Here is a 229,362-nt window from a genome sequence, read left to right as displayed (position 1 = left end):
GTTGTTGTTCACGGTCAACATACCCGCTGAACTGCACTTCGTGGTGGGGATCATCGAGTACACAACGATGGTGGGTTTCACGATCGCAGTGTTGTATTTGACAAGTTCCAATCTGATCTCCGCTGTCCAGCTACAAGCGGCGGACATACCCCCATCCGACGACTAAAATAACAAGAGTCGATACATCCGCCCGGTCGTAGGCCCGCTCAATCACCAATAGGCAGGCTAGTTCTGTTAGGTGATTCTTCAAGAGAGATGTGAAAGAAACTTCCTTAGAGGGCCGATGTGATAGGGTGCCTCTGAACCGCAATCTGAGAGCGGACTACTATTATTGTAGTCTTTTTGGATTGATGAGAAGATCAAAAACAATCTCAACAGAATACAATACCTTGTTCGAATTGGATGTATGGTGTCTGGTATTTTGGGGCCCATTTCTGGGCGAGGCCCGTGGTCGAGATGATGGCCTCCGTGCTTAAGTCGACCTCAGACAATTGGCTCGACGATCACCGTGTCGTGTTTCAGTTGCGGGATTTTTCCGGGACTCTTCCTCACGGTATTCGATCAGATCGTACCTGAACAGTAGCTCAAGGTCACGACTCACGGCGGCTTTATCCCGACCGATGTCGGATGCCACCTGGTGACCGGATTCGATCTCGCCGTCACGGATCCGTGTGCTACGACGATCCATTTTCCGTGTGGTTCGTCTCGAAAGTGATTGTCTCATTGGTCTCAGAATCACCGACAGCGACCACGTTCGTGTTGTTCATACTCTGGATCTTGAATTGTACCCAGGTCTGCTTGATGGTCTCTGATTCGAGATCGACCGTGACGACTACCGCACGGCCCGCGGAGTCAGGGTGTGTGAGTTCTAGTTCGACTTCACCGTCGTTCGTTGCTTCAATTACGGTCGCCTCCAACGCACGTGGGTTGTCGAACTCAACCTGGATATTGTAGCTCGTGTGCTCGTTCGATTCGATGAGCTGCGTAATCGTGTTCCGATCGTCATCGCTGAGAACACCGATCGTGTCCGTAATCTCTACTTGGAGATCTTCGAGTTCCGGATGGCTTGATTGGACTGTGACCGACTGATTGTCGAGGGCAACCTCACCTTCGACAGTCGGGAGACAGGCGTCCACAGGGTAGACGCGAATGCCGACGGTATCCAACGGATCTTCACGGTCGACGGTCTCGTAGTACTGGTTGACCTGGACTTCAACGTGGTCGTACTCTTCGAGACCGGCGTCGTCGGCAACCGCACGCCAAACGAGCCTGGCAAATGCCTCACGTTCGATTTCGTCAAACGGTTCGCCGGTCTGATGTTCGACGAGCGTGACGGTGGTATCGCCCACCTGGATATCAGTCCGGTTTCGATTCGGATCTGCAGTGCGGAGACTGCCCCGACACGTTCGGTCGCCTTGGGTGACCGTGAGGGCGGTGCCGTTTGTGGCAACCGTTTCGATTTCCACGTTCTCTGAGTGGGTGGCTGTGACGGGATTGGCTGTCTGGGTACGTTCGACCTCGGACGCGTGTGGCTCGGCTGGTGAGTCGTTTTGACTCCCGCCAGCGACGATCGCTGCGCCGCTGGCAACGAGGAGCAGCATCGATACTGCGAGCGCATACACTGCGAGCCGATATTCACGTTGCATCTGTATCACTCCGTTTGCGGGGACTGGGTTGTCGCATAGTGTTGGACCGAGAGCGGACCAACCTCCCGAGCGTAATCGACGGCAACTCTGAGCGGAGGGCAAAGCGTGTGACGGAACCCGAACCGCAATTCCTTACGGTGGGTGCTGGCCCGATCACGGCACCAACGGGTTATAAGAAAGAGTTTGTAAACACCCGTTGGAAACGCGCGTGAAACAGGCGTGAAACCTGGCCCAGTGGCTCTTCCACCCGTTTCAGGTGGCTGTAAACAAGCACATTCATACGGACTCATTCGATCACGATGCATATGCAGTCGGTCCCCCGATCCCGTGTCGTATTGGTCCTCTCACTTGTCCTCCTCAGTGGCAGTCTCGCCGTGTTCGGAACCGTCACCGGAATCACGTCGGCGACGACAGCCGCGACTGACTACGAGTTCACAATCGAGAATGGTGCACTTGTCGAAACGAGCGGTGGGACGAATGAGACGCTTGTTGCAGATCTACGTACCGTCCAGCGAATCACGATCACGAATCTGGATACGAGCCCCGTCGTTCAGACAACGGCTCGAGAGCCTCCCGAGCTCACTCGCCCACAGCGCAAACAGGCCAAGCAGATCGTCACTCGCGAAGAAGCCATTACTGACACACTTGCGACACCGACCGATGCTGTCTATACGATGCGTCCGATTCCGATCGCGATACCCAGCGATAGAGCTGCCGTCAGTGGTGCAGATCCAGATACGACGTGGGGCCGCTTCGTTGCAGCCGATGAGTCAGCCTTCACAGTACAAAACGGCACAGCTTCAGGAACGGTTGTCATCAATCGAACCGACCCACAACGAAGCGATGAGCGCGCACTGGTCGTTGTTGAGCCGATCAACCAAGATGTCCGATACAGCATCGTCGTTGATCTGCAAAACGAAACGATAGATGCATTCGTCCGTCTTCGCGGAACACCAGCATAGGCCACGATCAAATAGCCCTCCACTAATGAACGAAACCACCCTCCAACGCAGAGAGATCGTTGCTGCAGGTGTCTTCGTCACTGTAACCACTGTGCTATTCGTACTGCTGGGACGACTCCTTACGCCGTCGACAATCACGGTCACAATCGGTGACACGACTGTACAATCAGAAACTCTGCAGCTGTCGCTTCGCCGGATCGAGACCATCGTGCTCACGATCGCAGCGTTCGCCTCCGGAGTGAGTGCTACCACATTGCTCTTCGAAAGCCGAGCGTCGGGAACAGATAGCCAGACCCCTCCAGATACCCACTCTACCGCTGACGAACCTGACCACACATCAACAAAGAACTTACTCGACACCCGGAGACAGGAGTGGGATGAAACCGCGAGCCGCCTTACAGGCAACGAACAGATCGTCTACGAAATCGTCCTTAATGCTGACGGCGTCCTTCCTCAGAGCGACATCGTCGAACAATCAGATTTCTCAAAAGCGACCGTCAGTCGGACTCTCGATAATCTTGAGTCAAAAGATCTCATTGAACGCAAACGACGTGGCATCGGCAATATGGTCATCCTTCTGTGAGTGAGATCTCGTACGCAAGAAGCGTTCCCTTTGCTGCATTTGCACGGACCACTGTTCCGGTATCAAGACAACGCCCACAACACTCCCCAACTGGCAGGTCGAATTTGATCGCGGACACCCGAACTACTGGTGGACACCATCAGGACCAGATCACGTGGCTAACGACGAATGAGTCGGCTATCACAGAGCTCATCGACCGCTTCAACGAGACGGGACACCACGAGCGAATCTGGCGAGACTGGAACCCCGGTGAGCGAACTATCCGTGTGCTCCGGGACGCGATTCGAAACGCTCCAGACGAAGTCACCACGCTGGGAGCGTTCCACTCGGCGAAGGAGCTGTTTGAAGCAGTAGAGGCATACGACCCAGAAACGGACTGGAAACGGGATGTGTGTAATCGTATCTCGAGTCCTCGGAGTCTCGGGAACCTCCTTGTATCCCAGCGAGACCACCGGAGCCTGACAATTCGGCAGCACGGGAATACGAACCACTATCGGATTCAGAAGTCTTCGCGTGGCGTCCAGCCCCTTGAGGTTGAGACAATCGAGGATCTGTTCAAACTTCCCTGTATGACGAATATGGACGACCGCCTCAATAAAAAGAAACCCGTCCGAAAGGATTCTACAACTTTGCTCGGATGGTGATGTGGCTCCCACAATATCAGGAGAGCAGCCTCGAGACGATTGTTTCGGATCTCAAAGACGCCTTCTCGCGGTGGCCCTAGTACGACGAACAGGTCACCGACTACCAGATTCGCTACGAGTTCTCGAATACGATTGAAGGGGACACCCCGCTTCCGATGAACTGCGACAACGAAGATATGCAGCGCTACTGCATCGGGCAGGAGCAGTGCCCGTACTCAATCTGGGGGAGCCTTCCGTTTCCGGATGGGATGTACGATCAACGCAATAAGATTGGGCCGACTGGAGGAGAGTTCTAACTTCCAGAACTCAAAATACGACCAAGCGGCTCTGTTGAACTCCTCATTAAGTGATATGTTCTGACCCGGTGGGGATCAAGACGAGGAAAAAAATACTAAAGACGACTTTTCATTCATCCAGACACTTTATCGGGTCGAACTCTTGCCTGTACGTATGGGGATATTCCAGCGGATGGTGTTTCGTAAGCCAGATGGGCGAAGGAAAGGACTCATTTTTTGTCCTTATCGTCCATCTGCCTCCTTGCCTGGGTGTACACTGGTATCGTGCTCAATAGTTCCCACTTCTTCCTCTTTACTGGTCTCGCGCTTGGATTCTCTGGGTTCGCTGAATCGCTGGCTCCGGAGCGACGACGGTCAGCCGGGATACTTCGAATAGTAGCCGTTGGTATTCTCGTTATTTTCCTCGGCCTCCTCGCATCAGTTCCTGAATTACTATTGGAGTAGGGCAAGTGCTCTGGTTTGGTAGGAATCTGAAGTATTTCGGTGGTATTCTGAGACGGTCGAGAGCTCTGTACCTTTCAGTGACCAGCTGTTTCAAGCAAGTATATGTCTAACGAATAGGATTTCAACAGAGCCGACCAAGCCTAATGGGTAGGTGAAGTGGCTAACGCATACTGCGAGGAGCTATCCTGGGATCTCGTACCGAGAGAACTCAGTCGCTCCACAGTCCGGACACTCTTCGACCTTCAGTGACACGTTTCTCCCACAGTGGCGGCATTCAACTACCAAGGTTGGTCCGCCACGGGAGAGTAGGCGAGTAAAAACTGTTCGGACCCCCATTGTCCGCTGAACTACAGGAGATAGCGAGTTAATCATTTTGCCTCGTCCATTCTATTAGAACCTTCACACACGGTGACCAATCCACCGAAGCCTTACGTTTGAGGAAGCTGAATATTCAATCGGGAACCCAGTTACACACTTTTTCCACTCTTTATATGAACAGTGATGAAGCGATACTCGGCCGATGTCCGGATTGTGGCGAGCGAATTCCAGAAACGTGGCTCCTCGTCGAGTACGAAAAGAATGACGGAACTGATGGCGTGTGGGCCGAGTGTCCAGCGTGCGAAGACGTTGTTGCACCGGAAGAATCCGGGTGACAGACCCCAAGTGTTCTTTGTCGCGTCTGTTGTGTAAGACACTACCGATGGAAATACCTGATCAACTCCGGAGTTTGTTTTCAGCTACTGTCGAGGAACGAGACAGCTCGTATGTACTTGAAGTGCCCGACGAAGAGGTTTACACTGGTGAACTACAGCACGGCGAAACGTACCGTGTAGCGCTCCTTTCGTCACCATCAACTGATGAAACCGAGCAAACCGAAACCGAATCAAAAAGCGAATTCAACTCCCCAGTGCCACCAGTCGAAGAAGGTGAGACTCGTACCGTCGAGATCGAAGACCTTGGCGACCAAGGTGACGGTCTTACCCGTGTCGAGCGTGGTTTCGTCGTCATCGTTCCGGATACCGAGCAAGGTGAGCGAGTCACCATCGAAATAACGGATGTACGCAAGAACGTCGCCTTCGCGGAAGTGGTTAAGCGGCTGAACTACTACGATTGAGACAAACATACACCGAGATTCGTTCACAGAATGTGGGAAGACATCGGCAAGTCCAAAGTGTCTACTTGTTACGGCTTTCCACAGGGAATTGCCAGATACAAAATATGTAGATAGACGAGCCTGTCCGACGTGGATGGAGTCCCCGTCATTCACTTTCTAAGCCCTGAATTCCACGATTTCGGCAGCTATAGGTATATCGCCAACAGCAACACTATCCGAGCCGCCATTCAGTAAGACTCGACACCATCTGATTTCCATCTAGATATACCGCTATCTGCCTGTTTCTACAGGTTTCACCCCATCGTCAAGCACAATTTTTCCCACACCGAATCTTTCTATCTCGTCGAGGTCATTATTAGTGTCTTAGAAGTGCCCGATGCCTTTCTTAAGTAATTTGAAGCCGTTTAATGGCTCACTGTACCTCCAGAATAGTCCAAAGGAAGGATAGGGTATACCGGTACAAACGCCGCTGGCTCTCTCGGGGCCGAAGGGCCATCAAACAACGAGAGTGTCTTTCCGATATATCAGACTATTTAATAAAATATTGGTGCGATTCGCGGTGGGGTTTGTCGTCCCCGAGAGGGGCGAGGGGCTGTCGTAAGTGCCCACTCAGCAAACTATGTCTTCTGAACGCGAGCAACAGCGATCACGACTTCACGGCGAGCAAACTGAGCAACCGAGCGACGAGCCGTGGACAGATCTCGAACTGACGATCCCGCACAACAGAAGTCCAACTAGCATTGTCTCTTTTGTCGAGTGCGTACTCGTGGAACTCACCCACGAAGACGTCGGAGCCGAGGTCGTCTCGACGAGCGTTGCGGGCGTGAAGCGGACGCAGTTCATTGTCGTCGACGGCACCGGCCAGCGGTTCCAGAAGCGGTATTTCGACGAGCGTCTCGGCCGGCACGAAACGACAGTCAGTCGTGAAACGGTTCGTGACGAGCTGGTCAGCCGGCTCACACACCAGTCGTCACTGGGCGGTGAGGTAGGTCAGAATGACGTTGACGGCTCTCAAGACAGATTCTGCGTAAAACCAGCTCGAGAGCTCCGATTCCAGGAGTGATGTTTTAACCAACATCTGGATAAGTTGATTACCCGGTGTTGGTTAAGCCAGTGTCAATCTGTGGATCCCAACCCAGCCAGATCTGGAAATTATTCCCTGAAGTAAGAACTATATCTTTCACCCTGTACTCCCGAGTATGTCCGAGACAGACGCTGCCGATGGTCCGCCCCTATTCGAGGACGCGTTCAGTAGCGACGATGTCGAACAACGCATCTACGGCACCACCCTGCAGACCCGCGAGCCGACGACGGCGAGCGCGATCGCCACGCCTGCGACGGGTGTGGGCTCGTTGTTGACGTCATAGGGCGTCATTGCGAATCCCATAGGGCGGGAATCACAGGTCGCCGAACGTGACGATAGTACGGGTTAGGAGCTGGCCCGGGCCCTCGGCGACGATGGTTAGCGGCACTCGCCGCGCTGGCGTCCTAGAGCGTCTGCTTTAGTCTCGCGACCCTGAGCGGACTGGTCTTTCCAGTACTTTCCACCCCATCGAATGCCGCACGACTATTTCGTGTCTGTCATCTCCTATGGACGTATCTCTCCCCCAGTAAAGGTCTTCAGACGTGTCTTCACCCTGTCCCCCCCAGAGAGTGACTGTTGTATCAGGCTCTAACTCGAATCCCGATGGAAACTCATACTGGTGTCGATCGTTGACTCTGACTGTCCACGAGGAGAGGTCAATCGCGCCACTACCACTATTCAGGAAATCAATGTATTCTTTGTCGGGATCGCCTTCATCGAAGTTGAATTTCAAGAGCTGAAATTGTCCCCGCGATTCGGCCTTGGGGATGAAAACCGGGATTGCAACAGTAAAGGTCGCAAGGAAGATCGCGCCCACGGTTTGGTCATACCAGCCGCTGAGGAGGGAAAGGTCCTCAATTGGGCCCCCGAGATACATTACCCATACAACAAACGCGGCCGTCCCAAGCAGAATTTGTCGCTTTCGAACGGAGGACATTCGCCAAAAATACCGTGCTTCCGTAAATATCGAAGACGGAATCATATCACGCTCGCTTCTAGTCCTGATTATGAGATGAAAGAAAGAGAGTAGTATCATAAACGCCAAAACGAAGTAATAAACCGGATCAGGGATTGCAGGCTGAGCTTCCTGACCGTTTATAACGCTACCCCCTCTGGCAACTACTAGCTCGTGGATAAATAACCAAGCGGTAACGACTTCAGTCGGTATTGTTTTTATAATCTTGTCCGTAAACGAATCTACGCTCGCTTCCTCGACATCCTCTTCTGCCGTCCGAGTATCGCCTCCGCCGCTTCCAGCCCAATCAGCTTCCTCTTCGTCCATCAGACCTCTCCCCCCAGGCCTCCTTCTCGGAACACCTCCCGATTCTGGAGAACCAGTATGGATAAGCCGGCTCATAGGATGGGTTCCACGACTAAAGGGAAAAATCATTACGTTTATTTCGATAGACTGTAACATAGATTTTGCTGACGAACTCAGTGCCGGTCAACTATTAGGACGCTTACGAACGCAGGGTTTGAGTATGGCGCTCTCACTCTGGAGACGATACCGGAGCGTCCCGATTATCTATCGGATCGGTGCTGCGTTTGTCCTCGGCTCTCTCGTGGGCCTAGTAGTCGGCGAACCTGCGACAGTTCTCGCTCCACTCGGTGACCTGTTCGTCCGGCTACTCAGGATGCTGGTAGTCCCAATCGAGTACAGGGAACGCACGTAGCACAGATATACTTAAATCATACTATACCTGTTATGAACGAGTTGCTAAATACGAGGTTAGATTCCGCAGAGAGCCAAGTGGGACTCGATTCAATCTGGGTTCGAGCACCTATGGTGGGTCGTGGATATCGATAGCCATCGACTCAGGGTCGAGATTCAAGTTCGCGCAGCTGTTCTCGAACGGTATTTGCTCGTTCTTCGAGGCCAATCTGTTCGAACCGCCCCGCACCCCGTCGAAAAAGTATGCTCGCTTCCTCGTTCAAGCCGAACTGCTGGGCAGCGCGACCGATATCTACAGCCGCTATCGCTTCCTGTCAGTAATGCTCCCGTCGTCCCTTGATATTGAGTGCCCGAAGTTGGTGAGGGATATACTGCGTGAGATCCGATATTAGGTCACCTGGGCGCTGATACACTATCGACTCGGGTGGGTCACCCTGGACAAATATCCCCTCTCGTTCGCCCCACGGCGTTTCTTCCCAGAAGCGATATAAGAGCCGACCCTTCACGACACCGCTCACGGGCCGATACTCCATTTTGACCGAATATGACAATGGCCCCTGGCTAGCGAAGTCGTGATTGCGAACGACGAGGTAGAAAGATTGATCCTCGAATTCGGTCGCTGCGTTCTGGATGACGACGACATCCGCTTTGGGAACCTCCCTGAAGACCGTCTCTGTTGAATCGTAGATGCCCACATCAACACAGGCACCATAGGTCTCTTCGATCTCAATTCCGATGGTCGGTGGGAGGATTTCCACGAACAAGCCGGCACCGAGGTCTTGAGTCCGGCGGTTAGTCACCTCACGATCGTAAACGTCCACGTCGAACGTAACATCGTAGTAGTCTTCGTCCGAGGCATTATGTAGTGAATCCGTCATCGTGACGGCGTCGGGACTCTCAAGAATCGTTGTAGAGATGCCGCAGTGGATCGCAGCTGCTTCCTCGAACCTGTCGTTCGCCACTGCTTCGGCCTCCATCCGTGGTGCGACCCGTATGGTGTGGTTTGTATCAGCTCCGGGTTGGTAGTCCCGTAACGGAAAATCCCATAGAGCGGATTCGTCGACAGTTGCCATCATCTCTGGGTTCGAATCGAGCATCGAACCCGGTTCGGTGCGCCGCTCAAGATGGGCTGTCGCGTCCTCGGCCGTAACCGTCAGATCCAGTTCCTCAGTCTGTTGACCGGGGATAGGGGGCTGGAACGATCCCCAGTAGTAGGGTTCGTTATCTTCGTCGGTCGCTTCCTGCATCTCGACGACCACTGATTCACCCGTCGCTGGCATAATCAGTTCGACCTCAAGCGAGTCGTCGGTGACGGATTTGCACCCCAGACCGTCAATCCGGGGCCCAAACCGGAGGAAGAGATAGGCTTCATGATCTGGACTGAGCACCTCATTGGTATCGACCTCGAGCCGTCGGCCGTCACCAGTCTGAAGCCAGGAAGCTGAGTACCGAACAGAAACCGCGGCACACTTCCCGCCTTGCAGAGTGGAAGCGAACTCCGCGAATCCCTCGGGCTCCAAGCCGCCGACTCCCTTCGCGACCGCCACGTCCTCAAGGATCGGGGGTGGTTGACTACCTCGTAGCAGTACTGCAGGAAGCCTGCACTGTAGCTGACGATACGCGGAACTAGGTCGTCGGTCAGTTCTAGGTACGGTTCGTACTGCCCGGGGTCGTCAGTATCGATATCCGGGTCACAGCCCGGAATCGGCGGGATGAGTTTGAGCCATCCTAGGCCAAGTGGGGAATCAAGATCGTAATGCTCGGCGCGGGCTTTCGCGTAGTCGCTCAGATCCTTGAAGAACTGATCGTAGGTATACTGTGGATCTCGCGCTTCCGGACGAACCCTGGTGGCATTGATACTATTTCTGACCCGGTCGAGTGACCATACCTGGTGTCGATCCGCGCCCGATCCCACCTCCACATCACCAATCAGCCGTTCGTACCCAACCTCATCATCTTCCGCTCCCGCCCAGCAGGCGACCTCGGTTGCTTCGAAGACCCCTGCCATACACAGCCCGCATGCGGCCCAGCAGGCTGCACAGGCGGCGAGCGCCGCTTCCGTGGCGAGGAAATGGCAGTACTCGAAGAGACGATACGCCTCTTTTTCAGTCTTCGAGCTGGCTGGGTGGGGCACCAGCTGTGCGTGGTCGGGCATCTCTTGATACTGTAGCAGGTGCAGCAAGTGCCCTATCATCAGGAGAGCGTTGCGGGTGCCCGCTTTCGAGTACCGGTTGTACTGTTGGATCGCTCCTGTGAACGTGAGTTTGTTCAGACTCTCGTCGATCCGATTCCCGCCGAATCCCCAGTCGCGAGCGCTGTAGAATCGATCGCCCTTCGGTCTCGGTGGCGGACCATGGGCCTCGAAATAAAACTTGTACTCAAGACCTGTCGCTTCCCCGCCGTAATGGTGATAAGAGCGCTTGTAGTCACCAGGTCGGAAATTCGGGGTCTGGATAAACGCTGGAACGTTGTCGAACCAGTCTCGGTAGAAGGGGTTAAATTCACCTTCTCTGTCCTCATAATAAGATCCGAGTACAATCGGGTGATGGACGTGCCGAGACGGTTTCTGGTTGCTGGGCGGGCGCGCGTCGGACTCAGTAAAAGGCGCAATACTCCAGGAATCGTCATAGATATCCTTGTAGGCGTCCCCTATGTCCGCGGCCTCAAGTGCATCGAGCGTCCGTTGGGCCCACGGCGCGTGGGATTTCCCTTCGCTCCATCCGCCAATGGAATCGAACTGGAATAACAGTGACCCAGGCGTGACCGACGGCGCCTCAGGGTCGAGTTCCACCTGTGGAGAGAGGGGAATCTGTGCGCCAAACGATTCGAATCCGAATCGCGTTTCGGTTTTTTTGCCATCGACGTCAAGTTCGACTCGTGCTTCCTGGATAATCGAGTCACGATCGATGGTGATTTCGGCTGACCCAGTCAAGGTCGAGGTTATCTCGGCGACAGTGGTGAGAAACTCTTGATCGACCATTTCTCCTGGAGCGCCGAAGACCTCCCGGAAGAACTCATGTGGCCGATCGCGAATGGGTAAGGGTATCGAATCAAGGTCGTAGCGGACGACCCACCCATCACCGTTCTCTTCAACCTCGGAATGTTCGTGTTCGTCGAGTAGTTCGACAAATCGCGTTAACAGATCCGGAATCGATTGCTGCTCAGTTGGAAACCACGCGTCAGTAGCGACAATTCTACCGACTCCTGTTTCAGCCTCTTGGTGAATCTCGGCTTCAGGAAACGACTCCCAATCCGTTCCGATCAAAACGTGTTGTCTCGAATCAACGCGATCCATCCCGACTTCGAATATCCACTCGGTCGTCTCTTCGATCACCTGCTCGACCCGGTACTGATACCGCTCGATATCGTCATTGGCTGCTCGAATCAATTCGGTTGATAATTCGGGCATAGAGCTAACGGTAGTACGTATCATTGTTATCATCCAAGTACCAGTAGTAATGTTATTCAAATACGATTATCATTGGGTTTACTGAGGAGGTCGTGATCCGCGGAACAAGTGGAATGAAGACCGTCGTTGCTAAATCAGACTCAGGGGCTGCGAGAACGAGCGTCGGTATTGAACTTGCCGCAGATATCGGTGCCGGCCCGATACACACACTCTATCGAGTCTGATCGGGGAGTTCTAAACAATCCAAGTCGCGACCGGTTGTCGATTTCGTCGTCGGAATTGGTGGTGACCAACATACTGTTGCCCGGCTCTGTTGAAATCCTATTGTTCAGACATAAGACCGTGTGAAACAGCCGGTCGATGAGAACTGCGAACCGATCGCTGGGTTTCCTGCCAGTATCAGATGATGTTCAGATTGCCGTACAAGGCGCGAGTCTCGCCCCTCCGACGACGTGTAGAGAGCGATAGCTGGAACTGAAGCGTAACCCCTGTTCATTCGGTTTGCAAGGCAGGCAAGCCAATGAGCGTTTGCGCCGAGGAGTCAGCCGGGAACATCCCAGTAACTTGGACGTGCCGCGCCGGTACGATCTCCATTACTAAACTCCCCCGTCCGTAAGATCAATCAGGTTAATCAAGCTATGACTGCACTCGTCTCTACCAGACACGAACAGCTTATGAGTGACTACCTCGCGCTGTGGCATGGAGAGTACTCCAATATAAACTCGGTCTCCGATTCCTTTGTGGCCTACGAGCCAAGCGCCCCCGGCGGCGCAGTGCACGGACGGGACGACTTCGAAGCATACGTCCGTGAACTCCGGAGCGCATTCCCCGACTTCACCATCACCGCCGAGGCCTTGCTCGAAGACGACGAGATAGTCATGATTGAGTGGACGGCAACGGGCACGCACGAAGGCGAATTCAATGATCTTTCCCCGACTGGCCGCACGTTCGAGCACAGGGGGATGTCGAAGTTCGTCATCGCGGACGGCAAAGTCCAGGAAGAACGGATGTACTACAATCCCTTGGAGATTGCCGAGCAGCTGGGCTTCCCGACGGAGTAGCGATTCCGCTCTTCTCGACGCTCGGCTCCTTAGGCTTCGATGCCGAACTCACCCTCTGAGTCTTGCACGCCGTTACTGACTGCCACTTGGTAGTTCGTCAAGTCTCTGCAAGAGAGAGGCGCGTACTTCTCATACAGCCGCTCAGATCGGTTTGGGGGCGATCTCGATCGACAGAGGACATCGGCGTCATTCTGGAGTCGCTGTCTGAAACAGAGACTGAGCAGTTGGTTACTGAACTCAAAGATCAAGGGTACTGGGGGATGGCGATGCCGCTTGATGAGATGTATTCGATGCTAAGCGAGGGGAGCCGCATCCGGATTGCCGAAGAAGGGGAGATGTACCCGAATTTCGAGACGTGGTTTGTTTCAAACGACGTAGAGCGTGAGGCCCTCTCGAACCCCCTTACGGTTACATTCGATGATCGGCAGATCGAGATCAGTCCGCTTGAACTCCAAATCGCGTACAAGCTCCGGCTTGCCCAATCTGCAGACAACCTCAGCGGGAAGGACTTCGAGGATGCACTTCACCTGTACCTGACTTTCGAGGAACGATTTAACACGGAGCAGCTCGAAATGTACGTCAACGAGCTTGGAGTGGAGGACTACTATGCTGAACTCAAACGAGTTTGAGGACAATCAACGTCGGAACACGGAGCAAAGGCGTGCGATGATCAAGCGCTGGGCCGAGTACGTTCGGACGCACGAAGACGAGGAGTGGTCACGCCAACAGAATCGGCTCATCAACTCGCAGCTCCAGTCGGCAAACGAGATCGCTGCGGCTGGCGATACGGATCCAGTTCGGTTTGCAGCCGCTCGCGATCGACTGCGCGACCGGTGAGCAGCGGAGACTCGCTTCCGAAGGCGAGCGCAACTACGTACCACAATGCCGGGCTCACCGGTGACCAGCTCACGACCCTAGTTGGTGCCAAGTCTGCCAAGCGGCTTCATCTTCTCAACACGGATCTCGAGGGCGAACCACTCGATCTCGCTGTGCCCGACGACGTCGACGTCCACGGAGCGGCGTGAAGACGGTCGAGACCGCGACTCCGGTACCGAATGCCCGACCGCTGGCCCACTCGATTGGTACCAGAACTGAAAGAACGAGCTTCCAGATCAGTAGCACTTTGAAACCCGGTCACGGCGTTGGTGTATGGACGATGAGACGGTCGGAATTGCACTCGTGGTTGCCTCCGCAGTTGGGTTCGGGACGCTGGGGATTTTCGGCGTCATTGCCGCCGAGGAAGAGCTATCCATACCCACGGTGCTTGCGCTCCGGTTCGCACTCGCTTCGGTGCTCGTTTGGACTTTCCTCTGGTCGCGCGGGCGACTGCAAATTCCGAGCAGACGGATCGTCGCGATCGCCTTCGCGCTCGGTGCAGGTGGGTACGCGACCCAGAGCGCGCTGTATTTCTACGGCCTCGAGTTTATGACCGCTGGGATGGTCGCGATCGTCCTCTACACGTATCCGGCGTTCGTCGTCGTCCTCACCGCGGTCGTCCATCCCGATCGCGTGACGCCGCCGCTAGTCGCCGCATTAGTGCTCTCGATCGGCGGCGTCGCACTCATCACCGGCGTCGACCCGGCCGGTGTGGACCCCCGCGGCGTCGCCGTCGTCCTCGGAGCGGCGTGTGCGTATTCGTTTTACATCCTCGTCAGTCAGCGTGCGCTCACGGCGGTGTCCGCAGAGACGCTGACAGCCTTCGTGTTGCCAGCGGCCGCCCTCAGTTTCCTCGTGTTCGGTGCCGGAACGGGATCGTTGACGATACCGGCTACCCCAACAGCGTGGGGGGCGGTCCTCGGGATTGCGATTCTGGCGACGGTAGTCCCTGTACTCACGTTCTTCGCTGGCATCGCAAAGATCGGTGCGAGTCGAGCGAGCGTCATCAGCACCGCCGAACCGGGCGTGACCGTCGGCTTGGGGGCGTTGGTATTGGGAGAGCCCGTTTCAGTCGTCACGGTCGTCGGCGGCACGCTCGTCGTAGCTAGCGTGCTCTTCATTCAGCGTGAAGAGATAGTGTGAGCGACCGGCCGCAGAGTCGCGTTGGCCGCTCGTGAGGCCAACAGACTGTTTTGAGGTATCTGCTCCTTCAGGCCAATGGCGTCCAGCACCGATTCCTCGGCGGCGGTCAACGACGAGGTCCGCCAGCTCTACGAGCGGTATCAGGCGGCCGAGAGCGATGCCGAACGTCGCGAGATCGCCCTCGAGATGGGGAAGCTTGACGGCCGCCGCTACGCGGAGATCTATGCAGCACTCGAAGACGAGTAATTTGTCACGCTTACTTAGTGCTTCCGTGGCTATCGACGGAGCAGCCAGTATGCGTCAATGAGCTTGGAGAGGAGGACTACGATGCTGAACTCAAACGGGTTTGAGGACAATCAACGTCGGAACACGGAGCAAAGGCGTGCGATGATCAAACAGTGGGCCGAGTACGTTCGGACGCACGACGATAGTGAGTGGTCACGCCAGCAGAATCAGCTCATCGACTCCCAGCTCCAGTCGGCAAACGCTCTGGCTGCCGCTGGCAATACAGGTCTAGTTCGGTTTACGGCTGCCCGCGATCAGCTCCGCAACTGATGACCGGCGGAGACCCGCTTCCGAAGACGGTCGCAACGACGTTCTACAATGACGGGCTTACCGTTGACCAGCTCACAGTCCTCGTTGGTGCCAAGTCCGCCAAGCGACTCCGACTCCTCAAAACTGACCTCGAGGACGAGCCACTCGATCTCGCGGCCCCCGACGACATCGACATCTACCGGGGGAACGTGACGACAGTCGACACCGGGTCCGACGACGATTGCTGAGCGATCCCCGACTAAGTCACGCAGTTTTGAACGCTGCTATGATGTTCTCGACAGCTGTAGCATTGTTCGTCCAAAAGCCAGTGTATTCGTCTGAATGTTCTTCGGCAACCAAGCCGCAGGCTTGTGTCTCATCAGATCCACCGTCAAATGCAAGAACCCAGTAGGGATTGAACGACGCCGAATCTTCGGAGTGGTAGGTGATTCCAGTAATCGCTGGGGGGGCCCAGTCATCAACACCATAGATGTGAATGTTGAGATTCGTTTCAGTTCCAAGAGCTCGATACACTTCCACCTGCGATCTGAACGTCGAAAGTGTTTGAAAACTCACTCGCAAGGTACCTTTGCCGACACGAAACGCGCGGTCCTCAATTTCTCGACTCACTGTAAGAAGTTCCTGACGATTCATCCCGGAAAACACAGTCTGATCAAATATCTCAAAAAGCGCATGATATCCCGTAGAGACCTCGCTTCGATCGTCAGGGCGACGGATCGGTGGTTCGAGTAGCCCTTCAATTGCCGCTATCCCAATAGTACCTACAACTTCATCATCGACTTCGATTTCGATGAATGGCTCTGGACCTTTGTCGGACAGCGGACGGGACTCAACGGAGACGCCGTGATTGGCAAGCCACCTTTCAATTTCGGTGCGTTCACCGCTCCTATAGACGGTAACCTGATAGTTCTGCTCTCCAAGCTCATCAATCAAGGAGGCGAACGTCATTCCGATTCTACAAGCTGTTCGGCCTCGATACTCTGCTCGATAATGAGTTCGACTTGGGGATGAAGCGGTTCAAGTTTGACGGTACCTTCATCCATATCGTAGTCTATCAGACCAATCTCGGCAAGTTGAGGCAAGTGACTGTGTACTAATCCGAGACGAAGCTTCGATCGGTCTGTCGTGGTTTGCATTGCTCCTGACGTAGTAGCTTCCCAACCACTAAGGACCGATGTAAGTTCTTCAATTGTACAATCATTATTATCGAATAAATAATAGAGCAGCCGTCGACGGTGGCATGAAGCAAGCGCCCGGTAGAACTCATCCTGCGCAAATCGCGGGGAGGGCTCTCCCGCTTCCGCAGAATCTCGTTTGCCGGCGTTTTTTTCTGATCCACCCATATAATGATGTATGTCACCGATAAACAAATAGCTGTCTCTGGACGCCAAGTATCAAATTATACTATCTTGATTTATACAAGTTCTATCCATACGTCCATATTTCATAGTTTAAACCGTACAATATTTGAGATCCAATATAAAGTACATTAGCCCGCCCCGCTCGCCGCATTCCGCCCTCCGCGTCGCTCGCGACCGGCCATTCCGGGCGGGCTTCCGCTCCAGTGGGTGCGGTTCCTGCCGGGCTAAAATGCATGTGCCCTCGACGCCAGCGGGAAAGCGCGAGGGGTTGCGCGGCGTCGCTGCTCACCCCCCCACGCTTTCTCCGCTGGACGCTTGCTCTGGACGGGTCGACGCGCGGTGCTGGTTGGGGGGCCTCCCTTTGGCGCGCTCTCGCTCGCGCCCCAGGGGGCGCTCACGAAGGCGCGAGCGAGAGCGCGCGATGGTTGAGTTGGTCGTTGTGGACAGCCACGGCTGGAGAGTCGTGGTGTCGGAAGAAGACGCCGAGTGAGCGCCTTCGATGGTACCTTTGGGAGATACCAATGTCAAGTAAGAACGTCACCAGTGATGTAGTTTCGGTCGATGAAGAGGGCTTCGAGGTCGTCGATGAGACGCCGGAGTTCCGGGCGACAGTGCAGATGGAGGTGCAGGCAAAGGTCGATGCGAACCACCCGGACGGGATGGTCGACACCAATGACGAGCGGATTTACGGTGTGACCCTCGAACAGGAAGAGCGCATTCGAGCGCGGGAGGCCGAGCTGGAGCGCATCAGTGCCAAGGCGAAAGTGGGAACGCAAGATGGTCGCGAAGAGCGGACGCGAGACATCGCAGCGAAGCGGAGTGCTGCGCGGCGTAGAGGGTTCCAGAAGCGGGCGGCAAGTGTGGACCCGCGGATGGACCCAGAGCGAGACGATCCTCGAACAGAACTCACGCAAGAGCAGTTGGCGGCGGTAAACACGCAGTCGATGCGGCTGGCAGAGAAGCTGGATGGCTGGTCGAGAGCAGCGATTGGCCGGCGGCTGGGTGAAGCCGTCGTCGGCGGGAAAGACCTGATGAGCGCGGTCGTCGGGGTGTTCGAGGAGTTGCAGACGGCGTCGGGACAGATAGTTCCAATCGGGAAGCTCGAGAGCGTCAATCGCAAAGAGGTGAGTATTGAGGGGACTGTGACGCAGTTGTGGGATCCCTCACATCCGAGTATCGCTCAGGTCGGACTCATTGCGGACGACAGTGGCCAGACGCGGGTGACGATCTGGGAGGCGTCAGATGCTCCGTGGATCGAAGAGAGCGAGCGTGTTCGTATTCATGGGGCGGCGAAGAACTGGTACAACGGGCGCGTTTCCATAGCGCTCACCGGGTGGAGCACCGTACATTTTCCTGAGCGCGGTCGGTGGTAGGAATAGCCAGTCGTCGCGGCTTTCTTTTTTGCTACGTGCCGGACCGACCCAGACCCCACCTCCCCACCCTCCGCTCCGTGCTCGCTTCGCTGCGCGCGCAGCCACGACCTTGAGTTCAAGCGTAGCACTTGAAGTGCTGATTTCGGCCTAGATGAGTCAGCCACCGGAGGATCCGACCCCACACTCGGCGGGCCCATTAGATGTGTAACAGCAGCGCGATCGTGACACAGTAGCCCCGAAAGCCACAGTGTTAGTATACCTATTTATATACCAGATAGATATAGAAGTCCTGCCGGTGTTCACAAGTATACTATTCGCGCTTATTTTTCCACGATACATCTACTACTGGCCCCACGTATACTTGCTATAAAAACACCTATACCAGTGGAGACTAATAGTGGTACCAGCGAAATGCCCATCGAAGAGCTTCCCGATAGTGCACCGGGAAAATACGTCCCCTATCATCCAAATCCATATTATTCACCGGAGCCGCTCCCGGTAGAACCGAAGCTCGAACTCTCCGAACAAACGCAGGATCTGGTAGCCGATACAGCGTATCAAATCGGTCGTGTCGACGGTATCAGCTCGACAGTCGACTTCTCCGCAGTTCTCTACACCTCTCTCATACGTATCGAGGCCGTTGAGTCAGCACGTATCGAAGGAGCAGATGTCGCGTATCAAGATGTCGAAGCGTACCATACAAAGCATCCCTCTGGGGGGGCTGGCGCGACAATCGAGAAAGACCTGAAAGAGGCCCTCGATTACGAGACGGCGCTCACGTACGGTCTGGAAAAAGTCGAGAGCGGAGCGTCGATAACGCTCTCGCTTATCAAAGAACTCCATTCGATGCTGCTTGAGGATGTCCGAAACGAGGGTGACGTCGTCGGTGACTTCCGCGACCATATGGTTCATCTCACGAGCCCACAGCAAGGACAACGCCCATTCGTCCCGCCAACTCCGGAGGGGCTCACTGGACTCATGAACTCACTTGAGTCGTACATACAGATGGGTGGGCAGTACCATCCCCTCATCGACGCCGCTATCATCCACTATTTTTTCGAGACAGTACACCCCTTCTCGGATGGAAACGGTCGACTCGGTCGACTGCTCATTATTCTGTATTTGGCAAGCAAAGGATACCTCGAAAGTCCGTATATCTACCCGAGCGCGTACTTCAATCGTCACAAGGTCGAATACGTCGAGCGGATGCGTGCGGTGAGTGAGGACGGTGCGTGGGACGAATGGCTCAGGTTCTTCCTCGAAGGACTCCGAAGTCAAGCTGAGATATCGTACGACCGGACGCACCGACTTCGCGATCTCCAAGGGCGCTATGAGAAGGAGTACTCAGGCAGTACGAATACGGACGCGTTCGCTCGGCAGTTACTCCAGTATCCGTATTTTACGGCTCCAGATCTCGTGGAGTATCTCGACGTCTCACGCCGGACCGCCTACAAGGTCGTCGACGACCTCGAATCGGATGGTGTCATTGAGGAAGTGACTGGGAAAGAACGCGGGAAAGAGTACAAAGCAGTCGAAGTCTTCGACATTCTCCAATAACGCGGAGCAAAGCGACAGTGGCGACGTGTACACCAATACGGTGTTCGAGGAGTTACAGATGACGCCCGGACAGGTGGTTCCCACCGGGAAGCTCGAAGATATCGATCGCAACGAGGTGAGAATCGACGGTCGTGTGAAGACTCCCTGAGATCCGTCCCATCCAACCATCACTCAAGTCGGACTCGTTGCCGACGACAGTGGCCAAACCCGTGTGATCGTCAGAAGACTTCGGAGGCATCGTGGATCGAAGAGAGCGAGCGCGTGCGTATTCACGGAGCAACGAAGAACTGGTACAACGGGCGCGTCTCAGTAGCCGTCACTGGGTAGAGTATCTTAATGCTCCCTGAGCGCGGTCGATGGTGGATATAGCCAGTTGCCGCGACTATATTTTCAGTAGTTGAGACTAATGGTCTCAATGCATGCGGCCGACGCAAAATACACAAACATGCTTCTCGCGTCTCTCCCTCCACAATCAGGGGTGGAACAAGCATAACCGTCCAGCGTCCCTCCCAGTAGAGAGTTACACATAGACATCTCAGAGATCCTCTCGACAAACTACACCGAGTTCGACATCGGTACACCGCTCTCGAAGGCGCCGGGGCATTCGAGAATCAGGAACTCGATGCCGTCGTCGTCACGGATGGCGACGACTATCGTGGTATCGTGACTCGCCGACAACTGGCTTCCTCGTCCAACCAGCCCTCTGCAAAGATCGGCTCACAGGTACAGCACGTTCCGACTGTCGAGCGTACCGAGGACGTCCGCGAGGTCGCGCGACTCATGATCGGGAGCGACGTCAAAACGCTTCCCGTGCTTGATGACGGCCGTGTCGTCGGTGTAGTGACTGGCGATGCCGTGCTCGAGGCGGTCCGACCGTTTCTCGACGCAGCGACCGTTGACGACGCTTATACGGCGGAATTGGTCAGCGCAGCCCCTGAAACAACGATCGGGAAAGCGCTCAATCTGCTTCGAGAGGCTGGCATCGCTCATCTCCCAGTCGTCGACGGGGACGATCTCGTGGGAGTGGTGAGCCTGTACGACGTCGTCGAGTTCACGACCCGCGGCGGCACCAAGAGCCAGGGCGGGTCGTCAAGCGGCTTCGGTGGCCGCGGTGGCGGTAGACAGAACCGCGGTGGGTTCGGCGCGCGCGAGGGCGACGCCGACCGGATGCTCGACCTGCCGGTCCGGAACCTGATGTCCGACGCGGTCGCGACGGTCGAGCGGAGCGCATCGCTCGACGAGGTCGTCGAGACGATGTTCGAGCAGGAAATCTCCTCGCTCGTCGTCACGGCCGATGACACCGACGAGCCGGTCGGGATCATCACGAAGACGGACGTCATCGAGGCACTCACCTGGGGGCGCGAGGACCGGAACGCCGTGCAGGTGTTTGGGCTCGACCTGTTGGAAGGGATGGACTACGACGACGTCTCGGCGTTGATCGAGAGCATAGCTTCGAAGTATGGCGAGATGAGCGTGATCAAGGCCAGCATCGAACTCCAGGAGCACAAGGAACAGAGCCGAGGTATGCCGCTGGTGCTGGCACGGATTCGACTGGTCACCGACCGCGGCTACTTCACGGCCGATGGGGAGGGGTACGGTGCCTCCCACGCGCTTCGGCTCGCCGCGAACGCTGTCGAACGCCAACTTCTCAAGGGAAAGACCTACGGCCAGTCGAAAAAGCATCCCGACACTGACGAGCAGGAACAGCTCTACGGCTGGTGGCTCGGGGGGTGAATACACGATGTCCAGACCACTCTCGATGGCATCCCCACCGCGGGGTATTTCTTCCAGTCGCAGAGTCAGAACAGTTCATAGCAATCTGAGTGGTCGGAATCGCGGTTCCCTTCCCGACTCGCAATAGTCGGCACAGCCATCGGTCTCAGAGGCTTCTCGTAATTCGTGGCTCCCATCGGCCAGAATGGACAAGTGCATACCACGTCCCTACTTACGTCGATTCGGGGTTCCTAGGGTGTCTGTGCGGGCAGCGACTACTGATTGGACCTGCGGAAAGGCTTTTTCGGACAGCAACCGTCTGTTGGTCCATATATGTCTGAGGCCCCGACCTGTGAAACCCACACCTGGGCGTCTGTCGGGGTCGTGATTCGAGACGGAACGGTCTACAGAGTCTGGGAGTGCGAGAACTGTCCGGTCTGGACCTTAGAGCCCTTCGACCCTGACTACGAACGAGACTGGGACGACACCTGGCTGGCCGAGCGTTAATATGCCTGTCTCGGGCGCGTTGCTGACACAGATTGCTATCGGGACGGTCGCGTTGTACACGCTCGTGACTGCAGCGAGTCGGGCGATCGGCCGGCTGCTAGCGCTCGCCGAGTACTACGACGTCGACGAGGTCCTCGTCGGTATGACCGTCCTTGCGTTGGGAACGAGTCTTCCGGAACTCAGCTCTCACCTCGTCGCGTCACTCGGAATACTCTCCGGCGTCCTCGAGTACCAAGTTACCTCGGCTGTCGTCATCGGCGGGAACACCGGCTCTTCGACCGTCCAGCAGTTCCTGCTCGTCGGCATTCTTCTCATCGGGTATGGGACCGTTCACGTCTCCCGGACGTTCGTCTACGAGAGCTATCTGCCGATGCTGGGTGCGATCAGTGCGACCATATTGGTCGCCTGGGATGGAACGATTAGTCGACTCGACGGCGTCCTGCTACTGGGCCTCTACCTGATCTACGTCGGCGTGATAATCGCTCGACGAGAGCCAACCCAATCACTCAGAGAGGCCCCGAGTAAAAATCCACGTCGAGACACTGTGGTTGCCACGGGCCTGCTCGTCCTCGTCTTGCTCTCCGCCTCGCTCCTGCTCTCGGTCGTCGAGGTAGTCGTCGATACGCTTGCCATCGGTGGCTCTATGGTCGGTGTCGTAACTATCGGCGTGGCCGCCGCATTGCCAGAGCTGACGGCCGTGATGGACGCCATCCGTCGGCGGTCGCCCCACGTCGCGCTCGGGACCCTCGTCGGGAGCAACATCGTCAACCCTCTCGTCGGCATCGGCCTCGGCGGTGCTCTCTCGACCTACTCCGTCCCGTCGGCCGTCGTCCTGTGGGACCTCCCGTTCAAATTAATCGCCGGCGTGGGACTGCTCGGCTGGGCGTTGTACTGGCGAGAGGGAGAGTTCACACGGACAGAGGGCGGCTATATGCTGGGGCTGTACTTCGCTTTCCTGGCGGGCCGGCTAGTGTTGTTCCCAGGGCAGTAGACGGTCGGAACGTCGCCGCCGCACCGGGATGAACGATCCTCCCTGTCACTCCCTCGCTACTGGACGGTTCAACTGAACGAGCTGCGAGAGTGCCAAAGGGGTGAACACGCTGATACGCATACACCTCGAATGAACAACGTATGCCGACGCACCGCCATGGAACGCAGTCGTTCATCGATTTCATGCAGACGTACCTTCAGGATCATCCAAAACGCTGCAAGGAGTGTGGAAATGTCGCCCGTGCCCGGTCGGAGTGGCGCATAGAAAAGCGTGACGAGGATGGCCTCCACTTCGTGCATACTTGTCCGGAGTGTGGTCTAGAGGACGACGTGTTTCTCGACCTCGCCCAAGAACACGAGCGATCTCAGGGATGAAAAAACGATGCGCGACGTGTCACCCAGTATTAGTTCGAGCCTCCAGACTACGCTACGTCACGTCCGCGTTCTAGATTCATGCGACGCGGGGTGAGGTAACCGTATGCAAGAACCCACGATTGACGTCCAACAGCAGATTGCCATCTCGGAGAGACCAGGTGAGGAGTTTCAGGCACTGCCGTGGACACGACAACGAGTCGTGTTCTTCCAGTTACCCGAGTCGATTCAGCGAGACGTACTCGACGGCATAGATCGTCAGGAAGTACGGCAATTCGTCCGCCGACTCGACCCCGACGATGCGACCGACGTGATCGGATTGCTCGACGGGGACACTCAGGAGGCCGTGCTCAGTCAGCTCGATACCGACCGACGAGAGCGGATCGAGTTCCTCCTGAAATTCAGCCCGGACAGTGCCGCCGGTATGATGGATCTCGACTACGTCACCGTCGACAGGGACCAGGGATTCGAGGAGGTCGCACAGCTCGTCCGGCGCCACGAGGCCCGAACTGGGCGCTTCCCTACCGTCTTCGTCACCGATGACGACGAGGTGATGGGGGAATTACCTGGCCACACCCTGGTCCTGGCTGGTCACGGGCGGGCGGACATCACCGAGTATCTTCGCCCCACCCCCACGGTCCGATACGCACAGCCCAACTCGGAGGTCATCGCGGTGTTCAGGGCCAATCCTCAGAGTAAAATCGTCGTCCTTGATGAAGACGACAGGATTCTCGGAGTCATCTACGCGGACGACCTCTTGCGAGCCATCGAGGAAGAGGTCGGCCAGACGCTCTATGAATTCACCGGTGTCGACGAGCAGGAGAGCGTTCTCGATGGGGCCCTCGAGAAGATCCGCCGGCGGTACAAGTGGCTCATTATCAACCTCGGGGGCGGCTTTCTCGCTGCGGCGACTGTCGGGCTATTCGAAGAAACGATCGCGGCGTTGACGCTGCTGGCGATCTACATGCCGATCGTGGCCGGGATGGGTGGGAACGCCGGCACGCAGTCGATGGCCGTGACGGTCCGCGGAATCGCGCTGGATCAAATCTCGCTTCGGACTGGGAGGCGCGCCATCGGCAACGAGGTGCTTGCGGGGGGTGCAAACGGCGTGATTACCGGTGGTATCGTGGCCGTCATCGCCACTCTGGTCAATCAGAGTCCTTTGTTTGGGCTGGTCATCGGCATCGCGATGGTGCTGAATCTCGTCATCGCCGGGTTCTTCGGTGCGCTCGTCCCGCTCAGTCTAGATCGGCTCGGCTACGATCCGGCCACGTCTGCGACCGTCTTCATCACGATGGCGACTGACGTCCTCGGATTCTTTATTTTCCTCGGACTGGCGCAAATCGTGCTCCTGTGAATTGACTCTGCGTCAAGGTCCGAAAATTTCGCATGGACTCCCATTCTATGCCTCGAACGCTTCGTGGTCGTCACCGAGGAGCGATGGGGTATCCGGTCCCTTCATTGGACCGAGAGCGTTGGTTGCCTTGACATTCGGATCACGCGCTCGGTGGTACTCCCGAGATGGACCTCGCTCGTGCGACCATGTGCGCCCAGCGTGACGAGGTCCACGTCGTTCTCGTCGACGTAGTTGAGGAGTTCTCGGGACGGCCGTCCGCGCCGGATCGGCGTCTCCACTTCGACTCCTCGTTCGCGGCCCATCGCTGCGATCTCGTCTAGCGCAGTGTTCCCGCTCTCTTTGAGGAGTCCGACGATGCTCCGGGGGACGTCCTCGTAGGCGTAGGTGTTCGTGTCCACGACGTAGAGGGCGTGCACCGTTGCACCGTACATCTCGGCGATGTCGATCCCCTGTTCGGCGGCGACCATCGACCCGTCACTCCCGTCAGTTGCCACGAGGACATCGTCGTAGACCTCGTAGTAGTTCGCCACATCGATGTCGATGTCCTCGCGGAATCGGACCGTCAGCACGGGCACATCGGCGTTTCGAACGACTCTGAGCGTCGTACTGCCGAGGTCCGGTCCGACTCCGGCCTGACCGTGCGTTCCCATCGCCACGAGGTCGATGTTCTGTTCGACGACGTGGTCGAATATCTCCTCGTAGGGCGTTCCCTGCCGGAGTTCGTGCTCGGCCGTCAGATCGAACTCGGCGGCCGTCTCTGCGATGTCGGTGGTCGCTCGCCGTCCCAGCTTCTCTACTGAGAACCGCAGTTGCTCGTGCGCCGAGGCGTCTGTAACGGCCGAGAACTCGCTCTCGTCGGTCACGTACAGCGCGTGAACCGTCGCGTCGGAAGTCCGGGCGAGACCGAGCCCGTGGCTGACGGCCTGTTCGGTCGCGGTACTTCCGTCTGTCGGGAGGAGAATGTGGTCGCATATGGGTTCCTCTATTGGTATCTACAGTTCGCGGTAGCACGTACTCACACAAGGGTCACTCACCTCGTTTGCCGTACGTCTCTTTCCCCCAGCCAAAATCGGAGGCTTCCTCGTTCCGTTCGAGGTAGTCCTCCAGCGTCTCGTGGATGGCTCGGCCGAGATCCTGTAACGCGGCGTCGATCATCGAAACCGTGCTCGAATCGAGCGACTCGGTCGCGTCTCGCTCCCGCCAGTCGTCCGGTAGCGTCGGGGCGTCGAAGCGAAGCCGGTCGTCGGTGGGGTCCCAGTAGAAGTCGAACGCCTGGAACAGGCCGAGATCGCTGATGATTCGAACCTGCTCTTCGTTGAGGCCCGTGTACTCGGTCCACTCGTTGAACCCTTCCGTCCACGCCCCCTCCTGGAGCAGGTCTTCGAGATCCTCCCGGTAGAAGTCCTCTGACCCGAGCGTCTCGTCCTGCAACTCGAAGTCGCGTGGCTTCCCTCGATTCGAGAGGTCTGGGGGTTCCGGAACTGCTACGTCGATTGCCATACCATATGTTGACCCGTCAATACAATAAAGACCGGTAACGATGTTCGGAACCTCCGACTTCTGCGCTCACGTTGGATTCCTAGAGTGTAGTAGCTTTATACGCCACTGCACACCCGATCGCGTGCGGTCTTGCGATCGGGTGTGCGAACAGTTCCAAACGCTACGATAGCTCTCGACTACGTGGTGTTTTGACTTCTATACCGTTGAACACGGCGCCATAATGTTACTCTAATAATGAAAACCCGCAGGATGTGAAAATATCGTCGCTTGATGTAGTCACGGAGCGAATACGCAACACATGTACGACCCGGTCCCGCTGCAGGTTTCGACTTTCGAGGTAACGATAGTTGGCCTGTTCGTACTGGTGCTGGCAATCGTAACGGTCTGGCAGATGGTGCGGATCGTCGATGCCTACGACAAGGAGGCACTCACCGTGTTCGGCGAGTATCGCGGCTTGATCGAGCCGGGCATCAACTTCGTCCCGCCGTTCGTCTCGCGCACATACACGTTCGACATGCGTACGCAGACGATGGACGTGCCCCGACAGGAGGCGATCACGCGGGACAACTCCCCCGTGACGGCGGATGCCGTCGTCTATCTCCGCGTGATGGACGCGAAGAAGGCGTTCCTGGAGGTCGAGGACTACAAGACCGCCGTCTCGAACCTCGCCCAGACCACGCTCCGGGCGGTCATCGGCGACATGGAACTCGACGAGACGCTGAACAAGCGCCAGGAGATCAACGCTCGCATTCGCAAGGAACTCGACGAACCGACCGATGAGTGGGGGATTCGCATCGAGTCAGTCGAAGTCCGAGAGGTCAATCCCAGTCCGGAGGTGCAGAACGCGATGGAACAGCAAACCGGCGCGGAACGGCGACGTCGGGCGACGATCCTCGAAGCACAGGGCGAACGCCGGAGTGCCGTCGAGAAAGCCGAAGGGGACAAGCAGTCGAACATCATTCGAGCGCAAGGCGAAAAGCAGAGCCAGATCCTCGAGGCACAGGGTGACGCGATTTCGACGGTGCTGCGCGCGAAGTCCGCGGAGTCGATGGGGGAGCGTGCGATCATCGACAAGGGGATGGACACGCTCGAAGCGATCGGACAGGGTGAATCGACGACGTTCGTCATCCCGCAGGAACTCACCTCGCTCGTCGGCCGGTACGGCAAGCTCCTCACGGGGAGCGACGTGGAGGCCGACGGACAGCAACTAGACAGCCTCCAGTTCGACGCCGAGACGCGCGAACTCGTCGGACTCGACGACATCAAGGAGATCCTCGGCGAAATCGACCGGGCCGCGGAGATGGACGTCGAAGAGCTAGAACAACAGGCCAAGGCGGTCAAGGACGGGGCTTCGGACGCCGTGAGTGCCGACCACGTGGCCGAGGAGACGAACGACTGACCGTGACGTCCGACCGAACTCCACCGACTGGCTGGGTGTTGGAGACCGAGCGGACGATATACGACGAACTCATAGGCCGGGACTACACCACGGTTCTCTATCGACAGGAAGACACCAGAAGCGCAGTGTACATCAACGAGGTCATCGACGGGGACAACGTCTGGGAATACATAGTACATCGCTCGGGGCGGGACGGTGACCTCGGGACCGCCGCCGACCTAGAAGCGGCGAAGGAGGTAGCGTTCGCGTTCATGAACGACCCTGTCGCCAGCGCGTGACGGGGTCCGTCCCGTCGATGTCCTCGACGTGCCGTGTCGCGACGAACAGCGTCGAGAGCTGGACCGCTACCGCGTCGAGCGCGCCGTGCGCGTCTCGTTGCCGTCTCGAACTAAATCTTCACAGCGCGGGCACACCCGTACGGTGTCGAGATGTGCCGGGGCAAACACACGAACGTACCGTTCGGTCACGAAGGAATCACAGTTATCGCACTCGGGCATACCGACTCCAGAATGCTCACGCTCATAATTTGCGGCAGTTACTCTCTTCAGCAATGTTCTTATTTCGGTGACACTCGACCGCTTCGATTCGACTGCCGGGCCGACAGCCGTGTTCGCTTCCCGGTCGTCGATGTTTGCTACGATCGAAGCCGCACCTCTACTCGGCACCGTCGGATACCGAGACCGCCGTAGCCACACGGCAACACTACGGGAGGTGTCCGAGTGAGTGCGAGACTCCCGAAATGGTAACGGAACGCAGTGGGCTCGATTCTACAGGACGAGCGCGGTGTCCTTTGCCCGTGTTTCGGGGGTGGGGGAAGACACGTATCATACACGGACGCCCCAGAAGAACGCGATTCCGAGGACGGTAACGATCGAAAGGACGAACTGCAACGGGGCACCGACCCGAATGAAGTCCGAGAACGTGTACCCCCCGGGCCCGTAGACGAAGAGATTCGTCTGGTAGCCGACGGGCGTCATGAACGCCGTCGAGGCGGCGAACGTGACCGCCAGAACGAACGCGAACGCGTTCGCCCCGATCGACTGGGCGGCGTTGGCAGCCACTGGGATCATCAACACGACGCTCGCGTTGTTGCTGATGACGCTCGTCTACAGCCCGGTCGCGAGGTAGAAGACCCACAGGACGCCGATCGGTGGCAGGAACACCGACGTCGCAGCGACGGCATCGCCGAGCAGCGCCGCAGCGCCCGTCTGTTGTAAGGCGATACCGAGCGGGATGACGCCGGCGAGAAGGAAGATCACGTTCCACTCGACGGAGGAGTAGAGTTCTGTCGGCTTGAGAACGCCGGTGAAAATCATCGCCACGACACCAGCGAGTGCCGAGACGACGATCGGGAAGATGTTCAACGCCGGCAGTGCGACCACGCCGGCGATGATGCCGACTGCGAACGGTATCTTCTCGCTCCGGTAGCTCATCTCGTCGAACTCGTGGGCGACGATGAAATCCTCGTTCTCGACGAGTCGTGTGAGGCTGTCGGGCGGTGCTTGGACTAAGAGCGTGTCGCCGACGCGAATGCGGATGTCCTCGAACTGATTCCGGACGACGTCTCCACGGGTTCGAAAGGCGAGCACGTTCGCGTCGTAGCGCTGTCGAAACGACGAACTCGCCAGCGTTTCGCCAACGAGAAACGATCCGGACGGGATGACGACTTCGACGAGCACCGGTTCTTCCTCCTCCGGGTGCAGGTCGTCCTCGGTTTGCGGACCTCCCAATAGTGTGAGTCCTTCCGCATCCATGATGTACTCGAGCGTCTCTCGGTTCGTCCTGAGCCGGAGCGTATCGTTTTCGTGTATCTCCTTTCGAGCGAGCGGTTCGTCGAACTGCTCGCCGTAGCGAATCAGCTGTAACACGTCGATATCGAGGTCGTCGTCGCCGAGTGCTTCCCGGACGGTCTGGCCGATTAGTGGTGAGTTCGCCGGGACGACGACGTCCGCGAGGTATTCCTGAAGCGCGTACTCCTCGACGAGGTCCTCGTCAGCCGGGATTCGTTCGGGAAGGAGCCGAACGCCGATCGTCATGAGATAGAGGGCTCCGACGGCGAAGACAATGATACCGAGTTTGGTGAACTCGAACATTCCGAACGCATGTAATCCGAGCTCGGGCGACTCCGCACCGAGTTGGGCCGCGATGTCGCTCGCGAGAATGTTCGTCGACGTTCCGATGAGTGTGAGCGTCCCCCCGAGCATCGACGCGAACGACAGCGGCATCAGGAGCTTCGAGGGCGAGGTCTTCCCTTCGTGTGCGAGATCGGCGATGACGGGAACCAGAATCGCGACGACCGGCGTGTTGTTGATGAACCCCGAGACTGGGCCAGTGACTCCAATCGTCGCGGCGAGTTGCTTACGTCGGTCGGTCCCGGCGCAGCAGGAGTGAGCGAGCAATCATTCCCGGTGCGTCGGCGCTTCGAGGTGTTCGAGATGCATATGGTGATTTACGCTCTGGTAGAAGAATCGACCCACGACGACGCACTGGCCACCGGAAAGACGGTGTTCGACCGCCTGGTCGGCGCGGACCCACATACCAGCGCCGTCTTCGACTACCACGTGACGTTCGATGAGGAGGACACGTCCGTTGCGGGGAAGGCGCGATGGGGTGAATGGCCGACTGCAGCCCCCGTCGACTCCGATGCCGGCCAAGACCTGCTTGAGCGTGGCTGGGAGGCGACGAAAGAGGAGTTCGAACGGAATCTCGAACGGGTGAGGGAGGCACTTGACGAACTTTCCGATGAGGAGATCATGCGCGACGAAGATCTCGCTCGGCACGCCTTCCACCAGGTCGGCGCCTACGACGGGCCAACAATCTTCCTGTACAACGAATATGCGAACGGTATCCGTCACCGTGAGCAGCTGGATCAAGTGCTGGAGGAGAGCGAGGAGCTCTGGATCGTGCCCGCCGACGTCCACTTCTAACAGATGTCCCGGATCACAAATTGGAAGCGCAAGAGCCGCACGCCGTCGCTTGCGTATCGAAACACCGAGACTGGGGCCCGAGCCGTTCTCCATCGTGCACCGGACTCCTACCGGTACAAGTGGCGGGCAGCAATCCTCGTCGACGGCTATCCGGTCTGGTCACGTGGCTTCGAGACGAAGCAGGCGACAGCCTTTCGGGACGCTCTTCGATACAGACCACTCCCTGAGCTGACCTGCCCTGAGTGCCCGAACGACGACGTTATCGTCGACAAGAAGGCAGCAGACGGGCCGAAAGTCCAGCGATGGTTCGACTGCCCCGACTGTGGCCACGAAGCTCGTTCGAAGATCGTCTACGGTGCTGAACGCTGAGGTCACTGAACGTCCAGCGAGGGTGTTTTTCTGGGGCAGGAGGGTTGGCCCGAGTCAAACGGGCCAGATCTACAGATGAGTCTGGACGTCATCAACCGTCACAGCGAAGCACTGTTCGAGTTCCTCTGGTGTCCGGTCTGCGGGCACGAGGTGTTCAGCCACATCCCCTTCGAGGGCGTGTTCTGCAAGCACTGTAACACACAAGTGGAACTCCAAGAATCGCAAGAGGATCGTGGCTACGAGGAAGCCGTCCTCGCCTGCTTCGATACCGAGACGACCTGGAATCTCCACGTCGACGAAAAGCTTCGTCGCGACCTGCCTGACGGGTCGGCGAGGGTGAAGATTCTCGGCGCACCGGGTGCCTACGAGATCGACTGGTGGAGTCCGGAACCTAGCGAGGACTGGGAACCAGTCGGGTGCGGTGAGTTCGACGACATCGAAGAACCTGCTGAGGTGTCTCACCTGGCGTGAGGAGAGGGGTTCGTTGGGTAGTTTTTCACCCCCTGAGAGGTGCGGGGGTGTTCGAACGAGCACCCCGCGAACAGAACTATGAGCTGGACAAGTAATTCACAGTCATCTGGAACGTCACACACTTCGGATGAGACCGGCGTCGTCTACGTCGGCTACCGACAGCGAGGCCGCGCAATCGTCGAAAAGTATCCTGGCCGCGAGCCGCTGACCCCAGATCGGAGTCTCAAGCTGGCAGACCACAGTCTCCCGGGCTTCGAATGGGGATACGCAGGGAGTGACCCAGCGCAACTGGCGCTCGCCCTCCTGCTCGATTACACCGACGAAGAGGACGTCGCACTGGCGGAGTACATGGCGTTCAAGAACGAGATGGTCAGCCGGTTGGAGTGTAGTGATCCCAACCAACGGTGGCGACTCACAGGCAGTGAGATTGAAGTAGTGGTTGGAGCGGAAGCGGGTGAGCTCATCGCTCCATAGCAGGATAGCGATATCCCGCAATCGTCAGAGTAGCTGTTGGGAACATTCCCAACACACGTATACTGTTGGGCGGCCACCCAACGGGTGAGGGATGGGCCACGAACTCACGCACCGCTACACCCACGTCGAAGCCGGACTCGTCGAGAACGTCGTCATCCGACGGACGACCGATACAGATGCCTACCCGTCCGGCTGGAAGTACACCCCTCATCTGGGAACGCTGCAAGACCTAACGCTCATCCGTTACGACAACGCCCACGAAGACACCAAAGGCCACGAACTCCACACCGCTGCCGGGGAGGCAGACGTCGAGTTCCCTGGTATGGAAGAACTCATCGTCGAGTTTTGGGCTAGTGCTGACGAATACTGGGATACGATTGGTGGCAACCCACCCCGTCCCTATTGAACTGCAGATACAATACAGATCCAACACACCAGAACATGACCACGCTTCACATCACCGTCGGCGACCGAGCACAGCTCCGAGAGGATACGCTCCAGTTCATTCAGAGTGCCGAGGCTGATGAACTGGACAAAAGCGATGAGCGTGCAGTACTCCAGTTCGGGACCTATGACGATCTCGTCGACAGCCTCACACCACTGCGCCTCGATCTCATCCAAGCAATCGCCAAAGAACGCCCATCAAGTATGCGGGAGGCTGCACGACTCGTCGACCGCGACGTCTCCGATGTCCATGCAGATCTGAAACAGCTGGAGGTATTGGGTATCCTCGAACTTAAGGAAGGTGGCCCTGGGGGAGCGATCCGGCCAGTTGTCCCGTTCGATAAAATCGAGATGCACATCGACTACCCACTTCTCGACGACGTCGACGTAGACAGCACCCCAGCTAGCGCAGACTAGCCACTTGTTTTTCACCCTCTGAAAGGGTGCGAGGGCTATCAGATGGCCCTCCAGGAGTACGTATGTCTGACTCAAAGCAACAACCAAGTCGAGCAGTTGAATCGCCGTCCAGTGGAGAAAGCACGAACCGAACCGAGTACGTCGAGCGAAGCGATGTCGGCGTCTCACTCACGGTCAAACTCACTCGCGGTACTGGCACCCGCGATCAAGACAAGATCACGGCCAAAGTGAAGGGTAAGACGATCGAAGACGCCCGCGAGGATATGGAAACCCTCCGCGAGTATATCCACGACCTTGCTGAGGACACTCGCCAGATCCAGCCAGCCGACCCACACGAATTGTGCCTGTAGGTCTGTCTCCTCTCGAAGTTCGGAATAGAGCGCGTCACGAACCTCTCGCTTGTTGGTCTTACGGAGAATCGAGGAGAAAGCCTCGCGCTTTAGCGCGGGGATGAATCCGACACTACCCTTCACAGTCCACCGTTCGATTGCACGGTTGGATATTCCACGCTGTTCCAATCCACTCCTTCAAGTAAGTTTACCACATAGGTTACGTATGGCGAAACAGGTCGTTACTCGCACCTACGCTGCTTCCATACGGAACCAGTCACAGGTGTCCGACGACCTTGATTCGCTCGGGCTCGCAGCCAGTAAGCTCTGGAACGTCGGACGGTGGATATGCAGTCGGGTTTGGGATGAAATCGGTCACATCCCCAACCACAACGAACTCACCTCGTACCTGAAGTCGCACGAACGCTATGATGACCTGCATTCGCAGTCAAGTCAGCGAGTCCTTCAAGAACTCGCTGAGGCGTTCAACGGCTGGTACGGTAAACGACAAACCGGAGATACGAAAGCGAACCCGCCCGGCTACCGCAAACACGGCGACGACCACCCGCGTTCCACAGTCACATTCAAGCAGAAAGGCTTCAAACTCGATACTCAGTACGACCGAGTTCGACTCTCAAAAGGGTCGAATCTCAAAGAGTATTGGTCGGATTTTGTACTGTGCAAGTACCAAACTCTCCCCGACGTTGATCTTTCCACCGTGGAGAATGTCCAACAAGTCAAGGTTGTCTGGACAGGCGACGAGTGGGAACTGCAGTTCGTCTGTAAGGTCGAAATCGACGTGGATGAAGTCCCTGGTGAGAAGACGGTAGGTGTTGATCTCGGTATCAACAACTTCGCCGCGCTCGCCTATGAAGACGGCCACAGCGAGTTGTACCCCCTTAATTGCTTGAAACAAGACGACTACTACTTCAGCAAGCGCATCGCCCAATGCGATGACTCGGACTCCGAGCAGGCCACCCGGATGAATCAGAAGAAATCGGCCCGCCGCACCCACTACTTCCACACTCTCTCGAAGCACATCATCCAACGGTGTGTTGACGAGGAAATTGGAACTATCGTGGTGGGCGATCTCTCCGGCATCCGTGAGGATGAGGAGACCGGCGAGTCAAAGAACTGGGGTACGCACGGTAATCTTGACCTGCACTCGTGGGCGTTCGACCGGTTCGCAAACCTCCTCGAATACAAAGCCGAGATGGAAGGCATCACGGTCAAGCAAGTGTCTGAGCGGGATACCTCGAAGTCGTGTTCGTGCTGTGGCCGGAAGCGCGAGGCGAACCGTGTTGAACGCGGACTGTATGTCTGCGATGAATGCGGTACAGTGGCGAACGCAGATGTAAACGGCGCTGAGAACATTCGGCAGAAAGTATCTCCGAATTCACCGGATCTGTCGGTGAATAGGAGTAACGGCTGGTTGGCACAGCCATCGACGTTCCTGTTTGACACGGAAACTGGTGCGTTCGCACCTCAAGAACAGGCTACGTCGTAAACCACAATATCCCAACCCAACGGTACGGTGCCGTGGGAATCCTCGCGCTTCAGCGCGGGGAGGATGTCAAACTCGGTGTAGGAGGTGTCGGACCAACAGAACTCGGCGGTTCGGTTCGCGCAGTACAGGTATTGCTCGGCGGTTCGGTGAAGTGCGCCGCGTTGCTCGTCGGAAACGGCGAGTTTCACGACGGCAGTTCGACGCACCTCCATACTTCAGAGAGGATGCGTCGGTACTTATACGCTCGGTAGTCGATCGGTCGCAGTATGTTGGTTTTCTCTCCGACATACTCGCTCCATTCGGTCGCTCTTTGAGGCCGGAGGCTCCAGCTTGAGTTCCGCTGGGATCTGCGAGGTATCTCTGCTGAGCCGACAACGTAGCAGCACCCACAGGGAACCAGCCCGATTAACCAACATAACTCATCCGGTAGCAACCGATGTTGGTTAACGGCTAGCCGCCGGTAGCAGTTTTTCTCCCCCCAGGGGGGGCGCGGGGCGGCGAGACGGCGACCGAGCAGACGTACTTCAAACTCAACTACACGTTCTATCTCAACCTCATCACGTTCGCGCTCTCCGGGTTCCTGCTGTATGTTTATCGTCGCGGTCTCGGTGCGCCCGGCCAGTACCGCGACCCTGTCTGTGGGATGCGGACTGACGATAGCGAGCCATCGGCGACGCACGACGGCGAGACGTACTACTTCTGCTCGCAGACCTGTAAGGAGACGTTCGAAAAGGACCCAGATAAATTCGTCCATCAACACCCTGAGGCGGGAGCGTCTCAGGGTCATAACCACCATTGAACATCGATTGGGGATATCGAATTTGTGGGGCCGCCAGCCCCGTGATTGCGTTGGCCAATCAAAACTGGTACACCACTGTCTCACGAACTCTCACATATGAGCAAGTGTCTCGGAGGATCGAGGTGGAGAAGATGAATCGACGGCGAGCCGATACCGTAGCTGGTGCGTTGGTCGCTGCCGTCCTCATCGTCGGTGGTGTGCTCACCTGGCAAGCGTACCAGCAACAGCAGGCCTTTGAGCAGATGGGCTCGATGATGGGTACGTCGATGGGTGCGGTTCACGGAACGAACCCACTCTTGTACGTTCTCGGAACGCTTCTTGTCTCGGCTGTCGTTGGTGGGGGCTATCTCGTGGTTCGGGACGGGTTCACCTCCACAGAGGGGACCGATCGATCACAGACTGGCATGGCGAATCAAACCGATTCTGAGAGTATCGAATCGCAGGCTGGGCCCGTTCAATCAGAGGGAAAGATCAATCCGGAGTCCCAGCCACAAGCTCGCGTATTGGACCTCTTGCCGGATGATGAACGCCGAATTCTCGAACCGGTCCTCTCGTCGCCCGGTATCACACAGATCGAACTCCGGGATCGCTCGAACTTCTCGAAAAGCAAGGTCAGTCAGACGGTGAGTGCCCTCGAGAAGCGCGGCTTACTGTACCGCGAGCGACAAGGGCGAACGTATCGCATCTATCCGAGCGACGACTTACAACAGAAACAGGCGAACTAGCGGGGGATTCTCGGGAATCCATAATCGTTCACCGTATCGCCCGGACTAAACTCGGAACGAGGATGGCCGTATGAATGTCTCTCATCGCGAGGACTTTACTCGCTGACCGCGAAAACGCAGGCAATGACCTCCTGGGGACTCTCTCGCCGTAGGCTTCTCCAATTATCGGGGATATCGACTCTCGGGGCGCTTGCGGGGTGTGCCAGTCCGTTACCGGGCACCGACGATGGTGGAGGCCGTGCGGTGACCCCCCGTCCGACTGTCACAGCTGATCCAGATACATCGGTCAGCCTCACTGCGACGTCTGGGACCATTCGACCAGCTTCGGATACGTCGACGACTACGTGGCTATACGATGGACAGTATCCGGGCCCAGAGTTGCGCGTGCAGGAAGGTGACGTGCTCAGCGTAGAACTGGCTAATGACCTGCAGGAGGAGACGACGATTCACTGGCACGGGATTCCTGTTGCGAATCCGGTCGACGGCGTCCCGAACGTGACGCAAGAGCCGGTTGCCTCCGGTGATACATTCACATACAAGTTCCGTGCCGAACCCGCTGGAACGGCCTTGTTGAAACCCCCAATCGGTGATAGGTTTCAGCAGTCCTGCTGAATACAACCGCGTATTCAGCACGATATCGGCTCAATCTACAAAAGTGGTGATTGCTCAGGAGAGGTAACGTTGTTGTGGGCACGGCGATCGGGACATCAATCATCTCTCAACAATTGGCGTATTCACGTTTCGGAAGATTCGAATGCACCACAGTGGTCGCGTGAAGGAAACCTATCGCTTAGTCTCCGTCGCTGATGAAGGACATTACCTTGTCGGTGTAGCGTCAGGGGCGACGAGATGCAGTGGGATGTTAGTCTATTGTTATGATAAGTTTACCCAGATCCGGATTTCTTCAGCCCCATATAACAATGTCTCTCCCGAGTGAGTACCGCTCCAGGATTGGTTGATTGACTGGGGATAATTGCCTGTCTTTGATCACACCAATCGTGACAACCATGACAGAATATACCAATGGCGAACGAAATATAAAGAGACGGACAGTACTCAAAAATACCGCGGCGGCCTCGGCAGCCGGGATCGTCGGAATACCAGCCCTCAGTGGAAGTGCGGTAGCGCAGTCGGGAAGTGGAAATGTATGGCTTTCAGACTCAGGTGCATCGAACACTGAACCCCCAACCAAGTTGTTCACCGTCGAGTTCGACGATACTGCGGAAGAGGCAGTGCTCACTTTAGTCACGGAGATCAACAAACAAGACTTCACTACGGTTGACGCAATCGCTGCAACTCCCGACGAAGTTACGCTTATAGACCGGAACAATTCGCGCCTGGGCAAGTACGATATAGACGCGGATACGTTCACTGATTTAGGGGAAATCACCGGACTCCCAAGCCTCACCGTCACAGCTACCTACAGCTCCGACGGCATCTTATATGCTGCAAATAACACGACGAACAAACTGTATACCATCGACGAATCCACTCCCGAAGCGAATGAAGTCGGTGACATCGTCGGTGCGGACGTCAATGGGGCCGATATCGCGTTCGATTCGGATAGGACACTGTTCCTGCATTCGAACACTGACGACACTCTGTACGAGCTAGATTACGAGAATCCGTCGGGCGGAATAGACGCAACTTCGAAGGGGACGTCAGCAGGTGTGTCCTTCACGGGGATGGCAGTCCTCGACTCTGGAAAGGGGAACGTTGTCGGATCGAGTCGTAGCAAGGATGCAATTATCGAGGTCGACAAAGGTACCGGAGCAAGCGGTACCGAGTTTGATGCGGTTCTGAACGGTAGCTCATTCGATATAGCCAATGGTGACATGGCAACCGCGTTCCTTTGCCAAGAATGCGATAGTGAGGGCTCACTCGCCAAATACGAGTTCGAGTGTGTGGATTACGACGAAGAAAACGACGAGTGTCTCGAATGCGACTTCGTTCTGGAAGGCGACGGCAATAGCGGCATCTCGTACGCCGGGGACGATTACGAAAACAAAGAAGGTGAGGAGTGCGAACCCATCTCGGTCACCTTCGAGACGGGGTACTGCGACCTCGTGGCCGTTGTGAAGGCTGGTCCGGAAGAGCACTGCGTCGATGCCGATATCGAAGGCGGTGTCGCAACCGTAGATATCAGCGACAATCCCGACTTCACGAACCCCAAAAACAGCAAGCAATACGCAATCAGTTACGTGGAGTTCTACTGCGAGTGTCCCGAGTAATCCTCGAAACGTAAATCTCCAAATTCTCGGACTCTCCCTCATATTTTCTACCGGTCGAAAGGTGGCCCCGACACTCTTAGAAATACAGACCATCTGCTAAATCCATGCTCTATATTCAGCAGTCCGTTCCTCTCGGAATCACGGACAGTCGCACTCCTCGTGTGAAATAGCGAGGCTTCGCTCCACATTGTGAACGATGCACTTGATAACGAGTTCGCGGAACTGCTTCCACCAGAGACGTGACCGGAAGAATGCACCGAATTTCTGTTTGATCGCTGCGTTGACTGTCTCGTTCATATTCCGCCTGTGGTAGAGATCGCTGTCCAACCGAGCATTCCACGCTTTGTGGAGGGGTGTGAACTCACGGTGCTTGATGAGTGGCCGAATATCGTGGTCACGGGCGAGCCGCCGGAGTTTCTGGTCGTCGTATCCCTTGTCACCGGTCAACACCGCGATGGACTGTCCGTTCCGTTTCACTACCTGTGGCGCAATCTGCGTATCGTGCTTCCGCGTTGTGGTCACGTGAATATCGAGAACGGCGTTTGTCGCTGTATCGACCAACAGCGTTGTCTTCAACTGCTGGATGGTGAGGTTCGTTCGCTTCGTGTAGTGAGTTGAGGCATGCGCCCGCTCAAATCCGGACGCATCAATACCGGTGATACCGTTTAGCGGCACGTCCGCGAGCGAGACGTTCAGTATCACTCGCCAGACCGCCATCTCCAAGCGGTCGAACGCCTTGCAGAGTGTCGAGGGTGCGGGGATCGAATCAAGATCGAGGGCGTCACGAATGCGAGGCATCTCGATAAGTTCGTCAACGAGGTCGCGGTACGTTGTCGTCTTCTTCACTTTGAGACAGAGCAAGACGACGTGCTGGCGGAGCGTGAACCGCTTCCGTGAATAGCGACTCGAAAACCGTGCCACAGCACGGCGAGCCAACATCATAGCCCGCTCAACAAATCGAAGAAGCCGTGACTTAGGGAGAGCATCCATTTTCCTCCAGCTACTCACCAGTCATGTTTGTCATCAAGGGTTTCAACAGGGCCGCTGGAACGTATTTTTACCACAGCCACGTCGGACTCCAACTCGATCGTGGATTACTCGGCCCCCTGATCGTTGAAGAACGAGACCCACACGTTGAGTACGACCGCGAGTATGTCGTCGTGCTTGACGATTACCTCTCTAGAGAACCCCGTCTTCCGTCGGACGGTGGGATGGGTGGCGGTGGAATGGGTAGAATGATGGGAGACGTTCGACCGCCATACGAGGGACTTTTGATCAACGGTCAACTGCACGAGAATCCCCCGACGTTCGACGTAACGGAGGGCGAGCGGATTCGCTTCCGATTCGTGAATGCCGCCAGCGCGACGGTCTTCGGTGTCCGGATCGCTGGCCACGAGATGACGGTTACCCACGCCGATGGTCGACCTGTCGACCCCGTCGCCGTCGACTCGTTCGCCTTCGGAGCCGGTGAGCGCTATGATGCCGTGGTTGAGGCGACGAATCCGGGCACGTGGGTCGTTCAAGCGGATGCGCTCGATGGAAACGAACCACCAGCCAGGGCTGTCGTCGAGTACGAGTCAGCGGGCGGGGGGAGTCCACAGCGCCCGTCGTCGGCCAGTAACCAACTGCAGTACGGAGATCTGCGGGCGATCTCCTCGCTCGATGGAGTGAGTGGAGAACCAGATCGAACGTTCGATCTGACGCTCTCACGTGGCAGGGGTGAGTACGTGTGGACGATAGACGGACAGGCCTACCCGGACGCCGACCCGCTCCAGATCCGGCCCGACGAACACGTCCGAATTCGGATGACCAATCAGAGCCCGGTCGTTCACCCGATGCACCTTCATGGCCACTTCTTCCAGGTCGGTAACGCAGTCAAAGACACCGTCATCGTCCCCGGACATCGAGGGCAGGTGACGATCGACTTCCACGCGGACAATCCCGGCCGGTGGTTATTCCACTGCCACAACCTCTACCATCTCGATGCAGGAATGGCGCGTGTCATAAAATACGTCGAGTGACCAGGTTGAAGATCCGGTTTCGGATCGTTCTACTATCGTTCGTGTGGTCTTGGTCCTGTCCGGGTGAGGAAGGGTTGAGTGCCAACCCGGTGAATTCGAGTCGGAGGAACGTTTCTTATCTTGAAAAACGGTTAGATCGCCTTATACACGTTCTCGAACGTTCTCCTGCGTGAGTTCACGCCCATCGTCATAACCCCTGAGCGGTCCTACGAGTAACCGAGGAGAAAGACAATGACCAACTTCAAACTCGGTCAGTGGCTGATTGTGGCGCTCGCGCTCGTCGGACTCGTGTTCGCCGCCCCCGTGGTCAGCGCACACGGTACCGACACGACAGCTGACGACGCGCCCACTGACAACGCTACCACTGATGACTGGGCTGCTTGGATGGAGGCGCAGATGACCGAGCACATGGGCCCTGGTAGCGTCGAGTGGATGGAGACGCACATGGGTGTGACCGTCGACGAGATGGGCCAAGACATGGCTGACAACGACTACAACGGCGGGATGTACGGTCAGGACCACTGCTGACGGCCTCTGACCGTTTCGATCGCTTCAAACGACAACCACGGTTCACCAACGCAAGATAATGACGCAATTCACCACTCACATCGGACGCACTGCTCGTCGCCTCGCGATCCTCGCCATCCCACTGCTGGTCGCGGCAACTGGAACGGCTGCTGCCCACAGTAGTGGGAGCTATGGCGGCGGGATGATGGGCGGAAGCGGCTGGGGCCTCTTCGGCGGAGCGATGGGGCTCTGGGGACTCCTCTGGATGGGGCTCCTCATCGCCGTTCCGCTCTACCTCGTCTATGCGCTCCTCAACCGAGGATCCGGTGGGAACGATGAGCAGTCGTTGTCGGTTCTCCGCGAGCGATACGCTCGCGGGGAGCTTTCGGACGATGAATTCGAACGGCGGCGAAAACAGCTTGAACGTACCGGATGATCGGAACGGCTGCTGTTCCAACTGGTGCACCACACCCCAACGATCGCTGTTGGGCACCCAACGGTTAACCCCGCGGACGGGGTATGATATTCCATGGAATACACAATACAGACTTCAGTCACCGGTGAGTTCGACGACGTCGTCGACACGACGATTGCTGCGCTCGAAGACGAAGGATTCGGCGTCCTCTGTGACATCGACATCCAGGCGACACTCGAGGAGAAACTCGGCGAAGAATTCCGCCAGTACCGCATTCTCGGTGCATGCAACCCACCGCTAGCATACGAAGGGTTAACCGAGGAAATCGAGCTTGGTGCGCTCTTACCCTGTAACGTCATCGTCTATGAGACTGATGACGGCGACATCGTGGTGAGTGCGGTCGATCCGGAACAGTTGGTCGGAATAGCTGATAACGACGCGCTTGATTCCATCGCAACCGAGGTCACCGAGCGATTTGATCGTGTACTGGCAGCCGTTAGAGACGAGTTCGACCCCGCGTTGGAGGCCTGATCGTCGATGGCTTCATCGAATCAACTGGACACAACGACGATACTGCTCCTGATCCTCGGAGCGTTCATCCTCCTTCCGTTGCTCACCATGGGGATGGGGTTCGGCGGGATGATGGGATACGGAGGAATGATGGGCCAGTACGGTAGTACCGGCGGCTGGTGGCCCGTCATCGGAATGCTTGTACCACTCGTTTTCTTCGTTGCGCTTCTCGGCGGTGGCTATCTCCTCTTCAGACGGGTGAGCGAAACACAAACGTCCTACAATCCCGCGATGGAAGAATTACGTCTGGCGTACGCCCGTGGCGATCTTACGGACGAAGAGTTCGAATCCCGCCGAAACAAACTCGAACAATCAGAGTGACCGTCCGCTAAGGTACACCCGCAGTTACTCCTTTCTGCATCTCGTTCCCGGTTCGAAGCTGGTACTGTTCGGTCTTCCCTCGTTCTCGATAGTGTCGGACCACAGCGAGAATTATATCCGTATCAATCGTACCATACCGTATGATTCGAACACTCGTTGGTGTCCTCGGCACTCTCTCAGCACTGTTCCCAGACGAAATTGTCGAGATTTTTGAGAAACTCGCGATTGCGAACCCGAACGAGGGGACGGTAAGCGGGTGGGTCCGTCCAGCAATCCGGTCGGAGGGGGTTCTGATCGCTGTGATCTCCTTCTTCGACGGTCGGGCGTATGCGTGGCTGATGAATCTTACCGGCGCGATCGTGCTCCTGTTTCCCGACCTGTATCGGAAATTTGCTACCGCATTCCTGTACGAGCGTCCGGAGTTGATGGAATGGAACGAGGGATTCAGTTCTGGCGTTCGGGCTATCGGCGCATTATACGTCTTTTTAGCAGCGAAGACGTACCGAGAGCGCCACAACGATACCTGAGTCTTCCCGCCATCGGCAGCCGGTGAATCTGAAACTTGGTTCGTTGCGGCTGCAGGTATCACTTTGAATCTAAAGTTTGACCTCCAAGAAATCAGTATAATCGAAGGGGAAATCCGCTAAAGAGAGGAGACCGTATGTATCCCTGTATGACGACGACTATCACCGTGGAAGGAATGTCATGCGGTCACTGTGAGCAGACGGTCGAAGAGGCACTTGAAGAGGTCTCTGGCGTGACTGCTGTGACCGTCGACAGGGAGAGCGAACAGGCAAGTGTCGACGGTGAGGCAGAGGTCACTGCCCTTGTGGAGGCCGTCGAAGACGCAGGGTACAACGCTCACGCCTGAGTATAGGGATCAGCGGATAGCACGGACCGCTTCGAGACGACGGCCTACAGTTGTCTCTGGCGTTTGCCCAGGATGGTCCTGCTGTACGGTTTCAGGGGCGAAGATTCAGGAAGCCAGCGGATCCACTCATAAAGAGCATATGACCTATGGACGACCACAAAGATACTACTGAGAAGTCCCAGGGAGGAGAGGGCCAGCAGGACACCAGCAGTCAGCAGCACGAACACGCTGGCCACGAGGGCGAAGGACACGGCCACGGTTCCCACGAGGGACACGGTGAGGGACATGGCGGGATGCACGAAGGCCACGAGCAGATGTTCCGCCGGCGTTTCTTCGTCTCGACACTCCTGTCGATTCCCGTCCTCCTGTACAGCGAAATGCTTCAGGAGTGGCTCGGGTTCTCCGTCCCGGCGTTCCCGGGGAGCGAGTGGATCAATCCCGTCTTCGCGGTCATCGTCTTCGCCTACGGTGGGGTTCCGTTCCTCCAGATGGCAGTGCCGGAGCTGAAAGACCGGGCACCGGGGATGATGACGCTCATCTCGATGGCCATCTCGGTCGCGTTCGTCTACAGTCTCGCGAGCGTGGTCTTCCCCACGCAGTCGGCGTTCTTCTGGGAGCTCGTGACGCTCATCGACATCATGCTGCTCGGGCACTGGATCGAGATGCGGTCGGTCCGGCGGGCCTCGAGCGCCGTCGACGAGCTGGCAAAACTGATGCCGGACACAGCGGAACGACTCACCGAAGACGGCGAGACCGAAGAGGTCCCTGTCAGTGAACTCTCGGAGGGGGACCTCGTGCTCGTCCGGCCGGGTGCGAGCGTGCCCGCCGACGGCGTCGTCGAGGAAGGCGATTCGGACGTCAACGAGTCGATGATCACGGGTGAGTCCAAGCCAGTCTCGAAGGAACCCGGCGACGAGGTCATCGGTGGGACGATCAACGGTGACGGCAGTCTCCGTGTCCGTGTCGGTGCGACAGGCGAGGAGACGACGCTTGCTGGCATCATGCGGCTCGTCGAGGAAGCTCAGCAGAGCAAGTCCAAGACGCAGGTGCTGGCCGACCGCGCGGCCGGCTGGCTGTTCTACGTCGCGCTCGGGGCGGCAGTCGTGACCGCAATCGCGTGGACGGTAGCGGTGTCGTTCGATGCGACCGTCATCGAGCGCGTCGTCACGGTGCTCGTCATCGCCTGCCCACACGCCCTTGGACTCGCCATCCCCCTCGTCGTCGCAATCAACACCTCCCTGGCGGCGCGCAACGGGATGCTCGTCCGCGACCGCATCGCGATGGAGGACGCACGGAAGCTGGACGCGATCATCTTCGACAAGACGGGGACGCTCACCGAAGGCGAGCACGGCGTCGTGGATATGGCGACCGTCGAGGGCGTCGACGAGGACGACGCGCTCGCGCTCGCGGCGGCCGTCGAAAGCGACTCCGAGCACATGATCGCGCGAGCCATCCGCGAGGCGGCTGACGAGCGCTATCTCAGCGCCCCTGATGCGGCCGACTTCGAGGCGATCAAAGGGCGAGGGGTTCGCGCGAACGTCGATGGGAGCGAGGTGTACGTCGGCGGTCCGAATCTGCTCTCACAGCTCGATAGCGAGGTTCCGGGCCACCTTCAGCGGTTCGCTGACGATGCGGGAGAGAACGCACAGACGGTGGTGTATCTCGTCCGTGATGGGGAGTTGATCGCCGCCTTCGCGATGGCCGATGTGATCCGCGAGGAGAGTTTCCGCGTCGTCGACGCCCTCCACGATCTGGGCATCGAGGTAGCGATGCTGACTGGGGACTCCCAAGACGTCGCCAACGCTGTCGCCGACGAACTAGGCATCGACACGGTGTTCGCGGAGGTCCTCCCGGAAGACAAGGACGAGAAGGTGCAGGAGCTCCAGGACCAAGGCAAGCTCGTGGGGATGGTCGGCGACGGCGTCAACGACGCGCCGGCGCTGACGCGGGCCGACGTCGGTATCGCGATCGGGAGCGGCACCGACGTCGCCGTCCAGTCGGCGGATGTCATCCTCGTTCAGAACAACCCGATGGACGTGGTGCGACTCGTAAAGCTCAGCAAGGCAAGCTACCGAAAGATGCAGGAGAATATCGTCTGGGCCGCCGGCTACAACGTGTTCGCGATTCCGCTCGCAGCAGGCGTCTTGGCACCGATCGGGATCCTGCTCTCCCCCGCTGTGGGTGCGCTCCTGATGTCGCTGAGTACGGTGATCGTCGCGATCAACGCCCAGCTGCTCCGCCGCGTGGACCTGTCCATCCCCGAGATTCCAACCGGGACACCAGCTACGGCGGTACAACCCGCTGACTGAAACGCTCTCGATCGCTTCGGAGGGCTTCTTTCAATTGAAGCGGTAGCGTGGAGTCGTCTTCCTCAAGGAGCGACCAACGGGAGCGAGTAGGGAGGGGAGGAGCACGTACGTTTTGGTTACAAACACGCATCTATAAGTATCCTCCAGTCTGCATTGAAAGAGTGGCAGACGACTACGTTCGTCGGACGGCAATCACTCGTCTCGAAGTTACGGACGAGCAATGCAACCTCCTCGAAGAGACCATCTCCGAGTGGAAGCGTGGGTGCCAACTCGCCACGGACATAGCGTGGGGCAAGTGCAACGCCAAAAGCGACATCCAACCCCTCGCCTACGACGACGTGCGCGAACACACCGACCTCGGGAGTCAGCACGCGATTCTCGCCACCCACCAAGCCGCCCAAGCCATCACCGGCTGTATCGAACGCCGGTCAAAAGGCAAGACGGTGAGCAAGCCCACCTTCACCGCACCGACCGTGAAATACGACACTCGGACAATGACACTGTTTGACGACGATACGGTGTCCCTCGCCACCACGGAGAGTCGCATCCGGTGTGATCTTGCTCTGCCTGACGCCGACGATGGCTACCAACAGCAGTACATCGACGCCGACGAATGGAGCGTCACGGAAAGCACCCTCACCGCCCGTGACGGCGACTACTTCTTGCATATTGGATTCCGCCGCCACAAGACCGACACCGAGCGGAACACCGCCGAGGACGGAACGGTCCTCGGGGTTGACCTCGGTATCGAAAACCTCGCCGTCACCAGCACTGCCTACTTCTTCAGTGGGCGAGAGTTAACACACGACCTCCGCGAGTTTGAGAAGGTGCGTGCCGGACTCCAACAGACCGGGACGCGAAGCGCCCACCGAACGCTCGAACAGTCGAGCGGCCGGGAACTTCGCTACGTCCGTGACGTACTCCACCGAGCGTCGAACGCGCTGATAAGCGAAGCACTCCGATACGACTGTGACATAATTGCATTCGAGGACCTGACCGACATCCGCGACCGAACGAATGCGTCGTGGGGTCACAAGTGGGCCTTCAGAACGCTCTACGAGCAAGTGGAGTACAAAGCCGAAGCGGAAGGAACCTCGGTGAAGGAAGTCGGGTCAGCGTACACGTCTCAGCGGTGCGCCGAGTGTGGGTTCACGGCAGACGAGAATCGTCCGACGAGAAATGACTTCCGATGCCTGAAGTGCGAGTCGGAAGCGAACGCGGACTACAACGCGGCGAAGAACATCGGGATGCGGTACGTCCGTCGAGGCCAACAGTCGTCTCGGCGGACGGGCGACAGTCAACTTGCCCTAAAGTCTGGGGCCGTGACGCCGAACGGCGAATTCACCGCCCACCCGCAAGGGTTCGAGGCCGAGCTCATGGACAAGCCCCGTCCTCAACGAGCGGGTCAGCGCGAGTAGGACGGGGTAGTTGACTTGAGTTCGGTTGGTGGACAGCAAATGGCGACACTGCGTAATTTCGGTGGGTATCGCTATGCGGTCACCGTTTCCACAGTTTTCAGCAGAGTGGTACGTGGTTCGGTATGAACAGACGCTTTCCCTGATGGGCTACATAGCTGCTCCAGCACTAGGTTTATACCGCTAGACGGATTTCTTTCCAGTATGAGCCTTGAAGAGACGGTTGACTATCTCGCCGAGGAACTTGACCTCGAGCGAAGTGAGCACGTCCGTGAGGTCGGTCAGTCGGTCGCCGAGCTTCGCGACTGATCAGAACATTTCTCTGAAGTCTCGTTCGACGAGTCCGTCCTCCAGATACGTGATGAACTCTTGTCTCGTTGGTCCTTGACGGTCGAGTAGATCGTCTCGTTCTGCTCGTTCGAGAACTGCCTGCGCGAAGTCCGTACAGTGGGATTCATGCTGCTCAGCGTACTTCGACAGGGCTTCTCGCCAGTGCATATCCAACTCGAACTCGGCTAATCGAATTTGGATCCTGTCTTTCCGTTCGACGAGGTCGACGTCCAACTCTTCGAGTTGCTTGAAACGGAGGTTGTTCCGGCGGACCGTGATGAGCCGCTTGGAATCAATGATGTAGGGATCGACCCACTCTCGCCAGGTGTCGTCGTCGACGTGCGTTCGTGGCATCTCAAAATCCGGGTCCACACTCTCAATACAGAACTGAAGCATCGCGATACCAGTCCGATGATTCGCATTCGGGAGGGAATGTCGGAGAATCAAATTCGACATCACTTCTCCAGCGACGTTCGGAAGTGGAGCTCCCCAGGATACGTGATCGAGTGCCTGCTGGATCTTTTGTGGTTCGAACTCCTTGTAGAGCCGAAACTCATCCTCATCTCGGACATCGACAGCAGCTTCGAGCAATTCCACTAACCGGAAGGCGACAACCTGCCCAGGACGGGAGAGGTCACGAATACGGTCGCTCAGCCATTCCTGATCGAAGTCAATATCTTGGGCTGATTCGATTTCTGAATCACCTTCGTAGAGCACATAGACCGGAGCTTCGAAGGGGTACCCGATGAGCTTTGTCGACTCGTCGGATTGCTCTCGCTGAGACCGGATCTCTGCTACCGATGCCGAGCTATATTTGAGTGAGAAATTCTCGGCCTGTGGGTGATGATAGAAGACGAGCCGAGCCATCTTCATGCGTATTCGTGGGAAGTGGGTAAAGCAGTCCCGCTTTTATGCGAGATGCAAGGCTAAAACCCCGTCCTTCAGGGCGGGGATACAGCCGACAACTCCTCCACTAACCACGTTCCATGACACTGCTGGATATTCCACGCCCAATCGTTGCCTTTAATATACAATCTCCCATAACTGGTTATGAACACAGTCCGATGCTGGAGACAACTCGCACCTATCGGGCGAAAATCGTTAACCACCAACAGGTGAGTGACGACCTCAACCAGTGCGGGTTCTCCGCGTCGAAACTGTGGAATGTCGCCCGATACTACACGCAAGGCCGATGGGATGAAGACGGGGAAATCCCCGACGACGGCGAACTCAAATCCGAACTCAAGGAACACGAACGATACAGTGACCTACATTCTCAGTCAAGTCAGCGAGTTCTTGAAGAGCTTGCTGAGTCGTTCACCAGTTGGTACAAAGCACGCCAACGCGGAGACGAGGACGCCAACCCACCGGGCTATCGCAAACACGGCGACGAACACCCGCGCTCCACCGTGACGTGGAAGCAGAAAGGCATCAAGCACGACACGAAGCACAACCAACTTCGTCTAAGCAAGGGATTCAACCTAAAGAACCACCGCTCGGACTTCATCCTCTGTGAGTACAAAACACGACCAGACGTGACTGTGGAGAACATCCAGCAGGTTCGCGCCGTCTGGAACGGCGACCGCTGGGAACTGCACCTCGTCTGTAAGGTCGAAATTCCCGTCGAGGACGCACCGGGAGACAACACGGCGGGGATCGACCTCGGCATCAAGAACTACCTCGCGATCGCTTACGACAACGGTGACGCCGAGTTGTATCCGGGGAACGTGCTGAAGCAGGACAAGCACTACTTCACTCGTGACGAGTACGACACAGAGGGCGAGAACGGCCCGTCACACCGTGCGCTTCGCGCCCGACAGAAACTCTCGCGTCGGAAAGACCACTTCCTGCACTCGCTCGCCAAGCACGTTGTAGAGCGGTGCATCGGCCACGAAGTTGGTCGTATTGCCATCGGTGACTTGAGCGATATTCATGAAGACGAGAACGGAGAGTCACGGGACTGGGGTCGAAGCGGGAACAAGAAACTCCACGGGTGGGAGTTTGACCGCTTCACGACGCTCTTGGAGTACAAAGCAGAGGAACACGGAATCCTTGTTGACCGTGTTTCCGAGAGAGATACGTCGAAGACGTGTTCGTGCTGTGGACGGAAGCGTGACGCCAACCGTGTGGAACGTGGCCTGTACGTCTGTGAATCGTGCTGTGCAACGATGAACGCGGACGTGAATGGTGCGGTGAATATTCGCAGAAAGATAACTCAGAATCCCCCAACGGAGGATATGAGTAACGGTCGTTTGGCACGGCCAGTAGCCTACCTGTTCAACCAAACCTCTGGGTCGTTCCGCCCGAGGGAACAGGTGGGTTGCGAACCGTAATATCCCAACGCTCGGGAATCCTCGCCCTTCACAGTAGTTGCCGAATCAGATTCTGCTCCGCGCTGAGAAAGCCGTTGAGATCGGAGATCTCGCCGTCGTGTCGAATTGCGCTATGACAGATTCTCTGAGAGAGCGAGGGAGCGCCGCGCCAGCGGCGCTCCCGAGCGATGCCTCTCCACAACAGGGCGCACTCACCGGTCATCCCGGTCGGACTCGAATGCGTATTCAGCCGTAGTCTGTTGAGAGAACGAATCTACGGAAGATTCGTGTTGAGATCGGCGGTGTCTTTGGAACTGTGTCAGCTGAAGCTAACACGTTGGCTAGCACCCAGAGATTGTACAGCGAAACCGCGAACAGAAAGTAGAACAATCGCACCGAGAACGTCGGCGACGACGTTCTCGGAAGAAAGTCACCGATCTGTCGATACGAGGTCTCGATGCCCCAGCGGCGGCGGAACGCCGCCGCGTACGCCTTCGCTGTCGCCGGATCTACATCTAAGCTTGTTACGAACCAGACGTGCTCGTCTTCGATTGTGCGGTGCGGAACTGCGAAGACTGTGACGTCTACCGACGCAGTTGGTTTTCGCTTTCGTCGCATCGTGTACTCGTCGGTGACCGTCTCAGCGCCGGCGCTGAGACGGCCTTTCATTCCGCTACTCGGTCGCGCACGAACGATGTAGTCAACACCCAACTGCTCTAACTCCGCAACGACGTGGACCTGGTAGAATCCACGGTCGAGGTAGACGTGCCGAATTGAGACGTACTCACGCGCAGTTTCGAGTAAGGAGCGAACGGCTTCGCGCTTGGCGCGAAAGCCGTTCGCGTCCATCGGCAGCACAGCAAGCGTGAACCGAGTGCGAGGTGCAACGATACACAGCGTTGCGAAGCAAAACGCTCTGTTCGTTCCTAAATCAGGATACGTCGTTATCACGTGGTCAGTGTCGGCTGATCCGTAGAAGCGCCACTCGTGAAGATCGATGGCAACATCGACGAAATCGGGGAGTCGCCGCTGTGATCGGAGGACTTCGAATAATCGATCCTGGACGCCATCGAACTGATCGTCGATAGCGTCCGTCGAAAGATTTCGCAGGTGGTACAACAGCGATTTAGCGAGAGGGTTCCGAGTTGTGGCTGTGAGGTCCACTTGCTCGTCACGGTCAAGTTGGAGCGTTTTGCCACCCGTGTTTGCGAACTCGTGATCGAAGGCGATACGAGAGAGGATTTCCTCGAAATCCTCTCTCGTGTACTCACCGCACGATTTGACACCAAAATCCAGCTCCGAGAATAGCAACGTCGAAGCAGCACGACAGACTTGTTTCACCTCTGTTGTCTGTACCATCTTTCGACCAACGCAGCCCAGCGTGAAGAATCTCAGTTAGGTTCGGCAACTACTGTTCAGGGCGGGGAGGATGTCAACGGTTGCGACGAGCGCAGGTCCGGAAGTAGATGACTGCAGTCTCTGTGTCGACTGCGGCTTCGTCAGCTGCGAAGCGGTGCAAGAGGGCCCGAATTTCATCACCGTAGTCGAACGTGTACCCGTTCAGCATATAGAAAACGACCACCGTTCGGAGCGCTGTTCGTTTGTTTCCGTCGACGAATGGATGCTCCGCAACGAGCAGTCACCTCAAGACGATATGTAGTCGATCAATTGGCTCGCCACATCCTCAGTTCGTTCGTCGATGAGAGAGGTCAGATAGTGCTCTACGTTCGCAGCACTGTTGAGGGTCGCGAGCGACCACGGGAGGACGTGACTTCGTTCTCCGAGTGGGTCACCCTCGTAGTCGTCGTCTCGGAGTGTAAGTGCCTCCTCGTGATAGGTCTTCGTGGAGAGCAGGACCGTGATGAGTTGGGTACCGTGGTTCGGGAGTTGAGGCGCTCCCAGCACAAGCATCGGGCGACCTTTCTCCGAGAGTGGGTCGGTCGCCCACACGATGTCACCGCGTTCCAGTTCCTCGAACGCAGTCACTGTACGTCTTCCATCTCGTCGGTTTGGAGGTCCTCAAGACGCTCCTCCCCGTATTGTTCGTCTGCAGTCTCGTAGTGTCGGTGTAGCCGGTAGGCAGATTGGAGCCGTTCCTCATCGTCCGTGATCGCCCAGTATGGGCGCTTGTGCCGCACGAGACCTCGTTCCTTCAATCGCGAGAGAATCGCACTGACGGCGTCTGTATCCAGCCCTAGGTGCTCGGCGATCGTTGTCGCCTTCCACGCTCGATCGTCATTCTTGTCGAGGAACAGCACGATCCGCTCGGTATCATTCCGTTCCTCGAATTCGTCGGCGTCAGCGTTTTCGAACTCGTCGATATCGATGGTGCCGCTCGACATAGACTAGTGTTGGGACTGTTGGAAAATAGTTGTTTGGTATGTTTGTTACTGTGGACGGGTGTTTCCGTGCCCAGAAATGCGGGAGGGGGTCACTCCGCTGGCGTTGCGACGAGATGTTCCTCGAGGTCGCGCGTCCAGTACGTCGCGAGCCCGCCTGGACTACACCGCTCGCACAGTTGCAACGGCCCCTCGAGATGGCTAACCTACACGCGGAATCGCGTGAGCTGGGCGGGACCGAAGGTCCCGCTAGAAGCCGGCGTGAAACGCCGGCGACGCTGCGAGCGCGTCGACGACGAGCCCACACCCGTCGCAAGCGTGCTGGTCGTGCTTGTCGGGGTCTGGCCGTGTCTGGATGGCACAGTCGAAACAGATCGGGTGAGTGACCCGCTCGTCCTGGCCCCAGGTGTGGGCCTCGCCAGTCTCGGTGCCAGGAGGGGCGTCGCAGAAGGCACAGCCAACGAGCGTTTGCTGCATCACTCACCTTCCACGTCGGCGTCGCGAGCGGCCGTCCAGACCCGGTGGTAGACGGCTAGCTGCGTCGGTGAGTCGAACGCGGTGCCGCTCGGCTCGTGAACCAGAACGCGGTCCTCGGGAACTGGAGTGACGACGTCCGCGTCGATGAGGTCGTCGACCAAGCGACGGGCTGTGGCATCGTCGACGTCCGCCGTGTCGACCCTGGCGGCGTCGTGGTCTTGGGCGAGCAACCCTTTCTCGAACTGTTCGTAGTCGGCACTCGTGTCGTCGTGGATATCGGGAGTAGCCATAGGTCGTTCACCGCGAACATTCGAGTAGTCGGGATTCCATCCGGTAGTGACGGTCACGATGATCTCGATGAGCGGATGCAATCACTTGTTCCGGTATTCGACCCGCTTGACGGGCCGTACTATGAGGTTGCTGCCGAACGGGTACGCGACAACGGCTTGCGGGAAGCCACGAAAGACCGGAACGCACGAGCGGCGCTGCAGCGGATCTTGGATCGTGAGATCACGACTGGCCGTGGAAAGACCCGACCGGAGTTCGTCCTGAGCGGCCGAGAACTCGCGCACTTCGTCCTCGTCCCCTCCTCGGAACAGCTTACTGTCGAGGGGACACGTGGGACGCGTGCGGAACAGCAGAGTCGGAATCCGTTGCCCCGTCCTCATCAGGACCTCATGCGTGAGTTCCGAGACGGGATGGCAATCGGGTATGCTCTCGACGACACCGGCGAGGCCGAAGACGTGCCGACACATATCCCGCCCCGACTGTTGCCCACTCATTACGGCCGGTTCGGAACAACCGGCTCTGGGAAGTCGAAAGCCCTGATCAACGATCTGCTGTCGCTGTACGACAACACCGAGGGGCCGACGATCTTCATCAATCCAAAAAACGACAACATGGTCCAGAACTACATGCGGGCTCACGCGCGTCGGTTTGGAATGACCGACCTCGAAGAGAACGTCGTCTACTTCCCGGTACCAGACGTCCTCCCCGGGTTCTCGTTTTTCGATCTCGAACCGTCGATGGAGAGCGGACGGCGCCGCGAAGACGCCGTCCAACGGAAGGCCGACCACTACGAAGAGATTTTGAAGCTCGTGATGGGAACCGATCGTTACGAGCGGGCAACTGTGGCCCCGACCCTCATCAAGACACTCATCAAGGCACTGTTCGACGAGGAATACGGGCGTGAGAACGGGCAGTACCGAGCGTCGACTGACTACTTCGCCCACCGACAGCTGGAACACGCCGTTGACCAGCTCTGGGAGGCCGGACCACCGAACGAGAACATCGGCGACGCCCCACGGTCGAGCAGCGAGGAAGTCACACGGACGATCCGGCGACAACTCCAGTTAGATTCGAACACCTTCGGGAACGTGATGGGCGGTGTCGGAAACCGTCTCGCCTATATTTCACAGGATACGCACCTGCGTCAGATCTTCAATAATACCGAGAACCAGTTCGACTTCCGGGATCTCCTCGGCGAGGATACAGTCATCCTCTTCGACCTCGGAGACCTCCGCGACGATGCTGCCCGGATTATGACCGGTGTGATCCTGACCAATCTCGATGCAGCTCTCAAAGATCGCAAACAGGCGCTCTCCCAGCACCCGGACGACTACGTCGTGAACTTGCTCGTCGACGAGGCAGCGTCGGTCGTGGTCTCCGACATCATGAACGATCTCCTCGAGAAGGGCCGGGGATTCCGGCTCTCTGTTGGCCTGTCGATGCAGTTCCCCGAACAGATGGAGGCTGAAGGTGGGCGGAAGATCTACCTGAACGCTCTGAACAACATCGGTAGTTCGCTCATCGGGAAAATCAACGTCGACCGGGAACTGGCACGAGCGATGGCCCACGAAGAAATGGACCCCGCGGATTTCGCCAATCGAATTCGTTCGTTGCCGCGCGGAGAGTGGATCGCCAGCCTGCCAAGCCCGACGTTCGGTGAAACGGGGCCGTATCCGTTCAGTCTCGAACCACTCCCGATTCCACCGGGCCACCCCGAAAGCGAATCCCCACTCACAGCGCGTGAAGAGGAGCAGTTCACTGAGACGCTCTCCTCGATGCACGAGCACATCAGTGACGAACACGGCGTGCCGGCCGCAACAGACGCCTCAACAACGAGAACACCGACCGACGGACACGAGGTGCTCGATATCGGGAGCGACGACCTGGACGTCGCGATTGCGAACGTAGTTCGGAGTCTGCAGCTTCGAGAGGGCTGCCGCGAGGAGAACGGCTGGGTGGCCGTTGAAGCAGTTGACGACGAACTCAGACGGCTCTTCGACGACGTCGACGCCGAGCCGCCATCGTATGATGCACTCGCAGACATCCGAGAACGATCACGATACCTGGATACGACCGTCGATATCGACGCCGACGAGCTCCGCATCCGGCTCACTGAAGCCGGAGAAGCAGTCGCGACACCCGATACTGGTGGCGTGCAGGCCGCTGGTGGAAGTGCTCACGACGCAGCACTCCGCCAGATCGAAGAAGAGCTCACCGCACTCGGCTTCACTGTCTCGATCCTCGCACAGGATGGCAGCGAGAAACCTGACGCGAGGGCGAGCCACCCCGACGTTGACGACCGATTCGCCATCGAAGTCGAAACGACGACACCCGAGAATCCCGCGAAAGTGCTCACGAATCTCCGGAAGGCCCAAGAAGCAGGGGATATCCCGCTGTTTGTCGTTCGACCAGGAACAGACGAAACTGAGTGGGCCGAGCGTGTCGACGGCATTCTCACACCACCCGTCCGTACCCTCCAGAATGGTGAGACACGGTTCTACACGACTGACTCGAATCTCACGTTCAACGGTGGAGCGACCGAAGAAGGTGGAGTGACGGCCGTGCGACCGGCGACCGGGGACGAGAACGGGACCCAGAATATCTGGCAGCGTGATGGCGACGAGATCGTCCTTCGTGATGCCAGCGGGACGGAACACATACGCCTCCCGTCGCTTGGAAAACTCTCGAAAGATCGTGTTCCGGCCATCTACAGCTACGATCACGCTGCCGACGAGTACGTGGTATACGAGCACGGTGAGCAACACATCTACGAGACGAAATCGGCGTTCGAGGACGACTGGGTGCGTGTCAAGAAACCATTCGTCCCCGAAGCCGAAATCCCCGTACCAGACTACACACGTTCGACGTACGGCATCGTCATCCTTCACGATGAGGCGGAATCGGTCGTGTATGAAGACGGTGAGAAGCGGCCACTCTCGACAATCACTGACGGGGCACTCCGTCCCGCATCGTCGGAATCATCGGCTGCTGACGAACCACTTAGTCAGACCGACCAGGCCAATGAGCCGGTCGAAGAGAAGCAAGAAGACCCATCGCCACCGTCGTTCGAATCGTTCGTCGACGAATATCTTGTCGAAGACGCGGATGGAGCCGTGCCGAAAGATGACGTATTCGGCCTTTACAACGACTGGGCAGAGGCGCATGACATCGACGATCCGCTGAATAAGAGCTGGTTCACACGGAAGCTCAACACCCATATCGAGGTGGACTCCACGAAGAAGCGAATCGACGGGGAACCCGTCCGGCATTACACTGGTGTCCGCATTCGCTCTGAGGAGGACTTTCAGCCATGAAACGGACGTACACAGTCCAATTCCCGATTTTATCGCGAGTTCTCGGGAGCTGTTCCACCCAGATAGAATCATGACCCCATCCGCTCAAATTCGTAGGTCGGAAACCACCAGACGGCGGCATGTTCCACCCAAATACCCAATGGGTGGAACACCAACGAACCGAGCGAAATGGGTGGAACACGCTCACGTCCAGCGGTTTGCAACCAGCGATAGTGAGTGTTCCACCCAACAACCAACTAGGATAGAACGGGGGGTCCCCGTTGGGACCAAGGGATTGGATCGCGACGTACAGCAGAGAGAGTTCTGTGCTGGCTCAGAGCCAGTGAGAGCCATGCGAGGTGCTACGTGAGGATGAGTGAGCCTATGATCGACAAGCCGGAGGCGATTCCGGAGACGCTACGCGAACGGGACCAGTGGGTGTGCTGGCGCGAAGAGAAGCGAGACGGCAAGCCAACGAAGATTCCGGTGACGCCAGGGGCTGGGGGGTTCGCGTCAGCAACCGAGTCGGAGACCTGGGCGAGTTTCGAGGCAGCACGTGACTACACCGAGACAGAGCACGCCGATGGCATCGGGTTCGTGTTTACTGACGACGATCCCATCGTCGGCGTGGATCTGGACGACTGCCGCGATCCTGAAACCGGCGACGCCGACGACGTCGCGCTGGACATCATCGCACGACTCGACTCCTATACGGAGGTGTCACCGTCCGGTACTGGCTATCACGTCCTGATTACCGGCGAACTCCCCGACGGGCGGAACCGTCGCGGGAGCGTCGAACTGTACGACACGGCACGCTTTTTCACCGTTACTGGCGACCACGTCGAGCGGACCCCGACGCGCGTTGCACGCCGACAGGACGCGCTCACAGCGATTCACCGCGAGTACGTCCAGGAACACCGAGCGTGACACAGCATCCGAGTCCGAACAGCGTGGTGGCGCTAACGACCGGGCACCGATGACCGATGCTGTCGACGTTGACGTCGACCTCGACGACGAGGACCTCCTGGAGAAGGCACGGAATGCGTCGAACGGCGAGAAGTTCGAGCGGCTCTGGAACGGGAACACAGCCGGCTACGACAGCCAGTCCGAGGCCGACATGGCGCTGTGCTGTCTGCTGGCGTTCTGGACCGGCGGCGACCGGACGCAGATGGAGCAGCTGTTCCGGCAGTCAGGATTGCTTCGGGAGAAGTGGGACGAGGTCCACTACGCTGATGGGTCGACGTACGGCGAGAAGACCATCGAACGAGCGATTGCGACTACTTCCGAGTTCTACGACCCGAACGCCGGCGACGATACCGCGGACGACACCCGCGACGGATCGTCTCCGGACGTCGGCGCTGCTGACTCGGAGCGGAGTCGCGCGTATCTCGCCGAGAAGAATCGGATATTGAGCGAGCGTGTCGACGAACTCGAGGCGACACTAGCGGAGAAAACCAAGCGGATCGACGCTCTCGAAGCGGAGATCGAGCGACTCACTGACGAACTCGCCACCCGTGGCCAGGAGGAGGAGTCCCAGGGCGGGCACGTCTCTACTGCGAGTGAGAACGGTGCTGAGTCAGGGCCATCCTCTATGTTGAGTCGGTTATTCGGCGGTCGGTCCGAGTAGCGTCGCGACAGCAACGGCACGTCTGTCGCCCCCACCAGGGGGTGGCGGGGCACATCACGTGCCCCCGATAAACGATGGCTTCGGAACATACGACCCAGACGCAGACGGTACAGCAAGCAGCAACCAACTCCGACGGGGAGGCTCCGTGGGCGGACCTCGAGGTGGCAATCCCAAGCGATCGGGATCACGCGTCGCTCGTCGCGCTTGTTGAGTGTGCCCTCGTCGAACTGACTCACGAACAGGTGGGGGCAGTCGTCGTTGCCCAGCAGGTGTGGGGGACGAAACGCACGCAGTACGTCGCCGTCGACGACGTCGGCCAGCATTTCCAGAAGGGACACTTCGACAGTCGGCTTGGGTGGAACGAGACTACCGTCCCTCGAAAGATCGTTCGCGACGAACTCATCACCCAGCTCACTCGATCGGCATCCCCGCCGGCGGATACGCGAGAGGCAGCAGCAAGCGAGCCAGACACGTTCACCGTGAAGCCAGTTCGAGAACTCCAGACTCCATAGCCACACTCTTAACCAACACCCTGGACCAGTCCTGGCGCAGTGTTGGTTAACGACGTTGCCAGAATTCATGCCCTCAACCCCCGCCAACCGCCCTGTTCCTCCACGACGTTGCCGTTATCGGCTATCGCGATCCGCACCCGGACTGACACTACCCCGCTGTAGCTGTTTATCAGCGTCGCGAGCCGTGCAGCGCGCGACTATGAGCGCTGCGTGACCCATTATGGCTGGTCCCGACCCTCACGACAACACGAGTCGCGACCACGAACAGTTCGAGAAGGAACAGCTCGCCCAGGACCGCGACGCCGCTGGCGTCGACACGGCGGACGTCGACGACACGACCGCCCGTCGCCTGGTCGACGATCTCATCAACGTGGACGTCGTCACACCCGTTCCCGAGGATCGCGTCCTCGTTCACGAGCCGAGCGGTACCGCGTTCGACTCGACGACGCAACTGGCTGTCTTCCACCGTGGCTGGACGGCCGGCCGTGACGCCGACGCGGAGGGCGAGTGATGCAGCAGACGCTCACGGGGTGTGCGTTCTGCGACGCCCCGCCCGGTACCGAAGCTGGCGAGGCGCATACCTGGGGCGAAGATGAACGGGACACCCATCCCATCTGCGTCGACTGCGCGATCCAGACGGAACCAGATCCCGACGAGCGCGATCACTACGCCTGCGACGGCTGTGGGCTCGTCGTCGACGCGCTCACGGCGTCGCCGACGTTTCACGCCGGCTTCTAGCGGGACCTTCGGTCCCGCCCAGCTCACGCGGTTTCGGGTCGAACTGGGGCATCTCGAAGGGCCGTTGCAGCTGTGCGCTCGCTGTAGCCCGGGCGGGCTTGCGACGTACTGGACGAGCGATCTCGAGGCGCACATCGTCTCTGACTGACCCGCCGAGCGGTCGTCGACGCGAGTGGAACGCCCTCACTGCGGTAGGTCCACAGCTGCCCGTGGCTACACTATCCCACGGCCCCAACAGCGCTGTTTGTGTCGCTGTCCCGTCGCTCCGCTATCTTCAACAGACGGGCGCTCCTCGGGATTACTATGGACTGCCCCGCGTGCGGGTCCCCCGTCACCCTCGAGGTCGGACCCGACCGGCCGCTTTCGACGTCGCTGTCCGACGCAGTCCTTGCAGCGGAAGAGGACGAGCATATCGGGGTGACCCGAGACTGTTGGGACTGTGGCTGGCACGAAACGCGGGCGCTTCGCGTCGCATCGATCGACACGACCGCAGGCGACGAGACTGCCGTCGAGCGAGCCGCACTCATCGACGGGATTACCGATGAACTCGCGTCGATCGAGAGTGTGGACACGCTCGAGGAGACGCTGGCTGCAATCCGCCGGCAACGAGCAACCGACCCGGCGAGGAAAGATACGGACGACGCGACGGAGTGACTTGCAATGCCTGATGCTGAGCCCCGCTATAACGTTCGTGAGCAAACCGGGAATCCCGAGCACGCATCGGTCGACGACGTGGTCGACCTCGTGATCCACCGAGCGCAGAACCCGCGAGCCGAGCACGAGGATGCGCATTTCGACAGGACGATGGCGACCGTTATTGATACCTACGGGACCGATCCCGTCCGCACAGTCATTCACCGGATCCTCGTCGACGACGAGCCGTTTCGGACCGCCACGAACGGCCTTGAGATGCGCAACGCCGACGGCGTTCGGATCGGGACCGCTGCCAGCTGGTTCCTCGAGGAGCTGAACGAACAGGATGACGGCTGAGACTGGCGGGACGGCCCCGTCAGGGCCCGATGTGCAAGCTCTGTGCATACGCCGAAACGGTTATCACTCTATGTGCAGAACGTGCACATAGAATGAGCGCTAGTGATGATCCGCGACGGGTCCATTTCCAGTCGCCGGAGTATCTCGTCGACCGGCTGGATGCGATCGCGGAGCTCTTCGACAAGGATCGGACGGATCTGCTTGTCGAGGCGATTCGTGAGTACATCGAAGACACCGCCGATAGCGAGACGTTCCAGGAACTCGTCGCGACGAAGTACTACGACGACCAGCTTGCGTTCGAGACGGTCAAGCAGCTGGTCGGCGCCGAGACTGCCCAGCGCCTCCGGCTTCTCAAAGCGGATCTCGAGGATGAACCACTCGATCTTGCTGCCCCCGACGACGTCGACGTCTACGATGGCGACGCGACGGCGGTCGATACCGCAGCCGACGACGAGCAATGAGCGGCCGGCGACTGCGGACGGTCGTCGCCGACACTAGTGCGCTCGTCAGTCTCGCGGTTCCCAGAGCCGATGCGGCTGTCGACACTGACACTCCGGACCCGTTTCAGTATCTACTCACGTCGTGTGATGTATTCGTACCACCAGAAGTGGTCGCGGAACTCCGTGACATCACGCAGTACCAGGACATCCACGCCGCGGCTGCGAACAACGTCCTCGCGGCCCGTAGCTACTACACGGTTGAAGACCCCTACGAGCGCGAAGAGACACCGGACTCCCGACCGACGTTCGGGCTCGACGACGGCGAAACCGACGGGATCGTCCTTGCAAACGCGCTCGGGGTCGATGGGTTTCTCACCGACGAGTTCGGCGGGACGAACTTCCCACTCATCCACGCCGTACTGCAGGGGCCGCGGATCGTCCCGACGCCGCGGCTCATCGTCGACTACGCTCGGAACGGGCATCTGAGTCACGAGGAAGCTCGAACGCTGATCACGACGATTAGCCCGCATCGGAGCTGGGAGAATAGTCCCTACGTCACGCAGTTGCTCCAGCGCCTCGACGCGTGAATATCCCAACCGCGATACGGGAAGCCCCGCCGCCATCGGGCGAAGCCCGGCTGCCTGAGGGACGTAGTCCCTCTCCGTGAACGGCGGGGAGGATGTCACCGCCCCGTATCTGCCGGATTCGGAAGGGTGTGTCGGTCGTGTTTAGTTAAGGATGAAGAGTGAGGCGGGAGAATTTCTTGCTGGTCTATGGCAGAAATCGCCCGCCTCAGCGGATGCACGGACTGGATTGATTTGAATTTTGTGGAGCGACAGCGGACACCCGAGCGTGCGATGAAGCTCGGTATTCAACTCCAGTTAGCGGGGCTGTCGCTGTCGAATACTGTCTCTATTCTCGAAGAGTTGGGTGTCGAGCGCTCTCGTAAAGCAATCCACGATTGGGTGCAAAAGGCCGATCTACAGCCCATAGATGGCCGCAGCCCGACTCACGTTGCGCTCGACGAAACCGTGATTCGAATCAATAACGAGCAATTCTGGCTGTACGCCGCCGCCGATCCCGAGACAAACTATCTGCTGCATCTGCGGCTATTTTCCACAACAACGACCGCATTAACTGAGATTTTTCTGCGAGAACTCCGCCAGAAACACGATATCGAATCCGCCGTGTTTCTGGTCGATGGCGCTCAACACCTCCAAACTGCGCTGGCCAGATCTGGCCTCCGATTTCAAACTGAACGAAATGGAAATCGGAACGCCATCGAACGAATCTTTCGAGAGCTCAAGCGCAGAACTTCCCCGTTCTCAAACTGTTTCAGCCACGTTGAGCCGCAAACTGCTGAAAATTGGCTCCAAGCATTTGCCGCCTGGTTCAATGCTCCAAACTAAACACGACCTCCTCGCCTGTCCAAACCATCAAGAAGCAATCGTTAATCGGTACCACACGGGTCTCGGTCTGCAACAGAAGCTCACTGCGTCTCTCGATACGATCCAATAGGCCACATAGATTTCGATTCACACGGTATAATCTGGACTGCGTCAACGATCCACGGCTTCAGCCGTGGGCTTGCCGGTGGATTCTCGTTGTGCCGACACGGGTGTGGTGGACACAACTTTTGAGTTTTTGTGAATGAGTTTCGTGGCTACGGCCGGTATCATCGTGCTAGTCCTCCTACACGGCCAAAACGACCTGCAAACCATTATATTTGTCCCGTTTCGAACAGGTGTATGGAGACACGTCCGCTCGGCAAGACCGGTCACGACAGCACCGTCATGACATTCGGAACGATCGCGCTCAACTGGCTCGAACAGGACGGCGCGAACCAGATGGTCGAGCACGTCCTCGATTACGGCGTCAATCACTTCGACGTGGCTCCGATGTACGGTGACGCGGAACTGAAACTCGGTCCCAAACTCCGCCAGCACCGTGGGGAGATCTTCCTCGGGTGTAAGACCGAGAAACGGGACTACGAAGGCGCGTGGCAGCGCCTCGAACAGTCGCTCGATCGCCTCGGCGTTGAGAAGATCGACCTCTATCAAGTCCACGGGCTCGAATACGACGAGGAACTCGATGAGATCACTTCCGACGGCGGCGCACTGGAAGCCTTCCGCGAGGCCAAAGCGGAGGGACTGATCGACCATATTGGCCTGACGAGCCACAGCCGGCCGAATCTCATCCTCGACGCTATCAACCGCATCGATGATCTGGAATCACTGATGTTCCCACTCAATCCTGTGGTCGCCGGCAAGGACGATGATAAGTACGATTACGAGACCGTCCTCCAGCAGGCCAACAAGGAAAACATCGGCACGCTAGGTATCAAAGCCTTCGCCGCAGAATCATGGCCCGACACGGATGAGTTACCCGAGCGGGACCGTCCCTTCTGTAACTGGTATCGACCGGTCTGTGCGCCCGACGAGATCCGGGACCGCTTCGACTTCGCGGCCTCGCGGGGGCTGACCAGCGTCGTCAGTGCCGGTGACCCGAAACTGGTAACGATGATTCTTGAAGCCGCCGCCGACTACGACGGCATCGACGAGGCCGCTCAGCGGTCGCTGATCGAGGCCGCGCGCCACGACGACAGTCCGGTGCCCGAACAGCTCCACCACTGACGCGGGGATGGACGTTCCTCGAACGGTCACCGTCGCGCTCGCCGACCGGCCCGTCGAGGGCCGGCGCTGTCTCGAGGCCGGTGCCGGCGTCGGATCGACGAGCGGGGGGCTGCTTGCCGCGGGCGCGAGTCGCGTCTACGCGGTCACGGACGACCGCGAACACGCACGAACGACTCTGGAACGAGTCGGAGGCGAAAGTGGACGATTGGTTGGGGCCAACGGAGAGCGATCTGGGACCGCCGACCGACTGGCCGTCCTCGAAGCTGATCTCCACGCGATTCCATTACCTGACAAGTCAGTCGACCTGATTACCGCTCACGGGCTCTGTAACGTCCTCAACCCCGCAGCGCTTTCGGCGGTCGTCGATGAACTCCACCGCGTGGCCGCTCCCGGATCACACCTCGTCGTCGACGACTATGATCCGCTCCCCGATGACGCCGCCATCCGAGACCTGTTCGCCGTCGAGAACGCCGTGGCCGAACTGGCGACCGGTCGATCCGCCCTGACGTTCTACCCGTCGTCGTTCCTCCGGGATCTGTTCGTAGGCGACGGGTGGACCTTCGATCGCGAGCGAACGCTGCTCGATCCAGTCCCCTGGACTGCGAGTCACCTCTCGGCCCACGCCGACGCGGCCGCTTCGTTCGCCGTCAACTGTCCCGACGATGTTGGCGATTCGCTCGCCGCGAGAGCCGAGCGCCTCGCTGCCGAAATCGGTAACGAGTCGACCGGCCGGATGTACAGCCTCGCCTTCCGGTTGCCGACCTGACGGTCCTGTTGTATATGGGGCCGGCCAGATATCTTAACCAACATTTCGAATCAATACCGACACAGTGTTGGTTAACGCTGGGGCTGGATCCACTCCCTCGCCCCCACCCTCCACCCGACTCCTCGAGTGAGTGTATCCTGGCGGCCGGTGGGCTCGAACGGCCGTCGCGACGGGTTTTATCGGGCCACTGTTCGTCGAGAGCGAGTATGGTCGTCGTCGAGGAGGTCACCAAACTGAGCGAGCGCCGTACCCAAACCTCGTCCGAGGCGTTTCCGGACGATGCGCTGGCGTCGATTCGGTCGGCCGTCGAAGCCGTCCCGGCCAGCGTCTTCGACGGCTCGACGAAACACACGGAGGTCGGCGGCTTCGATGCCGCGATCGCCGACGGGCTCTCGCAGTACGAGTACGAAGGGGACGCCGCCGGCGGCTACAACCCGAACTGCAAGCTCTGGTCGCATCAGGGGTTTCACTACAGCGTCGACCTCTACGACGACGACGCCCGCATCGCCATCGAGGTCGAGAAAAGCGAGCGCAAGAACGTCAGCGACGACCTCCTCAAGTTCCAGAAGGGGTACCGCACCCAGAAAGACGGCCGACCGAAGATCGAGTTCAGCTGTCTGGTGGTGCCGGTGAACTATCTCGGCCGGCATAACCTCTACCAGCACAGTCTGACCAAGCTCGACTTTATCAAGGGCGTCCTGTTCATCGACGACGTCGCCGTCATCGGCTATCGCGATCCGCGACCTGACTAACGCTGTCCCTCCTGACTGTTTATCCGCGTCCCCAGAACGCGGAGCGTTCTGGTGTGCGCACGAGAACGCTGTTTCTCGTGCACGCCGGAAGGCGTGAAGCGCGCGACAGTGTGCGCTGCGTGACCCATTATGGCTGGTCCCGATCCTCACCACGACACGAGTGCCGACCACGAACAGTTCGAGAAAGAGTTGCTCGCCCAGGACCGCGACGCCACCAGCGTCGACACGGCGGACGTCGACGATGCCACAGCCCGTCGCTTGGTCGACGACCTCATCGACGCGGACGTCGTCACTCCGGTTCCCGAGGACCAAGTTCTGGTTCACGAGCCGAGTGGTACTGCGTTCGATTCAGCCACGCAGCTGGCCGTCTTCCACCGTGGTTGGACGGCCGGTCGCGACGCCGACGTGGAAGGTGAGTGATGCAGCAGACGCTCACTGGCTGTGCCTTCTGTGACGCCCCACCCGGCACCGAAGCCGGTGAAGCCCATACCTGGGGGCAGGACGAGCGGGTCACCCACCCGATCTGTGTCGACTGCGCCATCCAGACGCGGCCGGATCCCGACGAGCGCGATTACCACGCCTGCGACGGGTGTGGGCTCGTCGTTGACACGATCGCGGCGCTGACGCGGTTCCGAGTGGAACTCGGCCACCTAGAAGGCCCACTCCAACTCTGCGCCCGGTGTAGTCCCGGCGGGCCAGCTACCTACTGGACGCGCGACCTCGAGGAGCACCTTGTCACGGCGCCGGCGGAGTGACCCAAACACTCTCTACTGTTTCGCTGGAAACGGTCATTAGGAACGACCCGTGTCACGCACCTCGAATCGTGCTGATGGCGACATCATCCGCGACTTCCTCTCGGTTGCGAACCTCCTCAAGGAGTCGCAGCTCGCCCAACTGTACGCGTACCTCGTTCACGAAGACGAGGCGACCGTCCAGGACGTGATAGAAGACCTCGAGCTCTCCCAGGGGACGGCCTACAGAAACGTCAACCGGCTTGTCGACGCCGGCGTCGTCGAGGTCACCCACGACGAGCAACCTCGGCGGTACGCCGCCCGCGAGATCGACCTGACCGTGACGACAGCCGCCGGTGACCGTGAGTACACGATCACGCCAGTGCTGATCGACGCGGTCGGTCGTGCCGAAACCAACGACGATATCGACACCTACATCGACCGCCACGGCGTCGCCGGCCTGGCGACGACGCTCACTTACGCCGTCGCCCGCGAACGCGGCAATGTGACCCATCGGATGGTGGCTGAGGATCTCGATATCTCGCCGTTTGCTGCGGAGATGATCCTCCAGGCGCTCCGGCCGGTCGTTCACGAGCACTACGAAATCAAGGAAAATGGGGCGGGAATCGGCGAGTTGGACATCGACGACGGCGACGCGGCTGACGACGCGTGAGCCGGCTCCACATCGCCGACGGCTTATTCATCAAGGTTCGTCGCACGGTAGCTCCCGTTCGAAACGGGTTCGACTTCGAGGACAGGGCGTCCACGCCCGAGGAGTGGTCGAACCCATCCCTCAGTTTCGACGGTTCCCGTCTGTAGTTCCCCGCCGTCGGCAAGGTCGACGACGATACCATCAGCTCGAAGCTCTGCCACCGAAACGGCTCCGTCAAACTCACGGATGTGCCCATATTCGATGAACCGTCCGTGGTTCAGACTCGCTGTTCGACCAACGCCGGCGAGTGCTCCAATCACGCCCTCGCCGGTTCCGCCGTACTCGTCGAGGAACAGCCCAGACGCTTCAGCGAGTTCGTACGCTTGCCGCTCTTCGACCAGTTCTTCCGCTGCAGTGAGCCCGAAAGCACGAACGGACCGACTGACCGACGATCGGCGGCCCACACATAGCCCGGGATCGGACCCGTCCGCTGCGATATCGGTGAGGAAGGTCGAACAAACGTTGACGAGATCTTCACGTGACGTCCCTTCTGGAGTTGCACAGATGAGCGTCGCGGAACTATTGTGCGTCGTGTAGGGAACTCGTGGGTCAACGAGCAGTTGCTGACGAACGCTTCCACGCCACTCCACCGACGGTAAGGCCGTTGTCAGATGATCGCCCAAGAGTCGGCTGACCTTTCCGGTCCCGTACTCGCTGTCGATCGTGTCAGTATCGTCGATGCCGATCAAATACGTCGACTCCTCGATCAGGGTGTCAGGATCAACATGCATGGTGTGAACACAGGAGTTATATACTTATAGTCAACCCATCGTTGTATCAATGTCGAAACAGCGAAATCGACGACAATTCCTTCGAACGGCGATCGCGGCTGGGGCGATTACCGGGCTTGCTGGCTGCAGCGGCGGTCAACCGACTTCCACCGACACCACTGATCAGTCAACTCAAACGGACTCACCGACATCGACGACCACTACCGAAGGGAGTTCAACTCGGGAGATCGAGGATATGGTCGGTCGCACGGTAGAAATTCCGGGATCGGTCGATAGCGTCATCGCCGTCGGGTCAGGAGCACTTCGACTCCTGACGTATATCGACGCAACGGAGGAGGTTATCGCTGTCGAGGAGCTCGAAACGACGAACGAGAAGCGCCCGTTCCGACCGTATATTCACGCCAATCCCGAGCTCTCCGAACTCCCGTCCGTCGGCCGCCGGAACCGGCCGGATGCGGAACTTCTGCTTCAGCAGGACCCTGATGTCGTGTTCTGGGGCTGGGCAGAAGCCGGGGATGCGAACGACTTACAGAACCAGATCGAGACGCCAGTTGTCGTGGTCCAGCCGGGTGATATCAACGAAGAGAACCGGCCCCAGTTCTTCGGCTCGCTCGACTTACTGGGGGAGATCATGGGGACGTCTGAGACCGCTGAGAACCTCCAACAGTTCACGACGGAGACCATCGACGACCTTGCTTCCCGGACGGATGACGTTTCTGACGAGGACCGGCCGAGAAGCTACGTCGGCTACCTTGGACGAGGGAACCACGGTCTGACACGCACACAGCCGCTCTACACCCCGCTTGAGTTCGTGAACGCGAACAACGTTGCAAGCAACCTTACCGGAACGCTCACAACCACCAAAGGAGCCGCCCGGATCGATATCGACCCCGAGGAGATCATCGAGCAAGACCCAAGCTACATATTTATTGATATGGGGACGGTCCAGTACGACGCGCTCTTGGAGGAACAGTACCAATCCGTCACTGCCATTCAGAACGAGGACGTGTACACGCTGTTCCCGGTCCGGGAGTACTCGATCAACTTCGGGACCGCGCTCGCCAACGCATACTACGCCGGGAGCGTGCTCTACCCCGATCGGTTCAGCGACGTCGATCCAGTCTCGAAAGCGGACGAGATCTACGAGGAGTACGTCGGTGCACCCGTCTACGACGACCTCACGGGACCGTACGGGCGTGGGTTCGGCCGTCTCGAGTTCTAGGCAGTATCGATGGAGGATCAGTCACAGTCGGGGGACAAACGGACGCCGCCAGCCGACGGGTGGTGCGTCGACGTGCAGTCGCCCGGACCGAACACCCTAGATGGAGGAACGTCGACAGCCAGTGCGCTACTGGATCGATACCAGCAGCGGTACCGGAGAAAGCTCTCAGTCATCGCCGTCGTGTTGGGACTGCTTGTTGCCGTCTGGATGTATGCGGTCATCACGGGTCCGATCGATGTGTCGTTCACGGACCTCATCGCGATCGCCGCCGGACGAGACACCGGAACCGCGTATCAAGCCGTCTGGAACATCCGACTCCCACGGATCGTTGCCGCCGTCGGCGCTGGCGCGGGGTTAGCCGTCGCAGGGACGGTGCTACAGAGCGTTCTCCGGAATCCGCTTGCCTCGCCGTACACGTTGGGTATCTCTCAAGGAGCGGCGTTCGGTGCCGCGTTCTCGATCGTCGTGTTAGGGACTGGTACAACGAGTGGCAGTGGGCCGATCCTCTCGGTCGTAGACCCGTATCTCACCACAGTCTCGGCGTTCGTGGGTGCGCTCTCGTCGACAGCAGCGATCTTTCTCGTCGCGAAATACAAGCGTGCCTCGCCCGAAACGTTGATTCTGACGGGGATCGCTCTCGCGTCCCTATACACCGCGGGAACGACCAGTATAGAGTACTTCGCGACGAACACCGAACTTGCCGCGTTGGTGTACTGGAAGTTCGGCGACGTCGGGGGCGCCACCTGGGAGTTCAACGGCCTCCTGTGGCTCGGCGTTATACTCGTGACAGCGTACTTCATTCAGCGTGCGTGGGCATACACAGTGCTGAATGCAGGTGATGAGACCGCTCGGAGTCTGGGCGTCTCGGTAGAACGAACCCGTCTCACAGGAATGGTATTCGCGTCGTTCATAACGGCGCTTGTTGTCGCGATGTTTGGCATTATCGGATTCGTTGGGCTCGTAGTACCCCATATCACGCGACGCCTCCTCGGCGGCGAAGAACGGATCCTGATTCCCGCATCGACGGTCGCCGGCGGCGCGTTACTGCTCTCGGCCGATACGGTGGCACGGACGATCATCTCACCAATCGTCCTCCCGGTCGGGATCGTCACGTCCTTTGTCGGCGTTCCACTGTTCTTGTACCTGATTCTCCAAGGGAGGGAGTACTGGTGACTACCGAACCGACTGACCCGACAGATCCGCCGACGATCACGTTCGATGGAGTAAGTGCTGGATACGACGGCTCAGCCGTCATCTCTGACATTTCCTTTGACGTACAAAGCGGCGAAATCGTCGGATTATTGGGCCCTAACGGCGTCGGGAAGAGTACGCTTCTGAAGTGTGCTGTCGGGATCCTTGACCCACTATCCGGTTCGGTCCGTGTCAACGGTCGTCCCGTCGACGACTACGAACGAGATGCGCTCGCACGTACTGTCGGATATGTGCCCCAGAGCGAGCCGACGAACTTCCCCCGGACAGTGTTCCAAACAGTACTCATGGGGCGAAAACCACACTTTGGCACACGGCCAGGGCCGCGTGATCGCCAAGTCGTCGCGACCTTATTGGATTGGTTGGAACTTGACGAGTTCGCGATGCGAGATGTAAACTCACTCAGCGGTGGCCAACATCAGAAAGTGATCCTCGCTCGCGTGTTGGCTCAGGAGCCCCGCGGGCTGATCTTGGACGAGCCGACAAGTGATCTCGACATCCGGCACGAAGTGGAGGCGCTTTCACTACTTCGGGATGAGGCTCCCAACGGCCTCGGAATCTTACACGCGATGCACGATCTGACGCTCGCAACGAGATACAGCGACCGGATCGTGCTACTCGGCGAAGACGGGGTCTATTCGCAAGGCCCCCCGAGCTCTTTGACGGCAGCTGATGTGTCGAATGTGTACGGCATCGACGTCACAATTCACGAAGTCGACGACGAAATCGTGATCATGCCGCAAGAGTCTCGAGAGTAGCTGCATCGGTGATCTGGAAAAATCGACCAACGGTGTGTTGATTTGGCAGAAAATACCCGCCAGACTCCAGCTGCGTAAAAGCCTCAACTCATTACAGTCCTGTGACGGTGCGAGAGGCGGTCTTACTCCCCCTCGTTCAGGTCGTCCAAGAACCTCTGTGCGCCTCAGTCTTACAGTATTGTGGGTCCGGGAGATATCCTACCGCCTTGCGCTATGCGCTCGAGAGACATCATCTCCCGCTATCTGTGGTGCCCTCGCCCTTTCTGAGTCCGACTAGGGCGGTAGCTGCCGCACCGAGCGACGTGGCCAGCTAGACAGATGTGTACGTGACGGCCCGCCTCGCTCGCCGCTTCCGCCCTCCGCGTCGCTCGCGACCGACCATTCCGGGCGTGCGGGCGCTCTCCGCACCGCGAGCGCCCGTTCCGGGCTCAAATGTATGTGCCCTCGACGCCAGCGGGTAAGTGCGGGGGGTTGCGCGGCGTGGCTGCTCACCACCGACTGGGAAAGCTCTGATCAAGGTGCCAAAGAACTGCGGACATAATGGTTGTTTTCGTCCCAGGGATTGCTGAATCCGCTGATAGTAGATTTACCCACCGAGTTTTGTTTCGGTCGTTTCCTCCGGCCGCTGATGACTATTCGACAAACAAGTGTTTCTATCTCCGTCAGTGAAGCGGGAGTCGCATGAACGGTCTTGTTGGCTTCGGAACTCTACTTTAGAGTGCGTTGTGGAGTTGCCAGAGCGAGGAGACCTCGTATGTCGGAGCAACATCAGCCTCGCTCTCGGCCGTGTGGTCGCGTAGTAGCAGTGCTGAGTCAATCCCGACGTTATCGGCCGCTTTGATGTCTATTTCTCGGTCCCCAACGTACAATGCACTCTCGGCATCAAGCGTCTCCATTGCAATCTTGAGGTTGTATGGGTTAGGCTTCCGGCGTTGGAATTCGGACGGCGTGAACCGACAGCCCTGCACCGTCTCGAAGCAGCTCGCCAGGTTGAACTGTTGCAGGAGGAACGAGAGAACGCGGGGATGGTTGTCACTGACCACGCCCATCGGGTAGTTCAGCTGCCGAACGGCGTCGATGTCGTCATACACTGAGCGAAGACCCGACCGAATCTCGGTTAGTTGCGCCTGAACTCCTTCGCGGGCGGCCGCCGCAAAGAAGGTATCACGTTCGATTTCAGCCGACCGACAGCGCTCGGTAATGGACGAGAGGTTGCCCCGCAAGAAGTCTGAAAGTATCTGCTCGGGTGGAGTGGACAGTTCGAACCGTCGCTGTACACGGCGCATCGCCTCTGTCATGGCCGTCCTGTCGGGCATTTCTGCGATAACACCGTCACAGTCGAACAGTACCGTATCGTAGCTCATCGTGAACGGAAGCTATTCCGTCAGATGAATAACGCTATCTGGTGGGAGGTGTTCGAGGGGTGAGCAGTGTTCAGGGGGTGGACGTAGCGCATCGAAACAAGGAAGTGTCAAAACACTTGTGACGGAGTTATGGAGAGCTCAGTTGAGGTCGCACTTGAGCGACTAGAGTTCCTCGTTGCGTCCCCGAATCGGTACCGATTACTGCGGTTGCTCTCCGAGAGTGCGGCACCGGGCGACGCGCTCGGCGAGGAACTCGACTTACCCCGATCGACGCTTCGGCGGAACCTCACTGCCCTTGAGGAACAGGGGTACATCTCCCATGTCGTAACGGAGAACAGATACGAGATCACCGTAGCGGGTGAAATCGCGTGCGAAGCAGTGGGAGACGCACTCTCGGCGGTTGAGCTCGGGTCGTCTCTCGGCCCCTTCTTCGAGCGTTTCCCGGCCGGTCTCCCGGTCAGTCCGGACACGCTGACGTCGTGTGACATAACGGTGTCCACGACCGACACCCCCTTCGAGCCGCTCTACCACGTCCGCCGGAGCGTGATGAATTCGACTTCTGTCAGGGGATTCCTTCCGACAGTCAATCCGCTCTACATCGAGACACTTCACGAGTGTATTGTCGAGGATCTGACTCTTGATATCGTCGTCCCGCCGGGGGGATACGAATCTGCGAGTCCTGACTACGACGAGGCGCTCAAGGCTATCAACGCGTCCAAGAACATCACGCTCTACGAATCAAGTACGGTTCCGGAGTACGCACTCGGAATCGTCGATGACACGGTCCTCCTCGGGGCGTTCGACGAACGAATGCGAACCCATTCAGTGCTAGAGGCCCCGTCGCACTCGGAACTCCTAGAGTGGGCAGCGGAGAAGTACGACCAAGTCAAAGCCAACGCCACGTCACACTGAGAACCCGTCCTGAACCTCGGCGTGCAATTTGCCGACGCCGTGAATGTGACGCACTCTCGGTTGGCATCTCCAGTATCGGGCAGTAGTCAAGGCTGGCCGGGCTGCTGCTACGTAGCTCGTCTGTACTTATCGCCCTGAGCCAAGTATGACAGCTGTTCTACAGCACCCGATTCTGACTGTGTAGTACAGTAGTGTTTTTGAGCGCCTGCAAAGGGTGCAGGCGCGTTCGGTCGTGCCTGCACAGCACAGGTGATTCGAGATGCAACACCACCAGCAACAGATGTACCGTCAGCAGGGAGCGCGATGACCGATGTCGGTTGACCTCACAGAGATCGAGGAGACTGAAGTCGAACTGGAGGAGTGGCTAGTCGGACAGGCCGAGAATGGCATCCCCGAAGTCGTCCTCATCGGGCTACTTCGTGACTACGCTGACGACATCGAGTATCTCGGCTATGTCCCGCGGATGTGGGGCCACAGCGACCGATGATGTGACTCCAACTCGACGTGCTTGTGTTGGTTTTTCGCGCCCGGAACGGGCGGAGGCGCGACGTGATCGTGCCTTCACCAGAGAGGAATTGAAAATGAGACGACGTTGCCAGACCAAACCCGACAGTAGTTTTCCGAGAATCGTGCAGTCAACTGGAATCTGCGAAGGCGTGCCCTGGATGCAATATCGTTCAGAGCCATGAAACGAACGAATACGTTCGATATCGCTCCCGACTCTGAAACAACAGAAGAGATCCTTACGCGAGTGCTGGACGCGTCGGCAAGCCTCTGGAATAAACTCACCTACGACCGCCGCCAGCAGTTCTTCGATGGCGAAAGTGTCTGGGAGTGCGATGGCTACTACGACGAGTACGTCGACGTGCTAAGCGGAGCGACGACCCAACAGATCGCTCGCGTGAACGATACTGCGTGGCGATCCTTCTTCGAACTTCTCGGCGATCCTGAGTACGATCCGAGTCCCCCCGGCTACTGGGGGAATCAAGACGATGGCCGAGAGCTCCGAACCTACATTCGAAACGATTCGTACACCATTCAGTGGAATAGGCGGTCCCGACTGGAAATCCGCATCGGTATGGATCTCAAAGACGAATACGGATTCGGAATGTACGAACGGCTTCGGTTACCGGTTCGGGGCAATCCGAAGTGGTGTGGTGACGGTGGTCGACTCGAAATCTCGTACGACCCGGTCGAAGAGACGTACCGTGTGCATCAATCCGTAACCATCGGCGATGTCGAAGAGAGCAGACCAGATGGCTCTGAGGCCGCTGCACTCGATCTCGGCGCAAACGTGCTCGTTGCTTGTACGACAACAACCGGTGGGCAGTATCTCTACAGTGGCCACCACCCATTCGAGCAGTTTCGCGAGACGACTAACGCTATCGCCAGCGCTCAAGCGAAACTCCCTGATGGACAACACACGAGTCAACGAATCAAACGACTCTATCGCAAACGCTCGCGGCGACGTGACCACGCAGTAAACGCACTCCTTCGGGACTTAGTCGAGCGCTTAGAGGCAGCTGGTATCTCAACGCTCTACCACGGCGATCTCACCGGGGTGCCGGCGAGTACTGGTCGGTGGAGGCGAACCTCAAGGCACGGTCGTTCTGGGCACACCGACAGTGCATTGATCGACTCTCATCCGTCTGCGAAGAGTACGGGATTGACGTAGAAACAATCTCCGAGGCGTGGACGTCCCAGACCTGTCCGAAGTGTGGCGAGCGGGACCGAACACGCCGGCATCAAGAGACACTCACCTGCCCGTGTGGCTTCGAGGGACACGCTGATCTCGTTGCGTCGAAAGCGTTGCTTGCGCAGGCGACGAGCCCGACAGTCAGGCCGACGGCACGGCCCGTGCGGTTCCAGTGGGACGATCACCAGTGGCATCCCGTCGAGGGTGCCGCGGTGTTGCCCAACGAATAGCGCATAAACCCGCAAGGTGCCGCCGTAGCGTCATCGACGCTAGCGAGCGGACGCTCCTACGAATGGAGTGGATGTCGACCCGCTGGACGCTCGCTTTTTGAACTGATACGCCGAACACAACTATTACAGCTCTGAATGTATTACTAAATTCAGACACATTCTCAGGAGCGTGCTGCATACACAGCGCTTATTCACCAAGTACTCATTACCAATCAAAGGTTGGTGGTATTGGAATGGAAAGTGGGACTATGGTTATCGTGGGCGAAGATCAAGCTGGAATAACCATGTCAACGACAGCCAGCGTTCTCGGCACGTGGCAACCACCGGGAATGACTATCTTGTCTTGCAGCTTCTAGACTAGTATGAGTCGAAACTGGACACGGTGGACTGCTGGTGGCGTGGGGCTCCTATTCGGGGTAGCGGGCGCTGCGCTGTGGCGCTGGAAGCATCGCCGGCTCGCCGACCTAGCGACAGGCAGTGAACTCGTCGAGACCGACCACGGTGCGATTGAAGTTTCGCGACGGGGCTCGGGTTCGCCCGTCCTCGTCCTCCACGGCGCCCCGGGCGGGTACGACCAGGCGCTCGCGTTCGGCGAAGCGATGGTCGACGACGGCGTCGAACTCATCGCCCCTTCTCGCCCGGGCTACCTGCGGACGCCGCTTGACGGTGCCGCCACCCCGAGCGATCAGGCGGCTCTGCTCGACGCACTGCTGGACAAACTTGAGGTTGAGGAGGCGCTGGTCATCGGACTCTCGGCTGGCGGCCCGTCCGCTCTCCACTTGGCGTCTGAGTATCCCGAGCGCGTCACGGGCCTCGTGCTCGCATCGGCTATCTCCACAGAGATCGACGACCGAATGTTCGATACGGGCAGCCCCATCGCCGATCCGATACTAACGTCCACACCGGTCCTCGACGCCACGTCTGGCCTTATGGAACTTCTCCGTCGCGCTAATCCGGACCACCTCCTCGGACTCATGCACGGGAGTCTGTCGACGCTGGAGGGAGCAGATCTCGAAGAGTACGTCGAGTTCGTCAGGGCGACCCCGGAACAACGCGAACGGTCGCTAGAATTCATCCCGACAGTCCTCCCCACGAGTGTACGTATTGATGGGACGCGCAACGATGAACGATGGTGCCGGGAACTCCCCCTCGTCGACTACGGGGAGATACGGTGTCCCACGCTCGTGGTCCACGGAGAGTTTGACGCGGCGGTTCCCATCTCCCACGCCGAGTTTCTCGCCGAGACGGTGCCCGACGTCGAACTTCACCGCGTCGAGGCCGACCACCTCGTCTGGATCGGCCCCGATGCCGACCGTGCTATCCAGCTTGTACGGGAGTTCACACAGTCAGTGACTGAAACCGCTGGACGAACGGAACTATAGGCGAGAGAGCCCTCGTTACCTCCACAGTCGATGACAGTGGTTAGAAGGCGGGCTGAATTCACAGCTCGTCTTCAGCAGTTGGTTCTGGTCGTACACGAATCTTAGCCGGAGACTCCTTCTCTCAGCAATTGTGACTACTTAATACAGCAGATACCGATACTGGTCAAAAAGAGCAGTCATTGGACGCCAAAAGTCGTCGAGTGACGGATTCACCACGACGGAACACTAATCAGATATTGATGTGTTTGGTCTGCATAGAGAGTGACGAGCCACAGCGGCCGTTTCGAAGGGCTGTGATTTGTTTGTCCTTGCCACCGTCATCGGCACTCTAATCGGCTTTGGTGGCTTTAGAGATCCGCTGCAGGAAGTAGTTCCCTCTGCTGTCGGAATTGGGTTTGGATTATCTGTGACCTACTACCTATACCATCTCGTTAGTAATGAATCCGACACGACTGAATAGCTGGACAGATAGCGATGATTAGCGTTCGTTCGCCAGTCTATTCAGCAGACGATCCAGTTCGCTGCTTATGAACCGCTACCCCTACTTCTACTGTCGTGCTAAACTCATGCTCTATATCTTGAACGGCACTTCTGACAGCAGCCGGGTAGATCGAGAGCGGTCGTGCAAGACACACAGCGGGTATCTCGCGCGTGAGTACCCCAATTTCGCTGAGGCTGAGATCGTTCGATTCAGAGCGTGTATGGAACGGCGGAACAGTCGCTACACTCGTGCGTTTTGTTAGTCAAAGTTCTCACCTTGGGAGCAAGAAACAAGCATATTCGAGCGCATCTCGTTGCTGATGGCGGATATACTGCTGGTGGTCGGCGTGACGTTGTTGGTCGCCTTTGTTTTCGGCGAGGTCCTCGAACGGGTGGGTGAACCTGCTCTCGTCGGTGAGATCATCGCAGGACTGGTTCTCGGGCCGTCTATCATTGGTCTCATTGACTACGATGAGACATTCGCCGTGTTCGGGATGATCGGCGCAATGCTCCTCTTTTTCGATATCGGCTACGAACACCTCGACCTCACAGAACTCCTGTCAGTTGGTTCTGCCGCCATCAGTATCGCGCTATTTGGGATGATAATACCCGCAGGCACCGGCCTCGTACTCGGCCTCGCGTTCGACTATAGCGTCGCCGAGAGTGCTTTTCTGGCACTCGCGCTCTCGGTGACTTCTATCGCCGTAACCGCTCGAACGTTACTTGACCTACACCAGCTCGATTCGCGTGTCGGGCATCGTGTTGTCGGGGCCGCGGTCGTGGACGACGTCGTAGGCCTTCTCGCGTTTGCACTGCTCTTGCTCGCAGTCTCCGGGGACGGTACCATCGAGGCCGTGGCGACTCTTGGACAAGTGATTGGGTTCTTTGCCCTGGCGGTGATCGCTCGGTTCACCGTTATCCAACAACTCTCGTCACTGTTGGCGCGCTCACGACAGATAGAAGCAGACATACTGGCCCTCTTTAGTGTGATTTTCCTCGTTAGTTTCAGCGCGGAGGCGGTCGGTCTCGATGTTACTCTCGGAGCGCTCATTATTGGGCTGCTTGTGGGTGAAGATGAGCGTCTCTCGCGGTTGGAAGTCCGTGAGGGTGTCGCCGGTATCGCGTACGGGATGTTTATTCCGCTTTTTTTCGCAGGCGTGGGAGCACAAATCGATCTCCGTGTCCTGACCACTCTTGACGCATTCGTCATCGCCGTCGTTACATTCGGTCTAACAGCGAAGTTTGTCGGCGGGTTCGTCGGCAACCTGATTGCGGGCGGAGATATCCGCGAGTCCGCCGCGATCGGCGTCGGTATGACTCCGAAGACGGGAGTCGGACTGGCGATCATCAGCACCGCTCTCGCAGCGGGATTCATCTCAGGACGGCTGTTCTCGGCCTTCGTAGCGCTCGTACTGGTGTCCGTATTGATCTCGCCATCTCTTCTTCAAGCTGTGTTGAGCCGGACAAACAGCCCTGACTAACGACGCTTTGAGATATGCGCGTTGTATCTCGCACGGCTGTCGAACAACTTCTTTGAACTGGCAGAACGTTCAGTGGTCAATTCGCACTTCTAACTAACGGCTGTTTCGTCGTTGATGTGCTGGAATGAAGGATGGGCTGCTGCTGACTACATCCTCTGTATGCAGCAGGCCCGTTCTCTCAAATTACAGGAATTTCAGCACAAGATCGATGTTCGGTAAGCAGGCGCACTGACACCTCCTATTTTGGTGTTTCTCTCCGGCCCGCCCCGCTCGCCGCATTCCGCCCTCCGCATCGCTCGCGACCGACCATTCCGGGCGTGTGGGCGCTCTCCGCACCGCCCGCGCCCATTCCGGGCTAAAGTGAATCTGGTCTCGACGCCAGCATTAAGCGCGTTTTCGGTTGCGCCCCTCGCGGGCTTTCGCGTTCCAGCGCTTTGGGCCGTTCCGCACGGCGAGCCACCCCACGGCTCGCCGTGCTCACGACCGTCGCCCTGGACACGGACCCGCAGTCCGGGCCGGACACGAGAAACGGCTTAAAGCTGGCCGCTCGCTCCGTGCGGGTCGCTGGAAGACTCACTTCGTTCGTCTTCCAAGCCTCACCTCGCTTCGCTCGGTGAGACGGCGCGCGGTGCTGGTTTGGTGACCTTCCTTTGGCGCGCTCTCGCTCGCGCCCCAAGGGGCGCTCACGAAGGCGCGAGCGAGAGCGCGCAGATGGTTCTGTCGGGCGTTGTCGTCGAAGAGCCGCGATGTAGGAGCATCGCGGTGTCGGGCGCTGAGCGCCTTCGGATCAGTGAGATCCAATGTCAAGTAAGAACGTTACCAGTCAAGTAGTTTCGGTCGATGAACAGGCATTCGAAAAAGCGGACGAAGCGGCGGTCGATGAAGAGGGCTTCGAGGTCGTCGATGAGACCCCGGAGTTCCAGGCGACGGTGCAGATGGAGGTACAGGCAAAGGTCGATGCAAACCACCCGGACGGGATGGTCGACACCAGCGAAGAGCGGATTTACGGTGCGACCCTTGAACAGGAAGAGCGCATTCGGGCGCGGGAAGCCGAACTGGAGCGCATCAGTGCCCAGGCAGAGCTGGGGACGCAGGAAGGTCGGGAGAAGCGGACACGAGACATCGCGGCGAGGAGGAGCGCTGAGCGGCGTGCAGAGTTCCAGAAGCGGGCGGCGAGCGTGAATCCGATGGCTGACCCGGAACGAGGTGATCCCCGTGCAGAACTCACGCAGGAGCAGTTGGCGGCAGTGAACAAGCAGTCGATGCGGCTGGCGAAGAAGCTGGATGGCTGGTCACGAGCAGCGATTGGTCGGCGGCTGGGTGAAGCCGTCGTCGGTGGAAAAGACCTGATGGGTGCGGTCGTCGGGGTGTTTGAGGAGTTGCAGACCGCGCCGGGACAGGTAGTTCCCATCGGGATGCTCGAGGACGTCAATCGCAAAGAGATGAGTGTTGAAGGTCAAATCGAGGTGCTCTGGGATAGTGACTCACCAGCCATCGCTCAAGTTGGCCTCATCGCGGACGAGAGCGGGAAAACCAAGGTGACGATCTGGGAGAAATCGAATGCCCCGTGGATCGAAGAAGGCGAACAGGTGCGTATTCACGGAGCGGCGAGAAATTGGTACGAAGGACGCGTCTCACTGGCCGTCACTGGGTGGTCGACCCTGCATTTCCCCGAGCGCGGTCGGTGGTGGGAGTAGCCGGTCATCGCGGCTCTCTTTTTTGCTACGTGCCGGACCGACCCAGACCCCGCCGCCCCACCCTCCGCTCCGTGCTCGTCCCGGTGGTCGCTGTGCGCGCAGCCACGACCTTGAGAACAGTTTTTCTGGCGCCGCGATGGGTGCCAGCGCAAGCAGACCGGCGAGTGACACAAAGATGTACGAATGCGACTACTGTGATGCCACGTTCGAAGCGGTCAGCAACCTCGGTGGCCATATTGCCTCCGCACATCGGTACGGTGAAGTACTCGAGGCAGGCGATCAGGTCCCCCTGTTCCAGACGCTGACTCGCCTTGCCGAGCATCTGATTTGCCTCCTCAATCGCTCGGGTCGCTTTCTCGACGTGAGGGGCCGTGCGAGATCCCCCTAACTGATTCCTGTACGTCGAAAGGTCTACCCCGTACGTCTCGATCGCGACGTCGAGGTGGCTAGCGAGACCAGTAATCTTCCCCGAATCAGGTGGCTGGACGGTGTGGGTCTGGAGACTCAGAGTCAGATAGACGGCCCCAACAGTCAGCAGATACGTCGCCCCAGATATTGCCAGAGTGTCGACGGCCACACGTTCGAGCCAGAACCCGCCCGTGATGAGGCCGAACGCGGTCGTAACTGCACCACTCACGGCCAGGCCAGACCGACCTGATGTCTCATAGTGTTTACTGTAAGTCATTACCGGCGCTCCGCCAAGACGGGTCGGCGGAGCGCCGGTAAACAGTTACAGTAAACACTACCAGTACGTATCCAGCGACGTACGAGCAGGTTCCTGCCGAGAGTGTCCATACGGCGAGCAGTATGGTCAGGATGCCAATCCCTCCCGTGCCCCGATACGCGAGACCCAGCAGTATCAGCCCTCTCCCGAGGCCGAACAGGTCGCTCGTGGTGAGCCACCAGCTATCGATACGCCGTTCGGTGATGTCGACCGCAGTGAGTAGGAGCAGTCCACCATCGACCAGGGTGAGCAACCCGAAGAGGAGGAGAAGAGTCTCGACGGACAGCAAGGTGTCGGTGAGCACGTTGATGAACAATCCGGCGCCCAGACCGACCGTGTAGAGGCCCCGAACGAGCAATACGAGCCTCCAACCCCCGCGATCGGTAGGCTATCCTGGGTTAGAGCGCCGGGAGGATCGGTGAGAGGTTGCTCCGTCATACGAGTTCAAACTTAGCCATCAGTATATTAACTCCGGGGGGGCTATCAGTAAAGTCGCATAAATATCACCAGTTGACTGAAACCCGGTGTCTCACCGACGTAGTGCCTCGCTATACACTCATCTTCGAGATATTCTCCCAGGGGGTGAAAAATCCTTTTAGCGATGTCGATAATATGCCATTATATGGTCGGCCATATGATTGATAACACACCACACTTCGCGAGCGTGCTCCGAGTGTATCTATCACGGACATGATGACGCTCCAGTCACAGAATCGTCAGACCACCTCGAGAGGTAGTAGATTGCCAGAGGACACACAGTCCACGAGAAAATGGCGGGGAAAGTAGCAGGCACGTACGGGCCGGTGGGCGAGGCTCTGGTGCTCCACAAGAGCTTCGAGAACGCACTCGTCGATTGGCGAAGGGTCACGTCCAAACCGAAGGGAAAGCTCACCCTGTGGTCCTGGATCGACAACCTCCGGGAGACCAGTCAGAACGAGGAGTGGGGAAAGGACGACGATCTCCCGAGTCATCAGGACCTGAAAGACGTTCTCGACCCCAGGTACAAGAGATACTCCTCCGTCGTAGAACGACGGAGAGAGAAACTCGAACGGAGCACCGACAGGCTGGTCACCCACCTCGAAAGTCCGTCGTTCAGGCAGGCGTTCTGGCGAACGAAGTCCCCCCAGCAGTCGACCACGCTTCCTCCCGGGATGGAACAGAAAGCGGCGGAGTTGATCGAAGGTCTGTCCGGAACCAAGGTGGGACTCGACTTCATTCGACGCCAGTTCAGCGATGAGACCCCGGTGTTTCCGCCGAATGTCCTTCTGGAACAGTTCCCCGGACACCAGATCGACCCCTCGAAATCACTCGACGAGCAGGTATCGGAGTTCAGGCAACACCTCTCCGAGTACGAGAAGCTGTCGACGTTCGCGATGAATATGTTCCCGGGTATCGTCCAGTTCCTCCGAACCAAACACACCACGGAGGAGGTGAAGAAAGCGAACCAGTTCTGGCGGACACTGATCTCGAAGTTCGTCGACCCGACGAAGCTTCAGCAGACCTCGGGGGCGGGGGAGGCGAGCAAACTCGCACAGAGCTTCGAGGACCAGATGGTCGCGATCGGGGAGGAGATCGTCAAGGACGAGGAGTCCAAGATAGGGAAGAGTACCAAACCCGACGCCGAGCGGCTGATGACCGGGAGAAACGCGGTCATCGCAAACACAGTCATCGCCGCAGCGATCCGGATTCCGCGAGCGATATTACAGTTCGACAAGGTGCTGGGCGATCCCACGCTCCAGAACGTATTCGAGTTCACCAAGATCTTCGCCGAGGTCATCGACGACGGGCTGCGGCTGTACGATCGGCTCGCAGATATCGTCGCCAAGGACGCAAAACACAACCTCAAGAGACTGCGGAAGACCTTCCGGTCCTTCCTCGGGAAGACGCTCGCAGTCTTCTCAGTGGTGGATATGTGCCTCGATCTGAAACGCGCTCAGTCAGCCTTGCGATACGGAGATAAGTCGGTCGCGACCGGTGCCTTCCTCGCTGCCGGCGGTCAGGGCCTCCTGTTGCTATCGACTGTCGCGTACACGTCAGTTCTGGGTCCAGTAGGGCTCCTCGTTCTTGCCGTCGGAACCCTCTTGATCATCTTCAGCGCCGATTCCCCCATCGAGCGCTGGTTACAGAACTCCTATTTCGGGACGGAGTGGTTCGACCCCATCGAAGCGTTGCAGGGTGGCTCTGTGGATGCCCTCCTGAAGACAGCCGCCAAGTACGAGGATCCGAGCGAGATGGCATTCAAGTGGGGAGAGTTCCGCGATCCGAAGAAGGACCTCCGACTCTGGAGACCGAACTTCCCCCGGCAGTTGTCCGCGTGGTTCTCGATGCAGCGGGGGTTCAAACTCGACGAGCCCGACCTGAAGTACGAGAGTGGGGAGTTCAAGACGAAGCTGGAGGTGAGCGAGTTGAAATCCACCCGCTCGCACACACAGATAAACGTCCGACCGTGGGTGACAGTCCCCGTCGAGAAGTTCTTGCCCGGGCTCAGCCAGTACTGGAGTATCTTCCCTCTCCGGCACCTTCTACAGAAAGCCAAGGGCAACACGAAGGTATCGGGACTCGCTCCGGTGACACACAGATTCCGGGTGCCAGATCTATCCAAGAGTTGGAACGAATTCAAGACGGTGTATCCGAAGATCTCCGGCAAAGCCGAGAACGGTGCCGAGTTCGAGTTCCAGTTCAAATGTCCGGGCAGTAAGGGGAGGGATGAACAGGAAGTCACGTCGTTCTGGGGAACACTCGAGAGCGCAGATTGCGAAGACGTGTTCGGCGTCTCGCGACAGGAACTGACTGCGCCTGGCCAACAGGGATGGGTAGAGGTGGAACTCCTCCAGCCCGATCTGTTCCCGGACGTGGCTGGCGGGGCGATCGAGAGCGAAACGCACCGAAGTCCGTTCGTCGTCCGGGGACGAGCGAAGATAGACGAGGACCTCTGAGGAGAGTCTTCGATGGCACCCCAGCACACGAAAGTCGGGATCGCGGCAGAGTTCAGGAAGTTCGTCGAACCACTCGGAACCGCAGCGGAGGATGGACCGGACGGACTCGTCTTCCTCGCGACGGAGGCGGGAGTCGACCTGGAGTACGTTCTAGCAGACAAGAGTAATCTCGAATCCATCGCGAACGATGTCTCCGACGCGTATCAGACGCTAGAGTCGCTGTTGACTGGTGACGAGCCACCGGACGTCGAGGACCTATCCCGGATCGTCTCTCTCTCGAAGACGCTGGTCGACGCAGTTCATCGGCTGGACGACCTGCAATTCGAAGCGTACGTCGACGACCCGGACGTCGTCGAACCCCTCTTCGACTACCTTCTCGTCAGGTACGTCTCCGAAGAACATCCGCAACTCTTCGATCTGATCCAGATCGTCGGCGCTGTATCGGAGGACGAACGGGGGTATCCCGAAGCGCTCGACTTCGGACGTCTGGTGGATTCGCTGACATCACCGAATCAGTACGTGCGTCGGCGATACCGATGGGGGAGTGAGGCGTTCGACGGCCTTCAGCTGCTCTCACACCTACGAGGTATCCTCCTTGGATTGAAAATCCCAGCAAGTCTCGAGCCGCAACCACCGACCGAGCGGTGGCGGAGTATCGCCCCAGGGGACGGGGATCTCGTCACGGAACGGCTTCGGATCCCGATCGTCTACCTCGACACGGCTGAAGGCGAAAGAGAAGCGGGGCTGTTCTTAGTCACGGCGCCGTCGTCGCCGCTCGGTCGGCCCCCCGGGATCGCCATCGCTCCGTACGGTCTCCAGTCACTGACGGGAGCCGGTTCCGCGGACGGACGACTGGACGAGACGGTGCGTCTCGACGACGACTGGACGTTCTCCATCGACCTCTCCGCCGCGGGAGCCACGGACTGCGCTCTCGTCGTTCGTCCCGGCGGTGCGACGCTCCTCACACCCGGCAGTACCAGCACGCCGACGGAACTCCGGGGGTCGGTCGAACTCGAACGAAGCACGGTGGACGGCGACCCGACCGTGTTACTCGGCGACGAGAGTGCCAGTAACCTCTCGCTGACCTCTGTATCGGCCCGTGCTGCCGTCGAGTACTCTGGCGACGACGCCTCCTTCCTCGTCGAACTCCCCGTCGGAACGCGCCTGGCCGTCATACCCGCCGAGGCGGACGGCTTCCTGCGGTCGATCCTCCCCGCCAGTGGTATCGAAACCGACATCGACACCTCCGTGGGGTGGTCCTCGGACTCCGGCCTCTTCTTCCAAGGTGGCGGTTCGCTCTCCGTCTCGCTCCCCCAGCATCGGTCGCTCGGTCCGGTGACGCTCTCCGAGATCTTCCTCGGCCTCTCCGTCGCCGACCGGGGCGTCGTGATGGAGGGAACCGCCTCGATCGGTGTCACGCTCGGACCCATCTCGGGTGTCGTCGAACGTATCGGAATCGAGGCCGAGATCGACTTCCCTGCGGGGCGCGACGGAACGTTCGGTCCGGTCGATGCGGACGTAGGGTTCAGCCCACCGAAAGGATTCGGTATCTCGATAGACGCAAGCGCGGTGACCGGTGAGGGCTATCTCTCGTTCGACGCCGAAAACGAGCGATACGAGGGAACGCTGAAGCTCGCGTTCGGGGACATCGTCGTCAACGCGGTCGGCCTGCTTACGACCCGACTCCCAGGCGGCGAGGATGGGTTCTCGCTGCTGATCATCATCTCCGGTGAGTTCCCCCCGATCCAACTCGGGATGGGCGTCACGCTCAACGCACTCGGTGGACTGCTCGGCGTCAACCGGACGACCCAGTTCGACGTCCTGCGATCCGGGCTCAAGAAGGGATCGATGAAGTCCGTCCTCTTCCCGGAAGATCCCGTTCGGAACGCACCACAGCTCATCAGCGACCTCCGTAGCATCTTCCCACCGATGAACGACCGACACGTGATCGGGCCGATGGCGCGATTCGCGTGGGGGACCCCACCCATCGTCACCGCCGACGTCGGCATCCTCCTGGAGCTCCCGGCACCGATCCGGCTGGCTATCCTCGGCAGAATCAGCGCCGTGCTGCCCGCCGAAGAAGGCGCACTCATCGAACTCAATATGGACGCCCTCGGAGTCGTCGACTTCGGTGAGGGGACGGCCTCCGTGGACGCCAGCCTCTCCGATTCCCGGATCGTCACGCTCGTCATCACCGGAGATATGGCGTTACGTTCGAGCTGGGGGGATAATCCGGGGTTCGGGTTGTCGGTCGGTGGATTCAATCCGCGATTCACCCCACCGCCAGAGTTCCCCGACCTCCGGCGACTCTCGCTCAACCTCTGTCCGGGGAACAACCCGCGATTACGACTCGCTGGCTACTTCGCGGTCACCTCGAATACGGTGCAGTTCGGGGCTCGAGTCGACCTCTACGCGGCAGCCGGGAAGTTCAGCATCAGTGGATACCTCGGCTTCGACGCCCTCTTCCAGTTCGATCCGTTCAAATTCGTGGTCGACGTGGCTGCAGGGGTCGCCCTCAAAGTCGGCGGCTCGACGCTGATGTCCATCTCGTTCGAGGGGATGTTCTCGGGGCCAGCGCCGTGGCACGTCAAAGGCCGAGCGAAGTTCAAGATACTGTTCTTCTCGTTCTCGGTCAGCGTCGAGAAAAAGTTCGGCGAGCGAGCCGACCCGTCCACGCTTCCACCGCCGGACGTCCTCGGTGAACTGCAGGCGGCAATCGAGCGAGACGGGAACTGGGCAGCCCAGCTCCCCGAAGACAACCGGACTGTCGTCTCGCTCCGTGACGTGGACGCCACCGACGGAGAGGTCCTCGCACACCCCCTCGGCACGCTCAGTGTTCGCCAGCGAGTCGTCCCCCTCGACATCGCGATCGACAGATACGGTAGCGCAGCCCCGCTCAGATACGATACGTTCGGGATCACGGACGTCTCCATCGAGGGGAGCTCACAGACACAGCCAGGGACGGCAGAGCAGCCACGACCCCCGGCAGGGGAGGCGATTCGAGAGCAGTTCGCACCGGCCCAGTACTTCGACCTGACGGACGACGAGAAGCTCTCCCGCCCTGGATTCGAGCGACTCCCTGCAGGCAGACGAATCGGGAACGACCTCCTGGCGTACGGCGGCGAATCCGACCCGTCGCTCATCACGACCACGACGCTCGAGTACGAGACCGACGTCGACGATGCGTCGCTCGACGTGTACGCCAAACCCTTCGATGACCCACTCGGCCTGCCGCTCGATGTCGCCAACGCGCTGGCGAATTCGAGTGCGGTCGCCCAGGCAGAGACACGCACTACAGGGCAGGCGAAGTACGACGGCCCGGACCAGCGCATCGACGTGGAAGAGACTGGGTACGTCGTCGCTAGTTCTGCCGACCTGTCTCGGGAAGGCGTCGTCATCGATGGTGCGACGCGGACCGAGGCCGAGCAGGCGTTGAGCCGACACGTAGACGAGCATCCAGAGAAGTCTGGCGACCTTCAGGTCGTCGCGATGCACGAAGCGAGTGATGGAGGGATTAGCTGAATGAGCAACAACCCCAGACAGACGCAGTACCACTTCTTCCCGTTCGTCCGGGGGGGCTACATCCCCACGAACGAGGATCCGGGGAGCGGACCACTCACCCATGGAAAGCTCGCTCTCGAGACGACCGTAACGGGGAGTCCACCAGCCGAGACGGGTGGGCCGAAGGCAGAAGAGACGGTCACGAAGCAACTCGACGTGTACGGTCCGGGTGAAGTGACGGGGATCGACCACCGGCAGGTCGTCCGGACAGAACCAGAGTCGGGGACCGCGAACTTTCCGCCGAACTACTTCCCCGCGGTCGAGTTCGACAGACCCGACATACCCTGGTTGTTTACGCCGGCGAAGGCGACAGCAAGTGACGGCCGACTCCGACCGTGGCTGTGCCTCGTGACCGTCCGGGATCAGGATGGCGTCACCCTGCAACACGGTGGGCAGGGCGGGAATCGGTCGAACCCCCTCCCGGTGCTGGAAATCGGTGGACCAGCCGACCCCGGCGCGGAATTACCCGACCTCTCGGAGTGCTGGGCGTGGGCGCATACGCAGCTCGTCGGCAACATCCAGACGTCCGACTCTGCCGCGATCCGGTCGACATTTCGTGGCCAGTCGAACGTGACGCTCTCCCGGCTGCTCTCACCGAGACGGCTCCAGGAGAACGAATCGTACCACGCGTGTGTCGTCCCGACGTTCGAACCAGGAGTCCGTGCTGGCCTCGGGAAGGACCCCTATCCCGGCGACGACCGCATCGTCGATCCCGCGTGGGACGACGGCGAGTCGACTGGGCAGATCCGACTGCCGGTGTACTACCACTGGGAGTTCTCCACGGGGCCCGCCGGTGATTTCGAGTCGCTCGTTCGTCGCCTCACTCCGGAACAACACTCGGGGCTTGGAATCCGGGCGGTTGATGCGAGCGATCCCGGGCCGACCGCACTGGAATCGGCAGGAGAAGAGACCGTCGATCTGGAAGGTGCGCTACGGTCCGTCGAACCCTCCTCAGGAAGTGCCAGCCCAGATGGACAGCCAGCGCCACCCCGAAGCTACGATCCAGACAAGCAGCGCACTCTCCGCGACATCCTAAATCGGGCGAGCGCACTTTCGGATCCGATCGAACTCCAGGGCCCGGAAGGAGACACACCGACGCTCGGTCCCCCATTGTACGGACAGTGGCCTGTCGCAGAGCCGCTCGTCCCCGATTCGGGTGGGCAGCCAGTGTGGCTCCGAGAGCTAAACCTCGATCCCAGATTCCGTCTTCCCGCCGGGTTCGGGACACGGGTGGTCCGAGACCAGCAGGAGCATCTCCTGGCCTCGGCCTGGGAGCAGGTCGGGTCGCTTCGGCAGGCAAATCAGATCCTCCGGTTCGGCCAGTTTGGGCGTGAACCCAGCCGAGGGATCCACGACGACCTCGCCGACCTCGACGCACCCTCCTTGCTGCAACTCACCGCAAGCTTGCATGCACGAGTCAACTGGGAGGACGACCAGTCGACGGCGGCGACAGCCCGCCACCGAATCGACGAGAGTCGACTCCCTCGGGCGGTTCTTTCACCGTCGTTCCGGCGCCTGACCCGGACTGGCGGATCGATCGCCCGCCGATTCGAGACCGCAGATGCGACGCTTAGCGTTCCCGATGCCATACGAGGGCTCAACGACGGCTCACTGACGCTCGGAACTGAGTCGCCTCCCTCGGGGATGGCGACGCTCGACCTCACGGTCGACGACGACTCCCTCGCCAGCATGCTCTGTGCGAACGCGCGAGCCCGCGTGGCGTCGGTCGAGGAACGGCGCCGGGAGTGGAGTCTCACCCGCGACGAGTACTGGGACGATGGTCAGTTGCTCCAGGAGTTAGTCGAACGGTGTCAGGAGGTCGTTCGTGCGCTTCCGTCGAGCGGCGCTCGGCCATCCAGAGGTGGCGGCAGGCTCCAGCAGCTCGTCGACGATCTCCGATCGGAGTGTGAGGCGATCTGTGGGAACGAACGAGAGGGGTGGGAGGATTCGCTGCTGGGCGACCTCAGAACCGCCATCGGTGACGAGTCGCTCCCCGAGATCGTACGGGTGATCGTCGAGCTACAGGATCACGTAGCGGTCGCACTCGAGCTCACGGAGGAGCTAGTGACGGCGGCTGGTGAAGAAGACGACACCGAGGTGCTCCGTGAAACGCTTCGAGAAGACTGCGACCAGCTCGAATCACGCTTCCACCTCCTGATCGTCAGGTTCGGGGCAGCACTGCTCGCACACCACTGCCTCGGTGCCCGCGATTCACTCTTGGCTGTGAGAGATGCGCTCGAACAGTGCCGGGAAGCGGAGTCGTACGAAGACGTAACTCGACACGTCGATCGCATCGACGAGCTCTGTCGTGACGTGTGTGGCGAGGGAGAGACGGTCACCGACGTGCTCGATGCCGATCGAGTGCTTGCGGAACTGAACGAGGACATCAGGGATGGTGACGTCGACAGCGTGCGCACCACCCTCCGAGAACTACGGCAGGTCCTGGAGCGGGTTCGGTACCTCATCAGCAGGATCCGAAGTACTGCCTCGCGGGAGAAGTGGCTCGATGCGATCGGCCCCGCGCTCGACGACCTCGGTGAGGAGTGTGACGAGTTTGCAGCCATTCTCGAGAGGCTCGAGGGCAGGCTCGCAGAGTACCCGGTCGACCACGTGGCCGAACAGCTCGGTCCGGGTGTCTGCGGCCCACCGCCCACCGAACCGGACCCGCCGCTCGATATCGGCGCCGTGAGCGGCGGGATCACGGCAGCTATCGATCCCCGTTCGACCATCCCGAGACGGATATCGGGACGTCTCGGGGGTGTGGACCTCACCTCACGAGCGGATGCACTCGAGCAGATCATCGAGTCCCCAGAGTTCACACAACCGATGTACGAGCCCTTGCGGGACCTCTCCGAGGAGTATCTCTTGCCCAGCGTTGGTGAGATCCCGATGGATTCGGTGGGCGTCCTCGAAACCAATCCTGCGTTCGTGGAGGCCTACATGGTCGGGCTCAGCCACGAGATGGGTCGTGAACTCCGCTGGCACGAGTATCCGACCGACCTTCGGTGGACCTACTTTCGGCGTTTCTGGGACCGTCGGGGGACCGTTCCGGAGCCGACTGCCGACGAACTCGACGATATCAACCCCGTCCACACGTGGAGAGACGACGTCGCGCTGGGCGACCAACCGTCCGAGGACGGGACGGCAGTCGAACCGAGTATCGTCCTGCTGATCCGGGGTGAGCTCCTCGAGCGCTTCCCGAATACCACGATCTACGCCGCCGAAGCGATCCCAGAGGGGGAGGGCCCGTATGCCGAGGGGGAACCGATCCCCCGGATCCCCGACCTCCCGGACCCCAGCGCGACCGACCCCAGTGACCAAACAGGGTCGACGAAGTACCCCGTCTTCCGCGGGACCCTCGAGCCAGACATCACCTTCCTCGGGTTCGATCTGACGCCGGACGAGGCGTTCGGCACCACTACCGAAGCGGACGACCTCGGCTGGTTCTTCGTACTCGAAGAGCCACCCGGAGACCCCCGCTTTGGCCTCGACGAACCAGGAGAGAGCCCGAGTGGCGAGTGCTCCTCACTCAAGACCTGGGACGATCTCGATTGGGGGCACCTGAGTCCAGAGGGGGCGGCATCGTACGTCGAGCTCGCGAGCCTGGCAGGGGGACAGGGAGCCGGTTCCAGTGACCTCGTCGGGAAGAAGATAGGCGACGTCGTGTGGGGGAAGAATTCGGCGCATATGGCCTCGGTCACCTGGCAGCGTCCCTTCCGCAAGGCAGTCCACGCAGACGATATGCTCCCGACGAATCCGGCGGGTGGTCAGTGAGATGTTCAGCACCGGTCTGGCCGGTACGCCAGCGTCGGACCGACGACCAATCACCAGCGGCGGAGAGATCGCATGAACGGAGACGACTCACTACAGACGGAGGTTGCACAGGCCCGAACCGCTCTCGAGACAGCAGAGACAGATACGAGACAGGCAACAGCACTCCTGTCCGAACTGAACGCAGAGATCGACGACTCGAGTCGCGGTGTCGGGAACGAAGAGGAATTTCACGCACTGACCGACGAGTTCCAGTCACTCGTCGAGACCTGGGAGTATACAGCAGACTGGTCCATCCCGGACCCGTTCGACGACCTCGAAGTCGAGAGTTTCGAGGAACTCTTCGAGGAGCTCTCCGAGTCGTTCGAGGTATGGGCAGAACAGCCGCGAGGAGAGGTCGAGACGGCGGTCGCCCGAGTAACTCGACTCGTTCGGATCCTCCGTACCGCGGCTCGCGAACTCGACGCAGAGGAGATTCTGGAAGTCCTCGATGGGCTGACCACGGCAGTAGGAGATCGTGATACAGATCGGTTCGACGAGCACCTGGAACGTCTCGAACGTCGGTTGGCAGACCAGGATCTAGAGGACTTCGAGCAGATTCAGCGGCGCATCGAGGTTCGGTACAAGAACGTGCGCTCCGCACTCGACCCAGACCGTCTCCGGTCGGCTCTAGAGGGGCTCGAGGAGAGCTACGGTGGCGGAGACGATGAGCAGGTCGACCGATCTCTGAAGCGGCTGGGCGGGGCCATCGACGCACTGGAGTCCATCGCAGACCATCACCGCGATCGGCTGAACGCACTCAACGCCAGACGGGCAGGACAGTATCCGGACGATCCAGCGTCCGAGCTGCCAGGACTGACCGACCACCAGCCGGTTCTGCTGATGCCAGTTCGACTCGAGACCCGGTTCCGAACAGCCGACGAGGACGAGGACACCGACGGCAAGCTCCTGGTCCGGACGTACCCCGACGACATCCACATCGACACGCACGACCGTGAGCTGACGGCGGACGAGCGAGAGTGGGGTCTGCATTTCTGGCGGCAGGTGTGGTGGTGGGCGAACGAGGACAGGGCCACGTCCGAACTGCGTCCGACACACGTTCCGGAGAGTATCGACCAGTACGTCGACCTGGAATCACTCCCGGACGAGGCCGACGTTCGATTCGAGGCAATCAAAGAACGGGTCTGGGGACAGTTGGTGGAGCGATTTGGTGACGAGCGGGCCGCCTGGATCAAGCGTGTCGTCGCCCCCGAACAGAAAGATGCCATCCTCGCTCGGGAAGACACCGGCCACGTCCCCGAGCCAGACTTCGAGCGTCTGGCCCGTGATGCCAAACGTCGCCCGGACGCCTGGACGCGGCCCCCTCGTGCCCGGTTACTGCCGGATCGGTGGGTGGCGTTCGCGTACTCGGATGGGGAGGTACTGACCGCTCGCAGCAGGCCGATCCGAGAGCCGCTCGGCGTTGGTCCCGACCCGGACACCATTGGGGCAACGGCACACACCGACGGCGAGCGGAGCGAGCGGTCTGCCGACGGGGTAGAGGCTCTGACCGGCGGAGAGATGGACTGGATGTTCGATTTCGAGACGGCGAAAGCGGTCGGGATGGGCCTGGAGATTCCCCTCACTGCCGAGCACCTCGATGCCGGGATCGATCGGCTCGTCGTCGTCGGGGTCAAGACCAGTCTGGACGACGATTCATCGGCCACTCGCCTCCGTGATCTTCTCGATGCACACCATTACACGGACGGCCTGGAAGTCCTCTCTCAGGGGACGCCGACGAACAACACGGTGGAGGAGGCATCGACGTTTAACTCGACGGTAGACCCGGCGAGCAGCCTCGGCGTCGAGTGTGAGAGACCGCTCGTCAGTACCGGTGACGGGAGCGACGGTGAGATCGCTGCACGAATGCTCGGGATAGACCCGGCACAGCTCGGGACGGGACAACCCGGAGAGGACCACGTGTTCGCACGGGTCGCCGGTAGCGGCCAGACCGAGCAGACGAATGCACGACACGTGAACGCCGGGTTGTGGTCCGCGACGTGGGGATACTTCGTCCCCCATATGTTGCTCTCCAGGGACCACTTATCACGGTGGTCAGACGACGCGGCAGAGACGTTTCTGCGCCATCTCGAAGCGTACCGTCGCCACTTCGTCCGGTACGTCAGAGCCCGAGGCCCGGTTCCTGCACTCCGAGTCGGAGAGCAACCCTACGGGGTGTTGCCGGTGACGAATCTCTCGGAGTACGAGGCGATCCCAGAACTGACCGAGTCGGAGACGACTGGCAGACTTGGACAGAGAGACGGACTCGTCGTCCCCAGCATCGACGAGACGCTCGTAACACAGATTCAGCGGCTCCGCGAGGCGTTCGAACCTGGCGTGCGATCGGTCCCAACCGTAGACGGGGGGACCGACCCCATCGAGACGTTCGTCGACATAAGCAGTATGGCGGCGACAGCCAGTCGTCACCGTGTGCGGGAACTCTTCGGGGAGTACGGGATCCTCTCGCTCCTGACCGGCGACGAATACTTCACTCTCGAGGGGATCGACCCCGACCTGCTTGAGAACCTCGACGAGTCCACCGTCGCTCTCTTGCGAGCCTATCAGGAAGAGTCTCGAGAGTCCGAGCTTCGAGACTGGCTCGAAGGCGTTGCCAGCGACCTCCCGACGGGCCACCCGGGAGGGACGGGGTCGCTACCCACACCCCGTATCGCCAAGCTAGTGTTCAGAAACCGAGCCGCCGGTCCGATCGAGTCGCTGGTCGGGGACGGATCGTACGACGTCATGCAGTCAGTGCTAGAGGATCCCGTCGGTGTCCTCCGTACCTGGGACTCAACGGACGACGGGGATACGAACCCGGGGATGGACGCCCTGCTCGATTTGTTGGTATACTACGCACTCCTGCAGGAGTATCTGATGGCGCGTGCCCGCCTCGGGAACTTCCACTATACGGACGAAGACCAGTCGCGACTGGAACCGCGTGGTCGTGACGTGTGGGACGTCATTCCAGAGGCAGAGTGGATCGTCCCCGACTCGGGAACCCGTGCTTGGGACAAACTCGACCAGCCCATTCCGTACGAACTCGCCGACCACCTCGATATTCCAGAGTCGACGTCCTTCGCGAACACGGTCAGAGACTACCCCGAGATCGACGATGCGTTCGCCGACACCCGGGAAGCGATCACGGCTCTGCAGGAGGTCGATACCGCATCGCTCGAGCAACTCCTCACGGAGACACTGGACCTCGCCAGCCATCGCCTCGACGCGTGGGCGACGTCTGTCGCGACGAGACGGGTCTCGTCGATCCGGGAGCACCAGACGGCGAGTGAGGCTGGGATCCACGTCGGGGCGTACGGCGTCGTCGAGAACCTGGAGCCATCCGGTGACCCCGCGTCTGCTGGCTACCTCCACGCACCATCCCTCCCACAGGCGACGACCGCTGCCGTCCTTAGGAGTGGGTACCAGACCCACAGAGGGACTGAACGAGGCGAGCTGCTCTCTGTCGATCTCTCTGCCGACCGGGTCCGAACCGCACTGGAACTCGTCGACGGCGTTCGGCAGGGACAGCCACTCGGAGCGTTGCTCGGCTACCAGTTCGAACGGCGATTGCACGAACACGAGCACGACCTGGACCAGTACATCCCCACGTTCCGAGTCGTGGCCCCGTTAGTTGCTGGAAAGGGGCCACTCGACGACGACACCGAACAGACGGCGTCAGAAGACGTCGTAGCCACTCGAGACGTCGTAGACGGCGTCGCGTTGAATCGGTCGTGGAGAGAGGACGCCATTCCGTGGGGGACGAACCCCGGATCCGAGACCGTGGCCCTCCCTGTCGAAGGAACGCCAGATTTCGACGCCATCTCCGAGGCGTTCGAGGGACTGGAAGAACGGATCGACGCCGTCCGGGACGTCATGACTGCAGAGGGACTCCATCAGCTGGTCAACGGCAACCCCTCGCGGGCTGGTGGGTCGCTGGATGCACTCTCGAGAGGGGAGGCCCCACCGGATCTGGACGTCGTCGAGACGCCGCGGACCGGCATCGGTGTCACTCACCGGATGTTGATACTCTTCGATGGAGCCACGAACCACGACCCGGTGTGGGAATCGACGCCGGAGGCCGAGATCAGAGCCACAGTGGAACCGAACCTGAATGCGTTCGTCGGTGACCTCTTCGGCTCACCGACACGTGTCTGTTGTCTGGTCGAGTACGAGGTTACGACCAGCAACGGCGCTGCTCCCGACGATTCTGGAACTGAATCGGAACCAGCACGGGCGTCGACCGTGGTGCGGTTGTCGGAGCTCGGACTCTCGCCTCTAGATCTGCTCTATCTCACAGAAGAACCCGCGGACGCTCGACGCTCGGAACTCGAACAACGAGTGGTGTACCACGTGCTGCGAGAGGGCCCCGACGACGTCGCGCCCGACGGTGAGATATCCATCACGTTCGGCCCTCTCGACGAGTGGAGTGCAGGCCCCGAACCACTGGGGGTCGACCCAGTCGAGGACGTCAGCGTCGGGGAGGTACTGGAAGTCGCGAGCGTCGCCCGAGATCTGGTAACCAGTGGCCGTGCCGCGGATGCCCAGGATCTCGCGCTTCCCGAACGCGAGGCAGACACCACGTTCACGGCCGTACTGGGATCTCGGGCGGACACGGCTCAGCAACAGCTCGCCGACGTCCAGCAGCGACTGAAGTCGATCGCTCCGCTGTTCGAAGCGCCCCCGGGGAACGGTTCACCGATCGAGCTACTGACCGAGTTACACGAGGGCGTGAACGCAGCGAGCGGTCGTCTCTCCAGAGAGACACTGGAGACGATCGAGAGGGAGCTCGGGTCGTTATCGGGAGAGCAACTCACGTACGATATCTCCCGGTTACACGAGGTCGTCGAGCACGGACTCACCCTGTCGAGGGGAGCTGACGAACTCCTGGTCCGGCCAGCAGAGAACCAGCGAATCGGGGGCTGGGCGGCTGCCGAGCCGGGGAGCAGGATATCGATCTCGGTCGGAGGCCGTCGTCGTGAGGTACAGCACGAGGAAGAAGCGACCGTCGGAGAGACCGGTCGGTTCGAAGCGTCGTTCGACTTCACCGGTGTCACCACCGAGACCGAGTTCACCGTAACGGCGACGCTCGTCGATGGTGTCGGTACCGAGACCGCTGCAGCGTCCTCCCGGATCACCGCACCAGGACGTGTGGTGAGGCGCTACCGACCCGAACATCGTCAGGACGACTGGATACCGGGCCTGCGTACTGTCTCGGCGCTCTCGTCGGACTTTGACTCGCTTGCCACCGAGAGCGTGGACCTCCGGAGTGGACTGGCGTCGGTCTCTGCGTTCGATGCCACCTCCGACGAGGAAACATTCGCAGCGGTCGTTCGAGAGGCTGTCACCGAGGTCCTCGCGCCGGAGCCACGAGTGCAGACGAGTTGGGAGCGAATCCTCGACGCGTCTATCACGCTCCCAGGATTTGGTTCAGCCCCTGACGACCTCGACCTCTGGGAGCAGCTATCGAGCCTCTCCGAAGACTACGCCAGTGATACGCCACAGGTGCCGCCCGGCGCGGACGCGACGTCTCATCCGCTCTTTGGACGGGTATCTACGCCCCGTGGACGGGCGGAGCTCCAGGAATCCCTCGACGAACTGATAGACCGTCTGACGACGGAGCTGTCCGGGTTCGACGCCGTACTCGATACCACGGTCGACGTCGGTAGACTGGAATCGGAGGGGATCGAGGCGCTTCGAACCGCACTCGTCCGGGCGTCGTATTTCGGTATCCACGGTTCGATTCCGCAGTCTGCGACGGGGACGAGTTCCGACGCTGCGACGACACTCGCCTCGCAGGCGACGTCCATCGTCGAGGAGATCGCAGACCGACTCGATCAGGCGACGTCCATCGGCCCGCCACCACAGGGTGACCCGGGTGCCGACCACCACCGCGACCGACTCGGGGCATTGCTCGGCGAATCGTTCGTCGTCCTCCCGCCGTTCGAGCCACCGAACAAGCCAGAGCTTCGAGAGACGTTCACCGCCGCGAACAACGAAACCTTGCAAGACGGAGACGTGACGAACGTGGAGACGTGGTTTCAGCGTGTCGCCCGCGTCCGAGACCAGCCCAGGACACTCCAACGGGCCTTCACGTATGGAGAGTCGCTGGGCGACCTGAATCGGTCGCACGATCCCCGCCTGCAGACCGGACAGTTACCGCACCGTGCAGCCGATACGTGGGTTGGCCTGCCCGAAGCGTGGCCCGTCGCGGACGAGGATCGCCGGGGCGGGCGGCTATCGCTCGTCGCTCACCTCTACGACGAGGTGGAGACGGGGAGTGCTATGGCCGGATTCTTCGTCGACGAGTGGGTCGAGACCGTCCCGGCGAAATCAGAGACAACCGGACTCTCGTTCCACTTCGACCGACCGAGCAGTCGGGCTCCGCAATCCCTGTTACTCGCCGTACCGCCATCGGACGAGGGGTGGAGTCTGGAGGCGCTGGCAGACTCAGTCGAAGAGAGCCTCGACCTGGCGAAGCTCAGAACGGTCGACCCGGACGCGCTCAGCGAGGCGGACGTGCAGGACGACCACGGACTCGGACACTTCCTTCCCGCACTGTGCTTCGCAGAGAACTCGGGGGGGATAGTGGGCGGGCCAGACACCATCTCCATCGACTTCACCGAGACGTTGCCCGACCCGCTACAGGGATTCCTGGTCAGCGGCTGGACGGGTGAGACACGATGACACTGACGAACTGGATCCGAGTAGAGCCGGAAGCGAGAAGTGAGGAACTGCCCGCTCGGAACGCGTGTGTCCACGATCCACTCTGGTTACTGGGCCGGCAGTGGCAGTTCGGTGAATTCGAAGGGGAAGATGCAGGCTCCCCGATCGAGCTCTCCTATGCGCTCGTATCGGATTCGATGACCCGCTATCAACTGGGCGACGGTGAGCCCCAGCCCTACGGAGGTAGCGGCGACGGGAGCGAGAGTCCACCGCTCGAACCCCTCGTCGAACGTGAACCCGTTCGACCACGGACGAACGAGAGCCGGACAGACATCCGACAGGCCGTCGAAGCTGGCGAACACTTCCTCCGATTGCTCCGCCAGGCCGAGGTAACCGGGCAGGACGGGTCGCCACTCGAACCTGCAGACTTCCCGGAGTTCCGGCTCGACGCGGCAGAGTGGGACGCTGCCGAGCTGGACGAGGAAGAAGAGCGATACGCGATGGTCGTCAGTGGTCGCGTGCTGGATGGGGAGGCGTTGTTGCAGGCCTTCGAGGACGATACGAGAGAGCACCCGACTCCTGCTGCGATCCAGAACCTCGATAGAGAGCGATACGAGGAGGCCGTCACCCGATTCTGTACCTGGTACCGGGACATGTACGACGAACCTGCGCCGGACGAGAGTTCGGCGTGGGATCCAGACCGGATGGAGTACCGGTTCGCGGTGTCGACAGGTGCCGATGCGACGGAGACCGTCTTCGAAGCAGATTCGTACGAGTCGGGACACCTCGACTGGCACTCGTTTTCAGTCGACGACGACCGCTCGCTCCAGACCGAAGCTGAGGGCGAAGCAGAGCCGACAGAACCCGAGGGTGAACCGGCCACGGAAACCCGCGAGAATCGGATGGTTCCGACCGTCGCGAGTTATCCCGGGATGCCCGCACCACGGTACTGGGAGTTCGAAGACGGAAACGTCAACCTCCCGGCCATCGACATGGCCGCAGAGGACCTCTCGCGGCTGATCATCCAGGAGTTCGGTCTCGTCTCCGGTGACGACTGGTTCGTCGCCCCCGTCCCGATGACCGTCGGGTCACTCGGCAGGATTACGAACCTCGAAGTCACGACGACGTTCGGAGAGCGTCACGAGATCGACTCACTGCTCGAGGAAGACCGGGGCGAGGGAACTTCCCTGTGGAACATGTACACGTTCCCCGAGACGGCGGATGGGAGCGGTCCGGGACTGTTCCTCCCACCCCTGCTCGCAGACACGCTCGAAACGGAGGCCGTAGAGGAGGTGGAGTTCGCACGCGACGAGATGGCGAACGTCGGGTGGGCGATCGAACGGACGGTCGAGGGGTCCATCGGTCAAGCACTCAGCCGGGAAGAAGCGAGGTCAGGTGCGACAGCACCGCCTACCGAACCCACAGCAGGGCCCGTCGAGGCGGGCGAGAGTGAGGCGGTGTATCGGTTGATGGGCTCCGTTCCCGAGTACTGGTTCCCCCTCCTGCCCCAGCCAGCCACTCCGGGTGCAATCGGCGAGATACACCTGAAACTCGGTCGACTGCTCTCTACCGACCCGGAGTCGGCCAGTGCGCCACACGGGCGCATCCTCGACGAACAGGACCTCGACATCCCCGAGGAAGAGGTCTCACGGGCCGGGACGACGGTGACGCGAACCTACCAACTCGCGCGATGGATGGACGGCTCGACCAGAGTCTGGAGTGGCCGAACGGCACAGGTTGGCCGTGGAGATGTCTCGAGCGGCCTGGAGTTCGACTGGCTAGAGGAAGAGACCCCCAACTCGGGGTGATACCTTCTCGTCTTCGGACCCGTGCACGGAGTGCCACAGGCATCAGACCGAGATACGACGAGAAACGTCGGCTATACCGCCTCCATCCTCACCCCTTCCCCAGGCCCAGGGATCGACGTATCGGTTTTGCCGTTCGCACTCGAACATCGTCCACGCACATAGACGTAACCGAGGACACGGTTCGAGATGTCTGCACGGACGCGGTCTTCGAACGTGGCGAACGATATCTTACTGAGGGCCGTATCCACGAAATGCACCGCGTCGACACCACCGTAACCGCCGTCGTGAGCGGCAGCCGTCAGTACGATGTCCGTGTTGACCTCGCCACCGACGGGTTTGCCCCGTGGTGCGATTGTCCGTACGACGGGCCGGGAGCGTGCAAGCACGCCGTCGCCGTGTTGCTTCGGTGTGTTGACGACCCACCGCCAGACGAAGACGATCAACTCGACGCCGCACTCGATGGCGTCGACGCCGACGATCTCCGCGCGTTCCTGCGTGACGAACTCGCGACCGATGCGGATCTCCGCGCCCCGGTTTCTCGCCCGAGTCGGCGAGCCGACGAGACAGTCGGCTGACGAGCTTCGCGCCTCGATCGACCGGCGGTTCGAAGAGACAAATCCTGAGTACCACGTTGTCTTCGATCCCATCGACTTCACGCAGTGGTTCGATTCGCGGGAGTACCGCGAGCAGGAGCGGTACGCGTCGGCGGCAACCGTCTACCGGGCACTCGTCGAGTCGCTCGACGACAACATAGAGCGCGTCGACGGCGCGTACGACCAGGTCGCTCGAACGGTGGATAACCAAGCCCACGAGTACCTTCGCTACGCCGTCCTCCGGATGCTCGAAGGGCAGGCAAACCACCTGCCGACGGATTGGACGCCGATGGACGGCATTACTGTCGGTTACGGCAGCGACGGTGCGATGTTCGACAACTGGAGCACCAGCGTAGACTGGTGGGAAATCGTCCCGCCGCAAGAAGCGTGTACCCGCTTCCGGGTGTTCTTCCCGGACGACCACCAGACAGTTCCACGCACTATCGTGGACATAATGGGCGCGCTCGGTGCCTGGCGCGTCTGGACCGGCAGCGCGGCCGCGTGCGGCTCCTACGACCATCGCGAGCGCCGCGAGGTCCACTACATATGGCCGGAAGGCCATCCGGTGGAAGAAGTACTCCACGAGCGGCTCAATGGCCCTGCGGAAGCCGTCGCTCCGGACGGTGGCCGAACGGGCGACGTTCGCGACCGGCTGGTCGTCGACGAGAGCGCACAGTCGCAGAATGACCTCGAGCCTCGTACCAAGCGTGCCGTCAACGAAACGATGGACGTCTCGCTCCTCTCGAAAGGTGGCCGCTACGAGGTACAGTCCGCGTCCGGCAACAGGTACGAAGTCGACGTCATCGACGAGTCGTGTTCCTGTCCCGACTGGCAGCAGCGCTCGCCCGAGGGTGGCTGTAAGCACCTGCGTCGCGTCGATCACGAAATCAAACGGGGCCGTGTTCCCCGACCAGACGGCCGGCTTCCCTCCTCGTAGCATAGCGATTGAGCTACTCCACAGGACGGTTCGAAATCAACGCTCCTTCAGGTTTGAGTGGTCAACTACCCCACCCTACTTCGCTCACCCTGGCGGGTTCGCTCGTGGAGGGTGGGACTTGTCCATGAACTCGGCCTCGAACCCTTCCGGGTGGGCGGTGAATCCACCACTCGGCGTCACAGTTCCAGACTTTAGGGCAAGCTGACTGTTGCCCGTCCGCCGAGACGACTGTTGGCCTCGACGGACGTATCGCATCCCGATGTTCTTTGCCGCGTTGTAATCTGCATTCGCTTCGGCCCCGCACTTCACACACCGGAAATCGTCACGAGTCAAGCGATTCTCGTTCGCTGTGAAGCCACACTCGGCGCACCGCTTCGACGTGTACGCCGACCCCACCTGTTTCACCGCGATGCCTTCCGCTTCGGCTTTGTACTCAACTTGCTCAGAGAGCGTTCGGAACGCCCACTTGTGTCCCCACGACGCACCCGTGCGGTCGCGGATGTGGGTCAAGTCCTCGAACGCAATCACGTCGCACTCATAGCGGAGTGCTTCGTTCACGATGGCGTTCGACGCTCGGTGGAGTACGTCGCGGATGTATCGCAGTTCTCGGCCACTCGACTGTTCGAGCGTTCGGTGAGCGCTTCGTGTGCCAGTCTGTTGGAGCCCGGCGCGAACTGTCTCGAACTCGCGGAGGTTGTGGGTCAACTCCCGCCCGCTGACGAATGAGGCGGTGCTGGTGACGGCGAGGTTTTCCATGCCGAGATCGACCCCGAGGACCGTTCCGTCCTCGGCGGTGTTCCGTTCGGTATCGGTCTTGGGTCGGCGGAACCCGATATGTAAAAAGTAGTCGCCGTCGCGGGCAGTGAGCGTGCTTTCGGTGACGCTCCATTCGTCGGAGTCGAGGTACTGCCGTTGGTAGCCATCGTCGGCGTCGGGGAGCGCAAGCGGACACCGGACGCGACTCTCCGTGGTGGTGAGCGACACCGTATCATCATCGAACAGCGTCATGGTTCGAGTGTCGTACGTCACTGTGGGTGCGGTGAAGGTCGGCTTGCTGACTTTCTTGCCGTTGGACCGGTGTTCGAGACAGCCAGTGATGGCCTCTGCAGCCTGGTGAGTGGCGAGAATCGCGTGCTGACTCCCGAGGCCGGTGTGTTCGCGCACGTCGTCGTAGGCGAGGGGCTGTACGTCGCTTTTCGCGTTGCACCTGCCCCACGCTATGTCGGTGGCGAGTTGGCACCCACGTTTCCACTCGGAGATGGTCTCCTCGAGCAACTCGCGTTGCTCACCGTCTACCGAGAGACGGGTTATTGCTGTCCGACGCACGTAGTCATCCGCCACAGTTTCAATGTAGATACGTGGCTATTTGTAGGTTAGTGGTTGTAGCCAATACGAACGCGCTCCGCCCTACTCACTCGCTTCGCTCGTTCGTTGAGGAAGGGGACTCCGCGCTACCGCTTCAGTTGAAAGCGATGGTTCGCCGACGAACTATCGGGTTGTACCACCATCGACGGTGCCGAGATCGGGCTCGTCAAACTCAAGAGCTTGCGCGACAGCATCCGGAATCTCCGGCCGAGGCGCCGATTCGTGGCGCTCGATTTTCTCGGTCTTCCGCGTGTTCTCGTAGAGGGCGCGTGCGACCGGGAGGCCACGGAGATACTTGTAGTCGTGGAGGATCTCGACGCCCCGCTCCGTGAACCCGTAGAACTGGGAAGGGAGATCACGTTTTCCCTCACTTGGGTCGTACGTGTAGCGTGCGAGGAGCCCGGCGTCGATCAACGTCTCCAGCTGATCTTTGATAGCTGCTTGGCTCTTTCCAGTCATGTACTCGAGTTCGGCGAGCGACATCAGATGTGCGGGGTGGCCCAGCAGCTCTTGGATGATGAGATGGCGCGTATCCTGGGACAGCAGCTTGAACAGCCGCTGTTGTTCCGCGAACGGCCCTGCATCGGCCGCGCCAGTGTCGGTTTCGCTCATATGTGATGGTACGAGGTAGGGCGCTATAACAGTTAGGGCCATCCAAGTTGGTTAAGTCAGAGAAAACCAAAGTGGTTCAGAAAGGATAAGGAGGTGTGGTTTGAATCGGCAGTTAATGACCGACCCAAGCCCGCCGCCGGACGCTGGGGACATTATGACCGTTGTTCACGAGGCCATCGGGGGCATCGAACTTGAGCCTGCAGAGAAACGAGAGATTTGGCGGTTCACACAGCGCGAATTGCCGTACCTCTGGAGTCAGCGGACATCGTATTTCATCCTGGGGAGCTATCGCGACCCCTATCTCCGCCGGCTCCGCGCCGTCCAGAACGAACTCACGAAGCAGCTCGGTGCCTATCCGTTCATCATGGGTGATCTCCTCGAACTCCCGACTGACCGGCTCAATACGTTCGATATTATGTTTTCGTTGCTCGCGACCTACAGCGACTACATCGTCGGGGTATTCGAGAAGGAGAGTGGTGGTGAGGCTCCTGAATTGGGCGAGATCGATGACCCGCCGTATTTCGACAAGTCGTACGTGTTCCCGCGCGATTACGCGTGGGTGGCTGACGAGAACCTTGACTCGAAACAGCACGTCATTCAGGCCGCTCTCGAGATTGCGTTCGCAGACGATTTGTCGGAGGATGAAGTCCAATTAAAGGTTGATTCGCTTGTTGATCGCGCACGAAAGAGCAGGTTTGACATCGACGAACAGGAGGTTTGGGATGTGGTCGACGATCGGCTAAATACGGGAGCAGAGCCAGCGACGTACAGCTGGGTCCATCTCAACAAGTTCCGCAAATTCGAACTCCACAATCGGTGCTTCCCGTGGACGACAGAGGAGGAACTCCGCACTGTGGTTAGCGACCTCCCGTCCCCAACACCACGTCCGCAGTGGGAAGCAAGTGGGGAACGGTGAACGAGCCTGCCCTCCTCGCTCGGCTACACACCCATCAGAGTGAGTCGATGTGGTAGTTTACTCTCGAGTAAACTACTTTACTACGCCCGGTTGAACACATCGTTATGAACGCTGGTTCGAGTGTCGGCGACGACACGACATCCCGCGAACTCGTCCACTTTGTTACCCAACAGACGCGGTTCGCGCTGATCAACAATTTCCTCCAGCATCCCGAGCAACTCCCCTCGATGTACGAACTCGAGGAACTCAACCCCAGCGTGAGCGACGCTACTGTCTACAAACACATTCAGAAGCTGATCGACGCAGGTATCGTCAAAGAGGTCGCCCTCGATGACGATCAGCGCCGGCAGAGCTACCCCTGGAAGTTCTACGGGCTCACCGAAGACGGCCGCGAATTCCTGGAGAAGCACAACCTGCTCGCCGCGGAGGAGACGCTCCAGCAAATCTACGACACTATCGCTGACAAGCCCGAGAAGATGGTCAAGTACGAGAACGCCCCCCGCCCGGACGGCGCGTAACTCCTGCAGAATCGGCTCCGTGTCAGCACTCGATTACTGTTCGATTTCGTAGTCAGCCGCCAGCTTCTGGAACTCGGACCACTTAGGAAGCCGGTCGTCGTCGACCTCGCCGTGCGTCTCGAGATAGCGGAGCAGAGCGTCGATTTCGTCTTCGAGGCCATACGTCGCCGCCTGCTCTCGGAGGTCGTCCTCGTCGACGTCGACGTGGCTGAGCAGGAGGAGACAGTACGAGCGGTGGCGGCTGCCGTCGTCGATGAGCAGCGTGTGACAGCACAGCTCCGCCGGCGAGACTGCGTCGAGTTCCTCGGAGAAGAGGTAGTAGCGGTGGCTGGTAAGCAGAAACTGAAGGTCGAACACGGCAAACCGAGCGAGGCCGGTTTCGTGGAACCCCTCCACGTCGATTTCCGTCTCGGTCTGCGCGAGAAATTCGTCGTAGTCCCCCCAGAGAATCGTTCCCTTCGGGGCGACGGATTCCAGGCGTTGGCGGTGTAGATGGTGTGCAAGTTCACGAGCGAACTCGTGGAGGCGGTCGAAGTCGGCGTTGAAGTCATAGCGGCCCTCGTCCGACCCGATGAGCCCGCGGTCGCGAAACCGCTTGAGGATGCGGTTGACGGTGTTGCGGTAGTTGTCGGTCCGGTCGGCGATGTCGGCGACGGTTCGTGGCTTGTCGAGATAGTAGAGTACCTCGAGAGTCTTCCCGGTCAACAGCTCGGGGAATTCGATATGGGAGTGCTGGCGGACGAGGTCCTGGTAGGCTTCGACTGCCCGGGCGTCCGAGGGAATAATCCGCTTTCGGCGGCCGTCGCGTTCCGTGTAGACGAGACCCTTCTCGACGAGGTCGCCGACAGCACGTGAGAGGTAGCTCTCGCTGTGGTCAAGCTTTGTCGCGAGCTCGGAGATCGTGTCGCCGCGTTCGACGATGGCGAGGACCTCGAGTTCGATGCGCCGGAGTATGATGTAACACAGTACGAAACTAATTTATAAATAAGTTTCGACAAATGTTACAGACAGTAGGATTGGAGGGCGACCCTCTCAACTTAACCAACAGAGCTTTGCATTTGCGGATTGTATTGGTTAATACGGAGAGAGCCGATGTCCTACGAACCACCGGCCCCACCGTCGAGCTTTCCGACGGAAATCGTCAACGTCCTCAACGAGTCGACTCCGAACCGACTCCGAGACGTTTCAACGTACGCCGAAGCGCTAGCCGAGCACAAGGAACGTGAGGCCCGTCTCGAAGAGGAGGCAGACCAAGACGAGGTGGATGAGCGACCAGACGACCTCCCGGACGATGTCCCTGCCAAAGCGACGATCACGATCAAGGAGATCAACGACAACCGCTACTACTACTGGCAATGGAGAGAAGGCGACAAGGTGACCTCCAAATACAAAGGCCCAGTCAATCCAGACGAATGAACTCGAATGGGAGGACACCCCCCGTTTTCGAGTTGTAAATGGGAGAGGGCGTGGAGATGGCACATCACATACAATAGAACGTCGGATCTCTAAGGTCACCCACCCCCCGTTTTCGAGTAGTAACGAGAAATTCCGACGGTGATACCCCCCGTTTTCGAGCTGTAACGTACCACCCGAGCCGCGAACACCCCCCGTTTTCGAGTAGTAAGCGCGGGGCGGATCTGAGCGAGATTAGTTCTTGCTACGGAACTGCTTCAACCGTTCGCGGACAACCGCGCTGATAGTCGCCTCTTCGTGAGCTAGATCTTCGAACCGGGAATCCTCACGTATAGTCTCCATAATCGTTTCCGGATCCTCGGAGAGGGAGAAATACATATGCACTCCTCTGCCTCGCCCCTTGCCTCGACGCTCGAAGTCCAACACACCGTACGTACTCTGCTCTGTGACGTGATTCACGAACGTCTCGCGACTGTACTGGTCTGCGTCCATCGTATCAGCAATGAATTGGTACGTCTTGAACGCAGGTCCAGCAGGGATCCACTCAGGATGTTCTCTTGCGTAGTTGGCCGTCGCCGCCACGGCGTAGATGGAGAGTTTCTTTTGAGTCGAAATGCCGCTAATATGGCGGAGCTTGCGGTTTTCGGTGTATTTCTCCTGAGCATCACGGACATCAGCCTCGGTAACTGTGTCGGCTCCACGCCGCTCGGCTAATTCACCAGCCCATCTGAGGAGATCAATCGCTTTCCGCGCATCCCCATGGGTTTGGGATCCGAACGCAGCAACAAGCGGAACAACATCATCCGCAAGCGATTCTGGTTTGAAGGCGTCCCGTCGGTTGCGGAGAATACTACGGAGTTGATTCGCATCGTAATCGTCGAAGAAGATATCGTCAGGATTGTAAGAACTCTGTGCGCGGCTGTTGAGGTCCTTCATAAAATCGGCGTAGTTCGTGATAGTCGTGAGTGAAATCGGACCATCAAAATCGGCGAGTTTTCGCGCCCGTGAAAGCTGGTAGATGAGAGAATTATACTCTGCTTCCTGATACGGTCCTTCAAGCATATCGATTTCATCGAGAATGAAGATCACACCGTCGTAGTACTCGCGCATCAGTTCGTACAGTCGCTCCAGCTTCTGATCCGTTGAAACTCCGGTTTGGGGAACTCCAGGATCGACGCCGAGGTCGTCGGCAGCAGCTTTAACTAACCGATAGACCGCCCGATCAGCAGTCTTCGGCCCCTCGCAGTTGATTGAAATGACCCCGAACGTCTTGCCTTGAGATTCACACAGTTCGACGATCTGTTTGCAGACTGCATGAATGATGAGCGACTTCCCAGTTCCAGAGGGACCACTCAGAAGCATATCCGGGATGCCTTCATTCTGGAGTACCGGTTTCAGATTGTCGACGACACGGCCCAGTTGGTCATCACGACCGACGATACGATCCTCGTCGATGATAGTATCTGATCGAACGAGGTCTTTGTTCGCGAAAACGCCCCCGGACGACTCGGTTTGGAGTCGATCACGAATTGAGATGCCGCCACCGTCGCCGTTGGTTGCTTGTTGAGACGAATCAACCGGATCCGAGCCCTTCTCGAACGTCGTTTGTGACGTATCGGGCGAATCACCATCACCACCCGTCGACTCAGGGTTTTCAGGATCAGCAGAAGAGGATTCGCGATCCTCCTCATCTTCTGGATGATTCGATCCTGCTCTACGTCCCTCTCGTCCCATTATGAACCCCCTCGAACTCCGGGTATAAAAATATGGACCTTTGTGGAGTTGTAACCTAGTGAAAACAGGCAATCCACCGACCACAGCCCTGTATTCTCGAAAAGAGTCAAATACCGTCTTCGGAATCTATTACCCACCGTTGTCGAGTTGTAAGGGGTCGCCAAGAATCTCTATCATCGAAACTCCTCGATGACCCAGACCCCCCGTTTTCGAGTTGTAAGACTTCGAGGGGCGGTATCACACCGAGTCCGATTCGCCCACCCTCCCCATTTTCGAGTTGTAAGTAACGGTGAGTCGCTCTGAATATAGGTGTAAATCTGTACCGTCTGAATTGTGCGAATGATGCTTAAGGTGAAATGGTGTATCCCAGACCCCCCGTTTTCGAGTTGTAAGCACCAGAATCGTCGCGAAAGGGCGACGCTCGTATGAGCAGTTCACGAATGAGAGTAATACCGACAAATAGACACGGTGGCTGATGAAGCTCGTTTGGTAAACTTGACCATCTTACCCTCTCCCCCCTTTTTCGAGTTGTAAACTCGTGACGCCGGGGAGGGGGTGAACAGGAAGAGGAACTGCAAAACAGCCGATTATGGCGGATACACGCGATAGAAGACCCAAAGATCCATTTCTGCAACTTGCAACTAGAAATGCGAAAGTTTATGTTGTACGTTAGCTTACCACATCCGTAATAGAGATAAAAGAAGTAGATATTCTAGCTCAGCTAGAAGATCGTAATCTGTGGGTATGGAGAATATCCAAATGTCGTACCTAGTCCCAATCCCGAGAATTATCACGTCTCATCGTCTCTGCGTCCTTTTTTGCGAACTCTATTCTCTCTACATAGCATCTGAAGTGACCAATACTCCGTGACTTACAACTCGAAAAAGGGGGGAGGGAGTTCGTCAGATCCAGTCCGTGATACTGACTACACGTGTTTCATTGAGCTCCCGTCGAATATTATGCCGATTCCAGCCAAGAGGAGAAAGCACGCTCTCGATCGCTCTGACCAGTTGCGTCTCGTAGTACGAGGCGTCGTAGGTCTTGATCTCCTCGTGGGCGAGGGCTCCTTCGAAGGCTCTCAGAGGTGACTTTCAATGAGTCAACAACAGAGTCCAGACAACGTCTCGAGCGACGAGATCCCGGTCGATATCGACAACACGCAATCAGCAGAGGTCGATTCCGCCGACGTCCCCGACGAAATCGAGTCCATCACCCGTGGACTCGCCGGTGAGCAGCCGCCGACGAATCCCATAGTGGTTCTCAAAGCGGCCCGGTGGTGGTATCTACACGAATTCAAAAATTCGATCCTCAGTTATGAGTTGTATCCATGACGTCCGACGAAGTGTTAACTCAGTCGGTGGATCCAGAGACACACCCCTCTATCGATGTGTTCAACGGATCGAAGGGGGAGGGGCTATTGGAGAGTATCTCTAGATCAAACCATCGTCGGTAGCCCTTCTTCGCCCCAATTACACCCACAAGCCGATTAAACCCCCAGATTTCCCTTGAGAAAAGAATCTGTTTCTTTCTTTCTAGCTTTCTAGAACACACTAACACACACACACCTCTATCGATGTGTTCGATGTGTCGAGTTCATCACCTTCTAACCGGGTTTCAGTTCTCGTTAGCTTAGATACCCAAATAAAGTCACTTTACGGCAAATAGAGCGATGCTACTGAAGGACTACTCTAACTTGACGTTATCATCATCGTTTGTATTCGGTCAAACACCTCACGTCGACCTATGGAACACATCGATAGAGGGGTGTCTGTATCCTCGATGTATTTCGCTTCTCGGATACCAGTGACCTGTCTCAAACACATCGATAGAGGTGTATGTTCCACCTCCTCCTTCAGCACCACAAATTAACTTCTATTTAGGAACCGACTATCGAACCTTGATCCCGATATTAGTCAAGTTAAGTGACGTTCCCTCACCATCTTTGGCTTGGACTGGGCTCCAGCAGTACGTGGTTACATCCAATATTAACCAACATAGCTCCGAATTCCCAGTAGTGTTGGTTAATCATCGATCCCGGTAAAGGTGGTCAGCTCCGTCTTCCGAGTCGTACCAATTGTCCGCCGAATTTCGCTACGATCCCAGCCCAGCGGTGATAGGACACTCTCGACAGCTCTGACGAGTTGCGTCTCGTAGTACGACGCATCGTACGACTCTTTCTTCGTGGGCTAACGCGACCCGCTCTCGCGAATTTTTCTCGTCGTCGACAACTACGTACTCGATATCCTGTCCCGGATGGATGGCGAGGTCCTGCTCCCGTGCCCGCTTCAGCGCCGCCACGTTCTGGGTGTTTTGCGTATATCCTTCGAGTGGCTTAGAGACACGATTCCGTTCGACGAGCTGCTCGACCGGCACCGTTCCAGCGTGGAGGCGCTTGATAGCATCCTGAAGACAGTCGAGTACGCCGTCCGGAGATCGAGTCGCGTCGAGCCGTTCGAGACAGTCCCGCTGGACGTCCTCGATGAACGGCGGGGTCGAACGTTGTCGGGCTTCGATACCTCTGATCTTGAAGTCGTCGTCGCCGGCGACCTTCCCGAAGTACTTCGTCAGCGCGCCGGCGTCGCTCTCGCGCTGCGGCACGAACGCCACCCAGTCGTAGTGGGCTTCGTGTTCGAGCCGGATCTCGACCTCTTCCGTGATTGCCGTCGCGAGCGTCCCGAGGTCCTCGCGGTCCTTGTCGTCGACGTCGGGGTCCGGGGTCACCCAGATGGAGTCGACGATGCCGTGGACGACGCGCCAGCCGCCGGCTTCCAGCCGCTGTTTCGCCGTCAGCAGTATTTCGCGAGCGAACGCGTTGATTGCTTCGTGGCACTCGATGCGGCCGAACTTCGCGTTGCTGAACCCTTGATAGCCGAAGCAGGCGACGAGGATCCACTTCAGCGCTCCCGACCGTCCCTCGAGTTCCGCCAGCCGGTCCTCGTCGGGGTCGTCCCGTTCCTTCTCGTGACGGATGGCCGCCTTGATCTCGTCGCGAGCGTCGATGATCGGCTGTAGCACGTCGACGAGGTAGCCCTGGTCGTCGCAGATCGAGTATCCGAGGCCGGGGACGTCGTCGCGGTCGCTGTGGCAGTCACACCGGATGACGTCCGGTGAGACGTTCCGGGTACAGGTAGGCTAACCCCGCTATAGTGGTGGGTCTTCACCATGGACTCCCGCTCTAACCGAATCCGGTACGGGTTTGATCCCGTTCGCGTTCAGCATCCCGGTGTTCAAGCGCACGCCTACGGGTACGCCTCCTTCGCCCCCGGTTTGGTTGCGAAGGAGTCGATAGCCGATGTTCTTGGCCGCGTTGTAGTCCGCGTGGTTCTCGTATCCACAGGACTGACAGCAAAAGGTGTCCTGCGACGGGCGGTTGTCCTCGTGGGTGAACCCGCACGATGAACACCGCCGACTCGTATTGTTCGGATTCACCTGCTCGACATAGATGCCACATTCCTCGGCTTTGTATGAGACGTACTCGTACAGTCGCCGGAACGCCCATTCGTGGAACTTCCGGGCGTTCGGCATCCGGTCACGGATATCCGTCAGGTTCTCGAACGCGATCACCGTACAGCCGTTCTCTGTAGCCTCTTCAAGCAGTTCGTTTGCTACACTGTGCAGATACTGCTTGAAGCGCCCCTCTTCCTTACGTCCGACAGACTGAACGTTCTCGTGGGCATACCGTGTCCCACACTCTTGGAGCGACTTCCGGCGCTCAACGAACTCCTGTCTCCAGTGGTTCAATTCATCAGCGGACCAGAATACACCTGTTGAAGTGACAGCGATGTTCTCGACCCCGAGGTCCACGCCGAGAACCGTTCCGTTCTCGGCTGGTTCGGGGTTATCCACGTCCGCCTTTGTTCGGACGTGGAGATAGAAATCGCCACGGCGATGGTGGAGCGTTGCGCCGGTTTGTTCCCAGTCGTCGCTACGCAGGTACTCCGAGTGGGGCGTATCACGGGTCTCGTCGGGTAAGATGTACTCGACGGTCACGCGTCCATCGACAGTCGAGAGCGAGGCGTGGTCGTCGTGGAAAGTCGCGTTGCGCTGGTTGTAGTCACAGAACCTAGCGGTAAACGTCGGTAACGAGGCATATTCGCCGTTCGACCACTTGGTGACAACACTCTTGAGTGCGTCAACGGCACGGTCACGAGCTGATTGAACGTGGTTGCTGTGGAGCTGCGTCTGTTCGCGGACTTCATCGTAGGTCTGCTCGTGTAGAACGGACGAGCGGGTTTCAGCCCACTCGCCGTCCCACGCAGCATCCACAACGTAGTTGGCGGCCCACAAGAACTCATCAATCGTCTCATGAAGCAGGTCCGCCTGTTCGTCGGTCACGTCGAGTTTGACCGGGACGGTGCGGCGGACCTTCACGCACCTCACAAATAGAGCTATCGTTAAAAGTATTAATATAGTCTTCATTTCAGTCGCGACCACGCCGTTGGTGATGGCCCCCACTCATAGACGCGGCCGTCGTCCCGAGTAGGGTAGTCAATCCGAAATTATGGACGGGACAAATATATTTAGGGCAGAGCAAGAAATATGTGTTCTTAGCCCGTTGGTCGAAGTATGTCAAACGACGCTCGTCGCGACGGCCCACCCCCATTCGACCGGCCATTCGACGGCGAAGACACGAAACAGCGCGTGTACGGCGCGGTCCTCCATGCGCGGGAGCCGATGACCGCCGCCGAGATTGCCGAGCGTGCAGACTGCTCCGAAGAGTCCGCACGAACGCATCTGTCCTTCTACACTGACCTCGGCATCGTCATCCATCACGATGGTCGTCCAGTTCGATACGAGCGCAACGACGACTACTTCGAGTGGCGGCGAATGAACGAACTGGCGAACCAACACACCGTTGAAGAACTACAGGCCCGGGTCTCGGAGTTCACCGACCAAATCGAAGCCTACCGCGATGAGTACGACGCTGACTCGCCCGGTGACGTCGATGTTCTCGAATACGACGCCGAGAACGTTGATGACGTGTATGCGGACCTCGGGGACTGGGCAACCGCGGTTGAGGAACGACGACTCCACGAGCGCGCCCGCCAGAAGGCAACTAGCTCGACAGCGCCATCGCACGGCTGACAATGGTACCGGCAGACGACGGCGCGAGTCCCGCGCCACTGGACCGTGCGGTGCTAGAGCGGATACAGTCTCGATTCGCTGGCCGTCGGATGTTCGAAGCAGTGGACCTCGTCGAGGAGGGAAAGCTGTATCTCCGTATCGAACTCGCCGGTGATTACTACCCGGGCGATGCGTCTGCTCGGTTTGAGATTCGATGGTATCGCAACGACGACTTCACCGTTCACTATCAAGAAGAGCGTCAAGAGAGCGTGTGGAAGTGTCGCTGGGACCGCCACCCCAGCAGTCACAACGAACGAGATCACTTCCATCCGCCGCCGGATGCCGGTCGCACCAACGCAGACGACGCACAGTGGCCCCAAGACCATCGTGACGTCTGCCAGCTCGTCCTCGAGTACGTCGAAGAGCGAATCGAAACGCTGTGGGAACGGCAGTAGGCAGCCAAGAGAACAAAATATTGTCCCCCAGATTATTATACTCTTCTAGCGTTGTTTGGCATATCATGTCCGAGGAGATGGTCCCGGCCGGTCGAATGATCCCTGATGGAGGGACCGAACACCGCGACGTAAACGATGTCGTCGAAGAAGAATGGATTGAGGAGACGACGCCGTTTGAACGAGTGTACGAAATCATTCGCACTACCTACAACCCTGCGTCCGCCGGCGAGATCGCCGACCGCGCCCGCGTCTCGGCAACAACGGCGCGAAAGCACCTGCGAACGCTCGAAAGCGCTGGCGAAGTGACGACCTCCCAAGATGGGCAGACGACGTGTTACCGACGATCGGAAACGGCGATTGTCACCGAACATGCACAGTCGCTGCTCGCGGAACTGTCCCCCGAAGAGATCGCGTCCGGGATTGCTGATATGAAGGCACAGATACAGGAGTGGCGTGAGGAGTATGGTGTCGATTCACCCGAAGAATTCGCCCGTGAACGAGACGTCGACGACGTCGACAGCGACTACGGTGCCCTCCTCACGGAATGGCAAACGACGCGACGCAACCTCGCACTCGCACAAGCAACACTCGCAATCGGCGAAGCAAGCAACACTGGCCACCTGACTGGCACAGATACCGACGATGAGGGCGATAGCGATCCATCCATCGTCGTATGACCAGCGACGAGACTCCTTCTCAACAGTCTCAGTCGGTCGAGCAATCCGAGGTATTTGGGCCGATTGACGCCGGGGCGTTGCGTGAGATTCGCGACCTGATCATGGAGCAGGAACCGCTGGCCGAGACAGCATCACTAGACGATCCGGTGAATCCACAGACACTCTCGGTCGAACTGTCCGATGGAGTCGGTGCAGCGTCAACCGCTCGAATCGACATCCGGTGGAGTCTAACCGGAAACTATGCGATCCACTACACGGACGATCGGAATCAGGATTTCCGGTTCGATTGCCACCCGAAACCGGACGCCCCGAGACGACACTTCCATCCCCCACCCGACGCTCCCAGCCGTCCCGTCGAGGAATCCTGTATTGCTGTGTCCGAGACCGGCCTCGTGACGCAAGCGATTCTCCAACGATGGCGGTACGCCCACGCTCACGAGACGTTCGAAGGGATCAACGACGCTGAGAACCCGCCGTAGCCCACTCCTTGACCATAGGCGTGTCCTCCTTGTTCTACTGGCGGGGGACTCGTGTTTTCGGAACGGATACAACCAGCCCTCAGACGATCGGTTCGAGCGATTTCATCGAGAAATCCGACTTCGAGCAATACCGTTCTGCGAGCTCCATTAACGCTCGAGTCCGTCGAATATCGGCGACGTTGTGAGTGATGAGTGGCTCGTAGGCGCCATCCTTCCATGCGGTGACTGCCTCGCTACTGTCGGTAAATGGATCCAGATCGTTCAATTCGGAGCCGATCAGTTCCTCGTAGACGCCACTCAGCGTGTCTTCACTCGTATTGAACCGTGTTTCGAAGACGTCCATTACGTCGACGTATGGCAATGTGCCAAAGAGCCACTCGAGCCCGTGCGTACAGAGCCGTGTGCGAAGGAACGGGAGGTCGAATCCTCCGTTCCACCGCTCACCGTTGTACGCAACGAGCTTTGCATCACGTTGGGTGAGTGTCGATGTGACAAACGTCGCCAGTTCGTTCAGGAGTTCCTGTTCGCTGTCGTGGAGTGAGAGCTGTACCGGTGTCTGGAGGGCGTCGTTGAGCCGATCTGCGAGGCCTGTTTGTGGTGCCGTTCCGGTATGGAGAAACACTCGCGACGAGACCGCCGAGTCGAACCCAACTACTGTGAGTTCATCATCGGCCTGAAATCCCGTCGTTTCAATATCGAATGCAATCGTCGTCAATTCCGTCATTCCACACCTCCAGTGTTACCTTCGGCGGACGATTGCTGCTGTTCGACCACGGTTTCCGAAAGCCGTTGCTCAAGCTCCTCAAGGCGTTCCTCGTGGTCGTCGAGGCGAGCCTCCTGTTCGAGATCGATGCTGAGCAGTGCCGGTAGCAGCGGATTCTGGTGGTTCAACAGCCCGCTCGCGTCGGCGTGCTCGCGGGCGTACTCGAACAGCTGGTCAAATCGTGGCTGGTCGCGACGCCGCAGTGCCCGGCGGAACTCCGCCCACCGCTCTTCGATGGCCCGGAGCGCATCCCGGTACGTCGGGTTTGTGCGCCCCATCGCTATCGGCCTCCTGTCCCGGTCGCGGTCCACGCATCGAGCAAGGGGTCCGCAGTGGCCGCCACCGTCTCACCGTCAGCTGTGACGCCTGTCCCGACACCCTCCGGAGTCGGCGTCGACGGCGTCGGCGTTGTCGGTTCCACGCCGACCTGCGTGGCGCGTGCCGCGAGCAGCTGCCGCCAGTACGCGAACGTCGTCTGGTAGTACGCGCCGTCGTCGACGGGATAGACGAGCGTCTCGAAGTCCTCGCCGACGACGCGTGGGCCCATCCGCGTCTGCTCGCACTCTAGGTGGTGGTCGGCGACCGTCGCGACTGACTCGGTGAGTTCGTTTCGTTCGTTTCGCGTAACGAGCACCGGGATGTCGTACCCATCGGCGTAGGTCGCCAACCGGGCGAGAGTTCGAGCCTGAAGGGTTTTCGCGTGGGTCTCGCCGAGGGTATCGTCGGCGCGATACTGGGCGTCGATGGCCGGGGCGACGATGAGGGCGGGCGTGTGGGGCGACGTGTCCTCGTCACGACCTGGCGCCCCTCGACCGGCTGCCCGGGCGTTGGCGGTGGACGTCTGGATCGACTTGTTCACCGCTGACGGGAGATCACAGATGGCGCCGTAGTGCTGGTAGGCGGTAAATCCGCGTGCGACGTGGATTCGGTTTAGCAACCGTTGACTAGGCGCGATTTGGGCGAGTGTCGTCGTTGTCGCGTGGCCATTTGCGTCGACCCAGAAGGCGGGCCCGTCGTGCAGGAGGAGATGGTCGAGCACGAGCGACTGCAGGATCGGGACGCCGCGACCTCCCTTGACGTCAAGCAGCGTGATGCCGTCCTCGAGTGAAGGGAGTAGCATCTCGTCTGTAGCCGGAGCGGCCTGGTCAGCAAGGGACCGATTGCGGTCAGCGCCCCGTGTCGGCTGGTCCACCGCCAATCGGTTCGACGTTGCGTGTTCTTCCATACTCGACTAGAGGTCCACACTCCCGATAAGCCGCGGCGTGTAGCTTCCGCGTTTCAGGGAAGACACGAGACAGATACTGTCCCCATCCTCTGTCATCGACTTTCTGGGGCTGTTCCGACTGTTTCCGAGAACGTTTCCAGAGACCGGGTTCAGCCGGCGCTGATTACTTAACCAACAAACTGGTGCTCCGTGTCGTCTGTTGGTTAATATCTTACAGTTGATCTCGCTGCTCGGACAGGAACGAAACAAGGTTGTTAATCGCGTCTGCTGGCAGATCTTCTTGTCGGAAGACACCTTTGAACGAGTCTTCGAACCCCTTCTGTTGGAGTTGATCCAGCACCATTTCGATCTGTCTCTTGAGCTTCTCGGGGTCGCCACGATGGAGGTGTCGCTCAATACGGTTGAAGTCCGCACGCAAGCTGATCACGACCAGGTCACGGGTATCGGCCTTCCGGCCGCTGTGGAGTTTCATCGCGAACAGCAGGGCCGGTTCCGGGATTCGCCCGTCGAGGCCTTCGGCGACATCGAGTGCTTCTATCGTACTGTGTTCGTGAAGATAGCGGTACGACCACTCTGCGTCCGTCTGTCGACATCCCATCGCATCCACGAGTGCCTCGAACTTGACTTCGTTCTCTCCGACCGGTTTCGCGTACTGGATCATTCGACCGTCGTACTCGTTCGAGACATCCTGCTCGAACTGTTTCTCGTATCCGAAGTCACGAAGGAGAGTATCGTAGTCGTCGAGTGCAGTGTCCGGGATCACGGTGTCGATATCGGTCGTGAACCGGGTTTGAAACGCGGAAACTGCCCAGCCGCCAACGAGAACATACGGCAGTTCGGCGTCCTGTACCGCGCGGTGTGTGTCGATTAGTTCGGATTGTCGTTCGGGAAGACTCATTCCATTGCCTCTGTTAATCCGCGCCCATTGCGCTGTGGTGCGACGTATCGATCTCCCTGTCGTACTCGTCGGCGATGATCTCCAAGGCGGGCTCGTACGCTGGGCGATTCTCTATCATCTGAGCAATGGCGTCGTCCAACGGGATGACGGGGTTACCGTCGACCCACTCGGCGTCGATACCGTTGGTCCTCGGGAACAACACATAGTGGATGTTCCCGTTGACGTCGCTGGCGTCCGGGCGCTCGTTGATCGTCGCATCGACGCCAAACCGCTGGAAGAACGCAATCCAACGTTCGACGTCACGGTCGTGCACTTCGATGAACACCGGATAGTCGTCGTAGCTCCGCGCGATCTGGTAGCCACCGTGCGTCCAGACGTACGCGGCGTCAATTTCCGTGTACGCAAACTCCATCCCGGCGAAGTGTGGGATGACGTACGCATCCTCTTGGGAGATGGTGTCGCGGCTGTACAACGCAGCCATCATCTCGGCGTACTGCTGGCGCATCTCGTGGTCGACGACCTGAATTCCACTATCGGTTTTAGCGATAATATCTGCGTCATCTAACCGCTCAATCCAGTCGTACACCCACGAGTACGACACGTCGATCTTGCTCGCGATGCGATTAATAGAATCGCCACGCTGAACCGCCAAGACAATCTTTGCAGCTGTAGCATCCATTAATTCGGCCATTATTGAATAGCCTTCTGTCCGACTTGACGATCTCGCCATTAGTTATCTCTATAAAGATACCAATACATAGAACTTCCGTCCAGGCCGGATCGATGCGGGATATGCCTACTCGACGGCGCTACGGTCACTGCATCGGCGACGCAGCGGCCGAATCGACGAGTGAGTACTCTCGATCCCGACTCGTGCCCTCCGCCTTGAGGAGATTGTACTGCTTCATCTTGGAGAGGTACGTCCGGACGGTCCGTTTCGTCCGGGAGTCATCGACCTCCTTAGTGTAGTGCTCGTGGATCTCACTTGGCCCGACCGGGCCGTGCTCGCGCACGATGTCGTAGACGACGCGCTGGTGCGGCGTGAGCGAGTCGAGGCTCTTCTGCTTGATCTGGGCCCGAGCATCTTCGGCGGCATCCAGAAGAATGTCGTCGGTGATCCGCTCGTGGTTCTCGCGGTCGGCCTTGCTGGCCGCTGTTCGGAGGATGCCGATCGCGAGGCGGGCGTCGCCGGCGGCCGCGTCGGCGATGCGATAGAGCTGGTCGTCGGTGATGACGTCCTCGTCGAGACCCCACTTCGCACGAGCACCCAGGATGTCGTACAGCTGCTCGTCGTGGTACTTGTCCATCCGGACGTGCTCGCTGGAGCGCAGCCGGCTCACGAGGCGGTCGTCGACGCGGCTGAACAGCTCCTCTTCCTTGTTCGCGATGCAGATGATCGCGAACTGCGGGAGGCTGTGGAGGTCGTAGATGACGCTGGGGTCTTCGAGCTGGTCGACCTCGTCGAGGATGACGACGGTTCGCGGGCCGTCATGCTGCTGGAGGCGATCGACGAGTTCGTCATGGGGCGTCGACTGCCGGTGGATGTCGATGGTCGCGCCGAGGTCCTCAAGCATCTGGTAGAGCGCCCAGAACCGGGTATAGTTACGCCAGCAGTTGACATGACATCCTCCCCGTCATAGACGACAGGGTTTCATCCGTGGAAATCTCAGCTATACGGATTCCCCAGACGCAATATTTCCGTCCCGCTGGACGGTACTTGGGTCTGTGCGCTGTTCTTTGGGACTTTCCTGAGGGTGTGGTATCCCCGACCAGTTATGGTCGTCCCACTCGAACCGCACGGGCCGTGCCATCGGCCTGACTTCCTGTTCTGTGTGCCGGTCTAAGAACGTCTCTGACGCCGTGAGGTCGGCGTGTCCCTCGAATCCACACGGACACGTCAGCGTGTCGCGATGCCGGGTTGTTCGGTCCGTCGAACCGCACTGAGGGCACTCCTGGCTCGTCCACGCCTCCGACCGAACTTCTACAGAAATACCGAACTCTTCGGCGGTACAAGCCAGCCGTTCGGTGAACTTTCTGAATGACCAGAAGTTGTGGGTCTTGGCGTTGGTTTCGACCGACCAGTGTGTCTCCAGTACGTCGGTCAGACCGCCGATATACACCGTGTTCACGCCGTCCTCGTAGAGTCGTTTCAGCAGGTCACGACACAACGCTTCTTGAGCATGGTCGCGGCGACGGGTTCGCTTTCGGTACAGCCGCCGAATCCGTTTGCTACTGTATTGTCCGTCTTCGAGCTTCGACTGTAGTCGGGCGATTTCTCGTGTCGTCTCGCGGAACCGCTGGAATAGTCCGCGACCTTCGTACAGATATTGGTCACCGGTCGTTGTGGTACAGGCGACGAGGTTGTTTGCACCAATATCCAAAGCGGCCTCCTCCGAGGCCAGTGGAGTCGCCCGTGCATCGTCAGAGACAATCACGGGCTGCGAAGCTCGGAAGGTGCAATTAGTCTCGTCGTACCACAGATCCAGCCGTCCCTGACTCTCGTAGTCGGGCCAGTTCGGGTCGCCAGCGATTTCGAGTCGGAGACGTCCAGTGTAATCGTATCGGTCCTTCAAGTCGCTCCCGACCAATATTTCAAGTCGTGAGCGCTCGCCCCAGTCGACGGTGTATGAGGTGTTGCGAATGACGGTCTGGAGTTGCCGCCCATCGTCGTCGTTACCGCGAAACCCCGGCGGCTCCGGGTGTTCCGTAATCGACGTGTTCGACCCGTCGTGATACTGCTCTTTCAGGCGGAAGAACCCGCGCCACGCTTCACTGTTCTTCCGTATGACCTGTTGGGCGGTAGACGCGCCGAGCACGCCTTTGTATTTGCCTTCGAGTTGGCCTGTATCGGCGTCCCACACGTCTCCCTTGAACCCGTCTTCGTCGTTGTACCGCATCAGGCGCTGGTAGTTAATTTCGTTCCAGAGAGCGGCGGAAGCGTCCAACAGATCGCGTAGCAGTTGCTCACCGGTATCGGAAAGCGGTCGCACGGCGAACGTGTTAGTCCGCTTCATCAGCCACTTTAGCATACCTTCGCTTCGGATATGAACATCAGCCATCCATAGTGAAAGTAAAGCTCGTTCAATCTCGCTGGAGACGCAAGTCCCAGAACTCTCTCACTAACACAGGTGAGTGGCCTCGACGTCGAACATCTCTTCCCGGAGTCGTTCGGTGACGAATTGCGAGATGCAGGCGGCCCGAACGCAGCACTAGAAATCGGTCTCCGACGCCGGCGACCCTATCGAGAGATAGCTCGCGAAATCGATGACACCGAAATCAGCCCCTGGGAACGTCCCGACTTCGACGTCACACCGGCCGACGTCTATCCCTGGCAGCAGCTGACCGAGGTGATCGAGTATCTCGCAGCGAGCGTTCGTCGGTGTCTGCGGCTTCTCTGCCCGTTAGGAACTGTTGGATACGAGAAGGGCTACAACGTGGTTCCGGGCTGGGAAACGTACCGCGGGATTGCGGCACCGGTCACTTTCGAGCTCGAATTCGAGTGTCTGAGTTCGACGACAGGAACGCATATCGCTGAAGATCGTGCCTTGGAGATTCCTCGGCTGTGGAGGGATCATCGACATCGAATCGCCCCTGGCTATGACAAGTTTCAGAACCCGCTGGCCCGGTTCGAGCGAATGTTCAGCCGGGAGTCCCTCGAGGATCAATTAGTCGATTGTGTCGTTGGCTGCGAAACGACCGTGCTGAAAGGTGGCTCCCCTGGTGGGAATAGATATCGCCTCGGTGTTCGGACGGCAGTGCTTCTGGGTGAGCAGAACGCTCGCAATTGGTCGTCAAAGCGGATAGGAGAGTTCTTCAGAACACTGTATGACTACCGTAACAAGGTCGTACATAAGGATACAACACTCCCAGACGAACCGAGCGATGGTGAGTGGATTACAGTCGAGGACGAGGAATTCCTTGCTAGCACGTTCCTCATCCGTGCTCGCGAACTCTATGCAGATCTCATCCTAGAGTACCTTGATTTAATTGTATCTAAGGATGCGTCCATCGAGGATGTCAACGAACAGATTGACAACCGGACACTTGAGAACTGCACAGAGATTCGCGAACAGCTGTTCTAAATTCGTCCATGCCCGATTGGAACAGCATATATTTCAGCGGGCTGTTGACATATTTGGTGTTGCTGAGTATTTCTCGCTAATTCGGTTTTCTCGCCAAAAGTGAAGTGAGGCGGACCTCTTGTTGAGTAGTATTCGATGAATAATACGCTTCTAACTGGTTCCAGACATTCACGTTTGGAACAAGCTGCCTTTGAACGGGCGGACAAGGTGGCTGATGACCTTCTTGGTTCAATCCTCTACATAACGCGGAACGACGCTCGCCGGAGTATGGTCGAGGACCGCTGGGCCGCTTCGCACGAACCTCTCCGTCTTCGTGCCGAGACGCTCGATGCGGTCGTTCGTGACTGGTACGAGGACCTCCAGGGCCCGGTTCAACCCCTCTCCGGGCAGTTGAATCGCCGGCTGGCGGAGTACGCGCTCGACAGAACGACAGCCCAAACAGATGGCGCACTCGCCGGCGAACCCGCCTCGGCCGCTCTCGCGGATTCGTTCAGTAGCCGTTTCTCACTCTTCGATGACGCCGGCGTCGAGACTGCCGACGCTCTGGCGGCGGAGTTCGAGGGCTCCGCCCTCGATGACCGTATCGCGGCAGCTACTGTCGACGCGTACCGCCACTATCAGGACCTCAATGCTGACTATGTTGATGAGTGGGTCTGTACTCGAGGAGAGATGTTCGACGCCGTCGCAACGGCGGACCAGTCACTATCGGCGCTCTCCCCGGAACTGGATGTCGTCGTCCTCTCCGGGTATCACGAGTTCCGCCCCGTCGAACGCCGCCTCATCGAACGCCTCGTCGACGAACTTCCGATGATCGCACTTCTGCCACTCCACCAGGATGGCCTGAGCGGAGTCGACGCCGTTGCGGAGGACGCCTTGGAGGTCTACGAAGCACTTGACTTTGAGACAGAAAAACTCGATCCCGTCGACGAGTCAGGGCAGGCCTTTGGAACGATCACCGAGTCGCTCTACCGCCCGGATCCCGACATCGTCCCTGCTCCAGACGCGCTCCAGTGGCGGGAACTCCCGACGCCCGAGCGCGAGATTCGCTTCGTCGCTCGCGAGCTCCGGACTGAGTTGGCCAATGGTCGCGATCCCGACGACTTGGCTGTCGTCGTCCCCGGGACCGAGGCCTATTCGGGGTACGTCGAGGACACGTTCGATACGTTCGACATCCCGCACGTCACGACCGCCGCCTCACAGCTGAACCGGACGTTCACCGGGAGCGTTGTACACGACCTCCTGAACCTCGCCGAACCCGACCCCCGTGCTGAGGACCTCACGTCCCTGTTAGCAAATCCATTGGTCAACGTCGTCGATACCGACCAAGCCAACGCTCTCACGGCAGCTGCTCGCCGGCGCGACACGGTTTCTGTGTCACCCCTGCTCGATGACGTCGACGACGAGGCGACGGAATTGATCGAGAACCTACTGGCAACGCTAGAGACGCTCCGAACGGGTGACGTCGAGGGCGCAACCAAGACGCTCCGACGACTGTTGGACGACCGGTTCGACTTGGAGGGGGCGACGGAGGACTACGCCAGCGGCGCCGAGCAAGCCGTCGAACAGCGAGCCTACGACCTCGTAGACGAGGTCCTCTCCTCGTTCGAGTCGCTGGCGGCGGTCAATAGCGATCTCTCCCCGTTGGCACTGTTCACCCGTGCGTTCGATGGTGTTCCGATCCGGGTTCCGCAGCGCGCTGCTGGCGGTCACGTCGAAGTGATGGGGTTGCTCGACGCCCGGATGCGCTCGTTCGAGAAGGTGTTTCTCGTGGGACTGACGAGCGAGCACTTCCCCGTGACGCCGGAACGCCCGGCCTTCTTCGAGGAGATGACCGACGCCCATCCGCGGTTCGACACCGGCGACGAGCGCCTCCGGGGGCGCTATCTCTTTGCGACGCTGCTCGCGAATGTTGACGAACTTACGATCACCACACCAGAGACGGGCGACGACGAATCCGCCGTCGTCCGGTCGCCGATCCTCGACGAACTCCAGCGCGTGACCGGCATCGAACCCGAAGACGGCGTCGACGACCGCGTGGGCTCTCGCGAAGACCTCCAGCGCCACGTCGCTGCAACGTCCGACCGGCGTGCGGCAGTAAGCCTCGCCGGCGACCGAGGTGATTTCTCCCCGGAGCAGACCAAGCGCACAGATCGGGGACTCCACTGTGCGGACAACAGGGGAACGGCTGGCCTCTCCGAACACGACGGCGTGTTAGAACCCGAGACCGTCGCTGAGGTCTATCCTCCGTCGGAACGAAAACCCTACAGCGCGAGTCGGATCGAGCGATACGTCGAGTGTGGGTTCAAGTTCTACGCCGAGAAAGTGCTCGGAATCGAGGATCCCGACGACGTTGAGGTCGTCCCAACGCCCCTCGAAACCGGGTCGTACGTTCACGACGTTCTCGAACGATTTTTCGCGGATCTGCAGGACGAGACCGAGGATGGTGTCGATCTCACGGACTTTAACCGGGACGACCTGGCGACGCACCTTCGCGAGATCGCCGTCGAGGAACTCCGGGATGCTGACTTCGAGTACGACGGCCTGTTCTACGAACGGTGGAAGGCGGAGCTGTTCGCGGGCTTGGGTGATGGCGAGAGTGCTCCGTACGAGGCTGGGAGCAAACCCCACGACGCACCGGAACAGGGGTTGTTCGCTACCTTCCTCGACAACGAACTCTCGCGGGACGGCGCCGGACGCCCACACCTGTTCGAGGCTCCGTTCGGCGGGGGGCTTCCCGACTCGGATGCTGGGCCGTTCACAGTTGAGCGACCGGACGGATCGACTGTCTCGATTCGGGGATACATCGACCGCGTCGACGTGAGCCGAGACGGCAAGCAACCGACGCTCACGCTCTACGACTACAAGACTGGGCGAGCACCGTATATGACGAAGACGACCGGCGGCACGAAGTTCCAGCTCCCCATCTATCTGCTCGCTGCCGCCGAGGTCGTCGACGGTGACCTGTTCGCGGAGGGCTCGCTCTCGGCGACGTACTATCAGGTTCGACCGCCAAACGACCTCAAGGTTCCACGCGGCGTCGAATCGAAGTTCGATTCAGAGGTCGAACTCCGCCGGTTCCTGAACGATGTCGTTCCGGAGTGGTTGGGCCAGATCGACGAGGCGATCGGCAACGGACGGTTCCACACGACGCTTCTGTCGGCCAGCGGAGCGAACTGTCGATACTGTGACTACCGTCGGGCGTGCGATGTCCGCCATCACCGCAAGCGGGAGTTTGTTGACGAGGTTTACGAGGACGACGCAGCGTATGTTCCACTCCGTGTTCGCGACAACGAGGATATCGAGGCGGTGATGAGCGGTAGGTCAGCCAACGATTAGCTCACTTGGCTTTCAGCGTGGACTCCTGCTCTAACCGAATTTGGTACGGGTTGTAAGCCGTTCGCGTTCAACATCCCGCTGTTCAAGCGCACACCTACGGGTGCGCCTCCCTCGCCTCCGGTTTGGTTGCGAAGGAGTCTGTAACCGACGTTCTTCGCTGCGTTGTAATCCGCGTGGTTCTCATATCCACAGGACTGACAGCGAAAGGTGTCCTGCGATGGGCGGTTTGCCTCGCCAGTGAAGCCGCACGATGAACACCGTCGAGATGTGTTCTTCGGATTTACCTGCTCAACACTCAGGCTGTGTTCCTCGGCTTTATACGAGACGTAGCTGGTCAACTGACGGAATGCCCACTCGTGAAACCGTCGGGCCTTTGGAATACGATCTCTGATGTCGGTCAGATTCTCGAACGCAATTACCGTACAACCGTTCGAGATCGCTTCTTCGAGTAGCTCGTTTGCCACGCGATGAAGTAATTGTTCGAACCGTCCCGTCTTCTTTCGGCCGACCGCTTGGACGCTTTCGTGGGCCCACCTCGTTCCACACTCCTGGAGAGATTTTTGACGCTTAACGTACTCCCGTCGCCAATGGTTCAGCTCGTCAGCAGACCAGAAGACGCCAGTCGAGGTGACGGCGATATTCTCGACCCCGAGGTCCACACCGAGAACCGTTCCGTTCTCGTCGGGTTCGGGGGTTTCCACATCTGCCTTTGTTCGGATGTGGAGGTAGAAGTCACCGCGCCGGTAGTGGAGTGTTGCGCCGGTCTGTTCCCACTCGTCGTCTTGTAAGTACTCTGTGTGAGGAGTGTCTCGGTCCTCGTCAGGGAGAACATAGTCGGCCTTGATGCGCCCGTCGACGGTGGACAACGAAGCGTGGTCGTTGTGGAACGTGGCGTTGCGCTGATTGTAATCACAAAATCGTGAGGTGAATGTCGGCAACGAGGCGTACTCACCTTTGGACCACTTGCCAACCACACTTTGCATCGCGTCGATAGCACAGTCACGGGCTGATTGGACGTGGTTACTGTGAAGGCGCGTCTGTTCGCGTACGTCGTCGTACGTTTGCTCGTGTAGGACAGATGAGCGAGTCTCAGCCCATTCCCCATCCCATACTGCGTCCACGACGTAGTTCGCTGCCCACAGGAACTCGTCAATCGTCTCGTGCAGGAGGCCGGCCTGCTCGTCGGTCACATCAAGCTTGACTTGGACGGTTCGGCGGACCTCCATACTTCCAGGTGTGACTTAATGATGAATAAGAAATACGGTCCAGCAAGAAAATGGTAGAGCAATATGACTGGTGATCGGCTGCCTCTCCCTCCCTTAATCTATGACTGAGGAACCGGAGGAGATTCAGCTCACGGAGGAACAGGAGGATGCGCTCGTCCAGGGCCGGAACGTCGCGATCACTGCCGGCGCTGGGACGGGGAAAACGACAACTCTCACCGAGCGGTACGTGACGATACTGGCCGAGAACCCGTCACTCACACCGGAGAACATCGTCACGATCACCTTCACGCGAAAGGCTGCTGCCGAACTGACCGAGCGCGTTCGGGAGGAAGTGTACGATCGGCTCGAAGCTGTCGACTCACCAGAGGCCTACCACCGTTGGCGAAACGTCCTCGACGATCTGGAAGACGGCTACGTCCACACCATTCACGCGTTCTGTACGCGGCTCTTGCGAGAACGGGCCGTCGAGGCTCCGGTTCCGCTCGGCTTCGACGTGCTCGACGAAGACGGCGCCGCGACACTCCAACGCGAAGTCGTGACGGAGTTCCTCGAACGCAACCAGGACGATGACGACGTGGAGCTCCTTGCCCAGCTCTGGAGTCGCGACCAGTTGGTCGATGTACTCGCTGGATTACTCGATGAACGCCCACAGAGCGAGTCCGTCCTCGAGGCGTGGCGTGACGCCGAGGTCGACGACTACGTCGATATCTGCTGGGAGGTCGTTTGTGATCTCGATGTTGCCGACGCTCGACAGACGCTGTATGCGGACGGACTCCTTGAGCATCTACGCACGGTCGCAGGTCGCGTTGACCGCGAGGGCGCTATCGCTGACGAGGACGGCCTTCGGGCCTACCGGACCTTCACCGAGGTCGCGACGACACTCCCAGACGACCCTGAGGAAAGCGATTCCCGCGACTGTCAGTGGGCAATCCTCGAGCTGTACGAGGCCTGTGAGAAGAAGAACGGTGGCCTGTACAGCAGTTCGGGGTACGTCGTCGGTGACCGGGACGATTGGGGTGAGTACGGTGACGTCTATGACGACCTGAAAGACGCCATCGACACGGTCATCGATGCCGTCGAACCGCACGCGGATGCGGTCGAGACGACGCCGGGGGAACTGGAAGAAAATAGCGCTCACTACGCGCTGGCTCTGATGCGGGTCTTCGACGACGTCCTCGCAACCTACACCGACGAGAAGGACCGTCGGGATACACTCGACTTTCCCGACGTTATCGAGACGACGCTCGAGTTCTTGCGAGCTAACGATGCCGTCACGGAGCGGCTTCAAGACCAGTTTGCGGCCGTGATGGTCGACGAGTTCCAGGACACGGACCCGCGCCAGTGGGAGTTAGTCAAGCTCCTCACGGGCGTCGACGAGCAGACGGCGTCGAACGTCTTCCTGGTCGGCGACGAGAAACAGAGTATCTACGGATTCCGTGGTGCAGACGTGACGACGTTCGGGGATGCGCGCAGAGAACTCCAGACCGTCAACGAGACCCGTGGGGTTGACGACGTTCCCGGCAGCGATGCCGAGAGTCCGACCGCGCTCGAACTCTCCGGGAACTTCCGGACGCTGGACGAGCCGCTGTCGTTCCTGAACGAACTCTTCGAGTACCTGTTCCAGTCGGAGGGTGACAGCCACGAACCCCACGAAGCGCCACCGCAGGAGTTGACCACACAACGCGACCGTATCGAGGACATCGAGGGACTGACCGGGAGTGTCGAGTATCTCGCTGTCCCCGACGACGCCGATACGGCAGCGGAGCTCTTCGGCGACGACCATCCGGTCGCCGAAGGCGCGCTCGACCACACCATCGAGGCCGAAGCGCAAGCGCTCGCTGCTCGACTGACCCACCTGTTCGACGATCCGCCGCAAGTCCAAGACCCCGACACAGGTGCTCATCGTGACGCTACGCCGGACGACACGGCAATCCTCCTCCGCCGGCGAACTCATCTGGATCGGTATCAGCGCGCTCTCGAGGAGTACGACATCCCCTACACTGTCGTCGGTGGCGTCGGGTTCTACGATACGCCTGAGGTCCAGGCGCTCACGAACCTGCTTCGAGTACTCGGTGATCCACAGGACGACGTCTCCCTCTACGGGGTGCTTCGGTCGCCGCTGTTCGGATTCGCGGATGATCGTCTCGCACCGGCGGTCGCAGAGGCAGATTCTGTGTGGGACGCGCTCGCCGAGACGGACGATCCACAGCTCGCGGACGCTTTCGACCTCCTCACAACGTGGCGGATCCTCAGCGGCTGTGCGACGCCGTCCGAAGATGAGGTCCTCCCGTGGAACCGCCTGCTGTCCCGGGTGATCGACGACACGGGGTATCTGGCGAGTGTGAGTGCTGACGAACGCGGTCGACAGGCCGTCGCGAACGTCGAGAAGTTCCGCGACCAGGTCCGTACCTGGAGCGAGAACGGTGTTCACACAGCTGCCGGGTTGCTCCACCGGATCGACCGCCAAGCCGAGATCGACCCTCGTGAGGGGGAGGCAGATATTCCGGGTGACGTCGAGGGCGTCCGGATTATGACGATCCATTCTGCGAAGGGACTCGAGTTCCCGATTGTCACCGTCCCCGATCTCGGGAGTGACCTCAACTTCGGTCGCTCCGTCGACGACCATGGCTATGTTCGACTCGTGGACGGAACTGATGACGCGCCGCCGGTGCCGGCGGTTGGTGGGCCGAATCCGGATGATGCGTTCTCCATCGAGAAGACGGCCGTCCACGAGTACGCTGACCGACGATCGCGTCCACAGGAGCGGGCGGAGTCAAAACGCCTCCTCTACGTAGCGTGTACACGAACGCGGGATCACCTCCTTCTCTGCGGCACGCACGACATCGACGAGTCCGGTACAATCGAACTCGGCGAGCCTGCAGCCTTCGACGACGCAGACCGGTGGCGCGACTGGTTACAGCCAGCCCTCCTCGACGGAGCACTCGTCGCCGAGGCGGTTCGTGACGGACAGGCCCGCGGCGAGATAGATGGGGCTAGCTATACTGTTCGCAGGCCGCCGCGCCCAGTAGACTGGTACACCGCCGACGACGCTGTTGATTCAGCGCTGGAGATATCGATTCCGTCACCGCCGTCGCTAGCGCCGGCGAAACGGATCGCGGCTACGACCCTCGTGAATGCGGTGGCGGATGCGTCTCCAGACGGTCACAGTTACTCTCAACGTGAGGAGTCGGCCGGCCTGAGTCCAACGACGTTTGGGACGGTCGTCCACCGGATCAACGAACTTCGTCCACCGAGAGACGAGTGGCCCACCCTGATCCGCCGTTTGAGTCAGATGGCTGGTGAGGAGCCGACAGAATCGGACCTCCGTGATGCTGTCAACCACGCTGCTGATGCAGTCGAATTTGTTGATCACATCGAGTCCGATACCCAACTTCAGGAGGTTTATGACGAGTACTCTGTTGTCGCTCGAATCGATGAGTCGCGGATTGTCGGTGATATCGACCGGCTGCTCGTCACGCCGGATGCATTCCACATTATCGACTACAAGACCAACGACCTCTCAGCTACGACATCGGATGAGCTCGCGGAACACTATCGACCGCAGATGCTCGCGTACGCTCTCGCACTCCTCCAATATGACCGGAATCGTGACGTACGAGCTTCACTCCGGTTTACTGACGAGGGGATAGAGGAGCGGTTCCATTGGGTGTCGGATCAGATGACGGAGATGGAATCTGAACTACGGTCAATGGTGGATTTGGTGGATTAAGCCTCTGTTTTCGCCAATTCACCCACCTTGCGATAGGTCAGGACAAGCTCTTGGTGGCACCCTTCGAGAAACGAATAGAACGAACGAAACGAACGCAACGAGAGTATTTCGAGTAATGAATGAATTTACTGGAACGAGCCGAACCGATGCTGGAACAGAGTGCTTGGTGAACGAAACGAAGAAAACGAGAGAAACGAACAATATGATGAAAATGAACGAAACTTCTTCAACGAGTGGAACGAACAGTTGGTTTTAACATCGTAGTAATCCTCTCACCGAGTGAAACACCCTCACTGAACGCACCGAACTAAACTACCAAAACGAACGAAACGAACATAACGAGAGAAACGAAGATAATGACCGACACCAATACCGCACGAATCACGGTGGCGAATCAGAAAGGCGGCGCGGGGAAAACAACCGACGTCATTCATACTGGCGGCGCACTCGCCGCCCGAGGCCACGACGTTCTCCTGGTCGATATCGACTATCACGGAGGACTCACCTGCTCGCTGGGCTACAACGATCTGTACTACGACACCGACCGCACAACGCTGTTCGACGTTCTCGACTTCGATCAGATGGAGTCGGTGAACGACATCATCGTCGAGCACGAGGAATTCGACATTCTTCCCGCCAGCGAGAAGCTCGCGAACAACAAGAACATCCAGACGCTGCTTGAGGCGCCGAAGAGTCGCGAACGGTTGGAGATGACTCTCGACGAGCTCGAAAAGGACTACGACTACATCATCGTCGACACGCCGCCATCCCTGAACGTCCTCACCGACAACGCCCTGGTCGCGACCGGTAACGTCGTCATCCCCGTCATTCCCGAGAAGCTCAACGCCAACAGTCTCCAGATTTTCGCGAAGCAGCTGAGCTCCCTCGAACCGGCGTATGGAGACATCAATCGGCTCGCGATTGTCTGTAACCGTGTCGAGCAGAATTCCGAGCACCGCAATACCATCGAGGAGATTAAATCGGCGTACTCCCTCCCAGTGTTCGAGATTCCGAAGCGGACCGACCTCTCCCAGTCGATCGGCGAGGGGGTATCCGTCTTCGGCTTCGGCAAGGAGAACCAGCGCGTCGAGGATGCACGCGACCTGTTCAACGAGATTGCCGACCTGTTCGACGAAACGTTTGAGAAGACCGCACCTGAGGAGGTGGAAGTATGACCGACGGCTGGGGCGATGCTTCCGGCATCGAGGGCAACTACGAAGAGGAGGACGACGAGGCTGATTCCAGCGAAACGAGTGAGGTGAGTGAAACGGTGGAAACCAGTTCACCGACCGAAACGACCGAACCGACTTCAACGAAGGAAACGAACAAAACGAGCGAAACGAAGACAAATATCAAGGACGAGTGGAACGGGCGAACGATCTACATTCCTGACGATGTCCTCGACGAGATGGAGGATACCTACCTCGAGTCCCAGCTGAAGCTCCGCAAGGCGGGCCAGGACGAGTTCAAGAAGAATCGCCACTTCTACCCGCTACTCGTCCAGTTCGGTGTTGAGGCGCTCTCTGAGGCGGATGCCGAGGAAATCCAGACTCGGCTTTCAGAACTCGGCGACGAATGATCTCGCGGAGAACGAGGCTTGACAGAAGTTGAGACCGGCGTTCTCAATGCATATGGAACTGCCTTCCTTCGATGGCCCCAGCTAGAGTGTCTGCTCGACAAACTGCGACACAATGCAGCAGTAGTTGAGACTGGGGCTCTCAATGCATACGCGTTGGAACTATTGCTTGGGAGAAAACAGAAATGTCTCATCAACCGGTCCTGTGCAGCGTATCTCTGATCTGGCACCGGTAAGCGATTCCTCCGGATAGAGAATGTCCCCTTTCGTTTATCGGGACTTCCCGCGTACCCGTACGTATGGGAGAACTCGAAACTGAAGCAGAGAAAACGCGGTCCGAAATTGCATCGTACCTCCGCGAACTCGCCGAGCAACTCGACGGCGACGGCGCTGTGACGCTCGAACTCGGCGGAAAGCAGGTTCAGTTGGACCCGACGAACCCGGTGACATTCAAACTGGAAGGCGAGTCGGACTGGTCTGAAGGAGATACCGAGGCAAAACAGAGTATCGAGTTCGAACTCGTCTGGTGGCGTGAGGCCCAGACGGCAGAGGAAGGGGCGTTGGATATCACTACCGAGGGCCAGTAGTACCCATCCGTTCCCTCAGACCTGTTCTATGTACGACCAGATCCTCTTTCCCACAGATGGGAGCGAGCCAGCAGAATCGGCCCTCCAGTACGCCCTCCAGATAGCCGCCGAACACGAGGCAACGATCCACGTCCTCAATGTCGTAGACACCAGCCACGACAGCCTTAGCGGAATGCAAGACGATGTGGATGACACTCTGGAGCAGGACGGAACAGAGATTGTGAACGAAGCAGCACAGCGCGCGACAGAACACGGTATCGACGTGGTCTCGGAGGTACTCCACGGTGACCCCTATGAGGCGATTGTCGAGTACAGTACGCAGTCAGGCAACGAGTTGATCGTGATGCCGACCCACGGACGGCGTGGATTGCAGCGGTTCCTCCTGGGAAGCGTTACAGAACGCGTAATCAACACCGCAGATGTCCCCGTAATCGCAGTCAATCCCGGAACCCAACCACTCACCTACCCGTGCCAGGAGCTTCTGGTTCCAACGGACGGCAGCCGTGGTTCGGAACTCGCGTTGTCCGAAGGGATCGCCCTCGCAAACGCAACTGGTGCCACGCTTCATTTACTCCACGTTGTCGAGACAGGAAGCCTCGGTCCGGATGCTCGCTCTCTGGTGAAAGAGGAGGAACTCGCCACCCGAGCGGACGAGATCATTGCAGACGCCATCGAGACCGCAGAGGCGGCGACCGTCGACCGCATCGCGAGTGAAATCGAATTCGGTGTCCCGTCGAGAGAAATCCGGAACTACATCGACACCCACGAGATCGACTTCGCGATCCTCGGCACGCACGGCACGACCGATTTCAGTCGATATATGATGGGTGGCGTGAGTGCAAAAATCGTCCGAACGTCGCCAGTTCCGGTGATGTGGGTTCGGGAGCCGGACTCGACGGGTGAGTGAGCCGCCCCTGCTGGTGGGTGACAAACCACTTGAGAGGGATGCACGTAGGTACTCACAGTGCATATGTACGAGGACATTCTGCTCCCGTTCGATGGAAGCGATGGGGCTGCGGAGGCATTGCATCACGCTGCTGAGATCGCACATTGGACCGACGCCACGATCCACGTTCTGTTCGTCGCGGATACGACACGCGATAGTGTCACGGTCGTCGAAACCCAGGTCGTTGATGCCCTTGTTCAGGAGGGTGAGGACATCGTCGAGGACACAGAGAAGACACTGGACACACTCGGTGTCGACTACGATTCCGACGTCGTCCAAGGGCATCCAGCACCGACAATCGTCGAGTACGCTGAGCGATACGATTACGACGTGATCGTGATGCCGACCCATGGTCGAGAGGGGGTTTCACGATACCTTCTCGGAAGCGTCACGGAGAAGGTCGTCCGTCTGTCTACGGTCCCCGTTCTGACGACACGGATGCAGCCCGACGAACAACTGATATTCCCGTACGAGAATATCCTCCTACCGACCGACGGGAGTCCTAGTGCGGTCCATGCTGCCGAGCATGGCCTCTCCCTTGCAGCGGCTCTCGATGCGACTGTTCACGTGCTATCTGTCGTAGATGATACCTCACTGGGGCCAAACGTTCGCTCAACTATTTCACGACAGGAAGGTGAACAGGCTGCGACCGATGCCGTCGACAACCTCGTGTCCGAGGCGGAGAAACGCGGCGTTTCGAACACTGTCCGGCACGTCGAACACGGATCTCCTATTGAGGTAATACTCGACACTATCGACTCGAACGATATCCACGCCGTCGTGATGGGAACGACTGGGAGGCGTGGAAGTGATCGAATACTCCTCGGGAGCGTCGCTGAGAAAACTGTCCGCTCTGCACCAGTTCCCGTCATCACGGTTGGACGCGGAGAGTAGCGGTTCCGTGAGATGGTTCACGGCTATCGGATTCCTGTGGTCATTATGGCGTCCGAGATTTGAAGACCCGATTATTCAATCGAGATACGACCACGTTGAACAGGAGGAACACGACGAACCCGATGGCGATCCATCCCCACTCGACGAGGGTGAGAGGAACGACCTGGAAGAAGTCGTTAAGTGGTGTGTACAGCACTGCGAGCTGGACGAGGAGTGACACGCCAATCGCACCGACAAGCCATAGATTCGAGCGAAGCGGCTGGTCGTACCGCGAGCGAATCACTTGGATGCGGATCAGCTCGACGACCACGATGAACGTAAACAGGAGCGACTGAGCACGGAGAAGCGATCCCGTGCGGTTGAGCGCATAAAAAAAGATCCCCAACCCCGTCACTGCTAACAGAACCGCAATCGTCAGTATCGACACGAGTACGCGCGTGTTGATTACCCCTTCGTCAGTGGGTCGCGGGGGGCGATCCATGAGTCCATCCGCGTGTGGGTCCGCACCCAACGCGAGCGCGGGCAGCGTATCTGCGACGAGGTTGATCCAGAGAATCAGGATCGGCGTCAAAATCAACGCTTGCGACGTCCCCGAGAACTGTGTTGGGAAGAGCAGACTCCCGAGTAACACACCGAGGAATACCACCAGTACCTCGCCGGTGTTGGTCGAGACGAGATAGTTGACGAACTTGCGGACGTTTTCAAAGATGCCTCGACCCTCCTGGATGGCGTCACGAATCGTGGCGAAGTTATCGTCCTGTAAAATCATATCAGATGCTTGTCGGGCGACGTCAGTGCCGCGCTGTCCCATCGCCACCCCAACGTCTGCCTGCGTGAGCGCTGGCGCGTCGTTGACACCGTCACCAGTCATCACAACGTTGTGTCCGTTGTCCTGCAACGCGTTCAGAATGCGGACTTTGTGATCGGGCTCTACCCGGGCGAATACGTCTACGTCTTCGATAGTTCGCCCCAGTTCGTCGTCGGATTGTTCGGTGATGTCACCACCTGTGAGGGCGCCGTCGGGGTCGAGTCCGATTTGCTCGCCGACGGCGCAAGCCGTCGTAAGATTATCTCCGGTCGCTAATACGGTTCGAATACCAGCCGACCGACAGTCTGCGATTGCGTCCTCGACCTCCTCTCGGGGCGGATCGAGCATCCCCTGTAACCCGAGAAATACCATTCCGTTCTCGATCTGATCCGCATCGGCCGATGGGTCCGAAACAGGCTTCGACGCGAATCCCAGCACCCGAAGCGCGTCAGCCGCGAACGACTGTGTCTTGTCGAGAATTTCCTGTCGCTTTTCCTCGGTGAGTTCGGATATGTCACCATCTTCGAGGACGGAGTCACACCGTTCCAAGACAGTTTCGGGTGCCCCCTTCATGTAGGCTATCGGTTCTCCGTTGTCGACGATGACGGACATCCGCTTTCGCTCTGAGGAGAACGGGATCTCTCGGATTCGCTCTCCAGTTGGATCGATATCCGCCTCGTCCGCTATTCGTCGGAGCGCGATCTCCGTTGGCTCGCCACGATACTCGTTATCATCCGTCCATTCCACGTTATTGCAGAGTGTTCCACATCGCAGCAGTGGCGCAACTTCCGGATTACGCTCTTCATTGCCGTTAGCAGCGACCCGCTGATCATCGGTCGCTGATTTCGAAGGCGACTCGGACAAATCAATGACAGATTCCGAGGTGTAAAGCCGCGTCACCGTCATCTCGTTTTCCGTCACCGTACCCGTTTTGTCTGTGACGATAACATCGACCGACCCGAGACTTTCGACGACCGGGAGTCGTCTAATCAGCGCATTCCGATCGACCATCTCCCGTGCGCCCAGCGCCAGCGTAAACGTTACGACCGCCGGAAGTCCCTCCGGGACGCCCGCAACGGCGAGGGTGATACCAACGAGGAGGATCGCGGTCGGCTCCGCCAACGTGAACAGAAACTGGACAGCAACGACCAAGGCGATTAGGACAACAACGAGTCCGCCGATCTGCTTGCCGAGATGTTCGACTTCGGCTTGGAACGGTGTTTGTCGGTCGTCAGCCTCGCCCAGCTGGGAGGCGATTCCACCGACCTCCGTCTCCATACCGGTCTCGACGACGACCGCTCGGCCTCGGCCTTTTACCACGGTCGTGTTCTTGTAGACCCTGTTGCGACGCTCGGCCAGCGGCGTGTCCTCGTCTATGGTCCCGGTTGCCTTCTCGACGGGCGTACTCTCCCCGGTGAGTGGGGACTCGTTCGTCCGTAACTCCTCGGCGTCGAGTACTCTTGCGTCGGCCGGAATCGCGTCTCCCTGTTCGAGAGAGATGACATCCCCTGGGACGAGCTGTTCTGCGTCGATCGACTGTTTTTCCCCGTCACGGAGGACTGTCGCCGCCGGTGTTGCGAGTTCGCGAAGGGCTTCGATAGACCGGGTTGCCTGGTAATCCTGTACGAATCCGAACACACCGTTGGCAGCGATGATGAGTACGATGAACACCGCCTCAGTGTAACTCGGCTCTCCACCGGGGATGAATCCGGTACCAAGTGACAAAAGTGCCGCTACGACGAGGAGATAGATGAGCGGATTACGGAACTGGGAGAGGAAGAGATCCAGAACCGACGCCCGTTCGGCTTCCTGAATATCGTTTGTTCCGTACTCCGACAGCCTGCGATCTGCCTCCTCGGACGAAAGCCCCTCTTCGCCGGTCGCCAGCGTCGAGAAGGTCTCATCTACCGGTGTCGCATGCCAAGGTTCCGATGGGGTCGTGTCCGCATTTGAGCGAGTCATACTATTGAAAGATCCCAATTAGGGATGCTGCACGCAGTCCGGTTCTATTTGAAACTTGCACACCTCTAAGCATCCACATATCGCGAGTACGGGAAACACACGGCGAGTGAACACAAACGGTTTCCGAAGACAATCATGTTCTCACTGGATCTCTTCGTCGTCTGATTCAGGCGCTCGAACCGTCAAGACTGGAATCGGTGACGTCCGAACGAGATACTCAGTGACGCTGCCGAGGACGTACCGGTCGAATCCCGTGCGCCCGTGGGTGCCGACGACGATATCGATGTCCAAGAGTTGAGATCGGTCATCTCAATACCTAGCTAGTAGTGACCGAGTGGATCAGTTATGTGAATACAGTTCTATACCGGACAAAAACGTAGTATAGGCAGTATTACTGAGAGATCAGTACCACGGCTTAGTAGCCGTCGTATGATTGTCTGAGTTAGATGACAGGCAATAATAGTGCTTATCACTCATACGAGACAATGTAGTATTGTGATGTCTACGCAAAATACTTCGTCGGGTCGGATAGGGTCACTCACCCAGCTCCAGTGGCTGGCAGTTGCGTTGGTCGTCATCACTGGTGTCATCCACGTGTATGCTGGTATCGTCGAGGGGCGGATTCCTGTTGCACTCGCAGGTGTTGGCTATGCTGGCGCACTTGTGCTATTCTTCTTCGACTATCGGCGTCGACTGCTCTACCTGATCGGGATTCCATATACGGCCGTCCAGATCCCGCTCTGGATCGTGGCCAAGTCGGAGTACGGAATAATCGACTACGTCGACAAGGCGGTTCAAGTCGTCTTGATTCTCGTATTGATTTACCTCTATCTGAACACGCCTTCCGAGCCGACCGGAAACACCCCAGCAGCAGCGGACTGAACACGTGAACCGCCTCGGGGTCAAGCCCCGAGGTTCCCGTTTCGATGACGCGACCTGCAGGAACCGACGAAGACCCCGCTCCGTCGGTTTCCACAGCGGTCGCAGTCTCCACGGGCGTGACTTCGGCCTGTCCCAGACCTAGCTCCTGAAGACCGCGAGAAAGAACGTTGTACGACGCATTTGCGGTCGTGTTAAGTTTGGCGTGAATTGTGGTAGACGGCGACGGCTTCGAGCCAGTCTTGAGCTGTCTCTAACGCGACATTGCTGAAACTATTTGCGAACGAGGATGTTCGTCGTTCTATTTCCTAAAAGACACGTTCGATAGCATTTCGATTTCCATGCTGAATGACTTGAAATCGATAGCCATCTTCAGCGAGAACAGATCCAAGATAGTCTGCGTCATCGACGAGAAATTCAACGTTATCGAGCTGATAGCGCCGGTGTAGCTCGGTCAGAAACCATCGCGTCGTCTGTTTATTTGCGGTCGGATAGAGGCTCACGTGAAGGATTTCGTTCGAACATGGATCAACCGCGCCGTACAGCCAGAACTTCTGACCGTGAACGCGGATCATCTTTTCGTCAACCGCGAGTTGATCCTCGGAGACAGTCGAGATCGGCTGTAGACCAGCTTTATGAACCCAGTTGTGAATAGCGACGTGACTCCGTTTGATCCCATATTATTCAAGAAATTTACTCACTTCTCGAAGTTACATACCCGTCAAGTGGCAGCGAATTCCTTCTTCAATCGCCCAGCGCGGCGTTCGATCTCGCTCCACAAACGACAAGTCGATCTATGCGATATCTTGGTTGAGGCGTTCGATTTCGGCCATAAGCACTCTGATGTCGAACGCCTCATCCTCTAACTTTACGCGACCGATCAGTCGTGGTCGGCGTATTTCTTCGGTCCCGGATACACCGCTCTTGTCATCCTGTGGCTCTATGAACTGGCACAGGCGTTCCGCTTGCGTTGGGCTCTCCGGACTGAATCCGAGACGACTACCGACACGAGGGTCTGATACATGGAACAGCAGGCCTACCACGGCCACTCGTCACGTTCATCCGGGAGGGTATCCAACCATAATAGTATGGGAGCTGATCCGACCCCTGTGTGTACCCACTGGACTGAAATATGACGCTGTACGATTGCATTGCGGACCTCCCGTTGACAATATCGGGTTCGGACCGGACCAGTCGTCGTCGAGAGATGGTGGGCGAAACGACTCGCGTCACTTCAACGTTCGTCCTGCTGGCGGAAGATGAATTCGGCGCTGGCGAAGACATCACTCACGAGGCTGTCGACCACGAAGCGTTGCCAGATACACTACCGTTCGATTTTGCAGGCGAATATACGTTCGATGAGTTCTCACAATCGCTCGAAGCCGTCGACTTCTTTCCGACGAAGTCACCCGAGCGCGAGGCCTCGCGGGCGTATCGACGCTGGGCACTCGAAAGTGCCGCACTCGACCTGGCCCTCAAACAAAACGACACGACACTGGCGTCACGCTTCGGTCGGGAGCGCTCACCGGTTCGATTCGTTGTCAGTACTCCAGTCCCGGATGGGGATACGACTCGAGTCGAAGGGATACTCGCAGTCAACCCCACATGCGAGTTCGCGCTTGAGCCGACGGATGAATGGACCGCGGACACCTTCGCGAGACTCGCGGAGACCGACGCAGTCCGCGTAATCGATTTGAACGGCCAGTCCGGCGGAGACGGCGACAGTCAAGCACCGAATCCCGAGTTCTATCGCCGGGTTTTCGAGACACTCCCCGATGCCATCGTAGCAGATCCTGTCGTCTCCGACGATGTACACGACCTGCTCGCGGCGAATTCGGATCGTCTCTCGTTGGGTGCGTCTGTCCGCAGCACAGCCGACATCCGTGACGCGCCGTTCGACCCGGACTGGTGTTCCATCGCCCCGTCGCGATTCGGCACCGTCCGGTCGCTTCTCGAGACTATCGAGTACTGTGCAGAGCAGGATATCAGTATGTACGGCGGCGGGCAGTGCGAGCTCTGTGTCGGACGCGGGCATATCCAATTGCTCGCATCACTGTTCTACCCTGATGGACCAAATGATGTCGCGCCGCGGGCGTACAACAAGCCAACGATTAGAGCGGACCTGATCTCTAGTCCCCTCGAACCACCCGAGGCCCCGACCGGGATGGAGTGGAAGCAACTCGAATTTGAGTAGCGGGCAACGTGTCGAAGAGTTCAGCCGCGTACCGGTAGAGCGCATTTACCTCACTCTATATCTTTCACGGCGTTCTTGTATCGAGTAATCCAGCAAACCGAACGGTACGTAAGTTCTCTGTACTGACCAGTCAGATGAGTTCTTGAGCGAGTCCTGTCCAGTGTTTCGTAGTGTCTCAGACTCGTGATTCTCGGCGAGCAGTCTTTCGGAGAATTGCCCGGCAATCATACACTCAGTGGCCTGTATACGATTCGACGCCGCTGTACGAGCGAAGCTCGCTCGACGGGCTGGAATCAGATATCAGAATCGTCTCGCAGACCTAGTTCAGACACGACCGCTATGAGTCGATCGAGAACTTCGTTTGTGCACTTCCGCTGGCGTATTTCGAATTCGGTACGCACGACCGCTACGCGGGGTCGACTCACTACGAGATGGACACGCTCTTTCGCGTATTCTTGCTGAAAGAGCTCCACGGATGGGCCCACGAAACCGCACTGATCGAGTATCTCGAGTGCCGTCCAGCACTCTGCGACCAACTGGATCTGGAGACAGTGCCGGACCAATCGACGCTGTGGCGTAGTTGGCACAAACGGTTTCCTGACGGGTTTCGCAGTACAGTCGAGACAGCCGCGCGCACTATCCTTGTCAAAGCTCAGAACGCGGATGTCGCTGTTCCACGCGAACCAGAGCGGCGTCTTCCGTCTCACGATGCGGAAGAGGACGAATTAGAGCTAGAGGATCAAGCTGTCCTCAACGAAGCGGAAACGATCACGGAGCATGTCAGACGCGTCGTCTTCCCGGCACTTTCGCTGGATCGTGGGGACGGCTGTGAAATCCACGAGAACGCCTACTGGGACTTACAGACGTATCTGGGGCTTCGCGAGAGATTTGCTGCTAATGAAGGGGCTCGCAGTTTCGTCTACGAATCGACTCGGGATCGGACGCCGTTGGGCCACGCCCACCGAGAGCATATCCGTGATTTTTCAGTATCAGGGATCCGCAAGATGTACCGACAGGCCGTCAACAGGCTCCTGAGCGAAGTCGCGGAGACGGAGCAATTCTTTCGAGCTGGCATCGTCGCTATTGACATCACCGAAGCTGACCCGTTCACCGGTGATAGAACGGGCTATGAAGACGAGATCATTGGCACGAAAGAGAAGACCGACGAGTACGCCTACCAGTGGGCTACCATCCAGTTAGTTGGTAATGCAGTTCCGATTGTACTGGACGTGCGGCCAGTTCAGAAGGGAGAGTCCCGCCTAGAAATCGTCAAGGACCCCTTGGATTCTGCTGAGGAGATGGTACACGTCGATAACGTGCTGATGGATCGGGAGTTCGACAGTCAGCACGTCCTAGAGATGCTCAGCCAGCGTGGCTTGTCGTATGTCGTGCCCAAGCGGATGCAGACCAGCGAGAAAGCCCAGGCGAAGCGATTGCTCCAGCGGGACCAGAATCGGTACGAGACTGACCGCAAACTACATCTCGGGAAGAATGAGTGGCACGAGACGACGCTAATCTACCGTCGGAAAGAGGACTCCGAGCATGACGATCACCGGCAGTACTCGGTGTTCATGACGAATTGCGGGAGTGGGCACCTCACGGAGTATGGCTATCGCTGGGAAATCGAGAGCGGCTACAGGTCGATAAGGCGGTTCATGGCGGCGACGACGTCGAAGAATTTCGGGCTCCGATTCTTCTACTTCGCATTCGCGTGTCTGCTGTACTCTATCTGGCGAGCGGTCGATCTGCTCGTGCAGGTTGAATTAACCGACGAGTACGAACACTCACCCATTGTGACGGCCGACAATACGCTGACGCTGTTGAAGAAGGCGACCGGAATTGGATAGGGCGGTCCTCTGTTCGGGCCAGTACGGATTCCTGAGTGGCAACGCTGTCGGGAATCTTGGAAATTCACAAGTCCAGTTGGTAGTACGACACGAGAAGACCATCGAGAGGAGATTCAAAGCAGCTTCGCCTCGAAAAACCGCCCGACATCACGCATCACAGCCTCGCTAAACCCACTGTAGTCTCAACTTCCATCGCCAGATAATCTGTATAGCGATATATAGTTTATAACTGGAGATATTGACGATACAGCCCATCTATCCCGTGGAATCAGGTGATTAGCAGTGAATGGAGTTTACTATGTCTTTGACTTAAAAGACACACTACTTTGAAGTGGGTGCCCGCCGTCTGCCACTCCAACCCGATGACAGCCGCCGAACCCGGGGGTTCGACCGCCGAGACCGACCTCGAAGCCGCTATCGGGGCGCGCCTGGCCAGCCTCGACTCCGGCAACTACCGATCGAATAACAGACTCGTCCTCGATGCGTTCAAGAACTATCTGCAGGACCAGCGCGGAGTCACGAGCCTCGAGGAGCTGGAAGTCATCGACTGCCGTCGATACGCACAGCACCTCCGTGAGCGCGTCCACGATGAAGAAGACGACCTCTCGGCAGCCTCAGCTCATACGAACGGCCCGTACTTTACCATCGTCCGGGCGTTCCTCGGCTGGTGCGTCGACGACGAGCGAATCGAGTCGAACTCGGCTCGACCGAACCGCGTAAAGGAGGCGCTTCCGGAGCACCACGGGGACCACGACAGACAGTTCTGGTCGGCCGAGGCCCGTGAGTCGCTGCTGGAGTTCGTCGGCGAACGGGCGCACGACGCACTCGACGAGTCGGCGGACGACCGCGAGCGGGCGTTCCGGGATCGAGCCCTCGTGACGATGCTCGCTCTCACGGGTGCCCGTGGAGCGGAGCTGTTCGCTGACCCTCGCGACGACCATCGAAACGGCCTCCAGTGGAGCGATGTCGACCTCGAAAAGGGGATTGCCACCGTCTTCGGCAAGACCCGGGAACGCCAGCCGATCCCCCTCACCGATCGCGTCGTCGAGAGTCTCGAGCGGTACCGAAAGGTGCTCGACCCGGCGACCGGGGACTGGCCGGTGTTTCCAACTCGTCACCATGCTTCGCTCGCGAAGGCAGCCGAGGAGGGTCTCGAAGCCCAGGGGTGGAGCGCGGACGACATCGAGGCGGCGCTGGCGGCCTCCACGTCGATGGAGATCCTCCGGGAACACGAGATCGCGCCGCCGGCGCTCTCGAAGAACGGGGCGCGATCACTGATGAAGCGTCTCTGTGACGCTGCTGACGTCGATATCGACGGCGAGTATCTCAAGCCACACGGCGGCCGGCGTGGACTCGGCAGCGATCTCTACGCACGGGACGCCGAACTCGCCCAGGAGCTCCTCCGTCACGAGTCGATTGAGACCACCCACCAGTCCTACCGCGAGCAGAACGTCATCGAGCGCCGAGAGAGATTGGAACAGGCCCTCGACGAGTAGCACTGGCACTCCGTGTCAGCGTACTCGGCCAAAGTTACCCCACAAGGAGGAGATGTATTGGTCATATGGGTTAACTTCGGAATTCCAGATAGAGATGCCGTCACAGCTGGCTCACTGGGCCGTACTCATCGGCCAAGATCTGCTTGAGCTCGAACTCCTCGCCGTCCCCGACCACGTCGGCGACATCACAGACGAACTGGAGTGCCTGAATCTCCGCTTGGAGCGTGGCGATTCGCTCTTCTCGCTCCCGAATCCTGGCTCTGAGTGTTGCCACGAGGTGGACACCTGACTCGTCGTCCGGAGAGTGCTCCGATACTGCCGTCTCCGGCAGCCGTCCGTCGGGGCGGGGGATCCGTCCAGCGTCGAGTTCAAGCTGGACCCGCTGGACGTGCTTGCAGGGCGTCGAAGTTTCTGTATTCAGGTGGTCGGGACACGTACACGTCTCGTCCAGCAGATCAACATCGTACGTGTTGCCCGACGCCGAATCGACTTCGTAGCAGCCGCCCCGGTGAACCAGTGCAACATCCATGTCGTCCTCTCGAGCTCGCTTGGCGCGGATATCCTGGGCCTGGTGTCCGTTCTCACTATCCGGAGTCGTCGATGAATCGGTCACAGCCATCCTGAGGCACCTGTGGGAGGAGCGGGCCTATTGATCCGCCCTCTACCCGATTAGAGGTGATAAATTCTCACCGAGCATCCTCGTCTCGGTCCGTCGTCGTGACTGGCGCCGTCAGAGGAGCGCGACCTGGACAAGCGAGAGAACGACGAGAGGGACGTGAAACGAAGCGTGAGCCACCATCGCCGCCTCGAGGCTCCGTCGCCAGTAGAGCCAGCCAAAGAGGACGCCGGCGACCGCGTTCAGGAGGACCGTCCGCGCCACCAGTGCCGGAGTGAGCTCGACCGACTGGGCGAGGGCGGGGAGGTGACCCAGGCCGAACAGCACGGCAGCGATGACGATTGCAGCCCAGACGACGGCCGGTTGTGGACCATCCGCCCGGCGGCCAGTGACGCGCCACCCGACGAACACGAGAATCGACTTGACATCCTCCTCCGCGTAAACGCGGAGGAATCCCGAGCGGTGGGAGTTTCAGGTTCGCAGCCCAATCACCGGACTTCCAGACCTTTCGGGCGCGGGTAGTCCCACAATATCGGACTGGTGGACTGCTGGCAGTGCCAAACCGCCGGTACCTCTATCCTCGACCGTGTACGGCGTCTCAGTGTTGTTTTTGCCACCGGGACGCCAGCAGGCGTCAGCAGACTCGGGGGTATCGTCTGACTCGCTTTGAGCAGTCGGCACATAGGCACACCCTTCGAGGATGTGACGTTCACCGTCCGCTCTTTCGGATACTGTCTCATTAGATGGGTGGACAGGCCACCTCCGAAGGACGGTTCGGAATCCGCTCCGTTCCGACCGATTCCTATCTATTAATAGGGTTGCCTGTCACTTAAACGTCGGTATTCCGAAACTCAGAGTGCTGTCGAACGTGGGTTCTCTCCCAAGTGACGGCGCGTATCCACGGCGTGAACGCCATGGTATTGCGCCTGTTCAGCGTATAAGCCCGAACCGGAGCATGAGTTCCTCGGTGAGTCCTCCGTAGAGGAATCGAACAGGTACGTACGCGAAGACATCGAGCACGGTCGGTCTCGTTGCTCCGATTACTGACTGGGGCAGGTCCTGGGCGACGAAAGGCATCATCACTGCGTCGAGGACGACGATCAGGACGCCCCCGATGATGCCGATACCGACGGCTAATCCGACCTCGTTCCGGAGGTGGTGCCAGATCTCGCTGCCACTCCCCGTCCGGTCGATGACGTACGACTGGAGGCCAACTCGCGGCGCTGCGTAGGCCCCGAGGAGACACGCGACGCCGAGGAGCAACAGTGGACTGACAGCCGAAACGAGGGCGAGAATCGGAAGCGACAGCCCGGCAGGGACAGCGGTTGCCGGCGTCGTGACGTAAATGTAGCCGACGAGCGCCACGATTCCGGGCAGGCCCAACAGCAGAGCCACACCGAACCGCTTGCCAAAGGAAGGGTCGTTCGCAGCGGGAGACATGGATTTGTCGACTCCCGGCGGCGAGAAAGCAGTTGTGGAACTATCATTTTCCCCTGTTATTGCACCTCCGACCGATGACTGTGCGTCTGCGTCGTTGCTGCATCGGGCTCGGTCTCGTACCCGAACTGACCGCGGGTGGCGACGAAGAGCACGGCGACGACCACCCAGAGGACGACGGTCGTGACGATGAGGATCGTCGTCGAGTCGCCAGCGCTGATGGTTTCGAGCGGCAGCGGGACGAGCGTGCTGTTGGCCGTATTGAACCCGGTGTGTGCGATGATCGCGAGCAGAACGCTTCCGGTCTCGTTGTAGATCCACGTCAGGACGAACGCGACGCCGACGATGTTCATGATGCGGACTCCAGTCGTCGGTGCGAGCTCGACGAACGACGCCAGCCCGTGGAACTCGGTGGTGCCGGTCGCCAGCAACGGGAGGTGCCACAGTGCCCAGACGACGCCGAGGATGAGTGTCGCCGAGACGGGCGTGTATTGTTCCTGAAGTTTCGGAAGGGCCAGCCCCCGCCACCCGGGTTCCTCGTTCCCTCCTCCGATGAGTGCGATGCTCACGAACGAGACGAGAACGAGCGAGACTCGGCCGGGGAGCAGTCCGGGGTCGACCGAGGTGCCGAGGACTGCGAGGCCGACGCCCGTCAGCGTAACGACGAGGAGGGGGACGGCGAGTGCGGCGAAGTACCATCGAGGGGCGACGCGCCAGTCGACGATCCGGCGCGCCCAAGCCCGGACTGAGTCGCTCCCAAGCCACGTGATGACGAGGGCCGCAAGTGCCGGACCGAACCCCCCGATAAGATACCCGAGCGTTCCGAACGGCTCGGCCAGGTCGAGGATGGGACCGAGCCACGCCACCCAGGAGATGGCGTAGGCGACCACGAAGAACGCCGCGACCGGATGGGCATCGACGATTTCGCGAAGCTGTTGGTTCATGATTCGATACTCCGACGGGCTTTCGTTGGGTCTGGAATCATCTTCTTGGATTGGGTGTTACAGGGGCAGGATCCGGAGCAGGTACAGTTGCCACGCGAACAGTAGAGTGAGCGCCGACACCACCGAGTAGTGCAGCCGAGCGGACCGAGTCCAGTAGCTATCGCGCCACGCGAACCCGGTCGCGACGACGGCTCCGATCGTCCCAGCGAGGGCGACGTACCGGAGCACCTTGCCGGTCTGGAGTGCCAGCGACGGCGAGGCAGCCTCCGCGTTGAAATTGATCCAGGCCAGCAGGAAGATCACCAGCACTGCCAGCCAGAGCAGACTTACCGTTCCCAGGAGCCAGCGGGCAGCCCGTTCACGGTCGCTCGGGACGATACCGCCTCGCCATCGTCGCCACACCGGCCCACCGAGCCAGAGCAGCAAGACGGAGAGGAAGGCCACGACGCCTGCGCCGAGGACAGCCTGGAGTACGGTGAGGCTCTCGTACCACGGGACGCGTTCGTAGGTCGCCGGGCCGAACGCGTGTCGGAACATATGTGTCGCACGGCCGTCCTCGTCGACCCGGAAGACCAGCATATCGCTCCCGCCGACCTCCTCGTACACCCCTGGGCGGCGTTCGACCCACTGACGAGTTTCCTCCCCCAGTGCGGTGGTGGTCAGGTACCCCTCGTCGGTGGCCCCGACAGTGAAGGTCCGCGTCATCACGCCGAGGACGCGCTCCCACGAGGACTCGGACACCGTCAGCGAGCGGTAATCACCGGCCAGCTCACGCGCTCGGTCGGTGGCACCGTTCGGCGGTTCGACGACTGGCGTGTCTGACTGCGGGTAGTATCGGTCCGTGAACGCCTGGAGAAGCTCGAACCGGGCGGGACCCCCGCCGGGACTGTTGTAGACGACGAATATCCCGGTGTCGCGCTCGGGGTAGAGCGCGAGGAGGCTCTTGAACCGGGGCGTGTCGCCCCAGTGGCCGACGATCGTCTCGCCGTTGCGGTCCATCTCGATGAACCCGAAGGCCATCCCGTTGAGTTCCGGAACTGCCTCGGATTTCGTGAACTGTCGACTGTGCATCTCTCGGACCGTCTCAGCCTCGAGGATGCGTTCCGAGCCGTACGTGCCCTCGTTCAGGTGGGCGAGCATGAAGTGCCCCATGTCGGTCGCGGTCGTGCGGAGCGATCCGCCCTCGGGCGGGAGTGTCCAGATCACGGGATCGTGGGCCTGATACTCCCCGTTCTGAGAGGTGTAGCCGATTGCACGTCGGGGCTCCAACTCGTGGGGGAGTGGCTGGGCGTAGGTGGTGTCGTCCATCCCGAGCGGCGTGAAGATCCGCTCGTCGGCGTACTCGGTGAACGTCGCGTCGGACTGCTCGGCGAGGACGTGGCCCGCCAGCGCCGTCCCGTAGTTCGAGTACGCGACGAACTCGCCCGGCGGTCTGACGCGCGCTGGCTGGTGATCGGCAAGGATCTTTTCCATAGGTCGGACCTCGTCAGGATCGTCCGCGACCATCCCCGCGAAGATGTCCTCGAAGCCCGCCGAGTGCGTGCCGAGGTGTTCTAGCGTAATGGGCTCGGCGTAGGTGTCCGGGACTGTGACAGTCGAATCGGCCAGGTAGCCGTTGACGTCACGGTCGAGGTCCAATCGGTCGTCCTCGACGCCCTGCATCACGGCGGTCCACGTCACTAGCTTGCCGGTCGAGCCGATGCTGAAGACGGTCTCATTCGCGACGACCGGTCGGCCGGCTTCGAGGTCGGCGTAGCCGTAGCCCTTCGCGAGAAGGACGTCTCCATCGTTGACGACGACGACTGCTGCACCCGGGATGTGATGTCGCTCGAGCTGGTCGGCCATCGTCTCGTCGAGCCAGCGCTCGAACTCGTCCGGGTCGGATAGGTCGGTCGGGTCGACCTGCTCGGTCGAATCGGCCGAGCGAACGGTCGGTGTGGCGGCTGTCGCGATGGCCGGCGTGCTCACGAGTGCGGCGACGAGCACCAGCACGACGGCAGTGTGAATCGACCGGTGTTTCATGTGGAGGATCTCGTGGAGATAGTGGTCAGCCGGGAGTTCTGTTTCGGGAACGCGCGGGGAGAGCGATAAGCGTGTGGAGGCCCTTGCAGCAGCGGAGCGCTTCCGACCGGAGGGCCAGATAGAGGGCTCACGCAGATCGCTGGGTGGGGACGTCCGGCCCTTCGCTCTTCGCGAGCAGGTAGCCGCCGAATGCGACCAGCCAGAGCATCACGGGATAGACGATCATCCGCTCGGTCCCACCGTGGCCGATGGGTCCGAATGCCGCTGCGTTGCCGGCGTCGCCGAGCGCCATCAGCACGACGAAGACGAGGCCCACGCCGCCCGCGAGGACCGACAGGGCTCGCATCGCACCGCGGAGTCGCGTGGCCGTTCCGAGCGCCTGGACGTTGAAGAATAGGAACGCCAGCAGCGCGAACAGGCCGTGGAGCCCGCCGGTGTCGAGCGGAAAGAACCCGGCACCGACCGCGCCGACACCGGCGAGGGCGAAGATCGTCACCAGCCATCGCTTGCCGTGGGTGCGGTAGAAGAGGTACCCACCCGCGAGGTTCAGCACACCGACGAGTACCAGCGACGTGTTGAACAGGAGCGCCGTCTCGGGGAACACACCGAGGTCACTGATGGCGGCGGCCCGAAAGTCGTAGCCGGGGACCATCGCGGCCGCGAGCATGATGACTGTCATGAACTGGGCGGCGAGGACGAGGAAGAACGTCCCTGCGAGCTTTCGGCTGTCGAGCGCCAGTCCTCGAATCGAGAGGGTGGTTCGTTCGCGGGTTTCGAATTGCGTCATGGATGGTTCACCGCGTTCTAAGACGTGGGTCGAGACGATATATCGGGTCTTCAGTTCTCGGGGGGCGGGAACGGTAGTGTTTAGTTAGGAGCATTGAGCCAAGCGGCAAATGCTTGGAGCCAATTTTCGGCAGTTTGCGGCTCAACGTGGCTGAAACAGTTTGAGAACGAGGAAGTTCGGCGTTTGAATTCTCGAAAGATTCGTTCGATAGCGTTTCGATTTCCATTTCGTTCAGTTTGAAATCGGAGTCCAGCTCTGGCCAGCGCAGTTTGGAGGTGTTGAGCGCCATCGACCAGAAAATCGGCGGATTCGACATCGTGTTCTGTCGAAATTCTCCCAGAAAGATCTCGGTTAATGCGGTCGTCGTCGTTGCAAAGAGTCGCAGATGCAGCAGGTCGTTTGTGTCGGGATCGGCGACTGCGTACAGCCAGAATTGCTGGTCATTGATTCGAATCACGGTTTCGTCGAGCGCAACGTGATTCGGGCTTCGCCCATCTATGGGCTGTAGATCGGCCTTTTGCACCCAATCGTGGATTGCTTTACGAGAGCGCTCGACACCCAACTCTTCGAGAATAGAGACGGTATTCGACAGCGAGAGCCCCGCTAACTGCAGTTGAATACCGAGCTTCATCGCACGCTCGGGTGTCCGCTGTCGCTCCACAAAATCCAAATCAATCCAGTCCGTGCATCCACTGAGGCGGGCGATTTCTGCCATAGACCAGCAAGAAATCATCCCGCCTCACTCTTCATCCGTAACTAAACACGACCGCGGGAACGCCCCCGTCCTCCCGTCGAGAGTTCCAACGGATGGGAAATCCTAGCATCCTCGCCGCATACAGGGCGGGCATCTCGCAGCGTCTCCGCCGGAGCGGAAGTTCGAGAGCCTTCCCGTACAGCCGTTCTCCAGGTGTAGTAGTCCACAAGGCCTGTTTGCTGTCGTTGCCCCGGCGTAGCCGGGGGTCGCGGGCTAATTCAATACCCAGAACCGGTAGTTGAGATACGCAGCGAACGAAACCCACAGGAGATACGGCACGAGGAGGAGTGCTGCTCGCCGGTCAACGCGGTCGAAGGCCCACATCGTTGCGACGATGAGTAGCCAGAGGATTCCGATCACGACCAGTCCCCAACCGATCTCCTGCATTCCGAAGAAGACCGCCGACCAGCCCAGATTGAAGATGAAGTGGAGCACGAACACGCCGAACCCGAGTCGAGCCTCCCGGGGTGATGAATCGACCTGTCGCCAGACGAGCCACAGCGCGACGCCGATGAGCGCGAACAGGGTAGTCCAGACGGGCCCAAACACCCAGTTCGGTGGTGCAAACGCGGGCTGCTGAAGGGTATCGTACCACGTGCCGAGTCCCTGAACGGTGAAGATGGACCCGGAAGCGCCGACAATTTCGACAGTCAGGACAGCGATCGCGAGGGCGAGGAGCGGGCGGTCGCGTGGAAATTCGCGGAAACGAGCCGGGAACGAGACCATGGGATCTCATTCATCCCGTGGACTCAAAACCGTGTGCGTCGGACTCTGCCTGCGGTCGACTGCCTGTTGGAGCGTACAGGGCGTTCTTCGCCCATAGACTTACTCGCACCGTTGTGCTGCATACGTCTCGGTCCCGTTCCCGCCAAGGCTGCCATACGATGAGTGTTTCGACGGGGTGGAGAGCTGTTCTGTCATGGACTAGGTTTCGGTCCGCGGTCGTGTGAGTCATCGAACGTGGCGAAGTCGAGTCCTCCATCGGGAAGCGGCTTCGAGGCGAGTCGTTCGGTCCCATACCGCCAGACGAGGACCGCCACGACCACCCAGACGACGATCAGAAGACCGATCTGCGAGACGACTTCGTCACCGATCACTCCGGTGGCTGTCGTGACGGACACGGCGTTCGAAAGCGTGTGGAAGACGACCGGGACCAGCACGCGTCCGCCAGCGGCGTTGTAGAGCCACGATGCGATGACACTGATGCCGACGACGATCGGCGCGTACAACCAGAACGGCGTTCCCGCCTGTGAACTCCCGGGCATCAGGAACAGGGGGACGTGCCAGAGTGCCCAGACGACGCCGATGACGAGACTCGCCTGGAGCGCACCGATGCGTCGCTGGAGGACGGGAAGGGCGAGTCCGCGCCACCCAGGTTCCTCCAGTCCACCCCGGATGAGCGTCGCGAACGCGATCGCCGGGATCGCCGCGGCCGGCAGGACGCCGGTACGGTCGAACCCGCCACCGAAGACGATGAACACCACGAGCGCGCCGACGTAGAGGGCGATCGGGACCAGAACTGCGGCGACCCAAACGGAGAGGGGTGCTCCCACGTCGCCGAGAGATCGCGCGTGAGTGGGAACAGCTCCAACGGCGAATCGAAATTGTGGGTGTTGCCATCCGAGAGTGGAATTTTCTAGCCTCAGCGACCGAACGTGGTGAGGCCCGGAGGTGACGGACCTCGTTCTCCGCACGTCCATTGCTGGCAGATGAATATTTAAGCTGATTCCGACTCACGTATAATGTTTATATAGTAGTGGTCCGTGATACGGCACATAAACCGCGAGACGGATAGTACGAATTCGTCTGGGGCAGCTATTTCTCTTTCAATACCCCCTTCAGATCCGACTTTATTCAAACATAAGGCGACGAGCGACGTCCTTCTCTTTTTAACAAACCACCGATTCAGTGACTTCTCACTGCGAGAACTCGCGACACAGATCGGTCACTCACACCAGTCCGTCCGACGAGCAGTAAACGTTCTCAGCGCGAACGACTTGGTCGTCGAATCGGCCGAAAGCAACCAGCGACTCGTCAAGATCAACAGACAGCGCCTGTCGATTCCAAACGATCCGATCCTCCGGATCCCCCAACCAGAGTATCATCAACCCGTCAAAGCTGCGGTTACGGAGCTTCGTGAGAACATCAACGACGTCGTTGGCATCATCCTCTATGGGAGTGTGGCTCGGGGCGAGGCTGACCGACGGAGCGATATCGATCTCTGGGTGCTAACCCGGTCTGGGCGGGCCGAAAGCCAACGAGAAGCGAACGCCATTGCCCGTGACCTCGAAGATACGGTGTTCGACGGTGACCGATACGCCTACGATATCGATGTCGAGGCCGTCCAGGCGATCCCGGCGTACACCGAAGACATCCGAGAGATCGTCGTTTCAGGGATTCCGGTCTACAAGACGAATGACTTCGAAACCGTCGAGAACCTCCTCTTGGAGGAAGGAGCCCCTGATGAGTAACGACTCGGACCCGACCGCTGTGCTCACAGTACTCGACCGTGCACAGGATGCCTTCGAGATGGTCGGACGCGGTCGAACAGCGTTCGAGGACGGGATTAGTGCCGACGAAGACTGGAAGACTCAGCTGACGAAAGCGTGCCGCCTCCTCGAGGTCGTTGACACTCTCCAGTCACAGGATGGGTACTACACGGCCGTCATCGAGGTCTGTTTCGGCGCGATCGAACGGTCGATCGAGGCGTACGCGCTCGCGATGACCAACGATACGCTTCAGGACTTTCAGAACCACCAGTTCAGCATAATTCAAGGTGGAGCCTCCGACCTCAAGGAGCGAGCGGAGTGAGCGAGTAGGTCGGAGAGGAAACCGACAAAGGACGACGCAACCGCACGACAGTAGCTACTCGACTCCCGAGACTATAAGAGTCGTCAAGTAGTAATCTGAAATATGGAGGTGCGTCGAACCGCGCCGGTCAAACTCATCGTTCCCGATGATCGACGCGACGACCTCCACGAGTCAGCTCGCCAGTTCCTTCACTGCGCGAATCGTGCTGCCGAGTTCTGTTGGGACGATTGCTCCTACACGAACTGCGTCACGGCAAACTCAACTGCGCGAGACGCACTCTACGCGGAGCTGCGGGAAGAAACTGATCTCACTGCCAACCTCGTTCAAGAAGCCATCCGGCGTGCCGTCCAAGCGACGAAAGGGTGCGTCGAACGGTGGAAACAGGGCAAGCGTGTGAGCAAACCGGAGTTCACGTCGTGGAGTATGCTCTATGACAAGCGGAGTGCGACCTTCTACCGGAACAAAGTTTCACTCTCAACCGTCAACGGGCGCGTTGAGTGCGACTTTGAACTCCCGGCGGACAGCCCGACGCCCTACGAACAGTACGTTCTTTCGGACGAGTACGAGTTCCGGGCGAGTACACTCCAATACGACAAGGCGACCGACGAGTTCTACTTCCACATCACGACGCGAAAGTACGATACCGACGAGTTCGAGGTTTCGGAAGATACCGAGCACCAAACAGTTCTTGGTATCGACCTCGGCGTCAACAGCCTCGCAGTAGCTTCGACCGGCACGTTCTGGCAGGGCGACGAATACGATCACTGGTGCCGTGAATTCGAGAAGCGACGTGGTGAGATACAACAGCGCGGAACACAAGCCGCACACAATGCCCTGCTTCGCCTCGGAAAGCGCGAAGAAGCCTGGCGGAAACAGTACATCCACACCGTCGCCAACGAGATCGTTGAGGAAGCCGCCGAGAACGGATGTGACGTAATCGTGTTCGAGGACTTAACGGACATCCGTGAGCGACTTCCACAGGCGAAGTGGCACCACATCTGGGCGTTCCGACGCCTCGCCGAGTACGTCGAGTACAAAGCGCCAGAGCAAGGCGTCTCCGTGGAACAAGTCGAGCCGAACTACACGTCCCAACGTTGTTCTCGGACGGACTGTGGGTTCACGCACGACGGCAACCGCCACGGCGAACACTTCGAGTGCCAGAAGTGCGGCTATGAGGTCAACGCGGACTACAATGCCGCGAAGAATCTCGGGGTGCGATACGCCCGGAAACAGAGACACAGCCTCCGTTCCTCGCCCAAGTCGGGGAGCGGAGACGCACCAGTAGACGTGCGTGTGAATGGTGGGACGATGAACGGCGAGAGTTACCAGCGTATTGCTGGCGACTGATTGCCGGGAGTCCACATCAAAGCCCCATCCTCAACGAGCGAACCGCGTATGCGGTGAGCGAAGTAGGGAGGGGTAGTTTACCTACGAGCGTGCCCACCAAATCGGGCTGTTTGAGCGGGAGACTGCAGAGGCGATGAAGGACCTCTACAGCGAGAACCGGACAGAGAGTTATTACGGCGGCGGGCGTCCAACCCAAGAACAGGCGGAAGCAATGACTGACCTCGCCGGCGCTGTCCATCAGTTCGCAGTGAGCCAGATCCGGGAAGGCGGCGTCTGTCTGTGTGACTGACTACGTTTCAACAGTTCAGGAGAGCACTATGGACCGGAATACACCGACGGAACGGGCCCAGGGGACCTCACTTTCCGAGTCGTTCGAGCGTTACCTCCAGGACAAGGGGAAAGGCCGTGGTGGCGATGGCGGGAACTACCGACGGAACGCCGCTCGCGAACTCGAGCGGTTCGCCGAGTGGGCCGCCGGCGGCCGCGGCGCCGAAGACTGGACCGGGATCATCCCCGACGACGTCGACCGCGACCCCACCTTCGAGGACCTCGACGAACGCGTGTTCCGGGAGTACGCCCGGCATCTCGCCGGCGATCGAGGACTCAAACAGAACACGGTACAAACCTACTATCGCTATATTTCTGCGTGGTGCGGGTGGTGTGTCAACGAGGGATATCTTGAAGCGCACTACGCGCAGCGGGCGAGTGCGATGGCGCCGCTGCCGGAGGACGACGGCCGCAAGCCCGGCGACCAGCAGGCCTGGACGTCCGAACAGCGCCACGCCCTCACCCGCCACGTTGACGAACGGGCCCGCGATGCCGTCGAGGCGTACACGACACTCCCGGAGGATACTGACCCCCTCGACAAACAGCGAGCGCGCTACGCGGCGCTGAAAGCAGCTCGTGACCGGGCTCTAGTGTTCATCCTCGCGTACACCGCCGTACGCGTTGGTGAACTCCTCCGGGACTCGAACGATCCGCGTCGACGGGGCGTCCGCTGGGAGGACCTCTCGCTTGAGGACGGGAGTATGGACGTCTACCGGAAGAAACAACAGTGGGACGCCGCCAGTCTCCCCGACCCGGTGATCTCGCCGTTGCGGAGCTATCGTCGACTTATGGACCCACCAACTGAGCGGTGGCCGGTGTTCCCTACGTTCGACCAGCGGACGCTCGCAACGCTCGTACAGGACGAGCTGACCGATCGAGGGGAACACCCAGACGCAATTGACGAGCAACGTGAGGGATACGCTCGTGACCTCCTGCTGGCGCTCAATGAGGACATTCGGCCGCCGTCGGTCACGACGGACGGCGCACGGTCGATTCTCAAGCGGATCTCGGATGCCGCGGAGGTTGAGGTTGACCATCCGAAACACGACTATCTCGCTCCCCACGGCGGTCGACGGGGAATGGGCGAGGTTCTTGTTCGAGCGTTCGGGTATACCGTTGCTGCTCGTTATCTCGATAACTCCGAAGAGATGGTTCGTGAACGGTATTCGCATATTGAGGCCGGTGAATTGGGCGATGTTGCGACGGAGGCACTCAACGAAATCGACTCGATACCTGGAAAGAACGACAAGATATCGACGGGCAACTGATCTTACCAGCAAAGTCACAGTCGCTTTGAATCGTAGCTCACAGTATACCCTACTGTCCGAATTACGGAAGTTGAGTCAAGGGGCTGTAGAATTACTGTGGCCCCTGTGGACGGGCATTGTCCGAGATCGCTGAGTCCAAGACCGGTCCAGTGGCAATCGAGAGTGGTAAATCTCTGTTACCACGGTCGCGCCCGTACGTCAAAAAAATGCTGAAGAGCGACTAGACAGTACCACGACCGATGATGTGTTAGCGGACCGCACAGACGACATACAGCGAAACGTGACGACCGAAACGATCGCGCGACGCGAAACCGCCCCCGAACTGGCGCGGGTTGAACTGACCGTGACCGGCCACGGTGTCGTTGTGTACGAGGGGGTCGTTTGGCATCATACGCTTTTCTGCTCACTGTCTATCCAGAACTTTCGCTCTTGTGCAGAGCTACGAAAAGGCCCCGTAGTTACACTGAGCCAGCCATAATTTGAGAGTATGTCTTCTGCTCAGCCAGCGTTCGGAGCGATGTTTCGAGAGATGGTCGATCTGGGTGTCGTTGAGATCGACACAGAGCCGCTCGATACAGGCATCGAGCGGCGACTCAAGGAATTCTGGGAGAATACATCCTGTCCACGCTGCGGCCACCAGAGCATCGTCACGTGGGAAGAACTCGACCGTATCTGGTGCCGTAACTGCAATTTTAAGCCAGTTTTCACCTACGGAACGCCATTCCACGAGAAGCACCTCTCCTGTGGCGAGGTGCTTGTCGCGTTCACGCTCTACGCGGACACGTTGCTCAGTATCAACCAGATTGCGCCGTTGCTCGGTCGAGCCTACAAAACAGTTCACGCGGCGATTCGAGAGGTGGAAGCCGGGGTTCAGCGCGGCTTCCCCGTCGTCTGGGAATTGCTTGACCAGACCACCGATAGTTCGACACAATTGGACGAATCTGGCAAGGTTTGCTCGGGCTACAAAAGCCAAAAGCCGCCGCAGAACAGCCGTTTTCGCGGTGGCTCGTCCCAGACGGGCCGCTCACGCTGGCGGGGTCGCCACGGTGATCAGCTACGCTTTTCGCGGCGTGCCGAGACTCGCTGCGCGTGATCCGCGGCCAACTCGGCATCGACTACAGCGGCGATCTTGAACCAGTGATTCAGGAAGCTGAAGACCTCTCCCAACCGCTGGGGGTATAGGCCGAGGGTGTCCATATTAACCGAGTTGAGTGCCTGTTTTCGCCCGTCCAGCCGTAGCTGCGGAAGTTCCGCGGTCTGTCCAAGCAGGGCTTGGAACAGGCCGCTCACACCTTCGGCATCGTTCGCTCGCTCACTCTAGCTGGCGAATCAGTCGGTTCAACCATTGATTGTCTCGTTGTCCGGGCTTTCCGCAGCTCTACATAAGAGCGAACCGTCTTAACCAACAATCGAAGTTCGAGTGTTCCTCTGTTGGTTAACACTCTGTCCGCCTTATGTATCCCTCACTGTTCGATGTTCTGGACGATCTCGGCACGACGATCACGCAGATGCTGGCTAATCCGGTTTGTTTCACTCTCCGACTTGTTATTTGGGCCGTGGTTCATAGCACCTCGTCTCGTGATAGCATTAAACCCCCTCCTCACGGCGGCACTCGTTATACACTGACTATTGTTCATATGGTAGACTATGGCAACCAAGCCATCAGACAGCGTATACACGCTTGATGACGAGCCATCGACGCGAGGTATAGGGGATGTTGACCTCAATGCGTTCGATTCAGGGGCGGTGTTTAAGTTCGTATCCGCGTTCGCAATCGGCGCGTTCTTTTTCCTCCTGCCAGTACCCTGGCAGGGAGAGGTCACAGTCCCGTTCGATATTGTCGTCAGTTGGGTCACTGAAACGTTCCCCGACGCTGTCGGCGTATACGCCCTCGCGATCATCGTTGCAGGAGGTGTCCTGACGACCGTCGCAGAGTTCAATAAACGCGATCTCTTCTCGCCCGGATACGACCTATCGTACTTCGAGAGTTCGGCCGTTTTCTGGGTTCTACGCGTCTTAGGAGCCATAATCGCTCCGGTGATGTTCTTCAAGCTCGGCCCGTCGTGGCTTCACACTGGCGGGACGGGCGGATTTATGTGGGGGACGCTCATCTACAGCGTCGGCGTCATCATCCCAATCGGTGCGGTGTTCATTACTATCTTCGTTGAACTTGGCGGCCTGGAATTTGTCGGGACGCTCGCACGGCCGGTGATGAACCCGCTGTTCAACTTGCCGGGACGGGCGGCACTCGACAGCCTCGCCTCGTGGGTCGGTTCCTACAGTGTCGGGTTCTACGTCACCCGAAACGTCTTCGAGCGCGGCGGGTACAACAAGCGCGAAGTGTTCACGATCGCGACGTGTTTTTCAACGGTGAGTATCGGGTTTGTCGGCGTCGTCGCCGCGACGGTCAATATGCTGAACCTCTTCCCGCTGATTTTCGTCTCGTATTTCGTCTGCGTCGTCATCACCGCGGCTATCCTCGTGCGCCTGCCGCCGATCAGTTCTGTTCCGAACGAGTACATCGCCGAACCGGATCCCGAGATCCCGTTCCAGGGTTCCCTTGGCGAGTACTTCCGGTTTGCCGTCAGTGAGGCTGTCGGGAAAGCCGACGAAGGCGAGACCTTCCTCGGGGCTGCCAAACGTGGATTCGTTGACGGACTGAAACTAACGAGTCTCATCCTCGGGACCATCCTCGCAGTCGGGCTGGCTGCGACCTTGCTTTCGGCGTATACGCCCACTTTCGATATCCTCGGTGCCCCGCTCATCCCCGTGATCGACGCGCTCGGGATCCCGAACGCGCAGACGGTCGCGCCCGCGACAATCGTCGGGATCACTGAGATGTATGTCCCGGTCCTCCTTGTCGTAGAGGCCGAACCGATGGCGCGCTTCTTTATTGCCGTGCTGGCGGTCTCACAGCTCATCTTCTTCTCGGCTGTCGGTCCGATGGCGATGGATATGTTCTCCGACGTGCCGATCCGGTTCCGTGATCTCATCGCGCTGTTCGTGATGCGGACCATTGTTCTGGTCCCGCTCATCGCAGCGATCACGCACCTAGTTGCCGCGGTAGGATTGCTGTGAACTGCCTCGGGGTCAAGCCCCGAGGCACTCGGCCTGTTCCGCCTGTAGATTACCGGGACGCTGACCCCAACGGTTCGTCCCTTCAACTGCAGCACCTCTTCTTCGCCCTGGTTAATTGAGAAAATCGATCACGGAGGCGAGAAGTTTGTTCTCCGCGCGACGGAGGTGTTCCTCAGCAGTCCGGCGTTTTACTCCCATCTCCGTGGCAATTTCTTCAGTCGTGATCCCACGAGGAATCTCGTAATAGCCGTTCTCGAACGCGTGGTGGATTACTTCGGACTGCCGGTCTGTTAGCGTCGGCACAATATCGTGGGGTGCAAGCAGCGGCCGTTGCGTTTCGACCGACGAGCCGAGTTTTCGTTTCGATTTAACAGTCACAGGGATATCCGCCTCAACGAGATCGTGGAAACACTCCGTCAGCGCTGTCGGCGAAATCGAGAGAATTCGACAGACTTTCTCGCCGTCCTCATAGTGGAGCGGGTACAACAGCAAACAACCGTGACGGTCGAGGAACGGTTCGATGAGACCGTCCTCGTGTTCGCGCAAGCAATCATTAGTGACGAGTACCGTTTCCTCGCGGTTTTCCAGTCGTTCCTGGATACCGACGGTGGTTTCTACCTTTTGTGCGATGTCCATTGCCGGCTCTCGGCTGACGTGCAACAAGTCACAGTGTTGATTGCACCAGAGGTCTATCGTCGCCGACGTCCCCGCAGTAGCCTCGGCATACGATGAGTGTCCGGTGATTTGGAGGGTAGCTTCGTACATATACCGTCCGTCTCGCGCCGAATATTTAAATCAGGCTCCGATAGGAGGGTAAACCGTACTGGTTCTTGCTTCCATATGTCATAGTATGGCTTCGCAACAAACCACCGACGACACAGAAGACCGAATCGGTGAACCAAGCGATCAGTGGCGAGACTACCAAGGTGCTCCCACGGGGACCGAGATCGAGTGTGAGGGATGGAGACAAGAAGCAGCGCTCCGGATGCTAAACAACAACCTTGATCCGGAGGTCGGCGAAGACCCCGAGAACTTGGTCGTTTACGGTGGTACAGGTCGCGCCGCCCGTTCGTGGGATGCGTACGACGCGATCCTCTCTGAACTGCGTGCACTTGATGACGAGGAGACGCTTTTGGTCCAGAGCGGCAAGCCTGTTGGGAGATTTGAAACGCACGAAAAAGCACCCAGAGTCCTGATCGCTAACTCGAACCTCGTCGGAAAGTGGGACAACTGGGACCACTTCCACGAACTCGAGGCCGAAGGAAAGATTATGTACGGCCAGATGACGGCTGGGTCGTGGGCGTACATCGGAACTCAGGGGATTATTCAGGGAACCTATGAGACCCTAGCCGAACTCGCTCGACAGGAGTACGACGGCGACCTCGAAGGAAAAATCGTTGTCACAGGCGGCCTCGGTGGAATGGGCGGTGCCCAACCACTTGCAGTCACAATGAACCACGGTGTCTGTATTGCCGCCGAGGTCGACGAGAAGCGAATCGATCGCCGGATTGAGACGGGTTACTGTCAGGAGAAAGTCCAAGACTTGTCGGAGGCAATCGAGCGAGCGGAAGCGGCTGCCGAGCGCGGAGAAGAGTACTCTGTTGGTGTACCGATGAATTCCGCGGATATGCTGGAGGCAATGTTGGAACGAGACTTTGTCCCAGACGTCATCACCGATCAGACGAGTTCGCACGACATTCTCGAAGGTTACTACCCGAGCGGATACACCGTCGAAGAAGCTGATTCGCTTCGGGAGTCGGACCCAGAAAAATACAAGAAAGAAAGCTTGGATACAATGGAACGCCACGTCGATGCGATTCTCGAACACCAAGACCGGGGTGCGATTGCCTTCGAGTACGGCAACAATATCCGCGGACAAGTCAAAGAACACCGAAACCACGAGGACGCGTTCGACTTTCCTGGATTCGTTCCCGCATACGTCCGACCCCTGTTCTGCCGCGGGCAGGGACCATTCCGCTGGGCTGCACTTTCCGGAAACCCTGAGGACATCTACCGGACCGATGAGGCGATCCAAGAGCTGTTCCCCGAGAAGGATTCGCTGTTGCGGTGGATCGATCTCGCTCAGGAACAGGTCCAGTTCCAAGGACTTCCATCGCGTGTCTGCTGGCTGGGGTATGACACTGACGACGACGGGCTGACCGAACGCGCCCGATTCGCACTCAAGATCAACGAGCTTGTCAGTGAAGGCGAAATCGAGGCTCCGGTTGTCGTCACACGGGACCACCTTGACGCTGGCAGCGTTGCCAGCCCCAACCGCGAGACTGAGGCGATGAAAGACGGGACGGATGCCGTCGCAGATTGGCCGATACTCAACGCCCTCCTGAACTGCGCGGCGGGTGCCGATATCGTCTCCGTTCACGACGGCGGCGGCGTCGGTATCGGCAATGCGCTCCATACAAACAACCACGTTGTCCTTGACGGCTCCGACTTGGCTGCCGAGAAAGCCGAACGAGTTTTCACCACTGACCCCGGGATGGGTGTCGTTCGCCACGTCGACGCGGGGTACGAGGATGCGATCGATCAGGCCGAAAGGTCGGACGTCCCGATTCCGATGCGCGACAAATGAGCCGACTAATCCAGCCCGCCGGCTCCGTGACTCGGTTAGCCGCATTGTGTGTTCCGAACCACAAATCGTTCGGCGGAATCGTGACGTCGATCAGAGAAGCAAACAACGAGAGGGCAGCCGATAGCGACTGCAACCCGGTAGGAGATCTCAGACCAGCCACACGGGCGCCCGAACGAGCAGCATCTTCTCACCACGATCGCTAGACAGCACTATGAAGACAATTGTTCACGACGCGACTGAAGTCGTCACATACGCGGATCACAGTCGCATTGACACCGTTGCGGACGCCAGTGTCGTCATCGAAGACGGCACCGTCCTCGCTGTGGGGCCTGCTGACGAAGTTCGGCGCGAGCACCCGACAGAGAACGCTGACGAGACGATCGATGCTTCCGGTCAGGCAGTAGTTCCTGGTATCGTCGATCCCCACACCCACGCCGTCTTTGCGGGTGAACGCAGCGATGAGTTCGAGGCCAAACTACGCGGGAAATCATATAACGAGATTCTTGAGGAGGGTGGCGGAATCCTCCGTACGGTCCGCGCGACCCGGGAGGCTGACTCCGAGATGCTGGTCGAGAACCTTCTCAACCAGCTCGATGTGATGCTCGCCCACGGCACGACGACCGTGGAAGTCAAGTCGGGATACGGCCTCGACATTGAGACCGAGATGAAAATGCTCGAAGCGATCGAATCGGCAGATGAACGCCACCCGGTAGACCTCGTGTCGACCTTCCTCGGCGCACACGCGGTTCCCGAGGAGGACGACACGGAATCGTATGTTAAGCAGGTGATCGACCAACAGATTCCCGCGGTTGCCGAGGCTGGCGTCGCCGAATTCTGCGACGTCTTTTGTGAGGAGGGAATCTTCGATGTGGAACAGTCGCGGCGGATCCTTGATGCGGGACGCTCAGCTGGTTTGAAACCGAAAGTTCACGCTGAAGAATTGAGCCACCTCGGCGGCACACAACTGGCTGCAGACGTTGGTGCGACGAGCGCGGACCATCTGCTTCACAGCACGCTGGATGACGTCAAGGCGATGAACAAGGCCGGCGTATCGCCGGTGTTGCTACCCGGAACGGCGTTCGGTCTCGGCGCTGACTACGCCGACGCAGGGATGTTCATCGATGCAGGGGCCCCGGTCGCGCTCGCGACGGATTTCAATCCAAACTGCTATTCGCAGAGTATGCCCTTCGCGATGTCGTTAGCCTGCGTCGAAATGGGTATGACGCCCGCACAGGCGCTTGGCGCTGCTACCCGGAACGCCGCGCTCGCTATTGACCGTGATGACGGCACTGGGACACTCGAACCGGGCAGTCCGGGTGACCTCGCAGTTCTCTCTGGACCGAGTTACGTCTACCTCAGTTACCAGTTCGGGGTCAACCCCGTCGATTGCGTCGTGAAGAATGGTCGCGTATACGGGAGTTAGTATTTTGCCACTCTACATATTGGATACCTCGCTGGAGCACTTCTTCGACGGACAGCGCCCGGTCGACAGCGGTGGTCTCAGACTCTCGTACGATCCCGGGAAGGGAGATGCAGAGGGATTCCGGGAGTGGAATCAAAGCGCCAGAATAGGAGCATCGACACCGGTTGCACTGACATCCATTGATCCGACAGCGCAGCAACTAATATGAAAATTGACGCCACACGGCTCCGTCGAGACATCCAGGAGAACGCCCAATTCGGTAGTGTCGATGCCGAGGAGGGAAGAGGGCGGACAGTGCTCACCGGGAGCGAGGCGGATCGACGAGCGCGCGAGCGGTTCGTCGCCAAACTCGAAGAGATCGGCCTCGAAGTTCGCGTCGACGCCGTCGGTAACATCGCCGGTCGCTGGACGCCACCGTCCTGTGACCCTGATGTGGCACCTGTGGCCATCGGGAGTCATCTTGATTCAGTCCCGAACGGGGGTATCTTCGACGGTCCGCTGGGAACCTACGCCGCAGTCGAGACGGTCCGAGCCATCCAAAATAGCGAGGAAACGCCCGCCCGTCCGATCGAGGTCGTCTCATTCACCGGAGAGGAAGGTGGTCGGTTCGGAATTGGGACGCTTGGATCGGCAGTCGCGGCGGGACAGCGTCAGGCGGCCGAGGCGCTCGCGCTCGAAGATGCAGACGGAGTCACACTCGAAGAAAGTCTGGAACAGATCGGATTCGCCGGGTCGGAGGAGATCGACGCAAGCGAATGGGATGCGTGGCTCGAACTCCACATTGAGCAGGGAACACGGTTGACGGCGGCCGAGGCTAGCGTGGGAATCGTCGAGTCGATTGTCGGGATCACCAATTGTGAAGTCACGATTAGAGGGGAGGCAGATCACGCGGGATCGACACCGATGTACGACCGGACGGACGCAATTACAGCAGCTTCGGCGTTCGTGCTTGACTTCGAAGGCGCGGCCGAAGAGATTGCCACGACAAACGAAGCCGCTGTCGGGACTGCAGGAGAGGGAACTATCAAACCCAACGCCAGGAACATCATCCCCGAAGAAGTCCAACTCCAACTCGATATTCGGGATGTTACGCACGATACAATGGACCAGTTGGTCGACCGATGCCGCTCAAGCCTTGCCCGACTTGAGCGCGTCCGGGGCGTCGAAACGTCGCTGGATCGCTATCGAGACAGCGAACCGAGTCAAATGAGCGGGAAATGTATTGCAGCCGCCGAAGAAGCTGTCGCAGATCGTGATATCGACGTGATCCAATTACACTCAGCAGCGATGCACGACACAGCGAACGTCGCAGCGGTAACGGACGCGGGACTCCTGTTTGCCCCGTCAGTAGATGGCGTTTCTCACTCGCCGCAGGAGTGGACTGACTGGACCGATTGTGCCGTCGCAACCGAGGCGCTTGCAGAAACCACCCGACTGTTGGCAACAACGTAGCCCACGGGCCGTCTGCCACCATACGGAGGGATTCATTCTTTCCGAATCGATATTCTATACAGTCCTATGACGCGATATGCAATTAATCCATCACAGCTCAAGGATGCCCGCGACATTGGATACAACCACGCTATTATCGATGGTGGAACATTCTATATGGCTGGGCAGGTTGCGATGGACGCCAACTCGAACATCGTTGGAGATGATATCGAATCTCAGGCACGGAAGGCCTATGAGAATATCGAGGTCCTCCTCGAGACGATCGGAAAGACACTGGCTGACGTCGCCAAGGTCACAACGCACATCGTGGATCCTGAGACCCACTACTACGAGGGATATAAGGAGGTATACTGGGAGACGTTCGACGAGCCTTATCCGTGTCATACCGTTCTCGGACACGAACAACTGGCGAATGAAAATTATCTCGTAGAGATCGAGGTTGAAGTCCCGCTCACAGACGGGGATGTAAATGCAATAGAGCCCGACGGCGACGTAATTCGAGAGATTTGATTGGAAATCTGCAGCTTATAGAAAGTGCGAGACGAAAACCCACGGCTTAACAGTAGGTGCCGAAGTAGCTGAGTCGTCGTTTTCGTTGTTGGTGACCAATCTGCGGTATGATCCACGCATCTGAGACGAAACAGCTGTCTCGTGCTGCTTCTTCGCTGCTGTTCACGGGGGTCGGGTCGACTTGGCCACGAAACCGAATGGGAAGTATCCGAGCGAGGACTTCGAGAAAGTCCTCGCTCGGAGTGCCTTCGACGGCGAATTTGTCCATACGACAGAAAGAGCTGCAAGGTTGCTCGGGGTGAAGACATCGATCTCCAGCACCGAAGTCCGCTTGTGAAATCGCTCCTCTATCATCTTCGCGGATTGAGCCCGGACGCCATCAGTGCTCAGTTCGATGGCGTCCGGGCGGTCACGCTCGCTCACGCCCGCCGACAGCGGGCGTTCGCTCGGCCAGTCGACGTCGCGTTAGACATTCACGAGTGGCTCTACTATGGATCGGCCGAGACACCGCACGTCTGCGCGATCAATCCAGACCGTGGAACGAATCTCGCGTACGCGTTCGTTACACTCTGTGTCGTCGATCCAGCCGTTCGGTTCACCTTAGCGTGCGAATCAATCGAGGCGGCTGACTCCCGCACGCTGCGGGAGTCCATCCGCCGAGTCATCACCACCGCACGCGAGTTCGTCCAGATCAACCGCGTTTACTGTGACCGCGGGTTCTACCGGGTTCCACTCGTCGAGACGCTAGCCGATCTCGACGTTGAGTTCGTCGTGCGTGCGCCGAAGACGGTGGGCGTCAAGCGCGCGCTTGACGCCCACGACGAACCCACGTTCGTCACTGACTACGAGATGGTGCGAAAGAACCCGCCGATGGGGGAAGTGCCAGTGACACTCGTCGTCGTCCCGCACCGCAGTCGGGACGACGACTCGTTCTGTCTGGTGACCAACCGTGAGGTCTCGGTCAAGTTCGCCGAACCGCTTGCTGAAGCGTACCGACGTCGCTGGGGGATAGAGACATCCTACCGGAAAATCGGTGAGTTCCTCCCGCGAACGTCGTCGCCGACGTTCGCGGTGCGGCTGTTCGAGTTTCTGTTCGCGGTAGCGCTGTACAATCTCTGGATTCTGGTGTGTCTCGTTTTAGTTGACCAGCGGGAACTCCCTGACCGGCCGGCTGTCTCGACAGCGCTCTTTCGGCGGTTCGTGTTAGCTCTTCCAGACGGATAGCAGAGCGTGCGGCGACTGGCCCGGGCCACCCTGAGTCAGAACGCCGCTGCCGACTGGCAAGGCTCCATTTCACCCTCTTTTGAGGCCTCCAGATCGTCTATGGAGGAGGTGTAGCCAAGGAAAGAACGCCGGTCGAACGGACTTCCTTGGCCCCCGTGGCCGGATACCGGTTGTCTCTGTTCGAGGTTTGGCACCTACTGTTCAGTCGTGGGTAGCTCAAGGGGGAAATCGTCTCGCAAATCGCGAGCCATCGACACCCCAAGATGCCGGCCTCCTACCAGAATCGCATTCTACCGCTGTCGAGTGATATGCGCCAACCGAGAGTCCGATACAAGAGGTAGCTTCTTTCCTGCGAACCAACGGCGCCGTGATCTGAAACAGTCAGTACCGCGGTCCTGAGTGGTAGTTACCGAGTGGTTGACAAGTGTCACCAGTTGGACAAGGAATTACCACGGTAACGGTCGAGTGTCGCGTACGAACGATCGACGTAACCCAACGGGAGCGCAGCCGACACCCGAGCCAGCGATGAAGCCCGATATTCGATTCTTTTTGGCAGAAGTTCCATTTTATAATACAGTTTTGATTATTTATAATTCAGCATCAGGACGCTGGCGATTTACCGCTCATAACCGGATGTAGAAAGCCGAGTTTCAGCCCAACAGATGGTGTCGTCCGGTGTACGTGGGGGGTTGACGAGACCGTGATCCAACCCCAACGGTGCACGGTTCCGAGTGTGTGCCGAAACACTCCGAGACGAGCCGGTTCCTACACACCAAGGTGTTTCCGACGTGAAACCAAGCGAGTACTGAGGACCTCTTGCTGATTCCTCGATAATCATCTCGTCGGTGACGCGTGCTTTCTAGTTGATTCTCCACCGAAGCTGCAAGCGGCGCTCCAGCGACACGACCCCGATTACAGATACCAAAACCGTGGTCATCCGAACAGGATCGAACGTATTTTCTGAAAATTAAATTTCAGAACAAGACAGTTACCAAACTATTTTAGTAGGGCCGAAGCAGACACTTTCGAAAATTGGCTTCACGCGTTCGTCTCTCACTCTCGATGCCGAACAAGTACGTATAGAATGTGACTACGAACAGCGCTCGGGTCGGCGATAGGAAGGAAAGATTGCGAAATCCTAGATCGCCCGTAATTTGAGTGCTGGCGACTCGTGAGTCCGAACGCATAGAGCCGGTCAGATTAGCATCAATTTGTTGTTCGCACATTCCAAACAATATTTGAATGAACACCGGCCACGAGGTGGTGTGGTGAGGTCAGTCGGCTACAGATATTTTGGCGCTACGCGCGAAGTAGACATTACAAAACTACATTTGTAATGTTAGTGTTACACCGCATCATTAGGGGTCGGCTCTCACAGAGAACGAGGGAACGCTCTCTTGTGTACAACCACGGTATTGGTGCCGTAGGAATGTGTTTGTATATTCCAAATGCTTGGCGGTCGAGTGAGCGGATCACGGATAAGGGAACGAAGAAGAGCCGACAAAGTCATAATCTCGGTAATGTATGCTTTCGTATAGTTCTAGAGACGAACAGCGGGGTGGGAACCGACAGTTGTAGCAACTGGGAGGAATATAATTGAAACCCTGTGTTTTGATATTACAAACGACACTACCTTCCTTGTAGTCGACGAGATTCCCATTGGTAATATCAGTACAGGAATCCCACGAATAGGTGAACAATAGATCTGTATCACCCCATACATTTAAATACAGTTAGGAAGAAATAACCCCGTATATGACAATGGATGCCGAAGAAGTAATGCAGGAACGACAGATCGACCCGGTGACTCTACAGGTCATCGGTGGCGAACTCGATACGATCGCCCAAGAGATGGGGCACAAACTGATCCGGTCGGCGTACTCGTCGATTATCCGCGAGAGCGAGGACATTGGCTCCGGTATCCTGACCGCGGAAGGAAAGCAGATCGCGGAGGGCGATTTCACCCCGATGCAGGTGGGAACGCTCATCGCGTCCGTCGAAGGGATGTTCGAGACCTTCGAGGAGCGCGGTGAGGACCCTGAGGAGGTCATCAACGAGGGCGACGTATTCATCCACAACCATCCGCACTACGGTGCGGCTCACTCGCCAGATATTGCGGTCATTACGCCGGTGTTCTACGAAGGAGAGCACATCGCGTGGACAGCGACGAACGCGCATCACCTCGATATCGGTGCGGCGACGCCCGGCCTGGCGGTCGACCTCGAGGACGTCTATGCTGAGGGGACGCTGTTCAAGGCGACAAAGGTCTACGACCAGGGGGAGCGAGTCGACGAAATCTGGAACCTGATCGAAGAGAACGTGCGGACGCCCCGGGTGGTTTTGGGTGACCTCCAGGCACAGATCTCCTCGTGTGAAGTCGGCAAAGAACGGTTCCTCGGGCTGGTGGAAGAACACGGGTACGAGCACATCCTCCAGGCCAGCGAGGACCTGATGCATTACGGCGAATCGTTGATGCGCAAGGAGATCGAGAAGGTCCCCGACGGGACGTACCACGAAACGGCGTACCTCGACGACGACGGTCGAAATCGCGACGAGCGTCTGAAAGTCGACGTAAAGCTCACTGTCGACGGCGGTGATCTCACGATAGACCTCAGCGGATCCGAAGACGAAGTCATGACCGGATACAACGTCCCATTTCGGGGATCCGCCGAGCCAGCTTCGTACTTCATCGTCAGAGCGATCCTGACAGACACGGCCACTCACGACGAGTATATCCCACAGAACTCGGGGACGTTCGCACCGATACACGTGGAGGCGCGGGAGGGCAGTCTGTTCAACCCGAGCATGCCTCGGTCGGCTTTCGCGCGAATCAATCAGGTGGACTTGTTGGGTGACCTCATCCTGAAGGCATTCAGCAACGCTATTCCGGAGAAGACTTCCGCGGGGTCGGGCCCGCACTGTTACTTTATCAGTTACTCCGGCGTGGACGAAAACGACGAATACTGGGTGTACATCGAGGTCAACGAGAGCGCATACGGTGGACGCCCCGAATCCGACGGGCTCGATGCCGTCGACGCCCTGGTTCACAACACCCAAAACCGGCCGGTCGAAGACATCGAACTCTCCCATCCTCTCCGAATCGAACATTACCGCCTCCGCGAAGAAACGGCCGGCGCCGGCGAGCATCGTGGCGGCCACGGTCACGAGCGAATGGTGAAGTTCCTGAGTGACTCGACGATCACCATTGAGGGAGACGGAAATAAATACGGCTCTTGGGGATTCGACGGCGGCAAGGGGGCCCCCTCCGGAGAACTCAAACACATCAAGTCCGACGGGGAGGAGATCACTTTGCCGTCGAAGGTTTCCGGATACAAGTTCGAGTCCGGAGACAAGTTCTCGATCAAGAGTATCAGCGGCGGTGGCTACGGCGATCCGCAGGATCGACCCGAACAGAAGGTTTACGAGGACTATCTTGACGGATACATCACGAAGGAGTCCGCGCGTGAGGAGTACGGCGTGGTCATCGAAGACGGAGGGGTTGACTCCGAAGCGACCCAGCGCCTGCGAGACGTCTGAGGGACGCAGATCGAGATTCCTCATCGGTGAGCCGCTAATGATAGAACGAGGTGGCAAAATATCGGGGCCACAGCCGACGACGACGCTTCGGAGGACCGGGCGTGACCCGATTCCGAATCGGCAGCGTGACCGTGACGCCGTTTTAGTGAGTGCGCGTGGTGTCGAAACGTCGACGCACCGCCTTTCGTTTCTGGGGACGTCAGCCGTCGGCTTTCGTGTCTCTCCTTTAGACGACGGACGGGCGTTTCCAGCGAAAAATTAATATAATTAGTTAAATTATGTCACAGTGTATGCCAGTGAATAGCTGCGTATGTCGAACGATCAGTGCTAAAGAAATGATAGTCAACGGAGCAACATAATGAGCGAATACGAGCTGCTACTGTTCGGTGACGTGTGGGACGCAAAGCGTGGTCGACAACGGGGCAAGTGGGTCGCCGTCGAGGACGACGAGATCGAAGGAGTGTACGACGAGAAGCCGGGGCCTGCGGTGGACGTCAAGGAGGTCGAACTCATCACACCGGGTCTCATCGATCTCCACGTCCACTTGGTGTGGGACGGTACGGGCGATCCGGTCGCCACCCTCAGACGGCAGTCCGAACAGGAACAGACCATTCACGCGGTCGCGATGGCTCGCGAACAGGTCGAAGGCGGCGTGACGACCGTCAGGGATATCGGAAGCACACACGACATTGCCATCAGCGTCGCCGACGCCTCCCGCCAGGGGAATATTACGGGGCCGAGGATCTACGCGAGTGGTCAGACGATCATCATCAGCGGCGGTCACGACCCGTTCTGGGGGATGGAAAGCGACGGGGTCGACGCCGTTCGCTCCAGCGTTCGAAAGCAGCGAGACAAGGGCGCACGTGTGATCAAGATCAGCGCGACCGGTGGCGTCTACGGGCAGGCCGTGGGCGAGGATCCAGGGATGTCGGAACTCTCTCGCGAAGAGGTAATCGCTGCTGTAGATGAGGCCCATCGGTTCGATATCCCCGTCGCCGTCCACGCTGTCGGGACCGAGGGGATCGAGAACTCCATAGAGGCGGGAGTGGATACCCTGGAGCACGGGAACCTGATGACGAGCGAGAGTCTGGAGGAGATGGTCGAGAAGGACATCGCCTACGAACCGACGCTCTACATCTACAAGACCGTGGCCGAAGGAGAAGGCGACATCCCACAGTACGCCTACGAGAACGCGCAAAGAGTATCCGATCGCCACTGGGAGGTCTTCGAAGAGGCGATCGAAAGCGACGTTCGCATCTTGGCGGGAAGCGACGCCGGATCGCCAAACATTCCCCATCCGGCGCTGCACCACGAACTCCGCTGCCTGGTGGATGGTGGAATGACCGAAGAAGAGGCGCTCACGGCCGCGACGAGCACACCTGCGGAGGAGCTCGGCCGCCCCGAACTGGGCGTCATAGAGGAAGCGACGCCGGCGGACATCGTGGGATTCGCCGACGATCCTCTCGCCGACATCGACGTCACCGGCTCGCCCTCGGTAGTCGTCGCAGACGGCGACGTGGTGACCGAATAGGATATATTGGGAACGCCGGAGCGAGAGGCCCACGTTTTTCTGTACGTCGGAAACGTCTATCGAGAGCCCGCCACACGGAGGAGACCGGAGGGCACTCCGAACGGGCGCGCTTCTAGAGCTCTGAAAGGCGACCTCAGCGGCAAAAGTCAGTGAAACCGTGTAGTCGTCCGAGTCGTTCCCGCTGATCGTGCGTACGAGAGGCATAGACTTATTATCCTTGATGTGTCTTATCATCACAAGATGGCGAGCGCATCCTACGCGGAGACAGCAAGTGATTCGTCCACAGGTGGGGCCCTCAGAAACGGCTTCCAGAAGGTATCGGCAGCAGTCTCGTTGCGAACCGTTCTGGTCGCCTACGCGATACTGATCGCGGCGTATATTTACGTCCCGATCATCTCACTCATCGCGTTCTCGTTCAACGAAGGTGGTCTAACGTTCCCGTTCGTCGCGGTCACGACCTCGTGGTACGCCGAACTGTTCGCTAACGAGGCGGTGACGTCCTCCATCGTACGCTCACTCAAGGTGGCACTCGTCGTGACGGTGATCACGACCGCATTGAGCACTGCGGCCGCCCTCGCCTACCGTTACGAGTTCCGAGGGCGGAAGACGATTCTCTATATACTGCTGCTGGGGATCATCACCCCCGGTATCACGTACGGAGTCGGAGCGACGCTGTTTTTCAACGAGTTGCTCGGATTGGACAAGAGTCTGTGGCTCTCGATTCCGGTGCACGTGGTCTGGGCGCTCCCGTTCGCCGTAATCGTACTCCTGGCGGGTATTCCGCCACATTTGGCCCGTAACGAGCAGGCGGCGCGTGTGATGGGGGCGTCGAACTGGACGGTGTTCCGGGAAGTGATTCTTCCACAGATCGGGCCCACCGTGCTCGGCGCAGCCGTCTTCGCGTTCACGCTATCGTACAACGAGGCCACCCGCAGCCTCCTCGTGGTCGGACAAGCGAACACGATGCCTATCCAGATCTTCAGCATCGCGGCATCGAAAAGAGCAACCCCGGAGCTTTTCGCACTCGGGAGCTTCACCACTGTGATGTCGACATTTTTGCTTGTCGGAGCCAGCCTCCTGATCTTCTACGGAGGCCGCAAGTGACGATCCGATAATAGGCCGGCGAAGCCGGTTGCATCGTCGTGCGCTACTCTCCTAGCCGACCCACCACGTCCGGTACATTTATAATGCAGGTCTCTGTGACATAGAATGTTGAACATATTGAGAGACTATGACAGAGAGTACTATTCGCATTGGCGCAGACGTTGGTGGAACGAATACCGATATCATCCTGGTTGACGGCACTGAAGAGCACACGTACAAACTCCCGACGACTGACGATCCCTCGAAGTCGACCGCGGACGGGGTCCTCGAAGTCTGTGAACGGGCTGGTATCGCTCCGGGAGAGGTCGACACCGTTCTACACGGGACCACGGTCGGGACGAACGCCGTGATCGAACACGAGGGTGCGAAGACCGGGATGATAACCACGGAGGGGTTCCGGGACACGATTCACATCGGACGACACCGGAAGTCGCACACGTTCTCGGTACAACACGAGATAAAACATCAGAAGGAGCCGCTGGTCGAACGGCGGTACCGGCAAACGGTCAACGAGCGGATCTACCCTCCGGGGAAGATCGTCGAGCCGCTAGACGAGTCCGAGGTACGTGAGGCGGCGGCGGAACTAGTCGAGGAGGGTGTCGAGTCGATCGCTGTCTGTTACCTCCACTCGTACCTGGACACGACGCACGAAGACCGCACGAAAGAGATCATCCAAGAGGAGTTCCCGGACGTCTTCGTCTCGACGTCGAATGAAGTCGTGGCGCAGTTCCGCGAATACGAACGCTTCTCGACGACGGCTATAAACGCACGTATCGCGCCCGTTATGTCGAGTTACCTGAACCGGTTACAGGAGCGTCTCAACGACTACGGGTTCGAGGGGGCAGACGTGCTCATCATGCAGTCCAACGGCGGCGTGGCGAGTATCAGAGAAGCCAGTCAGCGGCCGGTGACGACCCTCCTCTCCGGACCCGCGGCCGGTGTACTTTCGGGACAGTACACTGGTCGATCAGCCGACGAAGAGAAGGTGATCACGTTCGACATGGGTGGGACGAGTGCGGACATTTCGGTCTTGCCGGGACGCCTCTTGGAGCGAGACCCGCGTGACAGCGAAATCGGCGAGTACCCCGCCATCACACCGATGCTGGACATCGAAGCCATCGGTAGTGGGGGCGGATCCATCGCGTGGTTCGACCAGGCACAGGGCTTCAACGTCGGACCGAAAAGCGCCGGTGCCAACCCAGGGCCCGCGTGTTACGGGCGGGGTAACAACGAGCCGACAATCGCCGACGCACAGGTCGTGCTCGGACGCATCGATCCGGAGACCTTCCTCGGTGGCGAACTCGACATCGATCCCAGTCTCTCGGAAAAAGCGATCGATGACAAGCTAGTCGATGCGGTCGATCAGGAGCGGTTCAGTACCGTCGAGAAAGCGGCACTGGCCGTCCTCGACGTCGCAAACAGCAATATGTACCAGTCGGTACGCGAGCAGACGATGCAGCGGGGGTACGATCCCCGCGATTACTCGCTCGTCGGGTTCGGTGGAGCAGGGCCGATGCACACGGTCGACCTCGCCGAATCGCTCGAAAGTTCCAAAGTTCTGATTCCGCCGTCGCCCGGCATCGGCTCCGCACGGGGTCTCATGACCGGCGATATTCAGTACGACAACCAGGTCACCCTGAGCAAGCGACTGAAGAACGTCGAAGCGGACGAACTCGAGGACCGCATCGAGTCGTTGACTCAGCGCGGGGCCGATCAGTTACGCTCCGACGGAATCGACGTCGAGGAGGACGCGGTCTTCCGAAAGTCTATCGACTGCCTGTACGAGGGACAGGGGTACGAACTAAACATCGAATACACGGGGACCGACGGCGACTGGCGCTCTCGGATCCGAGAGCAGTTCGAAGAGAAGCACAAGCAGGAGTACGGTCACTACTTCGAGAAAGATCCGGTCGAAGTATTGAACCTCCGCGTCGCCGCGTCGGCCGACAGCGTGGAGTACGATCCTGTCGAGATCGAAAGCGGGGCGACGGATCCCTCTCACGCCGAAACGAAGTCGCACCCCGTCTACTTCGGGACGTCACTCGACCCCGAGAAGTACGAAACGCCGAGATATGCACGCGAGGAACTCCGGGCGGGCAACGTGATCGACGGTCCCGCTATCGTCGACGAATTCGACAGCACCGTCGTGATCAACCCCGAGTGGGAGGCGGAAGTGCTCCCGAGCGGCGCACTCCGAATCACCCGCTGAAGGACGTACTTTCGTCCGGTCAGGGTTTCGACCCGGTTATCGTGGAATCGCCCTCGGCTTCCGGATGAGCCAATTCGACCATACTCCGACGTACGATGCCCAGATATCCCGACGACGAACCGGCGTATACGTTCCGGTGTGAAAACTGCGGGACGGTCATCCCACCCTTTCAGGGCCTGTACTGGATCAGTGATCGTCGCGAACGGAACGGGGAAGTAATCGATCTCCCGCGTTGCCCCGAGTGTAACGAACACGAGATCCGTGCGGTCCGGGATTGATGACCCTCCTTCGTGTACGCGGGCCAGGCCCGCACCCGCTTACACGCTTGTTAGGACCGAGTACGAGCTCAGTTCGTCTCCGATCCTGAGCGAGATCGGAGAAACATTTATTTGTCTGCGATGAGGCGTTGAATGCGTATCGATGGAGCCGAACCCGCAAGGCCAGTCGCGGCGCTCTTCAGGAGCGGCCGCCACCACGATCAGATTTCCCCACGCGAATATATCGGCGATCGACGTGATAGCGGATGTGTTCAGATCGACAGTCGGTCCCCAGTCGATGGACGTTTTGCTGCTAGAGACGCCCTCGACGGGGGAAAGTGAGGACGCGAGGGGAGAGATCGACGAGTACGCTGTGACCGGCGACGGAGCACACCTCCTGCAGTCCCTTTCGGTAGAACACCCCGTCGGTGAACTACTCGAGCGGTCCGTCGGTCCGTACCGACCGGGCGATACGGCGGTCGACGGAAAAGATATCTACGACGGGGTCAGCTCGAAGGTCGTATTTGCGAGTGAGCTGCTCGTGAACGCCGTCGGCCTGCTGGAGCAAGGGCTGCATCCACAGGAGATCATCAGCGGCTATCGTGCGGGCCTTGAGGTGGTTGAGAGTATACTCCGATCCTCCAACATACCGGATGCAGACGGGAGGGCTTCTGCCGTCGACGCCGCGCGTACGGCGCTTACGGGGAATGATTTCGGAAAGATGCGAGACGAAATCGCGGAGCTCGCCGCGGCTGCTACTCGGGAGATAGGGGAACCGAACGAGCGTTCGTTCGACGTTACGACGGTGCGCTACGGCTCTATACGCGATAGTCGTTTGATCGAAGGAGCAGTTCTCGACCGCAATACTGTGGTCCATCAAGATATGCCCCGCCGCGTTTCGGATGCGACCGTGCTATTGCTGGGTGGACACGACCAAGGCGGGTTACAGGACCCGGACGTGGTGGACGATTTCGAGATCAAACTGGAGTCACCGGACGTCCTCGGCACGTTCGAACGAACGGCGGCGAATCAGCGACGAGAGCTCGTCGATCAGATCGTTCAGAGTGGTGCCGACGTCGTGCTCACACAGATGGGAATTAGCAGTCACTATCAACAGCTGTTGGCCGATAGAGGAATTATGGCAATTCGCCGTGTCCATCCTCGTAATCTACAGCGGTTGTCGCTGGCGACTGGAGCAACTATCGTCAAGAACAACCACGACATCGACTCGGACCAACTCGGTTATTGCGGCAGCGTCGTCGAGCGGGAGATCGAACAGCGAAAGCACCGTCGGAAACACAGGCGCATCGTCGTGTTCGATGGATGTACCGATCCCGACTCGGTCACGATGTTGCTGTGTGGAACGTTCGGACAGCTCGAATCGCAAGCGCCCCGTGAGGTCCGGAAAGCTGTCTTGGCGGCCGCACAGTCTACGAGAGACGGCGCTTCGGAGGGAGTCGTCCCGGGTGGTGGAGCCACAGAGATGGCTATCGCACGCCGGGTTCGGAGAGCGGCAAAAACGCAGGGATCGAAAAGCCAGCTCGCGATGAACGAGTACGCCTCAGCGCTCGAGAGCCTGGTCCGGACGCTCGTCGGCAACGCCGGACTGGATCCGCTTGCCACCGTCACGGATCTCCGGACAGCGAACCGAAAGAACTCAAACGTCGGTGTCGTCCTTCCCGAAGGCGACATCACCGATACACTCGAAGCCGGGGTCGTCGATACGACGGCGACGAAAAAGAGCGTCTACAGGAGTGGCACCGACCTCACTACGTTGGTCCTTCGCGTCGATGACGCGTTGGATGCGACGTTCGAGGGTGACACGGTGGATACGGGCGACGCAGTATATCAGGAACCAGCGGAGCGACATAAAGAATACGTCGAAGACGCCGATTCTCGAACAATCTGGGAGTAATTCCTGGAAGGTACGTTCGTCAAAGGCGGGTGCTCAAAAGCGTGTCAGCCCGACTATCCGCGGGCGAGCTCCGTAATGTCGACCCTGCGAAGCGAGAGGTAGACGATCCCGAATATGACGATCAACAGCGTAAGCGAGAGCGCTGCGGCGGCGGGATAGTCCAGCCCCTGGTTCACTGTCGTATAAATCAACGTGGAGATCGTACTGCTTCCACCGCTGAGAAACTGCGGGACAGCGAAGTTGCCGATCGAGAGGACGAACACGAAGATCGAGCCGATGACTACGCCCGGCAGGCTAAGCGGCCAGGTCACGCTTCTGAACGTCGCGACCGGACCACCCCGTAGTGTTTCCGAGGCGTCGAGTAATCCCTCGTCGACCTGGGTGAGCGCGATGTAGATCGGGGCGGCCATAAAAACCACGTAGTTCTGAAGATACCCCAGGACTTGCGAGACGGGCGAGAAGAGGAGCCAAGAGAGCGGTTGGTCGATAACACCGACCAGTAGAAGCACCTGGTTGATTACGCCCTCCTTCCCAAGAACCGGAATCCACCCCAGGGTCCGAATGATCCCCGAGGTCCAGAACGGAATGATGAGGAACAACAAGAGGATGATGCCTCCGTTCTGACTGGTGTAAAACCGGAGATAGTACGCCAGCGGGTACCCGAAGACGAGGGTCAGAAGCGTCACGGCCGCCCCGGTGAGGAGCGTCTCGAGGAACACCTCGCGGATCGTAGCCGACGTCACGACGTTGATCCACGGCTCCAGCGTGAGCGTGTGCTGCACCGAGAACGAACTGTAGGTGAGGAAACTGTAGTAACTGATGACGCCGAGCGGGATCAGCAGGAAGAGGCCGAACCAGAGCAACGAGGGTCCGGCGAGCAGGTATGATTCGTGTAGTGATATCGAGTCTCGTGATATCTTTCTCATAGTGTGTTCGGATGTCTTGATCGTGATTGCTCACGCGCTCTGGAACTCTTGCCAGCGGTCCAGCATATATTCCGCGTTGTCGGGCCAGATCTGGAAGAATCCGATACGGTTGATGCGCTCTTCGATCGAACCGCAGTCGCGCTTCTGGCCGTCGGATGCGGGTGACCCTTCCTCGGAAGACCAGTCGTACGACTGCGGATCGAACAGGGCCGGGTCGTCGATCGATTCGTAGGTTTTCTTGCCTTCGTAGGCCCAGTCGTAGTACTCCGGCCCCATCCCTTCACCACTGCTGTCGGAGCCGTCACGAACTAACTCCTTGTTCGGGTAGTGCGGGACCGAGTACCCCCAGTTTTGAATGTAGCCGGGGAACCACGCGCCGAGGTGGATGTCGTTGTACAGCGAGTGGGCGGCGTCGAGGTTGTTTCGATCTGACGCGCCTGGTTTGAGTGGTGCCATTCCGACGTACCAGAACCGATACCCCTGTGCCCCCTCGCTCATCGTCGCGTACTCACACGGCGTTCCGGAACGACGGACGTCGAGGGCCGCGGGCTGCCAAAGATCACCGATCACTGCCTCTTCGCCGGCCATTAGGTTGACCGAGTTGCCGTAGGCGGTCCACGTCGACCTGAACTGTCCGTTCGCTTTCTGCTCGACTAGGTAATCGATGACCGTGTCGAGTTGGTCTTCGGTGGGGTTGTTGAGCTCTCCGACCGACCCGTCGATCTGATCGTTGTCAAGGAGGTGCATCATCGTCTGGGGGATCTGGATCGGGGCCGCACCGTTGACGAGCACCTCCCCCTCGTACTGGTCGTCGAACAGCGCGCTCCACTTCGAGACGTCGTCGACGTACTTCGGATTGTAGCCGATCGCGTCGAAGTTGTACGCGTACGGAGGAAGCCGAAGGGATCCCTCCGATTTGTTCTCCCACACCTCCTGGTTGATCGTCTCCGTTTGCTCTTCCAGTTGTGGAATCCGCTCGCCGGGGTTCAAAAAGAGGTCCGAAATGGAATCTTCCGACCAGTTATCCAGGTCGACGGTATCCACCGGATAGCTGGCGTCGTTGTCCACCGTGAGCGCCGATGCGGTCGACGTGTCTAGCGAAAACACGTCCATCGTCTCTTGACCGCCGCTCAGGACCTGCTGTTGAACGGTCGAACCGGTGGCCGTGGTTAGTTCGACCCCGTTTCCGGTCACCTCGGTGTACTTTTCGCCCTGACCGTCCCTCACCCCGTAGGCGGGTCCGATCCACTGGAGCGAGGAGCCTCCACCAGTAGTACTCTCTTGACCACTGGAGCTGCCGGTGCCCTCCTGCCCGCCGCCGCCGAGACAACCGCTCATTCCAGCCGCCGCAGCGGCTGCACCACCGTACTTGACAAAGTTACGCCTGCTGAGTGACTCTGGCATGGCTTCTACTAACAAAGCTTCACGGAAATATATAAATGTAGTGTATTTTTTCATATGCAGACCTTATACACGAAAGAAGAGTACGTCCGATTTCCCAGCGGATCGGGGTCAGAAGTCACCCACCGCATATAATATTAAAATAGTATGATTTAATATATTATTGGGAACAATTTTATATTGGAATGTCGAACGTGAACGTATGTCGGCCCAGCCAGCGATCAGCATCAGTTCATTGAGCAAGAAGTTCGCCGACGAACTCGTCTTGGACCGTATCGACCTCTCAGTTACCGACGGGGAGTTCTGTGTCGTCATCGGACCCAGCGGCTGTGGAAAGAGCACGCTGTTGAAGTGCATAGCCGGGATCGCCGATCCGGACACGGGAGAGATTCACCTCCGAGGACGGAACACGGAATCGGTGCCGAGCCGTGACAGGGACGTCGGTCTCGTGTTTCAGGAGTTCGAGGAGACTCTCTTTCCACACAAGACGGTAGCGGAGAACATCGGATTCGGTCTCAGACAACAGTCCGACGCGCCGCCGGAGGAACAGATCGAAGACCGGATCGACGAGATGCTCGACCTCCTCGCTATCTCCCACACCAAATCGAGTTATCCGGACGAACTGAGCGGGGGGCAACAACAGCGCGTCGAACTGGCACGCCAGCTGGTTCGCGACTGTGATATCACGTTATTCGACGATCCGTTGGCGGATCTGGATTACAAGCTTCAAAAACGAATGGAGATCGAGATGAGGAGGCTCCACAACGAGTTAGAGAGCACGTTCCTGTACGTGACACACAACCAGGACCAAGCGCTGAAACTCGCTGACAGGCTGATCGTGATGAACGACGGGGTAATCGAACAGGTCGGGACGCCCGAAGAAGTGTATACGAACCCGGCAAACGCGTTCGTCGGCCGCTTCGTCGGGGATTCCAATCTCTTGGTGGGCGACGTCGTTCGGACGACCGATTCGGAGATTGTCGTCGAAACACCAGTAGGCGAACTCGCCGTTTCGGATACCGGCGAACGGCTCGCGGAGGGCTCTGAGGGTGCAGTACTGGTCCGTCCCGAAGATATCGTCATCGGTGACGGCGCGGCAAACTGCCGAAACAACGTGGGTGTCGTGCTCAAGGGGAGGACCTACACCGGGGAAGTGATGGAGTATTCAGTCTCCGTGCCCGGGTACGACAACGAACTCCAGGTGGTAAAGCCCGGCAGACCGGACGATGCCGAGAACAGCAACGAGACGGAAATCGGCTTCGATGCGAGTGCGGCGCAGTTCTTCGAAGAGATGAGCGTCACCGGCGATATGAAAGTTAGCGATCTCTTGGAGGCAGAACAATGAGTGAAACGAACGATCCACGGATACAATCGGAACAGCCCGAACAGCTCGAGTCCAGCAGAACGATGCTGGACGTATCTGGACTCACGAAGATATACCCCGATGGAACGCTCGCGGTCGACGACATCGACTTCGCCGTCGACGCCGGTGATTTCTGCGTGATCATCGGCCCGAGCGGTTGCGGAAAGTCGACGACGCTTCACTCCCTCGTCGGGAATCTCGACGTGACCGCCGGGACGGTCAGTCTCGACGGCCTAGAGATTACCGATCAACCCACCCACGACAGAGACATCGGTCTAGTCTTCCAGGACTTTCAGCTCTTTCCGCACCTCTCCGTGACCGAGAACATCGAATACGGATTGAAGCAACTGGGGGTCGACGACCAGGAGCGACGACGGCGGACGGAGCGCCTTCTGGAGATGATGCAGTTGGAGGGTCTCGCGGATCGCGACCCGGAGGAACTCTCTGCCGGACAAAAACAACGGGTAGCGCTCGCACGGAGTCTCGTCCTCGAACCGAAATTGCTACTCCTAGACGAGCCGCTGGGGGATATGGACTACAAGCTCCAAAAGCGGATGGAGCGTGAACTACTCCGCGTCCACAGGGAATTCGACACCACCTTCGTGTACGTCACACACGACCAGACGCAGGCGATGAGGCTCGCGGATCAAATCATCGTGATGAACGACGGACAGGTCGAGCAGTCGGGGTCGGTCGCGGAGATCTACAACTCACCGAACACCGCTTTCGTATCGGCGTTCGTGGGCGACTCGAACACGGTTACTGGGACGCTCGACCAAGAGCACCCCGACGGCAGCGTAACGATCGCTACCGAGCTCGGCTCCTTCAAAGCCTTGCCCGACAATCTCCACTCGTCGGTCAGTGAGCTTCTGGGGTCCGAGATGTCGTTTTCCGTTCGGCCCCAGCACATAAGCCTGTCCGACGAGTACGCGAACACCCTCGAGTGCAGGGTGAAAGACGTCATCTGGAATCCCGGATCGAGTACGCAGGTGTTGTTGGAGGTTCGAGCGGAGAACGCCGCGAAGGAGATCAGTCTCAAGTCGTGGGAGTTGGCCGACGTACCGGAGGGAGACGTACAGGTGAGTTGGAAACCGGAACACACGATCCTTCTCGAACGGACGAGCATCGTCGATGGGATCGATCTCCAGAAGGACATCCTCGGGAGCTAACCGGCAGTGAGAGTGGTATCACACAGAAGTCGGTCGTTCTCCGTTATCAGCGTCCGATATCTTCGTTCCGCATCGTCTGAATATTGACTTCGATGACGTTCGCCGCGCTGGTGACGAGATTCGGAACCGCCTCGTAAAAGTCATCACCCTGCATCCTACTCGTCGGCTTGGTAATACTGACGGCCCCGAGCACGGTCTCATTTTTGTCCAGAATCGGGGCGCCGACCGCCCGCGTACCGAATATCTCCTCCTCGTCGTTCAGAGCGTATCCCTGTTCGCGAATCGATTCCAACTCGTCGAAGAGCGCATCACGGGAGGTGATCGTTTTCTCGGTTCGCTGTGGGAGTCCCGATTCCGTGACGATTTCTTCTACGCGATCCTCCGGCAGAAATGCCAGCATAGCCTTCCCGTACGCTGAACTGTGTAAGTATCCCGGTTTCTCTAATTTTTTCTCGAAATAATTCTTTCCCACGGCGTTCTGCCCCCGAGCTTCGTGCAAATAGATGAGATCGCCGTGTTCCTCGGTGACCAAATGAACGTATTCGTCGGTCTCTTCAGCCAATCGCTCGACTTCTGACCGCCCCGCCTTGAAAAGGACGCTGTGCTTTTTGACGAACTCGCCGAGATTGAGGAAATGTAAGCCGAGATGGTATTTCCCGTCCCGCTTGACTACGTATTTTTGTTCTTTCAACGTCGCCAGGTGAGTGTAAACCGTCCCTTTCGGCATATCCAAGTGGTCCGCGAGCTCCGTAACGCCGGCCCCCTGTAGCTCCTCGAGCGTGCGGATTATCTTCCAACTCGTCGCGACGGTCGTCATCATTCGAGGGGAGTGTTGGTTAGTCATTTGCAAACACATACCAATCAAAAATACTTAAAATTTTCTGTCTCTTCATCGAAAAAGGTCGATAGAAGTCCAATTTACCGACTCGGATTTGTGTATTCTTTCACGATGTCGGTGGTAGAGCAGCATATAGGACAGGTTGAACGGCGAAAAAACGTGAATTTGTTAGTTTATTCCAAACATACGTGACCGGCGACGGGGAATACCGGAGAGCGCGAATAGAGAGTAAATAGCGGCGTATCAGTGTCCCCCTTCACAAACAAATATTACACTCTTAGTATTGTAACGAAAGCCGATTTCACGGACGGCGTTAGTCCTGGTAGCCACAATTTGTTATACTATTCCAAACGCTGTCGCGGGGAATACGCAGGACGACCTCCGGAGGACGAATGTCGCGGGCCGAACAAGACGAGCGGATTGGCAGAAATTCTCATACTTCCCGGACTCGAAGGTTCGAGTGCTGATACGGTCATTCTTCGATTCATTCAAGATATGCCGGGGTCCTTCCTAGGGATTATGATGCCGGCAGCGGTCGCCGCTGCGATGTCGACCGCCGACTTGATCATCCTGATGCTCGGGTCCAGCATCTCGCGCGACATCTCTCAGGTGCTCATACAGGGCGATATGCCCGAAAAACAGTTGTCGAAGTATTCGAAGATCACGTCCGGATTCATCGCGTTCGCCGCACTCCTGTTTGCGACGCGACCGCTCGGTGAGTTCTTCACGTTCCTGCTCGAATTCGCCTTCCCGGGATACTTCATACTGCTTCCGGTCGCCATTGCGATGTTCTGATGGGCCCGCGCGAACAAATATGGGGTCATCGCCGGGCTAATCGCCGGTCTGGGTACTCTGTCGTACCTCATCTGGATCGGTCAAAATCCGCTCCAGGTGTGGCTCGGTTTCTGGGGCGGATTGAGTACGACGATCGGCCTGGTCGTCGTCAGTCTCGCAACTCCGTCCCCGTCTGAAGACCGCGTGCAAGAGTTCGTCTACGAGATGCGGGAAACTGCACGGGATCCCTCTCCGCAAGTGGATCCAGCGGACGACTGATAGTGTTTGTTCTCGCTGTGTGCCGGTGCTTGCTGGCACCCCACGGCGAGCACCGGTAATTGGCGAAAACGAGCAAATGGAGAGGGTACGTGTATCCGGTCTCGGATAGGACGGGCCCCGACCCCTCAGAGCGACTGGGTCCCACGGTTGGGAATGGACGAACGTCTGCACTACTCACTGTGCGTCATCCCGTACGTCACGGTTCCACCGGATCCCCGACGGCGTGGTGAGCGTGGGTGATTGTACCTGTGACAGTGATCCGTCTGAACGACACGATCAAGTTTCGGTTTCTCTCGGTCTCAACGAATCGTGTGAAAAGCGTTGCAGAAGCGTCCGAGTGACCCTGATACCGTCGAACGCCGTAAAGATCCTCGGTGGGTCGGTAAATCAACACTTTGGTGCCGCGAGCTGTCTCGCGGGCGTACGGCCGGCAGCAACTACGCAAATTCCTTCTCGATCGCGCTGACGAGGGTGTCGGTGACGTCGTCGACGACCCGCCGACCGACGTCGGCGGTCCCGTACGTGGCTCGGTAGAAGACGCCGCTGTCCGAGACCGTCTCCCTCGGTGCCGGTTTGACGATGTGCGAGGGGGTCCTGTCCGCCTCGTCGTCCACGATTTCGTCTTCTCTCACCAGTTCCGGTCGGAAGTGACGCATCAGCGCCGTCTCGATGACGCCGGCGTGTTCTTTCTCCCAACCGGGGAATCCACCGGGAATCTCTTCGAAGATCTCGTCTCGGAGCGACGGCGACAGCAGATCCCACCAGCTTGCGATAATGAATGTGGCCCGCGTGCCGTCTTCGATGTGGCGGTCGATAGCCTCTCGGATCGGGTATTCGTTCTCGTAGTGTCCGTTGAAAAAGACGATTTTCATCGCGCCGTCGCGTTCGAGATCACCAATGACGTCTTGGATCTGCCGGCGGAGGGTCCCCCCGTGAACGCTCGTTGTCCCGACGAACTCGGAACCGCCGCCGCTTCCGGGCTGAGACTTCGCACCGTAGTGAATCGTCGGCGCGACGATGCCGTCCACACGCTCGGCCGTCCGCTCGGAGAATTCAGTCGGGATGACGAAATCGACGTTCATCGGCAGTCCGGGACCGTGTTGTTCGGTACTCCCAACCGGGATGAAAACGGGAACGCGCTCGACCCTTTGGTCGTACTCCTTCCACGTCATTTCGCTCATACGAACGGCTAAGTGTCCAGTGGTCACACGGTAGAGTGTGTCGTTCTTTCTAATAAATTCTGATGTGACGATCGGACTGCGCTGCGACGAATCGTTCCGGGTTTCGGTCCCCCGCTCGAGGTGCTCGACACGAGTACGGTCTTCGTCCCCGAACGGTGTACGAAACGGGCGGGCTAGGATCGGTGGAAGTCAATATCGGTACTGTTTTCGCCGAACTGCACCGTCGTTTCACTCGGTTGGGTCCGTGCAACCGGGATCCCCTCTTTCAAGACTAACCGACGGGGAGGTCGCGTCCGTAACGTATCGAAGGCGCTGAAACTGTCGTACACGACGAGAGACCCTTCGTCTCCCGATTCGAGCCCGTAGTTTGTTGCGCCGAAGATGCTCGAATTCGCCACCGTTAGCATATTCCATATCGTTTGGACATCGTCGTACCCGCTCATCTGCGCGTGGTGGATCAACACGTATGCGGCGTCGAGCAGGTCGGCTCGGCGTGGGGAATCGCATCGACGACGTCGACATCCATTTCGACCGCCTCCCGGAGCGCCACCCCGTTTCCGTCCGCGGTGTAGATGCCGTCCTGTGGAAACGCGACGACTTCGATGTCGATGAAATCCCGGAGTTCCCGACGCAACTCGACGAGTGCCTCGACCGTCGAGAGAGTGCTCTCAGTCGCATCTGCGTGGGTCCGTACCCTCGTGACGCCGTTAGCGACTAACCACTGTATCGTTCGTCGAGCCCGCCTTTTGACGTCGTCCTTGGTCAGATCTCGCTTGTATTCGGCCCAAATGTCGATACCCTCCGAAAGGGTCCCTGCCTCGTTCCAACGAGGGGCCCCTGCCGCAAGAGCGTAATCGAGGTGAATGTGCGGTTCGGTCAGCGAAGGGGTAACTAATCGCCCGTTTGCATCGAAAACGCCTTGCTCATCCGCAGAGCGATCGGAAACGGTCCTGGCTTCGGAGACGTCGCTGATCACCCCGTCTCGTATCCGGATATCTACACGGCGATCCGCCACGGTGGTGGCGTTCAGTATGGTGAAGCTACCCATAGTTCGCCATACCGTGGTGTTCATATAATGTTTGGGTGGTCGACCCCCGTCGCCGCACCACGTACAGAACGGCTGACCTGCCCTCGCTGTGGTCACCAGGTCAGAGTGATGAAACGAGTATGTGCCGGTAACTCCGAGCGAATCAGGTCGGGTCTGATGGAGTAATATTGATGTATGCGCCCCGCTAAGATCGGATATGCCGATTATAACAAGAGTCTATTTTTCTCATCCGCGGATGGCGTTGGCCCACGTGATCGAATCGCTACCGCACGCCAAGATTCGAGCCCTTCAGGAGGTAAGCACGGACCCAACGCATAATATGCACTATTTTGTCGTCGATACGGGTAGTACTCAAAGATTCGAGGAGAGTGTCGAATCCGATCACACTGTCGCAACCGCCCAATGGGTGCCGAGTTACGAAAACCAGCCCGTCTACCGTATCGAATTCACTCCCGATACGCTGTTACTCGGATCGGTAGTCACTGAGGAGAACGGGTTTGCATTGAATGCGTACCGACACGGCGACGGGTGGATCGAACGGTGGCAACTCCCGGATCAGAAATCCCTGCAGAAGATCTGGAATTTCGCGGACCAAAAGTCGTTTGCGTTCGAGATTTTCGCGATCCAACAGGTGTCTAACTACGGCGAGAGCAAACACAACGGACTCACGGAAAAACAGCAGGAACTACTGGCGATAGCCTACAGGGACGGGTATTTCGACAAACCGCGCGAGATGACGCTCGAGGAAATTGCAGAGGAACTCGATATATCGACATCTGCCGCGAGTGGACGCCTTCGGAGAGGCATGAAAAAGCTCATTGAACTGTCGGACATCGACGCGTTGATCAGGTCGGTCAGCGACGAGTAACGGGGTTTCGACGCCGATAGATCCAATCCCTACAGTCCGTCTCTGTCTCAGTTCCCTCACGCGAGATGGTGGATCGAGCGGCGAATCAGTTGAACGGCTCACTTCGAGCTCCCACAGAACTGCGAGTGTACGCACGGTCAGGTGAGAGTAGATCAACCGCAGCGTTGAATAGAGCGAGTATTGTAGGTACGTATCAGTGCAAGAAGTCGTGGGAGTGCTCCTAGCCGAGCCGTTCGCGGTTATGAATACGATCGGACTGATCGCGTTCGCTCTCGTCGGGTCGGCAAAGGCGATACGCGAGCAGTTCGACCTGTTCGGGGTGGCTGTCGTCGGTCTCGCAACTGCATTCGTCGGTGGGACGACGCGCGACCTGCTCGTGAATCGGGTTCCACTAACGTTGAGTTCACTGAGCGAGGTGAGTCTCGGAATGCTGGGAGTCGTCCTCGCGGTCGGGTTGAACGTCGTTCTCGATTCCCCGGACGATCATCCGGTCACGATGCTCGCCGACGCCGTGGGACTCGGTGCCTTCGCGACGACCGGCGCGATCGTGGCGACCGAAGCCGGAACCTCGAGTTTCGGTGTGATCGCGATCGCGACGATCAACGCGGCAGGCGGCGGGGCGTTCGCGGATCTCCTGCTCGACCGGTATCCGTTCATTCTGGTGACCGACTTCTACGCGAGTTGCGCGGTGTTGGGCGGTGTTACCTACAGGATCGTAACGAGCGCGCTTGCGACCGATGGCGCCGCTGCGGCTTTGTGTGCCACGGTCACCGTCGGAACGCGATTGACCGCGGTCAATCGCGGCTGGGAACTCCCGACGGCCCAAGCGTTCGGTGAGCTACTGCTCGGCCCTGACGACAATTAGGAGTACGGGACTGTCGAGGGGAAGCGCCGCCGCTCCAGCGTCTCAACGCCGGCCAACACCGAGAGCTAGTTCAAGAGGCAGATACCTACCGTCAGCGACGAGGGATCGATCTGGTTTCGAGACCCACAAGCCGGACGGTGTAGATGCGAGCGGTTCACTCGGTTCCGTACCGGGAGGCGATTTCGCGTTCGATCTGCGTTACCGTCTCGCGTAACTCCGGGGCGATCTCGTCTTCGGAGAGCCGGTACGGGGGTCCGGAGACGTCGACCGAGCCCAGGACGCTCCTGTCGGGGTTCGTGATCGCCATTCCCACCGCCATCAGCCCTTCGAGCGCCTCCTGCCGGTTGAGCGAGTAGCCCCGCTCGCGGGTCTGCTCCAGTTCCTCGTAGAGTTCCTCGGCGCTCTGGATCGTGTTCTCAGTCTCCTTGGGCAGTCCCCATCGGTCTAGCACATCCTCGACGCGCTCGCGGGAGAACTCCGCGAGCATCGCCTTCCCGCTCGCGGAATTGTGCATATGGAAGTACCGACCCACCTGGAACCCCTCCTTCGCGGGGTCGTTGTTCTCGTCGAAGATGATCACAGATCGGCCGTGCTCGGTGATGGCGAACGCGACCTCCTCGTTGAGGCGATTGCTCAGTTCGTGAGCGTGCCGTCGAACGATCTCGTACTCGGGTTTTCGGTGCCTTGCTTGTTCACCGAGATGAAAGAACTTGATGCCTAGGTAGAATTCGTTGCCCTCCTTGACGACGAGTTCGTGGTTGCGGAGCGTCGTCAGGTGCGCGTGGATGGTACTGTTGGCTAGGCCCAGTTCCTCGGCGATCTCGCTCATCCGAGCCCCCTCGAACCGATTGATCGCGTCGACGATCCGAAGCGACGTCGCGGTCGTCGTCAGTTCGCGTCCGTGTACAGGCACAACTGAACGTTTGCAGGAATAACATAAAGCATTCACGAGGCGCGAATCTCCCAGAATATTTTCTTTTTCTCTGGAGCAATACGGAAACAAGTGATCGGAAGGTATAGAAACGCTCTCCACCGGACGGAGACGGCCCGGAGACCGAATACGTATTTGCTGACGGCGATGCGAGTGGCGAATCCACGGAATCATCATGTCCCCACTGACGTTCGCCGGGACGACTAGGGAAACGGCGGCCGAAAGGCGACGAGGCAATCTACACGCTCGATCGCTGAGGCGTATCCCCTTTCTCGCCGCTCTACGCGCGGCGACTCTGCTCGTTCGAGGCCCGATAGATGGGAATCGGGGCACCGTTTTTCGACCCCGATATAAGGGTATTATACGATTAAGCTAAATAGCAATACTGTTTCTGACCCATCATTTTATTGTATGGCACAGAGAAATCGCGCCGATCGTGCCGGCAGAGAAGCAGAATCGAAATTTTACCTCCCGGTTGGAGTTTCTCCATCGTCTGAAAAGGGTTGGTTTGAGCGCATCTGGGCGAAGTTGTTCAATCACCGCGTCTGACACTCCGTCCCGTACGAGCGGCCGTCTCGAAGCCGTCGGAGTTGAAGTCGCAGACCGAACACCACTTTTATTTTAGCACCGTAGCGGCACTGTCTAGGTAGTACTGCCTGAGGAACGAGTAGGTGGTCGAGAGTCCGGTCCAAGACTGCTTGCAAGCCTGCTCGGCCAGGAGTCAGCCGGTGAATTAGATGAATAGTGAGAACGTGGACGGACCTTCTCGCACAGAGATAGCGACGATGCGAACTGAATTAGGCGTAGAACGACCTCGTCAGTCGATTTGGCAATAGATACCTCGGCTCGCTGATGACGTATCTGGCCCGGCATCGACATCGCCAACTCGGTCTCTGTCGACGAGACCGCTGTCCGCACCGATAGCGGGCTGTCTTGTTTATACACCACAAGAAACACCGATGCAAAATTGCTGTCCAGTACCGAACTCTTCGACCGCCGAGGCACCGGCTCAGTGACTACATTTCTCATATAGGTCCTGGAGCGTCGAGATTGACTCATCCGCTCAACGATGACGGGTGAGGTATCACACCATTCGTGGGGCGTTGGTCAGTAATTCATATGTGATTCTATTGTGCTATTTTTGAATTACAGTGCTTTCGACGACCGTATCGGGCGCTACGGTGACCGAACGCCCGCTGGTAGCGGGGCAGCCCCGAGAAAACCTTACTATCAAGTGGCTCAAACGCCAATTACTCCTCGAAGCCCACGCGTCGACTCCCCACTCCCGACCGGGAAACAATCAAAGACAATGAGCGATATCAAAGCAGTCGTCCGGGTCGAGCACCCTGACATCGTGCTCACGAAGACGGTTACGTACGACAACAGTTCGAAGGTCAAGCCGGTCTCGGAGGCGGGAACCGACCCCAAGTCGGGGCGGTTCCTGTATTATGTCGAATCGTCCGATTTCTATCGGTTCGAGGAGGGTTTGCGAGACGATCGTACGATTAGTGAGTTCGAGCGGGTCATCGAAACCACCGACCAGAGGGCGATCTACAGGTTCGAGTACACCGCCGAAGCGAAGACCTTCTCGCCGGTGATATCGATGGCAAACGGTGTCGCGCTCGATATGGAGAACGAGAGCAACGCGTGGATCATAACGGTGTGGATGCCCGAACGAAAGAAGCTAGTCGACCTCTGGGACTACGCACAGGCGAACGACGTCGACATCGATCTCCTGCGAGTGAACGAGTACGCCAGTATCGGTACCTCCTCCGCCGGCTTGACGGAGAGTCAGCGAGAGGCGCTTCTCGTCGCGTTCGAGATGGGATACTTCGAAGACCCCCGAGATGTAACGCTTGGCGGGGTTGCCGACACGCTCGGTATTTCGCAACCAGCCGCCAGTGGTCTCCTCAGACGTGGTATCAGTAGACTTATTTTATCTAGTATCGTTGATGATAAGTAAATTGCCAATTCGTGCCTGGTAGTCCGTTACTGCTTGTCATTATCCTGTGATAATCGGCATTTGGTTGGTACGGGCGTCAACTATTCGATAGTCGGTGCAACAGTGGTGAGAGATTCGATTCCGGATCAAAAAATACACTTTGGTTACTATACGGCAGTAGTACCAATTATAATTTATTTATAATTGATAATATGATATTTACTCAATTTGGTGTAGTCGGGAAGGCGGTAGGAGTACGACTGCCACCAGCCGACCGTCGTCACCGGATTACCCAGAGCGTCCGGATCGCTTTCGTGGTGCTTTCACGACAGGAGGTCGAGAACGGTTTCTGAGAGGACCGAGACACCGATCAGGAGGCAGGCCTTCTCGACTTCGAGGAACTGGCCTGTCGTGGGAACGGAGCGGTCATCCAGGCTGAACTGGAGAGGCAGTGTGACGAAGCTGCGCTCGATGAGCTCGAGTACGTCAACCAGTGGAACCACGTGGCCGAACGGGATGACTCACACGTCTACGTCCTCTCCTTTACCGCACCGGACCTGCCGGAAATTCTCGAAGAGACGGCCGGAGATCTCGTGGGGACCTGTGATCCCGACGTAGACGAACGCGGTGCGACGATGTCACTTGTCGGTCCGCACGAGGCGATTTCTGGGCAACTCAACGAATACGAGGCTGCTGGGGTCTCGCCGACCCTCCAGCGCATCGGGGGCTACGATGGTCCCGACTACCCGCTTGACGACCTGACCGCGCGCCAGCGCGAGGTTATCCAGACGGCCTGGGAGATGGGCTACTACGAAGTCCCCAAGGCGGTCTCTGCCAAGGAGATTGCGACCGAGCTGGAACTCGATTCTTCAACGGTCAACGAACACCTCCAGCGGGCCGAGCGGAATCTGCTGAAAAAGTTGCTTTGAGTTGAGGGAGTCATACAACGGTCCAAATGATTGAGCTTCACCACCACCTCGATTCGCTCGGTACAGGCGAAATACGTAACGCGACAGGTCGTGACACCCTCAGAGCTTGTCAGAAACTGCCCGCGAGATACAGAGGATTCACTCAGCGCCCCGTCCATGTTCGTCTCACACCACAATCGGTCGACTCACTCCTCACGAAGGTATGCGGACGCCTCACGGCGTCCCGCGCCTAACAAGAGGACGCCGAGAGCGACGAACCAGACAATCTGGGTAAGCCCGAAGATGCCACCGCCGATCTCACCGAGTGCTGGAATCGCCGAGATGATACCTGCAGTCCCGACCACGAGCCCGAAGTAGTTCACCAGTCGGTGGAGCGCCCGCGTCCGTAGCGCCACCACACTCACGAGTAGCGTCCAGAGCCCGCCGATAATCTCGTTACCGCCGCCCATCCCGTCGATGACCGGGCTAACTGCCAGCCAGACCGTGGTCGCCTGCGTCGGGTCGGTACTGTAGAGGTCGACGACGGCGCTCGTCGCGAGGGTGGCAATCATTCCGCTGGCGATGACGAGGCCGGCCCAGATGAGCCCGAACGCGGTCGTCGCGCGCATCAGCATCGGTGCGTCGGCTTTGAGATGCTCGTGGAGCGCCAGAACGAGCGCCACCAGTACGATACCGAAGACCACGTAGATGAGTAGGTTCATCGCGTACAGACTCGTCTCGTTCGCGACGAACAGTTCGACCTCTTGGAGCGCCCCGGAGACGTTCGCGAAATCGAGGATGACGAGGAAGTACGCGATACCGGCCACGTAGATGGCCGCCTCGGCCAGCGCAGCCAGCCCACCGACACGCAGGTAGTTCCACCCACTCACACTGGTCGGCTGCTCGATACTCTCGACTGCTTGGTTAGTAGACGATGCCATTATTATAACTCATATGACATAAGCTGTCTGAGAAGATAACCTTGTCGGTGGTTTCTCATCCGCCAGTCAGACTGTCTCCGACCGTGCGGACGGGGCAGGATACGCTGGTCACTCGACGGTCAGCCAGAGACCGTGTCACTCCCAATTGGCCGCGACAGGGGAGTAGACTACCTGTGTGGATTTCGACCGAGCATCGTCTCACTGCGTTCGTGAGCTACGGGTTCGCGGACGCTCCCGAACTGCTCGTAGAAAATCTCACCATCTTCGCTGACGTCGGCGAGCTTTGGATTATTCTCGCGCTCATTGTCGTCGGCGTCCGCGAGGGTGCCGAGGAGCAAGAAGCCGCTCGACGTGGCGCCACCGCCTAGGAGCTCCCGCAGTCTCCTGTGAGAGGGTGGGCCCGTTACTTGGAACCTGCGATCCGAGTGATCCCCCAGGCACCGATAACTGCGAGAGCATATGCGCTTGCGAACACCAGTACGTCGCCGCGAGCGTTTAGAATCGCAGGGATCGATTCCGGCGAAACCCCCACAAGTGAGAGCGCCCACTCGAGGCCGATAGAGATACCGATTGCAGGAATCGAGAGGATGCCCAGCGGGAGTAACAGAAGCCGAACGAACTCAGGAAGCGTCCGAACCCATGCGACGGCTGGTCTAGGGGAGGGATCGATCATCGCCGCGATCACGACCCACCCCAGGATCTGCACGACGAAGATTATGAGAACGTACCTATTGACGAACGTCGAGAAGCGAGAGTCCATACGATACTTGAAGGCGTCCAGTATGTTAATACGTTGTCTTGTTGAGGGTGTTATAGAACTCATCAATGTAATCGGTGCCGCCGGTGAACTCTACATCTTATTGGTGTTACTCCGAGGGTGTCATTGAAGAGTTCTCACACCGTGATGATCGTGCTTCCCGGATTGTCTCCGCGTTCGTAGTTGGTGATTGCGACGACGAGACGCAGACAGAGTGCGAGGAACACCTGCGCTCGTGCATGGACGCGGCCTCGGGCGAACGCACGCCCGAGGCCGCAGCCCTTCACTGATTCATTGGTTCGTTCGACTCCAGTACGGCGGTTGTACGTCTCATCCAACGTGGATTGCTTCAGTTGAACGTCTTCGCTGTGTTCGTCAATGCGGTCTTCGACCCTGTACTCGATATCTTTCGGGTCGTCGGTGTTTCGCGCGTTGTACGGAGCGACTGGCACGACCACCTGCTGGCCGCAGGGGTCGTGCCAGTCGAGCGTGTCGTAGGCGCTGTCTCCAAGCATCCAGATCGGTGTGGCGACGGCGAGCGCGTCACGCGTGACGCGCATCGCCGTCTCCTCTGGCGCTTGCTTACTCTCTGTGAACTCCGCTGCAATCGGGATCTTTTGCCCGGTCGAGACGATCGTACAGCCGTAGTCGTAGTAGTACTCATCGTCGGTTGGATCGTAGCACTGCGACGCATCTTGATCGGCGGGCATCGCCCTCACGTCAGTTGAATCGATACAGTAGGTCAAGTCGAGCAGGCCGCGGCGGGCGGCCTGCTCGACGAGTCGGTCAAAGACCTCGTCAACGACGTGTTCGAGGTCGGTGAGAAAACGATCGACCGCGTCTCTCGACGGCGGTCGATCGAAGTTACAGCTCAGCCAAACGATCGTGTTCCGAAGCTCTCGTTCAACGGGACGAATCCCGTAGATGTGGTGGTAGTAGCAGTGGAGGAACCCACGCATCATCTCTGGTGGCTCGTGCTCTCGTGTTCGCCCCGTCTCCGCCGGGGCGAAACACGTCGAACTCTTCGAGAAACTCGAATGAGAGATGCTCAAACAGCGCTAACGTCTCCGTCTCCGCGACATTGAAGAACGTCTCTACTGAAGGATCATCTTGCAGGGTCGCTGAGGCCATACCATCTCAGCATTCACCCTGCTCTTTGGTGTGGTAATCGTTCTATGACACCCTCTTGAGTTACCAATTTCACTTTTTCCTGAGTGGGCCACCACCGCGGAACGTGAGTGACTCCTCGTAGTAGGTCTTAGTCGTCTGTGATCGCCCAGTACGGACGCTTGTGCCGCACGAGCCCCGCTCTTTCAGTCGTGAGAGGATCGCACTGCCGGCGTCGGTATCGTCGTGTACGAGGGGAGTATTCGGAATCAAGCGCTTTTCGGCTCACTGGTCATCCAGAATTTTTAACCAACACTTCCCTGGAAGAATCGCAGTGTTGGTTACAATCAAGTCAGAACAAACGGGAACCACGCTCTGTAAACAAACCCAAGTCCTTGCCCGCAAATACACGAACAATGACAGCCACAAATCCCACACCAACCATCCGCCGTGCCTCGGAGATCACCTACGACACCGTCGAGTTGGCTGAGGGCCTCCAGAAAGGTGTCCTGCTGGGTGATGAAGATGGAACACCGAATTTCAATATGCGACGGTTCATCCTCGAGCCAGGGGCACGGATCCCACGACACACTAACAAGGTCGAACACGAACAGTTCGTCATCGAAGGCACCTACCAGGTCGGAGTTGGTGACGAAACCCACACCGTGTCGGAGGGTGATTCGCTCCTGATCCCGGCGGGTGTCGAACACTGGTACCAAAACGACAACGACGACCGCGGGTCATTCCTGTGTGTTGTCCCGAAAGAAGACGACGAGATCACCATCCGAGAGTGACGCGTCGGGCGCGGGCCAGAAGGTACTGGTGAATGGATTGAAGCGGCTTATTGCTGGGCTTCATCTCTTGTAAGCCGCTACAAGACTGATTTTTCATTGGTAGTTGTTCAAAGATATATCACCTCTAGATAATTTTAAATGTAAAATCTTCGACCAAAATAAAATTTTACGGAAAATACGAGGCGAAAGCCTCGCGCTTTACAGTAGTTGCCGAATCAGATTCTGCTCCGCGCTGAGAAAGCCGTTGAGATCGGAGATCTCGCCGTCGTGTCGAATTGCGCTATGACAGATTCTCTGAGAGAGCGAGGGAGCGCCGCGCCAGCGGCGCTCCCGAGCGATGCCTCTCCACAACAGGGCGCACTCACCGGTCATCCCGGTCGGACTCGAATGCGTATTCAGCCGTAGTCTGTTGAGAGAACGAATCTACGGAAGATTCGTGTTGAGATCGGCGGTGTCTTTGGAACTGTGTCAGCTGAAGCTAACACGTTGGCTAGCACCCAGAGATTGTACAGCGAAACCGCGAACAGAAAGTAGAACAATCGCACCGAGAACGTCGGCGACGACGTTCTCGGAAGAAAGTCACCGATCTGTCGATACGAGGTCTCGATGCCCCAGCGGCGGCGGAACGCCGCCGCGTACGCCTTCGCTGTCGCCGGATCTACATCTAAGCTTGTTACGAACCAGACGTGCTCGTCTTCGATTGTGCGGTGCGGAACTGCGAAGACTGTGACGTCTACCGACGCAGTTGGTTTTCGCTTTCGTCGCATCGTGTACTCGTCGGTGACCGTCTCAGCGCCGGCGCTGAGACGGCCTTTCATTCCGCTACTCGGTCGCGCACGAACGATGTAGTCAACACCCAACTGCTCTAACTCCGCAACGACGTGGACCTGGTAGAATCCACGGTCGAGGTAGACGTGCCGAATTGAGACGTACTCACGCGCAGTTTCGAGTAAGGAGCGAACGGCTTCGCGCTTGGCGCGAAAGCCGTTCGCGTCCATCGGCAGCACAGCAAGCGTGAACCGAGTGCGAGGTGCAACGATACACAGCGTTGCGAAGCAAAACGCTCTGTTCGTTCCTAAATCAGGATACGTCGTTATCACGTGGTCAGTGTCGGCTGATCCGTAGAAGCGCCACTCGTGAAGATCGATGGCAACATCGACGAAATCGGGGAGTCGCCGCTGTGATCGGAGGACTTCGAATAATCGATCCTGGACGCCATCGAACTGATCGTCGATAGCGTCCGTCGAAAGATTTCGCAGGTGGTACAACAGCGATTTAGCGAGAGGGTTCCGAGTTGTGGCTGTGAGGTCCACTTGCTCGTCACGGTCAAGTTGGAGCGTTTTGCCACCCGTGTTTGCGAACTCGTGATCGAAGGCGATACGAGAGAGGATTTCCTCGAAATCCTCTCTCGTGTACTCACCGCACGATTTGACACCAAAATCCAGCTCCGAGAATAGCAACGTCGAAGCAGCACGACAGACTTGTTTCACCTCTGTTGTCTGTACCATCTTTCGACCAACGCAGCCCAGCGTGAAGAATCTCAGTTAGGTTCGGCAACTACTGTTTAGCGCGGGGAGGATGTCAACAGCGATCCGTCCGAGAGGATGAACGAGATCCTCCCGAAGAGTTGGCCGACGGCAAGTCACCCAGACGCACGGCGTTCGTCACGTTTCTCGCGTTTGTCATTGCTGGCTGGGCGCCACTGATTCCGTACATTCTCGAAGTGAGGCCGACATTCCTCCTCTCGATTGCCTTCACCGGTTCGCATTCTTTGCCGTGGGGGCGAGCCGAAGTTTCGTGACGAGCCGGCGCTGGTTCGTGAACGGAGCAGAGATGTTCGTCGTCGGAATGGCCGCCGCAATCGTCGCCTACACCGTCGGAAACCTCCTCGGCGGTGTCGCTTGAAGAATTTCCCGAGGGCAGGAGGTATCATACAACGGTTCTCATAGCCATTCTTCGACACCTCGATTTGCTCAATACCGTCCACACTTGGCAAATAGTCTCTTTGAGACATCCTTTTCATTGTTTCTGCAACGCCCAGCTGAAAATAATCGACGTGAGTTGCATACTGGAACCGGACGGCTTCGGGAGTGTTAGTTGCCGCCGGTTACAACCTCGTAAGGGCGCATCATCTCGTGGTCCTCATGTTCAAGGATGTGGCAGTGCCAGACATACCGACCAGTGTGACTCCCGAATCGAGTCTTGATGCGCGTTATCTCTTCAGGATGGGCCTGAACTGTATCTTTACGACCTCGCTCGTCAGGTTCTGGCGCTCTCGGGTCGCCAGTGTAGTACTCCTCAAGCGGATCGAGGTTATCGTCTGTTGGATCCTGCTCGTCGTTGAGGTCCGCCAGATAGGCCGCAGCATCGAACGGCTGGCGTTCGACCACCTCGAACTCGATGAGGTGGACGTGGATGGGATGGCTATCCTCGGTCGTGTTGACGAGGTTCCACACTTCGGTCGTCCCCAGCTTGGGATTCTCCGAGATGCCATCCTCCCACTTACGCTGGTTGAGGATGTTCATGAGCCGGCCGTAGTCGTCGGTCGACTCGATGAGCGGTAGATCCCGCGTGGTTTGTTCTTGGCCGAATGGATCGGGACGCCCTGGCTTCTGGGGGATCGAACTGGTATCCTCCCCATCCAACGGGAGAGTGACATCGAAGCGCATAAAGTCGAAGAGTTCGACCTCCTGGACAGTTGTTCCCGGCCCTTTGAATGGCGCGGACGCGGTGTTATCGCCCAGAACGAAACTCTTGCCATCCATCCCGGAGAAGTCAACGATGATCTCAGCACGTTCTGCGGGTCCAAGATTAATCCGCTCGGGTTGGAACGTCTGATCGATGAACCCAAGGTCGGTACCGATCTGGTATACCGGAGGAGTCGAGCCATCCGGGTCCTCTTCATTATTCACGGTGACTTCGAATAGTCGGGGATTGATGAATCGGGAGTTACACCCGTTGAGGACACGGAAGCGATACTTCCGCGGTTCGACCTCGAACTTCGGCCAGACTTTCCCGTTGACGACGGAAGTATCGCCGAAGAATTCCGGCACGATGCTCGTCTCAACATCTCCAATTTCCACATCTGGATAGAATAGTTCGCCCTCCTCGGTAAACGAGCGATCCTGGATGAGGATGGGCACGTCGTAGTCGCCGGTCGGTAGGTCGAGACTTCGTTCGTAGTTGTCTTGTAAGATATAGAAGCCGGCGAGCCCGGCGTAGACGTTCAACCGGGTGATGCCCAGCGCGTGGTCGTGGTACCAGAGCGTCGCACCTGGCTGACCGTTGTCGTAATCGTAGATTTCCTTGACGAAGTGATCACCTGTCTGGTCGTAGTTCTGCGTGAACCACGCCTCCGGCAGACCATCGCTTGCGGACTCGGTGTGAAGCCCGTGGGCGTGGGCGACGGTGCGCACTTCGGGATTTCCTGCCGCGCCGTGGATGGTGTCGTCAACCGGGAGTAAGTGCTCGTCCGGAAGGTCGTTTATCCACTTGACCTTCACGCGCTCGTTACGTCGGGCCTCGATGGTCTTGCCGGGATACTGGCCGTCGTACCCCCAGATCCTGGTCTGGCCGAGGTCCGGATGGAGCTCTTGGATCCCTTGCTTCATACGGATTTCGTGATAGTCGGCACCCTGGCGCTTGCCGTCTGGTTCCCGAACAGTCGGAACCGGCATCGTGGTCACGTATTTGTCCAGGGACGGTGACGACTGGGCTGCGACGCCCATCGCACCGAACGGCATCGCCGACGCAAACCCGACCGCCGCACCTGCTTTTACCAATTTCCGTCGTGTGAGTTCGAATTTGGTCATTCGTAGTCACTTACTTGAGTACCAGTTGTCCCAGTACATAATTAAAGAAAAAGAAGGTGTGATTTGGTAATGAATATTCTAACTGAGAGTAATAACCATTCTAACGGAGAGTAAGTGGAGAATAATCAGGGTATAGGACTATGTGTCGCTCTCTCGTTCGGAGCGTCGGTGATCCGAACGGGAGAAGTATCGTCGGTCTCACGATACAGGCACCCATTATCGGGTTTCATACAGTGGGTCACTACGAGGACTTTCGAAATGAGAGACTACTCCTCCGAATCGTGTCCTTCGTTGGGGTTTGAGCATCGCATATGGCATAATAGGATGTTGATTCCGTGTTCATTATGTGGGTGTAGCCACAACTCGATTCACTGCGACTGTCCCTGCAAGATACGCAGACGTACTGAGCAGGTGATTCGTACCAACAGTCCTTGGAATCAACCGCATCATGAACCGTTCTATGACTCCCTGGAGGGGCTTTTAGAACTCGATTCGATTGGATTCGACGGTTGAACGCCAATCGTTTTCCCCGCCACCCCCTTCGATTGAATTGTATCGATCGCCGAGTACGTCGCACCGACAGTATGCACAGATAGCAACGTATGCCACTCGCTCAACTCCTCGAACAGTACGTCAGTCTCGGTATCTTCGTCCTCGCTGCAGGTCTGAGTGTACTCAGCTTCCTGGCGTGGCGACGAGAACGTGACGGCCGTATGCGAATTGTCACGCTCGGGTATGCGATGTTCGCCGTCTACGGACTCATCGTGTTTCTCGAGTATCCGTTGCTCCCGTATTTCCCGTACGCCACGCTCGAACTGCTTGAACACGGGAGTGCACTCCTGATCCTCGGTGGCCTCCTGGCGTTCTTCGTCGCTTTGACGCGAGACTGAGCAATGTCGGACCCGGATCTTGAACTGGCCTCCCGGCGGGCGATCTACCAGCGAATAGCCGATACACCCGGGATTCACTTTCGCGCGCTCCTCGACGAACTCGAGTACGCGCAGGGAACGCTCCAGTACCACCTCCGCTGGCTCGCTGACGAGGATCTGATCGATGTCTCGAACGACGGCAAGTACACGCGGTACTATCTGGCTACCGAGTTCGACGAAGTCGACCGGGCAGTGATGAACGCGTTGCGCCGAGAGTACAGTCGCCGCATCCTCGCACATCTTCTCACGGACGGTCCGCTCTCGACAACCGAGCTGAGTGACCGCCTAAACAAGGCCCAATCGACGGTCTCGTGGCATCTCTCGAAACTCGCTGAGGCCGACCTCGTCACGAAAGAGCGCGACGGCCGGAGTGTCGTCTACGAGGTCAGCGATCCTGACCGGGTCAAATACCTCTATACAGTTCACCGGCGCTCGTTCACGGACAAAGTCGTCGACCGTATCCTAGGCCTCTGGGACAGCTACTAGCTCGCCGTCGCGTTCGAGGATATCCCGTGAAGCACCAGCAAGCGCAACAGGAGCACGTACACGAGAAACGCCACCGAGGGACCCAGCAGTGGATGGACCAGCCCTGTCAGATCAGTCCCGACTGCGGCCGCGTGAACCGTCCCGAACGCGAACCCAGCGTACGCGAACGAGTGGACGACGCGTGGCCCCCACGGCCGCTGGAAGCGTTTCGCGTCGGTAAAGCCCAGCACCGCGACGACGAGCATAAGCAGTGCCCCTGCGCCAACGGCGAGGCCACCGAGGAAGTACGCCATCGAGTACGCCGGCGCCGGAACCTGTCCGGTGACGACGAACCACGCATCGAGTACACCAATTCCCGTGTGTAGCAACGTGACGATCATCGCGAACACGGACAGTTCGATGTGGACACGTCGGGCAGCCTCGTGGAGCACACCGAACGACTCGGTGTTATAGAGGATACCCGTGAGAACTGCCAGATACAGCGCCGGATACGTGACGAGCGCGGCACCGCGGTCGAGATACCAGACGATCCCCGACATCACGAGGCCCCCGTAGTCGCCACGACGTCGGGACAGCCGTCCGCGTCCTGGAATCCGTTCGTCGTCTCCGGTCGCGTCGGACACCGATCGGCGGAGTCGTCGATGCCATCCCCGTCGTAATCGGCTGGTGCCTGTCTCGACGAAACTGTCTGACTGACTATGTCACTCTGTTTCTCTTCGGTCGCTTGGGTAGCACGCACATCGCCGATCTGCCAGAGGACTGGCACGGCCACGACCAGGACGACGATCGCGACGACGGTGATTCGCTGTTTATATGTCCATGACATGTGTCTCGAACCCCTCAGTCGTATGAAAGACGCCGTCGTGGATGATGAGTACCTCTAGCCCCTCCCACTCCGCTGCTAATTCACGCGCCCTGGCGAGTGGGAGCGCTGCAAGCGTCGTCGCTACGGCGTCGGCTTCCATGCAGTCTCGGCGCGCCACGACGGTGACGGACTCGTGACGAGAGCCGAGCGACTCCGTGGTCGGATCGTAGACGTGGTCCGTGCCGTTCCGCGAGCGTCGATATCCCCCGGACGTCGCGACAGACCAGTCCGTGTCCAGAACCTTCAGCGGCGTGTCGTCGCCGTACGGGCTCTCGATAGCGACCGGTCCCGTAGGTGGAGACATATCCCCGCCACCGCTGACGAATCCGCGACGGCCGAGACCCGAGAGCGCTTCGGCGGTTCGATCGACGATGTATCCCTTGGCGAGGCCGTTGAGGTCGAGTTCGACGTCGCTGGTGACGGTGGCGTCGTCGACGCGGACGGTTCCTGTGTTGAAGGTCGCCGGCAGTGCGTCGCTATCACCGCGCAGGAACGCCTTGAGGTCGTGTTCGACGCGCCCCTGGTGGATGTCGAATACCCCGTCGGTCCGGTCGTAGTATTCGAGCCCACGGCGAACGATACGGGCGACGTGTTCGTTCGTGACCTCATTCTTGCGATTGAGCTGGCTGACGGCACTCGTCTCATCGAAGGCGTTCAGCTGTGCTTCAAGTAACTCAGCCGTTTCTCGAGTCGCAGTCACCGCAGCGTCGGCCCGGACGCCTGTCGCCTGGATCCGAAACCTCGTATCACAACAGTTGAACTCGCGGCGGGTGTTCCCGAACCATTCGTAGACCGATGCGAGCGATCCCATCATCTTGGTCACTCGTCCTCTTCGTGTTCGTCGTCCTCGTGGTCCTCTTCGTATTCTTCTTCATGCTCTTCGTGTTCGTCGTCCTCGTGATCCTCTTCGTATTCTTCTTCATGCTCTTCGTGTTCGTCGTCCTCGTAGCCAGTCTGCGTCTGCACTGCTGGGGTGAAGTCCTGATTCGGAGTCGGAGCATCAGCGGCTGTCTGTTGTGATGGGTCTGACGCGGGCGTATCTGGTGAGTTAGGTTGCTCGACAGCCTGTGCGAGGCCGCCACCAGGCAGCGCAAGGGCCCCGGCGACACCAGCTGTGAGGAGCGCACCGACGAGCGTGAAGGCGACGAGTTTGTTTTTCGGGACGGGAACGCGCATAATTAGCTACCCCTCGGTTCAGAACCACTATCTTCGACGTGTCGGTCGTTGCGTTCTGCCATTGCAGATAGAGGGTTGAGACAGCCTTAGTAAGGCGTTCGCGTCCAACCATCGAATTTTCGTACAGCTATCGAATCGGTTCAGAGCGCGAGGGGGATTCTGAGTATGTATGTGACTTCGATATCGAGCAGCTGGCACTGCTGGCCATCCCCTGTTTGCTCTGCGTACGGAATGATTCGGCGGTTGTACGAGGATTCGATAGATGGACGCGAACGAATTTTTCGGCGTTGTATCTACGTGTTTCTATGCAGACTCGTATACAGCGAGCAAGTCTGGTCGTTGTTCTCTTGCTAGTCGTTAGTGGAGTCGGTACTGTTCAAGAGGGGGCATCACCAGTAGGTGGTGATTATGCAGTTGTGAAAAATCTCGACGCAACAGAACAGTCATTCTCCCCTGTTGCGGGCGTGGATGAATTGGATGGTGAGGAAGAGGAAGGTGAAGATGCAGAGGATTCGGACGAAGGTGAGACAGGCGCTAGTTTGATTGGAGATTGGTGGGGCCTTGGTGGCGAAGTGAGTGAGGCCCCGTACATTGGTGTGGTTGAAGCTGGCATTGTCTTTCTCGTCCTCGGTGTCCTCGGGTACAGTATTGTAAAGCGAAAGCGATTGCTGCCAGTGCAATACCGTCGATATCAGTTACAAACACACCAGTGGGTCATTCTCATCGGGACGGCACTAACGCTGCCACACTTCATTGCTGTCGAAGAGTGGGAAGGCCTCGGTCTCGCAGTTTCTGTCTTACTCGGTGTAGAGGTGGCGAGTGGACTGTACGGTCGATATCTACATCGACACGTCGTCCGGCTTGGACGAGGAGATGAGACACCGTCAGTCGTTGGCCGTGTGCTGACCGTCACCAAAGAGACTCTCTTTTCACGATGGCGACGAGTACACGTCTTGCTGACTGTTGTCACTGCTATCGTCCTCGTCCTCCATATTATCACCGCAATTGGTGACTGACCTTCCAGTGGTCTCGGCTCAGCCTGATAGTAGGAGGAATGACGGCAAAGTTTGAATTAGCTCGTTTCCGACAGTGCCGCACATCTTTCGATGTAGATGAGTCCGTACACGAGTCAGGGGCTTCGAGCGGGGATCGTCGCGATCGACATTACCGAATCTGACCCCCTTTGCGGGCGACAGAACGGGCTACGAAGACGAAGTCATCGGGACGAAGGAGAAGACCGACGAATACGCTTACCAGTGGGCGACGGTGCAGTTGGTCGGGAATGCCGTCCCGATCGTGTCTTGCTCGTCCATGTCTATCACATTCCCAACCAAATCTGTGAACTTCTGAGACTCTTGGCAGCGTTAGCACTCTGAAATCACGCTATCCCGGACAGGGTGCCGCACTACTCGATTCCGGTCTCCTCCTTCAGCAATGTGAGCGAATTATCGACCGTCACAATCGGTGCGTGCTCGTACTCACCAGTCAATTTGACCTGCACGAGCAAATCGACCGCTCGCCAGATCGAGTACAATAGGCGAGCAAATGCGAAATAGAAGAACCGTAGCCCGACATCCTTCGACGTCGTCGCAGCTATGAACCGTTTGATCGACCTGTACCCGCTCTCGATTTCCCACCTGTAGCCATACTCAGTGAGAAGTCCACTCCCGCAATTCGTAATAAGCACCGAGTATTGCCGGTGGTCGTCGTGCTCTGAATCCTCTTTCTGCCGGTAGATCAGCGTCCTCTCGTGCCACTCGTTCTTGCCCAGATAGAGTTTGCGGTCAGTCTCGTATCGGTCTTGGTCACGCTGGAGCAATCGTTTCGCCTGCGCCTTCTCGCTGGTCTGCATCCGCTTGGGAACGACGTAGAAAAGCCCGCGCTGGCTGATCATCTCCAAAACGTGCTGGCTATCGAACTCTCGGTCCATTAGTACGTTACAGAGGTTGAGACCGGTGCTCTCAATGCATACGCTCTGAACGACACAGTAGTTATCTCAACTTACCATTATCTGTCAATATCGGGCGTTCTGTATGAACTGGAATGAATTTGTGCCTAACCTGTGGCCGATTTCGGCAATCGACTAAGCCAGATCCCCGGCCAGTACGATCTGTATGTCATCGGGTATCTCTCGGAAAGCGTTTCTTCGCGCAACTGGAGTCGCACTTGCTGCGACTATCGCAGGGTGCAATAGCACAACTGACAACAGCGGACCGAACACCGATACACAGACCTCTCCTGAGGCCTCCCCACAATCCGAACAACAGAATGACGACTCTCCGACGTTCGGAAATTTCTACGTCGGCAACGCAAACACAAGCAGTAGTACCGTCATCGACGGACGTGCTGAAGTCGTATATACATGTCCCGATACGGCCACCGACAAGTCCCCCGTCGTAATGGTGCCCGGCCTCGGGTTGTCACCGTACATTTACCGGACGACACCCGACGGTCGACGCGGCTGGGTGGAGTACTTTTCCGAAGCTGGCCATCCCGTGTATGTATTCAACCCGCCTCGAAACGTCGATTCAGGTGGCTTAGACACTGCTGCCCTCCAGAACTCTGACTCTGCCTCACTCTCTCGATGGTCTATCGCTCGAGCTTGGCCGACGTGGGGGTTCGGACCTGAAGTCGGTGACCCATACGAAGATGTTCGATACCCGGTCGAGTCGGTCGACCAACTCGTTGCGTCATTCCCCGCATACCTTAGCACTGGTGGCGGAGGTGGTGGTGGGAGTCGGTTCGCATCACCTCAGGAGACTGCCGCTCTAGAGGCGCTTCTCAACCGTGTTGGTCCGGCAGTGCTGCTCGTTCACTCAGCGGGCGGTAGTTCCGGATTCACGGGTGCACAAGCTGTGCCGGACCTCGTTGAACGGATCGTCGCAGTTGAGCCGGTCGGTGCGCCGACTGACCCGCAAACTGTGGCGGAGATGGGTGGTGATGCACCATTTATGGGTGTGTATGGCGATTATGTCGACGAGCGTGGACAGACTGGTCGCAAGGAAGCGACCCAGACAACTGCAGAACTCGCAGGAGAGACAAGTCCCGCATCGACGCTGCTTAGCCTTCCGGACGAAGGGATATCCGGAAATACACATCTCATGATGCAAGACGACAATAACGGTGAAATCGCTGATCGGATTATCTCCTGGATTAGTGACTAATTCGGGGAGGTATAGTATCGTTCGGACCGAGACAGAATGTATTTGCACCGACCAAATGATTACTCGATAGATGCGGCAGTTGCTCTGGTGGCTCATTGGTGGGTCTCGTGGAGGCCGAAATCGGCTTCGTATCCTCCGCGCACTCAACGACCAGCCACGAAACACCAATCAATTGTCGAATGACCTAGATTTGAACTACAAAACAGTGCAGCACCATCTCGCAGTCCTCGAGGAGAGCAATATCGTGACCACGGAGGGTGACAATTACGGGCAGATGTACTTCCTCTCAGACAGAATGATGAACAACCTCGACATCATGGAAGACGTGGCGGAACAGGCCGGAGTTGATGATGATTCGTAACTGGATCAAGAGTCCACTTGGAACGACAGTAGCGAGTGCGACCACCGCGAGTGGTATCGCACTCTTAGTCGCACTCTTCACATCAGTTCCGTCCCATGGCCCTCCGTCGAGGGCGCTGTCCTCCCAGATTGAACTGCTCATTCGGATGGAGGTTTTCTTTACAACCCTGAACCTCGTATTACTGGTGGCACTCGCAGCCATCTACGTGCAGCTTTATCGCGACCTTCCAAACAAGTACACAGCAAGCCTGCTTGTGCTAAGCCTCGCGCTGCTCCTATACGCGGGTACGTCAAATCCAGTAGTACACAACGTCTTCGGCTTCCGCCCTCGCCCAAATATCGGCGCGTTCGTGTTTCTTCCGGACTTCTTCATCGGACTTGCCATCCTGGTTCTCCTCTATCAGAGCCAGACCTGAGTTCGTATCCATTTTTCAGAGGTCTGAGATGGCTTTCATAGACTGATTTCGTTCACCGATTAGACGGACTCTTTAGTCTCTCCAGCTATCTCCTGATGTGGGTGTGACGCGTGAGTTACAGCGGACTGTCTTCAACGATCGTAACGGGTGATAACACGTTGACGCTGTTGAAGAAAGAAACCGGAATCGGATAGAAAGGCTCTCTACCTATGATAATGCGGCGTCTAAGTGGCAACACTGCCGGAAGTCGCCGAAATTCGCGTGTATGGCTGGTAGTACAACAAGAATGACCGCTTAGAGAGCAATTTGAGTCAGTTCCGTTCACTGATTCGGCTGAAACCACGCATCATAGCCCCGCTATACCCGCTGTAGTCTCAACTCCCATCGCACGGATAGTGTGACAGCGTCGGCTGGATGGTGCTAGTAGATTGTGTGCGTTCAATGTGTCTCAGGCACGGGCGTCGAGAAGTCACAGATCCATTGTTTTCCAGTTAGAGTTCAAAAAACTCCCGATGTAACAGCCGACATCGAGGATTTATGTTATGATTACAGGTTACGATTACAGATTACGTACTAACGAAGAGATCCAGCCGAGAGAGACGCCAGTAGAGTTACGCTATATGCCGACCAGACAACCGGCGCTCAGTGCTTTGAAATATATCCAGTTTCTTGGATATATATTCTAGTAGTTCGTAGAGATGTGTATGGCCAATGAGTCGAACGGAACTGAACAGGCCTCCCTAACACGTGGGGAGCGGGTCCGAGCAGCCGCACGGACGTTGCGGACGCCTCGGACGGCATCCTGGGTGGCTGACGAGACCGGAGTCTCGGTGAAAACTGCCCAGAAGTACCTGGAGCAGCTCGTCGAAGACAACGTACTGCAGAAGATCGAGCAAGGAGAGCAGACGCTCTACTGTGTCGATCAACTGATGGCGACGTATCGTGAGGTCGCCGCGCTTCAACGGGAGCACGATCGGGAAGAACTCACTACCGCAGCCGAGTCGATTCGATCGAAGATTACCGACTGGAAGGCCTCCTACGACGTCGAGACGCCAGGCGAACTCCGGGCAAGCATCGCCGACCTCGATGATTCCGATGAAATCGAGACCCGCCGTGAGGCCGCATCCGAGTGGGAGCATCTCAACGACCGGCTACCGATCGTTCGTGCCGCGCTCAACGAGTACGACTGGGCGGCCAAGCGCGATACGATCTCCGTCTAACGAATGGGGCTTTCTGGTACCATCGATAGCTCCGTCTACGAAGGGCTCAAGGATGTCCTTCAGCGCTACCCAGTTGTCGAGAACGTCACGTATGAACCGGACAGCATCGTCAAGAAATACCTCCAGGCGCGGATTGCGCCAGCGCTTGTGTCACCACCAACCGGGCCAACACCGCCGACACTTGACGTTGAATGGCGTTTCACGGCAGAGGACCAGTACTACCGGATCCACTATGCCGACCCGAACACCGGCTTCAATTGTGGATGGCTGAGAGATGAGTTCACAACTGCCGATCGAACGGACACACCCCTCGTTGCCGCTGTAAATAATCGCCGGAGAAGTGCCGGCTGTCCATTATCCCACCAGAGAGCCGTTCGGATCGGGGTCTGGTGAAGTCAGCTGACGTGAAGACACACATCGGTGATCGGCCAACTCAGACAGACCCACAGACACACCCCTCGTTGCCGCTGTAAACTGCTGTTAATGTGGTGTATAGAATCTCCAAACACGTTTTGGCCGATATCTTCCTCTACCACGCGGCAGCTTCTTTCCCATAGTTTTATATTGTATTGTACGGTCTGGTACCGCACCGCAATTTGGCGTACCAAGACGACAACGTGTTTGGCGAAGACCCGAGATTGAGGTCTGTATATCGACTTTCTCCTGTGAGGTTTTCTCCGTTTAGTCCGGTTGGGGACCGCGATACAACAGTAGTTCCCTCGTTTTCGATTGGAACCCTTGCCTATTGCACCATTACAGCGGCAACGCGGGGTGTGGGAGTGGCGGGGCTACCTTTCCTTTACAGCGGCATTCCGGGGTCGTAGATTCAGAGATCCTATGGTTAACGGTCGCTCACGGGAGTATCTTCGATTCACATACATCGAACCCGAATTACTGCTGCTGCTTACAGCGGCACTCCGGTAGACAAAATTGAAATAGAAGGGTTGTGAGGGTGCTGATATGAGTGAGTCCGAGTCATTTTTCGGTGATCCGGACCCGATTTTCGCTGACAAGGAACTCCTTCGGGTGAGTCACCTTCCGGAGGGTGACCGGATTATCGGGCGCGATCAGGAACTCCAGAAGCTTGCGAACGCGATCAAAGATGCCCAGCGTGGAGGCACCCCAAACAACGTCTTAATCTACGGGAAGACAGGGACCGGAAAGAGCCTCTGCTCAAAGTACATCACTCGCGATCTCACGCAGGCAGCCGCCGACAACGGGATCAAGGTCGGGGTCGCATACGTCGATTGTTTTCAGGAATCGACTGAGACACAGACCGTCCGCACGATCGCCCAAGCACTCAACGACCCCGTCCAGACCGATATCACCGTCCCGCACACTGGTGTGAGTACCTCCGATTACTACCGCCGTCTCTGGGATATTCTCGATGCGCGACTCGATGTGGGGCTCGTCATTCTCGATGAGATCGACAAACTCGAGGACGATAACGTGTTAATGCAACTGTCGCGGGCCGCTGAAGCCGGGAAGGTCACCGAGAGTACCCTCGGTGTCATTGGCATCAGTAACAAGATTCGATACAAGGACTCGTTGAACGAGCGCGTCAAATCGAGTCTATCTGAGCGGGACTTCGTGTTTCCACCGTACGACGCGAACCAACTCCGTGAGATTCTCCGGTCCCGTGCTGACGCGTTCCGTGAAGGTATCCTTGACGAGGACCTCATTCCCAAGGTCGCTGCCCTCGCTGCCAAAGAACACGGGGACGCACGCAAGGCGATCGATATCCTTCGCTACGCAGGCGAGATCGCGGACGAACACGGCGATGATACGGTGCGTGTTGAGTACGTCGACGAGGCACACGACCGCGAAGAGCAGGCGCGGCTCTCCGAACTTATCGCCAAGCAGCCAGAGCATTCAAAATATCTGTTGCAAGCGCTGTCATTGCAGGTCCAGGAGGCCCATGATGACAATTCTGCGATCCCCACGAAAGATGTCTATTCGATGTACGAACTCGTCTGTGAACGGAACGGGGTCGATCCACTGAAGATGCGGCGCGTCCGCGATTTACTCTCCGAACTGGCGTTTCTCTCCCTCATCGAGCAAGAGCGTAAAGGTCGTGGGAAGGGAAAAGGCGCCCACACAGTGAACCAGCTCGTCGACGAACCAGAGGTCGTCGTCGAGGCGTGTAAGTCGGCCTGATGAGTTCGCTGGTAGGATTCTTCTCTGACCTTCACTTGTAACACTGGAGTGCGTCGCTCGACGCCGATCTCTTCATTGCTCTTCTGATTACGGACGGGCCAACTTCACTCGGAATTCATCGCGATAGCGACCGCTGAAATCGTGGCGACCTCGTATATCTGGTCTTTCACCGTCTGGCTCTCCGTTTTGCCCTCCCATTCGCCGGTGAGATCGATATTCGGCGACGTCGTCTTGTTCATTGCTTACTGCTACGGACTGTATTCATCTTAATTTTCGCTCACACATATTTCTCATCTGACTAACCAACAATGGACTCGAAAGAAGGCGCCTGTTGGTTAGTGGTCTTGATGCCGTGTTCGTCACCTAATACCTTGGCTGATGCTTCAACCTGGTCACTCGAAACATCGATACGCAAGTGCCATCGTCCTTGATGATTCGCTGTGAGTCCGTGGAAGCAGAGACTAGGAATCGCTCAGTACAGAAGATCTATGCTGAACGCCGCACCCACTTCTTCCACTCCTTAGCGAAGCACATCGTAGAACGGTGTGTTGAGCAGGAAGTTGGCCGCATCAACGTTGGGAAACTCGCTGGTGTCCGCGAAGACGACAACGGCGAGTCGAAGAGCTGGGGCAAACACGGCAACCTTGACCTGCACGGCCGGGCGTTCGACCGGTTCTCGAACACCCTCGAATACAAGGCGAAAGTTGAGGGCATCGAAGTCGTAGAAGTGTCTGAGCGCAACACGAGTAAGACGCGTTGCGTATGCGGTAGAGAAGACGATAGTCAGCGTGTCGAACGTGGCCTCTACGTTTGTGAGACGTACGATGCGGCGTTCAACGCTGACATGAACGGGGCGGAGAACATCCGTCTCGACGTGAACCAAAGTAACTCCGAGTCCGCACCCGATTTGAGTAGGGATAGGAGTACCGGCTGGTTGGCACAGCCCGGAGTCTACCTTTATGACTTGTCCAGTGGATTCCAACCGCAGGAACAAGTGGTAGACTGCAAACCATAATATCCCAACTGCGGTCGGGATTCCTCCGCCTTCAGGCGGAGGAGGATGTCAATCGGCCTTGTTGAAACTCTCAATCGGTAATAGGTTTCAGCAGTCCTGCTGAATACAACGCGCATAGTCAGCACCTTGCACAATGAGATTTGGGATCGTTTGAGTCGGTCAGTACTGGTGGCAAACCTGTCACGTATAAATTACTATTAGTCATATGTAAAAATGTTGTCCTTTTGAGAAAGGGTTATTATGTTACACTTTGACAATTGGGTATCAATTATGTCTAGTCAAAAACCTGAGAATGAAGGGGGGAACAGACCGCCAACAGAGTTGGTTCACGAGATATCTAGTGTTATCGAAGACATAGACACGATCGCTGAGCGCGGGCATCAAAAGGCTTCTTCGACTGAAGAAAACCTGGAGGAGATTGCGGTGAGGGCGAGCGAGGCGAGGCAGAGCATAGCGGAACTCAACGAGACACTTGACCGAATCTACGACATAGTTGACCTCATCGACGACGTTGCCGACAAGACGGACGTTCTGGCTCTGAACGCTTCGATCGAAGCCGCGCGAGCCGGCGGCGAGGGCGACGGGTTCGCAGTCGTGGCCGACGAAGTCAAACAGCTCGCACAGAAGACACACGATCAAACAGAGGAAATCGAAGCGTTCGTCGCGACCATCGAGTCTGATCTCGATCAATCGGTCGAGACTCTCGAGCACGTCAACAAAAGCATCAGCGAAGCTATTGGAGTAAGTCAGGGAGCGTCGTCGAGTCTCAGTGAAATACAACAGCGAATCGATTCATTCCAGAATACAGAAGGAGAAAATTGGGATACCTCGCTGGACTAAGCGGACAATCTGAACAGTGAGTGAAGATGAGTAATTATCGTGTGATTCACGTAGACGACGACCGAGCATTTCTCGATTTAGCAGCCACGAAGCTTGAACAGTATCCATCGATAACTGTGGAAAGCGAAACTTCCATCCAAGCTTGTTTGGAATGCCTTAGTGGCGATCGAAGAATCGACTGTTTTGTGTCTGACTACGACATGCCCGAAATGACTGGTCTCGAACTTTTGGACCAGGTTAGAGATATCAAGCCCGACTTTCCGTTTATTCTGTTTACCGGCAAGGGAAGTGAAGAAATTGCCAGCCGAGCGATCTCAGCCGGCGTGACGGACTATTTGTCGAAACACAAGGGATCGAATCAGTTCGAGTTGCTCGCCAATCGAATCCGCAACTATGCAGAACAGTTTCGAACCAAGCGGTTTCTTGAGAGACATAGAAGACGGAACAAACACGCCTTGCAGGCTGTCTCTGATGTCGTTTGGGAATACAGTCCGACAACGGGGGAACTTGAGGTCTCGGAAGGGTTTTCTGAGGTGACTGGTTATGATGTCGACGACGTAAATCTCTCACTTGAGTGGTGGGACGATCACGTCCATCCTGACGATCGGAATCGAATCAGGACGGATTTTGATGAATGGATATCCGCAGGCCAGACCACGTTCTCGAAGGAATATTGTCTTCGGAGCGCTGATGGGTCATACATCCTCGTTGAAAATAATGGATACATATTGTACGACGAAGATGACAACCCCCACAGAATCATCGGAGCGATTCGAGACATTACCGATCAACGAGAACGACAACAAGAGCTAGAACGGTATCGCCAAGTCATCGATACTGTGGCTGCGGGGGTTTTCGTCTTGAACGAAGCCGGTGAGTTTGACCTGGTAAACCACCGATTAGAGGAGTTGACCGGGTAAGACCGGGAGGAGTTACTCGGCTACTCTGTGACGAAAATCGTGCACGAGGACACTCAAAGGAAGGTTGAATCCACCCACGAACAAGTTTTGGCCGGTGAAGCGCGACCACTTGAATGGCAAATCACCTCGGAAACTAACGAGTCATTCCCCGCCGAATCACGAGTCACTGGGCTTGCTGACGAGTATGGTGGTGGCACAGTTTGGGCAGTTGCGGATATGACACGGCGGGAGCAGCGCGAACGAAAATTGGAACGACAGAATGAGCGACTTGAGGAATTCACCTCCGTCGTCAGTCACGACCTGCGGAATCCACTCAATGTCATTCAGGGATCGCTGGATTTGATCGAGAAGACAGAGGATCTCGATCATCTTGACCGGAGCCGACGGGCAGCTAAACGGATGGAAGAACTCATTGAGGAGTTGCTGACGCTTGCTCAGCAGGGGAAACAGATCGAGAAGGTGGACAACGTACACTTAGGGCGCATGGTCGAGACGTGCTGGGAAACGGTTGAGAGGGCAGATTCTACGCTTCGGATTGACACTAATTGCACCATTCAGGCCGAATGCAGTAGATTGAAGCAACTTCTGGAGAATCTGTTGCGAAACGCAGTCGAACACGGTGGGGACGACGTGACGATTGCCGTGGGAGAACTCGACGAGAATGTTGGCTTCTACGTCGAAGATGGTGGTCCAGGAATACCCGAGGAAGACTACGCGGACGTATTCGAAAGTGGATACTCGACCTCAACAGACGGGACTGGATTCGGACTCGCGATCGTGAACGAGGCCGTAAAGGCACACGGATGGGAGATCGACATAACTGAGAGTGATAAAGGCGGTGCACGGTTCGAAATTCTAACTACCGAATCGGGTGACAAGTAGGCGGTTTTTCTGAGCAGTGGGTTCAGTCCTGACGGGGAGAACGAAACCATTGCTTTATGCTGTATTCAGCAGTCCCTGCCTCTCGAACTCACGGACGGTCACTCTCCTCGTGTGAAATAGCCAGGCTTCGCTCCAAATTATGAACGATGCACTTGATAGCGAGTTCGCGGAACTGCTTCCATCAGAGACGTGACCGGACGAATGCACCGAATTTCTGTTTGATCGCCGCGTTGACTGTCTCGTTCATGTTCCGCCTGTGGAAGAGATCGCTGTCCAGTCGGGCATTCCACGCTTTGTGGAGAGGTGTAAACTCCCGATGCTTGATGAGTGGTCGAATATCGTGGTCACGGGCGAGCAGCTGGAGCGTCTGGTCGTCGTATCCTTTGTCACCAGTCAAGCCCGCGATGGACGCTGTGTTCCGTTTCACCACCATCTCGTCTACAACATCAAACAGTACGCGCCCGTTGATTCCAACACTATCTGGCGATTCAATAGAGCAAAAAATGAGAGAGCGGTTCACGCTCTAGGTGTGCGGTGCCTGTGGCTGGCTCTAACAGTTATATTCTGGTTCAAGCTACAATCGTGGCCACAGGCGAGTGACCCGCGGCCGCAAGCACGTAACCTACCGGCCAGCACTGGTCGGCTGCGAGCTGTTAATCACCATCTGAACGAGCGCTCAATTACGCCGTTGTGCAGTGTACCAGATCTTTTCGTCATCAGTTGCATCGTTCAACACGGACACGGACCCGATCTGCATCTCGTTCGACTCGACCATCTTTTCGAACTGCTCGTCGGAGAGGGTCGAAAGTGCCGTCGTTGTTCTGAGGGTGTCCTGTTGAGATGCAGAGAGATTTGCGAATGTCGTCTCTCTAGGTGCATCGACGATCTCAGTGACTGGAGTGCCCGGGAGTTCCTTGACAACGCTCTCCTCTGGGAGTTTTTCAGGCGCCTGCACGCTCACGCCAGCATCGCTACTGTTGTCCCGAGTTGTAGTGACGCGGGCAGTGAATGAGGTGTCGGATGCAGACCAGGCACCGATGGCGCTATCCTGGATTGCTGCGAGTTGCTCATCCGAGTAGGTCCCCAGAACAGTTTGTTCTTTGAGCGTCTGCATCTCATCGGCAGTCAATTCGCCGAACGTCGTCCCACGCGGCCGGTCGACAATCTCGGACACTGGCGTGCCTTCCAGCGAGTCGACCGCACTCTCGTTTGGCAGGTTGTGGGCAGCCGTGATACTGATGTTGGATGTCCCCTTCGAGCTCGACACCTCTTCGACACTTCCGGTGTGGTTAACTGCTCGATCCGACGGCTCTGCGACCGTTGCTGCTGTGACGCCGATCATCCCGGCAACAGCAACGGCCACAAGGCCATAGATCACTAGTTTGCGGTTGTACATTTGTCGTATCATATCTTCTTTCTGAGACCACTATCGGGGGTGATCTCACATAGTCCTATTAGTGAAAGACCTGATATAGAGTGGTTAGAGGAGGCGATTCCATAGTCTTTCCAAAGCCTTGCAGGATTGGAAATTGCTTGGAATGTCGGTGAAACGATATACTTTTTCCGGAGGGTACCAACAGCGACGTTGTGTATGCCCTGGCGCCCGCTCTCCAGAACAGCCCTCCTCGCAGCAGTCACCTGCCTGCTGTCGATCGGGACGGTCATATTTCTGGTCTGGAACCCGACCCCAGTGATGGTTACGATCAAAGGAAGTACATCAAGCATTCATCGCGTGCCGAGCGTGTACACACTCCGTGATGTAGTGGTACTCCTCACAGCAGCCTGGGTTGGTGGAATCACGACTGGCTACCTGTGGTTCACGGACTACGGACCGTCGAAACCACCTGCCGACACGGACGACAACAAAACGGCATCTATCGAGCCGGATAACTCGTCGACAGCAACTGTGCCAGACCCACTCGAACGACAAAAACGCATCTGGGAATCGAATCTCGAAACCCTTGCGGACGATGAACAGCAGATCTACGAGCTGGTCCTCCAGCATGACGGCTATCTAGAACAACAACAAGTCGTTGCGGAAACGGATCTCTCACAATCAACCGTCAGTCGCAAGTTGGATTTGCTTGAGCGCGATGGACTCATCGAGCGGAAACGCCGCGGGATGGGAAATGTTGTGAGTCTAACCGACACCAATCGGAAGCAACCCCAGTCGAGCTAGAACGTAACGACGTGCCTGCGCAGAAGCCGTGACTAACTCGACATCGATCAGGCGCGTGGTTTCGTTGGCGGTCCAGTCGTTATGATCGTCGATCTCTAACTGCTCTGTGTACGTGCGAATATATCAACGACCTCTGTCAGAGAAGACCGGTGGGAAGTGATCGGGCAAAAAAACTACTCCGTGATAGGAATACTATGTATCTATCTGTGAATCTCACTCGTCGATATTCTCAATTTCCCCTCGTGGTCAGTGCACTACTCATTTTCTTCTCAGTGTACATTTCTGTCGTAAATTACCTGCTGAAGCCATCGACTCAGACTGCAGATGGTTCAATGGGACTCTCGTTACTTCTCATTTTCCCGGCTGCAATGGTTGGTGGAATTTTTGCTGGCAGTCGTGTTCTAGTGGGAACGACTGCAGAAGCACGAATCAGTTTGGTGGCTACTCGTCTATCCCGTCGGCGCGGTTCTTGGACTGGCTGTCGCCGGCATCTACCTCTCACTCAGTCCAAGATTTGGTGAGGAATTGGTAGCTGAATTGAGCTCGCATTGCTTATTGTCTTCGTGTTTCCGGGGGTCACCGATCAAGTGTGGCAGGTGCTACGGATACTGCCTCAAACTGAGGAACTTGATGGGTCGGAGTTGGAGCTGGTTGACCCCGGAGAGTGAGCCGATGCTCATCCGCGAGTGCAGGCTGACCTTGTCGGTGGGATTGAATAAACCGCTGCCTCAATTCCGGTTTGGCTCAGTCTGACCGGACCAGAATCAGGTCGCCATTCGATTCAATCGACTCGGCCCACTCGTCGTAGTTTCCATCGGGGAGTTCCTGGAACTGCTGTTTCCACTGTTTGCCATCCTGATCGAAGCGGTCGACCATCTCGAAGTACTTCGCCTCGTTGCCTTTGCCGTAGATCGCCTGCACGACGCAAAGCTCTCGTGAGGCATCTTCATCAACACACCAAGTGCAGAACGCGCGCGTGTACGTCCCGAGGTCCCGTGCTTGGTGGATATGCGAGCCGACTGATTTGTCGAATGCTGAATCCGGCGAATCGAGGAGTTTCTCGATCGAGCTACGGATACCCTGTCTTCGTGAACCGTCGATCGCCTGCAGCGTTTCTACTGGCTTTTCGAGGTAGAGCACCGCTCGTTCGGCTCCGAAGATCATTCAGTCGAGTGAAAAGACGTCCTCAGCTGAGGAGTTTTGTTCCAACGTCTCCTGGGGGCTGGCGTGTAGGAACTCGTGCTCTGCGGGCTCGAGGAACTGCGAGTCCGAGTCAGGATCGAACAGACGGTCGGTATCCAGGTCGGTCGCAGTAGCCAGCTCCGGATATTTGCGATAGACGTATCGAAGCAGTTCTTCCAGATTCCAGTCGTTGAACTTGGATTTCACCTCATTCACAATATCGAAAATCGGTTCGTAGCGGTTTTTTTGAGCCATCTTCCTAGCGACCTTGTAGCCCTCGTCAGTGAGCCGGAAGGTATGCCGTTCGTGTCCAACTTCGTTGGTCTCGACCTTCCGCTCGACATATCCGCTTTCGATGAAGTACTTGAGATCGTCGGCCAGATCGTATGAGTAGGGCCCGAATTTCTCGGCGTGAAAGTCGTACTTAGATTCGAGACCGCCCTCTCGCTGAGCGAGAAAGACGAGTTTTTGGAACCGTGTAGCACCGTCTACAGAAGAGCCCTGGGCATAGAGGAACGCCAGGGGGAGGAGGCTCTTCTGGCTCATTACGTTACAGTAACACTGTGTTACAGACGTATAAGATTAGTCAAAGTCCTATCCCTCACTAGGCGTTAGAAGGGCTTAGATGCGTTATGACGCAGCGACGCCGTTGATCGCGTGCGCGGGAGACGTTAAGAACCGCATCAGAAACACTCCGACCCCAGTCTCGGGCTCTTGGGAGCCCTGATAGTGGGTGGGAGGGAAACGCAGGGGAACTCAACAGCCCGGTGGAGCCTGTCGATGGAGTGTTGCGGGTGCCAGGTGTGTTGGCGATGGATACGGAACCACGCCAACACGCTTAGGCAGGGACGGCAGTCCAATCAAGCCAGCGTTAGCTGGAAGACATATTTCACTCTTTGCGTCCCATCCTTGACTTTGGGGAGACTGGCTGCCGGCTCTCCGTGTCGACCAATTAGCCGACTCCCTCGGAGGGTATCATAGAAGTCTTCCCACACCTACAGAGGAATCGGTCAAGACAGATGAACGCTGTATCATATCGGGGCATCATCTACTCAACATCTGTCAGGAATCCTTTGCTGAATATAGAGGGTGAGTTCAGCGCTCTCTCTGGTTGATCCTGATACATCAGAGTGGGTAATCACTCTATAACTTTGATCTCCGATCTACCTGTGAAAGGGGAAAGTCTTATGTCACAACTCCCATCGCCTCAGACAGTCGTATCACGACGGGCAGTTCTCAAACGGGGCGCTGTCGCATCCGCTATCAGTATAGCTGGATTATCTGCGTCGTCAGGAGCAGCCGCCGCCCAGAGATGTGAGATCGTCGTCCCGGACGACTACGGAACAATCCAAGACGCGGTCAATGGTGCAAACAACGGTGACACCATCTGTATCAGGCAGGGGACTTACGATGAAGATGTCACGGTAAATAAGGCGGTCACACTGCGCGGCCGAAACTCGCCGAACGGCAACAACCCGGCCGCACTGGATGGGCAGATCGAGATCACTCAAGATGGAGAGGGTGCTTCTGTCCGCCGGCTACACATTTCTCCCTCCGAGACCTTCCTTGGGGGAAGCTTCCCAGACCCGGCCGGGGTGCTCGTCAAGGCGAGCGATGTCGTGATCGAAAACACCGTGATAGAGGATTTCAACGCCGATCTGAGTAATGGGGAAGGCAGCTTCACTCTCCACGGTGTCCAGGTTTTCGGCGCTGGAGTCTCCGATGTGACCGTTCGGAACAACGTGATCCGCGGATTCAAAAGCGACGGTGATGCGACCACGTGGCCCAATTACGGCGGGATAGCAGGTGTAAAGGCACAGGCTGGCGTCGAAAACGTCACCGTAGAAGAGAACGAAATCACCGACCACCACTCGATAGGCTGGGTGTGGGGCATCGTCCTCACGTCTTCCGGCAGTGCTTCGGGCGTTCCCACGGACATCACAGTCGAAAAGAATCACATCTCTGGATTGAACGATAGCAGCGTCTACGACGTGTTCGCTAGCGCGAACGACGGCCGGGACGCCGCGCCGTACCCGGGTAGCGCATTCGGAATTGATGATCATGCCGACGCCAGTGAGGCCACGGTTAGGCAGAACAACCTCCTCGCCCCAAACGGCGTGGAAAGCAAGGATGGGGACGGCACACTTGTTGCCGAGTGCAACTGGTGGGACGACCGATCCGGTCCCACCCACGACGACAATCCCGATGGGGAGGGAATATGGGCCCTAGAGCGCGGCAGCGCCACAGTAGACTACACGCCGTGGCTCATCGCCCCGGCCCCGTCGAACGCCTGTGTTGGCGGCAAAGGCGGGGGTAACGGGAACGGAGCTGGAAACAGCGCCAATCAATAAGTTGGGTTGTCCGATTCGGCGCAGACTTTCTCGACCGATTCGCTCGAGGTATTCAGCACGCTCCTATGCACATCACTTGTATCTGATAGAATCTTCACCGTTCAATAGGCAGGCTAGTTCTGTTAGGTGATTCTTCAGGAGAGATGTGAAAGAAACCCCTTAGAGGGCCGATGTGATAGGGTGCCTCTGAACCGCACTCTGAGAGCGGACTACTATTATTGTAGTCTTTTTGGATTGATGAGAAGATCAAAGCATCTCAACAGAATACAATACCTTGTTCGAGCTGAATGTATGGTGTTGGGTATTCTAGGCCCTATTTCTGAGCGGGGCTCGTGGTCGGGATGAGGGCGTCCGTGCTCGAGTCGATCTTAAACAATCGGCTCGACGATCACCGTGTCGTGTTTTAGTTGCGGGATTTTTCGGGATCCTTCCTCACAGTATTCGATCAGATCGTACCTGAACAGTAGCTCAAGGTCACGACTCACGGCGGCTTTATCTCGGCCGATGTCGGATGCCAGCTGGCGGACGGATTCGATCTCACCGTCACGGATCCGGTCCAGTAGCTCTTGCCGTTTCTCCGTGAGGACAGAACTTGCCGTTTCGCGATCGATCATCAACACGTCATCGTAACCCGCCCGAATGAGCGCGCGAGTGACCTCCGCTTTCTTTTGTGTCGGATCGCTAGTTGTCGCCATTGTTATCGTTGTGTTGTAAACACAACGCTAAAAGGATTGCCCCGTGAATTCGATGCTCGGATACTGAAACACAGATTGAAATAAGCGGCCTCGGTACCTACATACCGATGTCGAAGCTCTACACACGACTTTTAGGCCACTATGAGGATCGGCCGTACTTTATTTCTGTTTCGGTCACCCCGGATATCAATTCTATCCAGGAGTTCTCAGTCGCTATTCACTACAACGACCCGGATACGGAGCAAGAGATCCAGATCGCGCGGATCGACACGGCTCACCAAACAGTCCACTTCGATCGGCTGTATCGACGTGACCAGCCCAAGGATACTGACGTCGAGTTCTCCGTCTGGGAAGCAGAACAGCATCTCGAAGATAACTGGCGACAGTATGCGCGCACTCACGCGGGAAACCACGAGTAGATCACACTCACCTGGGCGCTTCCGATACGACTCCGCTGTAACTTCGATTCTCCCTTCGACCGATCTTACAGTTGTCGTAAGATGGTTCCGCACGTCTTTGTCACCCGTCTAGACGGGAGAAAGACGGGAGAAAAGACGGCGATCAGTCTAACGAAACGAGCGAATACAAGCGCGTTGAGTGTATGATCATCCAGATTTGTTTTCGGCGGTGGTTTCGACTGTCGTGGCGAGGGTGCTGAAGCGCTCGTTCGACCGATCTTACAGTCACACCCCCACACCGATCTTACGACAACTGTAATATGTCCCAGAGTCATTTTTATGCAGTCGTCTCCGGGAAGCCAACGTAGAGGTTGTCCACCCGGTCGGTTTTCCGTCGCCGGACAAGTCGCGTTGAGCCGGCAGCGACCTCCTCGATTGCATCGAAAATATCACCGACCGTCTTGCTGGTGGCACCCGTCACCGCCGAGCTAGTACTCATAAATCTCGTTCGACTACTTGAGACCTCAGTCGCTAAGCGGACAATGAAACCGGTTAGATCTGGCCCGTTATACGGTGTGCGGAAACTCTGTTTCAACCACTCGCGTGGTGCGGTCCATAGATCAAGGACTCATCCGCAGTGCATATATAATGAGTATGAGTCCGATAATCTCCAAAGTTTGGGTGAGAATCTGTACAGTTGGTTCTGATACTGAGGGAAGCACAAGAGAGATCAGAAACACCACCGCAGGCAATCCTAGGAGGATACTGAATCCAAGAGCGATGAATAACATCGGCCGGCTGTCGTTGCGTTGGTAGCCCCGAAAAGCGAGATAGGCAATAAACAGTCCAAGAACAACGCCTACCATCTCATAGGCTTGCAACAGCACTTCCGTCGTCACCTCAGCTTGTACCAGGAGATCGGTGTTCATTATCTGATATCCTCGATCAACCGTGTGAATCGGTCAGCCATATTCTCTGTTCGCTCGATTTGCAACCGGAGCTCACCCTCACGTAGTGTAATCGTGATCTTCCGTACGTTCGGCGCATAGACACTTCGGTGATGCCCCTCGGCTGGATCCGGACGTGTGCGTTCAACTATGAGATCACACGCCTGTAACTGTTCTAAGCGTCGGTAAATAGTTGGCCCAGACGCGTCACATCGTTCGCGCAATGTTTGAGCAGCCATCGGTTCTTGACTCGTTTCAGTGAGGATTGTCTGTACCGTCTCATCTTCTAACAGTCCCGCGACAGTACTCAACTCGTCTTCATCACTCACTATAGTCGGCTGTTGACGACGCCTCATAAAGAGGTGGCGGGCACTTCACCACGTGAAGCGGTGGGTAATCTACCACATTGCTTCAGTGCTGACTGCGCGATGAAGGGAAACCAGATGACAGATCCTACCGAATCCAGATTTCGTTGGCTGTTACGTGGCAGAACTGACACTCGATTACGGGCGTCACTACGCATACTGATCGCAGTTCTACTGACGTTTGGGGGCGCTTTGGGAGGCGTACTAATCGTTACTACAGCACCAATTTCGCCACTCTACAGACCCGTCTTCGGACATTTTTTTGCCGTCGTCGCTGTACTCGTCTCGACGGTCATCTTGGCCCGATACATCGACCATCGTGAGATTACTGCATATGGATTCACTCTCTCCCCATCTTGGGGGCTCAACGCTATTGGAGGGTTCCTTATAGGAGTCTGTCTGGTAGGGCTTGCGTTCGGACTACACTACCAGCGAGGGGCAGTTACTGTAGTCGAACAATTCTCCACCGGCACCGGTAATTCGTTCCTGTTCGGGATTGGAGTCGCGATCCTCGGCTGGCTCCTCGTCGGATTCTGGGAGGAGACGATATTCCGTGGTATTTTCCTCAAGAACGCCGCCGAGGGGCTCGCGGCTCGCGGGTTCGCTCCGCTGACGGCAACGGGTGGTGCTTGGATGAGCAGTTCCTTGGTGTATGGATTTCTTCACGGACCGCTTGGCTCGAACCCAGACGGTGAGTCACTCCTCTATGCACTCGTTATGACGGCGGTTATGGGCGGACTGTTTGGTTTGGCCTATATTCTCTCCGACGAGTTAGCTCTGCCAATTGGCCTACATATAGGCGTCAACTTTGCTGAACACAACGTGTTCTTTGGACCGCCAAGCGGTGCAACTCCCGCACTCTTGCGGGCCGAGAATACGTTTTCTGGGGCACGCATACAGTTCCAATCGATCGACCCGCTGGTTATCGTTCCAGTATTCATACTCGGATATATAGTTGTCACCGTGTGGGGGTACTCCTGGACCGGAAACAAGGTACCAAATAGATCTGGCGACTAGTATGCATATGCCCTTGTCTTAGCCCTACCAATTGTTGCAAATACGATTTCTTTATTCAGAGTTGTTAGGCATCTTCAACTCGGAGACAGCAGCGGTGATACATAGGAGAGATCTGCCGGCGGTAGAAGGAAGGTTTCGCCGTGAGAGCGCGCACGTATGAGTACTGCAGTGGGAGTTGATTGGGCGAGTGGATGTTGGGTTGTCGTCGCACTCGGTGAGTCAGGCGACGTCGAGATCACGACCGAGCCAGCGATCCTCAATGTGTGGGAGCAACACCGCGAAGCCGAGGCACTCCTCGTCGATATTCCGATCGGGCTCCCAGAGGATTCACCACGGGCCTGCGACGAGGCCGCCAAAGAATTCCTCGGGAGTCGCCAGAGTTCGGTGTTTTCTGTCCCCTCACGTGAGGCAGTCGAAACCCGCGACTATGAGGACGCTCGTGAGAAAAACAACGGCCTCGGAAGTCAGAGTTGGGGGCTCATCCCGCGAATCCGCGAAGTAGACACGTTCCTGCGAATACACGAGGATGCGAAATCACGCATCTATGAGAGCCACCCTGAGGTGTGTTTCGAGCAGTTCACACGGCAAACAGAGATGGAACCAGTTGGCTCGAAGCAACAGGACGACGGCATCGACACTCGCTTCGACGTCCTCGAGGCCATCGATGAAGCGTTCGGTAGTCAAGTGCGTGAGTTCGTCGACGAGCGCCGCGCGGATTCACCGTGGCACTATCGGATTCAGTCCGGCCGTCTCGACGATGTCGTCGATGCGGCTGTCCTCGCGCTCACAGCCACCACTGGTGGTGACTTCGCTGTCTTCACGGAGGGCCGCACAGCTACCGACGAGCGCGTGATCATCGCACCACCGACTCCGTAGCGACTGGCAGCAACGATCGCAAAGGAAGGCGACAACGGCCGCTAGTTTGGGTGTCAACAACCGTAGTCATTGATCGGTCACCGGGGGAAGGCACGAACCTCGGACGGTCAACGATCGACAATAATCAATCAGCGTCTGCCGGTCGGACGGCATCAGCTACAGACGGATTGCCGGCTGCCACCTTCTCCCACGTCACGCCATCGACGGCCGACAGCCGGCCGAAACACGACGGGCGAGAACACAGCGAGTATCGACGGGAGCGAACCGTCAAATCAAGTTTCGCGCGGCAGTAGTCCGAGGGATCGTCGGAGAGTGGTGCCCCAGAATCGCCGTGTACGACACACTCTGGGATGGCCGCTGTCGGAGAAGAAGGGTCAGAGTCCGGGAATCGATGCAGGGCGTGGCTCTGCTGACTCCGTAACCGCAAGCCGTACGCCGGTAGACTCTGGATCGGCACTGGGATCTCCTCGCGCATCAGTCCGCCCCGGCATCAGCCTGCTCGAGAACTTTTTGTTCGACATCTGTGAGCGTCGGCTTTTCGACATTGGGGTCAGGAACATTCTCGGGCGGGTCGGGGAGTTGGATCGTGAGGGCCCCCTCCGATTCATCGAGTTGTACGAGTACCGTTGGATCATCAACCGCCAAATGAGTGTTCTGGAGCGTCGCATCTTCAACTTCTTCGACCAAGAGCCCAGCTGTGCGGAGCATCTTCCCTGGGACCGTAATAGTGTAGTATTCCCCGGAGTCCGTGAGTGTCACGCAGTCGATCATCGTGCATCACCCAGTTGAGTGGGGTACAAGGGGATATTGATTGGGATCAGCATACTCTGGTGTCAGGAGCCAAGGATTATGTAGCCAGTCAATCGCCGGAGACTCAATTGGGACCTATTGGATTCATAGGGAAGTTGCTGTCTTAACAGGGATCAAGTGAGTTCCAAGTGACTGGATAGATATGTCGAAGTCCTTGACAGAGTTGTTCGCGGATACGCGCGGCATCCAGGGGGCAAACGGCAGTTACACGATCACGGTCCCGACCGAGATCGCTGATTGCTACAACATCGAGGCCGGTGACGATGTGCTGTGGTACGACGACAGTGAGCGCGAGAAGCCGCGATTTCTCCCGCCTAGTGTACGCGATAAGTGACAATTCACGAAAGTAGCGTCAGCAGGTTGTGCGCACGCCAGCAGGGAGCTCCGAACGATCAAGCATAATCTCGTCGACGATCTCGCCATCTGTTTCGAGCAAGATGACTGCGAGACGTCCACAAAGTGGTCGACGACGGCCTCGGTAGTGAGATACGGGGCGACGTGACCCCGGGTTCAGGTAGTAACTCTCACTTAAGCCCTGATTTAGCCGTTTCGAGGGCTACAAACACCGTTTTGCGGCCGCGAAATCCGGACTGCATTTTTTCTACCCCCCTGTCATACGTCAGTTCGCTGTGGTCCCCACCCCGAACTGGATTGACAGGCGTATCGACAGTAATCTCGATAATACGCTCACACAAGAACACGTTGTCGAGACGATGCTCGAAGCTGACCGGCCATTCTTTTCGAGCCGGCAACTCGCCTCGCGCGTGAAACCCGATGTGAGTAAAGCCACAGTTCGGAACCGACTAAGTGAACTCCAAGAGCTCGATGTGGTAGCGACCGAAGCGTATCCTGATTCGGTCACCCTCTACTACATCAAGTATCCCGACTCGGAGTGGCCACTCTCGCCGGAAGGCAAACGTGCACTGATGGCCGAGTCCCCGCTCGATCGGCTTTCCACCCGTGGCTTCCTGACACTTCAGGATACAGTCGGGGTGCGAACACTCGTTCTCGCTGGCTTTCAGTTGTCACTCGCGCTGTTGGCTGCTGGAAGCCTGTTGACCATCCTGGGTTTCGACCCTGGTCTCGAGAGCGATATCGCACTGTGGGCAACGGCGTTCAATGTACTCGTATTTAGCGGTATCCTGCTGGTCGCCGAGCGAATCGTCCATCGGGTCCGCAGTCGGTTTGGCCCGTTACATCTCCTGCCGACGACGTGAATCGAGCTGAAGCTACCCTCCCCATCCACACATCACATATGGATACAGATACAATGACGTCCGATCGTGGTCCCGACCTGCTAACTAAACGTTCCATCGGCGGTATCGCTGTCCATCTATTAGCCCTCTTTACAGGAGCTTTCGGAGCTGGACTCGTCTACCTCGTCTCTGATCACCCGTTCACCAAAGCGAACGCGCGAAATGCATTGAACTGGCACGTCTCGGTGTTGCTTCTCAGTTTCGGTGCGTTCCTGACGTTCCTCTTGGGTGCGGATACGATGACAGTTGGCGGCGAGATGGTCTCGTGGTCTCCCCTCCCTGGACCACTCGCCAATATCGTTGGCCTGCTGGGGACGGTGTTACTGTTCGCTGCCGGGCTGGCTTGGCTTCTAACAAGTCTATTCACGCTCGTCGCAACGATCAAAGCGATCTTCGGGACCCCGTGGGAGTACCCACTTGCCCGAGATTTCATCAATTGATTTGTTCAATGAGTCTGCCAATACACCAGGAGGCCATCGCAGATGTCTAGGCAAGGCCCCTCGAATCGACCCGTCCGCGCGCTGAAAGCAGGTGGTCCGCCGGCCCTCATCACTGCTGGGATCGCGATCGCATCGACTGGGATCGCTGGCCAGGGTCTCGAGAAAGAAACACGCCCAATCGCGACAGCGGCCGCGTCGGTTATCGGCGTCGATCCTCAGTTCGGACCGCTATTGCTGTTGGGTATCGCAGTACTCATCCTCCCAGTCGCGGTGATGGTGCCCGGCTTGTTTGAGGACCATCCGTCTCACTGAGTGATCATCCAAGGAATCGTACTGCTATCTCCTGAGTGGTGTTTCAAACCTGTTCTCGTGGGTCCGCTACTCCAACAGACGGAAGGTAGTACCAACACCTGACAGAAAAGGCGTGACGGATATAGAGGTCCTATGCAGCACGGCGGCTTCTTTTTTTCGTGCTGGAGACGTTGAACCAGCCGCTCAGTAGCGCGGGGGTTGCGAGATGCGCTGTCAGGACTCGCGCCACTTGTGGCCGCACTCGACGCAAGTGAACAGCCGAACCTCGTAGGAGCCGCCCGGCTTCGGCATCATCTCGGAGTAGGCCCGGTCGCTGTCGCAGTCCTCAGCCGGACAGGACTCCTGCATCGTCTCAGTGGAGCCCTGGGTCGCGTCGGCCACGGCGGGTGCCCCATCGTCCTGCTGTCCATCTTGGATTGCCATTGCCGCCTCTGCTTGCGAATCCCGCGGCTCTTCGTGCTCACAGGAGCGACACACCCACGTGTCGCCCTCCGTGTGCATCAGCGAACCACACTCGTCACAGAATTGCATATAAAATAGGAACACACGAGTGTCGGATATATGTATTAACTTTCGATCCGTCGTGGGTTTCAGGCAACTGCTTATGCTGACTGTACCGATTGATGCCCTTTGCCCGTTATTTTCGCAGAACGTCGTGCAAGACTCACACCCTGTATCTCGCACGGCGTCAGAGAAGTTCCACGTATTTGGCAGGTGAATATCGGCCACGAGGACTCACAGTTTCAGGCTTGAAGCTACACTGAGCGTGGATGCCTCTTTCGCGTGTGTAACCCCATCCTGCAACTGTTTCTCGCCCACAGCACTCCGACGACAGATCCGCAACTGGCCAGGCGACGAGAAACCTTTAGACTAGTGGAATGGAACCTCAGATATAGTGAGACGTCTCGACGACACTGAAATCGATGAAGTGCTCATTCGAAATGGCATCGGCGTGCTGGCACTGATCGACGGCACACAACCGTATGCAATCCCGATCTCCTTCGGCTACGATGCAGAAGAGATGGTCTTTCCGATGCAGTGGGGTGGCGGCTACAGCAGCCGAAAGAGTGAAGCGATCGAATCCAACCCGAATGTCTGTCTCACGGTGTACGAGCAAGACGCAGACGACCCGGCGATCTGGCGGAGTGTCATTATGACTGGCGAGATCTACGAGATCGAGGACGCCGATACAGAGCAAGCATACGCCAGCCTAGCCGCAAACGCAGAGTTCCCGCCAGATCTCGGTGTCTGGGGGATTCCCTTCGAGGACGTCGAGTTCCGCTTGTTTGGGTTGGCTACCGACAACTGCACCGGACGTGAATTTGCCACTGAATATGGCGGCTGGGACGGCTGAAAGACATCCAGCTGACAGTGACTCTCAGCGCCGAATACAGCGAAATAGACAGGGCACTACGTATGTCTCTCCGAGGAGGAGCTAGCTAGGCGCGTCAAAAAGTCTCACACCGGCACTATCACGCAGTTTTAGCTGAATGCAGGCGCTAAGCCCCCGTCCTCAAGGAGCGACCGTAGGGAGCGAGTAGGTCGGGGATACAGCGCCGTCATCGTCTCTCATACGCCCGCTTGTTGCTGGCCCACAGGCCCACGCATCAATACGTTCATGTTGATACAATGTCTAAATATTGGTGATGGATAGGCACGAAATCGAAGGCCACGAAGTCATTGAGGGCGAGGTGAAAGCCACCGGCAACGGCGCACACGTCCTCGTTCCAAAGCGGTGGCGTGGCGCAGACGTGAAAATCGTCCGAACCTCTGAACCCGACGAGTAACCGATGAACTACAACTACAGGTATCGCCTTAAGCCGACTGAACGCCAGCGTGAGACGCTGGACTACCACCGCGATACCTGTAGACAACTCTACAACCACGTCCTATACCGCTTCAACCAGATTCCCGAATCCGATGGCACAGTCAAACAGCGTGTCCGGCAGATTCGTGATGAGCTTCCCGCCCTCAAAGACTGGTGGGACGCACTTACCGACGTGTACTCGAAAGTGCTTCAGCCTACCGTTATGCGGATTGCGAAAAACGTCAAAGCACTCGGGAAGCTCAAAGAGCAGGGTTACAAGGTCGGTGAACTTCGGTGGAAGTCACCTCGGGAATTCCGCAGTTTCACCTACAACCAGTCCGGCTTCGAACTCGACAAGAAGGGTGGTCAGACCGTGTTGTCGCTGTCGAAACTCGCAGACATCCCCATCGAACTCCACCGACCGTTGTCTGACGACGCCACAGTCAAAGAAGTCACACTCAAAAAGGAGAAAACCGGCGAGTGGTTCGCCATCTTCGGTATTGAGATGGACACAGAACCACCAGCCAAGCCACCGCTGGAGGAGATCGACGCCGAGGAGGTAGTCGGCATCGACGTGGGGATTCTGAGGTATACTCACGATACAGACGGCACAGCGGTCGAATCACTTGATCTCTCGGAAGAACGTGGCTGGCTTGAACGGGAACAGCGGAAACTCTCGCGCAAAGAGTACCAGTCAAACAACTGGGAGAAACAACGTAGACGTGTAGCTGAGTGCCATCTCGAAATCAAGCGCAAGCGGCGTGATTTCCTGCACAAACTCTCGAATTACTACGCTCGGGAGTACAAACTTGTCGCGGTCGAAGACCTCGACGTGAAAGGGATGCTGGAGTCGCCACGAAACAGCCGCAATACGGCGTCGGCAGCATGGAACACCTTCACCGATATGCTCGAAACAAAGTGTGGGCGGCAAGGCACGCACTTCGTGAAAGTTGGACCCGAAGGAACCACCAAAGAGTGCGCTCAGTGTGGCGTCGAAACCGACAAACCGCTGTGGGTGCGTGAACATTCCTGCCCCGCCTGTGGCTTCGAGGCGGACAGAGACGCAAACGCGGCGTGGAACATTCTTTCTCGCGGACTCACCGACCTAGGAGTGGGTCACTCCGAAGGAACGCCTGTGGAGACTGCGCTCCCTGTGGATACACCTGTATCTGCAAAGCGCGTCGTGGAAGCAGGAAGCCCCTACCTCAAGGAACGAGCGGCTACGCCGCGAGTGAGTAGGCAGGGGTAGTTCACTCTGCATCAGCACCTCCGAGAGAAGAACCAAGACCCCTCAGTCAGCTTCGTGCTGTTGCACGACTTCTGGCACAGTCCGATCGCCAGCCGCCGCCTCGTCCCAGGTCACCCCATCCACAGCCGTCAAGCGTCCGAAGCAGGATGGTCGCGAACACAGCAAGTACTGCCGGGAACGAACCGCCAGGTCCAGTTTCGCACGGAAATAGTCCGCTGGGCCATCTGAAATCAACGTGCCTGGATCGCCGTTAGCCACACACGCCGGGATTGCCGGGGTCGGATCTGACAGATCGGGCACCGGGAAGCGATGCAGCGCCCACCCATGCTGGCTCCGGAGTCGCAAACCATACTCCGGGAGCGTCTGAATCGGAACGGGGATCTCCTCGCGCATCAGTCCGCTCCGCTGTTGGCTTCCTCGAGGACTTTTCGTTCGACATCGGTGAGCGTCGGCTCGGATGCCTCCGGCTCAGGAGTTTCTTCGGATGGTTCGGGCAGTTTGACGGTGATAATCCCCTCCGATTCATCGAGTTGCAGAAGTGCCATCGGATCCTCAACCGCCAAGTGTGAGTCCTCGATAGTGGCATCTTCCGTTTCTTTGATGAGGAGACCAGAGGCCTCGATCATCCGTGCGGGAATAGTGAGTCGGAAGGACGCCCCGCCGTCTTGGAGTCGGACACAGTCCATCATCGGCAATCACCTACTCGTGGTCGGTGCGTGGGAATACTGATGGAACGTACATACACCGGAATGTGGCCAGTGTGATGAAGCCACGATCACGGTCCCGAGCGAGATCGTTGATCGCTACGACATCGAGGCCGGTGACGATGTACTGTGGTACGACGACAGCGAGTGCGAGGAGCCGCGGTTCCTTCCGCCTAGCGTTCGCGAAGAGTGACGGCCTACGGCAGTATCGTCAGCAGGTTGTACGCACCCGGCATCCCTGATCTTCTGTTGATTCAAACGTCTCCACGCGACGGCATTTGACCGAGAGTCAATCTGATGCTAAACTAAGAGATAGGGTGTCATAGAACAGTTGGCACACCTGTTTCGAGCGGTAAGTGCAACCAATTTACTGCGCAGTGTCTGGGTCGATCTCGCAGGCAAATTGGTCGAAGAAACTCTCCATCACGTCCCAGCGTGACTCTCCGAGGCAGCGGCCTGGATCAGTATACAACGCGTCGAGGCGTTCACGTGCCCACTCGCGCAGGAGACCGACATCCGGCAACTCGGGTGCATCGTCGGTAAGTGTCGCTGCGTCATCGATAATGGCGTACTGCTCGCCGATGCGTCCGGAGCGTTCACCGACGATACAGGCGAGGCGAACCAGCCCGACGACACCGGTTGCGTCGAGTTTGTCAGCGTCGAAGAGCAACTGTGCCTCGATCGTTTCGGGATCTGGTGAACTTCTCCGGATGCTGTGTGCCCGCAGGCAGTGTTCGATCGTCGCGATCCGGTCCGATGCCACTCCTTCCGCGGCGAGGAGGGGCGTGGCTTCGTCGGCTGCCCAGTCGTCGTGGTCGTCGATTTCTCCGACGCGTTCGAGTGGTCGCCCGATATCGTGAAGCCACGCTGCTGCAGCGAGGACATCCCGGTCGACGCTGTCCGGATGCTGGTTCGCGAGCTGGAGCGCGACGTCACGCACGCGTTTCGCGTGGAAGATATCGTGTGCGGGGAAGGCGTCCTCGTAGTACGGGCGGGATAGCTCGCGGGACAGGAGGGCTACGTTGGAGGGCATCACTGTGGGAAAGTCACCACAGGACGCTTAGTTATTGTGAATTACGCGAGCAGGGTCTCACGGCTGATTCGGCTGTAAAGAATCGCGTGAAGAACACTCCGACCCCAGTCTCGGGCTTTCGGTCCCTGGTTGTGGGTGGGAGGGAAACGCAGGGGCACTCAACAGCCCGGTGGAGTCTGTCGATGGAGTGTTGCGGGTGCCAGGTGTGTTGGCGATGGATACGGAACCACGCCAACACGTTTGAGGAGGGACGGCAGTCCAATCAAGCCAGCGTTGGCTGGAAGACAGATTTCACTCTACGCGTTCTGTCCTTGACTTAGGGGAGGCTGACTGCCGGCTCTCTGCGCCGACCCATTTGCCGACTCCCTCGGAGGGCATCACAGAAGTCTTCCCGCACCTACAGAGGAATCGGTCAAGACAGATCAAATAGTTCACACTAATTAAGATGTAGAAAATATTTAAATAAGTCTTCAGAATCTCAAACGATGACTCGTCCTGAGATAGCCCCTCCTGCGTTTAAGCGAGGGTTATTGGTCCTCGTCACAGCATATTTTGTCATAATCGCTCTCCTGTCTGGACTCGCACTCATCTCTGGCAGAGGGTCTCCCCCACCACTTCTGGGGATGGCTTGGGGCATCTTGCTTGTTGGAATCGGGGTTGGAGCGTATAGACTTGAAGGAGTGTCCCCACGTTCGATTCTGTCGTTTTCCCAAT

The 229,362-nt window shown here is 58.1% G+C and carries 203 protein-coding genes and 33 pseudogenes; 155 read left to right on the top strand and 81 right to left on the bottom strand.

Features of this window, described 5'->3' with window-relative positions; genetic code table 11:
- Nucleotides 1–472 precede the first annotated feature (472 nt).
- Both NO360_RS19190 and NO360_RS17970 read right to left on the bottom strand, forming a co-directional pair.
- Complete coding sequence (locus tag NO360_RS19190) at nt 473–688, bottom strand: HVO_A0114 family putative DNA-binding protein (RefSeq protein ID WP_486611576.1); 216 nt, start codon at nt 686–688, stop codon at nt 473–475.
- Complete coding sequence (locus tag NO360_RS17970) at nt 675–1,646, bottom strand: hypothetical protein (protein ID WP_256309217.1); 972 nt, start codon at nt 1,644–1,646, stop codon at nt 675–677. The genes NO360_RS19190 and NO360_RS17970 overlap by 14 nt, the downstream gene beginning before the upstream one ends.
- Nucleotides 1,647–1,951: 305 nt before the next feature.
- On the opposite strand from NO360_RS17970, the gene NO360_RS17965 reads away from it, so the two are divergent.
- From NO360_RS17965 to NO360_RS17935, 8 genes and pseudogenes are all read left to right on the top strand, one after another.
- Nucleotides 1,952–2,608 (top strand): hypothetical protein, encoded by a 657-nt coding sequence (locus NO360_RS17965; protein ID WP_256309216.1) that lies wholly within the window; start codon nt 1,952–1,954, stop codon nt 2,606–2,608.
- 25 nt (nt 2,609–2,633) lie between these two features.
- Nucleotides 2,634–3,191, top strand: coding sequence for a helix-turn-helix transcriptional regulator (locus NO360_RS17960; protein ID WP_256309215.1), 558 nt, complete (start codon nt 2,634–2,636; stop codon nt 3,189–3,191).
- A gap of 140 nt (nt 3,192–3,331) precedes the next feature.
- A pseudogene (locus NO360_RS17955) lies at nt 3,332–4,131 on the top strand (primase-associated protein); the annotation flags it as partial.
- 249 nt (nt 4,132–4,380) lie between these two features.
- The gene (locus tag NO360_RS19185) at nt 4,381–4,575 is read left to right on the top strand and encodes a DUF8011 family protein (RefSeq protein ID WP_486611573.1); all 195 of its coding nucleotides are present in this window, start codon (nt 4,381–4,383) and stop codon (nt 4,573–4,575) included.
- A 491-nt stretch (nt 4,576–5,066) separates the two neighbouring features.
- The gene (locus NO360_RS17950) at nt 5,067–5,228 is read left to right on the top strand and encodes a phage terminase large subunit family protein (protein WP_256309214.1); all 162 of its coding nucleotides are present in this window, start codon (nt 5,067–5,069) and stop codon (nt 5,226–5,228) included.
- A 47-nt stretch (nt 5,229–5,275) separates the two neighbouring features.
- Nucleotides 5,276–5,689 carry a TRAM domain-containing protein gene (locus tag NO360_RS17945; RefSeq protein ID WP_256309213.1) on the top strand — a complete coding sequence of 138 codons (414 nt, stop codon included), beginning with the start codon at nt 5,276–5,278 and terminating at the stop codon, nt 5,687–5,689.
- 619 nt (nt 5,690–6,308) lie between these two features.
- Complete coding sequence (locus NO360_RS17940) at nt 6,309–6,752, top strand: DUF8030 family protein (protein ID WP_345780222.1); 444 nt, start codon at nt 6,309–6,311, stop codon at nt 6,750–6,752.
- Between the two features lie 136 nt (nt 6,753–6,888).
- Nucleotides 6,889–7,026, top strand: a pseudogene (locus NO360_RS17935) (DUF7342 family protein); the annotation flags it as partial.
- Nucleotides 7,027–7,191: 165 nt separating this feature from the next.
- Here NO360_RS17935 and NO360_RS17930 read toward each other — a convergent pair.
- Complete coding sequence (locus tag NO360_RS17930) at nt 7,192–8,130, bottom strand: lamin tail domain-containing protein (RefSeq protein ID WP_256309208.1); 939 nt, start codon at nt 8,128–8,130, stop codon at nt 7,192–7,194.
- Nucleotides 8,131–8,254: 124 nt separating this feature from the next.
- Between NO360_RS17930 and NO360_RS17925 the strand changes: the two are divergent.
- Nucleotides 8,255–8,425 (top strand): annotated as a pseudogene (locus tag NO360_RS17925) (cation:dicarboxylate symporter family transporter); the annotation flags it as partial.
- A 334-nt stretch (nt 8,426–8,759) separates the two neighbouring features.
- On the opposite strand, the gene NO360_RS17920 reads toward NO360_RS17925, so the two are convergent.
- Together NO360_RS17920 and NO360_RS17915 are read right to left on the bottom strand one after the other, a co-directional pair.
- Complete coding sequence (locus tag NO360_RS17920) at nt 8,760–9,725, bottom strand: hypothetical protein (RefSeq protein ID WP_256309207.1); 966 nt, start codon at nt 9,723–9,725, stop codon at nt 8,760–8,762.
- Nucleotides 9,726–9,727: 2 nt separating this feature from the next.
- Complete coding sequence (locus NO360_RS17915) at nt 9,728–11,854, bottom strand: hypothetical protein (RefSeq protein ID WP_256309206.1); 2,127 nt, start codon at nt 11,852–11,854, stop codon at nt 9,728–9,730.
- A gap of 68 nt (nt 11,855–11,922) precedes the next feature.
- Here NO360_RS17915 and NO360_RS17910 point away from each other — a divergent pair.
- The 8 genes and pseudogenes from NO360_RS17910 to NO360_RS17880 form a co-directional block, all read left to right on the top strand.
- Nucleotides 11,923–12,156: pseudogene (locus NO360_RS17910) on the top strand (RimK/LysX family protein); the annotation flags it as partial.
- Between the two features lie 372 nt (nt 12,157–12,528).
- Complete coding sequence (locus NO360_RS17905) at nt 12,529–12,915, top strand: ester cyclase (RefSeq protein ID WP_256309205.1); 387 nt, start codon at nt 12,529–12,531, stop codon at nt 12,913–12,915.
- 266 nt (nt 12,916–13,181) lie between these two features.
- Complete coding sequence (locus NO360_RS17900) at nt 13,182–13,544, top strand: hypothetical protein (protein WP_256309204.1); 363 nt, start codon at nt 13,182–13,184, stop codon at nt 13,542–13,544.
- Entirely contained in the window at nt 13,522–13,752 is a 231-nt protein-coding gene (locus NO360_RS17895; RefSeq protein ID WP_256309203.1) for a DUF8150 family protein, read from the top strand. Before NO360_RS17900 ends, NO360_RS17895 begins: the two co-directional genes overlap by 23 nt.
- 312 nt (nt 13,753–14,064) lie before the next feature.
- A complete protein-coding gene (locus NO360_RS17890) occupies nt 14,065–14,934 on the top strand; it encodes a DMT family transporter (RefSeq protein WP_256309202.1) in 870 nt (289 codons plus the stop codon).
- A gap of 75 nt (nt 14,935–15,009) precedes the next feature.
- A complete protein-coding gene (locus tag NO360_RS17885) occupies nt 15,010–15,180 on the top strand; it encodes a hypothetical protein (protein ID WP_256309201.1) in 171 nt (56 codons plus the stop codon).
- A gap of 57 nt (nt 15,181–15,237) precedes the next feature.
- A complete protein-coding gene (locus tag NO360_RS19180) occupies nt 15,238–15,489 on the top strand; it encodes a DUF8150 family protein (protein ID WP_486611564.1) in 252 nt (83 codons plus the stop codon).
- Nucleotides 15,489–15,716, top strand: a complete 228-nt coding sequence (locus NO360_RS17880; RefSeq protein WP_256309200.1) for a hypothetical protein — start codon at nt 15,489–15,491, stop codon at nt 15,714–15,716. The genes NO360_RS19180 and NO360_RS17880 overlap by 1 nt, the downstream gene beginning before the upstream one ends.
- A 16-nt stretch (nt 15,717–15,732) precedes the next feature.
- Here NO360_RS17880 and NO360_RS17875 read toward each other — a convergent pair whose 3' ends face one another.
- A complete protein-coding gene (locus tag NO360_RS17875) occupies nt 15,733–16,437 on the bottom strand; it encodes a DICT sensory domain-containing protein (RefSeq protein WP_256309199.1) in 705 nt (234 codons plus the stop codon).
- Nucleotides 16,434–16,832, bottom strand: a complete 399-nt coding sequence (locus tag NO360_RS17870; protein ID WP_256309198.1) for a DUF7344 domain-containing protein — start codon at nt 16,830–16,832, stop codon at nt 16,434–16,436. The genes NO360_RS17875 and NO360_RS17870 overlap by 4 nt, the downstream gene beginning before the upstream one ends.
- Nucleotides 16,833–17,371: 539 nt before the next feature.
- On the opposite strand from NO360_RS17870, the gene NO360_RS17865 reads away from it, so the two are divergent.
- The 8 genes and pseudogenes from NO360_RS17865 to NO360_RS17830 all read left to right on the top strand — a co-directional run bounded on the left by NO360_RS17865 (nt 17,372) and on the right by NO360_RS17830 (nt 24,719).
- A complete protein-coding gene (locus NO360_RS17865) occupies nt 17,372–18,223 on the top strand; it encodes a DNA-binding protein (protein WP_256309197.1) in 852 nt (283 codons plus the stop codon).
- A 411-nt stretch (nt 18,224–18,634) separates the two neighbouring features.
- Nucleotides 18,635–19,780, top strand: coding sequence for a Fic family protein (locus NO360_RS17860; RefSeq protein WP_256309196.1), 1,146 nt, complete (start codon nt 18,635–18,637; stop codon nt 19,778–19,780).
- Between the two features lie 40 nt (nt 19,781–19,820).
- Nucleotides 19,821–20,107, top strand: a pseudogene (locus NO360_RS17855) (DNA-binding protein); the annotation flags it as partial.
- A 199-nt stretch (nt 20,108–20,306) separates the two neighbouring features.
- Nucleotides 20,307–21,514: pseudogene (locus NO360_RS17850) on the top strand (CBS domain-containing protein).
- 312 nt (nt 21,515–21,826) lie between these two features.
- Complete coding sequence (locus tag NO360_RS17845) at nt 21,827–22,000, top strand: hypothetical protein (RefSeq protein WP_181861765.1); 174 nt, start codon at nt 21,827–21,829, stop codon at nt 21,998–22,000.
- A 1-nt stretch (nt 22,001) separates the two neighbouring features.
- The gene (locus NO360_RS17840) at nt 22,002–22,991 is read left to right on the top strand and encodes a sodium:calcium antiporter (protein ID WP_256309195.1); all 990 of its coding nucleotides are present in this window, start codon (nt 22,002–22,004) and stop codon (nt 22,989–22,991) included.
- A gap of 140 nt (nt 22,992–23,131) precedes the next feature.
- On the top strand, nt 23,132–23,365 hold the full coding sequence (locus tag NO360_RS17835; protein WP_256309194.1) for a hypothetical protein: 234 nt from the start codon (nt 23,132–23,134) through the stop codon (nt 23,363–23,365).
- A 103-nt stretch (nt 23,366–23,468) separates the two neighbouring features.
- Nucleotides 23,469–24,719 (top strand): magnesium transporter, encoded by a 1,251-nt coding sequence (locus NO360_RS17830; protein ID WP_256309193.1) that lies wholly within the window; start codon nt 23,469–23,471, stop codon nt 24,717–24,719.
- Nucleotides 24,720–24,820: 101 nt separating this feature from the next.
- Here NO360_RS17830 and NO360_RS19030 read toward each other — a convergent pair whose 3' ends face one another.
- Nucleotides 24,821–25,681 carry a universal stress protein gene (locus NO360_RS19030; RefSeq protein WP_256309224.1) on the bottom strand — a complete coding sequence of 287 codons (861 nt, stop codon included), beginning with the start codon at nt 25,679–25,681 and terminating at the stop codon, nt 24,821–24,823.
- 64 nt (nt 25,682–25,745) lie between these two features.
- Nucleotides 25,746–26,219 carry a DUF7992 family protein gene (locus tag NO360_RS17820; protein WP_256309192.1) on the bottom strand — a complete coding sequence of 158 codons (474 nt, stop codon included), beginning with the start codon at nt 26,217–26,219 and terminating at the stop codon, nt 25,746–25,748.
- 298 nt (nt 26,220–26,517) lie between these two features.
- Here NO360_RS17820 and NO360_RS17815 point away from each other — a divergent pair, with 298 nt between their 5' ends.
- Together NO360_RS17815 and NO360_RS17810 are read left to right on the top strand one after the other, a co-directional pair.
- Nucleotides 26,518–27,618 (top strand): SPFH domain-containing protein, encoded by a 1,101-nt coding sequence (locus tag NO360_RS17815; RefSeq protein WP_256309191.1) that lies wholly within the window; start codon nt 26,518–26,520, stop codon nt 27,616–27,618.
- Between the two features lie 35 nt (nt 27,619–27,653).
- Entirely contained in the window at nt 27,654–27,896 is a 243-nt protein-coding gene (locus tag NO360_RS17810) for a hypothetical protein (protein WP_256309190.1), read from the top strand.
- Nucleotides 27,897–27,962: 66 nt separating this feature from the next.
- Here the strand turns inward: NO360_RS17810 and NO360_RS19145 are convergent, their stop codons facing one another.
- Nucleotides 27,963–28,115 carry a DUF7563 family protein gene (locus NO360_RS19145; RefSeq protein WP_425601430.1) on the bottom strand — a complete coding sequence of 51 codons (153 nt, stop codon included), beginning with the start codon at nt 28,113–28,115 and terminating at the stop codon, nt 27,963–27,965.
- Between the two features lie 327 nt (nt 28,116–28,442).
- A pseudogene (locus NO360_RS17805) lies at nt 28,443–29,996 on the bottom strand (SLC13 family permease); the annotation flags it as partial.
- Between the two features lie 57 nt (nt 29,997–30,053).
- Between NO360_RS17805 and NO360_RS17800 the strand changes: the two are divergent.
- From NO360_RS17800 to NO360_RS17765, 8 genes are all read left to right on the top strand, one after another.
- The gene (locus NO360_RS17800) at nt 30,054–30,545 is read left to right on the top strand and encodes a DUF7995 family protein (protein ID WP_256309223.1); all 492 of its coding nucleotides are present in this window, start codon (nt 30,054–30,056) and stop codon (nt 30,543–30,545) included.
- 3 nt (nt 30,546–30,548) lie between these two features.
- Nucleotides 30,549–30,914, top strand: a complete 366-nt coding sequence (locus NO360_RS17795; RefSeq protein WP_256309189.1) for a DUF7568 family protein — start codon at nt 30,549–30,551, stop codon at nt 30,912–30,914.
- A 75-nt stretch (nt 30,915–30,989) separates the two neighbouring features.
- Entirely contained in the window at nt 30,990–31,385 is a 396-nt protein-coding gene (locus NO360_RS17790) for a DUF7567 family protein (protein WP_256309188.1), read from the top strand.
- A gap of 78 nt (nt 31,386–31,463) precedes the next feature.
- Complete coding sequence (locus tag NO360_RS17785; protein WP_256309187.1) at nt 31,464–31,859, top strand: DUF6166 domain-containing protein; 396 nt, start codon at nt 31,464–31,466, stop codon at nt 31,857–31,859.
- Nucleotides 31,860–31,950: 91 nt separating this feature from the next.
- On the top strand, nt 31,951–32,265 hold the full coding sequence (locus NO360_RS17780; protein ID WP_256309186.1) for a toxin-antitoxin system TumE family protein: 315 nt from the start codon (nt 31,951–31,953) through the stop codon (nt 32,263–32,265).
- A gap of 35 nt (nt 32,266–32,300) precedes the next feature.
- Nucleotides 32,301–32,720, top strand: coding sequence for an HVO_A0114 family putative DNA-binding protein (locus NO360_RS17775; RefSeq protein ID WP_256309185.1), 420 nt, complete (start codon nt 32,301–32,303; stop codon nt 32,718–32,720).
- Nucleotides 32,721–32,782: 62 nt separating this feature from the next.
- Complete coding sequence (locus tag NO360_RS17770) at nt 32,783–33,070, top strand: DUF7389 domain-containing protein (protein ID WP_256309184.1); 288 nt, start codon at nt 32,783–32,785, stop codon at nt 33,068–33,070.
- A gap of 205 nt (nt 33,071–33,275) precedes the next feature.
- Nucleotides 33,276–34,556 (top strand): RNA-guided endonuclease InsQ/TnpB family protein, encoded by a 1,281-nt coding sequence (locus tag NO360_RS17765; RefSeq protein WP_256309183.1) that lies wholly within the window; start codon nt 33,276–33,278, stop codon nt 34,554–34,556.
- 71 nt (nt 34,557–34,627) lie between these two features.
- On the opposite strand, the pseudogene NO360_RS17760 reads toward NO360_RS17765, so the two are convergent.
- Nucleotides 34,628–34,768: pseudogene (locus NO360_RS17760) on the bottom strand (RNA-guided endonuclease TnpB family protein); the annotation flags it as partial.
- Between the two features lie 281 nt (nt 34,769–35,049).
- Between NO360_RS17760 and NO360_RS17755 the strand changes: the two are divergent.
- The 4 genes and pseudogenes from NO360_RS17755 to NO360_RS17740 all read left to right on the top strand — a co-directional run.
- Nucleotides 35,050–35,355: pseudogene (locus tag NO360_RS17755) on the top strand (YHS domain-containing protein); the annotation flags it as partial.
- A 131-nt stretch (nt 35,356–35,486) separates the two neighbouring features.
- Nucleotides 35,487–36,080 (top strand): helix-turn-helix transcriptional regulator, encoded by a 594-nt coding sequence (locus tag NO360_RS17750; protein ID WP_256309182.1) that lies wholly within the window; start codon nt 35,487–35,489, stop codon nt 36,078–36,080.
- Between the two features lie 123 nt (nt 36,081–36,203).
- Nucleotides 36,204–36,692: a multicopper oxidase domain-containing protein gene (locus NO360_RS17745; protein ID WP_256309181.1), complete on the top strand. Its 489-nt coding sequence runs from the start codon at nt 36,204–36,206 to the stop codon at nt 36,690–36,692.
- Between the two features lie 386 nt (nt 36,693–37,078).
- The gene (locus NO360_RS17740) at nt 37,079–38,311 is read left to right on the top strand and encodes an NHL repeat-containing protein (RefSeq protein ID WP_256309180.1); all 1,233 of its coding nucleotides are present in this window, start codon (nt 37,079–37,081) and stop codon (nt 38,309–38,311) included.
- Between the two features lie 138 nt (nt 38,312–38,449).
- On the opposite strand, the gene NO360_RS17735 is transcribed toward NO360_RS17740, so the two are convergent.
- The gene (locus NO360_RS17735) at nt 38,450–39,301 is read right to left on the bottom strand and encodes an IS5 family transposase (RefSeq protein ID WP_256309179.1); all 852 of its coding nucleotides are present in this window, start codon (nt 39,299–39,301) and stop codon (nt 38,450–38,452) included.
- 53 nt (nt 39,302–39,354) lie between these two features.
- On the opposite strand from NO360_RS17735, the pseudogene NO360_RS17730 reads away from it, so the two are divergent.
- The 9 genes and pseudogenes from NO360_RS17730 to NO360_RS17690 all read left to right on the top strand — a co-directional run.
- Nucleotides 39,355–40,332, top strand: a pseudogene (locus NO360_RS17730) (multicopper oxidase family protein); the annotation flags it as partial.
- 231 nt (nt 40,333–40,563) lie between these two features.
- Nucleotides 40,564–40,860, top strand: coding sequence for a hypothetical protein (locus NO360_RS17725; protein WP_256309177.1), 297 nt, complete (start codon nt 40,564–40,566; stop codon nt 40,858–40,860).
- Between the two features lie 58 nt (nt 40,861–40,918).
- The gene (locus NO360_RS17720) at nt 40,919–41,275 is read left to right on the top strand and encodes an SHOCT domain-containing protein (protein WP_256309176.1); all 357 of its coding nucleotides are present in this window, start codon (nt 40,919–40,921) and stop codon (nt 41,273–41,275) included.
- Between the two features lie 93 nt (nt 41,276–41,368).
- The gene (locus NO360_RS17715) at nt 41,369–41,785 is read left to right on the top strand and encodes a DUF302 domain-containing protein (RefSeq protein WP_256309175.1); all 417 of its coding nucleotides are present in this window, start codon (nt 41,369–41,371) and stop codon (nt 41,783–41,785) included.
- A 6-nt stretch (nt 41,786–41,791) separates the two neighbouring features.
- The gene (locus NO360_RS17710; RefSeq protein WP_256309174.1) at nt 41,792–42,145 is read left to right on the top strand and encodes an SHOCT domain-containing protein; all 354 of its coding nucleotides are present in this window, start codon (nt 41,792–41,794) and stop codon (nt 42,143–42,145) included.
- Nucleotides 42,146–42,285: 140 nt separating this feature from the next.
- On the top strand, nt 42,286–42,672 hold the full coding sequence (locus NO360_RS17705; RefSeq protein ID WP_256309173.1) for a hypothetical protein: 387 nt from the start codon (nt 42,286–42,288) through the stop codon (nt 42,670–42,672).
- Between the two features lie 146 nt (nt 42,673–42,818).
- Nucleotides 42,819–43,016: a heavy-metal-associated domain-containing protein gene (locus tag NO360_RS17700; RefSeq protein ID WP_256309172.1), complete on the top strand. Its 198-nt coding sequence runs from the start codon at nt 42,819–42,821 to the stop codon at nt 43,014–43,016.
- Between the two features lie 146 nt (nt 43,017–43,162).
- Complete coding sequence (locus NO360_RS17695; RefSeq protein WP_256309171.1) at nt 43,163–45,325, top strand: copper-translocating P-type ATPase; 2,163 nt, start codon at nt 43,163–43,165, stop codon at nt 45,323–45,325.
- A 161-nt stretch (nt 45,326–45,486) separates the two neighbouring features.
- Entirely contained in the window at nt 45,487–46,743 is a 1,257-nt protein-coding gene (locus NO360_RS17690; RefSeq protein ID WP_256309170.1) for an RNA-guided endonuclease InsQ/TnpB family protein, read from the top strand.
- Between the two features lie 306 nt (nt 46,744–47,049).
- Here NO360_RS17690 and NO360_RS17685 read toward each other — a convergent pair whose 3' ends face one another.
- Nucleotides 47,050–47,937 (bottom strand): DUF8172 family protein, encoded by an 888-nt coding sequence (locus NO360_RS17685; protein ID WP_256309169.1) that lies wholly within the window; start codon nt 47,935–47,937, stop codon nt 47,050–47,052.
- Nucleotides 47,938–48,134: 197 nt separating this feature from the next.
- Between NO360_RS17685 and NO360_RS17680 the strand changes: the two genes are divergently transcribed.
- The gene (locus NO360_RS17680; RefSeq protein WP_256309168.1) at nt 48,135–49,403 is read left to right on the top strand and encodes an RNA-guided endonuclease InsQ/TnpB family protein; all 1,269 of its coding nucleotides are present in this window, start codon (nt 48,135–48,137) and stop codon (nt 49,401–49,403) included.
- Nucleotides 49,404–49,628: 225 nt separating this feature from the next.
- Here the strand turns inward: NO360_RS17680 and NO360_RS17675 are convergent, their stop codons facing one another.
- The 6 genes and pseudogenes from NO360_RS17675 to NO360_RS17650 all read right to left on the bottom strand — a co-directional run bounded on the left by NO360_RS17675 (nt 49,629) and on the right by NO360_RS17650 (nt 52,488).
- Nucleotides 49,629–50,741 carry a transposase gene (locus NO360_RS17675; protein ID WP_256309055.1) on the bottom strand — a complete coding sequence of 371 codons (1,113 nt, stop codon included), beginning with the start codon at nt 50,739–50,741 and terminating at the stop codon, nt 49,629–49,631.
- Between the two features lie 73 nt (nt 50,742–50,814).
- A pseudogene (locus NO360_RS17670) lies at nt 50,815–51,021 on the bottom strand (type II toxin-antitoxin system death-on-curing family toxin); the annotation flags it as partial.
- 5 nt (nt 51,022–51,026) lie between these two features.
- Entirely contained in the window at nt 51,027–51,368 is a 342-nt protein-coding gene (locus tag NO360_RS17665; RefSeq protein ID WP_256309167.1) for a type II toxin-antitoxin system PemK/MazF family toxin, read from the bottom strand.
- Entirely contained in the window at nt 51,365–51,724 is a 360-nt protein-coding gene (locus NO360_RS17660) for a MarR family transcriptional regulator (RefSeq protein WP_256309166.1), read from the bottom strand. The genes NO360_RS17665 and NO360_RS17660 overlap by 4 nt, the downstream gene beginning before the upstream one ends.
- An 89-nt stretch (nt 51,725–51,813) precedes the next feature.
- Nucleotides 51,814–52,198, bottom strand: a pseudogene (locus tag NO360_RS17655) (DUF7558 family protein).
- Entirely contained in the window at nt 52,198–52,488 is a 291-nt protein-coding gene (locus NO360_RS17650) for a DUF8069 family protein (RefSeq protein ID WP_256309165.1), read from the bottom strand. Before NO360_RS17650 ends, NO360_RS17655 begins: the two are co-directional and overlap by 1 nt.
- A gap of 75 nt (nt 52,489–52,563) precedes the next feature.
- Here NO360_RS17650 and NO360_RS17645 point away from each other — a divergent pair, with 75 nt between their 5' ends.
- From NO360_RS17645 to NO360_RS17570, 16 genes and pseudogenes are all read left to right on the top strand, one after another.
- Complete coding sequence (locus NO360_RS17645; protein WP_256309164.1) at nt 52,564–55,800, top strand: primase-like DNA-binding domain-containing protein; 3,237 nt, start codon at nt 52,564–52,566, stop codon at nt 55,798–55,800.
- 351 nt (nt 55,801–56,151) lie between these two features.
- Nucleotides 56,152–57,406: pseudogene (locus tag NO360_RS17640) on the top strand (phage NrS-1 polymerase family protein).
- Between the two features lie 74 nt (nt 57,407–57,480).
- The gene (locus NO360_RS17635; RefSeq protein ID WP_256309163.1) at nt 57,481–57,918 is read left to right on the top strand and encodes a DUF8030 family protein; all 438 of its coding nucleotides are present in this window, start codon (nt 57,481–57,483) and stop codon (nt 57,916–57,918) included.
- A 220-nt stretch (nt 57,919–58,138) separates the two neighbouring features.
- Nucleotides 58,139–58,429, top strand: coding sequence for a DUF8069 family protein (locus tag NO360_RS17630; protein ID WP_256309162.1), 291 nt, complete (start codon nt 58,139–58,141; stop codon nt 58,427–58,429).
- Nucleotides 58,429–58,804 (top strand): annotated as a pseudogene (locus NO360_RS17625) (DUF7558 family protein). The gene NO360_RS17630 and the pseudogene NO360_RS17625 overlap by 1 nt, the downstream one beginning before the upstream one ends.
- 155 nt (nt 58,805–58,959) lie before the next feature.
- Entirely contained in the window at nt 58,960–59,310 is a 351-nt protein-coding gene (locus NO360_RS17620; protein ID WP_256309161.1) for a DUF8105 family protein, read from the top strand.
- A 6-nt stretch (nt 59,311–59,316) separates the two neighbouring features.
- A complete protein-coding gene (locus tag NO360_RS17615; RefSeq protein WP_256309160.1) occupies nt 59,317–59,646 on the top strand; it encodes a DUF8158 family protein in 330 nt (109 codons plus the stop codon).
- A gap of 92 nt (nt 59,647–59,738) precedes the next feature.
- Nucleotides 59,739–60,107 carry a ribbon-helix-helix domain-containing protein gene (locus NO360_RS17610; RefSeq protein WP_256309159.1) on the top strand — a complete coding sequence of 123 codons (369 nt, stop codon included), beginning with the start codon at nt 59,739–59,741 and terminating at the stop codon, nt 60,105–60,107.
- Nucleotides 60,104–60,673: a hypothetical protein gene (locus NO360_RS17605; RefSeq protein ID WP_256309158.1), complete on the top strand. Its 570-nt coding sequence runs from the start codon at nt 60,104–60,106 to the stop codon at nt 60,671–60,673. The genes NO360_RS17610 and NO360_RS17605 overlap by 4 nt, the downstream gene beginning before the upstream one ends.
- Before the next feature lie 186 nt (nt 60,674–60,859).
- Nucleotides 60,860–61,495 (top strand): IS6 family transposase, encoded by a 636-nt coding sequence (locus tag NO360_RS17600; protein WP_256309157.1) that lies wholly within the window; start codon nt 60,860–60,862, stop codon nt 61,493–61,495.
- 339 nt (nt 61,496–61,834) lie between these two features.
- On the top strand, nt 61,835–62,719 hold the full coding sequence (locus NO360_RS17595; RefSeq protein WP_256309156.1) for an aldo/keto reductase: 885 nt from the start codon (nt 61,835–61,837) through the stop codon (nt 62,717–62,719).
- A gap of 7 nt (nt 62,720–62,726) precedes the next feature.
- Entirely contained in the window at nt 62,727–63,485 is a 759-nt protein-coding gene (locus NO360_RS17590; RefSeq protein WP_256309155.1) for a class I SAM-dependent methyltransferase, read from the top strand.
- 206 nt (nt 63,486–63,691) lie between these two features.
- Nucleotides 63,692–64,237, top strand: a complete 546-nt coding sequence (locus tag NO360_RS17585; protein ID WP_256309154.1) for a hypothetical protein — start codon at nt 63,692–63,694, stop codon at nt 64,235–64,237.
- A gap of 129 nt (nt 64,238–64,366) precedes the next feature.
- On the top strand, nt 64,367–64,657 hold the full coding sequence (locus NO360_RS17580; protein ID WP_256309153.1) for a DUF8069 family protein: 291 nt from the start codon (nt 64,367–64,369) through the stop codon (nt 64,655–64,657).
- Nucleotides 64,657–64,992: a DUF7558 family protein gene (locus tag NO360_RS17575; protein ID WP_256309221.1), complete on the top strand. Its 336-nt coding sequence runs from the start codon at nt 64,657–64,659 to the stop codon at nt 64,990–64,992. Before NO360_RS17580 ends, NO360_RS17575 begins: the two co-directional genes overlap by 1 nt.
- 49 nt (nt 64,993–65,041) lie before the next feature.
- On the top strand, nt 65,042–65,641 hold the full coding sequence (locus NO360_RS17570) for a DUF7437 domain-containing protein (RefSeq protein WP_256309152.1): 600 nt from the start codon (nt 65,042–65,044) through the stop codon (nt 65,639–65,641).
- Nucleotides 65,642–65,664: 23 nt separating this feature from the next.
- Here the strand turns inward: NO360_RS17570 and NO360_RS17565 are convergent, their stop codons facing one another.
- On the bottom strand, nt 65,665–66,411 hold the full coding sequence (locus NO360_RS17565; protein ID WP_256309151.1) for a hypothetical protein: 747 nt from the start codon (nt 66,409–66,411) through the stop codon (nt 65,665–65,667).
- Between the two features lie 235 nt (nt 66,412–66,646).
- On the opposite strand from NO360_RS17565, the gene NO360_RS17560 reads away from it, so the two are divergent.
- Genes NO360_RS17560 through NO360_RS17550 form a run of 3 tightly spaced genes read left to right on the top strand, consistent with a single transcriptional unit; the run spans nt 66,647 to nt 69,600 of the window.
- Complete coding sequence (locus NO360_RS17560; RefSeq protein ID WP_256309149.1) at nt 66,647–67,633, top strand: ABC transporter substrate-binding protein; 987 nt, start codon at nt 66,647–66,649, stop codon at nt 67,631–67,633.
- Between the two features lie 9 nt (nt 67,634–67,642).
- The gene (locus NO360_RS17555) at nt 67,643–68,806 is read left to right on the top strand and encodes a FecCD family ABC transporter permease (RefSeq protein WP_256309148.1); all 1,164 of its coding nucleotides are present in this window, start codon (nt 67,643–67,645) and stop codon (nt 68,804–68,806) included.
- Nucleotides 68,803–69,600 carry an ABC transporter ATP-binding protein gene (locus NO360_RS17550; protein WP_256309147.1) on the top strand — a complete coding sequence of 266 codons (798 nt, stop codon included), beginning with the start codon at nt 68,803–68,805 and terminating at the stop codon, nt 69,598–69,600. The genes NO360_RS17555 and NO360_RS17550 overlap by 4 nt, the downstream gene beginning before the upstream one ends.
- A gap of 713 nt (nt 69,601–70,313) precedes the next feature.
- On the opposite strand, the gene NO360_RS17545 is transcribed toward NO360_RS17550, so the two are convergent.
- On the bottom strand, nt 70,314–70,964 hold the full coding sequence (locus NO360_RS17545; protein ID WP_256309146.1) for an HAD family hydrolase: 651 nt from the start codon (nt 70,962–70,964) through the stop codon (nt 70,314–70,316).
- A 129-nt stretch (nt 70,965–71,093) separates the two neighbouring features.
- On the opposite strand from NO360_RS17545, the gene NO360_RS17540 reads away from it, so the two are divergent.
- The 7 genes and pseudogenes from NO360_RS17540 (at nt 71,094) to NO360_RS17505 (ending at nt 79,230) form a co-directional block, all read left to right on the top strand.
- A complete protein-coding gene (locus NO360_RS17540) occupies nt 71,094–71,876 on the top strand; it encodes a helix-turn-helix transcriptional regulator (RefSeq protein ID WP_256309145.1) in 783 nt (260 codons plus the stop codon).
- 310 nt (nt 71,877–72,186) lie between these two features.
- Entirely contained in the window at nt 72,187–72,363 is a 177-nt protein-coding gene (locus NO360_RS17535) for a hypothetical protein (protein WP_256309144.1), read from the top strand.
- 198 nt (nt 72,364–72,561) lie between these two features.
- A pseudogene (locus NO360_RS17530) lies at nt 72,562–73,802 on the top strand (RNA-guided endonuclease InsQ/TnpB family protein).
- A gap of 362 nt (nt 73,803–74,164) precedes the next feature.
- A complete protein-coding gene (locus NO360_RS17520; protein ID WP_256309141.1) occupies nt 74,165–75,184 on the top strand; it encodes an alpha/beta fold hydrolase in 1,020 nt (339 codons plus the stop codon).
- An 800-nt stretch (nt 75,185–75,984) separates the two neighbouring features.
- The gene (locus NO360_RS17515) at nt 75,985–77,145 is read left to right on the top strand and encodes a cation:proton antiporter (RefSeq protein ID WP_256309140.1); all 1,161 of its coding nucleotides are present in this window, start codon (nt 75,985–75,987) and stop codon (nt 77,143–77,145) included.
- Between the two features lie 800 nt (nt 77,146–77,945).
- Complete coding sequence (locus NO360_RS17510; protein WP_256309139.1) at nt 77,946–78,842, top strand: SOSS complex subunit B family protein; 897 nt, start codon at nt 77,946–77,948, stop codon at nt 78,840–78,842.
- Between the two features lie 136 nt (nt 78,843–78,978).
- A complete protein-coding gene (locus NO360_RS17505) occupies nt 78,979–79,230 on the top strand; it encodes a C2H2-type zinc finger protein (protein ID WP_345780221.1) in 252 nt (83 codons plus the stop codon).
- A gap of 283 nt (nt 79,231–79,513) precedes the next feature.
- Here NO360_RS17505 and NO360_RS17500 read toward each other — a convergent pair whose 3' ends face one another.
- Complete coding sequence (locus tag NO360_RS17500; RefSeq protein ID WP_256309137.1) at nt 79,514–79,924, bottom strand: hypothetical protein; 411 nt, start codon at nt 79,922–79,924, stop codon at nt 79,514–79,516.
- A gap of 412 nt (nt 79,925–80,336) precedes the next feature.
- Between NO360_RS17500 and NO360_RS17495 the strand changes: the two genes are divergently transcribed.
- The 7 genes from NO360_RS17495 (at nt 80,337) to NO360_RS17465 (ending at nt 99,871) form a co-directional block, all read left to right on the top strand.
- On the top strand, nt 80,337–82,502 hold the full coding sequence (locus NO360_RS17495) for a hypothetical protein (RefSeq protein ID WP_256309136.1): 2,166 nt from the start codon (nt 80,337–80,339) through the stop codon (nt 82,500–82,502).
- 12 nt (nt 82,503–82,514) lie between these two features.
- Nucleotides 82,515–86,024 carry a DUF6603 domain-containing protein gene (locus NO360_RS17490; RefSeq protein ID WP_256309135.1) on the top strand — a complete coding sequence of 1,170 codons (3,510 nt, stop codon included), beginning with the start codon at nt 82,515–82,517 and terminating at the stop codon, nt 86,022–86,024.
- Nucleotides 86,025–89,837 (top strand): hypothetical protein, encoded by a 3,813-nt coding sequence (locus NO360_RS17485; protein ID WP_256309134.1) that lies wholly within the window; start codon nt 86,025–86,027, stop codon nt 89,835–89,837. It begins immediately after the preceding gene.
- A 72-nt stretch (nt 89,838–89,909) separates the two neighbouring features.
- Nucleotides 89,910–96,554 (top strand): hypothetical protein, encoded by a 6,645-nt coding sequence (locus NO360_RS17480; protein ID WP_256309133.1) that lies wholly within the window; start codon nt 89,910–89,912, stop codon nt 96,552–96,554.
- Nucleotides 96,551–98,341 (top strand): hypothetical protein, encoded by a 1,791-nt coding sequence (locus NO360_RS17475; RefSeq protein ID WP_256309132.1) that lies wholly within the window; start codon nt 96,551–96,553, stop codon nt 98,339–98,341. The genes NO360_RS17480 and NO360_RS17475 overlap by 4 nt, the downstream gene beginning before the upstream one ends.
- A gap of 251 nt (nt 98,342–98,592) precedes the next feature.
- The gene (locus tag NO360_RS17470; protein WP_256309131.1) at nt 98,593–98,916 is read left to right on the top strand and encodes an SWIM zinc finger family protein; all 324 of its coding nucleotides are present in this window, start codon (nt 98,593–98,595) and stop codon (nt 98,914–98,916) included.
- Nucleotides 98,855–99,871, top strand: coding sequence for a hypothetical protein (locus NO360_RS17465; RefSeq protein WP_256309130.1), 1,017 nt, complete (start codon nt 98,855–98,857; stop codon nt 99,869–99,871). The genes NO360_RS17470 and NO360_RS17465 overlap by 62 nt, the downstream gene beginning before the upstream one ends.
- 84 nt (nt 99,872–99,955) lie before the next feature.
- Here NO360_RS17465 and NO360_RS17460 read toward each other — a convergent pair whose 3' ends face one another.
- A complete protein-coding gene (locus tag NO360_RS17460) occupies nt 99,956–101,212 on the bottom strand; it encodes an RNA-guided endonuclease InsQ/TnpB family protein (RefSeq protein ID WP_256309129.1) in 1,257 nt (418 codons plus the stop codon).
- Nucleotides 101,213–101,359: 147 nt separating this feature from the next.
- The gene (locus tag NO360_RS17455; protein WP_256309128.1) at nt 101,360–101,848 is read right to left on the bottom strand and encodes a helix-turn-helix domain-containing protein; all 489 of its coding nucleotides are present in this window, start codon (nt 101,846–101,848) and stop codon (nt 101,360–101,362) included.
- A 115-nt stretch (nt 101,849–101,963) separates the two neighbouring features.
- On the opposite strand from NO360_RS17455, the gene NO360_RS17450 reads away from it, so the two are divergent.
- Together NO360_RS17450 and NO360_RS17445 are read left to right on the top strand one after the other, a co-directional pair.
- Nucleotides 101,964–102,764 (top strand): DUF8170 family protein, encoded by an 801-nt coding sequence (locus NO360_RS17450; protein WP_256309127.1) that lies wholly within the window; start codon nt 101,964–101,966, stop codon nt 102,762–102,764.
- A gap of 104 nt (nt 102,765–102,868) precedes the next feature.
- A complete protein-coding gene (locus tag NO360_RS17445) occupies nt 102,869–103,282 on the top strand; it encodes a helix-turn-helix transcriptional regulator (protein ID WP_256309126.1) in 414 nt (137 codons plus the stop codon).
- A gap of 33 nt (nt 103,283–103,315) precedes the next feature.
- On the opposite strand, the gene NO360_RS17440 is transcribed toward NO360_RS17445, so the two are convergent.
- The gene (locus NO360_RS17440) at nt 103,316–104,236 is read right to left on the bottom strand and encodes a MarR family transcriptional regulator (RefSeq protein ID WP_256309220.1); all 921 of its coding nucleotides are present in this window, start codon (nt 104,234–104,236) and stop codon (nt 103,316–103,318) included.
- A 138-nt stretch (nt 104,237–104,374) separates the two neighbouring features.
- On the opposite strand from NO360_RS17440, the gene NO360_RS17435 reads away from it, so the two are divergent.
- The gene (locus NO360_RS17435; protein ID WP_256309125.1) at nt 104,375–104,698 is read left to right on the top strand and encodes a DUF6788 family protein; all 324 of its coding nucleotides are present in this window, start codon (nt 104,375–104,377) and stop codon (nt 104,696–104,698) included.
- Between the two features lie 231 nt (nt 104,699–104,929).
- Here NO360_RS17435 and NO360_RS17430 read toward each other — a convergent pair whose 3' ends face one another.
- A complete protein-coding gene (locus NO360_RS17430) occupies nt 104,930–106,429 on the bottom strand; it encodes a Cdc6/Cdc18 family protein (RefSeq protein ID WP_256309124.1) in 1,500 nt (499 codons plus the stop codon).
- 902 nt (nt 106,430–107,331) lie between these two features.
- A pseudogene (locus tag NO360_RS17425) lies at nt 107,332–107,493 on the bottom strand (DNA polymerase domain-containing protein); the annotation flags it as partial.
- Nucleotides 107,494–107,523: 30 nt separating this feature from the next.
- Between NO360_RS17425 and NO360_RS17420 the strand changes: the two are divergent.
- A pseudogene (locus tag NO360_RS17420) lies at nt 107,524–107,718 on the top strand (DUF8013 domain-containing protein); the annotation flags it as partial.
- 732 nt (nt 107,719–108,450) lie between these two features.
- Here the strand turns inward: NO360_RS17420 and NO360_RS17415 are convergent.
- A pseudogene (locus NO360_RS17415) lies at nt 108,451–109,555 on the bottom strand (type B DNA-directed DNA polymerase); the annotation flags it as partial.
- Between the two features lie 15 nt (nt 109,556–109,570).
- Nucleotides 109,571–110,800 (bottom strand): RNA-guided endonuclease InsQ/TnpB family protein, encoded by a 1,230-nt coding sequence (locus NO360_RS17410; protein WP_256309219.1) that lies wholly within the window; start codon nt 110,798–110,800, stop codon nt 109,571–109,573.
- Between the two features lie 195 nt (nt 110,801–110,995).
- Here NO360_RS17410 and NO360_RS17405 point away from each other — a divergent pair, with 195 nt between their 5' ends.
- The 4 genes from NO360_RS17405 to NO360_RS17390 all read left to right on the top strand — a co-directional run bounded on the left by NO360_RS17405 (nt 110,996) and on the right by NO360_RS17390 (nt 113,104).
- Nucleotides 110,996–111,514, top strand: coding sequence for a DUF7342 family protein (locus NO360_RS17405; RefSeq protein ID WP_256309123.1), 519 nt, complete (start codon nt 110,996–110,998; stop codon nt 111,512–111,514).
- Nucleotides 111,515–111,603: 89 nt separating this feature from the next.
- Nucleotides 111,604–111,948, top strand: a complete 345-nt coding sequence (locus NO360_RS17400; RefSeq protein WP_256309122.1) for a toxin-antitoxin system TumE family protein — start codon at nt 111,604–111,606, stop codon at nt 111,946–111,948.
- A gap of 65 nt (nt 111,949–112,013) precedes the next feature.
- A complete protein-coding gene (locus tag NO360_RS17395) occupies nt 112,014–112,625 on the top strand; it encodes a winged helix-turn-helix domain-containing protein (RefSeq protein ID WP_256309121.1) in 612 nt (203 codons plus the stop codon).
- A complete protein-coding gene (locus tag NO360_RS17390) occupies nt 112,622–113,104 on the top strand; it encodes a toxin-antitoxin system TumE family protein (protein WP_256309120.1) in 483 nt (160 codons plus the stop codon). Before NO360_RS17395 ends, NO360_RS17390 begins: the two co-directional genes overlap by 4 nt.
- A 79-nt stretch (nt 113,105–113,183) precedes the next feature.
- On the opposite strand, the gene NO360_RS17385 is transcribed toward NO360_RS17390, so the two are convergent.
- The 7 genes and pseudogenes from NO360_RS17385 to NO360_RS17355 all read right to left on the bottom strand — a co-directional run bounded on the left by NO360_RS17385 (nt 113,184) and on the right by NO360_RS17355 (nt 119,004).
- Nucleotides 113,184–113,828 carry a ribonuclease H-like domain-containing protein gene (locus NO360_RS17385; protein WP_256309119.1) on the bottom strand — a complete coding sequence of 215 codons (645 nt, stop codon included), beginning with the start codon at nt 113,826–113,828 and terminating at the stop codon, nt 113,184–113,186.
- The gene (locus tag NO360_RS17380) at nt 113,825–114,145 is read right to left on the bottom strand and encodes a DUF8156 family protein (protein ID WP_256309118.1); all 321 of its coding nucleotides are present in this window, start codon (nt 114,143–114,145) and stop codon (nt 113,825–113,827) included. The genes NO360_RS17385 and NO360_RS17380 overlap by 4 nt, the downstream gene beginning before the upstream one ends.
- Nucleotides 114,146–114,147: 2 nt before the next feature.
- On the bottom strand, nt 114,148–114,987 hold the full coding sequence (locus NO360_RS17375) for a hypothetical protein (protein WP_256309117.1): 840 nt from the start codon (nt 114,985–114,987) through the stop codon (nt 114,148–114,150).
- A 316-nt stretch (nt 114,988–115,303) separates the two neighbouring features.
- On the bottom strand, nt 115,304–115,990 hold the full coding sequence (locus NO360_RS19025; RefSeq protein ID WP_345780220.1) for a hypothetical protein: 687 nt from the start codon (nt 115,988–115,990) through the stop codon (nt 115,304–115,306).
- 13 nt (nt 115,991–116,003) lie between these two features.
- Nucleotides 116,004–116,669, bottom strand: a complete 666-nt coding sequence (locus NO360_RS17365) for a helix-turn-helix domain-containing protein (protein WP_345780223.1) — start codon at nt 116,667–116,669, stop codon at nt 116,004–116,006.
- Between the two features lie 136 nt (nt 116,670–116,805).
- Nucleotides 116,806–117,612: pseudogene (locus NO360_RS17360) on the bottom strand (Cdc6/Cdc18 family protein); the annotation flags it as partial.
- 48 nt (nt 117,613–117,660) lie between these two features.
- Nucleotides 117,661–119,004: an RNA-guided endonuclease InsQ/TnpB family protein gene (locus tag NO360_RS17355; protein ID WP_256309114.1), complete on the bottom strand. Its 1,344-nt coding sequence runs from the start codon at nt 119,002–119,004 to the stop codon at nt 117,661–117,663.
- Nucleotides 119,005–119,118: 114 nt separating this feature from the next.
- Between NO360_RS17355 and NO360_RS19020 the strand changes: the two genes are divergently transcribed.
- Nucleotides 119,119–120,072, top strand: a complete 954-nt coding sequence (locus NO360_RS19020) for a HEPN domain-containing protein (RefSeq protein WP_256309113.1) — start codon at nt 119,119–119,121, stop codon at nt 120,070–120,072.
- A 267-nt stretch (nt 120,073–120,339) separates the two neighbouring features.
- Entirely contained in the window at nt 120,340–123,408 is a 3,069-nt protein-coding gene (locus tag NO360_RS17345) for a PD-(D/E)XK nuclease family protein (RefSeq protein ID WP_256309112.1), read from the top strand.
- Here NO360_RS17345 and NO360_RS17340 read toward each other — a convergent pair.
- Nucleotides 123,405–124,634 (bottom strand): RNA-guided endonuclease InsQ/TnpB family protein, encoded by a 1,230-nt coding sequence (locus tag NO360_RS17340; RefSeq protein ID WP_256309111.1) that lies wholly within the window; start codon nt 124,632–124,634, stop codon nt 123,405–123,407. The genes NO360_RS17345 and NO360_RS17340 overlap by 4 nt on opposite strands.
- Before the next feature lie 100 nt (nt 124,635–124,734).
- Here NO360_RS17340 and NO360_RS17335 point away from each other — a divergent pair, with 100 nt between their 5' ends.
- From NO360_RS17335 to NO360_RS17310, 6 genes are all read left to right on the top strand, one after another.
- A complete protein-coding gene (locus NO360_RS17335; RefSeq protein ID WP_256309110.1) occupies nt 124,735–128,364 on the top strand; it encodes a UvrD-helicase domain-containing protein in 3,630 nt (1,209 codons plus the stop codon).
- A gap of 356 nt (nt 128,365–128,720) precedes the next feature.
- Nucleotides 128,721–129,539, top strand: coding sequence for a ParA family protein (locus NO360_RS17330; RefSeq protein ID WP_256309109.1), 819 nt, complete (start codon nt 128,721–128,723; stop codon nt 129,537–129,539).
- Nucleotides 129,536–129,943: a DUF8160 family protein gene (locus NO360_RS17325; protein WP_256309108.1), complete on the top strand. Its 408-nt coding sequence runs from the start codon at nt 129,536–129,538 to the stop codon at nt 129,941–129,943. The genes NO360_RS17330 and NO360_RS17325 overlap by 4 nt, the downstream gene beginning before the upstream one ends.
- A 296-nt stretch (nt 129,944–130,239) precedes the next feature.
- The gene (locus NO360_RS17320; protein WP_256309107.1) at nt 130,240–130,527 is read left to right on the top strand and encodes an amphi-Trp domain-containing protein; all 288 of its coding nucleotides are present in this window, start codon (nt 130,240–130,242) and stop codon (nt 130,525–130,527) included.
- A 28-nt stretch (nt 130,528–130,555) separates the two neighbouring features.
- Nucleotides 130,556–131,434, top strand: coding sequence for a universal stress protein (locus tag NO360_RS17315; protein ID WP_256309106.1), 879 nt, complete (start codon nt 130,556–130,558; stop codon nt 131,432–131,434).
- Between the two features lie 63 nt (nt 131,435–131,497).
- Nucleotides 131,498–132,367: a universal stress protein gene (locus NO360_RS17310; protein WP_256309105.1), complete on the top strand. Its 870-nt coding sequence runs from the start codon at nt 131,498–131,500 to the stop codon at nt 132,365–132,367.
- Between the two features lie 43 nt (nt 132,368–132,410).
- Here NO360_RS17310 and NO360_RS17305 read toward each other — a convergent pair whose 3' ends face one another.
- Together NO360_RS17305 and NO360_RS17300 are read right to left on the bottom strand one after the other, a co-directional pair.
- Entirely contained in the window at nt 132,411–135,137 is a 2,727-nt protein-coding gene (locus NO360_RS17305) for a cation-translocating P-type ATPase (protein WP_256309104.1), read from the bottom strand.
- A gap of 141 nt (nt 135,138–135,278) precedes the next feature.
- Nucleotides 135,279–135,425, bottom strand: a pseudogene (locus NO360_RS17300) (universal stress protein); the annotation flags it as partial.
- Nucleotides 135,426–135,635: 210 nt separating this feature from the next.
- Between NO360_RS17300 and NO360_RS17295 the strand changes: the two are divergent.
- On the top strand, nt 135,636–136,019 hold the full coding sequence (locus NO360_RS17295; protein WP_256309103.1) for a DUF7475 family protein: 384 nt from the start codon (nt 135,636–135,638) through the stop codon (nt 136,017–136,019).
- 191 nt (nt 136,020–136,210) lie between these two features.
- Here NO360_RS17295 and NO360_RS17285 read toward each other — a convergent pair.
- Nucleotides 136,211–136,810 (bottom strand): annotated as a pseudogene (locus tag NO360_RS17285) (IS6 family transposase).
- Between the two features lie 899 nt (nt 136,811–137,709).
- Here NO360_RS17285 and NO360_RS17280 point away from each other — a divergent pair.
- The 3 genes and pseudogenes from NO360_RS17280 to NO360_RS17270 all read left to right on the top strand — a co-directional run bounded on the left by NO360_RS17280 (nt 137,710) and on the right by NO360_RS17270 (nt 141,553).
- Entirely contained in the window at nt 137,710–138,210 is a 501-nt protein-coding gene (locus NO360_RS17280; protein WP_256309102.1) for an enolase-like domain-containing protein, read from the top strand.
- Between the two features lie 170 nt (nt 138,211–138,380).
- Nucleotides 138,381–140,057 (top strand): annotated as a pseudogene (locus NO360_RS17275) (transposase).
- A 362-nt stretch (nt 140,058–140,419) separates the two neighbouring features.
- Nucleotides 140,420–141,553 carry a tyrosine-type recombinase/integrase gene (locus NO360_RS17270; protein ID WP_256309100.1) on the top strand — a complete coding sequence of 378 codons (1,134 nt, stop codon included), beginning with the start codon at nt 140,420–140,422 and terminating at the stop codon, nt 141,551–141,553.
- Between the two features lie 100 nt (nt 141,554–141,653).
- Here the strand turns inward: NO360_RS17270 and NO360_RS17265 are convergent, their stop codons facing one another.
- From NO360_RS17265 to NO360_RS17225, 9 genes and pseudogenes are all read right to left on the bottom strand, one after another.
- Nucleotides 141,654–142,172 carry a hypothetical protein gene (locus NO360_RS17265; protein ID WP_256309099.1) on the bottom strand — a complete coding sequence of 173 codons (519 nt, stop codon included), beginning with the start codon at nt 142,170–142,172 and terminating at the stop codon, nt 141,654–141,656.
- 111 nt (nt 142,173–142,283) lie between these two features.
- Nucleotides 142,284–142,580 (bottom strand): CPBP family glutamic-type intramembrane protease, encoded by a 297-nt coding sequence (locus NO360_RS17260; RefSeq protein WP_256309098.1) that lies wholly within the window; start codon nt 142,578–142,580, stop codon nt 142,284–142,286.
- Nucleotides 142,581–143,099: 519 nt separating this feature from the next.
- Nucleotides 143,100–143,609, bottom strand: a complete 510-nt coding sequence (locus tag NO360_RS17255; RefSeq protein WP_256309097.1) for a hypothetical protein — start codon at nt 143,607–143,609, stop codon at nt 143,100–143,102.
- A 56-nt stretch (nt 143,610–143,665) separates the two neighbouring features.
- Nucleotides 143,666–144,550 carry a CPBP family intramembrane glutamic endopeptidase gene (locus tag NO360_RS17250; RefSeq protein ID WP_256309096.1) on the bottom strand — a complete coding sequence of 295 codons (885 nt, stop codon included), beginning with the start codon at nt 144,548–144,550 and terminating at the stop codon, nt 143,666–143,668.
- Nucleotides 144,551–144,607: 57 nt separating this feature from the next.
- Nucleotides 144,608–146,572: a serine hydrolase domain-containing protein gene (locus tag NO360_RS17245; protein ID WP_256309095.1), complete on the bottom strand. Its 1,965-nt coding sequence runs from the start codon at nt 146,570–146,572 to the stop codon at nt 144,608–144,610.
- A gap of 127 nt (nt 146,573–146,699) precedes the next feature.
- Nucleotides 146,700–147,359, bottom strand: coding sequence for a DUF998 domain-containing protein (locus NO360_RS17240; RefSeq protein ID WP_256309094.1), 660 nt, complete (start codon nt 147,357–147,359; stop codon nt 146,700–146,702).
- An 80-nt stretch (nt 147,360–147,439) separates the two neighbouring features.
- Nucleotides 147,440–148,074: pseudogene (locus NO360_RS17235) on the bottom strand (IS6 family transposase).
- Between the two features lie 252 nt (nt 148,075–148,326).
- Entirely contained in the window at nt 148,327–148,839 is a 513-nt protein-coding gene (locus NO360_RS17230; RefSeq protein WP_256309093.1) for a TspO/MBR family protein, read from the bottom strand.
- A 191-nt stretch (nt 148,840–149,030) separates the two neighbouring features.
- Nucleotides 149,031–149,666, bottom strand: a complete 636-nt coding sequence (locus NO360_RS17225) for a CPBP family glutamic-type intramembrane protease (RefSeq protein WP_256309092.1) — start codon at nt 149,664–149,666, stop codon at nt 149,031–149,033.
- Here NO360_RS17225 and NO360_RS19140 point away from each other — a divergent pair.
- The 8 genes and pseudogenes from NO360_RS19140 to NO360_RS17190 form a co-directional block, all read left to right on the top strand.
- Nucleotides 149,666–149,788, top strand: a pseudogene (locus NO360_RS19140) (DUF7342 family protein); the annotation flags it as partial. The gene NO360_RS17225 and the pseudogene NO360_RS19140 overlap by 1 nt on opposite strands.
- 100 nt (nt 149,789–149,888) lie before the next feature.
- Nucleotides 149,889–150,584 (top strand): nucleotidyltransferase domain-containing protein, encoded by a 696-nt coding sequence (locus NO360_RS17220; RefSeq protein ID WP_256309218.1) that lies wholly within the window; start codon nt 149,889–149,891, stop codon nt 150,582–150,584.
- Nucleotides 150,577–150,924, top strand: a complete 348-nt coding sequence (locus NO360_RS17215) for a DUF8154 family protein (RefSeq protein ID WP_256309091.1) — start codon at nt 150,577–150,579, stop codon at nt 150,922–150,924. The genes NO360_RS17220 and NO360_RS17215 overlap by 8 nt, the downstream gene beginning before the upstream one ends.
- Nucleotides 150,925–151,026: 102 nt before the next feature.
- Entirely contained in the window at nt 151,027–152,271 is a 1,245-nt protein-coding gene (locus NO360_RS17210) for an RNA-guided endonuclease InsQ/TnpB family protein (protein WP_256309090.1), read from the top strand.
- Nucleotides 152,272–152,362: 91 nt separating this feature from the next.
- Nucleotides 152,363–152,560, top strand: a pseudogene (locus tag NO360_RS17205) (DUF8154 family protein); the annotation flags it as partial.
- A 28-nt stretch (nt 152,561–152,588) separates the two neighbouring features.
- Nucleotides 152,589–153,866, top strand: a complete 1,278-nt coding sequence (locus NO360_RS17200; RefSeq protein ID WP_256309088.1) for a tyrosine-type recombinase/integrase — start codon at nt 152,589–152,591, stop codon at nt 153,864–153,866.
- 487 nt (nt 153,867–154,353) lie between these two features.
- Nucleotides 154,354–155,252, top strand: a pseudogene (locus NO360_RS17195) (transposase).
- 261 nt (nt 155,253–155,513) lie between these two features.
- Complete coding sequence (locus NO360_RS17190) at nt 155,514–156,944, top strand: YjiH family protein (RefSeq protein WP_256309087.1); 1,431 nt, start codon at nt 155,514–155,516, stop codon at nt 156,942–156,944.
- Nucleotides 156,945–157,055: 111 nt separating this feature from the next.
- Here NO360_RS17190 and NO360_RS17185 read toward each other — a convergent pair whose 3' ends face one another.
- The gene (locus tag NO360_RS17185) at nt 157,056–157,709 is read right to left on the bottom strand and encodes a helix-turn-helix domain-containing protein (RefSeq protein ID WP_345780219.1); all 654 of its coding nucleotides are present in this window, start codon (nt 157,707–157,709) and stop codon (nt 157,056–157,058) included.
- 85 nt (nt 157,710–157,794) lie between these two features.
- On the opposite strand from NO360_RS17185, the gene hutU reads away from it, so the two are divergent.
- From hutU to NO360_RS17130, 11 genes are all read left to right on the top strand, one after another.
- The gene (gene hutU, locus NO360_RS17180; RefSeq protein ID WP_256309085.1) at nt 157,795–159,531 is read left to right on the top strand and encodes a urocanate hydratase; all 1,737 of its coding nucleotides are present in this window, start codon (nt 157,795–157,797) and stop codon (nt 159,529–159,531) included.
- Nucleotides 159,532–159,742: 211 nt separating this feature from the next.
- Nucleotides 159,743–160,954: an imidazolonepropionase gene (gene hutI, locus NO360_RS17175; protein ID WP_256309084.1), complete on the top strand. Its 1,212-nt coding sequence runs from the start codon at nt 159,743–159,745 to the stop codon at nt 160,952–160,954.
- Between the two features lie 4 nt (nt 160,955–160,958).
- Entirely contained in the window at nt 160,959–161,162 is a 204-nt protein-coding gene (locus tag NO360_RS17170) for a hypothetical protein (RefSeq protein ID WP_256309083.1), read from the top strand.
- Nucleotides 161,159–162,406: a Zn-dependent hydrolase gene (locus NO360_RS17165; RefSeq protein WP_256309082.1), complete on the top strand. Its 1,248-nt coding sequence runs from the start codon at nt 161,159–161,161 to the stop codon at nt 162,404–162,406. Before NO360_RS17170 ends, NO360_RS17165 begins: the two co-directional genes overlap by 4 nt.
- Nucleotides 162,407–162,472: 66 nt before the next feature.
- Complete coding sequence (locus NO360_RS17160; protein WP_256309081.1) at nt 162,473–162,916, top strand: RidA family protein; 444 nt, start codon at nt 162,473–162,475, stop codon at nt 162,914–162,916.
- A gap of 333 nt (nt 162,917–163,249) precedes the next feature.
- Complete coding sequence (locus tag NO360_RS17155) at nt 163,250–164,140, top strand: transposase (RefSeq protein WP_256309080.1); 891 nt, start codon at nt 163,250–163,252, stop codon at nt 164,138–164,140.
- Between the two features lie 1,755 nt (nt 164,141–165,895).
- Entirely contained in the window at nt 165,896–167,677 is a 1,782-nt protein-coding gene (locus NO360_RS17150) for a hydantoinase B/oxoprolinase family protein (protein WP_256309079.1), read from the top strand.
- 358 nt (nt 167,678–168,035) lie between these two features.
- The gene (locus tag NO360_RS17145; protein WP_256309078.1) at nt 168,036–169,208 is read left to right on the top strand and encodes a metal-dependent hydrolase family protein; all 1,173 of its coding nucleotides are present in this window, start codon (nt 168,036–168,038) and stop codon (nt 169,206–169,208) included.
- Between the two features lie 240 nt (nt 169,209–169,448).
- The gene (locus NO360_RS17140) at nt 169,449–170,312 is read left to right on the top strand and encodes an ABC transporter permease (RefSeq protein WP_256309077.1); all 864 of its coding nucleotides are present in this window, start codon (nt 169,449–169,451) and stop codon (nt 170,310–170,312) included.
- A 127-nt stretch (nt 170,313–170,439) separates the two neighbouring features.
- Nucleotides 170,440–172,521, top strand: coding sequence for a hydantoinase/oxoprolinase family protein (locus NO360_RS17135; RefSeq protein WP_256309076.1), 2,082 nt, complete (start codon nt 170,440–170,442; stop codon nt 172,519–172,521).
- Nucleotides 172,522–172,941: 420 nt separating this feature from the next.
- Entirely contained in the window at nt 172,942–174,693 is a 1,752-nt protein-coding gene (locus tag NO360_RS17130; RefSeq protein ID WP_256309075.1) for a TCP-1/cpn60 chaperonin family protein, read from the top strand.
- Nucleotides 174,694–174,746: 53 nt separating this feature from the next.
- On the opposite strand, the gene NO360_RS17125 is transcribed toward NO360_RS17130, so the two are convergent.
- Together NO360_RS17125 and NO360_RS17120 are read right to left on the bottom strand one after the other, a co-directional pair.
- Nucleotides 174,747–175,619 (bottom strand): ABC transporter permease, encoded by an 873-nt coding sequence (locus NO360_RS17125; RefSeq protein ID WP_256309074.1) that lies wholly within the window; start codon nt 175,617–175,619, stop codon nt 174,747–174,749.
- 30 nt (nt 175,620–175,649) lie between these two features.
- Nucleotides 175,650–177,023 (bottom strand): extracellular solute-binding protein, encoded by a 1,374-nt coding sequence (locus tag NO360_RS17120; protein ID WP_256309073.1) that lies wholly within the window; start codon nt 177,021–177,023, stop codon nt 175,650–175,652.
- A 199-nt stretch (nt 177,024–177,222) separates the two neighbouring features.
- Here NO360_RS17120 and NO360_RS17115 point away from each other — a divergent pair, with 199 nt between their 5' ends.
- Complete coding sequence (locus tag NO360_RS17115) at nt 177,223–178,365, top strand: ABC transporter ATP-binding protein (RefSeq protein WP_256309072.1); 1,143 nt, start codon at nt 177,223–177,225, stop codon at nt 178,363–178,365.
- The gene (locus tag NO360_RS17110) at nt 178,362–179,552 is read left to right on the top strand and encodes an ABC transporter ATP-binding protein (protein WP_256309071.1); all 1,191 of its coding nucleotides are present in this window, start codon (nt 178,362–178,364) and stop codon (nt 179,550–179,552) included. The genes NO360_RS17115 and NO360_RS17110 overlap by 4 nt, the downstream gene beginning before the upstream one ends.
- A 46-nt stretch (nt 179,553–179,598) precedes the next feature.
- Here the strand turns inward: NO360_RS17110 and NO360_RS17105 are convergent, their stop codons facing one another.
- The gene (locus NO360_RS17105; protein ID WP_256309070.1) at nt 179,599–180,372 is read right to left on the bottom strand and encodes an IclR family transcriptional regulator; all 774 of its coding nucleotides are present in this window, start codon (nt 180,370–180,372) and stop codon (nt 179,599–179,601) included.
- A 264-nt stretch (nt 180,373–180,636) separates the two neighbouring features.
- On the opposite strand from NO360_RS17105, the gene NO360_RS17100 reads away from it, so the two are divergent.
- Nucleotides 180,637–181,185, top strand: coding sequence for a sodium:solute symporter family transporter (locus tag NO360_RS17100; RefSeq protein WP_256309069.1), 549 nt, complete (start codon nt 180,637–180,639; stop codon nt 181,183–181,185).
- A gap of 695 nt (nt 181,186–181,880) precedes the next feature.
- On the opposite strand, the gene NO360_RS17095 is transcribed toward NO360_RS17100, so the two are convergent.
- Nucleotides 181,881–182,624, bottom strand: a complete 744-nt coding sequence (locus tag NO360_RS17095; RefSeq protein WP_256309068.1) for a creatininase — start codon at nt 182,622–182,624, stop codon at nt 181,881–181,883.
- 457 nt (nt 182,625–183,081) lie between these two features.
- Nucleotides 183,082–183,672: an amidohydrolase family protein gene (locus NO360_RS17090; protein ID WP_256309067.1), complete on the bottom strand. Its 591-nt coding sequence runs from the start codon at nt 183,670–183,672 to the stop codon at nt 183,082–183,084.
- Nucleotides 183,673–183,868: 196 nt separating this feature from the next.
- Here NO360_RS17090 and NO360_RS17085 point away from each other — a divergent pair, with 196 nt between their 5' ends.
- Nucleotides 183,869–184,540, top strand: coding sequence for a helix-turn-helix domain-containing protein (locus NO360_RS17085; RefSeq protein WP_256309066.1), 672 nt, complete (start codon nt 183,869–183,871; stop codon nt 184,538–184,540).
- A 241-nt stretch (nt 184,541–184,781) separates the two neighbouring features.
- Entirely contained in the window at nt 184,782–185,405 is a 624-nt protein-coding gene (locus tag NO360_RS17080; RefSeq protein WP_256309065.1) for a trimeric intracellular cation channel family protein, read from the top strand.
- A 154-nt stretch (nt 185,406–185,559) separates the two neighbouring features.
- Here NO360_RS17080 and NO360_RS17075 read toward each other — a convergent pair whose 3' ends face one another.
- Nucleotides 185,560–186,318, bottom strand: coding sequence for an IclR family transcriptional regulator (locus tag NO360_RS17075; protein ID WP_256309064.1), 759 nt, complete (start codon nt 186,316–186,318; stop codon nt 185,560–185,562).
- Nucleotides 186,319–187,645: 1,327 nt separating this feature from the next.
- On the opposite strand from NO360_RS17075, the gene NO360_RS17070 reads away from it, so the two are divergent.
- Nucleotides 187,646–188,299 (top strand): helix-turn-helix domain-containing protein, encoded by a 654-nt coding sequence (locus NO360_RS17070; RefSeq protein ID WP_256309063.1) that lies wholly within the window; start codon nt 187,646–187,648, stop codon nt 188,297–188,299.
- A gap of 302 nt (nt 188,300–188,601) precedes the next feature.
- On the opposite strand, the gene NO360_RS17065 is transcribed toward NO360_RS17070, so the two are convergent.
- Complete coding sequence (locus NO360_RS17065) at nt 188,602–188,781, bottom strand: hypothetical protein (RefSeq protein ID WP_256309062.1); 180 nt, start codon at nt 188,779–188,781, stop codon at nt 188,602–188,604.
- Between NO360_RS17065 and NO360_RS17060 the strand changes: the two genes are divergently transcribed.
- Nucleotides 188,782–189,207 carry a helix-turn-helix domain-containing protein gene (locus tag NO360_RS17060; RefSeq protein ID WP_256309061.1) on the top strand — a complete coding sequence of 142 codons (426 nt, stop codon included), beginning with the start codon at nt 188,782–188,784 and terminating at the stop codon, nt 189,205–189,207. It abuts the gene before it with no gap.
- Between the two features lie 185 nt (nt 189,208–189,392).
- Here the strand turns inward: NO360_RS17060 and NO360_RS17055 are convergent, their stop codons facing one another.
- Nucleotides 189,393–190,127 carry a hypothetical protein gene (locus NO360_RS17055; RefSeq protein ID WP_256309060.1) on the bottom strand — a complete coding sequence of 245 codons (735 nt, stop codon included), beginning with the start codon at nt 190,125–190,127 and terminating at the stop codon, nt 189,393–189,395.
- Between the two features lie 209 nt (nt 190,128–190,336).
- On the opposite strand from NO360_RS17055, the gene NO360_RS17050 reads away from it, so the two are divergent.
- Nucleotides 190,337–190,495, top strand: a complete 159-nt coding sequence (locus tag NO360_RS17050) for a hypothetical protein (RefSeq protein WP_256309059.1) — start codon at nt 190,337–190,339, stop codon at nt 190,493–190,495.
- Nucleotides 190,496–190,530: 35 nt separating this feature from the next.
- Here NO360_RS17050 and NO360_RS17045 read toward each other — a convergent pair whose 3' ends face one another.
- The 3 genes and pseudogenes from NO360_RS17045 to NO360_RS17035 form a co-directional block, all read right to left on the bottom strand.
- Nucleotides 190,531–190,887, bottom strand: coding sequence for a hypothetical protein (locus tag NO360_RS17045; RefSeq protein ID WP_256309058.1), 357 nt, complete (start codon nt 190,885–190,887; stop codon nt 190,531–190,533).
- Between the two features lie 134 nt (nt 190,888–191,021).
- A pseudogene (locus NO360_RS17040) lies at nt 191,022–192,015 on the bottom strand (transposase).
- Nucleotides 192,016–192,145: 130 nt separating this feature from the next.
- Nucleotides 192,146–192,234, bottom strand: a pseudogene (locus tag NO360_RS17035) (MarR family transcriptional regulator); the annotation flags it as partial.
- Between the two features lie 173 nt (nt 192,235–192,407).
- Between NO360_RS17035 and NO360_RS17030 the strand changes: the two are divergent.
- Complete coding sequence (locus tag NO360_RS17030; RefSeq protein WP_256309057.1) at nt 192,408–192,785, top strand: cupin domain-containing protein; 378 nt, start codon at nt 192,408–192,410, stop codon at nt 192,783–192,785.
- A gap of 395 nt (nt 192,786–193,180) precedes the next feature.
- On the opposite strand, the gene NO360_RS17025 is transcribed toward NO360_RS17030, so the two are convergent.
- Both NO360_RS17025 and NO360_RS17020 read right to left on the bottom strand, forming a co-directional pair.
- Complete coding sequence (locus NO360_RS17025; protein WP_256309055.1) at nt 193,181–194,293, bottom strand: transposase; 1,113 nt, start codon at nt 194,291–194,293, stop codon at nt 193,181–193,183.
- A 585-nt stretch (nt 194,294–194,878) separates the two neighbouring features.
- Nucleotides 194,879–196,597, bottom strand: a complete 1,719-nt coding sequence (locus NO360_RS17020) for a multicopper oxidase family protein (protein WP_256309054.1) — start codon at nt 196,595–196,597, stop codon at nt 194,879–194,881.
- 602 nt (nt 196,598–197,199) lie between these two features.
- Here NO360_RS17020 and NO360_RS17015 point away from each other — a divergent pair.
- Together NO360_RS17015 and NO360_RS17010 are read left to right on the top strand one after the other, a co-directional pair.
- Nucleotides 197,200–197,487: a hypothetical protein gene (locus NO360_RS17015; RefSeq protein ID WP_256309053.1), complete on the top strand. Its 288-nt coding sequence runs from the start codon at nt 197,200–197,202 to the stop codon at nt 197,485–197,487.
- A 3-nt stretch (nt 197,488–197,490) separates the two neighbouring features.
- A complete protein-coding gene (locus NO360_RS17010) occupies nt 197,491–198,012 on the top strand; it encodes a winged helix-turn-helix transcriptional regulator (protein WP_256309052.1) in 522 nt (173 codons plus the stop codon).
- On the opposite strand, the gene NO360_RS17005 is transcribed toward NO360_RS17010, so the two are convergent.
- Genes NO360_RS17005 through NO360_RS16990 form a run of 4 tightly spaced genes read right to left on the bottom strand, consistent with a single transcriptional unit; the run spans nt 198,009 to nt 200,053 of the window.
- Nucleotides 198,009–198,551, bottom strand: a complete 543-nt coding sequence (locus NO360_RS17005) for a ferric reductase-like transmembrane domain-containing protein (RefSeq protein WP_256309051.1) — start codon at nt 198,549–198,551, stop codon at nt 198,009–198,011. The two genes, NO360_RS17010 and NO360_RS17005, sit on opposite strands and share 4 nt — an antisense overlap.
- Nucleotides 198,551–198,838, bottom strand: coding sequence for a hypothetical protein (locus tag NO360_RS17000; RefSeq protein ID WP_256309050.1), 288 nt, complete (start codon nt 198,836–198,838; stop codon nt 198,551–198,553). The genes NO360_RS17005 and NO360_RS17000 overlap by 1 nt, the downstream gene beginning before the upstream one ends.
- Complete coding sequence (locus NO360_RS16995; protein ID WP_256309049.1) at nt 198,822–199,691, bottom strand: FAD:protein FMN transferase; 870 nt, start codon at nt 199,689–199,691, stop codon at nt 198,822–198,824. The genes NO360_RS17000 and NO360_RS16995 overlap by 17 nt, the downstream gene beginning before the upstream one ends.
- Before the next feature lie 5 nt (nt 199,692–199,696).
- The gene (locus NO360_RS16990; RefSeq protein ID WP_256309048.1) at nt 199,697–200,053 is read right to left on the bottom strand and encodes a hypothetical protein; all 357 of its coding nucleotides are present in this window, start codon (nt 200,051–200,053) and stop codon (nt 199,697–199,699) included.
- A gap of 305 nt (nt 200,054–200,358) precedes the next feature.
- Here NO360_RS16990 and NO360_RS16985 point away from each other — a divergent pair, with 305 nt between their 5' ends.
- Nucleotides 200,359–201,069 carry a hypothetical protein gene (locus NO360_RS16985; protein ID WP_256309047.1) on the top strand — a complete coding sequence of 237 codons (711 nt, stop codon included), beginning with the start codon at nt 200,359–200,361 and terminating at the stop codon, nt 201,067–201,069.
- Between the two features lie 108 nt (nt 201,070–201,177).
- Nucleotides 201,178–201,352: pseudogene (locus tag NO360_RS19135) on the top strand (transposase); the annotation flags it as partial.
- A gap of 106 nt (nt 201,353–201,458) precedes the next feature.
- Here NO360_RS19135 and NO360_RS16980 read toward each other — a convergent pair.
- Nucleotides 201,459–201,992: pseudogene (locus NO360_RS16980) on the bottom strand (transposase); the annotation flags it as partial.
- 916 nt (nt 201,993–202,908) lie between these two features.
- On the opposite strand from NO360_RS16980, the gene NO360_RS16975 reads away from it, so the two are divergent.
- The 5 genes from NO360_RS16975 to NO360_RS16955 all read left to right on the top strand — a co-directional run bounded on the left by NO360_RS16975 (nt 202,909) and on the right by NO360_RS16955 (nt 207,370).
- Nucleotides 202,909–203,217, top strand: a complete 309-nt coding sequence (locus tag NO360_RS16975) for an alpha/beta hydrolase family protein (RefSeq protein ID WP_006648151.1) — start codon at nt 202,909–202,911, stop codon at nt 203,215–203,217.
- Nucleotides 203,218–203,287: 70 nt separating this feature from the next.
- Nucleotides 203,288–203,578 (top strand): winged helix-turn-helix domain-containing protein, encoded by a 291-nt coding sequence (locus tag NO360_RS16970; protein ID WP_256309046.1) that lies wholly within the window; start codon nt 203,288–203,290, stop codon nt 203,576–203,578.
- A 145-nt stretch (nt 203,579–203,723) separates the two neighbouring features.
- Nucleotides 203,724–203,993, top strand: coding sequence for a DUF8036 family membrane protein (locus tag NO360_RS16965; RefSeq protein ID WP_305149288.1), 270 nt, complete (start codon nt 203,724–203,726; stop codon nt 203,991–203,993).
- Between the two features lie 704 nt (nt 203,994–204,697).
- Nucleotides 204,698–205,213, top strand: a complete 516-nt coding sequence (locus tag NO360_RS16960) for a DUF7342 family protein (RefSeq protein ID WP_305149285.1) — start codon at nt 204,698–204,700, stop codon at nt 205,211–205,213.
- A gap of 960 nt (nt 205,214–206,173) precedes the next feature.
- On the top strand, nt 206,174–207,370 hold the full coding sequence (locus tag NO360_RS16955) for a Cdc6/Cdc18 family protein (protein ID WP_256309044.1): 1,197 nt from the start codon (nt 206,174–206,176) through the stop codon (nt 207,368–207,370).
- A 104-nt stretch (nt 207,371–207,474) separates the two neighbouring features.
- Here NO360_RS16955 and NO360_RS16950 read toward each other — a convergent pair whose 3' ends face one another.
- The gene (locus tag NO360_RS16950) at nt 207,475–207,609 is read right to left on the bottom strand and encodes a hypothetical protein (RefSeq protein ID WP_256309043.1); all 135 of its coding nucleotides are present in this window, start codon (nt 207,607–207,609) and stop codon (nt 207,475–207,477) included.
- A 248-nt stretch (nt 207,610–207,857) separates the two neighbouring features.
- Here NO360_RS16950 and NO360_RS16945 point away from each other — a divergent pair.
- The 4 genes and pseudogenes from NO360_RS16945 to NO360_RS16930 all read left to right on the top strand — a co-directional run.
- Nucleotides 207,858–208,385: pseudogene (locus tag NO360_RS16945) on the top strand (zinc ribbon domain-containing protein); the annotation flags it as partial.
- A 270-nt stretch (nt 208,386–208,655) separates the two neighbouring features.
- Entirely contained in the window at nt 208,656–209,225 is a 570-nt protein-coding gene (locus NO360_RS16940; RefSeq protein WP_256309042.1) for a methyl-accepting chemotaxis protein, read from the top strand.
- A 26-nt stretch (nt 209,226–209,251) separates the two neighbouring features.
- On the top strand, nt 209,252–210,145 hold the full coding sequence (locus NO360_RS16935; RefSeq protein ID WP_256309041.1) for a PAS domain-containing response regulator: 894 nt from the start codon (nt 209,252–209,254) through the stop codon (nt 210,143–210,145).
- 27 nt (nt 210,146–210,172) lie between these two features.
- The gene (locus NO360_RS16930) at nt 210,173–211,027 is read left to right on the top strand and encodes a sensor histidine kinase (RefSeq protein ID WP_256309040.1); all 855 of its coding nucleotides are present in this window, start codon (nt 210,173–210,175) and stop codon (nt 211,025–211,027) included.
- Nucleotides 211,028–211,115: 88 nt separating this feature from the next.
- On the opposite strand, the pseudogene NO360_RS16925 reads toward NO360_RS16930, so the two are convergent.
- From NO360_RS16925 to NO360_RS16915, 3 genes and pseudogenes are all read right to left on the bottom strand, one after another.
- A pseudogene (locus NO360_RS16925) lies at nt 211,116–211,457 on the bottom strand (transposase); the annotation flags it as partial.
- Between the two features lie 246 nt (nt 211,458–211,703).
- Nucleotides 211,704–212,423 carry a hypothetical protein gene (locus NO360_RS16920; protein WP_256309039.1) on the bottom strand — a complete coding sequence of 240 codons (720 nt, stop codon included), beginning with the start codon at nt 212,421–212,423 and terminating at the stop codon, nt 211,704–211,706.
- An 8-nt stretch (nt 212,424–212,431) separates the two neighbouring features.
- A complete protein-coding gene (locus NO360_RS16915) occupies nt 212,432–212,692 on the bottom strand; it encodes a hypothetical protein (protein WP_256309038.1) in 261 nt (86 codons plus the stop codon).
- A 28-nt stretch (nt 212,693–212,720) separates the two neighbouring features.
- Between NO360_RS16915 and NO360_RS16910 the strand changes: the two genes are divergently transcribed.
- Nucleotides 212,721–213,206, top strand: coding sequence for a helix-turn-helix transcriptional regulator (locus NO360_RS16910; RefSeq protein WP_256309037.1), 486 nt, complete (start codon nt 212,721–212,723; stop codon nt 213,204–213,206).
- Nucleotides 213,207–213,950: 744 nt separating this feature from the next.
- Here the strand turns inward: NO360_RS16910 and NO360_RS16905 are convergent.
- The gene (locus tag NO360_RS16905; protein ID WP_256309036.1) at nt 213,951–214,370 is read right to left on the bottom strand and encodes a hypothetical protein; all 420 of its coding nucleotides are present in this window, start codon (nt 214,368–214,370) and stop codon (nt 213,951–213,953) included.
- The gene (locus tag NO360_RS16900) at nt 214,371–214,934 is read right to left on the bottom strand and encodes a hypothetical protein (RefSeq protein WP_256309035.1); all 564 of its coding nucleotides are present in this window, start codon (nt 214,932–214,934) and stop codon (nt 214,371–214,373) included.
- Nucleotides 214,935–215,575: 641 nt separating this feature from the next.
- Between NO360_RS16900 and NO360_RS16895 the strand changes: the two genes are divergently transcribed.
- Nucleotides 215,576–216,739, top strand: a complete 1,164-nt coding sequence (locus NO360_RS16895) for a right-handed parallel beta-helix repeat-containing protein (RefSeq protein ID WP_256309034.1) — start codon at nt 215,576–215,578, stop codon at nt 216,737–216,739.
- 368 nt (nt 216,740–217,107) lie between these two features.
- Here NO360_RS16895 and NO360_RS16890 read toward each other — a convergent pair whose 3' ends face one another.
- On the bottom strand, nt 217,108–217,434 hold the full coding sequence (locus NO360_RS16890; protein ID WP_256309033.1) for an HVO_A0114 family putative DNA-binding protein: 327 nt from the start codon (nt 217,432–217,434) through the stop codon (nt 217,108–217,110).
- A gap of 107 nt (nt 217,435–217,541) precedes the next feature.
- Here NO360_RS16890 and NO360_RS16885 point away from each other — a divergent pair, with 107 nt between their 5' ends.
- Nucleotides 217,542–217,853: a DUF7718 family protein gene (locus NO360_RS16885; RefSeq protein WP_256309032.1), complete on the top strand. Its 312-nt coding sequence runs from the start codon at nt 217,542–217,544 to the stop codon at nt 217,851–217,853.
- A 599-nt stretch (nt 217,854–218,452) separates the two neighbouring features.
- On the opposite strand, the gene NO360_RS16880 is transcribed toward NO360_RS16885, so the two are convergent.
- Nucleotides 218,453–218,761, bottom strand: a complete 309-nt coding sequence (locus NO360_RS16880) for a DUF7521 family protein (protein WP_256309031.1) — start codon at nt 218,759–218,761, stop codon at nt 218,453–218,455.
- Nucleotides 218,762–219,336: 575 nt separating this feature from the next.
- Here NO360_RS16880 and NO360_RS16875 point away from each other — a divergent pair.
- Together NO360_RS16875 and NO360_RS16870 are read left to right on the top strand one after the other, a co-directional pair.
- The gene (locus NO360_RS16875; protein WP_256309030.1) at nt 219,337–220,161 is read left to right on the top strand and encodes a CPBP family intramembrane glutamic endopeptidase; all 825 of its coding nucleotides are present in this window, start codon (nt 219,337–219,339) and stop codon (nt 220,159–220,161) included.
- Nucleotides 220,162–220,317: 156 nt separating this feature from the next.
- Nucleotides 220,318–221,037 (top strand): DUF429 domain-containing protein, encoded by a 720-nt coding sequence (locus NO360_RS16870; protein ID WP_256309029.1) that lies wholly within the window; start codon nt 220,318–220,320, stop codon nt 221,035–221,037.
- A gap of 474 nt (nt 221,038–221,511) precedes the next feature.
- On the opposite strand, the gene NO360_RS16865 is transcribed toward NO360_RS16870, so the two are convergent.
- Nucleotides 221,512–221,808 carry a hypothetical protein gene (locus tag NO360_RS16865; protein ID WP_256309028.1) on the bottom strand — a complete coding sequence of 99 codons (297 nt, stop codon included), beginning with the start codon at nt 221,806–221,808 and terminating at the stop codon, nt 221,512–221,514.
- Between the two features lie 181 nt (nt 221,809–221,989).
- Between NO360_RS16865 and NO360_RS16860 the strand changes: the two genes are divergently transcribed.
- The 3 genes from NO360_RS16860 (at nt 221,990) to NO360_RS16850 (ending at nt 223,543) form a co-directional block, all read left to right on the top strand.
- A complete protein-coding gene (locus NO360_RS16860; RefSeq protein ID WP_256309027.1) occupies nt 221,990–222,181 on the top strand; it encodes a hypothetical protein in 192 nt (63 codons plus the stop codon).
- Nucleotides 222,182–222,476: 295 nt separating this feature from the next.
- The gene (locus NO360_RS16855; protein WP_256309026.1) at nt 222,477–223,064 is read left to right on the top strand and encodes a helix-turn-helix domain-containing protein; all 588 of its coding nucleotides are present in this window, start codon (nt 222,477–222,479) and stop codon (nt 223,062–223,064) included.
- A gap of 38 nt (nt 223,065–223,102) precedes the next feature.
- Nucleotides 223,103–223,543 carry a DUF4870 domain-containing protein gene (locus NO360_RS16850; RefSeq protein ID WP_256309025.1) on the top strand — a complete coding sequence of 147 codons (441 nt, stop codon included), beginning with the start codon at nt 223,103–223,105 and terminating at the stop codon, nt 223,541–223,543.
- A 525-nt stretch (nt 223,544–224,068) separates the two neighbouring features.
- On the opposite strand, the gene NO360_RS16845 is transcribed toward NO360_RS16850, so the two are convergent.
- Nucleotides 224,069–224,386 carry an RPA12/RPB9/RPC11 RNA polymerase family protein gene (locus tag NO360_RS16845; protein WP_256309024.1) on the bottom strand — a complete coding sequence of 106 codons (318 nt, stop codon included), beginning with the start codon at nt 224,384–224,386 and terminating at the stop codon, nt 224,069–224,071.
- A gap of 364 nt (nt 224,387–224,750) precedes the next feature.
- Between NO360_RS16845 and NO360_RS16840 the strand changes: the two genes are divergently transcribed.
- The 3 genes from NO360_RS16840 to NO360_RS16830 all read left to right on the top strand — a co-directional run bounded on the left by NO360_RS16840 (nt 224,751) and on the right by NO360_RS16830 (nt 226,911).
- Nucleotides 224,751–225,209: a pyridoxamine 5'-phosphate oxidase family protein gene (locus tag NO360_RS16840; protein WP_256309023.1), complete on the top strand. Its 459-nt coding sequence runs from the start codon at nt 224,751–224,753 to the stop codon at nt 225,207–225,209.
- A gap of 292 nt (nt 225,210–225,501) precedes the next feature.
- The gene (locus NO360_RS16835; RefSeq protein WP_137284610.1) at nt 225,502–225,642 is read left to right on the top strand and encodes a DUF2080 family transposase-associated protein; all 141 of its coding nucleotides are present in this window, start codon (nt 225,502–225,504) and stop codon (nt 225,640–225,642) included.
- Between the two features lie 3 nt (nt 225,643–225,645).
- The gene (locus NO360_RS16830; protein ID WP_256309022.1) at nt 225,646–226,911 is read left to right on the top strand and encodes an RNA-guided endonuclease InsQ/TnpB family protein; all 1,266 of its coding nucleotides are present in this window, start codon (nt 225,646–225,648) and stop codon (nt 226,909–226,911) included.
- A gap of 392 nt (nt 226,912–227,303) precedes the next feature.
- Here the strand turns inward: NO360_RS16830 and NO360_RS16825 are convergent, their stop codons facing one another.
- The gene (locus NO360_RS16825) at nt 227,304–227,600 is read right to left on the bottom strand and encodes a hypothetical protein (RefSeq protein WP_256309021.1); all 297 of its coding nucleotides are present in this window, start codon (nt 227,598–227,600) and stop codon (nt 227,304–227,306) included.
- A 382-nt stretch (nt 227,601–227,982) separates the two neighbouring features.
- Nucleotides 227,983–228,648 carry an HD domain-containing protein gene (locus tag NO360_RS16820; protein WP_256309020.1) on the bottom strand — a complete coding sequence of 222 codons (666 nt, stop codon included), beginning with the start codon at nt 228,646–228,648 and terminating at the stop codon, nt 227,983–227,985.
- A 485-nt stretch (nt 228,649–229,133) separates the two neighbouring features.
- On the opposite strand from NO360_RS16820, the pseudogene NO360_RS16815 reads away from it, so the two are divergent.
- Nucleotides 229,134–229,362: pseudogene (locus NO360_RS16815) on the top strand (CPBP family intramembrane glutamate endopeptidase); the annotation flags it as partial.

The organism is Halobellus litoreus (assembly GCF_024464595.1).
GTDB classification, from domain to species: domain Archaea; phylum Halobacteriota; class Halobacteria; order Halobacteriales; family Haloferacaceae; genus Haloquadratum; species Haloquadratum litoreum.
This window is presented reverse-complemented; position numbering and strand designations above follow the sequence as displayed.

Excerpts from the sequence above, each read along its gene's own strand:
- NO360_RS17785 (WP_256309187.1), top strand. The coding sequence starts at position 31,464 with ATGAGCTGGACAAGTAATTCACAGTCATCTGGAACGTCACACACTTCG.
- NO360_RS17490 (WP_256309135.1), top strand. The coding sequence starts at position 82,515 with ATGGCACCCCAGCACACGAAAGTCGGGATCGCGGCAGAGTTCAGGAAG.
- NO360_RS17615 (WP_256309160.1), top strand. The coding sequence starts at position 59,317 with ATGCCTGATGCTGAGCCCCGCTATAACGTTCGTGAGCAAACCGGGAAT.
- NO360_RS17685 (WP_256309169.1), bottom strand. The coding sequence starts at position 47,937 with ATGGCTCGGCTCGTCTTCTATCATCACCCACAGGCCGAGAATTTCTCA.
- NO360_RS17890 (WP_256309202.1), top strand. The coding sequence starts at position 14,065 with ATGGACGATGAGACGGTCGGAATTGCACTCGTGGTTGCCTCCGCAGTT.
- NO360_RS17430 (WP_256309124.1), bottom strand. The coding sequence starts at position 106,429 with ATGGGACGAGAGGGACGTAGAGCAGGATCGAATCATCCAGAAGATGAG.
- NO360_RS17650 (WP_256309165.1), bottom strand. The coding sequence starts at position 52,488 with ATGGCTACTCCCGATATCCACGACGACACGAGTGCCGACTACGAACAG.
- NO360_RS17765 (WP_256309183.1), top strand. The coding sequence starts at position 33,276 with ATGGCGAAACAGGTCGTTACTCGCACCTACGCTGCTTCCATACGGAAC.
- NO360_RS17320 (WP_256309107.1), top strand. The coding sequence starts at position 130,240 with ATGGGAGAACTCGAAACTGAAGCAGAGAAAACGCGGTCCGAAATTGCA.
- NO360_RS17365 (WP_345780223.1), bottom strand. The coding sequence starts at position 116,669 with ATGGATGCTACAGCTGCAAAGATTGTCTTGGCGGTTCAGCGTGGCGAT.
- NO360_RS16895 (WP_256309034.1), top strand. The coding sequence starts at position 215,576 with ATGTCACAACTCCCATCGCCTCAGACAGTCGTATCACGACGGGCAGTT.
- NO360_RS17090 (WP_256309067.1), bottom strand. The coding sequence starts at position 183,672 with ATGGGTAGCTTCACCATACTGAACGCCACCACCGTGGCGGATCGCCGT.
- NO360_RS17600 (WP_256309157.1), top strand. The coding sequence starts at position 60,860 with ATGGCAGAAATCGCCCGCCTCAGCGGATGCACGGACTGGATTGATTTG.
- NO360_RS17470 (WP_256309131.1), top strand. The coding sequence starts at position 98,593 with ATGCACCGCGTCGACACCACCGTAACCGCCGTCGTGAGCGGCAGCCGT.
- NO360_RS17270 (WP_256309100.1), top strand. The coding sequence starts at position 140,420 with ATGACAGCCGCCGAACCCGGGGGTTCGACCGCCGAGACCGACCTCGAA.
- hutU (WP_256309085.1), top strand. The coding sequence starts at position 157,795 with ATGGCTTCGCAACAAACCACCGACGACACAGAAGACCGAATCGGTGAA.
- NO360_RS17630 (WP_256309162.1), top strand. The coding sequence starts at position 58,139 with ATGGCTGGTCCCGACCCTCACGACAACACGAGTCGCGACCACGAACAG.
- NO360_RS17745 (WP_256309181.1), top strand. The coding sequence starts at position 36,204 with ATGACCTCCTGGGGACTCTCTCGCCGTAGGCTTCTCCAATTATCGGGG.
- NO360_RS17330 (WP_256309109.1), top strand. The coding sequence starts at position 128,721 with ATGACCGACACCAATACCGCACGAATCACGGTGGCGAATCAGAAAGGC.
- NO360_RS17820 (WP_256309192.1), bottom strand. The coding sequence starts at position 26,219 with ATGGCAATCGACGTAGCAGTTCCGGAACCCCCAGACCTCTCGAATCGA.
- NO360_RS17400 (WP_256309122.1), top strand. The coding sequence starts at position 111,604 with ATGTTCGAAGCAGTGGACCTCGTCGAGGAGGGAAAGCTGTATCTCCGT.
- NO360_RS17540 (WP_256309145.1), top strand. The coding sequence starts at position 71,094 with ATGGAGAGCTCAGTTGAGGTCGCACTTGAGCGACTAGAGTTCCTCGTT.
- NO360_RS17945 (WP_256309213.1), top strand. The coding sequence starts at position 5,276 with ATGGAAATACCTGATCAACTCCGGAGTTTGTTTTCAGCTACTGTCGAG.
- NO360_RS17705 (WP_256309173.1), top strand. The coding sequence starts at position 42,286 with ATGATTCGAACACTCGTTGGTGTCCTCGGCACTCTCTCAGCACTGTTC.
- NO360_RS16990 (WP_256309048.1), bottom strand. The coding sequence starts at position 200,053 with ATGCGCGTTCCCGTCCCGAAAAACAAACTCGTCGCCTTCACGCTCGTC.
- NO360_RS17185 (WP_345780219.1), bottom strand. The coding sequence starts at position 157,709 with ATGTACGAAGCTACCCTCCAAATCACCGGACACTCATCGTATGCCGAG.
- NO360_RS16910 (WP_256309037.1), top strand. The coding sequence starts at position 212,721 with ATGGTTACGATCAAAGGAAGTACATCAAGCATTCATCGCGTGCCGAGC.
- NO360_RS17560 (WP_256309149.1), top strand. The coding sequence starts at position 66,647 with ATGGTCGGTCGCACGGTAGAAATTCCGGGATCGGTCGATAGCGTCATC.
- NO360_RS17835 (WP_256309194.1), top strand. The coding sequence starts at position 23,132 with ATGCCGACGCACCGCCATGGAACGCAGTCGTTCATCGATTTCATGCAG.
- NO360_RS17900 (WP_256309204.1), top strand. The coding sequence starts at position 13,182 with ATGCCGCTTGATGAGATGTATTCGATGCTAAGCGAGGGGAGCCGCATC.
- NO360_RS17590 (WP_256309155.1), top strand. The coding sequence starts at position 62,727 with ATGGACGTTCCTCGAACGGTCACCGTCGCGCTCGCCGACCGGCCCGTC.
- NO360_RS17790 (WP_256309188.1), top strand. The coding sequence starts at position 30,990 with ATGAGTCTGGACGTCATCAACCGTCACAGCGAAGCACTGTTCGAGTTC.
- NO360_RS17070 (WP_256309063.1), top strand. The coding sequence starts at position 187,646 with ATGAGCGATATCAAAGCAGTCGTCCGGGTCGAGCACCCTGACATCGTG.
- NO360_RS17680 (WP_256309168.1), top strand. The coding sequence starts at position 48,135 with ATGCTGGAGACAACTCGCACCTATCGGGCGAAAATCGTTAACCACCAA.
- NO360_RS16940 (WP_256309042.1), top strand. The coding sequence starts at position 208,656 with ATGTCTAGTCAAAAACCTGAGAATGAAGGGGGGAACAGACCGCCAACA.
- NO360_RS17095 (WP_256309068.1), bottom strand. The coding sequence starts at position 182,624 with ATGAGCGAAATGACGTGGAAGGAGTACGACCAAAGGGTCGAGCGCGTT.
- NO360_RS17200 (WP_256309088.1), top strand. The coding sequence starts at position 152,589 with ATGGACCGGAATACACCGACGGAACGGGCCCAGGGGACCTCACTTTCC.
- NO360_RS17210 (WP_256309090.1), top strand. The coding sequence starts at position 151,027 with ATGGAGGTGCGTCGAACCGCGCCGGTCAAACTCATCGTTCCCGATGAT.
- NO360_RS17255 (WP_256309097.1), bottom strand. The coding sequence starts at position 143,609 with ATGTCTCCCGCTGCGAACGACCCTTCCTTTGGCAAGCGGTTCGGTGTG.
- NO360_RS17870 (WP_256309198.1), bottom strand. The coding sequence starts at position 16,832 with ATGGGTGGATCAGAAAAAAACGCCGGCAAACGAGATTCTGCGGAAGCG.
- NO360_RS17055 (WP_256309060.1), bottom strand. The coding sequence starts at position 190,127 with ATGGCATCGTCTACTAACCAAGCAGTCGAGAGTATCGAGCAGCCGACC.
- NO360_RS17605 (WP_256309158.1), top strand. The coding sequence starts at position 60,104 with ATGAGCGGCCGGCGACTGCGGACGGTCGTCGCCGACACTAGTGCGCTC.
- NO360_RS17295 (WP_256309103.1), top strand. The coding sequence starts at position 135,636 with ATGTCTACGCAAAATACTTCGTCGGGTCGGATAGGGTCACTCACCCAG.
- NO360_RS16845 (WP_256309024.1), bottom strand. The coding sequence starts at position 224,386 with ATGCAATTCTGTGACGAGTGTGGTTCGCTGATGCACACGGAGGGCGAC.
- NO360_RS17965 (WP_256309216.1), top strand. The coding sequence starts at position 1,952 with ATGCAGTCGGTCCCCCGATCCCGTGTCGTATTGGTCCTCTCACTTGTC.
- NO360_RS17080 (WP_256309065.1), top strand. The coding sequence starts at position 184,782 with ATGAATACGATCGGACTGATCGCGTTCGCTCTCGTCGGGTCGGCAAAG.
- NO360_RS17145 (WP_256309078.1), top strand. The coding sequence starts at position 168,036 with ATGAGCGAATACGAGCTGCTACTGTTCGGTGACGTGTGGGACGCAAAG.
- NO360_RS17340 (WP_256309111.1), bottom strand. The coding sequence starts at position 124,634 with ATGGAGGTCCGCCGAACCGTCCAAGTCAAGCTTGATGTGACCGACGAG.
- NO360_RS17450 (WP_256309127.1), top strand. The coding sequence starts at position 101,964 with ATGACCGACCCAAGCCCGCCGCCGGACGCTGGGGACATTATGACCGTT.
- NO360_RS17140 (WP_256309077.1), top strand. The coding sequence starts at position 169,449 with ATGGCGAGCGCATCCTACGCGGAGACAGCAAGTGATTCGTCCACAGGT.
- NO360_RS17230 (WP_256309093.1), bottom strand. The coding sequence starts at position 148,839 with ATGGTCTCGTTCCCGGCTCGTTTCCGCGAATTTCCACGCGACCGCCCG.
- NO360_RS16860 (WP_256309027.1), top strand. The coding sequence starts at position 221,990 with ATGTCGAAGTCCTTGACAGAGTTGTTCGCGGATACGCGCGGCATCCAG.
- NO360_RS17505 (WP_345780221.1), top strand. The coding sequence starts at position 78,979 with ATGGGTGCCAGCGCAAGCAGACCGGCGAGTGACACAAAGATGTACGAA.
- NO360_RS17545 (WP_256309146.1), bottom strand. The coding sequence starts at position 70,964 with ATGAGCTACGATACGGTACTGTTCGACTGTGACGGTGTTATCGCAGAA.
- NO360_RS17240 (WP_256309094.1), bottom strand. The coding sequence starts at position 147,359 with ATGACGCAATTCGAAACCCGCGAACGAACCACCCTCTCGATTCGAGGA.
- NO360_RS17165 (WP_256309082.1), top strand. The coding sequence starts at position 161,159 with ATGAAAATTGACGCCACACGGCTCCGTCGAGACATCCAGGAGAACGCC.
- NO360_RS16915 (WP_256309038.1), bottom strand. The coding sequence starts at position 212,692 with ATGACCGTCCCGATCGACAGCAGGCAGGTGACTGCTGCGAGGAGGGCT.
- NO360_RS17435 (WP_256309125.1), top strand. The coding sequence starts at position 104,375 with ATGTCCTACGAACCACCGGCCCCACCGTCGAGCTTTCCGACGGAAATC.
- NO360_RS17215 (WP_256309091.1), top strand. The coding sequence starts at position 150,577 with ATGAGTAACGACTCGGACCCGACCGCTGTGCTCACAGTACTCGACCGT.
- NO360_RS19190 (WP_486611576.1), bottom strand. The coding sequence starts at position 688 with ATGGATCGTCGTAGCACACGGATCCGTGACGGCGAGATCGAATCCGGT.
- NO360_RS17245 (WP_256309095.1), bottom strand. The coding sequence starts at position 146,572 with ATGAAACACCGGTCGATTCACACTGCCGTCGTGCTGGTGCTCGTCGCC.
- NO360_RS17375 (WP_256309117.1), bottom strand. The coding sequence starts at position 114,987 with ATGCTACTCCCTTCACTCGAGGACGGCATCACGCTGCTTGACGTCAAG.
- NO360_RS17930 (WP_256309208.1), bottom strand. The coding sequence starts at position 8,130 with ATGAGCCGGCTTATCCATACTGGTTCTCCAGAATCGGGAGGTGTTCCG.
- NO360_RS17735 (WP_256309179.1), bottom strand. The coding sequence starts at position 39,301 with ATGGATGCTCTCCCTAAGTCACGGCTTCTTCGATTTGTTGAGCGGGCT.
- NO360_RS16995 (WP_256309049.1), bottom strand. The coding sequence starts at position 199,691 with ATGATGGGATCGCTCGCATCGGTCTACGAATGGTTCGGGAACACCCGC.
- NO360_RS17085 (WP_256309066.1), top strand. The coding sequence starts at position 183,869 with ATGCCGATTATAACAAGAGTCTATTTTTCTCATCCGCGGATGGCGTTG.
- NO360_RS16970 (WP_256309046.1), top strand. The coding sequence starts at position 203,288 with ATGCGGCAGTTGCTCTGGTGGCTCATTGGTGGGTCTCGTGGAGGCCGA.
- NO360_RS17645 (WP_256309164.1), top strand. The coding sequence starts at position 52,564 with ATGCAATCACTTGTTCCGGTATTCGACCCGCTTGACGGGCCGTACTAT.
- NO360_RS17445 (WP_256309126.1), top strand. The coding sequence starts at position 102,869 with ATGAACGCTGGTTCGAGTGTCGGCGACGACACGACATCCCGCGAACTC.
- NO360_RS17970 (WP_256309217.1), bottom strand. The coding sequence starts at position 1,646 with ATGCAACGTGAATATCGGCTCGCAGTGTATGCGCTCGCAGTATCGATG.
- NO360_RS17875 (WP_256309199.1), bottom strand. The coding sequence starts at position 16,437 with ATGACGTTCGCCTCCTTGATTGATGAGCTTGGAGAGCAGAACTATCAG.
- NO360_RS17660 (WP_256309166.1), bottom strand. The coding sequence starts at position 51,724 with ATGTCGAGCGGCACCATCGATATCGACGAGTTCGAAAACGCTGACGCC.
- NO360_RS17305 (WP_256309104.1), bottom strand. The coding sequence starts at position 135,137 with ATGACTCGCTCAAATGCGGACACGACCCCATCGGAACCTTGGCATGCG.
- hutI (WP_256309084.1), top strand. The coding sequence starts at position 159,743 with ATGAAGACAATTGTTCACGACGCGACTGAAGTCGTCACATACGCGGAT.
- NO360_RS17815 (WP_256309191.1), top strand. The coding sequence starts at position 26,518 with ATGTACGACCCGGTCCCGCTGCAGGTTTCGACTTTCGAGGTAACGATA.
- NO360_RS16880 (WP_256309031.1), bottom strand. The coding sequence starts at position 218,761 with ATGAACACCGATCTCCTGGTACAAGCTGAGGTGACGACGGAAGTGCTG.
- NO360_RS17520 (WP_256309141.1), top strand. The coding sequence starts at position 74,165 with ATGAGTCGAAACTGGACACGGTGGACTGCTGGTGGCGTGGGGCTCCTA.
- NO360_RS17635 (WP_256309163.1), top strand. The coding sequence starts at position 57,481 with ATGGCTTCGGAACATACGACCCAGACGCAGACGGTACAGCAAGCAGCA.
- NO360_RS16825 (WP_256309021.1), bottom strand. The coding sequence starts at position 227,600 with ATGATGGACTGTGTCCGACTCCAAGACGGCGGGGCGTCCTTCCGACTC.
- NO360_RS17315 (WP_256309106.1), top strand. The coding sequence starts at position 130,556 with ATGTACGACCAGATCCTCTTTCCCACAGATGGGAGCGAGCCAGCAGAA.
- NO360_RS17750 (WP_256309182.1), top strand. The coding sequence starts at position 35,487 with ATGAATCGACGGCGAGCCGATACCGTAGCTGGTGCGTTGGTCGCTGCC.
- NO360_RS17830 (WP_256309193.1), top strand. The coding sequence starts at position 23,469 with ATGCAAGAACCCACGATTGACGTCCAACAGCAGATTGCCATCTCGGAG.
- NO360_RS17860 (WP_256309196.1), top strand. The coding sequence starts at position 18,635 with ATGCCCATCGAAGAGCTTCCCGATAGTGCACCGGGAAAATACGTCCCC.
- NO360_RS16950 (WP_256309043.1), bottom strand. The coding sequence starts at position 207,609 with ATGAACAAGACGACGTCGCCGAATATCGATCTCACCGGCGAATGGGAG.
- NO360_RS16820 (WP_256309020.1), bottom strand. The coding sequence starts at position 228,648 with ATGCCCTCCAACGTAGCCCTCCTGTCCCGCGAGCTATCCCGCCCGTAC.
- NO360_RS16935 (WP_256309041.1), top strand. The coding sequence starts at position 209,252 with ATGAGTAATTATCGTGTGATTCACGTAGACGACGACCGAGCATTTCTC.
- NO360_RS16865 (WP_256309028.1), bottom strand. The coding sequence starts at position 221,808 with ATGATCGACTGCGTGACACTCACGGACTCCGGGGAATACTACACTATT.
- NO360_RS16870 (WP_256309029.1), top strand. The coding sequence starts at position 220,318 with ATGAGTACTGCAGTGGGAGTTGATTGGGCGAGTGGATGTTGGGTTGTC.
- NO360_RS17780 (WP_256309186.1), top strand. The coding sequence starts at position 31,951 with ATGGGCCACGAACTCACGCACCGCTACACCCACGTCGAAGCCGGACTC.
- NO360_RS17700 (WP_256309172.1), top strand. The coding sequence starts at position 42,819 with ATGACGACGACTATCACCGTGGAAGGAATGTCATGCGGTCACTGTGAG.
- NO360_RS16955 (WP_256309044.1), top strand. The coding sequence starts at position 206,174 with ATGAGTGAGTCCGAGTCATTTTTCGGTGATCCGGACCCGATTTTCGCT.
- NO360_RS16985 (WP_256309047.1), top strand. The coding sequence starts at position 200,359 with ATGCAGACTCGTATACAGCGAGCAAGTCTGGTCGTTGTTCTCTTGCTA.
- NO360_RS17005 (WP_256309051.1), bottom strand. The coding sequence starts at position 198,551 with ATGTCGGGGATCGTCTGGTATCTCGACCGCGGTGCCGCGCTCGTCACG.
- NO360_RS17150 (WP_256309079.1), top strand. The coding sequence starts at position 165,896 with ATGACAATGGATGCCGAAGAAGTAATGCAGGAACGACAGATCGACCCG.
- NO360_RS17110 (WP_256309071.1), top strand. The coding sequence starts at position 178,362 with ATGAGTGAAACGAACGATCCACGGATACAATCGGAACAGCCCGAACAG.
- NO360_RS17120 (WP_256309073.1), bottom strand. The coding sequence starts at position 177,023 with ATGCCAGAGTCACTCAGCAGGCGTAACTTTGTCAAGTACGGTGGTGCA.
- NO360_RS17000 (WP_256309050.1), bottom strand. The coding sequence starts at position 198,838 with ATGTCATGGACATATAAACAGCGAATCACCGTCGTCGCGATCGTCGTC.
- NO360_RS17405 (WP_256309123.1), top strand. The coding sequence starts at position 110,996 with ATGTCAAACGACGCTCGTCGCGACGGCCCACCCCCATTCGACCGGCCA.
- NO360_RS17025 (WP_256309055.1), bottom strand. The coding sequence starts at position 194,293 with ATGGTACAGACAACAGAGGTGAAACAAGTCTGTCGTGCTGCTTCGACG.
- NO360_RS16890 (WP_256309033.1), bottom strand. The coding sequence starts at position 217,434 with ATGGCGACAACTAGCGATCCGACACAAAAGAAAGCGGAGGTCACTCGC.
- NO360_RS17555 (WP_256309148.1), top strand. The coding sequence starts at position 67,643 with ATGGAGGATCAGTCACAGTCGGGGGACAAACGGACGCCGCCAGCCGAC.
- NO360_RS17950 (WP_256309214.1), top strand. The coding sequence starts at position 5,067 with ATGAACAGTGATGAAGCGATACTCGGCCGATGTCCGGATTGTGGCGAG.
- NO360_RS17265 (WP_256309099.1), bottom strand. The coding sequence starts at position 142,172 with ATGGCTGTGACCGATTCATCGACGACTCCGGATAGTGAGAACGGACAC.
- NO360_RS17885 (WP_256309201.1), top strand. The coding sequence starts at position 15,010 with ATGGCGTCCAGCACCGATTCCTCGGCGGCGGTCAACGACGAGGTCCGC.
- NO360_RS17390 (WP_256309120.1), top strand. The coding sequence starts at position 112,622 with ATGACCAGCGACGAGACTCCTTCTCAACAGTCTCAGTCGGTCGAGCAA.
- NO360_RS17480 (WP_256309133.1), top strand. The coding sequence starts at position 89,910 with ATGAACGGAGACGACTCACTACAGACGGAGGTTGCACAGGCCCGAACC.
- NO360_RS17880 (WP_256309200.1), top strand. The coding sequence starts at position 15,489 with ATGACCGGCGGAGACCCGCTTCCGAAGACGGTCGCAACGACGTTCTAC.
- NO360_RS17940 (WP_345780222.1), top strand. The coding sequence starts at position 6,309 with ATGTCTTCTGAACGCGAGCAACAGCGATCACGACTTCACGGCGAGCAA.
- NO360_RS19025 (WP_345780220.1), bottom strand. The coding sequence starts at position 115,990 with ATGAGTCTTCCCGAACGACAATCCGAACTAATCGACACACACCGCGCG.
- NO360_RS19180 (WP_486611564.1), top strand. The coding sequence starts at position 15,238 with ATGAGCTTGGAGAGGAGGACTACGATGCTGAACTCAAACGGGTTTGAG.
- NO360_RS17915 (WP_256309206.1), bottom strand. The coding sequence starts at position 11,854 with ATGCCCGAATTATCAACCGAATTGATTCGAGCAGCCAATGACGATATC.
- NO360_RS17130 (WP_256309075.1), top strand. The coding sequence starts at position 172,942 with ATGGAGCCGAACCCGCAAGGCCAGTCGCGGCGCTCTTCAGGAGCGGCC.
- NO360_RS17020 (WP_256309054.1), bottom strand. The coding sequence starts at position 196,597 with ATGACCAAATTCGAACTCACACGACGGAAATTGGTAAAAGCAGGTGCG.
- NO360_RS17610 (WP_256309159.1), top strand. The coding sequence starts at position 59,739 with ATGAGCGCTAGTGATGATCCGCGACGGGTCCATTTCCAGTCGCCGGAG.
- NO360_RS17335 (WP_256309110.1), top strand. The coding sequence starts at position 124,735 with ATGACTGAGGAACCGGAGGAGATTCAGCTCACGGAGGAACAGGAGGAT.
- NO360_RS17345 (WP_256309112.1), top strand. The coding sequence starts at position 120,340 with ATGGTCGAGGACCGCTGGGCCGCTTCGCACGAACCTCTCCGTCTTCGT.
- NO360_RS17115 (WP_256309072.1), top strand. The coding sequence starts at position 177,223 with ATGTCGGCCCAGCCAGCGATCAGCATCAGTTCATTGAGCAAGAAGTTC.
- NO360_RS17865 (WP_256309197.1), top strand. The coding sequence starts at position 17,372 with ATGTCAAGTAAGAACGTCACCAGTGATGTAGTTTCGGTCGATGAAGAG.
- NO360_RS17160 (WP_256309081.1), top strand. The coding sequence starts at position 162,473 with ATGACGCGATATGCAATTAATCCATCACAGCTCAAGGATGCCCGCGAC.
- NO360_RS17105 (WP_256309070.1), bottom strand. The coding sequence starts at position 180,372 with ATGATGACGACCGTCGCGACGAGTTGGAAGATAATCCGCACGCTCGAG.
- NO360_RS17920 (WP_256309207.1), bottom strand. The coding sequence starts at position 9,725 with ATGCCAGCGACGGGTGAATCAGTGGTCGTCGAGATGCAGGAAGCGACC.
- NO360_RS17720 (WP_256309176.1), top strand. The coding sequence starts at position 40,919 with ATGACGCAATTCACCACTCACATCGGACGCACTGCTCGTCGCCTCGCG.
- NO360_RS17510 (WP_256309139.1), top strand. The coding sequence starts at position 77,946 with ATGTCAAGTAAGAACGTTACCAGTCAAGTAGTTTCGGTCGATGAACAG.
- NO360_RS16900 (WP_256309035.1), bottom strand. The coding sequence starts at position 214,934 with ATGAGCCAGAAGAGCCTCCTCCCCCTGGCGTTCCTCTATGCCCAGGGC.
- NO360_RS17045 (WP_256309058.1), bottom strand. The coding sequence starts at position 190,887 with ATGGACTCTCGCTTCTCGACGTTCGTCAATAGGTACGTTCTCATAATC.
- NO360_RS17845 (WP_181861765.1), top strand. The coding sequence starts at position 21,827 with ATGTCTGAGGCCCCGACCTGTGAAACCCACACCTGGGCGTCTGTCGGG.
- NO360_RS16965 (WP_305149288.1), top strand. The coding sequence starts at position 203,724 with ATGGAGGTTTTCTTTACAACCCTGAACCTCGTATTACTGGTGGCACTC.
- NO360_RS17795 (WP_256309189.1), top strand. The coding sequence starts at position 30,549 with ATGTCCCGGATCACAAATTGGAAGCGCAAGAGCCGCACGCCGTCGCTT.
- NO360_RS17190 (WP_256309087.1), top strand. The coding sequence starts at position 155,514 with ATGGCAACCAAGCCATCAGACAGCGTATACACGCTTGATGACGAGCCA.
- NO360_RS17250 (WP_256309096.1), bottom strand. The coding sequence starts at position 144,550 with ATGAACCAACAGCTTCGCGAAATCGTCGATGCCCATCCGGTCGCGGCG.
- NO360_RS16835 (WP_137284610.1), top strand. The coding sequence starts at position 225,502 with ATGGATAGGCACGAAATCGAAGGCCACGAAGTCATTGAGGGCGAGGTG.
- NO360_RS17475 (WP_256309132.1), top strand. The coding sequence starts at position 96,551 with ATGACACTGACGAACTGGATCCGAGTAGAGCCGGAAGCGAGAAGTGAG.
- NO360_RS17325 (WP_256309108.1), top strand. The coding sequence starts at position 129,536 with ATGACCGACGGCTGGGGCGATGCTTCCGGCATCGAGGGCAACTACGAA.
- NO360_RS17715 (WP_256309175.1), top strand. The coding sequence starts at position 41,369 with ATGGAATACACAATACAGACTTCAGTCACCGGTGAGTTCGACGACGTC.
- NO360_RS16885 (WP_256309032.1), top strand. The coding sequence starts at position 217,542 with ATGTCGAAGCTCTACACACGACTTTTAGGCCACTATGAGGATCGGCCG.
- NO360_RS17395 (WP_256309121.1), top strand. The coding sequence starts at position 112,014 with ATGTCCGAGGAGATGGTCCCGGCCGGTCGAATGATCCCTGATGGAGGG.
- NO360_RS17725 (WP_256309177.1), top strand. The coding sequence starts at position 40,564 with ATGACCAACTTCAAACTCGGTCAGTGGCTGATTGTGGCGCTCGCGCTC.
- NO360_RS17620 (WP_256309161.1), top strand. The coding sequence starts at position 58,960 with ATGGACTGCCCCGCGTGCGGGTCCCCCGTCACCCTCGAGGTCGGACCC.
- NO360_RS17800 (WP_256309223.1), top strand. The coding sequence starts at position 30,054 with ATGCATATGGTGATTTACGCTCTGGTAGAAGAATCGACCCACGACGAC.
- NO360_RS17515 (WP_256309140.1), top strand. The coding sequence starts at position 75,985 with ATGGCGGATATACTGCTGGTGGTCGGCGTGACGTTGTTGGTCGCCTTT.
- NO360_RS17695 (WP_256309171.1), top strand. The coding sequence starts at position 43,163 with ATGGACGACCACAAAGATACTACTGAGAAGTCCCAGGGAGGAGAGGGC.
- NO360_RS16830 (WP_256309022.1), top strand. The coding sequence starts at position 225,646 with ATGAACTACAACTACAGGTATCGCCTTAAGCCGACTGAACGCCAGCGT.
- NO360_RS17840 (WP_256309195.1), top strand. The coding sequence starts at position 22,002 with ATGCCTGTCTCGGGCGCGTTGCTGACACAGATTGCTATCGGGACGGTC.
- NO360_RS19145 (WP_425601430.1), bottom strand. The coding sequence starts at position 28,115 with ATGCCCGAGTGCGATAACTGTGATTCCTTCGTGACCGAACGGTACGTT.
- NO360_RS17905 (WP_256309205.1), top strand. The coding sequence starts at position 12,529 with ATGAGTGACTACCTCGCGCTGTGGCATGGAGAGTACTCCAATATAAAC.
- NO360_RS17485 (WP_256309134.1), top strand. The coding sequence starts at position 86,025 with ATGAGCAACAACCCCAGACAGACGCAGTACCACTTCTTCCCGTTCGTC.
- NO360_RS17380 (WP_256309118.1), bottom strand. The coding sequence starts at position 114,145 with ATGGGGCGCACAAACCCGACGTACCGGGATGCGCTCCGGGCCATCGAA.
- NO360_RS17385 (WP_256309119.1), bottom strand. The coding sequence starts at position 113,828 with ATGACGGAATTGACGACGATTGCATTCGATATTGAAACGACGGGATTT.
- NO360_RS17710 (WP_256309174.1), top strand. The coding sequence starts at position 41,792 with ATGGCTTCATCGAATCAACTGGACACAACGACGATACTGCTCCTGATC.
- NO360_RS17770 (WP_256309184.1), top strand. The coding sequence starts at position 32,783 with ATGTCTGACTCAAAGCAACAACCAAGTCGAGCAGTTGAATCGCCGTCC.
- NO360_RS17585 (WP_256309154.1), top strand. The coding sequence starts at position 63,692 with ATGGTCGTCGTCGAGGAGGTCACCAAACTGAGCGAGCGCCGTACCCAA.
- NO360_RS17465 (WP_256309130.1), top strand. The coding sequence starts at position 98,855 with ATGCGGATCTCCGCGCCCCGGTTTCTCGCCCGAGTCGGCGAGCCGACG.
- NO360_RS17960 (WP_256309215.1), top strand. The coding sequence starts at position 2,634 with ATGAACGAAACCACCCTCCAACGCAGAGAGATCGTTGCTGCAGGTGTC.
- NO360_RS17355 (WP_256309114.1), bottom strand. The coding sequence starts at position 119,004 with ATGAAGCGGACTAACACGTTCGCCGTGCGACCGCTTTCCGATACCGGT.
- NO360_RS17535 (WP_256309144.1), top strand. The coding sequence starts at position 72,187 with ATGTCGGTTGACCTCACAGAGATCGAGGAGACTGAAGTCGAACTGGAG.
- NO360_RS17030 (WP_256309057.1), top strand. The coding sequence starts at position 192,408 with ATGACAGCCACAAATCCCACACCAACCATCCGCCGTGCCTCGGAGATC.
- NO360_RS16920 (WP_256309039.1), bottom strand. The coding sequence starts at position 212,423 with ATGTACAACCGCAAACTAGTGATCTATGGCCTTGTGGCCGTTGCTGTT.
- NO360_RS17595 (WP_256309156.1), top strand. The coding sequence starts at position 61,835 with ATGGAGACACGTCCGCTCGGCAAGACCGGTCACGACAGCACCGTCATG.
- NO360_RS17010 (WP_256309052.1), top strand. The coding sequence starts at position 197,491 with ATGTCGGACCCGGATCTTGAACTGGCCTCCCGGCGGGCGATCTACCAG.
- NO360_RS16905 (WP_256309036.1), bottom strand. The coding sequence starts at position 214,370 with ATGATCTTCGGAGCCGAACGAGCGGTGCTCTACCTCGAAAAGCCAGTA.
- NO360_RS16960 (WP_305149285.1), top strand. The coding sequence starts at position 204,698 with ATGGCCAATGAGTCGAACGGAACTGAACAGGCCTCCCTAACACGTGGG.
- NO360_RS17895 (WP_256309203.1), top strand. The coding sequence starts at position 13,522 with ATGCTGAACTCAAACGAGTTTGAGGACAATCAACGTCGGAACACGGAG.
- NO360_RS17580 (WP_256309153.1), top strand. The coding sequence starts at position 64,367 with ATGGCTGGTCCCGATCCTCACCACGACACGAGTGCCGACCACGAACAG.
- NO360_RS17125 (WP_256309074.1), bottom strand. The coding sequence starts at position 175,619 with ATGAGAAAGATATCACGAGACTCGATATCACTACACGAATCATACCTG.
- NO360_RS17775 (WP_256309185.1), top strand. The coding sequence starts at position 32,301 with ATGACCACGCTTCACATCACCGTCGGCGACCGAGCACAGCTCCGAGAG.
- NO360_RS17575 (WP_256309221.1), top strand. The coding sequence starts at position 64,657 with ATGCAGCAGACGCTCACTGGCTGTGCCTTCTGTGACGCCCCACCCGGC.
- NO360_RS16850 (WP_256309025.1), top strand. The coding sequence starts at position 223,103 with ATGGATACAGATACAATGACGTCCGATCGTGGTCCCGACCTGCTAACT.
- NO360_RS17565 (WP_256309151.1), bottom strand. The coding sequence starts at position 66,411 with ATGCATGTTGATCCTGACACCCTGATCGAGGAGTCGACGTATTTGATC.
- NO360_RS17310 (WP_256309105.1), top strand. The coding sequence starts at position 131,498 with ATGTACGAGGACATTCTGCTCCCGTTCGATGGAAGCGATGGGGCTGCG.
- NO360_RS17015 (WP_256309053.1), top strand. The coding sequence starts at position 197,200 with ATGCCACTCGCTCAACTCCTCGAACAGTACGTCAGTCTCGGTATCTTC.
- NO360_RS17675 (WP_256309055.1), bottom strand. The coding sequence starts at position 50,741 with ATGGTACAGACAACAGAGGTGAAACAAGTCTGTCGTGCTGCTTCGACG.
- NO360_RS17495 (WP_256309136.1), top strand. The coding sequence starts at position 80,337 with ATGGCGGGGAAAGTAGCAGGCACGTACGGGCCGGTGGGCGAGGCTCTG.
- NO360_RS17135 (WP_256309076.1), top strand. The coding sequence starts at position 170,440 with ATGACAGAGAGTACTATTCGCATTGGCGCAGACGTTGGTGGAACGAAT.
- NO360_RS17455 (WP_256309128.1), bottom strand. The coding sequence starts at position 101,848 with ATGAGCGAAACCGACACTGGCGCGGCCGATGCAGGGCCGTTCGCGGAA.